The organism is Pseudomonas sp. Lb2C2 (genome assembly GCF_052112205.1).
GTDB lineage: Bacteria > Pseudomonadota > Gammaproteobacteria > Pseudomonadales > Pseudomonadaceae > Aquipseudomonas > Aquipseudomonas kilonensis.
On sequence record NZ_JAUTYW010000002.1, the window covers coordinates 115,344 to 346,029 of the forward strand.

General features: G+C 60.3%; 204 protein-coding genes, 4 tRNA genes, 1 other RNA gene, 3 pseudogenes and 1 riboswitch (2 of these 213 only partly in view). Of the genes and pseudogenes, 129 read left to right on the forward strand and 83 right to left on the reverse strand.

Going from position 1 to position 230,686, the window contains the following annotated elements; all coding sequences use genetic code 11:
* Positions 1-1,132, forward strand: partial view of a class I SAM-dependent DNA methyltransferase gene (locus Q7F16_RS04755; protein WP_409555989.1) — the 3' portion only. It extends 407 nt beyond the left edge of the window; the window shows 1,132 of its 1,539 coding nt (coding positions 408-1,539); its start codon lies beyond the left edge, outside the window; its stop codon occupies positions 1,130-1,132.
* Positions 1,129-2,610 (forward strand): restriction endonuclease subunit S, encoded by a 1,482-nt coding sequence (locus Q7F16_RS04760; RefSeq protein WP_409555988.1) that lies wholly within the window; start codon positions 1,129-1,131, stop codon positions 2,608-2,610. Before Q7F16_RS04755 ends, Q7F16_RS04760 begins: the two co-directional genes overlap by 4 nt.
* Before the next feature lie 62 nt (positions 2,611-2,672).
* On the opposite strand, the gene Q7F16_RS04765 is transcribed toward Q7F16_RS04760, so the two are convergent.
* The 12 genes and pseudogenes from Q7F16_RS04765 to Q7F16_RS04820 form a co-directional block, all read right to left on the reverse strand.
* The gene (locus Q7F16_RS04765) at positions 2,673-2,960 is read right to left on the reverse strand and encodes a hypothetical protein (protein ID WP_409555987.1); all 288 of its coding nucleotides are present in this window, start codon (positions 2,958-2,960) and stop codon (positions 2,673-2,675) included.
* Complete coding sequence (locus Q7F16_RS04770; RefSeq protein ID WP_409556038.1) at positions 2,957-3,937, reverse strand: integrase domain-containing protein; 981 nt, start codon at positions 3,935-3,937, stop codon at positions 2,957-2,959. Before Q7F16_RS04770 ends, Q7F16_RS04765 begins: the two co-directional genes overlap by 4 nt.
* On the reverse strand, positions 3,915-4,283 hold the full coding sequence (locus tag Q7F16_RS04775; RefSeq protein WP_409555986.1) for a hypothetical protein: 369 nt from the start codon (positions 4,281-4,283) through the stop codon (positions 3,915-3,917). The genes Q7F16_RS04770 and Q7F16_RS04775 overlap by 23 nt, the downstream gene beginning before the upstream one ends.
* Positions 4,267-5,668, reverse strand: a pseudogene (locus Q7F16_RS04780) (YfjI family protein). Before Q7F16_RS04780 ends, Q7F16_RS04775 begins: the two are co-directional and overlap by 17 nt.
* A 1,029-nt stretch (positions 5,669-6,697) precedes the next feature.
* Positions 6,698-7,954, reverse strand: a complete 1,257-nt coding sequence (locus Q7F16_RS04785) for an integrase domain-containing protein (protein WP_409555985.1) — start codon at positions 7,952-7,954, stop codon at positions 6,698-6,700.
* Between the two features lie 186 nt (positions 7,955-8,140).
* Positions 8,141-8,526, reverse strand: a transfer-messenger RNA (tmRNA) gene (ssrA, locus tag Q7F16_RS04790).
* Between the two features lie 94 nt (positions 8,527-8,620).
* Complete coding sequence (locus Q7F16_RS04795; RefSeq protein ID WP_409555984.1) at positions 8,621-8,899, reverse strand: hypothetical protein; 279 nt, start codon at positions 8,897-8,899, stop codon at positions 8,621-8,623.
* A 122-nt stretch (positions 8,900-9,021) separates the two neighbouring features.
* Positions 9,022-11,832, reverse strand: a complete 2,811-nt coding sequence (locus Q7F16_RS04800) for an FAD-binding and (Fe-S)-binding domain-containing protein (protein WP_409555983.1) — start codon at positions 11,830-11,832, stop codon at positions 9,022-9,024.
* A complete protein-coding gene (locus tag Q7F16_RS04805) occupies positions 11,829-12,500 on the reverse strand; it encodes a LutC/YkgG family protein (RefSeq protein WP_409555982.1) in 672 nt (223 codons plus the stop codon). The genes Q7F16_RS04800 and Q7F16_RS04805 overlap by 4 nt, the downstream gene beginning before the upstream one ends.
* Positions 12,497-13,954 (reverse strand): LutB/LldF family L-lactate oxidation iron-sulfur protein, encoded by a 1,458-nt coding sequence (locus Q7F16_RS04810; RefSeq protein WP_046063137.1) that lies wholly within the window; start codon positions 13,952-13,954, stop codon positions 12,497-12,499. Before Q7F16_RS04810 ends, Q7F16_RS04805 begins: the two co-directional genes overlap by 4 nt.
* Entirely contained in the window at positions 13,951-14,775 is an 825-nt protein-coding gene (locus tag Q7F16_RS04815) for a (Fe-S)-binding protein (protein WP_409555981.1), read from the reverse strand. Before Q7F16_RS04815 ends, Q7F16_RS04810 begins: the two co-directional genes overlap by 4 nt.
* Positions 14,776-14,925: 150 nt before the next feature.
* Positions 14,926-16,620 (reverse strand): lactate permease LctP family transporter, encoded by a 1,695-nt coding sequence (locus Q7F16_RS04820; RefSeq protein WP_046063139.1) that lies wholly within the window; start codon positions 16,618-16,620, stop codon positions 14,926-14,928.
* 262 nt (positions 16,621-16,882) lie between these two features.
* Between Q7F16_RS04820 and Q7F16_RS04825 the strand changes: the two genes are divergently transcribed.
* Positions 16,883-17,650, forward strand: a complete 768-nt coding sequence (locus tag Q7F16_RS04825; protein WP_046063140.1) for an FCD domain-containing protein — start codon at positions 16,883-16,885, stop codon at positions 17,648-17,650.
* A 119-nt stretch (positions 17,651-17,769) separates the two neighbouring features.
* Here the strand turns inward: Q7F16_RS04825 and smpB are convergent, their stop codons facing one another.
* The gene (gene smpB / locus Q7F16_RS04830) at positions 17,770-18,252 is read right to left on the reverse strand and encodes an SsrA-binding protein SmpB (protein ID WP_003197663.1); all 483 of its coding nucleotides are present in this window, start codon (positions 18,250-18,252) and stop codon (positions 17,770-17,772) included.
* Positions 18,253-18,370: 118 nt separating this feature from the next.
* Between smpB and Q7F16_RS04835 the strand changes: the two genes are divergently transcribed.
* Genes Q7F16_RS04835 through Q7F16_RS04845 form a run of 3 tightly spaced genes read left to right on the forward strand, consistent with a single transcriptional unit; the run spans position 18,371 to position 20,524 of the window.
* Entirely contained in the window at positions 18,371-19,774 is a 1,404-nt protein-coding gene (locus Q7F16_RS04835) for a sodium-dependent transporter (RefSeq protein ID WP_409555980.1), read from the forward strand.
* A 7-nt stretch (positions 19,775-19,781) separates the two neighbouring features.
* The gene (locus tag Q7F16_RS04840; RefSeq protein WP_014336563.1) at positions 19,782-20,225 is read left to right on the forward strand and encodes a type II toxin-antitoxin system RatA family toxin; all 444 of its coding nucleotides are present in this window, start codon (positions 19,782-19,784) and stop codon (positions 20,223-20,225) included.
* A complete protein-coding gene (locus Q7F16_RS04845) occupies positions 20,222-20,524 on the forward strand; it encodes an RnfH family protein (protein WP_046063141.1) in 303 nt (100 codons plus the stop codon). Before Q7F16_RS04840 ends, Q7F16_RS04845 begins: the two co-directional genes overlap by 4 nt.
* 59 nt (positions 20,525-20,583) lie before the next feature.
* Here Q7F16_RS04845 and Q7F16_RS04850 read toward each other — a convergent pair whose 3' ends face one another.
* Positions 20,584-21,111, reverse strand: coding sequence for an outer membrane protein assembly factor BamE (locus tag Q7F16_RS04850; RefSeq protein WP_046063142.1), 528 nt, complete (start codon positions 21,109-21,111; stop codon positions 20,584-20,586).
* A 97-nt stretch (positions 21,112-21,208) separates the two neighbouring features.
* On the opposite strand from Q7F16_RS04850, the gene fur reads away from it, so the two are divergent.
* Positions 21,209-21,613 (forward strand): ferric iron uptake transcriptional regulator, encoded by a 405-nt coding sequence (gene fur, locus Q7F16_RS04855; RefSeq protein ID WP_003197684.1) that lies wholly within the window; start codon positions 21,209-21,211, stop codon positions 21,611-21,613.
* A 75-nt stretch (positions 21,614-21,688) separates the two neighbouring features.
* Here fur and recN read toward each other — a convergent pair whose 3' ends face one another.
* Positions 21,689-23,362 carry a DNA repair protein RecN gene (gene recN / locus Q7F16_RS04860; protein WP_409555979.1) on the reverse strand — a complete coding sequence of 558 codons (1,674 nt, stop codon included), beginning with the start codon at positions 23,360-23,362 and terminating at the stop codon, positions 21,689-21,691.
* Positions 23,363-23,603: 241 nt separating this feature from the next.
* Here recN and grpE point away from each other — a divergent pair, with 241 nt between their 5' ends.
* From grpE to Q7F16_RS04900, 8 genes are all read left to right on the forward strand, one after another.
* Complete coding sequence (gene grpE / locus Q7F16_RS04865; protein WP_014336567.1) at positions 23,604-24,170, forward strand: nucleotide exchange factor GrpE; 567 nt, start codon at positions 23,604-23,606, stop codon at positions 24,168-24,170.
* Between the two features lie 101 nt (positions 24,171-24,271).
* Positions 24,272-26,188, forward strand: coding sequence for a molecular chaperone DnaK (dnaK, locus tag Q7F16_RS04870; protein ID WP_025211778.1), 1,917 nt, complete (start codon positions 24,272-24,274; stop codon positions 26,186-26,188).
* A gap of 321 nt (positions 26,189-26,509) precedes the next feature.
* The gene (gene dnaJ / locus Q7F16_RS04875) at positions 26,510-27,634 is read left to right on the forward strand and encodes a molecular chaperone DnaJ (protein ID WP_014336569.1); all 1,125 of its coding nucleotides are present in this window, start codon (positions 26,510-26,512) and stop codon (positions 27,632-27,634) included.
* Positions 27,635-27,643: 9 nt separating this feature from the next.
* Complete coding sequence (dapB, locus tag Q7F16_RS04880) at positions 27,644-28,450, forward strand: 4-hydroxy-tetrahydrodipicolinate reductase (protein WP_014336570.1); 807 nt, start codon at positions 27,644-27,646, stop codon at positions 28,448-28,450.
* Positions 28,451-28,705: 255 nt separating this feature from the next.
* Positions 28,706-29,842: a glutamine-hydrolyzing carbamoyl-phosphate synthase small subunit gene (gene carA, locus Q7F16_RS04885; protein WP_409555978.1), complete on the forward strand. Its 1,137-nt coding sequence runs from the start codon at positions 28,706-28,708 to the stop codon at positions 29,840-29,842.
* Positions 29,843-29,947: 105 nt separating this feature from the next.
* Entirely contained in the window at positions 29,948-33,169 is a 3,222-nt protein-coding gene (gene carB / locus Q7F16_RS04890) for a carbamoyl-phosphate synthase large subunit (RefSeq protein WP_003197699.1), read from the forward strand.
* 2 nt (positions 33,170-33,171) lie between these two features.
* Entirely contained in the window at positions 33,172-33,648 is a 477-nt protein-coding gene (gene greA / locus Q7F16_RS04895; protein WP_027911987.1) for a transcription elongation factor GreA, read from the forward strand.
* 28 nt (positions 33,649-33,676) lie between these two features.
* A complete protein-coding gene (locus Q7F16_RS04900; protein WP_079301758.1) occupies positions 33,677-34,081 on the forward strand; it encodes an MFS transporter in 405 nt (134 codons plus the stop codon).
* 10 nt (positions 34,082-34,091) lie between these two features.
* Here Q7F16_RS04900 and Q7F16_RS04905 read toward each other — a convergent pair whose 3' ends face one another.
* The gene (locus Q7F16_RS04905; protein WP_003177852.1) at positions 34,092-34,400 is read right to left on the reverse strand and encodes a YhbY family RNA-binding protein; all 309 of its coding nucleotides are present in this window, start codon (positions 34,398-34,400) and stop codon (positions 34,092-34,094) included.
* A 105-nt stretch (positions 34,401-34,505) separates the two neighbouring features.
* On the opposite strand from Q7F16_RS04905, the gene rlmE reads away from it, so the two are divergent.
* The 16 genes from rlmE to Q7F16_RS04985 all read left to right on the forward strand — a co-directional run bounded on the left by rlmE (position 34,506) and on the right by Q7F16_RS04985 (position 50,037).
* Positions 34,506-35,138 carry a 23S rRNA (uridine(2552)-2'-O)-methyltransferase RlmE gene (gene rlmE / locus Q7F16_RS04910; RefSeq protein ID WP_003177853.1) on the forward strand — a complete coding sequence of 211 codons (633 nt, stop codon included), beginning with the start codon at positions 34,506-34,508 and terminating at the stop codon, positions 35,136-35,138.
* Positions 35,139-35,338: 200 nt separating this feature from the next.
* Entirely contained in the window at positions 35,339-37,249 is a 1,911-nt protein-coding gene (gene ftsH / locus Q7F16_RS04915; RefSeq protein WP_013692252.1) for an ATP-dependent zinc metalloprotease FtsH, read from the forward strand.
* An 8-nt stretch (positions 37,250-37,257) separates the two neighbouring features.
* Positions 37,258-38,109 carry a dihydropteroate synthase gene (gene folP, locus Q7F16_RS04920; RefSeq protein ID WP_046063145.1) on the forward strand — a complete coding sequence of 284 codons (852 nt, stop codon included), beginning with the start codon at positions 37,258-37,260 and terminating at the stop codon, positions 38,107-38,109.
* A gap of 16 nt (positions 38,110-38,125) precedes the next feature.
* Entirely contained in the window at positions 38,126-39,463 is a 1,338-nt protein-coding gene (glmM, locus tag Q7F16_RS04925) for a phosphoglucosamine mutase (RefSeq protein WP_046063146.1), read from the forward strand.
* Between the two features lie 66 nt (positions 39,464-39,529).
* Positions 39,530-40,285, forward strand: a complete 756-nt coding sequence (gene tpiA / locus Q7F16_RS04930; RefSeq protein WP_018612860.1) for a triose-phosphate isomerase — start codon at positions 39,530-39,532, stop codon at positions 40,283-40,285.
* A gap of 4 nt (positions 40,286-40,289) precedes the next feature.
* Positions 40,290-40,673 (forward strand): preprotein translocase subunit SecG, encoded by a 384-nt coding sequence (secG, locus tag Q7F16_RS04935; protein WP_025211789.1) that lies wholly within the window; start codon positions 40,290-40,292, stop codon positions 40,671-40,673.
* 21 nt (positions 40,674-40,694) lie between these two features.
* Positions 40,695-40,780: transfer RNA gene (locus Q7F16_RS04940), tRNA-Leu, on the forward strand.
* 97 nt (positions 40,781-40,877) lie between these two features.
* A tRNA-Met gene (locus Q7F16_RS04945) sits at positions 40,878-40,954 on the forward strand.
* Between the two features lie 140 nt (positions 40,955-41,094).
* On the forward strand, positions 41,095-41,553 hold the full coding sequence (rimP, locus tag Q7F16_RS04950) for a ribosome maturation factor RimP (protein ID WP_013692254.1): 459 nt from the start codon (positions 41,095-41,097) through the stop codon (positions 41,551-41,553).
* Between the two features lie 59 nt (positions 41,554-41,612).
* Positions 41,613-43,094, forward strand: coding sequence for a transcription termination factor NusA (nusA, locus tag Q7F16_RS04955; protein ID WP_003177868.1), 1,482 nt, complete (start codon positions 41,613-41,615; stop codon positions 43,092-43,094).
* 27 nt (positions 43,095-43,121) lie between these two features.
* A complete protein-coding gene (gene infB / locus Q7F16_RS04960) occupies positions 43,122-45,641 on the forward strand; it encodes a translation initiation factor IF-2 (RefSeq protein WP_014336576.1) in 2,520 nt (839 codons plus the stop codon).
* A gap of 159 nt (positions 45,642-45,800) precedes the next feature.
* Positions 45,801-46,202, forward strand: a complete 402-nt coding sequence (gene rbfA, locus Q7F16_RS04965; protein WP_003177871.1) for a 30S ribosome-binding factor RbfA — start codon at positions 45,801-45,803, stop codon at positions 46,200-46,202.
* A gap of 3 nt (positions 46,203-46,205) precedes the next feature.
* Entirely contained in the window at positions 46,206-47,123 is a 918-nt protein-coding gene (gene truB / locus Q7F16_RS04970) for a tRNA pseudouridine(55) synthase TruB (RefSeq protein WP_409555977.1), read from the forward strand.
* A gap of 143 nt (positions 47,124-47,266) precedes the next feature.
* Positions 47,267-47,536, forward strand: a complete 270-nt coding sequence (gene rpsO / locus Q7F16_RS04975; RefSeq protein ID WP_003197723.1) for a 30S ribosomal protein S15 — start codon at positions 47,267-47,269, stop codon at positions 47,534-47,536.
* A 194-nt stretch (positions 47,537-47,730) separates the two neighbouring features.
* A complete protein-coding gene (pnp, locus tag Q7F16_RS04980; RefSeq protein WP_003197725.1) occupies positions 47,731-49,836 on the forward strand; it encodes a polyribonucleotide nucleotidyltransferase in 2,106 nt (701 codons plus the stop codon).
* A gap of 125 nt (positions 49,837-49,961) precedes the next feature.
* Positions 49,962-50,037, forward strand: a tRNA-Thr gene (locus Q7F16_RS04985).
* 9 nt (positions 50,038-50,046) lie between these two features.
* Here Q7F16_RS04985 and Q7F16_RS04990 read toward each other — a convergent pair.
* Positions 50,047-50,595 (reverse strand): hypothetical protein, encoded by a 549-nt coding sequence (locus tag Q7F16_RS04990; protein ID WP_409555976.1) that lies wholly within the window; start codon positions 50,593-50,595, stop codon positions 50,047-50,049.
* A 305-nt stretch (positions 50,596-50,900) separates the two neighbouring features.
* Here Q7F16_RS04990 and Q7F16_RS04995 point away from each other — a divergent pair, with 305 nt between their 5' ends.
* Positions 50,901-51,206: a DUF6388 family protein gene (locus Q7F16_RS04995; protein WP_003197729.1), complete on the forward strand. Its 306-nt coding sequence runs from the start codon at positions 50,901-50,903 to the stop codon at positions 51,204-51,206.
* Positions 51,207-51,244: 38 nt separating this feature from the next.
* Here Q7F16_RS04995 and nadC read toward each other — a convergent pair whose 3' ends face one another.
* Positions 51,245-52,093, reverse strand: a complete 849-nt coding sequence (gene nadC, locus Q7F16_RS05000) for a carboxylating nicotinate-nucleotide diphosphorylase (protein WP_046063151.1) — start codon at positions 52,091-52,093, stop codon at positions 51,245-51,247.
* Positions 52,094-52,319: 226 nt separating this feature from the next.
* Between nadC and Q7F16_RS05005 the strand changes: the two genes are divergently transcribed.
* From Q7F16_RS05005 to Q7F16_RS05020, 4 genes and pseudogenes are all read left to right on the forward strand, one after another.
* Positions 52,320-54,533 carry a DUF1631 domain-containing protein gene (locus Q7F16_RS05005; RefSeq protein WP_409555975.1) on the forward strand — a complete coding sequence of 738 codons (2,214 nt, stop codon included), beginning with the start codon at positions 52,320-52,322 and terminating at the stop codon, positions 54,531-54,533.
* A 64-nt stretch (positions 54,534-54,597) separates the two neighbouring features.
* Positions 54,598-55,158 carry a 1,6-anhydro-N-acetylmuramyl-L-alanine amidase AmpD gene (gene ampD / locus Q7F16_RS05010; RefSeq protein ID WP_409555974.1) on the forward strand — a complete coding sequence of 187 codons (561 nt, stop codon included), beginning with the start codon at positions 54,598-54,600 and terminating at the stop codon, positions 55,156-55,158.
* A complete protein-coding gene (ampE, locus tag Q7F16_RS05015) occupies positions 55,155-55,991 on the forward strand; it encodes a regulatory signaling modulator protein AmpE (protein ID WP_409555973.1) in 837 nt (278 codons plus the stop codon). Before ampD ends, ampE begins: the two co-directional genes overlap by 4 nt.
* Before the next feature lie 1,686 nt (positions 55,992-57,677).
* Positions 57,678-58,250 (forward strand): annotated as a pseudogene (locus Q7F16_RS05020) (methyl-accepting chemotaxis protein); the annotation flags it as partial.
* A gap of 150 nt (positions 58,251-58,400) precedes the next feature.
* Here Q7F16_RS05020 and Q7F16_RS05025 read toward each other — a convergent pair.
* Together Q7F16_RS05025 and cra are read right to left on the reverse strand one after the other, a co-directional pair.
* Entirely contained in the window at positions 58,401-59,177 is a 777-nt protein-coding gene (locus tag Q7F16_RS05025) for a TatD family hydrolase (protein WP_409555972.1), read from the reverse strand.
* A gap of 20 nt (positions 59,178-59,197) precedes the next feature.
* Positions 59,198-60,193: a catabolite repressor/activator gene (gene cra / locus Q7F16_RS05030; RefSeq protein ID WP_046063157.1), complete on the reverse strand. Its 996-nt coding sequence runs from the start codon at positions 60,191-60,193 to the stop codon at positions 59,198-59,200.
* A gap of 288 nt (positions 60,194-60,481) precedes the next feature.
* On the opposite strand from cra, the gene ptsP reads away from it, so the two are divergent.
* From ptsP to Q7F16_RS05050, 4 genes are all read left to right on the forward strand, one after another.
* The gene (gene ptsP / locus Q7F16_RS05035; protein WP_409555971.1) at positions 60,482-63,346 is read left to right on the forward strand and encodes a phosphoenolpyruvate--protein phosphotransferase; all 2,865 of its coding nucleotides are present in this window, start codon (positions 60,482-60,484) and stop codon (positions 63,344-63,346) included.
* On the forward strand, positions 63,346-64,287 hold the full coding sequence (gene pfkB / locus Q7F16_RS05040) for a 1-phosphofructokinase (protein ID WP_018612826.1): 942 nt from the start codon (positions 63,346-63,348) through the stop codon (positions 64,285-64,287). The genes ptsP and pfkB overlap by 1 nt, the downstream gene beginning before the upstream one ends.
* Before the next feature lie 14 nt (positions 64,288-64,301).
* Positions 64,302-66,047 carry a PTS fructose-like transporter subunit IIB gene (locus tag Q7F16_RS05045; RefSeq protein WP_409555970.1) on the forward strand — a complete coding sequence of 582 codons (1,746 nt, stop codon included), beginning with the start codon at positions 64,302-64,304 and terminating at the stop codon, positions 66,045-66,047.
* Between the two features lie 191 nt (positions 66,048-66,238).
* The gene (locus tag Q7F16_RS05050; protein WP_409555969.1) at positions 66,239-67,780 is read left to right on the forward strand and encodes an alkaline phosphatase D family protein; all 1,542 of its coding nucleotides are present in this window, start codon (positions 66,239-66,241) and stop codon (positions 67,778-67,780) included.
* A gap of 160 nt (positions 67,781-67,940) precedes the next feature.
* Here the strand turns inward: Q7F16_RS05050 and Q7F16_RS05055 are convergent, their stop codons facing one another.
* From Q7F16_RS05055 to Q7F16_RS05080, 6 genes are all read right to left on the reverse strand, one after another.
* Positions 67,941-70,466 carry a PepSY domain-containing protein gene (locus Q7F16_RS05055; RefSeq protein WP_409556037.1) on the reverse strand — a complete coding sequence of 842 codons (2,526 nt, stop codon included), beginning with the start codon at positions 70,464-70,466 and terminating at the stop codon, positions 67,941-67,943.
* A 518-nt stretch (positions 70,467-70,984) separates the two neighbouring features.
* Positions 70,985-72,148: a type III PLP-dependent enzyme gene (locus tag Q7F16_RS05060; protein ID WP_018611340.1), complete on the reverse strand. Its 1,164-nt coding sequence runs from the start codon at positions 72,146-72,148 to the stop codon at positions 70,985-70,987.
* A 485-nt stretch (positions 72,149-72,633) separates the two neighbouring features.
* Positions 72,634-73,791, reverse strand: a complete 1,158-nt coding sequence (locus Q7F16_RS05065; protein WP_409555968.1) for an osmoprotectant ABC transporter ATP-binding protein OsmV — start codon at positions 73,789-73,791, stop codon at positions 72,634-72,636.
* Positions 73,788-74,441 (reverse strand): ABC transporter permease, encoded by a 654-nt coding sequence (locus Q7F16_RS05070; protein ID WP_003197757.1) that lies wholly within the window; start codon positions 74,439-74,441, stop codon positions 73,788-73,790. Before Q7F16_RS05070 ends, Q7F16_RS05065 begins: the two co-directional genes overlap by 4 nt.
* A gap of 15 nt (positions 74,442-74,456) precedes the next feature.
* Positions 74,457-75,359 (reverse strand): glycine betaine ABC transporter substrate-binding protein, encoded by a 903-nt coding sequence (locus tag Q7F16_RS05075; protein WP_018611334.1) that lies wholly within the window; start codon positions 75,357-75,359, stop codon positions 74,457-74,459.
* A 26-nt stretch (positions 75,360-75,385) separates the two neighbouring features.
* Positions 75,386-76,102, reverse strand: a complete 717-nt coding sequence (locus Q7F16_RS05080) for an ABC transporter permease (RefSeq protein WP_014336595.1) — start codon at positions 76,100-76,102, stop codon at positions 75,386-75,388.
* A gap of 332 nt (positions 76,103-76,434) precedes the next feature.
* On the opposite strand from Q7F16_RS05080, the gene Q7F16_RS05085 reads away from it, so the two are divergent.
* Entirely contained in the window at positions 76,435-78,018 is a 1,584-nt protein-coding gene (locus Q7F16_RS05085) for a peptide chain release factor 3 (protein ID WP_014336596.1), read from the forward strand.
* Between the two features lie 1,018 nt (positions 78,019-79,036).
* Complete coding sequence (locus Q7F16_RS05090; RefSeq protein ID WP_409555967.1) at positions 79,037-79,291, forward strand: hypothetical protein; 255 nt, start codon at positions 79,037-79,039, stop codon at positions 79,289-79,291.
* A 121-nt stretch (positions 79,292-79,412) separates the two neighbouring features.
* On the opposite strand, the gene Q7F16_RS05095 is transcribed toward Q7F16_RS05090, so the two are convergent.
* From Q7F16_RS05095 to Q7F16_RS05130, 8 genes are all read right to left on the reverse strand, one after another.
* Positions 79,413-80,393 carry a peptide ABC transporter ATP-binding protein gene (locus Q7F16_RS05095; RefSeq protein WP_186650585.1) on the reverse strand — a complete coding sequence of 327 codons (981 nt, stop codon included), beginning with the start codon at positions 80,391-80,393 and terminating at the stop codon, positions 79,413-79,415.
* A complete protein-coding gene (locus tag Q7F16_RS05100) occupies positions 80,393-81,361 on the reverse strand; it encodes an ABC transporter ATP-binding protein (protein WP_046063165.1) in 969 nt (322 codons plus the stop codon). Before Q7F16_RS05100 ends, Q7F16_RS05095 begins: the two co-directional genes overlap by 1 nt.
* Before the next feature lie 10 nt (positions 81,362-81,371).
* Positions 81,372-82,283, reverse strand: a complete 912-nt coding sequence (locus Q7F16_RS05105) for an ABC transporter permease subunit (protein ID WP_014336600.1) — start codon at positions 82,281-82,283, stop codon at positions 81,372-81,374.
* A 10-nt stretch (positions 82,284-82,293) separates the two neighbouring features.
* Positions 82,294-83,304 (reverse strand): ABC transporter permease subunit, encoded by a 1,011-nt coding sequence (locus tag Q7F16_RS05110; protein WP_014336601.1) that lies wholly within the window; start codon positions 83,302-83,304, stop codon positions 82,294-82,296.
* Positions 83,305-83,380: 76 nt separating this feature from the next.
* Positions 83,381-84,976: an ABC transporter substrate-binding protein gene (locus tag Q7F16_RS05115; protein WP_046063166.1), complete on the reverse strand. Its 1,596-nt coding sequence runs from the start codon at positions 84,974-84,976 to the stop codon at positions 83,381-83,383.
* A 75-nt stretch (positions 84,977-85,051) separates the two neighbouring features.
* Positions 85,052-86,431: an OprD family porin gene (locus Q7F16_RS05120; RefSeq protein WP_046063167.1), complete on the reverse strand. Its 1,380-nt coding sequence runs from the start codon at positions 86,429-86,431 to the stop codon at positions 85,052-85,054.
* Positions 86,432-86,605: 174 nt separating this feature from the next.
* Positions 86,606-88,207, reverse strand: a complete 1,602-nt coding sequence (locus Q7F16_RS05125; RefSeq protein WP_204127215.1) for an ABC transporter substrate-binding protein — start codon at positions 88,205-88,207, stop codon at positions 86,606-86,608.
* Positions 88,208-88,604: 397 nt separating this feature from the next.
* Positions 88,605-90,230: an ABC transporter substrate-binding protein gene (locus Q7F16_RS05130; protein WP_095962049.1), complete on the reverse strand. Its 1,626-nt coding sequence runs from the start codon at positions 90,228-90,230 to the stop codon at positions 88,605-88,607.
* A gap of 1,855 nt (positions 90,231-92,085) precedes the next feature.
* On the opposite strand from Q7F16_RS05130, the gene Q7F16_RS05135 reads away from it, so the two are divergent.
* On the forward strand, positions 92,086-92,469 hold the full coding sequence (locus Q7F16_RS05135) for a DUF6124 family protein (protein WP_053179962.1): 384 nt from the start codon (positions 92,086-92,088) through the stop codon (positions 92,467-92,469).
* Positions 92,470-92,667: 198 nt separating this feature from the next.
* Here the strand turns inward: Q7F16_RS05135 and Q7F16_RS05140 are convergent, their stop codons facing one another.
* Positions 92,668-93,384 carry an SIMPL domain-containing protein gene (locus tag Q7F16_RS05140; RefSeq protein ID WP_046063170.1) on the reverse strand — a complete coding sequence of 239 codons (717 nt, stop codon included), beginning with the start codon at positions 93,382-93,384 and terminating at the stop codon, positions 92,668-92,670.
* 239 nt (positions 93,385-93,623) lie between these two features.
* Between Q7F16_RS05140 and Q7F16_RS05145 the strand changes: the two genes are divergently transcribed.
* From Q7F16_RS05145 to Q7F16_RS05160, 4 genes are all read left to right on the forward strand, one after another.
* Positions 93,624-94,883, forward strand: a complete 1,260-nt coding sequence (locus Q7F16_RS05145; protein WP_046063171.1) for an ATP-binding protein — start codon at positions 93,624-93,626, stop codon at positions 94,881-94,883.
* Complete coding sequence (locus Q7F16_RS05150; RefSeq protein WP_003177957.1) at positions 94,880-95,440, forward strand: response regulator transcription factor; 561 nt, start codon at positions 94,880-94,882, stop codon at positions 95,438-95,440. The genes Q7F16_RS05145 and Q7F16_RS05150 overlap by 4 nt, the downstream gene beginning before the upstream one ends.
* 92 nt (positions 95,441-95,532) lie before the next feature.
* A complete protein-coding gene (locus tag Q7F16_RS05155) occupies positions 95,533-97,260 on the forward strand; it encodes an ABC transporter ATP-binding protein/permease (protein WP_046063172.1) in 1,728 nt (575 codons plus the stop codon).
* Between the two features lie 277 nt (positions 97,261-97,537).
* Complete coding sequence (locus tag Q7F16_RS05160) at positions 97,538-98,284, forward strand: FadR/GntR family transcriptional regulator (protein ID WP_003197797.1); 747 nt, start codon at positions 97,538-97,540, stop codon at positions 98,282-98,284.
* An 83-nt stretch (positions 98,285-98,367) separates the two neighbouring features.
* Here Q7F16_RS05160 and Q7F16_RS05165 read toward each other — a convergent pair whose 3' ends face one another.
* Positions 98,368-98,724, reverse strand: a complete 357-nt coding sequence (locus Q7F16_RS05165; RefSeq protein ID WP_189664601.1) for a hypothetical protein — start codon at positions 98,722-98,724, stop codon at positions 98,368-98,370.
* Between the two features lie 372 nt (positions 98,725-99,096).
* Between Q7F16_RS05165 and kdgD the strand changes: the two genes are divergently transcribed.
* From kdgD to Q7F16_RS05195, 6 genes are all read left to right on the forward strand, one after another.
* Positions 99,097-100,008 (forward strand): 5-dehydro-4-deoxyglucarate dehydratase, encoded by a 912-nt coding sequence (kdgD, locus tag Q7F16_RS05170; protein WP_014336610.1) that lies wholly within the window; start codon positions 99,097-99,099, stop codon positions 100,006-100,008.
* Positions 100,009-100,137: 129 nt separating this feature from the next.
* On the forward strand, positions 100,138-101,583 hold the full coding sequence (locus tag Q7F16_RS05175) for an aldehyde dehydrogenase family protein (protein WP_014336611.1): 1,446 nt from the start codon (positions 100,138-100,140) through the stop codon (positions 101,581-101,583).
* Between the two features lie 85 nt (positions 101,584-101,668).
* A complete protein-coding gene (locus Q7F16_RS05180) occupies positions 101,669-103,033 on the forward strand; it encodes an MFS transporter (protein ID WP_014336612.1) in 1,365 nt (454 codons plus the stop codon).
* 13 nt (positions 103,034-103,046) lie between these two features.
* Positions 103,047-104,600, forward strand: a complete 1,554-nt coding sequence (garD, locus tag Q7F16_RS05185) for a galactarate dehydratase (protein WP_014336613.1) — start codon at positions 103,047-103,049, stop codon at positions 104,598-104,600.
* Positions 104,601-104,862: 262 nt separating this feature from the next.
* Positions 104,863-105,804 carry an AEC family transporter gene (locus Q7F16_RS05190; protein WP_046063174.1) on the forward strand — a complete coding sequence of 314 codons (942 nt, stop codon included), beginning with the start codon at positions 104,863-104,865 and terminating at the stop codon, positions 105,802-105,804.
* 98 nt (positions 105,805-105,902) lie between these two features.
* Positions 105,903-106,868 carry a DUF4917 family protein gene (locus Q7F16_RS05195; RefSeq protein WP_409555966.1) on the forward strand — a complete coding sequence of 322 codons (966 nt, stop codon included), beginning with the start codon at positions 105,903-105,905 and terminating at the stop codon, positions 106,866-106,868.
* 54 nt (positions 106,869-106,922) lie between these two features.
* On the opposite strand, the gene Q7F16_RS05200 is transcribed toward Q7F16_RS05195, so the two are convergent.
* From Q7F16_RS05200 to gatC, 6 genes are all read right to left on the reverse strand, one after another.
* Positions 106,923-107,303, reverse strand: a complete 381-nt coding sequence (locus Q7F16_RS05200) for a carboxymuconolactone decarboxylase family protein (RefSeq protein WP_409555965.1) — start codon at positions 107,301-107,303, stop codon at positions 106,923-106,925.
* On the reverse strand, positions 107,300-108,361 hold the full coding sequence (locus Q7F16_RS05205; RefSeq protein ID WP_053178204.1) for a calcium/sodium antiporter: 1,062 nt from the start codon (positions 108,359-108,361) through the stop codon (positions 107,300-107,302). Before Q7F16_RS05205 ends, Q7F16_RS05200 begins: the two co-directional genes overlap by 4 nt.
* Positions 108,362-108,410: 49 nt before the next feature.
* A complete protein-coding gene (locus tag Q7F16_RS05210; RefSeq protein ID WP_014336618.1) occupies positions 108,411-108,788 on the reverse strand; it encodes a septal ring lytic transglycosylase RlpA family protein in 378 nt (125 codons plus the stop codon).
* 223 nt (positions 108,789-109,011) lie between these two features.
* The gene (gatB, locus tag Q7F16_RS05215) at positions 109,012-110,457 is read right to left on the reverse strand and encodes an Asp-tRNA(Asn)/Glu-tRNA(Gln) amidotransferase subunit GatB (RefSeq protein ID WP_003197813.1); all 1,446 of its coding nucleotides are present in this window, start codon (positions 110,455-110,457) and stop codon (positions 109,012-109,014) included.
* A gap of 10 nt (positions 110,458-110,467) precedes the next feature.
* The gene (gatA, locus tag Q7F16_RS05220) at positions 110,468-111,919 is read right to left on the reverse strand and encodes an Asp-tRNA(Asn)/Glu-tRNA(Gln) amidotransferase subunit GatA (RefSeq protein WP_186650106.1); all 1,452 of its coding nucleotides are present in this window, start codon (positions 111,917-111,919) and stop codon (positions 110,468-110,470) included.
* Positions 111,920-111,935: 16 nt separating this feature from the next.
* Positions 111,936-112,223 (reverse strand): Asp-tRNA(Asn)/Glu-tRNA(Gln) amidotransferase subunit GatC, encoded by a 288-nt coding sequence (gatC, locus tag Q7F16_RS05225; protein ID WP_020297123.1) that lies wholly within the window; start codon positions 112,221-112,223, stop codon positions 111,936-111,938.
* Positions 112,224-112,437: 214 nt separating this feature from the next.
* Between gatC and mreB the strand changes: the two genes are divergently transcribed.
* The 8 genes from mreB to tldD all read left to right on the forward strand — a co-directional run bounded on the left by mreB (position 112,438) and on the right by tldD (position 123,841).
* Entirely contained in the window at positions 112,438-113,475 is a 1,038-nt protein-coding gene (mreB, locus tag Q7F16_RS05230; RefSeq protein ID WP_002555108.1) for a rod shape-determining protein MreB, read from the forward strand.
* A gap of 140 nt (positions 113,476-113,615) precedes the next feature.
* Positions 113,616-114,767, forward strand: coding sequence for a rod shape-determining protein MreC (mreC, locus tag Q7F16_RS05235; RefSeq protein ID WP_409556036.1), 1,152 nt, complete (start codon positions 113,616-113,618; stop codon positions 114,765-114,767).
* Positions 114,764-115,252 (forward strand): rod shape-determining protein MreD, encoded by a 489-nt coding sequence (gene mreD / locus Q7F16_RS05240; RefSeq protein WP_003197820.1) that lies wholly within the window; start codon positions 114,764-114,766, stop codon positions 115,250-115,252. Before mreC ends, mreD begins: the two co-directional genes overlap by 4 nt.
* Positions 115,253-115,415: 163 nt before the next feature.
* Entirely contained in the window at positions 115,416-116,012 is a 597-nt protein-coding gene (locus Q7F16_RS05245; RefSeq protein WP_046063846.1) for a Maf family protein, read from the forward strand.
* 56 nt (positions 116,013-116,068) lie between these two features.
* On the forward strand, positions 116,069-117,526 hold the full coding sequence (gene rng, locus Q7F16_RS05250) for a ribonuclease G (RefSeq protein ID WP_003177988.1): 1,458 nt from the start codon (positions 116,069-116,071) through the stop codon (positions 117,524-117,526).
* A 60-nt stretch (positions 117,527-117,586) separates the two neighbouring features.
* Positions 117,587-121,390, forward strand: a complete 3,804-nt coding sequence (locus tag Q7F16_RS05255; protein ID WP_409555964.1) for a YhdP family protein — start codon at positions 117,587-117,589, stop codon at positions 121,388-121,390.
* A 139-nt stretch (positions 121,391-121,529) separates the two neighbouring features.
* Complete coding sequence (locus tag Q7F16_RS05260) at positions 121,530-122,393, forward strand: carbon-nitrogen hydrolase family protein (protein ID WP_046063848.1); 864 nt, start codon at positions 121,530-121,532, stop codon at positions 122,391-122,393.
* Between the two features lie 5 nt (positions 122,394-122,398).
* Complete coding sequence (tldD, locus tag Q7F16_RS05265; protein WP_003197828.1) at positions 122,399-123,841, forward strand: metalloprotease TldD; 1,443 nt, start codon at positions 122,399-122,401, stop codon at positions 123,839-123,841.
* A 46-nt stretch (positions 123,842-123,887) separates the two neighbouring features.
* On the opposite strand, the gene yjgA is transcribed toward tldD, so the two are convergent.
* Positions 123,888-124,412, reverse strand: coding sequence for a ribosome biogenesis factor YjgA (yjgA, locus tag Q7F16_RS05270; RefSeq protein WP_014336624.1), 525 nt, complete (start codon positions 124,410-124,412; stop codon positions 123,888-123,890).
* Positions 124,413-124,664: 252 nt separating this feature from the next.
* Here yjgA and pmbA point away from each other — a divergent pair, with 252 nt between their 5' ends.
* The 6 genes from pmbA to Q7F16_RS05300 all read left to right on the forward strand — a co-directional run bounded on the left by pmbA (position 124,665) and on the right by Q7F16_RS05300 (position 130,037).
* Positions 124,665-126,011 (forward strand): metalloprotease PmbA, encoded by a 1,347-nt coding sequence (gene pmbA, locus Q7F16_RS05275; protein ID WP_046063849.1) that lies wholly within the window; start codon positions 124,665-124,667, stop codon positions 126,009-126,011.
* Positions 126,012-126,268: 257 nt separating this feature from the next.
* The gene (locus tag Q7F16_RS05280) at positions 126,269-126,664 is read left to right on the forward strand and encodes a hypothetical protein (protein WP_014336626.1); all 396 of its coding nucleotides are present in this window, start codon (positions 126,269-126,271) and stop codon (positions 126,662-126,664) included.
* Positions 126,657-128,033: a class II fumarate hydratase gene (locus Q7F16_RS05285; protein WP_046063850.1), complete on the forward strand. Its 1,377-nt coding sequence runs from the start codon at positions 126,657-126,659 to the stop codon at positions 128,031-128,033. Before Q7F16_RS05280 ends, Q7F16_RS05285 begins: the two co-directional genes overlap by 8 nt.
* Positions 128,034-128,060: 27 nt before the next feature.
* Positions 128,061-128,501: a hypothetical protein gene (locus Q7F16_RS05290; protein ID WP_014336628.1), complete on the forward strand. Its 441-nt coding sequence runs from the start codon at positions 128,061-128,063 to the stop codon at positions 128,499-128,501.
* A gap of 2 nt (positions 128,502-128,503) precedes the next feature.
* On the forward strand, positions 128,504-129,127 hold the full coding sequence (locus Q7F16_RS05295) for a superoxide dismutase (RefSeq protein ID WP_046063851.1): 624 nt from the start codon (positions 128,504-128,506) through the stop codon (positions 129,125-129,127).
* Positions 129,128-129,146: 19 nt separating this feature from the next.
* Complete coding sequence (locus Q7F16_RS05300; protein WP_409555963.1) at positions 129,147-130,037, forward strand: ZIP family metal transporter; 891 nt, start codon at positions 129,147-129,149, stop codon at positions 130,035-130,037.
* 113 nt (positions 130,038-130,150) lie between these two features.
* Here the strand turns inward: Q7F16_RS05300 and Q7F16_RS05305 are convergent, their stop codons facing one another.
* The 10 genes from Q7F16_RS05305 to Q7F16_RS05350 form a co-directional block, all read right to left on the reverse strand.
* On the reverse strand, positions 130,151-130,426 hold the full coding sequence (locus Q7F16_RS05305; RefSeq protein ID WP_014336631.1) for an HPr family phosphocarrier protein: 276 nt from the start codon (positions 130,424-130,426) through the stop codon (positions 130,151-130,153).
* A gap of 15 nt (positions 130,427-130,441) precedes the next feature.
* The gene (rapZ, locus tag Q7F16_RS05310) at positions 130,442-131,299 is read right to left on the reverse strand and encodes an RNase adapter RapZ (RefSeq protein WP_018613998.1); all 858 of its coding nucleotides are present in this window, start codon (positions 131,297-131,299) and stop codon (positions 130,442-130,444) included.
* A 2-nt stretch (positions 131,300-131,301) separates the two neighbouring features.
* Positions 131,302-131,766 carry a PTS IIA-like nitrogen regulatory protein PtsN gene (gene ptsN, locus Q7F16_RS05315; RefSeq protein WP_046063852.1) on the reverse strand — a complete coding sequence of 155 codons (465 nt, stop codon included), beginning with the start codon at positions 131,764-131,766 and terminating at the stop codon, positions 131,302-131,304.
* A 12-nt stretch (positions 131,767-131,778) separates the two neighbouring features.
* Positions 131,779-132,087, reverse strand: a complete 309-nt coding sequence (hpf, locus tag Q7F16_RS05320) for a ribosome hibernation-promoting factor, HPF/YfiA family (protein WP_003178005.1) — start codon at positions 132,085-132,087, stop codon at positions 131,779-131,781.
* 76 nt (positions 132,088-132,163) lie between these two features.
* Positions 132,164-133,657 carry an RNA polymerase factor sigma-54 gene (locus Q7F16_RS05325; RefSeq protein ID WP_046063853.1) on the reverse strand — a complete coding sequence of 498 codons (1,494 nt, stop codon included), beginning with the start codon at positions 133,655-133,657 and terminating at the stop codon, positions 132,164-132,166.
* 164 nt (positions 133,658-133,821) lie between these two features.
* The gene (lptB, locus tag Q7F16_RS05330; RefSeq protein WP_014336635.1) at positions 133,822-134,547 is read right to left on the reverse strand and encodes an LPS export ABC transporter ATP-binding protein; all 726 of its coding nucleotides are present in this window, start codon (positions 134,545-134,547) and stop codon (positions 133,822-133,824) included.
* Positions 134,547-135,095 carry a lipopolysaccharide transport periplasmic protein LptA gene (gene lptA / locus Q7F16_RS05335; protein ID WP_014336636.1) on the reverse strand — a complete coding sequence of 183 codons (549 nt, stop codon included), beginning with the start codon at positions 135,093-135,095 and terminating at the stop codon, positions 134,547-134,549. The genes lptB and lptA overlap by 1 nt, the downstream gene beginning before the upstream one ends.
* Positions 135,082-135,651: an LPS export ABC transporter periplasmic protein LptC gene (gene lptC, locus Q7F16_RS05340; RefSeq protein ID WP_046063854.1), complete on the reverse strand. Its 570-nt coding sequence runs from the start codon at positions 135,649-135,651 to the stop codon at positions 135,082-135,084. Before lptC ends, lptA begins: the two co-directional genes overlap by 14 nt.
* Positions 135,652-135,658: 7 nt before the next feature.
* A complete protein-coding gene (locus Q7F16_RS05345; protein ID WP_014336638.1) occupies positions 135,659-136,183 on the reverse strand; it encodes a KdsC family phosphatase in 525 nt (174 codons plus the stop codon).
* Positions 136,184-137,158, reverse strand: a complete 975-nt coding sequence (locus Q7F16_RS05350) for a KpsF/GutQ family sugar-phosphate isomerase (protein ID WP_014336639.1) — start codon at positions 137,156-137,158, stop codon at positions 136,184-136,186. It abuts the gene before it with no gap.
* A gap of 274 nt (positions 137,159-137,432) precedes the next feature.
* On the opposite strand from Q7F16_RS05350, the gene Q7F16_RS05355 reads away from it, so the two are divergent.
* The 10 genes from Q7F16_RS05355 (at position 137,433) to hisC (ending at position 145,408) form a co-directional block, all read left to right on the forward strand.
* Entirely contained in the window at positions 137,433-138,242 is an 810-nt protein-coding gene (locus Q7F16_RS05355; protein ID WP_046063855.1) for an ATP-binding cassette domain-containing protein, read from the forward strand.
* A complete protein-coding gene (gene mlaE / locus Q7F16_RS05360; RefSeq protein ID WP_046063856.1) occupies positions 138,242-139,039 on the forward strand; it encodes a lipid asymmetry maintenance ABC transporter permease subunit MlaE in 798 nt (265 codons plus the stop codon). The genes Q7F16_RS05355 and mlaE overlap by 1 nt, the downstream gene beginning before the upstream one ends.
* A complete protein-coding gene (gene mlaD / locus Q7F16_RS05365) occupies positions 139,039-139,506 on the forward strand; it encodes an outer membrane lipid asymmetry maintenance protein MlaD (protein WP_003178020.1) in 468 nt (155 codons plus the stop codon). The genes mlaE and mlaD overlap by 1 nt, the downstream gene beginning before the upstream one ends.
* Before the next feature lie 11 nt (positions 139,507-139,517).
* A complete protein-coding gene (locus Q7F16_RS05370; protein ID WP_018614019.1) occupies positions 139,518-140,171 on the forward strand; it encodes an MlaC/ttg2D family ABC transporter substrate-binding protein in 654 nt (217 codons plus the stop codon).
* An 8-nt stretch (positions 140,172-140,179) separates the two neighbouring features.
* A complete protein-coding gene (locus Q7F16_RS05375; protein ID WP_041476249.1) occupies positions 140,180-140,485 on the forward strand; it encodes an STAS domain-containing protein in 306 nt (101 codons plus the stop codon).
* A gap of 115 nt (positions 140,486-140,600) precedes the next feature.
* Positions 140,601-140,840: a BolA family protein gene (locus tag Q7F16_RS05380; RefSeq protein WP_007953556.1), complete on the forward strand. Its 240-nt coding sequence runs from the start codon at positions 140,601-140,603 to the stop codon at positions 140,838-140,840.
* A 22-nt stretch (positions 140,841-140,862) separates the two neighbouring features.
* Positions 140,863-142,128, forward strand: a complete 1,266-nt coding sequence (murA, locus tag Q7F16_RS05385; RefSeq protein ID WP_003197868.1) for a UDP-N-acetylglucosamine 1-carboxyvinyltransferase — start codon at positions 140,863-140,865, stop codon at positions 142,126-142,128.
* 129 nt (positions 142,129-142,257) lie between these two features.
* Positions 142,258-142,893, forward strand: a complete 636-nt coding sequence (gene hisG, locus Q7F16_RS05390; protein WP_003197870.1) for an ATP phosphoribosyltransferase — start codon at positions 142,258-142,260, stop codon at positions 142,891-142,893.
* 123 nt (positions 142,894-143,016) lie between these two features.
* The gene (hisD, locus tag Q7F16_RS05395; protein ID WP_409555962.1) at positions 143,017-144,354 is read left to right on the forward strand and encodes a histidinol dehydrogenase; all 1,338 of its coding nucleotides are present in this window, start codon (positions 143,017-143,019) and stop codon (positions 144,352-144,354) included.
* A gap of 1 nt (position 144,355) precedes the next feature.
* Positions 144,356-145,408 carry a histidinol-phosphate transaminase gene (gene hisC / locus Q7F16_RS05400; protein ID WP_046063857.1) on the forward strand — a complete coding sequence of 351 codons (1,053 nt, stop codon included), beginning with the start codon at positions 144,356-144,358 and terminating at the stop codon, positions 145,406-145,408.
* A 184-nt stretch (positions 145,409-145,592) separates the two neighbouring features.
* Here hisC and Q7F16_RS05405 read toward each other — a convergent pair whose 3' ends face one another.
* Both Q7F16_RS05405 and Q7F16_RS05410 read right to left on the reverse strand, forming a co-directional pair.
* Entirely contained in the window at positions 145,593-146,435 is an 843-nt protein-coding gene (locus Q7F16_RS05405; protein WP_373419641.1) for a methyl-accepting chemotaxis protein, read from the reverse strand.
* Between the two features lie 15 nt (positions 146,436-146,450).
* Positions 146,451-147,731: pseudogene (locus tag Q7F16_RS05410) on the reverse strand (HAMP domain-containing protein); the annotation flags it as partial.
* 218 nt (positions 147,732-147,949) lie between these two features.
* On the opposite strand from Q7F16_RS05410, the gene Q7F16_RS05415 reads away from it, so the two are divergent.
* Positions 147,950-148,765: a M48 family metallopeptidase gene (locus Q7F16_RS05415; protein WP_046063859.1), complete on the forward strand. Its 816-nt coding sequence runs from the start codon at positions 147,950-147,952 to the stop codon at positions 148,763-148,765.
* A gap of 126 nt (positions 148,766-148,891) precedes the next feature.
* On the opposite strand, the gene Q7F16_RS05420 is transcribed toward Q7F16_RS05415, so the two are convergent.
* The 3 genes from Q7F16_RS05420 to Q7F16_RS05430 all read right to left on the reverse strand — a co-directional run bounded on the left by Q7F16_RS05420 (position 148,892) and on the right by Q7F16_RS05430 (position 151,734).
* Positions 148,892-149,476 (reverse strand): TMEM165/GDT1 family protein, encoded by a 585-nt coding sequence (locus Q7F16_RS05420; protein ID WP_014336648.1) that lies wholly within the window; start codon positions 149,474-149,476, stop codon positions 148,892-148,894.
* A gap of 88 nt (positions 149,477-149,564) precedes the next feature.
* Positions 149,565-149,687, reverse strand: a riboswitch (yybP-ykoY riboswitch).
* Between the two features lie 49 nt (positions 149,688-149,736).
* Positions 149,737-150,735, reverse strand: coding sequence for a class I SAM-dependent methyltransferase (locus tag Q7F16_RS05425; protein WP_046063860.1), 999 nt, complete (start codon positions 150,733-150,735; stop codon positions 149,737-149,739).
* A gap of 33 nt (positions 150,736-150,768) precedes the next feature.
* Complete coding sequence (locus tag Q7F16_RS05430; protein WP_046063861.1) at positions 150,769-151,734, reverse strand: 2-hydroxyacid dehydrogenase; 966 nt, start codon at positions 151,732-151,734, stop codon at positions 150,769-150,771.
* A 207-nt stretch (positions 151,735-151,941) separates the two neighbouring features.
* Between Q7F16_RS05430 and Q7F16_RS05435 the strand changes: the two genes are divergently transcribed.
* From Q7F16_RS05435 to Q7F16_RS05460, 6 genes are all read left to right on the forward strand, one after another.
* A complete protein-coding gene (locus Q7F16_RS05435) occupies positions 151,942-152,571 on the forward strand; it encodes a LysE family translocator (protein ID WP_204127812.1) in 630 nt (209 codons plus the stop codon).
* A gap of 156 nt (positions 152,572-152,727) precedes the next feature.
* Positions 152,728-154,410: a fatty acid--CoA ligase gene (locus Q7F16_RS05440; protein WP_014336652.1), complete on the forward strand. Its 1,683-nt coding sequence runs from the start codon at positions 152,728-152,730 to the stop codon at positions 154,408-154,410.
* A 331-nt stretch (positions 154,411-154,741) separates the two neighbouring features.
* Positions 154,742-156,607: a DUF1302 domain-containing protein gene (locus tag Q7F16_RS05445; protein ID WP_046063864.1), complete on the forward strand. Its 1,866-nt coding sequence runs from the start codon at positions 154,742-154,744 to the stop codon at positions 156,605-156,607.
* Between the two features lie 25 nt (positions 156,608-156,632).
* On the forward strand, positions 156,633-157,997 hold the full coding sequence (locus tag Q7F16_RS05450) for a DUF1329 domain-containing protein (RefSeq protein WP_204127813.1): 1,365 nt from the start codon (positions 156,633-156,635) through the stop codon (positions 157,995-157,997).
* Positions 157,998-158,356: 359 nt separating this feature from the next.
* Entirely contained in the window at positions 158,357-161,092 is a 2,736-nt protein-coding gene (locus Q7F16_RS05455) for a LuxR C-terminal-related transcriptional regulator (RefSeq protein WP_409555961.1), read from the forward strand.
* A gap of 59 nt (positions 161,093-161,151) precedes the next feature.
* Complete coding sequence (locus Q7F16_RS05460) at positions 161,152-161,652, forward strand: methylated-DNA--[protein]-cysteine S-methyltransferase (protein ID WP_014336656.1); 501 nt, start codon at positions 161,152-161,154, stop codon at positions 161,650-161,652.
* 148 nt (positions 161,653-161,800) lie between these two features.
* Here Q7F16_RS05460 and Q7F16_RS05465 read toward each other — a convergent pair whose 3' ends face one another.
* From Q7F16_RS05465 to dctP, 5 genes are all read right to left on the reverse strand, one after another.
* Entirely contained in the window at positions 161,801-163,705 is a 1,905-nt protein-coding gene (locus tag Q7F16_RS05465) for an alkaline phosphatase D family protein (protein ID WP_409555960.1), read from the reverse strand.
* Positions 163,706-163,968: 263 nt separating this feature from the next.
* Positions 163,969-164,964 (reverse strand): TRAP transporter substrate-binding protein, encoded by a 996-nt coding sequence (locus Q7F16_RS05470; protein WP_079302644.1) that lies wholly within the window; start codon positions 164,962-164,964, stop codon positions 163,969-163,971.
* A gap of 108 nt (positions 164,965-165,072) precedes the next feature.
* Complete coding sequence (gene dctM / locus Q7F16_RS05475) at positions 165,073-166,356, reverse strand: C4-dicarboxylate TRAP transporter large permease protein DctM (RefSeq protein WP_014336659.1); 1,284 nt, start codon at positions 166,354-166,356, stop codon at positions 165,073-165,075.
* Positions 166,353-166,985, reverse strand: a complete 633-nt coding sequence (locus Q7F16_RS05480; protein ID WP_018614059.1) for a TRAP transporter small permease — start codon at positions 166,983-166,985, stop codon at positions 166,353-166,355. Before Q7F16_RS05480 ends, dctM begins: the two co-directional genes overlap by 4 nt.
* 65 nt (positions 166,986-167,050) lie before the next feature.
* Positions 167,051-168,046 carry a C4-dicarboxylate TRAP substrate-binding protein DctP gene (dctP, locus tag Q7F16_RS05485; protein WP_046063871.1) on the reverse strand — a complete coding sequence of 332 codons (996 nt, stop codon included), beginning with the start codon at positions 168,044-168,046 and terminating at the stop codon, positions 167,051-167,053.
* A gap of 221 nt (positions 168,047-168,267) precedes the next feature.
* On the opposite strand from dctP, the gene Q7F16_RS05490 reads away from it, so the two are divergent.
* From Q7F16_RS05490 to Q7F16_RS05530, 9 genes are all read left to right on the forward strand, one after another.
* On the forward strand, positions 168,268-168,780 hold the full coding sequence (locus tag Q7F16_RS05490) for a type VI secretion system amidase effector protein Tae4 (RefSeq protein WP_046063872.1): 513 nt from the start codon (positions 168,268-168,270) through the stop codon (positions 168,778-168,780).
* Positions 168,777-169,004 carry a hypothetical protein gene (locus Q7F16_RS05495; protein ID WP_046063873.1) on the forward strand — a complete coding sequence of 76 codons (228 nt, stop codon included), beginning with the start codon at positions 168,777-168,779 and terminating at the stop codon, positions 169,002-169,004. Before Q7F16_RS05490 ends, Q7F16_RS05495 begins: the two co-directional genes overlap by 4 nt.
* A gap of 599 nt (positions 169,005-169,603) precedes the next feature.
* Positions 169,604-170,758, forward strand: a complete 1,155-nt coding sequence (locus Q7F16_RS05500) for a mandelate racemase family protein (protein ID WP_409555959.1) — start codon at positions 169,604-169,606, stop codon at positions 170,756-170,758.
* A 71-nt stretch (positions 170,759-170,829) separates the two neighbouring features.
* The gene (locus Q7F16_RS05505) at positions 170,830-172,452 is read left to right on the forward strand and encodes an ABC transporter substrate-binding protein (RefSeq protein WP_046063875.1); all 1,623 of its coding nucleotides are present in this window, start codon (positions 170,830-170,832) and stop codon (positions 172,450-172,452) included.
* A 34-nt stretch (positions 172,453-172,486) separates the two neighbouring features.
* Positions 172,487-173,524, forward strand: a complete 1,038-nt coding sequence (locus tag Q7F16_RS05510; protein ID WP_024616252.1) for an ABC transporter permease — start codon at positions 172,487-172,489, stop codon at positions 173,522-173,524.
* On the forward strand, positions 173,524-174,432 hold the full coding sequence (locus tag Q7F16_RS05515; RefSeq protein WP_409555958.1) for an ABC transporter permease: 909 nt from the start codon (positions 173,524-173,526) through the stop codon (positions 174,430-174,432). The genes Q7F16_RS05510 and Q7F16_RS05515 overlap by 1 nt, the downstream gene beginning before the upstream one ends.
* Positions 174,433-174,442: 10 nt before the next feature.
* Positions 174,443-175,282 carry an ABC transporter ATP-binding protein gene (locus Q7F16_RS05520; RefSeq protein WP_046063877.1) on the forward strand — a complete coding sequence of 280 codons (840 nt, stop codon included), beginning with the start codon at positions 174,443-174,445 and terminating at the stop codon, positions 175,280-175,282.
* Between the two features lie 10 nt (positions 175,283-175,292).
* Positions 175,293-176,060 (forward strand): ABC transporter ATP-binding protein, encoded by a 768-nt coding sequence (locus tag Q7F16_RS05525; RefSeq protein ID WP_046063878.1) that lies wholly within the window; start codon positions 175,293-175,295, stop codon positions 176,058-176,060.
* Between the two features lie 137 nt (positions 176,061-176,197).
* Positions 176,198-176,920 (forward strand): oligogalacturonate-specific porin KdgM family protein, encoded by a 723-nt coding sequence (locus Q7F16_RS05530; RefSeq protein ID WP_046063879.1) that lies wholly within the window; start codon positions 176,198-176,200, stop codon positions 176,918-176,920.
* 129 nt (positions 176,921-177,049) lie between these two features.
* Here Q7F16_RS05530 and Q7F16_RS05535 read toward each other — a convergent pair whose 3' ends face one another.
* The gene (locus tag Q7F16_RS05535; protein ID WP_024616248.1) at positions 177,050-177,793 is read right to left on the reverse strand and encodes a FadR/GntR family transcriptional regulator; all 744 of its coding nucleotides are present in this window, start codon (positions 177,791-177,793) and stop codon (positions 177,050-177,052) included.
* Between the two features lie 97 nt (positions 177,794-177,890).
* Here Q7F16_RS05535 and Q7F16_RS05540 point away from each other — a divergent pair, with 97 nt between their 5' ends.
* Positions 177,891-178,604 (forward strand): FadR/GntR family transcriptional regulator, encoded by a 714-nt coding sequence (locus Q7F16_RS05540; RefSeq protein WP_409555957.1) that lies wholly within the window; start codon positions 177,891-177,893, stop codon positions 178,602-178,604.
* A gap of 198 nt (positions 178,605-178,802) precedes the next feature.
* Here Q7F16_RS05540 and Q7F16_RS05545 read toward each other — a convergent pair whose 3' ends face one another.
* On the reverse strand, positions 178,803-179,852 hold the full coding sequence (locus Q7F16_RS05545; protein ID WP_409555956.1) for a hypothetical protein: 1,050 nt from the start codon (positions 179,850-179,852) through the stop codon (positions 178,803-178,805).
* A 117-nt stretch (positions 179,853-179,969) separates the two neighbouring features.
* On the opposite strand from Q7F16_RS05545, the gene Q7F16_RS05550 reads away from it, so the two are divergent.
* A complete protein-coding gene (locus tag Q7F16_RS05550; RefSeq protein WP_013692294.1) occupies positions 179,970-180,341 on the forward strand; it encodes a PH domain-containing protein in 372 nt (123 codons plus the stop codon).
* Between the two features lie 194 nt (positions 180,342-180,535).
* Here the strand turns inward: Q7F16_RS05550 and Q7F16_RS05555 are convergent, their stop codons facing one another.
* Complete coding sequence (locus Q7F16_RS05555) at positions 180,536-180,946, reverse strand: VOC family protein (protein WP_409555955.1); 411 nt, start codon at positions 180,944-180,946, stop codon at positions 180,536-180,538.
* Between the two features lie 108 nt (positions 180,947-181,054).
* Here Q7F16_RS05555 and Q7F16_RS05560 point away from each other — a divergent pair, with 108 nt between their 5' ends.
* From Q7F16_RS05560 to Q7F16_RS05570, 3 genes are all read left to right on the forward strand, one after another.
* Complete coding sequence (locus Q7F16_RS05560) at positions 181,055-181,708, forward strand: arylsulfatase (protein WP_041475735.1); 654 nt, start codon at positions 181,055-181,057, stop codon at positions 181,706-181,708.
* A 41-nt stretch (positions 181,709-181,749) separates the two neighbouring features.
* Entirely contained in the window at positions 181,750-182,499 is a 750-nt protein-coding gene (locus Q7F16_RS05565) for a hydroxypyruvate isomerase family protein (RefSeq protein ID WP_095963622.1), read from the forward strand.
* 220 nt (positions 182,500-182,719) lie between these two features.
* Positions 182,720-183,265, forward strand: a complete 546-nt coding sequence (locus Q7F16_RS05570; protein WP_409555954.1) for a DUF4256 domain-containing protein — start codon at positions 182,720-182,722, stop codon at positions 183,263-183,265.
* Positions 183,266-183,448: 183 nt separating this feature from the next.
* Here Q7F16_RS05570 and Q7F16_RS05575 read toward each other — a convergent pair whose 3' ends face one another.
* Entirely contained in the window at positions 183,449-184,960 is a 1,512-nt protein-coding gene (locus tag Q7F16_RS05575) for a DUF6630 family protein (RefSeq protein WP_409555953.1), read from the reverse strand.
* A 274-nt stretch (positions 184,961-185,234) separates the two neighbouring features.
* Positions 185,235-185,639, reverse strand: a complete 405-nt coding sequence (locus Q7F16_RS05580; protein ID WP_409556034.1) for a DUF488 domain-containing protein — start codon at positions 185,637-185,639, stop codon at positions 185,235-185,237.
* 217 nt (positions 185,640-185,856) lie between these two features.
* On the opposite strand from Q7F16_RS05580, the gene Q7F16_RS05585 reads away from it, so the two are divergent.
* From Q7F16_RS05585 to Q7F16_RS05595, 3 genes are read left to right on the forward strand one after another with little or no spacing between them, the layout of a single operon-like run.
* Positions 185,857-186,660, forward strand: a complete 804-nt coding sequence (locus Q7F16_RS05585; RefSeq protein ID WP_409555952.1) for a response regulator transcription factor — start codon at positions 185,857-185,859, stop codon at positions 186,658-186,660.
* The gene (locus tag Q7F16_RS05590; RefSeq protein ID WP_409555951.1) at positions 186,660-189,047 is read left to right on the forward strand and encodes a hybrid sensor histidine kinase/response regulator; all 2,388 of its coding nucleotides are present in this window, start codon (positions 186,660-186,662) and stop codon (positions 189,045-189,047) included. Before Q7F16_RS05585 ends, Q7F16_RS05590 begins: the two co-directional genes overlap by 1 nt.
* A 1-nt stretch (position 189,048) precedes the next feature.
* Positions 189,049-191,397, forward strand: a complete 2,349-nt coding sequence (locus Q7F16_RS05595; protein WP_409555950.1) for a TonB-dependent receptor — start codon at positions 189,049-189,051, stop codon at positions 191,395-191,397.
* Here the strand turns inward: Q7F16_RS05595 and Q7F16_RS05600 are convergent.
* Both Q7F16_RS05600 and Q7F16_RS05605 read right to left on the reverse strand, forming a co-directional pair.
* Positions 191,381-192,466, reverse strand: a complete 1,086-nt coding sequence (locus tag Q7F16_RS05600) for a diguanylate cyclase domain-containing protein (protein WP_409555949.1) — start codon at positions 192,464-192,466, stop codon at positions 191,381-191,383. The two genes, Q7F16_RS05595 and Q7F16_RS05600, sit on opposite strands and share 17 nt — an antisense overlap.
* Positions 192,467-192,662: 196 nt before the next feature.
* Entirely contained in the window at positions 192,663-193,160 is a 498-nt protein-coding gene (locus Q7F16_RS05605; protein WP_041475737.1) for a hypothetical protein, read from the reverse strand.
* A gap of 152 nt (positions 193,161-193,312) precedes the next feature.
* On the opposite strand from Q7F16_RS05605, the gene Q7F16_RS05610 reads away from it, so the two are divergent.
* Entirely contained in the window at positions 193,313-194,026 is a 714-nt protein-coding gene (locus tag Q7F16_RS05610) for a hypothetical protein (RefSeq protein ID WP_409555948.1), read from the forward strand.
* Positions 194,027-194,260: 234 nt separating this feature from the next.
* Here Q7F16_RS05610 and Q7F16_RS05615 read toward each other — a convergent pair whose 3' ends face one another.
* From Q7F16_RS05615 to Q7F16_RS05625, 3 genes are all read right to left on the reverse strand, one after another.
* Positions 194,261-194,542 carry a Rho-binding antiterminator gene (locus Q7F16_RS05615; protein ID WP_014336675.1) on the reverse strand — a complete coding sequence of 94 codons (282 nt, stop codon included), beginning with the start codon at positions 194,540-194,542 and terminating at the stop codon, positions 194,261-194,263.
* A gap of 75 nt (positions 194,543-194,617) precedes the next feature.
* The gene (locus Q7F16_RS05620) at positions 194,618-194,848 is read right to left on the reverse strand and encodes a DUF7683 domain-containing protein (protein ID WP_041475739.1); all 231 of its coding nucleotides are present in this window, start codon (positions 194,846-194,848) and stop codon (positions 194,618-194,620) included.
* Positions 194,845-196,038, reverse strand: coding sequence for a colicin E3/pyocin S6 family cytotoxin (locus Q7F16_RS05625; protein WP_409555947.1), 1,194 nt, complete (start codon positions 196,036-196,038; stop codon positions 194,845-194,847). Before Q7F16_RS05625 ends, Q7F16_RS05620 begins: the two co-directional genes overlap by 4 nt.
* A 492-nt stretch (positions 196,039-196,530) precedes the next feature.
* Between Q7F16_RS05625 and Q7F16_RS05630 the strand changes: the two genes are divergently transcribed.
* On the forward strand, positions 196,531-196,890 hold the full coding sequence (locus tag Q7F16_RS05630; protein WP_046063896.1) for a DUF6124 family protein: 360 nt from the start codon (positions 196,531-196,533) through the stop codon (positions 196,888-196,890).
* 262 nt (positions 196,891-197,152) lie between these two features.
* A complete protein-coding gene (locus Q7F16_RS05635) occupies positions 197,153-198,835 on the forward strand; it encodes a hypothetical protein (protein WP_409555946.1) in 1,683 nt (560 codons plus the stop codon).
* Positions 198,836-198,950: 115 nt separating this feature from the next.
* Here Q7F16_RS05635 and Q7F16_RS05640 read toward each other — a convergent pair whose 3' ends face one another.
* From Q7F16_RS05640 to Q7F16_RS05680, 9 genes are all read right to left on the reverse strand, one after another.
* Positions 198,951-200,045: an N-6 DNA methylase gene (locus Q7F16_RS05640; protein ID WP_409555945.1), complete on the reverse strand. Its 1,095-nt coding sequence runs from the start codon at positions 200,043-200,045 to the stop codon at positions 198,951-198,953.
* Complete coding sequence (locus Q7F16_RS05645) at positions 200,042-201,037, reverse strand: hypothetical protein (RefSeq protein WP_409555944.1); 996 nt, start codon at positions 201,035-201,037, stop codon at positions 200,042-200,044. Before Q7F16_RS05645 ends, Q7F16_RS05640 begins: the two co-directional genes overlap by 4 nt.
* The gene (locus Q7F16_RS05650; RefSeq protein ID WP_409555943.1) at positions 201,024-202,910 is read right to left on the reverse strand and encodes an ORC-CDC6 family AAA ATPase; all 1,887 of its coding nucleotides are present in this window, start codon (positions 202,908-202,910) and stop codon (positions 201,024-201,026) included. Before Q7F16_RS05650 ends, Q7F16_RS05645 begins: the two co-directional genes overlap by 14 nt.
* Positions 202,910-203,821, reverse strand: coding sequence for a phosphoribosyltransferase-like protein (locus tag Q7F16_RS05655; protein ID WP_409555942.1), 912 nt, complete (start codon positions 203,819-203,821; stop codon positions 202,910-202,912). The genes Q7F16_RS05650 and Q7F16_RS05655 overlap by 1 nt, the downstream gene beginning before the upstream one ends.
* 13 nt (positions 203,822-203,834) lie before the next feature.
* Entirely contained in the window at positions 203,835-204,491 is a 657-nt protein-coding gene (locus Q7F16_RS05660) for a dUTP diphosphatase (RefSeq protein WP_409555941.1), read from the reverse strand.
* Positions 204,492-205,072: 581 nt separating this feature from the next.
* On the reverse strand, positions 205,073-205,270 hold the full coding sequence (locus Q7F16_RS05665) for a hypothetical protein (RefSeq protein ID WP_409555940.1): 198 nt from the start codon (positions 205,268-205,270) through the stop codon (positions 205,073-205,075).
* A 398-nt stretch (positions 205,271-205,668) separates the two neighbouring features.
* Positions 205,669-206,073, reverse strand: a complete 405-nt coding sequence (locus Q7F16_RS05670; RefSeq protein WP_409555939.1) for a hypothetical protein — start codon at positions 206,071-206,073, stop codon at positions 205,669-205,671.
* A 98-nt stretch (positions 206,074-206,171) separates the two neighbouring features.
* Positions 206,172-206,501: a hypothetical protein gene (locus tag Q7F16_RS05675; RefSeq protein WP_409555938.1), complete on the reverse strand. Its 330-nt coding sequence runs from the start codon at positions 206,499-206,501 to the stop codon at positions 206,172-206,174.
* A 476-nt stretch (positions 206,502-206,977) separates the two neighbouring features.
* A tRNA-Leu gene (locus Q7F16_RS05680) sits at positions 206,978-207,062 on the reverse strand.
* A 108-nt stretch (positions 207,063-207,170) separates the two neighbouring features.
* On the opposite strand from Q7F16_RS05680, the gene queA reads away from it, so the two are divergent.
* The 6 genes from queA to Q7F16_RS05710 all read left to right on the forward strand — a co-directional run bounded on the left by queA (position 207,171) and on the right by Q7F16_RS05710 (position 213,249).
* Positions 207,171-208,220: a tRNA preQ1(34) S-adenosylmethionine ribosyltransferase-isomerase QueA gene (gene queA, locus Q7F16_RS05685; RefSeq protein ID WP_409555937.1), complete on the forward strand. Its 1,050-nt coding sequence runs from the start codon at positions 207,171-207,173 to the stop codon at positions 208,218-208,220.
* A 14-nt stretch (positions 208,221-208,234) separates the two neighbouring features.
* A complete protein-coding gene (tgt, locus tag Q7F16_RS05690; protein ID WP_168188549.1) occupies positions 208,235-209,350 on the forward strand; it encodes a tRNA guanosine(34) transglycosylase Tgt in 1,116 nt (371 codons plus the stop codon).
* Positions 209,351-209,392: 42 nt separating this feature from the next.
* Positions 209,393-209,728 (forward strand): preprotein translocase subunit YajC, encoded by a 336-nt coding sequence (yajC, locus tag Q7F16_RS05695; RefSeq protein ID WP_007982729.1) that lies wholly within the window; start codon positions 209,393-209,395, stop codon positions 209,726-209,728.
* A 63-nt stretch (positions 209,729-209,791) separates the two neighbouring features.
* Positions 209,792-211,660, forward strand: coding sequence for a protein translocase subunit SecD (gene secD / locus Q7F16_RS05700; RefSeq protein WP_079302544.1), 1,869 nt, complete (start codon positions 209,792-209,794; stop codon positions 211,658-211,660).
* A 9-nt stretch (positions 211,661-211,669) separates the two neighbouring features.
* On the forward strand, positions 211,670-212,584 hold the full coding sequence (gene secF, locus Q7F16_RS05705) for a protein translocase subunit SecF (RefSeq protein ID WP_095974616.1): 915 nt from the start codon (positions 211,670-211,672) through the stop codon (positions 212,582-212,584).
* 116 nt (positions 212,585-212,700) lie between these two features.
* On the forward strand, positions 212,701-213,249 hold the full coding sequence (locus Q7F16_RS05710; protein WP_014336691.1) for a glycine zipper 2TM domain-containing protein: 549 nt from the start codon (positions 212,701-212,703) through the stop codon (positions 213,247-213,249).
* A gap of 273 nt (positions 213,250-213,522) precedes the next feature.
* Here the strand turns inward: Q7F16_RS05710 and suhB are convergent, their stop codons facing one another.
* The gene (suhB, locus tag Q7F16_RS05715) at positions 213,523-214,341 is read right to left on the reverse strand and encodes a type III secretion system regulator SuhB (RefSeq protein WP_003185165.1); all 819 of its coding nucleotides are present in this window, start codon (positions 214,339-214,341) and stop codon (positions 213,523-213,525) included.
* A gap of 144 nt (positions 214,342-214,485) precedes the next feature.
* On the opposite strand from suhB, the gene trmJ reads away from it, so the two are divergent.
* From trmJ to der, 19 genes are all read left to right on the forward strand, one after another.
* Positions 214,486-215,256: a tRNA (cytosine(32)/uridine(32)-2'-O)-methyltransferase TrmJ gene (trmJ, locus tag Q7F16_RS05720; RefSeq protein WP_003185164.1), complete on the forward strand. Its 771-nt coding sequence runs from the start codon at positions 214,486-214,488 to the stop codon at positions 215,254-215,256.
* Position 215,257: 1 nt separating this feature from the next.
* Positions 215,258-216,034 (forward strand): serine O-acetyltransferase, encoded by a 777-nt coding sequence (cysE, locus tag Q7F16_RS05725; protein ID WP_046063909.1) that lies wholly within the window; start codon positions 215,258-215,260, stop codon positions 216,032-216,034.
* A 270-nt stretch (positions 216,035-216,304) separates the two neighbouring features.
* Positions 216,305-216,796 (forward strand): Fe-S cluster assembly transcriptional regulator IscR, encoded by a 492-nt coding sequence (iscR, locus tag Q7F16_RS05730; protein ID WP_003185160.1) that lies wholly within the window; start codon positions 216,305-216,307, stop codon positions 216,794-216,796.
* A 50-nt stretch (positions 216,797-216,846) separates the two neighbouring features.
* Positions 216,847-218,061, forward strand: a complete 1,215-nt coding sequence (locus tag Q7F16_RS05735; protein ID WP_014336693.1) for an IscS subfamily cysteine desulfurase — start codon at positions 216,847-216,849, stop codon at positions 218,059-218,061.
* Positions 218,062-218,104: 43 nt separating this feature from the next.
* Complete coding sequence (gene iscU, locus Q7F16_RS05740) at positions 218,105-218,491, forward strand: Fe-S cluster assembly scaffold IscU (RefSeq protein ID WP_003185157.1); 387 nt, start codon at positions 218,105-218,107, stop codon at positions 218,489-218,491.
* Positions 218,492-218,515: 24 nt separating this feature from the next.
* Complete coding sequence (gene iscA, locus Q7F16_RS05745; protein WP_003185155.1) at positions 218,516-218,839, forward strand: iron-sulfur cluster assembly protein IscA; 324 nt, start codon at positions 218,516-218,518, stop codon at positions 218,837-218,839.
* Between the two features lie 8 nt (positions 218,840-218,847).
* Positions 218,848-219,369, forward strand: a complete 522-nt coding sequence (gene hscB / locus Q7F16_RS05750) for a co-chaperone HscB (RefSeq protein WP_409555936.1) — start codon at positions 218,848-218,850, stop codon at positions 219,367-219,369.
* Positions 219,370-219,419: 50 nt separating this feature from the next.
* On the forward strand, positions 219,420-221,282 hold the full coding sequence (hscA, locus tag Q7F16_RS05755) for a Fe-S protein assembly chaperone HscA (protein WP_046063911.1): 1,863 nt from the start codon (positions 219,420-219,422) through the stop codon (positions 221,280-221,282).
* 3 nt (positions 221,283-221,285) lie between these two features.
* The gene (gene fdx / locus Q7F16_RS05760; protein WP_046063912.1) at positions 221,286-221,627 is read left to right on the forward strand and encodes an ISC system 2Fe-2S type ferredoxin; all 342 of its coding nucleotides are present in this window, start codon (positions 221,286-221,288) and stop codon (positions 221,625-221,627) included.
* Positions 221,628-221,640: 13 nt separating this feature from the next.
* The gene (gene iscX / locus Q7F16_RS05765; RefSeq protein ID WP_003198004.1) at positions 221,641-221,841 is read left to right on the forward strand and encodes a Fe-S cluster assembly protein IscX; all 201 of its coding nucleotides are present in this window, start codon (positions 221,641-221,643) and stop codon (positions 221,839-221,841) included.
* Positions 221,842-221,929: 88 nt separating this feature from the next.
* Positions 221,930-222,355: a nucleoside-diphosphate kinase gene (gene ndk, locus Q7F16_RS05770; protein WP_003185145.1), complete on the forward strand. Its 426-nt coding sequence runs from the start codon at positions 221,930-221,932 to the stop codon at positions 222,353-222,355.
* Positions 222,356-222,383: 28 nt separating this feature from the next.
* Positions 222,384-223,532: a 23S rRNA (adenine(2503)-C(2))-methyltransferase RlmN gene (gene rlmN / locus Q7F16_RS05775; protein WP_003198007.1), complete on the forward strand. Its 1,149-nt coding sequence runs from the start codon at positions 222,384-222,386 to the stop codon at positions 223,530-223,532.
* Between the two features lie 12 nt (positions 223,533-223,544).
* Complete coding sequence (gene pilW / locus Q7F16_RS05780; RefSeq protein WP_046063913.1) at positions 223,545-224,303, forward strand: type IV pilus biogenesis/stability protein PilW; 759 nt, start codon at positions 223,545-223,547, stop codon at positions 224,301-224,303.
* Positions 224,303-225,334: a RodZ domain-containing protein gene (locus Q7F16_RS05785; protein WP_409555935.1), complete on the forward strand. Its 1,032-nt coding sequence runs from the start codon at positions 224,303-224,305 to the stop codon at positions 225,332-225,334. The genes pilW and Q7F16_RS05785 overlap by 1 nt, the downstream gene beginning before the upstream one ends.
* A 3-nt stretch (positions 225,335-225,337) precedes the next feature.
* A complete protein-coding gene (gene ispG / locus Q7F16_RS05790) occupies positions 225,338-226,447 on the forward strand; it encodes a flavodoxin-dependent (E)-4-hydroxy-3-methylbut-2-enyl-diphosphate synthase (protein WP_018607678.1) in 1,110 nt (369 codons plus the stop codon).
* 22 nt (positions 226,448-226,469) lie between these two features.
* Positions 226,470-227,759: a histidine--tRNA ligase gene (gene hisS / locus Q7F16_RS05795; protein WP_014336698.1), complete on the forward strand. Its 1,290-nt coding sequence runs from the start codon at positions 226,470-226,472 to the stop codon at positions 227,757-227,759.
* Positions 227,760-227,799: 40 nt separating this feature from the next.
* The gene (locus tag Q7F16_RS05800; protein WP_014336699.1) at positions 227,800-228,441 is read left to right on the forward strand and encodes a YfgM family protein; all 642 of its coding nucleotides are present in this window, start codon (positions 227,800-227,802) and stop codon (positions 228,439-228,441) included.
* Positions 228,434-229,585, forward strand: coding sequence for an outer membrane protein assembly factor BamB (gene bamB, locus Q7F16_RS05805; protein WP_079302542.1), 1,152 nt, complete (start codon positions 228,434-228,436; stop codon positions 229,583-229,585). The genes Q7F16_RS05800 and bamB overlap by 8 nt, the downstream gene beginning before the upstream one ends.
* A gap of 133 nt (positions 229,586-229,718) precedes the next feature.
* On the forward strand, positions 229,719-230,686 hold the 5' portion of the coding sequence (gene der / locus Q7F16_RS05810) for a ribosome biogenesis GTPase Der (protein WP_003185121.1). 505 nt of this gene lie beyond the right edge of the window; 968 of the gene's 1,473 nt are visible here — the first part of the coding sequence; its start codon is at positions 229,719-229,721; its stop codon lies off the right edge, out of view.

A 230,686-nucleotide genomic window follows, 5' to 3' on the forward strand; every position in this document is an offset into this window, starting at 1 on the left:
AAAGAACGCCAACGAGACAAAATCCGGAGCGGGCCAGTACTTTACCCCTCGCCCGCTAATCGACAGCATCGTTCGCTGCATCAAACCGCTGGCTGGCGAGACCATTCAAGACCCGGCAGCTGGCACCGCTGGCTTTCTGATCGCAGCAGACGCTTATGTCAAGAGCCAAACCGACGATTACTACTATCTGGACGATAAGGCGCGCACCTTCCAGCGCAGCAAGGCTTTCATAGGTGTGGAACTGGTCCCCGGCACCCGCCGCCTGGCGCTGATGAACACCTTGCTGCACGGTATGGAGGGCGACAACGAAGGAGTTGTCCACCAAGGCAACGCCCTTGGCCAGGTCGGTGCCAACTTGCCAAAGGTCGACGTAATCCTTTCCAACCCGCCCTTCGGCACGGCTAAAGGCGGTGGCGGCCCTACCCGTGATGACCTGACCTATAAGACCAGCAATAAGCAGTTGGCCTTTCTCCAGCACATCTACCGTGGTCTTAAGTCTGGTGGTCGCGCCGCCGTGGTGCTGCCGGACAACGTCTTGTTCGAAGTCGGTGTCGGCACCGACGTGCGCCGCGACTTGATGGATAAGTGCAACCTGCACACCATCCTGCGTCTGCCCACCGGCATCTTCTACGCCCAAGGCGTGAAGACTAACGTGCTGTTCTTCCAGAAGGGCACCACCGATAACCCGCGCCAGGAGCAAGGCTGTACCCAGCGCGTGTGGGTCTATGACCTGCGCAGCAATATGCCCAACTTCGGCAAGCGCACTCCATTCGGCAACAGCCACCTCAAACCCTTCGAAAAAGCCTATGGCGAGGATGCCAACGGTAATAGCCCACGCGCCGAAAATGTCGAAGGTATCGGAGAAACCAGCCGCTTCCGCGTGTTTACCCGCGAGCAAATCCGCGAGCGTGGCGACTCACTGGACATCAGCTGGCTCAAGGATGCGTCCAGCCTAGACGCCTCCGACCTCCCCGACCCGGAAACGCTGGCCGGCGAAGCCATGGCCGAACTGACCGAAGCTCTGCATGAGCTAGAAGAACTGATGAAGGCGCTAGGTGCCGGCGATGAAGTGGCGGTGCAGAAGCAACTAATGGCCGAGGTAATGGGGCTGGAAGTGGGAGCTGGAGAATGAGTGGCGGGTTGCCGACAGGCTGGACGAGCTTTACTTTGCTGGATATCGGCGGTGTTTCGGGGGGCAAGACCCCTTCAAAAGCCAACGCTGAATTCTGGTCTAGCCCCGATGTACCGTGGGTGTCGCCCAAGGACATGAAGAGAGATTTGCTGGTAGATGCCGAAGACCGGATTTCTCAAATGGCCGTCGGCGCGGCCGGAATGACACTTTATCCGGCCGGCGCAGTCTTGATGGTGACCCGCAGCGGTATTCTTCAGCACACCTTCCCAGTTGCCCTGGCTGGTGTCGAGTTGACCGTTAATCAGGACATCAAGGTTCTCCGCCCCATTGAGGGCATAAACCCTGAGTTCGCGTTTTACATGCTCAAGAGTTTTGGGGGGGAAATTCTTTCGGCATGTTCCAAAGATGGAACGACCGTTCAAAGCATCGACTCGGAAAAGCTCGGAGCTTTCCCGTTCCCCTTGGCGCCAGCAGACGAACAAATCCGCATCGCTCAAAAACTCGATGAACTGCTGGCTCAAGTTGACACCCTCAAAGCCCGAATCGACGCTATCCCCACCCTTTTCAAACGCTTCCGCCAATCCGTCCTTGCCGCAGCGGTTTCCGGGCGGTTAACGGAGGAGTGGCGAAAGCAAAATCAGTCAACAGGGACTGGTGAAGATGTAATTAAAAATGACAGGCTAGCAAAATTAGCGCTACTGAATGAGCAGCCTGAACTCAAAAAGAAAAAGTCCTCTGTACAGTCTGACATTGACGAGAGTTACCTCTTCGAAATACCTGAAAGCTGGTGTTTCACTACTTGGGGAAAAATTTCCGAGTGGATTACTTACGGGTTCACTCGGCCTATGCCTAAGTCCGAGTCGGGTAAAAAACTTCTGACGGCCAAAGACGTTCAACGTTTTGAACTTGAACTTATAGACTGCGGGTTGACAACGACAGAGGCCTTCGAGGCTCTCTCAGACAAAGACAAGCCCATCAAAGGCGACTTACTAATCACTAAGGATGGAAGCATTGGGCGCGCAGCTCTTGTAAAAACTGAGGAAGATTTCTGCATCAATCAGAGCGTTGCTGTCTGCTGGCTACGATCCACAACGATGAACAAGCGTTACCTTGAACTGTTATCGAACAGCGATTTCACACAACGCTTCGTGAGGGACAAAGCACAGGGAATGGCCATTCAGCATCTGTCGATTATCGATTTCGCCAAATGCCCTATACCAGTGCCATCAAACACGGAGCAAGATGAAATTGTCCGCCGCATTGAACAACTCTTCGCCTTCGCCGACCAACTGGAAACAACAGTCGCCTCGGCCAAAAGCCGTATAGGTCACCTGACCCAAAGCATTCTGGCGAAAGCCTTCCGTGGCGAACTGGTGCCGCAAGACCCCAACGACGAACCGGCCAGCGTGCTGCTGGAGCGCATCCAAACCCAACGCGCCGCCCTCAAGGCCAAGCGCGGACGCAAGGCTTCGGCCTGAGCCGAGTAAGTAAGCAATAATATGGCCACTCTCACTTTCCAAGCCGTTATGCGGCCCTACGTCTAGCTGAGCAACTGAATCAGCAATTTTCGGTGGTGGCCCAATCGCTTCCAAATGATTAGGACGGTGAGTTGATAGTAATACCGGGTGGCGTCGGAGTGGTCTTTCAGGTGCTGAGTGAAAAACCAGCGCATATGTTTTAGCTGCCAGGTCCAGGGATTATCTTGCTGCCATCGTTGCTGAATGACCGCTTGCATGATTCGGGCTTGGCGTAGGTGTCGTTGCTGCGTGACCTTTGAGCCATTCAGTACGCCGCACAGGAACAGCGCCATATCGAACTGTCTGCTCATGATCGGCCACCAATGTACGCCGACACCACATCGATCCGGTTATGCCCGAGTTCAAGGCTGATCTGTTGCCGCGCCTGTCGATCTAGTTCACTGTCAATGTGATGACAGTGACCACCGTTGAGTGGTGCGGCGTGGCCCGTGAGCTGTTCGTAACGCTCGCAGGCGTAGGCCGCTCGCAGTTCATGAAAGCCTTTCAGTCCGTGTTCATGCAACGTTTCGCGGGCGGGGAGTACGATCTGATGCAGGAACGCGGCGTAGCTTTCGTCGCGGGCCAGCAAGTTGCGGCTGCCGGACGGCGAGGCATTACGAGCCAACTGCAGGGCCGCCTTCACCTCTTCATTGGCCACAACCCAGCGCGGCGCTGATGCGCCTGAGCGGCCGCCCTTGGTGCCGTCCTGGATGTTGATGCGGCCCAAGTGTTCGGCTTCGCGGTGCAATCGCGGCAGATCAGCCAGTATCGCTTCGCGCAGGCGCATGCCGGTTGCTCGGGCCAGACGGACAATCGCGGCCACCCGCTCGTGGTGTTGTTCGCCCAGTACCTCAAGCACTCGCCGCACCTGTTGGCGGTCTTGGCCATCCGGTGCGCGGGTGCGTACGCTTGAGCGCTTCTGTCCCAACGCCTGACTCGGGCTGGCGATCCTCACGTCCTGATCACCGCGCAGCGCAGCGAGGGTGCGGTTGACGCTGCTCAGGCGGTTCTGCGCGGTGGCGATGCAGAGTTCACCTTGCTGGATCTGCTGGCGCAGGTAAGCGGCGTAGTCTTGCAGCGTCTGTCGATCAATCTGGCGCGCATCGTTGTAACCGGGGCCGTCCTCTGACCGACACCAACGCACGAACGCTTGCCAACGATCGCTATGCGCTTTAACCGTGGCGAAGTGGCCACCGGCAAACAGATCCTTGAGCGCTTGCGGGCCGGCGTAACTTAGCTGGCGGCCATAGCCAAAGTTGCGACCATCACGCCGACCGACCAAGGCCATCGTCATCACCGTTTTCGTTTGTTTGCAGAAAGAGCAGCAAGGCTTTCCAGTGAGGGCTGAGCCGGTCCACCTGCTGCCAGTGTGTCGGGCGGATCAGGAGGGCGTTCTCGTGGTGTTGCAGCAGTGCCCCTTCCTCGCGCAGTTGCTTGATCAGCCGGGCGAGGAGGGCAGGGTCCAAGGGTGGTGTGGCGACAGCGGCGACAGCGGCGACAGTCGCGACAACCCGCGTCGTTTCTGGCCTGGCGCGTGGCGACAGGGTGGCGACAGAGGCGGCGACACGCCGCGATTCTGGCTGCGCTTGATGTTGCGCCTGGTAGCGGCGCACCGCGTCATTGAGGCGAAACATGGCGGACCTCGAACGTTTTTCCGTCGCGGCTGCTCAGCCAGCGATGCGTGATCAGCACGACTAATAAAGAAGCGGTATGGTCAGCGCTCTTGCGGGCAAAACGAGGACCGTTGCGATTAACGTCGCGGACGGTGAAGTGGGTCCAGCCTTTCTGCACCAACCAGCGCAGCAGCCGATCCGCTTCTTCGCGTCGACTATTGACCGGCTCCTGTTCGGTCAGGCGCTGAATCTCGGCCAGGTAGTAATCCATCAACGTGGAGGCGCGCTGGATGTGTGCTTCATCCAACACACCGGCCTCTTCAACCATGGCCAGCACGCCCGCGATACGCAGTACATTCGCCGCCGCCTTGCCCGCGACAGGCTGGACGCCGGCCAGCTCGCCGAACTCGCCAGACTGACATTCGATGGTGTCGTGAATATCAATCCAGACCCGGCGGGCACGGGAAGTCAGCTCCAGTGTGGCGGGATTGAGTGACCCATCCCGGTGAAGCGACCAGGGCTGTTGCAGCAGGGCGGTGATCCGTTGTTGGTAGCGCTGGACTCTGACATCCCGGCTAAGGTCGATCGCCTTGTAGAGGCGCTGGCCGACCAGGCGCTCGGGCCAACTGATCAGGCAACGACCGAGGATGCCTTGGCCATTGATCACCGGATCTTTGAACAGCTGGTTGGCCAGGTAGGGCTGCAGCATCAGGTGCAGGCTGAGGCGGCGGTCATAGGCACGCAGGCTTTCTCCGGCCATGGAGCGCGCCCGGTCGATCGGGCTGCCATCCCACAGTGTCGACAAGGTGGTGATCGCTTTGAGCAGATTCTCTTTGCTCATGGTGCTGCTGCCCAAGAACTGGCCACCTTCATCATTGAACAAGCCCATGCTGGGCAAGCCATGGCACAGACTTTTGACCAGAGCCTCAATGGTGGGCTCGGCAATGATCAGTCTCGGCGGTACCGGCTCGGATAGCTCACCGCCTTCCACCCTCCGCGTGTTTCTTTGAGGTTTTGGGTTTGGCCATGATGCTGGTAGCGGCGCGATAGGCTTTGAGCTTTTCCGCATACAGGGTCCACTGCTGTCGTTCCCAGTCGCGTGCCGCCTTCAGTGCCAGATGGTCCACCGCGCTTTTGCGATCCCCCGAGGACGCCACCGTCAGTAGGTAGAGGGACAGCGGATAGGTTCGGCCGTCAAGTTGGGCATTGGCATGACCCTGGCTCACCAAGGCAGTGGTAGCCAGCACCGACTGTGCAGCCATGGCGCAGGGCACGCCGATCACCTCGGCCAGTCGTTCGACCGCAGGGCCTAACAAATCCCCGAGTGCTTCGACCGGGTAGGGCAGTGGCGCCTGCTGGTATTCCAGCAATGGTTGTGGTGGCTCGAACGCTTCGCACAGTTGCATCGCTATTCTCCTGAGATTATCGACTTCGTCCTCACTCATCCCGCCACGGTTGTTGAGTGATATCAGGGATCAAGGCCCCTGCGACCTGTGAGGTTTGTCCACCAACGCGGGACTGACGGCTCCTTACGGCCGGGAGCTTGGGCATCTCATGATCTGGCCTCCTGAACACCGATAGCGGTGGGCGGGTGGAGGCTGCACTGGCTGACGAGACCGGTGTCGCGAGATCCTGAGTCGGGTGAAGGCAGTGATGCGATGACTGGGGCATGCCTGACTGTCAGTCAGGTGCAGTCCATTTCATGGGCTGCGGCACCATCATCGGCATCGCTGTGGCGAGTGAGCATTCGGTGTTTGTCACGCCGATTGTCACGAGGGGGAAAGCCGCAAAGGCGCGTGCGAGCAGGGCTGCAGCAGTGTGAGATGCGCCCGTCTCTTTAGGGGGCAAAGAGACGGGCAAAAGGTTGGCGCAAGAAATAGCCAAGCGGATAAGTTGCTGCAGAGCAGCCAGGAGGGGGCATGAGTTGCCGCAGTGGGCATTCTGGAAGAAGTGGCATCCATCACATCGCTGTGACCGTGCGAGCCGCCGGACGCTAATCGCACTTGGGGAAAACCACCACGATGTGGCGTAGCCTCAAAGGTTCTGGCTACCTGGGTTGCTGTCGAGGGCAGCGCTTGTACGGTTCTGGTTTAGCGCTCGTTCCGCTCGCGGTCAACCGTATTTTGGGGGTGACTCTTGCGCCTATTGGTAGCGCTGGAAGACCTTGGAAGTCGGTGGCATTACATGGCTGGGTGGTCGTTCGTCGTTTTTTAATGTGAGCCCATGCGAGTGGGAATGCGGAGCCTTCCCGCTCGCGTGGGCTTGGCCGAGAAAGCCCAAAGAGCGAGGCTTGCAGCGGCGACAGTCGCCATATCTCTCGCCATGCTGCAGGCCAGGTATTACACGGGTTGTCGCCGGTGTCGCCGCTGTCGCCAAATCAACCATCACTCCATCTGGGGAGTCATTTTCGGTTACCGGCGGCGTCCGGTGAGCGCTCACCGTATCGGCACGACGTTGTGGTCTCTGGTTTGATTGATCGCAGATGCCGACAGGTTGCCAGTGGCCGCTTTTTTGATGTGCTCACTCCACCAAGCCATCATCGGACGCCGGCGCTCGATGTAGTCCGCTCGGTTGTAGGCACTTCGGACTTCGTCTTTGTCGACATGCGCCAGCGCGACTTCAATCAGCTCCGGATCCCAGCCATGCTCGTTCAGGATGGTGCTGGCCATGGAGCGCATGCCGTGGCTGACCAAGCGGTCCTGGAAGCCCATGCGTTTCAACGCCATGTTGGCGGTCTGGCTGTTGGCGTGGGTGCGCGGATTTCTATCTGCCGGGAACACGTATTCCCTGTGGCCGCTGTGGGGCTTGAGCGTCTCCAGTAACGCGAGTGCCTGTTCGGTCAGCGGGATGGTATGCGGGCGACGCTTTTTCATGCGCTCCGGTGGGATGGTCCAAATGCGTTTGTCGAAATCGATGTCTGCCCACCGAGTGGTGGCTGCCTCGACAGGGCGGGTCATCGTGTGCAACTGCCATTCGATCAGACAGCGCGTGACTCGCTTGATGCTGGCATTCGCGATTTCCATCATGAGCTCCGGAAGCTCGTCAGGTCGTAGCGCGGCCATGTTCTCTTTTCTGGGTTTCTTGAACACCGCCCGAATGCCACTGAGGGGGTTCGCAAAGATAAGTCCTGAATTGACCCCGTAGGTCATGATCTCGTTGAGTCGTTGGCTCAGCCGCTTCACTGTTTCGAGGCTGCCTTTGGCCTCAATCGGGCGAAGGAGCTTGATCACCATAGGAGCACTGACTTCAGAAAGCGGCGTCGATTTCATGCTCGGGAAAACATGCAGCGTGAGTGAACGCCAAATGTCCTCGGCATACGCTGGCGTCACTGAGTCTTTCTTCAGTTCGAACCAGGCGGTGGCTATCTTCTCGAAGGTGTGTTCGGTCTCAGCCAATCTGGCTTGCCTTTGCTCATCGCGCTGGGCTTTGGGATCAATGCCTTGAGCAAGTAGCTCTCGCGCCTCGACTGCTTTCTTCCGAGCATTCGCTAATGAGAGGTCGGGGTATGGACCGAGCGCCATATTAAGACGGCTTCTGGTCAACGGCTCGCGATAATTGAAATTCCACATCATCGAGCCGCTGGCGCGTACTCGAAGCTGCAGGCCGTCGCCGTCGCTGAGGACGAAGTCTTTACCAGTTGCCTTGACTGCCTTGAGCTGGCGATCGGAGAGGCGGGTTGCGTTAGTAGGCATGGGGGCTACCTCCAGCACCGTTTTGGTATCCTGAAAGTAGCACTTGGCAGCCCGGGATACCACCTGGGATACCAAAGCGCCTGGAACTCAGAAATTCTCAAAAGTCCCCAGAAGCCCTGGAAGCCGCGTATTTACCGGATTTCAGGCACAAAAAAAGACGTCCGTGGACGCCTTTAGATGATGAAGTGGTGGAGCCGGGGGGATTTGAACCCCCGTCCGCCAGTACTCCGCTGTCGGTACTACATGCGTAGCCGTGTCTATTAAGTTAACCCTCAGCGACCCGACGGGCAGGGTGCTTTGGGCGAGTTGTGTAAGTTTTAGCCGCTTCGTCCACAACGTACTGCACGGCGATTCTGTTCTATATGACAATCACTTTGGGTTTACAGACATCCCCTGATGATTGCTGGACCCGAAGGTACCAGAAGTGTTTTAGGCAGCCAGAGCTGCGTTTTCAACACCGTAGGTTTCGTCATTGGCAACTATAGAAGTTGCAACAGTGGATTTACGAGTTCTGTTACCAACTCGGCATGCACCTAAAGTTTCGCAACCGGCGTCGAATCCTAAACGGCCCCGAGCCTGACGCTTCGTGGATCTACTGAAGCGGCAAGCACCTGCAGTGTACGCCAATCCGCGTCTGAGGCCAACCCGAAGGTTGGCCCTCAGCGGTCAGGAGCTTTTACCGTCTTTGCTGACGTTCTGGATCTCCTGGATGGTCTGGGTGGTTTCGGAGATGCATTTCTCGGTGCCTTCCTTGGTGTTCATGGCTTGATGGGCCTTGGCCTGCTGGATGCTGGCCTCGACTTTAGCCTCGATATCCGAGCCCTGATACTGGGTCTTCGCGTTCTCGATGGTTTTCAGGTTGGTATCACAGAGATCGGCGGCAAACGAAGACGACGCCAGCATGGAGGCAGTGACGAACAGACCTAGCAGTACAGAGCGTTTCATGTGTCTCTCCTTGACCCAAGGGCAGCATTTGCTGGCCATCAGGACTACCAATTTGAGGAAGTCCTGCGTTTGCAGGACCTGCTTAGTGGACTGCCGTCGTTCGCCAGGGTTCTATTTTTTTCTCAGGTCACCCTTGCACGGGTCACTCGATCAACCAGGTAGACCAGCCCGTGGTAGTCAATTGCGCCGTGTTGGGTAAGACCGATCTCACAGGTGCGGCTGGTGGAGATCCCTTCGCTGCAATGCTGTACCGCGTCCTTCAGTGAGCGCAGCGAGTGGGCATTGAGTTCTGGCGTGGAGAAGCCTTTGTCGCCGGCGAAACCGCAACAATGGATGCCTTCCGGGATAACCACGTTTTTACTGCATTGGCGCGCCAGGTCGATCAGCGCCTGGCTTTCGCCGAGGTGCTGCGTGCTGCACGTGACGTGCACGGCGATGGGCGCCTCTTGGGGAATGAAATCGAGTCGATCCATCAAGTGGGTACGGATGAAGCGCACCGGGTCATACAGATCCAGGCGCACGTCGCCAAGGTCCTGGACCAGCCGCAATGTGCAGGGGCTGGTGTCACAGTAGATTGGGTCGAGCCCGCCGCGACTGGCGTGCAGCAAGGCGCCGATCAGTTCCTGGCGCTTGTGCTCGGCTTGTTCGGTGTAGCCTTTGGACGCAAAGGGCTGGCCGCAGCAGAGGCTATCCACGTTGTCTGGAAAGACCACCTGATAACCGGCCTTTTCCAGCAGGCCGAGGGTCTTGTCGTACAGCGACATCTGCTCCTTGTCCGCTGCCGCCGGGCCCATGACCCGCGACACGCACGCCGCCAGGTACACGACTCTAGGACGTTCGTCCGACACGGCGGGGCTGAAACGGATCGCCTTTTCCGGCTGGGGCATGGCGTTGGTCCACTGTGGCACCTGGCCCTTGGACAGGCGCGTCAATGAGGCCGACAGTCTCGCCAGGCGAGGCGCGCCCAGCAGCATGCGCGCACCGTTGGCCACGTGGAGGGCGAAGCGCGCGCCTTGCAGTGTGGTGGCGAAATTTCCTTCAATCCAGTTGGCGGTTTTCGTCTTCGTCGCGTCACGGCTGCGCAATTTTTTCACCAGTTCGCCGGTATTGATGCCTACCGGGCAACGTTGTGCACACAGGCCCGTGGCGGCGCAGGTATCGATGCCCTGGTATTGGTAGGCACGTTCCAGTTCGCTGGTGTCCGTGCCGGCGCGTTTCTTGGCTTGGATATCGCGCCAGATCACGATGCGCTGGCGCGGGCTCAAGGTCAGGTCCTTGGACGGGCACACCGGCTCGCAGAAACCGCACTCGATGCACTTATCCACAATCTCATCGGCGGCCGGCAGCGGTTTGAGGTGCTTGAGGTGGATCTGCGGGTCTTCGCTGAGCACCACGTCCGGGTTGAGGATGCCGCTGGGGTCGAGCAGGCGTTTGAGCTGCCACATCAACTGATAGGCGTCACTGCCCCATTCCAGCTCGACGAACGGCGCCATGTTGCGCCCGGTGCCGTGTTCGGCTTTCAGCGAGCCACCGAACTCCACCGCCACCAACTGCGCCACGTCATCCATGAACGCTTGGTAGCGTGCGACTTCTTCAGGGTTGTTGAAGCCTTGGGTGAAGACGAAGTGCAGATTGCCTTCCAGCGCGTGTCCGAAAAGGATCGCTTCGTCGTAGTGATGTTTGTCGAACAGCTCGATCAGGCGGTTTACGCCAATGGCCAGTTGTTCCACCGGAAAGGTCACGTCTTCGATGATCACCGTGGTTCCGGTTTTGCGTACTGCCCCGACGGCAGGAAAGGTGTCTTTGCGGATCGCCCAGAGCCGGGCGTTTTCCCGTGGGTCTTCGGTAAAGTCGACCTGTTTTTCCACCGGGAAACCGGCCAGGGAGGCCATGATCCGGGCCAGTTGTTCTTGCAGTAAAGACGAGGAAGCGGCGCGGGATTCGATCAGCAAGGCGCAGGCATCGGTCGACAGATGTTGTACGAAATCCGGCATGCCCGGTTTGTCCTGCACCGAGCGCAGGCTGCGACGGTCCAGTAGCTCCACGGCCGATACCGGCTGGCTTTTCAGCACGGTGACGGCATTGCAGCAGGTCTCCACATCGGGGAAGACGATCAGCGCCGAAGCCTTGTTCGGATGGTCGATAACGGTGTTGTAGGTCACCGCGCTGATGAAGCCGAGGGTGCCTTCGGAGCCGACCAGCAGGTGGCTCAAGATATCCACAGGCTCGTCGAAATCCACCAGGGCATTGAGTGACAGGCCGGTGGTATTTTTCAGACGGTATTTATGCCGGATTCGCGCAGCCAGTTCAGTGTTGGCGCGGGTCTCGCGGCCCAAAGTCGCCAGGCGTTCCAGCAGTTCGCCATGGCTCGTACGAAAAGCCGCCACGCTGCTGTCGTCTTCGGTGTCCAGGCGCGTGCCGTCGGCCAGCACCAGGCGGATGCCAGCCAGGGTGTGATAGGTGTTCTGCGCCGTGCCGCAGCACATGCCGCTGGCGTTGTTGGCGACGATGCCGCCGATTTTGCAGGCGTTGATCGACGCCGGATCTGGGCCGATCTTGCGCCCGAACGGGGCCAGCCAGGCGTTGGCCTGGGCGCCGATCACGCCGGGTTGCAAACGAATCTGCATGCCTTGCTCGCGAACCTCGCGCCCGTTCCAGTTGTCCCCGAGCACAATCAGCACCGAGTCGCTGATGGCTTGCCCGGACAGGCTGGTGCCGGCGGCGCGGAACGTGACTGGAACCTGGTCGCGCTGGGCCAGTTTCAGCAGGGCAATCACTTCATCTTCGGATTCGACACGCACCACCAGTTTCGGAATCAGCCGATAGAAACTGGCGTCGGTGCCGAAGGCCAAAGTCGACAGCGGATCGTCGAAACGGCGTTTCTGCGGGATCAGTTGTTGGACGTCGTGTAGGAAAGGGGCCGGAAGGGTCATTGGTCCTCCAGAATCAAAACCACCAGATCCTTCGGACCATGGGCGCCATAGGCCAGGATTTGCTCGATGTCGGCGGTTTTCGACGGGCCCGATACCAGCAGGGCGTTGGTGGGCATGCCTTGGGCCCACTCGAATTCCTGCTGCACTTCATAGAAGTTGTCACGGATTTCGCTGGCCTTGAGCAAGGCGAAATGCACCGGTGGCACCAGGCTCATCAGTCGCGGCTCTTCCCGGGTTGGCCAGAGAATCAGGCTGCCGGTGGCGGCGATGGCGCCAAGGGTGCCGGTCAGGCTGGCGGGGGTGTCGTTGAACAACTCGGCTTTCCACTCTTCTACCGGGCGGTCGTAGGCCTTGAGGGTTGGCAGGTCCGGATTGTTCGCCCAGAACTGTGTGATCTTTTCCCCGTGCGCGGTGGTCGGGGCGATGAGCAGGCTCGGCAATTGACGGTCGTGCAGCAATTGCGCGAGCAGCGCCGGCCAGTCGTCACCGGATGTCAGATGGATTTCGGTGTGCACCGCTTCCATCAATTTGCGCAGTTGTGGGATTCGTTCCTCGGGCGCATAGCGATAGGTTTGCGTCACCAGCTCGACGTCGAAGTTGTCGGCAACGGGCGTGGCGCCGGTCAGGCTTTTACGCAGCTTGGCGAGGATATTGTCCTTGGCGCTCATCGGCGGTCTCCCTGCTGGTTCAGGTGTTCGCGGGCCAGGTCATGCAATGAGCGGGCGGCGGGTTTGGGGGCGCTGTGGTTCTGGGTCCAGGGGCCGACGTTGTTGGGCGTCAGGGCGCGCAGGCGGGTGGCGAGGAACCCGAACAGCCGATACAACCGTGGCGAACTGTTGAGCCGAGCCCAGGCATTCCAGATGAAGCGTTCCTTGGGCGAGTATTTGCTGCCCTGGCCGCGCATCACCTGATGGGGGCTGTCCGGCGCCTTGACGTTTTCTTCCCGCAGCCGGCGCAGCAAAGCCGGGATCGGAATCTTCACCGGACACACTTCACCGCAGGCACCGCACAGCGAAGAGGCGCTCGGGTGGTCCGGCACCTTGGCCAGGCCGACCATGTGCGGCGTGATGATTTTTCCGATAGGTCCCGGGTACACCTCGCCGTAGGCATGGCCGCCGATTCGGGTATAGACCGGGCAATGATTCATACAGGCGCCGCAGCGAATGCAGTTCAGCGTCTGGCGCAATTCGCTATCGGCAAACGCCTGGCTGCGACCGTTGTCGAGCAGGACCAGGTGGACTTCCTGGGGGCCGTCCAGTTCGTCAGGCTTGCGCGGGCCGGAGATCATGTTGACGTAAGTGGTGATCGGCTGGCCGAGGGCCGAGCGGGTCAGCAGCGACAGCAGCGGCACGACGTCGCGCAGGTTCTCGACGACTTTTTCGATGCCGGTCACGGCAATGTGTACCGGCGGCACGGTGGTGGACATCCGCCCGTTGCCTTCGTTTTCCACCAGCAGCAGCGTGCCGGTTTCAGCGACGGCGAAGTTGACGCCGGAGACGCCGATGTCGGCCTCGAAGAATTTCTGCCGCAATACCTTGCGACCGATCTGAATGAGTTGGTCAACGTCCTTGGTGTACTCCACTCCGAGTTTGTCGTGGAACAAGGACGCGACCTGACCGGCATTCTTGTGGATCGCCGGCATAATGATATGTGAAGGCTTCTCGTGGTCGAGCTGGACGATGTATTCCCCCATGTCGGACTCAAGACATTCAATGTCCCGAGCCTCGAGGAAATGGTTCATCTCCATCTCTTCGCTGACCATCGATTTGCCCTTGATCACTTGCCGCGCCTCGTGAGCGCGGATGATCGAGAGGACGATGCCGTTGGCTTCGTCCACCGTTTCCGCCCAGTGCACGTTCACACCGTTGCGGGTCAGGTTGCTTTCAAGTTGCTCGAGCAGGTCGGGCAGCTTCGATAACGCACGGGCGCGGACGGCATTGCCCAGCACACGCAGGTGTTCTCTTTCGTGGGCATCGCTGAAGGACGTTGCCCGCTTGGTCATCAGTGAATCCATCGCGCTGCGAAAGTTGTTTCGCAGTTGCGTGTCGTCCAGGGCCTTGTGGGCTCGGGCGCGAAAATCTTCCTGCACCTCAACGGTCGGAATCAGCGTCGGCGTGCTCATGCGACACCTCCGCTACGCTGCCAGAGGAAGCTCGCCAGGTGCTGGCCGCGTAACGCCTCCTGCTGTTTTTCCAGTGCGCCGTTGATGTTCATCAGGCAGCCACAATCGGCACTGATGACCTTGTGCGCGCCGGATTCCTTCAGCGCTCGGGTCTTGTCGGCTACCATCGCGCCGGAAATATCCGGCATGCGAACGCTGAACGTCCCACCAAAACCACAGCATTCACTTTCGTGGCTGTGATCGACTCGCTCCACATTGCGTAGCTGCGCCAACAACGCGCGGCCGTGCAGGTGGGTGTTCATTTCACGCCGTGCCGAGCAGGACGTGTGCAGCGCAACCTTCACCGGCTCACCGCTGTCGTTCAACTGCACCTTGCAGACAAACAGCAGGAATTCAGCCAGTTCATAGGTCCGGGCCGCCAGGGCCTGGACCTGTTTGAGCGTGTCGGGCTCGTCCTTGAACAGGTCGGCGTAATGCTCGCGCAGCATGCCGGCGCAGGAGCCCGAGGGCACCACCACCGGATAGTCTTCGGCAAACAAGGCCAACTGCGCCCGTGCCACTGTCCGCGCCTGCTCGGTGTAGCCCGAGGTGTAGGCCGGTTGGCCGCAGCAACTTTGCCCTTGCGGGTAGTCCACCCGGATTCCTTCGCGCTCCAGCAGATGAATCGCATCCATCCCGGCTTCGGGATAGAACAGGTCCACCACGCAAGTACCGAACAGGTAGACCCGTCGCGGTTTTTCGCTGGGGTACTGCCGAGGCTCGGGCAATGGCGGGGCGACACGGGTCGCGTTCGGCACGGCGTTGTAAAAAAGCTCGCTCATCAGGCGTGTCTCCGGGTGGTCCCGGTTATCCGTCCGCTGAGGCTGCTGAATATAGACAGGAAATCTTTCAGCAGCCTTGCAGACCCGGTGGTGAATAGCAGACGCCGAATCACGGTTCGGCGTCGGTTTTTTCAGTGTTGCGTGTAGGACTTAATGAACCAGCATGCCGGTAAACCAGTAGGCCTGGGCCAACGTGATCAGGCCGACAATCGTTGCAAAGAATAGGCTGTGTTTGAGGGTGAAACGGAACAGATCCGATTCTTTGCCCACCAGCCCGGTCGCGGCGCAGGCCACCGCGATCGATTGTGGCGAAATCATCTTGCCGGTCACGCCGCCGCTGGTGTTGGCCGCGACGAGCAAGGTGTCGTTGACGCCGATCTGGTGCGCGGTGGTGGCTTGCAGCGAGCTGAACAGCGCGTTGGACGACGTATCGGAACCGGTCAGGAACACACCCAGCCAACCCAGGAACGGCGAGAAGAACGGGAACGCCGCGCCCGTGCCGGCCAGCACCAGGGCCATGGTCGACGACATGCCCGAGTAGTTGGTGACGAAGGCGAATGCCAGCACCATGCCGATGGACAGGATCGGCCAGCGCAGCTCGAAAAGTGTCTCTTTAAAAGTGGTAAGACCAGTTTTGATATTGATCTTCAGCACCAGCATCGAGATCAATGCGGAGAAGAAAATCGCCGTGCCGGTGGCGGAAATCGGATCAAGCTTGAACACGGCCGGAATGGCAGTGGGGTTGATCACGATGGGCGCGACCTTGATCACCATCTGGTCCAGGTGCGGGATGGCGAAGTTGAACACCCAGCCGTACATCGAACCGCCAGCGGCGAACATCGCCTTGAACGGCTTGAGGGTCCAGATCGTCACCAATACGGTCAGGATCAGGAACGGCGACCAGGCCTTGATGATTTCCCCCAGGCTGTAGGGCGAAGCCACGGTGCTGCGCGGTTGACCGAAACCGCCGACGCTGGCGGTGACCGTTGCGCTGGAGGTGGCGCCGGCAATCTGGGCGCCAGCGGTGCGCTTGGGCTGCCAGACTTTCAGGAACAGCGTCAGGGAAATCAGGCTGGCCAGGGCGGAGGTGATGTCCGGCAGTTCCGGGCCAATGAAGTTGGAGGTGAAGTACTGGGTGATGGCGAAGCTCAAGCCTGCCACCAATGCCGCTGGCCAGGTTTCCCGCACGCCGCGCAGGCCGTCCATCATGAACACCAGCCAGAACGGCACGAACAACGACAGCAAGGGCAATTGGCGACCGGTCATGGCGCCGATCTTGAAGGCGTCGATTCCGGTGACCTGGCCGGCCACGATAATCGGAATGCCCAGTGCGCCGAACGCCACTGGGGCGGTGTTGGCGATCAGGCACAGGCCGGCGGCGTACAGGGGGTTGAAGCCCAGGCCGACCAGCAGGGCGGCAGTGATCGCCACCGGTGCGCCGAAGCCGGCGGCACCTTCCAGAAATGCGCCGAAGCAAAAGCCGATCAGCAGAACTTGCAGACGCTGGTCATCGGTAATCGACAGCACCGAGCTGCGAATCACCTCGAACTGGCCGCTCTTGACCGTCAGTTTGTAGAGGAATACGGCGGCGACGATGATCCAGGCGATGGGCCACAGGCCATAGGCAAAGCCATAGCCGGCGGCGGCAAAGGCCATGTCTGCCGGCATCTGGAACGCGAAGATCGCCACGGCAATCGCCAGCGCCAGGGTGATGCTGCCGGCCACATGCCCCTTGAGGCGAAACACCGCCAAGGCCAGGAAGAAAAATACGATGGGGATAACGGCCGCGAGTGCGGACAAGCCGAGGCTGCCGAGCGGGCTGTAGAGCTGTTGCCAGGTTTGCATAATGGGTGGGCCCCTAATTGTTGTTGGTCAGGCACTGCCAGCGGGTTTGGTTAATTGGTAATACCAATTTACAATCGCTGTTGGCTAGGGTAAAAGCCTTGGTTGTCGTGTGTCAATTTGCCGCCCTGAAACTTTCGTCGAATAAGCGGTGCAGAGTGCATCTGATCCGGTGGTGCAAAACGGCTTTGATGGGTGTGGACAAGGCCCGGATGGGCCAGAATAGAGAGCCCGGCGAGCCGTCGGGATCGTGGAGAATTGAGTTATGGGGTTTGATCAGATTCGTCAGCGCCGTTTGTCTGACGATATTGTCGAGCGGCTTGAAGGCATGATCCTTGAGGGCACGCTCAAGTCCGGTGAGCGGCTGCCTGCCGAGCGGACCCTGGCTGAGCAGTTCGGCGTGTCACGCCCTTCGTTGCGCGAGGCGATCCAGAAACTGGCGGCCAAGGGCTTGTTGGTCAGTCGTCAGGGCGGCGGCAACTATGTGGTGGAGTCGTTAGGCTCGACGTTCAGTGATCCGCTGCTGCAACTGTTGGAAAGCAATCCCGAAGCGCAGCGTGACTTGTTGGAGTTCCGTCACACCCTGGAAGCGTCCTGCGCTTTTTACGCGGCGCAGCGGGCCACGGAGGTGGATCGCGAACGGCTGACGGCGGCCTTTGACGAGCTGCAGGATTGTTACTCACGCCACGACGAGGTGAGCCGGGCGGAGGAGGGCGCGGCGGATGCCCGGTTTCACCTGGCGATCGCCGAGGCCAGTCATAACGCGGTGTTGCTGCACACCATCCGCGGTTTGTTCGACCTGCTCAAGCGCAACGTCGTCACCAATATCGGCGGCATGTACAAGCAGCGCAGTGAAACTCGCGACATGCTGATCAGCCAGCACCGAGAGCTGTACCAGGCCATCATGGACGGGCATGCCGAACAGGCGCGGGAAGTGTCCAGCCGGCATATCTTGTATGTGCAGGAAGTCTTGGAAGAGGTGCGTCAGGAAGTGCAGCGCGTGGCGCGGGCAGAGCGGCGTAAAGGGATGTAATCGCGCCGGTGGACCCCTGTGGGAGCGAGCTTGCTCGCGAAAGCGGTCTGTCTGACCCATCACTACCGGATGTGTCGACGTCATCGCGAGCAAGCTCGGCTCCCACAGTTGATCCCGGGCTAGTCTTCCTTGCCCTTGTTGCGCACAGCGCGCTGCAGCTCACGGCCGGCATCGCGTTCGCGTTCGGTGTCGCGCTTGTCGTATTCCTTCTTGCCCTTGCCCAGGGCAATTTCACACTTGATCAAGTGCTTGCTCCAGTACAACGACGTGCAGACGCAGGTGTAGCCCTTCTGCTGCACGGAGGCGAAGAGCTTTTCCAGCTCGCGCTTGTTGAGCAGCAGCTTGCGCGAGCGCGTCGGGTCGGCGATCACGTGGGTGCTGGCGGTGGTCAGCGGCGTGAAATGACTGCCCAGCAGCCAGGCCTCGCCGTCCTTGAGCAGCACGTAGCTGTCGACCAGTTGCGCCTTGCCGGCACGCAGACTCTTTACTTCCCAGCCGGCCAGGACCATGCCAGCCTCGAAACGCTGTTCGATGAAGTAATCGTGTCGCGCCTTTTTATTTTGCGCGATGGTCCCTGTGGGGTGTTTCTTCTGTTTAGCCATAGGGGCGGCATTATAGGCAGTTGCGTGCGTGTCGGCTACGGTGAAGCTGCGTGCTTGAGCACGTTGAGTGAATCCCGGACAATGCGGCCTCTTTTTCGAACGCTTGGGCGTGATCACGATGTCGACAGACAAGGTTTCTGTCCACGGCAGTTGGGCTAGCCGCTGGGTCTTTATATTCGCTGCAACCGGTTCGGCGGTGGGGCTGGGCAGTATCTGGAAATTCCCCTACATGGTCGGCGTCTACGGTGGCGGTGCCTTCGTATTGATGTTCCTGGCGTGCATTGCGCTCATCGGCGCACCGGTGATGCTGGCCGAAACCCTGATCGGTCGTCGTGCCCGGCAAAGCCCGGCCAATGCCCTGAAGGTGCTGGCGGTGGAAGCAGGGCATTCGCCCAAGTGGTCGTGGGGCGCCTTCGCCGGAATGATCACGGCGCTGTTGATCCTGTCTTTCTATAGCGTGGTCGGTGGCTGGTCGCTGGACTACATCATCGACATGGGCCGCGGGGATTTCCAAGGGGCCACGCCGGATCAGGTGGGCGCCTACTTCGGCAATGTGATCGCCGATCCCTGGCGGCTGACCCTCTGGCACACGATCTTCATGGTGCTCTCGGCGGTGGTGATTGCCCGGGGCGTGGTGGCCGGGCTTGAGCGCAGCCTGCGGATCATGATGCCGTTGCTGTTCGTGATGATCCTGGTGTTGCTGGGCTACAGCATGACCACCGGGCACTTCATGGAAGGCGTGCATTTCATGTTCGACTTCAAGCCTGAGAAAGTCATGGATGGCCTGCTACCGGCCATGGGGCATGCGTTTTTCTCCCTCAGCGTCGGGGTTGGTTCGATCATGATCTACGGCGCCTACATGCCCAAGAATGCATCCCTGACCCGGACCGTTGTCGGCGTCGCGCTGTTGGATACCTTCGTGTCGCTGTTGGCGGGGGTGGCATTGTTTCCGATTGTGTTCGCCGCTGGCCTGAACCCCAGTGAGGGGCCCGGGTTGATGTTCGTCAGCCTGCCCTTTGCCTTCGGCAGCATGGCGTTCGGTCAGGTAATGGGCGTGGTGTTTTTCCTCCTGGTGGCCATCGCGGCCTGGAGTTCGGCCATCTCCCTGTTGGAACCCATGGTGGCTTACCTGGTTGAACGGACCCGGCTCAGTCGTGCCTGGGTAACCTTCTGGCTGGCTTTCACCTGTTGGTTTGTCGGCCTGGGCACGGTGTTCTCCTTCAATATATGGAAGCAAGCGAAGTTTTTCGTGAACGAAGGCGGGCTGTTCCATCTCTACCAGTGGGGCGCAACCGGAGGGCTGGATTTCTTCGGCGTGATTGATTTCTTCACCTCGCGGATCATGCTGCCATTGGGTGGTTTGTGTTTCGTAGTGTTTGCAGGATGGATCATGGGGCGTGAAGCAGTGCGTGATGAACTGTCGCTGCGCAGCCCGGTATTGTTTGGTTTGAGCCTGTTCTTGATGCGCTACGTGGCGCCCATCGGCATTCTTGTAGTGTTTGCCGCCCAGCTGTGGAAGTGACGCTTACATGACGACACATATTCAACGCTCGGCCTTGCTGCCCTATCCGGCGCAGGCGCTGTATGACCTGGTCAACGATGTGGCGAGCTACCCGGAGTTCTTGCCATGGTGCTCATCGGCGGAGGTGCTGGAGAGTTCCGAAACTCATATGCGCGCCAGCCTCAACATTGCCAAGAGTGGCTTGAGTCAGCGCTTCGTCACGCGCAATACGCTGGTGCCGGGGCATTCCATCGAGATGAACCTGGAAGAAGGGCCTTTCAATCAGCTCCACGGTGTCTGGGTGTTCAAGCCGCTGGGTGAGAAGGCCTGCAAGATCAGCCTGGACCTGTCGTTCGACTACGCCGGCCCACTGGTGCGGGCGACGCTGGGGCCGCTGTTCAATCAGGCTGCCAATACCCTGGTCGACGCGTTCTGCCAGCGGGCCAAGCAGAATGCAGAGCTCAAGCGTTGATTGAGATAGAAGTGGTGTATGCCGCGGTGGATCGCCAAGTCTTGCGCGCATGCGTGGTGCAGGAAGGCACCAGTGTTCGCGCAGCGCTGGTGGCCTCGGGGATTGCCGATGCATTCCCGGAACTGGATCTGGCGACTTGCCCGGTGGGGATTTTTGGCAAGCAGGTTGCCGATCCAGAGCGCCAGGTGGTGCAGGCGGCTGATCGACTGGAGATTTATCGCCCGTTGTTGGCCGATCCGAAGGAAATTCGGCGCCTGCGCGCGGCCAAGGCTGCCCAGGCGCGCCAATTGGAGCAATAACCTGGCCGGAATGGCAGGCGATAAAAAACCCGGCATGCCGGGTTTTTTATTGTCGCGATTTATTGCGGCGAGGTATCCAGAGGCTCTGGCGTCGGGACGGGTACAGTCTCGACCTGGTCCACGTCCTTTTGGATCTGGTCCAGCAGCGAACCTGGCTTGACCGGTTTTTCCGGTTTCGGCTGTTCGGCATTCTGGGCCGGGTCGGTAACGGTGGTGCCGCTGTCCTTGCCCATGATGGCCTCGTCACGGCTCACGCCAGGCATGAAGTCACCCGACAGGCTGACGAGTTGGTCGTCAGGGCTGAAGATAACGCTGATGCGTTCCTGCTGGCGCTCACCGCCGCCTGGCTGCAAGCTGTACAGGTAATCCCAGCGATCGGCATGGAACGTGTCGGTCAGCAGGGGGTTGCCCATGATAAACCGTACTTGCCGGCGGGTCATTCCCGGGCGTAACTGGTCTATCATGTCCTGCGTGACGACATTGCCCTGCTGGATGTCGATTTTGTAAACCCCGGGGAATGAACAACCGGCGAGTGCGAGCAGTCCCACAAAGGTGAAACTGGTTAGCAAGAGCTTGGTGTTTTGCATCGGTGGGCGACTTCCACTATCTTGGCTGGGACAACGTAAACGCCGATCATACCCGCATTAAGAGAAGCTGCGAAGCAGCATCGCGAGAAAGCTGACCATGGTTGAAAATAGCGAACTACGCAAAGCCGGCCTCAAAGTGACCCTGCCACGGGTCAAGATTCTACAAATGCTCGATTCCGCCGAGCAACGCCACATGAGTGCTGAAGATGTCTACAAGGCGCTTATGGAGGCTGGTGAGGACGTCGGTCTGGCCACGGTTTACCGTGTTCTGACCCAGTTCGAGGCAGCTGGCCTTGTGGTGCGACACAACTTCGACGGAGGCCATGCGGTCTTCGAGCTGGACGACGGCAAGCATCACGACCATATGGTCAACGTCGAGACCAGTGAAGTGATCGAATTCTTCGACGAAGAAATCGAGCGGCTGCAGAAAGCAATCGTCGACAAGTATGGCTTCGAGATGGTTGATCACAATCTTGTGCTGTACGTACGCAAGAAAAAGTAAGCATGTCGCGCGGACTTAAGGTTCGCGAAACGAACGAAGGCGACCCCAGGGTCGCCTTCGTGCTTTCTGCTGTTCTCAGATTTTCGCGGTAACGACCATTTTTTTCGCGTGGGCCAGGGATTCCTTGGTGAGGTCGATGCCCCCGAGCATTCGTGCCACTTCTTCCACGCGCTCGTTTTTGTTGAGCTTGGACACGGCGGTACGAGTCGCGTCCTCGCCGCGCACCTTGTGCACAAATAAATGCTGGTGTCCCTGGGCGGCGACCTGAGGCAGGTGAGTGACGGTCAGCACCTGGCCGCGTTCCCCCAGCCGGCGCAGCAACTGGCCGACAATTTCTGCAGTTGGGCCACCGATACCCACGTCCACTTCGTCGAATACCAGTGTCGGCACGCGAGAGGTTTGTGCGGTGATGACCTGGATGGCCAGGCTGATTCGCGACAACTCACCGCCGGAGGCGACTTTGGCCAAGCCTTTGAGCGGTTGTCCGGGGTTGGCGCTGACCAGCAATTCCACCTGTTCCAGCCCATTGGGTTGGAGCTCGTCGCCAGCGTTGGGGCGCAATTCGATGGTGAAGCGCCCGCCCGGCATGCCCAGGCGCTGGATCTCCTGCTCCACGGCGCTGGCCAGCCCTGTTGCGGCATGCTGCCGCAATTCACTGAGCTCCCTGGCCTTTTCCTGGTAATGACGGGCATAAGACGCCAGTTCGTCCCCCAGGCGCTCGATGGACTCATCGTTGGCGTTCAGGGTTTCCAGTTCTTCCAGCAGCCGCTGCTGGAGTTCGGCAACGTCGGTTGGCTGGATACGATGCTTGCGCGCCAGTGTATAGATGCTGTCCAGGCGCTCTTCCAGGTATTGCAGGCGGGCCGGGTCGGCATCGAAATGATCGAGGAACCGGTTTAGCTCCCCGACGGCCTCTTCGACCTGGATCTGCGCGCTGGTCAGCAGGTTGGTCGCTTCGTTCAAGGCGCCCACCGAATTGTTCACGCTGGAGAGTCGGTTCAGGCTCGCTGTCAGTGCATTGAGGACATTGCCCGAATCGCTCTCGCTGCATTGTTCGACCACCTGGCGGCAGATGCCCAGCAGGGTTTCGGCGTTGGTCAGGTTCTTGTGTTCCTGTTCCAGTTCTTCCAGTTCATTTTCACCCAGGGCCAGGTTCTCCAGCTCTTCGAGCTGGTAGCTCAACAACTGGTGGCGGGCGCGCTGTTCGTCGCCGGAATTGGAGAGTCGATCCAGTTCCTGCCGGGTCTGGCGCCAGCGTTGGGCAGCCAGGTGGACTTGCCGGGCCAGGTCCGTGGCGCCGGCGTATTCATCCAGCAGGCGGCGATGGGTGTCGGTCTTGAGCAGGGATTGGTGTTCATGCTGGCTGTGAATGTCGATCAGCAGCTCGCCGAGGGCCTTGAGATCGCCCAAGGGGCAGGGCGTGCCGTTGATGTAGCCTCGGGAGCGGCCTTCGGCGGTGATGACCCGGCGCAGGATGCACAGGCCGTCGGTGTCCAGGTCGCGTTCGGTCAGCCAGGCGCTGGCCTCGGGGATGTCGACCAGGTCGAACGTCGCCAGGATGTCGGCCTTGTCCGCTCCGGGGCGCACCACGCCACTGTCGGCGCGATCGCCCAGCGTCAGGCCCAGGGCATCGAGCATGATCGACTTGCCTGCGCCGGTTTCACCGGTGATCACACTCATGCCTCGATCGAGTTCGAGGTCGAGGTGTTCGACGATGGCGTAGTTGTGTACGGACAGGTGCACCAGCATAAGGCCGCTCCCAGGCTTTAGGTCTGGTTATTTATACAGTGTTTTGTTTCGGCCTGACAATGCCCTCGCTTAGCTCGATTTGCTTGGGCAGATGATTTTCTTAGCGCTGCGAGGAATGGTTATGCAGCTGTTTTTTGTAAGGTTAATTCGTCAGATAGCCCTTGAAGCTGCAAAACCCGACCCCATATACCGGGGCAGAAGCGCGAGTTGAGCTCGCGGACGAAGTTGAGAGGAGAAATCTATGGCTGACGAACAGACGCAGGACACGCAAAATCTAGACGCCAATCAGGCTTCCCAGGTTTCCGGTGAAGACCTGGCTGCACGTGTACAAGTGCTCGAGGAGCAACTGGCCGGTGCGCAGGATCAGGCGTTGCGTGTAGCAGCCGACCTGCAGAATGTCCGCCGTCGCGCCGAGCAAGATGTAGAGAAAGCTCATAAATTCGCCCTGGAGCGTTTCGCCGGCGACTTGCTGCCGATCATCGACAGCCTGGAGCGCGGCCTTGAGCTGTCCAACCCGGATGACGAAAACATTCGTCCGATGCGTGAAGGCATCGAGCTGACCCTGAAAATGTTCCAGGACACTCTCAAGCGTTATCAGCTCGAAACCCTTGATCCGCATGGCGAACCGTTCAACGCCGAGCATCACCAGGCCATGGCGATGCAGGAAAGTGCCGACGTCGAGCCAAACAGTGTGCTGAAGGTTTTCCAGAAGGGCTATCTGCTCAACGGTCGCCTGCTGCGCCCGGCCATGGTCGTGGTCAGCAAGGCGCCAGCGCCGGTTTCGCCTTCTATTGATGAGCAGGCTTGAAATCGGTCGTAGCGGCCCCATCTATATGTCAAGCGTTTAAGTGCTACCGCAGTTAGCCACCACTGCTGCGGCAACCAAATCCAAGTTCCGGGAGAGTTAACATGGGCAAGATTATCGGTATCGACCTGGGGACCACCAACTCGTGCGTCTCCGTGCTGGAAAACGGCAAGGCCAAAGTCATCGAAAACGCTGAAGGCGCGCGTACCACGCCGTCGATCATCGCTTACGCCAATGATGGCGAGATTCTGGTTGGCCAGTCGGCCAAGCGTCAGGCAGTGACCAATCCGCATAACACCCTGTACGCGGTGAAGCGTCTGATCGGTCGCAAGTTCGACGAAGAAGTCGTCCAGAAAGACATCAAGATGGTGCCTTACAAAATCGCCAAGGCTGACAACGGCGACGCCTGGGTTGAAGTGAACGGCCAGAAAATGGCACCGCCACAGATCTCGGCTGAAATCCTCAAGAAAATGAAGAAAACCGCCGAAGATTACCTCGGCGAAGCGGTGACTGAAGCGGTCATCACTGTTCCTGCCTATTTCAACGACAGCCAGCGCCAGGCGACCAAAGACGCCGGCCGCATCGCGGGCCTGGACGTAAAACGTATCATCAACGAACCAACCGCAGCCGCTCTGGCCTACGGTATGGACAAGGCCAAGGGCGATCACACCGTGATCGTTTACGACCTGGGTGGCGGTACCTTCGACGTCTCCGTGATCGAGATCGCTGAAGTCGATGGCGAGCATCAGTTCGAAGTGCTGGCAACCAACGGTGACACGTTCCTCGGTGGTGAAGACTTCGACATTCGCCTGATCGACTACCTCGTCGACGAGTTCAAGAAAGAAAGCGGCATGAACCTCAAGGGTGACCCGCTGGCCATGCAGCGCCTGAAAGAAGCCGCTGAAAAAGCCAAGATCGAACTGTCCTCGAGCCAGTCGACCGACGTGAACCTGCCGTACATCACTGCAGACGCCACCGGTCCTAAGCACCTGAACGTAAAAATCTCCCGCGCCAAGCTCGAAGCGCTGGTGGAAGACCTGGTTCAGCGCACCATCGAACCTTGCCGCATCGCCATGAAAGACGCCGGTATCGACGTTGGTGCGATCAACGACGTGATCCTGGTTGGCGGTCAGACCCGTATGCCACTGGTTCAGAAGCTGGTGACCGATTTCTTCGGTAAAGAAGCACGGAAAGACGTAAACCCTGACGAAGCTGTTGCCATGGGTGCTGCTATCCAGGGCGCGGTATTGGCTGGTGACGTGAAAGACGTTCTGCTGCTCGACGTCAGCCCGCTGACCCTGGGTATCGAAACCATGGGCGGCGTGATGACCGCGCTGATCGAGAAAAACACCACGATTCCTACCAAGAAATCCCAAGTGTTCTCGACGGCTGACGACAACCAGGGCGCAGTGACCATTCACGTACTGCAAGGTGAGCGTAAGCAAGCCGCACAGAACAAGTCCCTGGGCAAGTTCGACCTGGCCGAGATTCCACCAGCACCACGTGGCGTGCCACAAATCGAAGTGACCTTCGACATCGACGCCAACGGCATCCTGCACGTCGGCGCGAAAGACAAGGCTACCGGCAAGACTCAGTCGATCGTGATCAAGGCCAACTCCGGTCTGTCCGAGGAAGAAATTCAGCAGATGGTTCGCGATGCTGAAGTCAACGCCGAGGAAGACCGCAAGTTCGAAGAGCTGGCCAGCGCTCGCAACCAGGGCGATGCCTTGGTGCACTCGACCCGCAAGATGATCGCTGATGCTGGCGAAAAAGTGACTGCGGAAGAGAAAACCGCCATCGAAGCGGCCGTGGTTGCCCTGGAAGCTGCTGTAAAAGGCGACGACAAGGCGGCCATCGAGGCGAAGATCGAAGAGCTGTCCAAGGTCTCCGCGCCAGTGGCTCAGAAGATGTACGCCGAGCAGGCTCAGCCTGCCGAGGGCGCGGCTGCGCAGGGCGAATCGGCCGAGAAAGCCGACGACGTCGTTGACGCCGAGTTCGAAGAAGTGAAAGACCACAAGTAATCGCTTGTTGGTCGGCCGGTTGACTGCATTTGTGCGGTGGCTGGTAGGATGTCGCCGCGCGGGAGCTTGCTCCCGCGTTGGCGTGTCTGGAGCTAATGAATTTTTACAGCATGCGACAGTGTTCGGGTGCTGGCGGTGTGTTCGGGAATGCTCCTGCTTTCCGAGCGACATGCACCGCGTTTTGGCCGGGTCCCTGGCTGAAAGAAATATGACCAGGATCGTTGAATTGACGTGAGTTGGGTCCGGGCCTGTATTGGGGCTCAACGAGTTTGGCAAGGTTCAGGAGAGGTTTGCCGGACGTCCATGAGAGTGCAAAGACCAATGGCAAAGCGTGACTTTTACGAAGTATTGGGTGTCGAGCGGGGGGCCAGCGAGGCAGACCTGAAAAAGGCCTATCGTCGCCTGGCGATGAAGCACCACCCGGACCGTAATCCCGACGATAAAGCGTCGGAAGAGATGTTCAAGGAAGCCAACGAGGCTTACGAAGTACTGTCTGATTCGAGCAAGCGCGCGGCGTACGACCAGTACGGGCATGCCGGCGTCGACCCGAGCATGGGCGGCGGCGGTGCCGGTTTTGGCGGCCAGAACTTCTCCGATATTTTCGGTGATGTGTTCAGCGATTTCTTCGGTGGTGGTCGCGGCGGTGCCCGTGGTGGCGCCCAGCGTGGCAGTGACCTGCGCTACACGCTGGAGTTGAACCTGGAAGAAGCGGTGCGCGGTACCACCGTCAATATCCGTGTTCCGACACTGGTCAATTGCAAACCGTGCGATGGCTCGGGCGCCAAGAAGGGCTCCTCGCCCGTGACCTGCCCGACCTGCGGCGGTATTGGCCAGGTTCGCATGCAGCAGGGCTTCTTCTCGGTGCAGCAGACCTGCCCGCGTTGCCATGGCCAAGGCAAGATCATTTCCGACCCGTGCGACTCCTGCCACGGCGAGGGGCGTGTCGAAGAGTACAAGACGCTGTCGGTCAAAGTGCCGGCCGGTGTCGACACCGGTGACCGCATTCGCCTGTCCGGCGAAGGCGAGGCGGGTGCCCAGGGCGGCCCGACGGGCGACCTGTATGTGGTCATCAATGTGCGCGAGCATGCGATTTTCCAGCGCGACGGCAAGCACCTGTTCTGCGAAGTGCCGATCAGCTTCGTCGATGCGGCCTTGGGTGGCGAGCTTGAGATCCCGACCCTCGACGGTCGCGTCAAGCTGAAAATCCCCGAGGGCACGCAGACCGGCAAGCAGTTCCGGATCCGTGGCAAAGGCGTCGCGCCAGTGCGTGGCGGTGGTGCGGGCGACCTGATGTGCCGTGTGGCGGTAGAGACTCCGGTCAACCTGGGGCGGCGTCAGCGTGAGCTGTTGGAGGAGTTCCGCAACTCGCTGGCGGATGACAACAGCCACTCCCCGAAAACCACCGGTTGGTTCGAAGGCGTGAAACGCTTCTTCGGCGACCTGTAAGGAGTTCGCATGCGACGTATAGCTGTGATGGGCGCTGCGGGGCGCATGGGCAAGGCGCTGGTCGAGGCGGTGCAGCAGCGCTCGCCGCTCTCTGGCCTGACGGCGGCCATCGTGCGGCCCGACAGTACGCTGGTGGGCGCCGATGCTGGCGAGCTGGCCTCGCTGGGGCGTATCGGCGTGCCGATGTCCGGCGGCCTGGAGAAGGTGCTTGACGAGTTCGATGTGCTGATCGATTTCACCCTGCCGGACGTGATGCTGAAAAACCTCGCGATCTGCCGCAAGCACGGCAAGGCCATGGTGATCGGCACGACGGGGCTGGATGCTGCGCAGAAGCAATTGCTGGCCGATGCGGGCAAAGACATTCCGATCGTGTTCGCCGCGAACTTCAGCGTGGGCGTGAACCTGTCGCTGAAGCTGCTGGACATGGCGGCCCGGGTCTTGGGTGACGATGCGGATATCGAAATCATCGAGGCGCATCATCGGCACAAGATCGACGCGCCTTCGGGAACGGCCTTGCGCATGGGCGAAGTGATTGCCGATGCGCTGGGTCGCGATCTGCAGGAAGTGGCCGTGTATGGGCGCCAGGGGCACACCGGTGCGCGTGAGCGCAGCACCATCGGTTTCGCCACTGTGCGCGGCGGTGATGTGGTGGGTGACCACACCGTGCTGTTCGCCACTGAAGGCGAGCGCCTGGAGATCACCCACAAGGCATCGAGTCGGATGACTTTCGCCAAGGGTGCCGTACGTGCCGCGCTGTGGCTGGATGGCCGCGAGCCCGGTTTGTACGATATGCAGGACGTTCTCGACCTGCGTTGATGCCCTTAAGTGCGGGGTTCAGGTTATACTGGGCCCCGTTTTACACCGCTTCGCGACGTCCTGTCGCATTCCCCTGCCTTTAAGGCTCATTAGCGGTGGACCAAAAAAGCCTTTTTCTGTAAGCTACAGCTTTAGTGTGTCCACTAAAAGCGCGCAGAATAATTCAGTGAACAAGCGGGGTGACGTGTCCATACGTCACTCCGCTTTTTTACAACCTGCGATCGCCCTTTCAGGCTTTATTTACGGGAGGTCTTCTTGACTAAGCCAGCCATACTCGCCCTTGCTGATGGCAGCATTTTTCGCGGCGAAGCCATTGGAGCCGACGGTCAGACCGTTGGTGAGGTGGTGTTTAACACCGCAATGACCGGCTATCAGGAAATTCTTACCGATCCTTCCTACGCCCAACAAATCGTTACCCTGACTTACCCGCACATCGGCAACACCGGCACCACGCCGGAAGACGCCGAGTCTGATCGTGTCTGGTCCGCCGGCCTGGTCATCCGTGACTTGCCGCTGGTAGCGAGCAACTGGCGTAACACGATGCCCCTGTCCGACTACCTGAAAGCCAACAACGTCGTGGCGATCGCCGGTATCGACACCCGTCGCCTGACCCGCATCCTTCGGGAAAAAGGCGCGCAGAACGGCTGCATCATGGCCGGCGACAACATTTCCGAAGAGGCCGCCATCGCCGCTGCCCAGGGCTTCCCTGGCCTCAAGGGCATGGACCTGGCGAAAGTCGTCAGCACCAAGAAGCAGTACGAATGGCGCTCCACGGTCTGGGACCTGAAGACCGACAGTCACGCGACGATCGAGGCTTCCGAGCTGCCTTACCACGTCGTGGCCTACGACTACGGCGTCAAGCTGAACATCCTGCGCATGCTGGTCGAGCGTGGTTGCCGCGTCACGGTGGTGCCGGCCCAAACCCCGGCTGCCGACGTCCTGGCCCTCAAGCCCGACGGTGTGTTCCTGTCCAACGGCCCGGGTGACCCGGAGCCTTGCGACTACGCGATCCAGGCGATCAAGGACGTGCTGGAAACCGAGATCCCGGTATTCGGTATCTGCCTCGGTCACCAGTTGCTGGCTCTGGCTTCGGGCGCCAAGACCTTGAAGATGGGCCACGGCCACCACGGTGCCAACCACCCCGTGCAGGACCTGGACACCGGCGTGGTGATGATCACCAGCCAGAACCACGGTTTCGCGGTGGACGAAGCCACCCTGCCGGCCAACGTGCGCGCGATTCACAAGTCGCTGTTCGACGGCACGCTGCAAGGTATCGAGCGTACCGACAAGAGCGCGTTCAGCTTCCAGGGCCACCCTGAAGCCAGCCCGGGCCCGAACGATGTGGCTCCGCTGTTCGATCGCTTCATCAACGAGATGGCCAAGCGACGCTGACCGCGAGAAGCCCGAGGGCGGCCCCGAGCGCGGCGGCCCCTTCGGGCGCTTCAAAGATTGTTCGACGGCCTAGCCGACTGACCTGCGGATTTGAGTGACAAACCCATGCCAAAACGTACAGACATAAAAAGCATCCTGATTCTCGGCGCTGGCCCGATCGTGATCGGCCAGGCCTGCGAATTCGACTACTCCGGCGCCCAGGCCTGTAAAGCCCTGCGCGAAGAGGGCTACCGCGTCATCCTGGTGAACTCCAACCCGGCCACCATCATGACCGACCCGGCCATGGCCGACGCCACCTACATCGAGCCGATCAAGTGGCAGACCGTTGCCAAGATCATCGAGAAGGAGCGCCCGGACGCGCTGCTGCCGACCATGGGCGGCCAGACCGCGCTGAACTGCGCCCTGGACCTGGAACGCGAAGGCGTCCTCGAGAAGTTCGGTGTGGAAATGATCGGCGCCAACGCCGACACCATCGACAAGGCCGAAGACCGTTCGCGCTTCGACAAGGCGATGAAATCCATCGGCCTGGACTGCCCACGCTCGGGCATCGCCCACAGCATGGAAGAGGCCAACGCCGTCCTGGAGCGCCTCGGCTTCCCGTGCATCATCCGTCCTTCCTTCACCATGGGCGGCACCGGTGGCGGCATCGCCTACAACCGTGAAGAGTTCGAAGAAATCTGCGCCCGTGGTCTCGACTTGTCGCCGACCAAGGAACTGCTGATCGACGAATCCCTGATCGGCTGGAAAGAATATGAAATGGAAGTTGTCCGCGACAAAAAGGACAACTGCATCATCGTCTGCTCCATCGAGAACTTCGACCCGATGGGCGTGCACACCGGTGACTCGATCACCGTCGCACCAGCCCAGACCCTGACCGACAAGGAATACCAGATCCTGCGTAACGCCTCCCTGGCGGTGCTGCGCGAGATCGGCGTGGAAACCGGCGGCTCCAACGTCCAGTTCGGCATCTGCCCGAACACCGGTCGCATGGTGGTCATCGAGATGAACCCGCGGGTATCCCGTTCGTCGGCCCTGGCTTCCAAGGCCACCGGTTTCCCGATCGCCAAGGTCGCTGCCAAGCTGGCCGTAGGCTACACCCTGGACGAGCTGTCGAACGACATCACCGGCGGCAAGACCCCGGCGTCCTTCGAACCGTCCATCGACTACGTCGTCACCAAGCTGCCACGCTTTGCCTTCGAGAAGTTCGCCAAGGCTGACGCCCGCCTGACGACTCAAATGAAGTCGGTCGGTGAAGTCATGGCCATCGGCCGGACCTTCCAGGAATCCTTGCAGAAAGCCCTTCGCGGCCTGGAAGTGGGTGTCTGCGGTCTCGATCCGAAGCTGGACCTGGCCGACCCGGAAAGCATGAGCGTGCTCAAGCGCGAGCTGACCGTGCCGGGCGCCGAGCGTATCTGGTACGTGGCCGACGCCTTCCGTGCCGGCATGACCGTCGAGCAGATCTTCGGCATGAACATGATCGACCCTTGGTTCCTGGTGCAGATCGAAGATCTGATCAAGGAAGAAGAGAAGGTCAAGACCCTGGGCATGTCCAGCATCGACCGCGACATGATGTTCCGCCTCAAGCGCAAAGGCTTCTCCGATATGCGCCTGGCCAAGTTGCTGGGTGTGACCGAGAAGAGCCTGCGCGCGCATCGCCACAAGCTGGAAGTGTTCCCGGTCTACAAGCGCGTCGACACCTGCGCGGCCGAGTTCGCCACCGACACCGCCTACCTGTACTCCACGTACGAAGAAGAGTGCGAAGCCGCGCCATCGACCCGCGACAAGATCATGATCCTGGGTGGCGGCCCTAACCGGATCGGCCAAGGCATCGAGTTCGACTACTGCTGCGTACACGCGGCACTGGCCCTGCGCGACGACGGTTACGAGACCATCATGGTCAACTGCAACCCGGAAACCGTGTCCACCGACTACGACACCTCCGATCGCTTGTACTTCGAGCCAGTGACCCTGGAAGACGTGCTGGAAATCGTCCGCGTCGAGAAGCCGAAAGGCGTGATCGTCCAGTACGGCGGCCAGACTCCGCTGAAGCTGGCGCGCGCCCTTGAAGCCGCTGGCGTGCCGATCATCGGCACCAGCCCGGATGCGATCGACCGCGCCGAAGACCGTGAGCGCTTCCAGCAGATGGTCGAGCGCCTGAACCTGCGCCAGCCGCCAAACGCCACCGTGCGCAGCGAAGACGAAGCGATTCGTGCCGCCGCCAAGATCGGTTACCCGCTGGTGGTGCGTCCGTCCTATGTACTGGGCGGCCGTGCGATGGAAATCGTCTATCAAGAAGACGAGCTCAAGCGCTATCTGCGTGAAGCGGTCCAGGTCTCCAACGACAGCCCGGTGCTGCTGGACCACTTCCTCAACTGCGCCATCGAAATGGACGTGGACGCGGTCAGCGACGGCAAGGATGTGGTGATCGGCGCGATCATGCAGCACATCGAACAAGCGGGCGTTCACTCCGGTGACTCCGCTTGCTCGCTGCCGCCTTACTCGCTGCCGGCGCACATCCAGGACGAGATGCGCGAGCAGGTCAAGAAAATGGCCCTGGAGCTGGGCGTTATCGGCCTGATGAACGTGCAACTGGCCCTGCAGGGCGAAGACATCTACGTCATCGAAGTCAACCCGCGCGCTTCCCGGACCGTACCGTTCGTCTCCAAGTGCATCGGTGTTTCCCTGGCGATGATCGCTGCTCGGGTCATGGCTGGCAAAACCCTGAAGGAACTGAATTTCACCAAGGAAATCATTCCGAACTTCTACAGCGTGAAAGAGGCGGTGTTCCCGTTCGCCAAGTTCCCTGGCGTCGATCCGATCCTCGGCCCTGAGATGAAGTCCACCGGTGAAGTGATGGGTGTGGGCGATACCTTCGGTGAAGCCTTCGCCAAGGCCCAGATGGGCGCCAGCGAAGTCTTGCCGACTGGCGGCACGGCGTTCATCAGTGTGCGTGATGACGACAAGCCACTGGTTGCAGGCGTGGCCCGTGATCTGATCAACTTGGGCTTCGAAGTGGTCGCTACTGCCGGTACTGCCAGGCTGATCGAAGCGGCAGGCCTGAAAGTGCGCCGCGTGAACAAGGTGACCGAGGGGCGTCCGCACGTGGTCGACATGATCAAGAATGACGAAGTCACGCTGATCATCAACACCACCGAAGGTCGCCAGTCGATCGCCGACTCCTACTCCATTCGTCGCAATGCGCTGCAGCACAAGATCTACTGCACCACGACCATTGCTGCGGGCGAAGCGATCTGCGAAGCGCTCAAGTTCGGTCCCGAGAAGACCGTGCGTCGCTTGCAGGATCTACATGCAGGATTGAAGGCATGAGCATAACCAAGTACCCGATGACAGTTCAGGGCGCGAAGGCCCTGGAAGAAGAGCACGCTTTCCTGACCAAGGTCGAGCGCCCGCGCTTGAGCCAGGCTATCGGTGAAGCGCGTGAGCTGGGCGATCTCAAGGAGAACGCCGAATACCACGCTGCTCGAGAGGAGCAGGGGATGGTCGAGGCGCGTGTCCGTGATATCGAAGGTCGCATGCAGAATGCGGTGATCATCGATGTTACGACGATCCCGCACACCGGCAAGGTGATCTTTGGCACTACCGTGGAAATCGCCAACGTCGAGACCGATGAAAGCGTCACTTACCAGATCGTGGGTGAGGACGAGGCAGACATCAAGCTCGGCAAGATCTCCGTTGGTTCGCCCATCGCTCGCGCCTTGATTGCCAAGGAAGAGGGCGATGTGGTGGTGGTGAAGACGCCAGGTGGTGTCATCGAGTATGAGATTGTCGAAGTCCGTCACATCTGAACGAAGGCGCCCGCTGCGAGCGGGCGCCATGATCTGGCAGCTCACCCAGATGTTGTGGGTGGGCGGCGTCTGGTTGTTGCACGTCGGTTTGCTGCCGGTGCTGGGTCGAGTCGGCCTGGCACCGCTGCTCATCGATGAAATCGCAGGCATGCTGACGGCGCTGCTGGTGGGTTTTTCCGCGGCGTGCGTAATGTTTCAGGCTTTGGTGCTGGTTCAGGCCGAGGGCCTTGCCAGTCTATGGCGCGACATTCGTGGGCAATTGTTGCTCATGTCGTTGTACGCGTGCGGGATGTTCTTCGCGGTGCGTCTCGGCTGGCCGGATGCGAGCCAGTGGCAGGTATTCAGTTACCTGGTGCTGGGTTTTTCCGGATTGGTGCTGGTGTTACAGCCGGTTCCCGGCTGGAGCGGCAGGGTGTGCGAGGCACACCCTTGACCCTTTGGCATCACTTGAAGCGGTGCACGTTCGACAGTTGCTTGTTGACGCTGAAGTTCTTGCGATAAATCAGCGCCATCTTGCCGATGACCTGCACCAGGTCTGCCTTGCCGGTCTTGCACAGTTCGGCAACGGCAGCCAGGCGGGCTTCGCGATCGAGGATGTTGAGCTTGATCTTGATCAGCTCGTGATCGCCCAATGCGCGTTCCAGTTCGGCGAGTACACCTTCAGTCAAACCGTTGTCAGCCACAGTCAAAACCGGTTTCAGATGGTGGCCGATGGATTTGTATTGTTTCTTCTGCTCTTGAGTGAGCGGCATAATCTGACCCCTGCGTCTGATCTTGTAAAAAGCGGCGGCCAGTTTACCCGAGCAAGTCCGGGACCGCCCACTTAATCACGACCCGTTTTATTTTTGAGGTGGCCCGTGGCCCGTTCCAAGACAAGTCTTAAATGGCTGCAAGAGCATTTCAACGACCCATTCGTGAAAATGGCGCAAAAAGACGGGTATCGTTCCCGTGCCAGCTACAAGCTGCTGGAGATTCAGGAAAGAGACCGTTTGATCCGTCCAGGCATGAGCGTGATCGACTTGGGCGCCGCCCCGGGTGGCTGGTCCCAAGTGACCAGTCGTCTGATTGGTGGGCAAGGCACACTGATCGCTTCCGATATTCTGGAAATGGACAGCATCCCGGATGTGACCTTCATTCAGGGCGACTTTACCGAGGACGCCGTACTGGCGCAGATCCTTGAAGCGGTTGGAAAAAACGAGGTGGACCTTGTGATTTCCGATATGGCCCCCAATATGAGTGGATTGGCATCTGTTGATATGCCGCGATCGATGTTCCTGTGCGAGTTGGCACTGGATCTTGCGACTCGGGTGTTGAAGCCAGGTGGTGATTTTTTGATCAAGGTCTTCCAGGGTGAAGGCTTCGACGAATACCACAAGAGCGTGCGCAAGCAGTTCGAGAAGGTCACGACGCGCAAGCCGAAATCATCGCGTGATCGCTCCCGTGAGCAGTACCTGCTGGGCCGTGGTTTCCGTGGTCGCAGTGAGGAATAAGAGGTTTTTCGACCGGGGCGATAGGTTTTTCGCATTTCGTCCCGTGAGCATTAGCGAATATTGTGTAGAAAGTGTTTCACAAAGGGTTACAGACGGCGCCTGCCAGAGTCGTAGGTAATGTAGTAAGTTAGGCCGGTGAATATCATGCGAAGCACGCGCCAGTAGCGGAGCTTGCTTCAGAGGGTAGTTAATTGAACGATATGGCAAAGAATCTGATCCTGTGGTTGATCATCGCCGCTGTCCTGGTGACCGTGATGAACAACTTCTCCAGTCCTAACGAGCCGCAGACCCTCAACTATTCCGACTTCATCCAGCAGGTCAAGGATGGCAAGGTCGAGCGTGTAGCCGTTGATGGCTATGTGATTACCGGCAAGCGCACCGATGGCGACAGCTTCAAGACCATTCGTCCGGCTATCCAGGACAATGGTCTGATCGGCGACCTGGTGGACAACCATGTCGTGGTCGAAGGCAAGCAGCCTGAGCAGCAAAGCATCTGGACCCAGCTCCTGGTCGCCAGCTTCCCGATTCTGGTGATCATCGCCGTGTTCATGTTCTTCATGCGCCAGATGCAGGGTGGCGGCGGAGGCAAGGGCGGGCCGATGAGCTTTGGCAAGAGCAAGGCCCGTCTGCTTTCCGAAGACCAGGTGAAAACCACCCTGGCCGACGTCGCAGGTTGCGACGAAGCCAAGGAAGAAGTCGGCGAGCTGGTTGAGTTCCTGCGCGATCCGGGCAAGTTTCAGCGCCTGGGCGGTCGTATTCCACGCGGCGTGCTGATGGTGGGCCCGCCTGGTACCGGTAAAACCCTGTTGGCCAAGGCGATTGCCGGTGAAGCCAAGGTGCCGTTCTTCACGATTTCGGGGTCCGACTTCGTCGAAATGTTCGTCGGCGTGGGCGCCAGTCGTGTTCGCGACATGTTCGAGCAGGCCAAGAAACACGCGCCATGCATCATCTTCATCGACGAAATCGACGCCGTCGGTCGCCATCGTGGCGCCGGCATGGGTGGCGGTCACGACGAGCGTGAGCAGACCCTCAACCAGTTGCTGGTCGAGATGGACGGTTTCGAAATGAACGACGGCATCATCGTGATTGCCGCCACCAACCGCCCTGACGTACTTGACCCTGCGCTGCTGCGTCCAGGTCGTTTCGACCGTCAGGTCGTGGTGGGGCTGCCGGATATTCGCGGCCGCGAGCAGATCCTCAAGGTTCATATGCGCAAGGTGCCAATGGGTGACGACGTCGCCCCGGCAGTTATCGCGCGTGGTACGCCGGGCTTTTCCGGCGCCGACCTTGCGAACCTGGTCAACGAAGCGTCGCTGTTCGCCGCTCGTACCGGCAAGCGCGTCGTGGAAATGAAGGAGTTCGAGCTGGCCAAGGACAAGATCATGATGGGCGCGGAGCGCAAATCCATGGTCATGTCGGAGAAAGAAAAGCAGAACACTGCGTATCACGAGGCGGGTCACGCGATCGTCGGTCGTGTCGTGCCTGAGCATGATCCGGTCTACAAGGTCTCGATCATTCCGCGCGGTCGTGCCCTGGGCGTGACCATGTTCCTGCCGGAAGAGGATCGCTACAGCCTGTCCAAGCGTGCATTGATCAGCCAGATATGTTCGTTGTACGGCGGCCGTATCGCTGAAGAGATGACGCTGGGCTTCGACGGTGTGACCACCGGCGCGTCCAACGACATCATGCGTGCCAGTCAGATCGCCCGGAATATGGTCACCAAGTGGGGCCTGTCCGAGAAGTTGGGGCCGCTGATGTATGCCGAAGAAGAGGGTGAAGTATTCCTCGGTCGTGGTGGCGGTGGCCAGCATGCAAGCTTCTCTGGTGAAACGGCCAAGCTGATCGATTCCGAAGTGCGCAGCATCATCGACCAGTGCTACGGTACAGCCCGGCAGATTCTCACGGACAACCGTGACAAGCTCGATGCCATGGCCGATGCCCTGATGAAGTACGAAACCATCGATGCCGAGCAGATCGACGACATCATGGCGGGTCGCGTACCTCGCGAGCCTCGTGACTGGTCGGGTGGTACTGGCACCTCCGGTACACCTCCGGCTGTACAGGGTGAGCGTCCGGAAACACCGATTGGCGGTCCGGCCGCTGATGTCTAAGGCTTGAAATGACTTCTGTTCAGTCCTCGACCCGGTTGCCTTGCGGCAACCGGGTTCTTGATTTGGCCCATGCGCATGTCATGGGCATTCTCAATGTCACGCCTGATTCCTTTTCCGATGGTGGTCGATTCAGCCAGCTCGATGCTGCGCTGCGGCATGCCGAGGCCATGGTGGCCGCGGGCGCAACGCTGATCGATGTGGGTGGTGAATCGACCCGGCCGGGCGCACGTGCGGTCTCGCCTACCGAAGAGTTGGAGCGAGTGGCGCCGATTGTCGAGCGTATCCATCACGAACTTGATGTCATTATCTCGGTCGATACGTCCACGCCTGCGGTCATGCGTGAGACTGCGCGACTGGGGGCGGGCCTGATCAATGATGTTCGGTCCTTGCGGCGCGATGGTGCCCTGGATGCGGCGGCGGCCACCGGGTTGCCGGTGTGCCTGATGCATATGCTCGGTGAGCCGGGGACCATGCAGAATGATCCGCACTATGATGATGTAACCAGGGAAGTGAGTGAATTCCTGGCGGAGCGTCTGGACCAGTGTGCCGCCGCGGGCATTCCCGCCGAGCGGATCATTCTTGACCCCGGGTTCGGCTTTGCCAAGACTCTGGCTCACAACCTGAGCCTGTTCAAACATATGGAAGCCTTGCATGCCCTGGGGCGGCCCCTGTTGGTAGGGGTCTCGCGAAAGAGCATGATAGGCAATGCCTTGGGCCGCCCGGTGGGCGAGCGCCTGTATGGCGGTCTCGCCCTTGCGGCCTTGGCCCTTGCCAAAGGTGCACGCATATTGCGCGTGCACGATGTAGCCGAGACGATGGATGTCGTGCGGATGATCGCAGCTGTGGATTCAGCCGAATAAGAATGACGGAGCACTTATGAGCAAGAAATACTTTGGCACCGACGGTATTCGTGGTCGGGTCGGCGAATACCCTATTACCCCTGATTTCATGCTCAAGCTCGGCTGGGCGGCCGGCATGGCGTTCCGCAAAATGGGCGCGTGCAAGGTGCTGGTCGGCAAGGACACGCGAATTTCCGGCTACATGTTCGAATCGGCACTCGAAGCCGGCCTGACATCGGCGGGTGCCGATGTGATGCTGCTGGGCCCGATGCCGACGCCAGCCATTGCCTACCTGACGCGTACGTTCCAGGCCCAGGCAGGCATCGTGATCAGTGCCTCGCACAACCCGCATGATGACAACGGCATCAAGTTCTTCTCCGGCCAGGGTACCAAGCTGCCGGATGATATCGAGCTGATGATTGAAGAGCTGCTGGACACACCGATGACTGTGGTTGAGTCGAGCAAGATTGGCAAAGTGTCGCGGATCAACGATGCGTCGGGTCGCTACATCGAGTTCTGCAAAGGCAGTGTTCCGACCGGTACCAGTTTTTCCGGCCTGAAAATCGTCGTCGATTGCGCCCATGGGGCAACCTATAAGGTCGCGCCGAGCGTCTTTCGCGAGCTGGGCGCCGAGGTGGTGGTGCTTTCCGCCCAGCCTAATGGTCTGAACATCAACCACAACTGCGGCTCCACCCATACCGAGGCGTTGCAGGCTGCGGTGCTGGCCGAGCAGGCTGATCTGGGGATCGCTTTCGATGGCGACGGTGATCGGGTCCTGATGGTTGACCATACCGGTACGGTCGTCGATGGTGACGAGCTGCTGTTCATCATTGCTCGCGACCTGCATGGGCGTGGCAAGCTGCAGGGCGGCGTGGTCGGTACGTTGATGAGCAACCTCGGGCTTGAACTGGCCCTGGCGGATCTGGATATCCCGTTCGTGCGGGCTAACGTGGGTGACCGCTACGTGATCTCGGAGCTGCTGGAGCGCAACTGGGTGATCGGGGGCGAGAACTCCGGCCACATCGTGTGCTTCGACCATACCACCACGGGTGATGCGATCATTGCGGCCCTGCAAGTGCTGATGGCGCTCAAGGCGCGCAGCGAAGGGCTCGCACAATCGCGCCAGGCATTGCGCAAATGCCCGCAAGTGTTGATCAACGTGCGTTTCGGTGGTGGTGTAAATCCTCTCGAGCATGCGAAGGTCAAGCAGGCCAGTGAGCGTGTGACACAGGCGATGGCCGGGCGTGGGCGCGTGTTGTTGCGCAAGTCCGGCACAGAGCCTTTGGTGCGTGTCATGGTCGAAGGAGAGGATGAAGCGCAAGTTCGCGGTTATGCCGAAGAGCTGGCAAAACTGGTTACTGAAGTTTCTGCCTGAATTCGGCTTGCCAGTCATGAATCGGTTGGGTAACATCTGCGCCCACTTTGACCGACGAGGTACAGCATGCGTCGCCCTATGGTAGCTGGTAACTGGAAGATGCACGGTACCCGCGCCAGCGTCGCTGAGCTGATCAATGGCCTTCGTCATCTGGCCTTGCCTAGCGGTGTTGATGTCGCGGTATTCCCGCCTTGCCTGTATATCAACCAAGTGGTTGATGGCTTGAAAGGTAAATCGATTTCGGTCGGTGCGCAGAATTCTGCGGTGGAATCCATGCAAGGTGCGCTGACTGGCGAGATTGCGCCGAGTCAGTTGGTGGATGCAGGTTGTTCCCTGGTCCTGGTCGGGCACTCCGAGCGTCGCCAGATCATGGGTGAGCAGGACAAGACCTTGATCCGCAAGTTTGCTGCGGCCCAGGCCTGCGGTCTGATTCCGGTGTTGTGCGTAGGGGAAACCCTCGAGCAGCGTGAAGCCGGCAAGACCCTTGAAGTTGTCGGGCGTCAGCTGGGCAGCATCATCGAAGACCTGGGTGTCGGTGCTTTTGCAAAGGCAGTCATTGCTTACGAGCCGGTCTGGGCCATTGGCACCGGGCTGACTGCTTCGCCGCAACAGGCGCAGGATGTGCACGCAGCCATCCGCGCACAGTTGGCGGCAGAGAATTCTGAAGTGGCACGAGGTGTGCGGCTTCTATACGGCGGCAGCGTGAAGGCGGCCAATGCGGTCGAACTGTTCGGCATGCCGGATATCGATGGGGGGCTCATTGGTGGAGCGTCCCTGAATGCAGATGAGTTCGGTGCGATTTGTCGCGCCGCGGGAAACTGAAAAAATGCTGGAAACAGTCGTAGTCGTTTTTCATCTGCTGGGTGCACTGGGCGTAGTTGCTCTCGTATTGCTGCAGCAGGGTAAAGGTGCGGATGCTGGTGCGTCTTTCGGTGCAGGTGCTTCAAATACTGTGTTCGGAAGCCAAGGTTCCTCTACCTTTCTTAGTAAGTTTACTGCTATACTTGCCGCCGGTTTCTTCATAACCAGCTTAGGGTTAGGTTACTTTGCTAAAGAGAAAGCTCATGAGCTGACTCAAGTAGGTTTGCCAAACCCAGCGGTACTGGAAGCGCCAAAGCAACAACCGGCTTCTGATGATGTCCCGGTGCTTCAAGAGCAAAAGTCGGCCAACCCGGCGACTGACGTACCTCCAGCTCAAGAGCAGAAGTAAGAAGGTTTCAAACGCTGTATTGCCGAGGTGGTGGAATTGGTAGACACGCAACCTTGAGGTGGTTGTGCCCATAGGGTGTAGGGGTTCGAGTCCCCTTCTCGGTACCAATTATCAGGAGAGCCCGCGATTGCGGGCTTTCTTGTAGGTGGAAGGGTTACATTGACCCTGTAAGGGATCGGTCGTATACTTCCGCCCCAGCTTTGTCGCGGGATGGAGCAGTCTGGTAGCTCGTCGGGCTCATAACCCGAAGGTCGTCGGTTCAAATCCGGCTCCCGCAACCAGTTTCAGGGGCCCCTTCCAAGGGGCTTTTTGTTAGCTGGACACTTTATAACGCCGCTGTTCGACGGCGTTTCAGGGATGGGCGATTCGCCCATTTTTTTTTATTTGCACAGCATGCACAAACATGCACGAGGGGGTTCAGGTGTCGAGCAAGCTAGAACAGTTGCAGGCCTTGTTGGCCCCGGTGGTCGTGGCCCTTGGCTATGAATGCTGGGGTATTGAGTTTTCGGCTCAAGGTCGCCACTCACTGTTGCGCGTTTATATCGATAAGGAAGGCGGCGTGTTGGTGGATGATTGCGCCATCGTCAGCCGTCAGATCAGCGGTGTACTGGATGTTGAAGATCCAATCACCTCCGAATACACCCTTGAAGTTTCCTCGCCTGGCATGGAGCGCCCCCTGTTCACACTTGAACAGTTCGCTTCGTTTGCCGGTGAACAAGTGAAGATCAAGCTGCGCTCGCCTTTCGAAGGTCGACGCAACTTCCAAGGCCTTCTGCGCGGTGTAGAAGAGCAGGACGTCGTGGTGCAGGTAGATGACCATGAGTTCCTGTTGCCGATCGATATGATCGACAAGGCCAACATTATTCCCAGTTTTGACTGATACGTGCCAGATACTGCGGATCCCGCGGATCCAATGGCTTGCGAAAGGCGAGGCGTACGATGAGCAAAGAAGTACTGCTGGTTGTTGAGTCGGTATCCAATGAAAAGGGCGTACCGGCTAACGTTATTTTTGAAGCGCTGGAGCTGGCTCTGGCCACCGCTACCAAGAAGCGGTTTGAAGACGAAGTTGATTTGCGTGTGGAGATCAATCGCCACACCGGTGCCTACGAGACTTTCCGTCGCTGGACGGTGGTCGAGGAAGCCGACCTGGACGATCCGGCTATCGAAACCTGGCCGAGCAAGGTTGCAGAAACGCATCCGGGCGCCAAGGTCGGTGATGTAGTAGAAGAAAAAATCGAGTCCATTGAGTTCGGTCGCATCGCTGCACAGACTGCCAAGCAGGTTATTGTGCAGAAAGTTCGCGAAGCCGAGCGCGCGCAAGTCGTCGACGCTTATCGCGAGCGCCTGGGTGAAATCATCTCCGGTACCGTGAAAAAAGTGACCCGTGACAACGTGATCGTCGACCTGGGCAACAACGCCGAAGCGTTGCTGGCTCGCGAAGACATCATCTCTCGCGAAACTTTCCGGGTTGGCGTGCGCTTGCGTGCGCTGCTCAAGGAAATCCGCACCGAGAACCGCGGCCCGCAGCTGATCCTGTCGCGTACAGCGCCGGAAATGCTGATCGAGTTGTTCCGCATCGAAGTGCCGGAAATTGCTGAAGGCCTGATCGAAGTCATGGCCGCCTCCCGTGATCCGGGTTCGCGTGCCAAGATCGCGGTCCGCTCCAAGGACAAGCGCATCGACCCGCAAGGCGCCTGCATCGGCATGCGTGGTTCGCGTGTCCAGGCCGTATCCGGCGAGTTGGGCGGCGAGCGCGTGGACATCGTCCTGTGGGACGACAACCCGGCTCAGTTCGTGATCAATGCCATGTCGCCTGCTGAAGTGGCGGCAATTATCGTCGACGAAGATGCCCACGCCATGGACATCGCCGTTGGCGCAGACAATCTGGCTCAGGCCATCGGTCGCGGTGGTCAGAACGTGCGTCTGGCCAGCCAATTGACTGGCTGGACCCTGAACGTGATGACCGAATCGGACATCCAGGCTAAGCAGCAAGCTGAAACCGGCGACATCCTGCGCAACTTCATCGAAGAGCTTGAAGTCGATGAAGAGCTGGCGCAGGTGCTGGTGGATGAAGGCTTCACCAGCCTGGAAGAGATTGCCTACGTACCGGTGGAGGAAATGCTCAACATCGACGGCTTTGACGAGGAGATCGTCAACGAGCTTCGCGCTCGGGCCAAGGATCGTTTGTTGACCAAAGCCATCGCTACTGAGGAAAAGCTGGCAGACGCCCATCCGGCCGAAGACCTGCTCTCGCTTGAGGGCATGGACAAGGATTTGGCGATGGAACTGGCGGTGCGCGGCGTAATTACCCGCGAAGACCTGGCCGAGCAGTCTATTGACGATCTGCTCGACATCGACGGCATTGACGATGATCGTGCCGGCAAGTTGATCATGGCCGCCCGAGCCCACTGGTTCGAGTAATTAGGCGCGGCCTGAGGAGAGAAGTGCATGACGCAAGTCACGGTGAAACAACTGGCCGATGAGGTCAAAACACCGGTAGAGCGCCTGTTGCAGCAGATGCGTGAGGCAGGTCTGCCGCACACCGCCGCCGAGGAACATGTGACCGACAGTGAGAAGCAGTCCCTGCTGACTCACCTGAAGAGCAGTCACAAGGCGAAAGTGGAAGAACCGCGCAAGATCACTCTGCAGCGTAAAACCACCAGCACCCTGCGTGTTGCCGGTAGCAAAAGCATCAGCGTTGAAGTACGCAAGAAGAAAGTCTTCGTACAGCGCAGCCCGGAAGAAATCGAAGCCGAGCGCAAACGCGAACAGGAAGAACGTCGCGCAGTAGAAAATGCTGCTCGTCAGAAGGCTGAAGAAGAAGCCAAGCGTCGCGCCGAAGAAGAAGCGCGTCGCCAGCCTGCTGCTGCGCAAGCCGCTCCGGTAGAAGCCGTCGAGGCTGCTGCCCCGGTAGCCGAACCTGTGCGCGAAGCGGCTCCAGTCGTGGCTGCGGCTGCGGCGCCTGCCGATACTCGCAAGCGCGACGAACAGCGTCGTCCGGACAAACCACGTGCCGACGACAACCGTCGTGGCAGTGGCGATGGTGAGCGCAAGAACGCTCCTCATCGTGCTTCGGTCAAGGAAAAGGCGCCAGCACCCCGTGTTGCGCCACGTACCACCGACGAAGAAAGCGACGGCTTCCGTCGTGGCGGTCGCGGCAAGGCCAAGCTGAAGAAACGCAACGCCCACGGTTTCCAGAGCCCTACCGGCCCTGTCGTGCGTGAAGTGAAGATCGGCGAGACCATCACTGTGGGCGATCTGGCCCAGCAGATGTCGGTCAAGGCTGCTGAAATCATCAAGTTCATGTTCAAGCTGGGTACGCCAGCCACTATCAACCAGGTACTGGACCAGGAAACTGCCCAACTGGTTGCTGAAGAGCTGGGCCACAAAGTGACCCTGGTCAGCGACACCGCCCTGGAAGATTCCCTGGCCGAGTCCCTGAAGTTTGAAGGTGAGGCGGTTTCCCGTGCGCCGGTCGTGACCGTCATGGGCCACGTCGACCACGGTAAAACCTCCCTGCTCGACTATATTCGTCGTGCGAAGGTTGCGGCAGGTGAGGCTGGCGGTATTACCCAGCACATCGGCGCCTACCACGTTGAAACCGACCGCGGCATGGTGACGTTCCTTGACACCCCTGGTCACGCCGCGTTTACCGCGATGCGTGCCCGTGGTGCCAAGGCGACCGACATCGTGATCCTGGTGGTTGCAGCGGACGACGGCGTGATGCCGCAAACCATCGAAGCCGTTCAGCATGCCAAGGCAGCTGGTGTGCCGCTGGTGGTTGCGGTGAACAAGATCGACAAGCCGGGCGCCGATCTCGATCGCATCCGCAGTGAACTGTCGGTCCACGGCGTGACCTCCGAAGAGTGGGGTGGCGACACTCCATTCGTTCCGGTCTCGGCGAAGATGGGTACCGGCGTTGACGAACTGCTCGAAGCCGTTCTGTTGCAAGCCGAGGTTCTGGAATTGACCGCTACGCCTTCGGCTCCAGGCCGTGGTGTGGTTGTCGAGTCTCGCCTCGACAAGGGCCGTGGCCCGGTTGCGACCGTTCTGGTCCAGGACGGTACGCTGCGTCAAGGCGACATGGTGCTGGTCGGCTCGAACTATGGCCGCGTGCGCGCCATGCTCGACGAGAACGGCAAGCCAATCAAGGAAGCCGGTCCGGCTATCCCGGTCGAGATCCTCGGCCTGGACGGTACTCCGGATGCTGGCGACGAGATGAGCGTTGTGGCTGACGAGAAGAAAGCCCGTGAAGTGGCTCTGTTCCGTCAAGGCAAGTTCCGCGAAGTCAAACTGGCTCGTGCTCACGCCGGCAAGCTGGAAAACATCTTCGAGAACATGGGGCAGGAAGAGAAGAAGACGCTCAACATCGTCCTCAAATCCGACGTCCGTGGTTCGCTCGAAGCGTTGAACGGCGCCTTGAATGGCCTGGGTAACGACGAAGTGCAAGTGCGTGTGGTCGGTGGCGGTGTCGGTGGTATCACCGAATCCGACGCCAACCTGGCACTGGCTTCCAACGCTGTACTGTTCGGCTTCAACGTGCGTGCCGATGCCGGCGCTCGCAAGATCGTCGAGCAGGAAGGCCTGGATATGCGTTACTACAACGTGATCTACGACATCATCGAAGACGTCAAGAAAGCGTTGACCGGTATGCTGGGCAGCGACGTCCGGGAGAACATCCTGGGTGTGGCCGAAGTTCGCGACGTGTTCCGTTCGCCGAAGTTTGGTGCCATCGCCGGTTGCATGGTGATCGAGGGTGTTGTTCACCGTAACCGTCCGATCCGTGTACTGCGTGAAGACATCGTGATCTTCGAAGGCGAGCTGGAATCCCTGCGCCGCTTCAAGGATGACGCTTCCGAAGTGCGTGCCGGCATGGAATGCGGTATTGGCGTCAAGAGCTACAACGACGTCAAGGTCGGCGACAAGATCGAAGTCTTCGAGAAGGTCCAGGTTGCTCGCAGCCTCTGACTCGCGCACTTCAAGAGCCGCGCCGGGTAGCCGCATGAACATGCGCTGCCGGGCTGGCGGACTCTAAACGCAACGCCCGGTCTGGCTTTTGCCAGGCCGGGCGTTTGCCGCTTTCAGACCTCGCGGGTTTCACCGTGGGGCAGTAACAGGTAACAAGACATGGCAAAAGAATACAGCCGTACCCAACGAATCGGCGATCAGATGCAGCGTGAGCTGGCCCAACTGATCCGTCGCGAAGTCAAAGACCCGCGCGTCGGCCTGGTCACCATTACCGCAGTGGAAGTCAGCCGTGACGTTGGTCACGCCAAGATTTTCATCACTGTGATGGGCCAGGACAGCGCCGAAGAAATCGCCCAGAGCATCAAGGTGCTCAACTCGGCCGCCGGCTTCCTGCGTATGCAGCTGGCCCGGGAAATGAAGCTGCGCAGCGTTCCACAGCTGCACTTCCACTACGACGAAAGCGTCGTGCGTGGTGCGCATCTGTCGGCCCTGATCGAACGCGCCGTGGCTGAAGACAGTCAGCACCCGGTTGCGGCTGAACCCGAAGACACCAAGGAGTAATCGGTGGCTCAGGTCAAACGTATCCGTCGTAACGTCAGCGGTATCATCCTGCTCGACAAGCCGCTGGGGTTCACGTCCAACGCGGCGTTGCAGAAGGTTCGCTGGCTGCTCAATGCTGAAAAGGCCGGGCACACCGGTAGCCTCGATCCGCTGGCCACCGGCGTACTGCCGCTGTGCTTTGGCGAGGCGACCAAGTTTTCCCAGTACCTGCTCGATTCCGACAAGGGCTATGAGACCCTGGCGCAACTGGGCAAGACCACCACCACGGCGGATGCCGAAGGTGAGGTTTTGCTCGAGCGCCCGGTGACCGTTGGTCAGGCCGATATCGAAGCGGTTTTGCCGAAATTTCGCGGGAAAATCAGTCAGATACCGCCGATGTACTCGGCTCTGAAGCGTGATGGCCAGCCGCTGTATAAACTGGCTCGTGCAGGCGAAGTAGTGGAGCGTGAACCGCGTTCTGTTACTATTGCGCGCTTGGAATTGCTGGCCTTTGACGGTAATACTGCGCGGCTGGCCGTGGATTGCAGCAAGGGCACCTATATCCGCACCCTGGTGGAGGATATTGGTGAACAGCTCGGCTGTGGCGCGTACGTGGCAGAATTGCGACGGACCCAGGCCGGGCCTTTCACGTTGGCCCAGACGGTCACGTTGGAAGAGCTTGAAGCGGTACATGCCGAAGGCGGCAACGAAGCGGTCGACCGTTTCCTGATGCCATCGGACAGCGGCTTGCTGGATTGGCCGCTGTTGCAATTCTCGGAACACAGTGCGTTCTACTGGCTCAACGGCCAGCCGGTACGTGCCCCGGATGCGCCGAAGTTCGGCATGGTCCGGGTGCAGGATCATAACGGTCGCTTCATCGGTATCGGTGAAGTGAGCGAAGACGGGCGCATTGCGCCGCGTCGACTGATTCGGTCGGAATGACCGGAACCAGCCTGCGTAACAGCAGGTTGGCGAGTGTGGCTGTTAACAGGCACGGTCACTACTCATTTATAGATACAGGGATTTGTCCCTGGCCTGTTGAAGCTGTTTCCTTGAAACAGTTTCCTGACTAAAAGGATTGCCTCATGGCTCTCGACGTTCAAGAAAAAGCTCAAATCGTAGCTGACTACCAGCAAGCTGTTGGTGACACTGGTTCGCCAGAAGTGCAAGTTGCACTGCTGACCCACAACATCAACAAACTGCAAGGTCACTTCAAGGCCAACGGTAAAGATCACCACTCCCGTCGTGGTCTGATCCGCATGGTAAACCAGCGTCGTAAGCTGCTGGACTACCTGAAAGGCAAGGACGTGAGCCGTTACAGCGCTCTGATCGCTCGCCTGGGTCTGCGTCGCTAATCAGCGATTGCGCTAGAGGTTGGTGGTCTGTCGTACGTCAGTGGGTTTCCCGCTGGCGCATGGCAGGCTCCCAGCCTCAAGTTTTATCTGGATACACGTTTTACCCTGGACAGGCGTCGGGCCGATTCCCGCCATTGCCCAAGAATTTCGCAAGAAGACAAGTTCCCCAAGAGCCACAAAGAAGGTAGGACACCGTGAACCCGGTAATCAAAAAATTCCAGTTCGGTCAGTCGACCGTTACCCTCGAGACTGGCCGTATCGCCCGTCAGGCCTCCGGCGCAGTGCTGGTCACCGTTGACGACGACGTCAGCGTATTGGTGACCGTTGTCGGTGCCAAGCAAGCCGATCCAGGCAAGGGCTTCTTCCCTCTGTCTGTTCACTACCAGGAAAAGACTTACGCTGCCGGTAAGATCCCCGGCGGTTTCTTCAAGCGCGAAGGCCGTCCTTCCGAGAAAGAAACCCTGACTTCCCGACTGATCGACCGTCCGATCCGTCCGCTGTTCCCAGAAGGCTTCATGAACGAAGTGCAGGTTGTCTGCACCGTCGTGTCCACCAGCAAGAAAACCGATCCGGACATCGCTGCGATGATCGGTACCTCGGCTGCCCTGGCGATCTCCGGCATTCCTTTCGATGGCCCGATCGGCGCTGCCCGCGTTGCGTTCCACGAAAGCACCGGCTACCTGCTGAACCCGACTTACGAGCAACTGAAGGCCTCGAGCCTGGACATGGTCGTGGCCGGTACTTCCGAAGCCGTGCTGATGGTTGAATCCGAAGCCAAAGAGCTGACCGAAGACCAGATGCTGGGCGCCGTGCTGTTCGCCCACGACGAGTTCCAGGTGGTGATCAACGCCGTCAAGGAACTGGCCGCCGAAGCTGCCAAGCCAACCTGGACCTGGGCTCCGCAAGCCGAAGCCACCGAACTGCTGGGCGCGATCCGTGCCGAGTTCGGCGAAGCGATCTCCCAGGCCTACACCATCACCGTCAAGGCCGACCGTTATGCACGCCTGGGCGAGCTGAAAGACCAGGTCGTTGCCAAGCTGTCCGGCGAAGAAGGCCAGCCATCGGCCAGCGACGTCAAAGCCGCTTTCGGTGAAATCGAATACCGCACCGTTCGCGAAAACATCGTCAACGGCAAGCCACGTATCGACGGTCGCGACACCCGTACCGTACGTCCGCTGAACATCGAAGTCGGCGTTCTGCCAAAGACCCACGGTTCGGCACTGTTCACCCGTGGCGAAACCCAGGCGCTGGTCGTTGCAACACTGGGCACCGCCCGTGACGCGCAACTGCTGGACACCCTGGAAGGCGAAAAGAAAGACCCGTTCATGCTGCACTACAACTTCCCTCCGTTCTCGGTGGGCGAGTGTGGTCGCATGGGTGGCGCCGGTCGCCGCGAAATCGGTCACGGCCGTCTGGCCCGTCGTTCGGTCCAGGCCATGCTGCCTGCCGCTGACGTGTTCCCGTACACCATCCGCGTGGTATCGGAAATCACCGAGTCCAACGGTTCGAGCTCGATGGCTTCGGTCTGCGGCGCTTCCCTGGCCCTGATGGACGCCGGTGTGCCGATGAAGGCGCCGGTTGCCGGTATCGCCATGGGTCTGGTTAAAGAGGGCGAGAAATTCGCCGTCCTGACCGACATCCTGGGTGACGAAGATCACCTGGGCGACATGGACTTCAAAGTGGCCGGTACCGCCAAAGGCGTCACCGCACTGCAGATGGACATCAAGATCAAGGGCATCACCGAAGAGATCATGGAAATCGCCCTGGGCCAGGCCCTGGAAGCGCGCCTGAACATCCTCGGTCAGATGAACCAGATCATCGGTCAGTCCCGTACCGAACTGTCGGAAAACGCTCCGACCATGATCGCGATGAAAATCGACACCGACAAAATCCGTGATGTCATCGGTAAAGGCGGCGCGACCATCCGTGCGATCTGCGAAGAAACCAAGGCTTCGATCGACATCGAAGACGACGGTTCGATCAAGATCTTCGGCGAAACCAAGGAAGCGGCAGAAGCAGCACGCCAGCGCGTCCTGGGTATCACCGCAGAAGCCGAGATCGGCAAGATCTACGTCGGCAAGGTTGAGCGCATCGTCGACTTCGGCGCGTTCGTCAACATCCTGCCGGGCAAGGACGGTCTGGTTCACATCTCCATGCTGAGCGATGCTCGCGTCGAGAAAGTGACCGACATCCTCAAAGAAGGCCAGGAAGTGGAAGTGCTGGTACTGGACGTGGACAACCGCGGCCGTATCAAACTGTCCATCAAGGACGTCGCAGCAGCCAAGGCATCGGGCGTTTAATCACCCCGTAGCCTAACCGCTGAACAAGCAAACGCCCCGACTGGTTCGGGGCGTTTTGCTGTGCGGTGAAAATCCCTGTGTCGCGGGTTGCCTGGCCACAGGGGACGGTGCTAGGTTTAGCCACCGCCCGTGTAGCTCAGTCGGTAGAGCAGCGCACTCGTAACGCGAAGGTCGCAGGTTCGATTCCTGTCTCGGGCACCATCCCCCTCGTTATTTCACTTTCCTGCTCAGCTCCTCGACCGTGCGTTTGAGCTGATCCATCTCGCGATCCTGATCGCTGAGCTCCCGTTTCAGGGACGAGATCTCGCTGTTGCTCGAACTCGAACTGGAGCCGCTATTGCGCTTGAGTTCTTCCACTTGCTTGCCCAGATCGTTCAGGTCGCGTTCCTGTTCCTTGATGGTGCGTTTGAGCTCGTCAATTTCCTTGCTACTGGAGGTGGAACTGGAGCCACTGTTGCGCTTGAGCTCTTCGATCTGGCGGGCCTGCTCGCTGAGGGTGCGTTTCTGGCTTTCCAGTTCCTCGGCGTTGTTCTTCACGGTTTTTGGCAGGTTTTCCAAGGCGCTGACGCTGACGTTGGTCTTGACGAGTACGTACTTATCAAATCGATCATAACGAAGGGCAGGAATGGCGTCGTTGGAAGACGGCCCATCAGAGGAGACTTCAACAGCCGCTTGGGCAACGCAGGTCAAGGTCAGGCTGCCGAGCAGCAAGGTCGCGGTAGCAAGCCGGGTCAACGAACGTTTGGAAAAGCTGCGCATCACTGGGGTTCCTTGTGAAGTGCCGGCATGGCACATGGCTATGACTGGTTATTTTGACAGATGTTCCCAAGCTCCCCTGGTTTCTCAGGCGCATGTTTTTTTGTGGGATAGATGTAAAGAACCGTGTAAATCGTCGGCAAAACGTCCTATATTCAGTGCCTGCATGTGCATCGCCCAGCAGTTTTCAGATGATCCCCGAATGGTTCTGAAGGCCAGATAAACCGGGCTTCACACGGTTTTTTTGCGTCAGAGAGATCCTTGATGATCCAGATCCATCTTCCATTCCCCAGATCAACGAGAACGCCATGACTGTTAAAGAATTGACCCAGGAAGCCAGGCACGAAGAAGCGCTGAAGAAGTACGTGTTGGATGCGCCCCAGTTGCTGGAAGAGATCAAGGACTTGTCTGCCGACGATCAAAAAGACCAGATCCAATGGGCGTTCGAGGACGAGGCCGAAGCCCAGGGTCTGCAGCCTTGGGAGTTGACGCTCAAGTACACCAGCACACCTGAAGAATTCGAGACGCAGCGCCTTGCGTTGCACAAGGAAGCGGCCGAGGTGCTGGGTGTGGAATGGGATGAGTACTGCGAGATGAACAATCTGGTGGTCTGAAAAAAAACGCCAGCCTTGAAGGCTGGCGTTTTTTATTGTCAGAGGCTCAAGCGCATCGACAGATCCACTGCCTTCACATCCTTGGTCATCGCGCCGATCGAGATGTAGTCCACCCCAGTCTCGGCAATCGGGCGTAACGTGCTTTCGTTGATCCCGCCGCTGGCTTCCAGCTTCGCCTTGCCGCCATTGAGGCGTACGGCTTCACGCATGTCGTCCAGGCTCAGTTCGTCGAGCATGATGATGTCGGCGTTGGCCGCCAGCGCTTCTTTCAATTCCGCCAGGCTTTCCACTTCGACTTCCACCGGTTTGCCCGGGGCGATCTTGTGGGCGGCCGCGATGGCCTGGGCAATTCCGCCGCAGGCGGCGATGTGGTTTTCCTTGATCAGGAAGGCATCGTACAGGCCGATGCGGTGGTTGTGGCAGCCACCGCAGGTGACCGCGTACTTCTGGGCCAGGCGCAACCCGGGCAGGGTCTTGCGGGTGTCCAGCAGCTTGACCTGGGTACCGGCGACAAAGTCGGCCAGGTAACGGGCCCGCGTGGCAACGCCGGAAAGCATTTGCAGGAAGTTCAGCGCGCTGCGTTCGCCGGTCAGCAGCGAACGGGCCGGGCCTTCCAGGTGGAACAGCACTTGATCGGGGTTGACCCGGTCGCCGTCGCGCACTTGCCAATGCACCGCGACACGCGGGTCCAGTTGCCGGAACACGGCATCGACCCAGGCCGTTCCACTGATGATCGCCGCGTCGCGGGTAATGATGGTGGCCTTGGCCAGGCGTTCGGCGGGGATCAGTTGCGCGGTGATGTCGCCGCTGCCGATGTCTTCAAGCAACGCACGGCGCACGTTGGCTTCGATTTCGGCGGTCAGATCGGCGAGACGTAGATTCGGCATAACGGGCTCCACAAACAAAGTGGCCTGATTATAGGGTGTCGAAACCTGCATTTGGTCGCGTCCTCGCAACATTTCCTCATTTCCCGGGTCACTTATTGCGCCGTATTTCGAGATGGATCACAGAGTGTGCTGGTACGACAGGGTTGTTTTACCCGATAATCCGCCTTTGGATTGACGTCATAGCTTTGACGTTGCGAGCCGAAGAAAGCCGTTTCAGGAGGCCAGGATGCACAACGACGGGAATGTAGTGCCTTTGCACAAGGCGTCTACCGATCAGGCGAATCATTCGTCGCTCGCCCGCCTGCCTGTGATTCTGCTTCAGGTTCGCGACAAGGCCGCCCAGCAGTTGCGCCTGGGCCTGCAAGGGCTGTTCGATAACGCCGACGACACCTTGTTTGAAATGGCCGATCGGGCGCGCGACGACGTCGAGCAGAACCTGTACTTCGAGGCCATGCGTGACCTGCGCCTGAAGCGCAAAAGCATTGAACGTGAATTCATCGAGCAGTTTTTCGAGACCTTCGTCAGCCTTGCCCAGTACGACCTGACCCACACCACCTTGGCGCCCACCCTGGCGCCGGACAACCAAGCCCAGCGCTCCCAGGACGAGCTGGAGCGCCATTTGGCTGTCGAGGCGATGGTCACTCGGGTGCTCAGGCGCGATGGCGTGGCGCTGGAGCAACTGACGGCCCGGCTCGGTGCGCTGCTGGGCCGACCGCTGGCCAATCAGCACAATCCCCTGAGCCCGGCACTGCTGTGCGAGAAGTTCCTGCAGGCCGGGCGCAACCTGGGCGTGGGCATCAAGGTCAAGCTGATCCTGCTCAAGCTGTTCGAGCGCTATGTGCTTAGCGATTGCGATCAACTCTATACCGAGGCCAACCAGTTGCTGGCCGCCACAGGCGTGCTGCCGGAGCTCAAGGTTACGCCGGCGCGCCGGGCATCGGATCGCCCCGAGGAAACTCCCAGGCCCAACGCCGAGATCGCTGACAAGCCCGGCGATGCCGAGGTCGATCACAGCGTGCAGGAAGTGTTCGCCGCCTTGCAGAAACTGTTGATGCAGGTGCGTGGCAGCGTGGCGCCAACCCTGGAACCCAGCGTACCGCCCCAGCCGATTTCTACCCGTGACCTGCTACGGTTGCTCTCTCATTTGCAGCAATACGTACCGGCACCTACCGTTCACGACGAGTTCGATTTGCGTAGCCAGCTCGAACAACTCCTGACTCGGGTCAGCGTGCGCAGTGGCAAGTCCCGGGTGGTCGAAGGCGCCGATGAAGACGTGATCAACCTGATCTCGATGATGTTCGAATTCATCCTCGACGATCACAACCTGCCAGACTCGTTCAAGGCCCTGATCGGCCGCCTGCAAATCCCGATGCTCAAGGTCGCGGTGCAGGACAAGAGTTTCTTCAGCCGCGGCAACCATCCGGCCCGGCGGCTGCTTAACGAAATCGCGGCCGCGGCCATGGGCTGGGGCGATTGCGACGACCATCAGCGCGACAGCCTGTACCTGCGCATCGAGCAGGTGGTGCAGCGCCTGCTGAACGACTTCGTCGATGACCCGGCGATTTTCTCCGAGCTGTTGGCCGATTTCCTGGCCTTCACCAGTGACGAGCGCCGCCGCAGCGAATTGCTTGAACAGCGTATTCGCGACGCCGAAGAGGGCCGGGCCAAGGCCGAACTGGCGCGCCATCGCGTTGAAGGGGCGCTGAACCAGGTGATGTTGGGCAAAGTCTTGCCGCAAGCCGTGGTGGAGTTCGTGCAACACGCCTGGAGCCAAGTGTTGCTGCTGACGTGCTTCAAGCATGGCAAGTATTCCGCCGAATGGCAGGCCGACGTCTTGACCCTGGAACAATTGATCTGGAGCGTCCAGCCTCACGACGAGCCCGACGCCGGTCTGCGTTTGCTGGCGATGGTGCCCGAATTGCTCAAGGCCCTGCGTGAAGGCCTGAGCCGCTCGGCGTTCGACCCGTTCGCCACCGGCGAGTTTTTCAGTGAGCTGGAAGTCCTGCATGTCCAGGCGCTCGAGCGCATGGGCCAGGCAACGGAGCAGGCCCAGTCGTTCGATTCACCGGTCATGGTCGAGGTGCTGGAAAAGATCGTCCTGCGTGCCCCGCAAAAATCGGCGGGGGAGAGCGTGGCGGTGCATTTGCCGGCAGATGATGTGGGCCTGCTGCAGGTCGACCAGTTGCACCTGGGGAGCTGGGTCGAGTTCCAGGAGGACGATGACAACACCCTGCGTTGCAAGCTGGCGGCGATCATCGAGGCCACCGGCAAGTATGTCTTCGTCAATCGCACCGGCCTCAAGGTGCTGGAGCATAGTCGCACCAGCCTGGCCCTGGAGTTTCGCCGGGGAGCGGCGCGGCTGTTGGACGACACCCTGTTGTTCGACCGCGCGCTGGAGTCGGTGCTGGGCAATCTGCGCCAGCTCAATCGCGGCAAGTGATCGCGCAGCCCGGTCCGATCACGGCATACTGGCGGCATTGAGCGTCGTCATCGAAGGAACCTGTATGCAGTTGGACTCCGCGAGCGGTTGGTGCGAGGGGGTGCGTCATTGCCCATCGCCCAACTTCAATGCGCGCCCGGAAGGCGAAATCTCCCTGCTGGTGATCCACAACATCAGCCTGCCACCGGCACAGTTCGCCACGGGCAAGGTGCAGGAATTCTTCCAGAATCGTCTGGATGTCACGGAACATCCCTACTTTATCGGTATCGCCGACCTGCGCGTTTCTGCGCATTTTCTGATCGAGCGTGACGGCGCCGTGACCCAGTTTGTCTCTTGTCTGGATCGCGCGTGGCATGCGGGTGTCTCGTGCTTCGAGGGGCGTGAGACCTGTAACGATTTTTCCCTGGGCATCGAGCTTGAGGGCACGGATGATCTGCCGTTCAGCGACGCGCAATATGTCGCACTGGTGGACCTGACCCGGCAGTTGCAAGCGGCGTTCAAGGCGATCACTGTGCAGCGTATCTGCGGGCACAGCGACATCGCACCGGGGCGCAAGACCGATCCGGGACCGGCATTTGACTGGGCGCGCTATCGTGCGGCCCTGACCGAAGGGGAAGGACAATGAGTTTTCTGGTGTTGCTGCTGGCCGTCTGGATCGAGAAGTTCTCGGCCTTGCGCCAGCGGGTCCAGCGTGACGGCGGTTGGCTGCACGAGCTGAACAAGCTCGAGGCGAGCCCGCGTTGGGTCAGCCGACCCTGGCTGGTGCTGACGCTGATGGTGGTGCTGCCCGTGGCGCTGCTAGCGTTGCTTTTGTGGGTGCTGGAGCCGGTGGCCTATGGTCTGCTGGCCCTGCCGGTGCATTTGCTGGTGGTGATCTACAGCCTGGGGCGTGGTGATCTGCTGGCCGGCCTCGGGCCGTTTCGCGACGCGTGGCGTCGGGAAGACCTGCAAGCGGCGGCCCATGTGGCCAAGCGCGACCTGGACATTGAAGCCGATGACGGTGAGCAGTTGCTGGAGCGGGTCCAGGGACATTTGTTGTGGCAGGCCTACCAGAGCTTTTTCGCGGTAATTTTCTGGTACTTCGTGTTGGGCCCGGTCGCCGCCCTGAGTTATCGACTGCTGGCGCTGGCCGCTGAGCACAGCCAGAACCCCGGCGTAGCCGAGCGGGCCGCACAAATGCGCCATGCCTTCGATTGGTTGCCGGTGCGGTTGCTGGCGGCGAGCTTCGCCCTGGTGGGCAATTTCGTCGCGGTCAGCCGGGTCATGCTGCATGAGCTGCTGAACTGGAACATCAGCGCCGCCGCCCTCATCGACAAAGTCGGCCTGGTGGCGGGCGAGATCCCCCGGCCCGTCGCCGGGCCGGACGGCATCAACAGCCTGGACCGTCTCTGGGAATTGTTGCTGCGTGCGGCGGTGCTCTGGTATGCCGGGTTTGCGTTGTGGACGGTGTTGGCCTGAGAACAACCAACACATTTCCTTGTGGCGAGGGATTCTGTGGGAGCAAGGCCTTGCTCCCACAGATAAATCCCCTCGCCACAGCTGAACCGTGTCAGTCCTTCTCGTTAACCTTAAGTTACAAATCTCCCCGCCGATTTAGGCTATACAGGGACAGCGCCCGAATAGTGGCTTTCTGCTGTCTCCGTGCGCGAGCTCATAACAATAAGAACACTACCGGGAGACTTCCTTGTGAAGAGTTTGCTCTGGCCCGCCGTCGCGCTGATGAACCGCCTGAGCTTCGGCATGAAGTTCAGCCTGATCAGCGTGCTGTTCCTGCTGCCCATGCTGGTGACCAACTTCTTTCTGGTGCGCGAGTCCTATCGGGAATTCCAGGGCACCCAAGTGGAGCTGCAAAGCCTCGACCTGCTGGGCAGCAGCCTGACCCTGCGCCGGGACCTGGAAACCCTCAATAACCTGGTGCAGATCAACGCCAGCCTGGGCCAATCCGGCAAGGCCGGTGATGTCGAAGCGAAGATCGGCAGCCTGGAACAACAGGTCCTCGCACGGCTGCAAGGCATGACGGCCATGGCCATCGAGCCTGAGCAGGTCAGTGCCTTCGAGGCCAAGCGCGACGAGATGATCGGTGCTTTCAAGGCCCAGCAGGCCGAAAGCTCCCTGCAGAGCAAAAGTGCGCTGATCGGCAAGTTGCTCAACAGCGCCCAGATGTTCGGCCAGATCATCGCCAGCCAGGCGGGGCTGAGCCGCGACAACCAGAGCGACATCCGCCAGCTCAGTGAGCTGATCATCGGCACGACCCCCAAGGTCACCCAGATTCTCGGCGAAGGCCGGGCTCTGGGCGCGTCCTCATTGGGGCTGGGGTTTCTCAACTCGGCGTCGAGCACCCGCTTCGACGAGTTGCTGGCGCAGATCGAAAAGCTCCAGGGCGAGTACGACTTGAAACTGCAGGACGCCCTCGGCTCCAGCCAGGCGGCTGGACAGACACTGGCCGCCCAGGCCAACGGGAGCAAGAGTGCCCTCAAGAAGGCCTCGGAACTGATCGAGGAGCAGGTGGTGATGGCCGACACCCTCGATGCGCCCTGGCCGGCATTCTATGAGCAGGTCAGCGGCCTGATGGAGCAGACCTATCGGCTGAACGAGGCGACCCAGGGCTTTCTTGGTGTGCAGTTGCAGCAGCGTTTGGAGCAGAACCGCAGCCACATGGTGCTGCAAGCCGTGGCGCTGGTGCTGGTGTTCCTGTTGATTTTTTACCTGTACGCCGGTTTCTACGCCTCGACCCGCACTACGCTCCAGCATTTGGGCCAGATGATGGACAAGGTGGCGGCGGGGGACATGACGGTCAATTTTGTTGCCCGCAGCAAAGACGAACTGGGTGAGCTGGGTGAAGTGTTCAACGGTACGGTGGCGAAGATCCATGACCTGATCGAACAGGTCGGCCGCACCGTCGCCGAAGTCGAACGCCAGGCCGGGCAGGTGGAAACGGTATCGGCTCAGAGCAACCAGGCCGTCGCCGGCCAGCGCAGCCAGATCGAACTGGTGGCCACGGCGATGAACCAGATGTCGGCCACGGCCCAGGAAGTGGCCCGCAGCGCCGCTGCCGCCGTGAGCAGCGCCCACAGCGTGAACGACGAAACCCTTAGTGGGCGCGGGTTGGTGGAGTCCCAGCAGGGCAGCATCGCCCGCTTGGCCAGCGAGATCGATCAGTCGGTGCAGGTGATCAATCAACTGGCGACCGACAGCCAGGCCATCAGTCGCGTGCTGGATGTGATCAAGAGCATCGCCGAGCAGACCAATCTGCTGGCCCTCAACGCCGCCATCGAAGCGGCCCGGGCCGGTGAACAGGGGCGCGGCTTTGCGGTGGTGGCCGATGAGGTGCGGACCCTGGCCAAGCGAACCCAGCAATCGACCGAAGAAATCGAAGCGATGATCACCCGCCTGCACGGTGGTGTCGGCGCCGCGGTCAAGGCGATGGGCACTAGCCATGAGATGGCCAGCGGCACGGTCAGCCAATCGGAAAAGGTCCAGCAGGCCCTGGAAAATATCCTTGGCGCCGTCGGCATGATCGTCGACCAGAACCAGCAGATCGCCGCCGCTGTGGAGCAGCAGACGGCCGTGGCCCATGACATCGACCAGAACATCGTCGAAATCAACCGCGCCGGCGAACGCACCGCCGAAGGTGCCCATCAGACCGAAGACGCCAGCCGTGCACTGTCCGCCCAGGTGGTGCAGCTCAAGCAGTTGATCAATGCGTTTCGGGTGTGATTGCCGCTGATTCACCGCAGGTTCAGTGTGGGAGCGAGCTTGGTGGGAGCAAGGCTTGCCCGCGATGAAAACACCGCGGTCTCTTGAGTGCTGCGGTGCCTGGATCGCGAGCAAGCTTTGCTCCCACCAAGCTCGCTCCCACAGGTTTTTTTACCAGTTGAACAGTTGGCGGGCATTGGTGGTACTGGTCTCGGCCAAGCGTTCAGGGCTGATACCCATGATCCCGGCCAACGCCTCACAAATCGCCGGCAAATGCGCCGGGCTGTTACGTTGGCCGGGGAACATCGCCGGGGCCATGTCCGGGGAATCGGTTTCCAGCACCACCGAGTCCAGCGGCAATTTCGCCAGCACCCGGTGCATGCGCAAGGCCTGGGGCCAAGTCGCGGCACCGCCCAGACCGAGTTTGAAGCCGAGCTTGATGTATTCGCGGGCCTCTTCGAAACTGCCGGCGAAGGCGTGGATGATCCCGGCGCGTTTGAGCTCCATGCGCTTGAGGGTCGCGATCACGTCGGCATGGCTGCGGCGCACGTGGATCAGCGCCGGCAGCTCGAACTCCACTGCCAGTTGCAGTTGTGCTTCAAACAGCGCCTGCTGGCGTTCGCGGTCCAGGGTGGGGATGTAGTAATCCAGGCCGATTTCCCCCACTGCACACAATTGCCGATGCCCGGCCAGGCGGCTCAACCACTCGCGTAGCTGCGCCACGTCGTCGGGCCGATGCTGATCGAGATACACCGGGTGCAGGCCCAGTGCGGCATGCAGGTCCGGGTCGCTTTGCACCAGGTCCCAGACCCGCTGCCAGTTGTCCCGGTACACGCCCAGTATCACCATTTGCCGCACGCCCAAGGCGCGGCTTTCCGCCAGCAGCGCCGGGCGGTCCGCGTCAAAATCTGGAAAATCCAGGTGGGTGTGGGTGTCGATCAACTCCATGGATCAATCCTGAAGAAGCGTCAGCCTTGGTGAATACGCTGCTTGAACGTCCGCGCGATGGCCTGCACGCCTGGCTGGTAGTCATCGTTTTCGATGGCCGCCAGGGCCAGTTCCAGGGCTTTGTCGGCGATCAGTTGGTGCTGCTGGGACATGGCATTGACCGGCAGGGGCAGGAAATCCAGCAACTGCGTGTCACCAAACGTACCCAGGCGCAACGGCCGCGATTTGAGCGGGAAATCGTGCAGGGCGTCGAACACCCCTTGCAGCAGCACGTAGGACGTGGTGATCAGCGCGTCGGGCAGATGCCCCAGGCGCGCGAGCATTTCCTCCATCAACTGGCGGCCGCATTCACGGCTGAACGACTCGCCATGCTCGATCAGCACCTGGCCCTCGAACCCGGCCAAGGCCTCGCGAAAGCCTGCGGCCCGTTCCTGGCTGATGCTCAGCTCGGGACGGGCGCTGATCAGCGCGATTTGTCGAGGGTGGGTCTCCAACAGGCTGCGGGTCAATTGCAGGCTGGCCTGGCGGTCGTCGCTGATCACCGAGCAGAAATGCGCCGGCTCCATCACCCGGTCGATGGCGATGATTGGAATGCCCTTGGCCTGCAATTGCTGGTAACTGTCGTCGCCGGCCGGCAGGCAACTGGCGACGATCAGCGCATCGCAGCGGCGGGCGCGGAACAACTGCAACAGTTGCCGTTCGCTGTCGGGGGCGTCGTCGGAACTGGCGATCAGCAACTGGTAGCCCCGCGCCCGTGCCCCTTGCTCCAGCAACTTGGCGATGCGTGCGTAACTGGGGTTTTCCAAGTCTGGCAGGATGAAGCCCAGGGTGCGGGTGTGGCGACTGCGCAGCCCGGCGGCCTGGGGATTGGGCGTGAAGCCGTGTTCCAGGACCACCGCCCGCACCCGTTCGACGGTAGCGCTGCTGATGCGTTGCTGTTCGGCCTTGCCGTTGATGACGTAACTGGCGGTGGTCACGGACACACCGGCCAGTTGGGCAATATCACTGAGTTTCAACCCGGTTTTCCTTGTTTTTTCGAGTTAGCCCCGACGATAAGGGCCATCCTACCCGATTCAAGCCGACGGTCACCGTCCAAGCGCTTACGACAAGTTGCACTTCAAGGATGAGAGATTATCGAGTAACGTGCCAATCTTTCTAGATTAAACGTTTCAGCAAGCGTATTTTCAAGGCTAGCAGGATTTTTGGCCCTTCTGCCGTGATCACGCCAAAAATCATCCTGCAACGCTAAGCTGATTCATTCAAAACAATACCTGGCGCCAACCGGACGCCAAAAAGGAGAAAGCATGCTCGAGCTCACTCTAGAGCAGATATCCATGGCGCAGACCGCTGTGGATAAAGACGCTGCACTGCAACTGCTCGCCGACAAACTGGTGGCCGATGGCTTGGTGGCCGAGGGTTACCTCGCCGGCTTGCAGGCTCGCGAAGCCCAGGGCTCGACCTTTCTTGGCCAAGGTATTGCCATCCCCCACGGCACCCCGCAGACCCGCGACCTGGTTCATTCGACCGGTGTGCGCCTGCTGCAATTCCCCGAGGGCGTGGACTGGGGCGATGGTCAGATCGTCTACCTGGCGATTGGCATCGCGGCCAAGTCCGACGAACACCTGCGCCTGCTGCAACTGCTGACCCGCGCCCTCGGCGAGACGGACCTGGGCCAGGCCCTGCGCCGTGCCAGTTCCGCCGAAGCCTTGCTGAAGCTGCTGCAAGGCGCGCCGCAGGAACTGGCCCTGGATGCCCAGATGATCGGCCTCGGTGTGTCGGCTGACGATTTTGAAGAATTGGTATGGCGCGGCGCTCGCCTGCTGCGCCAGGCCGATTGCGTGAGCAACGGCTTTGCCGGGGTGTTGCAACAAGTCGATGCGCTGCCCCTGGGCGATGGCTTGTGGTGGCTGCACAGTGAACAGACCGTCAAGCGTCCGGGCCTGGCGTTCGTCACGCCGGACAAGCCCATCCGTTACCTGGGCCAACCGTTGAGCGGGCTGTTCTGCCTCGCCAGCCTCGGCGAAGCTCACCAGGCGTTGCTGGAAAGGCTTTGCGCCTTGCTGATCGAAGGCCGCGGCCACGAACTGGGTCGCGCCACCAGCAGCCGCAAAGTGCTGGAGGTGCTCGGCGGCGAATTGCCCGCCGACTGGCCCAGCGCGCGCATCGGCCTGGCCAATGCCCATGGTCTGCATGCCCGTCCGGCGAAGATCCTTGCCCAGTTGGCGAAAAGCTTCGAAGGCGAGATCCGCGTGCGCATCGTCGATGGCCAGGACAGCGCCGTGTCGGCCAAGAGCCTGAGCAAGCTGTTGAGCCTGGGCGCCCGTCGCGGCCAGGTCCTGGAATTCATCGCTGAGCGGAGCATTGCCGCCGATGCGTTGCCGGCGCTGCTGGCGGCCATCGAAGAAGGCCTTGGCGAAGAAGTCGAACCGCTGCCGCCGCCGAGTGCGCCGCGGGAAACCGTGATAGCCGAAGTGGCGACTGTCGTGTTGGCGCCCGAATCTGGCAGCCTGATCCAGGCCGTCGCCGCCGCACCGGGCATCGCCATCGGCCCGGCCCACATTCAGGTGCTGCAGGCCATCGACTACCCGTTGCGCGGTGAATCGGCGGCCATCGAGCGCGAGCGCCTGCAAAACGCCTTGAACCAGGTGCGCCGCGATATCCAAGGCCTGATTGAACGCGCCAAGGCCAAGGCCATCCGCGAGATATTCATCACCCACCAGGAAATGCTCGACGACCCGGAGCTGAGCGACGAAGTCGACACCCGCTTGAAGCTGGGCGAGAGTGCGCAAGCGGCGTGGATGGGGGTGGTTGAAGCCGCCGCGAAAGAACAGGAAGCCTTGCAGGACGCCTTGCTGGCCGAACGGGCCGCCGATCTGCGAGACGTCGGCCGTCGGGTGCTGGCGCAACTGTGCGGCGTCGAAACCCCGAACGAACCCGATCAACCCTACATCCTGGTGATGGACGAAGTCGGCCCGTCCGACGTGGCCCGCCTGGACCCGGCGCGGGTGGCGGGGATTCTCACCGCCCGTGGCGGCGCCACCGCCCACAGCGCCATTGTCGCCCGGGCCCTGGGCATTCCGGCGCTGGTGGGCGCCGGTGCGGCGGTATTGTTGCTGGCGCCGGGCACGTCCTTGCTGCTGGATGGCCAGCGCGGTCGCCTGCACGTGGACCCTGACGTTGCCACCTTGCAACGGGCTGCTGAAGAGCGCGACACCCGCGAGCAGCGCCTCAAGGTGGCCGCCGAGCAGCGTCACGAACCGGCGGTGACCCGTGACGGTCATGCCGTGGAAGTGTTCGCCAACATTGGCGAAAGCGCCGGCGTCGCCAGCGCGGTGGAGCAGGGCGCCGAAGGCATTGGCCTGTTGCGCACCGAACTGATTTTCATGGCCCACACCCAGGCGCCGGATGAAGCGACTCAGGAAGCCGAATACCGCAAGGTGCTCGACGGCCTGGCCGGTCGACCGCTGGTGGTGCGTACGCTGGATGTTGGCGGTGACAAGCCGCTGCCATACTGGCCGATCGCGAAAGAAGAAAACCCGTTCCTCGGCGTGCGTGGCATCCGCCTGACCTTGCAGCGTCCGCAGGTCATGGAAGCGCAACTGCGGGCCTTGTTGCGTTCGGCCGACAGCCGTCCGCTGCGGATCATGTTCCCGATGGTGGGCAGCGTCGATGAGTGGCGCCAGGCCCGGGACATGACCGAGCGCCTGCGCCGGGAAATTCCCGTGGCAGACCTGCAACTGGGGATCATGATCGAAGTGCCGTCCGCCGCGTTGCTGGCGCCGGTGCTCGCCAAGGAAGTCGATTTCTTCAGCGTCGGCACCAACGACCTGACGCAATACACCCTGGCGATCGACCGTGGTCACCCGACCCTTTCGGCCCAGGCCGATGGCTTGCACCCGGCCGTGCTGCAACTGATCGACATCACCGTGCGCGCCGCCCATGCCCATGGCAAATGGGTCGGTGTGTGTGGCGAACTGGCGGCCGACCCATTGGCGGTACCGGTGCTGGTGGGCCTGGGCGTGGACGAACTGAGTGTCTCGGCCCGCAGCATTGCCGAGGTCAAGGCGCGGGTCCGCGAGTTGAGCCTGGCGCAAGTACAAACCCTGGCCCAAGAGGCCTTGGCCGTGGGCAGCGCCGATGACGTGCGCGCATTAGTGGAGGCGCTGTAATGGCGAAGATTCTTACCCTGACCCTCAACCCGGCGCTCGACCTCACGGTGGAGTTGGCGCGCCTGGAGCCGGGCCAGGTCAACCGCAGCGACGGCATGCACGCCCACGCCGCCGGCAAGGGCGTGAACGTGGCCCAGGTGTTGGCCGATCTCGGCCATACGCTGACGGTCAGTGGTTTTCTGGGCGAAGACAATGCCCAGGTGTTCGAGACGCTGTTTGCCCAGCGTGGTTTTGTCGATGCTTTTATCCGTGTTCCCGGCGAAACCCGTAGCAATATCAAACTGGCTGAACAGGACGGACGCATCACTGACCTCAACGGCCCGGGCCCGGTGGTTGATGAAGCCGCACAGCACGCCTTGCTGGCGCGCCTTGAGCAAATCGCCCCCGGCCACGACGTGGTTGTGGTGGCGGGCAGCTTGCCCCGGGGTGTCAGCCCGCAGTGGTTGCAGGCCTTGATCACGCGCTTGAAAACACTCGGCCTGAACGTGGCCCTCGACACCAGTGGCGAAGCCTTGCGTGTCGCCCTGGCGGCGGGGCCGTGGCTGATCAAGCCGAACACCGAAGAACTGGCCGATGCGCTGGGTTGCGAGGTGGTGAGCGAATTGGCCCAGGCGCAAGCGGCGCAGCGCCTGCATGCCCAGGGCGTCGAGCATGTGGTGATTTCCCACGGTGCCGATGGCGTGAATTGGTTCAGTGTCGGTACGGCGCTGCATGCCTCGCCACCCAAGGTCAGCGTCGCCAGCACCGTGGGCGCCGGGGATTCGCTGCTGGCGGGCATGCTGCACGGCCTGCTCAGCGCCGACACCCCGGAACAGACGTTGCGCACCGCCACGGCCATCGCTGCCATGGCGGTCACGCAGATCGGTTTTGGCATCCACGACACCGCGTTGCTGGCGTCGCTTGAACAGGGCGTGCGCGTGCGCCCCCTGACAGAACAATAAGAGGGTTAGCAAGAATGAAACTAGCCATTGTGACGGCCTGCCCGAACGGCATGGTCACCAGTGTGTTGTGCGCCCGCCTGCTGGACGCTGCGGCGCAGCGCCAGGGTTGGAGCACCAGTGTCGAAGTCCATGACGCGGCCCATCCGGAGCGCCAGTTGTCGGCCGCGACCCTCGAAGCGGCCGAGTGGGTGTTGCTGGTCGCCAGCGGCCCGGTGGACCTGTCGCGGTTTGTTGGCAAGCGGGTGTTCCGCAGCACACCGGCCCTGGCTCTCCAGGACGTTGATGCGGTGCTGCGTCGTGGTGCCGAAGAAGCTGAGGTTCTGGGCGAGGCCGACGTGTTCGCGCAAGAGCCGGCGACGTCGACCGAGCGCGCTCCACGCCTGGTTGCGATCACGGCTTGCCCGACCGGCGTTGCACACACCTTCATGGCTGCCGAAGCCTTGCAGCAGGCGGCGGCGCGCTTGGGTTACGACCTGAAGATCGAAACCCAAGGCTCGGTGGGCGCGCGTAATCCGTTGAGCCCCGAGGCAATCGCCGAGGCCGATGTGGTACTGCTGGCGACTGATATCGAAGTTGCCACCGAACGTTTTGCCGGCAAGAAAATTTATCGTTGTGGCACCGGCATTGCCTTGAAACAGGCCGAAGCTACGCTGAAAAAAGCCTTGGCCGAAGGGCGGCAGGAAAGCGCCGCGAGTGGCGCCGCCTCGGGGCCGGCGAAAACGGAAAAAAGCGGTGCCTATAAGCACCTGCTGACGGGCGTATCGTTCATGTTGCCGATGGTGGTGGCCGGTGGTTTGATGATCGCTTTGTCGTTCGTGTTCGGTATCGAGGCCTTCAAGGAACCTGGAACCCTGGCAGCCGCGCTGATGCAGATCGGCGGCGAAACCGCGTTCAAATTGATGGTGCCGCTGCTGGCCGGCTACATCGCCTATTCCATCGCCGACCGGCCAGGCCTGGCGCCAGGCATGATCGGCGGGTTGCTGGCGAGCACCCTCGGCGCCGGCTTCATTGGCGGGATCATCGCCGGTTTCCTGGCCGGTTACACGGCCAAGGCGATCAACCGCTATGCGCGTCTGCCCCAGAGCCTGGAAGCGCTCAAGCCGATCCTGATCATTCCGCTGCTGGCGAGCCTGTTCACCGGCCTGGTGATGATCTACATCGTCGGTAAACCGGTGGCGGGGATGCTCGACGCCCTGACCCACTTCCTCGACAGCATGGGCACCACCAATGCGATTCTGCTGGGCGTGTTGCTGGGGGCGATGATGTGCGTCGACCTCGGTGGGCCGATCAACAAGGCTGCCTACGCGTTTTCGGTGGGGCTGCTGGCTTCCCAGAGTTATGCACCGATGGCCGCGGCCATGGCCGCCGGCATGGTGCCGCCGATTGGCCTGGGCATCGCCACCTTCATCGCCCGGCGCAAATTCGCCCAGACCGAGCGCGAGGCCGGTAAAGCCGCGCTGGTGCTGGGGCTGTGCTTCATCTCTGAAGGCGCGATCCCGTTCGCGGCCAAGGATCCGCTGCGGGTGATCCCGGCCAGCATTGCCGGCGGCGCGCTGACCGGTGCGCTGTCGATGTACTTCGGCTGCAAGCTCATGGCCCCCCACGGCGGCCTGTTCGTGATGCTGATCCCCAACGCCATCAACCATGCGCTGTTGTACCTGCTGGCGATCGTGGCGGGGAGCCTGCTAACTGGGGTGGCGTATGCGCTGCTCAAGCGGCCTGAGGTGGTAGAGATGGCGTTGGAGCCGGCAAAAGCCTGACCAACCCTGTTCTCCCCTGTGGGAGCGAGCTTGCTCGCGATAGCGGTGTATCAGTCGACAAATAGGTTGCCTGACACCCTGCCATCGCGAGCAAGCTCGCTCCCACAGTGGTTTTGGGGTGGTCATAAAATTCCTGTCACACCCACTTCACAGAGCCATGCTTAAGTTTTCCCATTTCAAGGGAGAACACCATGAGCGAATTCGACCTGGGCCGTCGTCGTGTGATGCAAGCCGTGGGGGCGGGGTTGTTGTTGCCGGGGCTGGCGCCGGCGGTGATGGCTTCGGTCAAGGATCGGCCGGTGCTCACCGACGGTGTGCAGTCGGGCGACTTGCAGGGCGACCGGGCGATGATCTGGAGCCGCAGCGACCGTCCGGCGCGGATGGTGGTGGAGTGGGACACCCGCAGCACGTTCAGCAATCCGCGCCGCTTCGTCTCGCCCATGGCCGACGCCCGCAGTGATTTCACCGCCCGGGTCGAACTCACCGGGCTGCCCCGCGACCAGGCAATTTTCTACCGAGTGCATTTCGAAGACGCCCAGAGCGGTGTCGCCAGCGAACCCTGGCTCGGCCACCTGCGCAGCGTGCCGCAGTTCAAGCGCAACATCCGGTTTGTCTGGAGCGGCGACACCGTCGGCCAGGGCTTCGGCATCAACCCGGACATCGGCGGCATGCGCATCTACGAAGCCATGCGCCTGCGCCTGCCGGATTTTTTTATCCACAGCGGCGACACCATCTACGCCGACGGCCCGGTGCCGGCGCAAATCACCGCCGAGGGTGGACGCGTCTGGCGCAACCTCACCACCGAAGCCAAGAGCAAGGTTGCCGAGACCCTGGATGAGTATCGCGGCAACTATCGCTACAACCTGATGGACGAAAACGTCCGTCGCTTCAACGCCGAAGTGCCGCAGATCTGGCAGTGGGACGACCATGAGGTGGTCAACAACTGGTCGCCGGGCAAGCAACTGGACGAGCGCTACCAGACCAAGGATATCCACAGCCTGGTGGGGCGCGCGCGACAGGCCTGGCTGGAATACGCGCCGATGCGCCTGCAGAAGGCCGACGGCGGTGGACGGATCTACCGCAAGCTCGGTTACGGGCCGCTGCTGGATGTGTTCGTGCTGGACATGCGCAGCTACCGCGAAGCCAACGACGCCAACCTCGGCGCGGCCAAACCGTTCCTGGGGCGTGAGCAGTTGAATTGGCTCAAGCGCGAATTGAAGCAATCCCGTGCCCAGTGGAAAGTCATCGCCGCCGACATGCCCATTGGCCTGGGTGTGCCGGATGGCGAAGTCAGCCCCGGCGTGCCGCGCTGGGAAGCGGTCGCCAACGGTGACCCGGGCGCGGCCCAGGGGCGTGAACTGGAGGTCGCCGAACTGCTCGGCTACCTGCGCAAGCATCAGGTGCGCAACTACGTCTGGCTCACCGCCGACGTCCACTATTGCGCCGCCCATCACTACCACCCCGAACACGCCGCGTTCCAGGATTTCGAACCATTCTGGGAGTTCGTCGCCGGGCCATTGAATGCCGGCAGCTTCGGGCCCAATGTCCTGGACAAGACCTTCGGCCCGGAAGTGGTGTTCCAGAAAGCCCCGCCGGCCCAGAACACCTCGCCGTTCGCCGGGTATCAGTTCTTTGGCGAGGTGAACATCGACGGGCAGAGCGGGGAGATGAGCGTGGTGTTGCGGGATCTGGAAGGCGTGGCGGTGTTCGAGAAGAAGTTGCAGCCGGTTTGACTGTCAGTCGCGCCAGGAACCTCTGTGGGAAAAGCCACTGTGGGAGCAAAGCTTGCTCGCGATAACGGTATATCTGTCTAGAAGTGGCTGACTGACAGTTCGCCATCGCGAGCAAGCTTTGCTCCCACAAGGGGGCGGTGGGTACTTAAGATGGGTTCTGTCAGTAGACATCCCGCCGATACCGCCCCTGCTCGATCAGCCGCTCCACTTCCTCGCGCCCCAGCACGTTGTTGAGCACGTGATCCACCCCGGATGCCATGCCCTGCAAGCTGCCGCAGACATAGATCACCGCGCCGTCGGCCAGCCATTGCTTGAGCAGCGCGGCCGATTCCAGCAGGCGGTCCTGGACGTAGACTTTCTGCTTCTGATCCCGGGAGAAGGCCAGGTCCAGGCGTTCCAGGTCGCCCGAGGTCACCCATTCCTGCAACTCATCGCGGCAGTGGAAATCGTGTTCGCGGTTGCGCTCGCCAAACAGCAGCCAGTTGCGCTGCATGCCCTCGGTGACACGTGCCTTGAGCAGGCTGCGCAGGCCGGCCAGGCCGGTGCCGTTGCCCAGCAGGATCATCGGCACACCCAGGGCCGGCAGGTGGAAGCTGCTGTTGCGGCGCAGCCGCAGGCTGACGGCGCTCCCCAGCGGTGCGTGTTCGGTCAGCCAGCCGGAACCGACGCCCAGGCTGCCATCGGCGTGACGTTCCTGGCGCACAATCAACTCCAGCACACCGTCGGCCGGGATCGAGGCGATGGAGTACTCGCGTATCGCCAGCGGTGCCAGGGCATCCACCAGTGCCTGGGCATGCAGGCCGACCAGGTGGGCGCGGTTTTCCGGCAGTTGACGGGTCGCCAGGGCCTGGTCGAGGCTCTGGGACAGGCCATCGATTTGCACGCGCGCGTGGCCGGAGAGGCCGAGTCCGTCGAGGAAATGTTCGATGGCCCACAGGTCATTGCGCGGCAGGATTTCCACCAGGTCACCGGCCAGCCAACTGCTCGGGCCGGGGGCGGTGAGGCCCAGCAGGTACACGCCCGAGCCGCTGCTGTCGGGGTTGAGCAGGGTGCGCTGGCTGAGGGTCCAGTTTTCGAAGCTTGGCGCCTGCCAAGTGTCCAGCGGGGCTTGGCCGGTCAGCTCCGCCAATTGTTGTTGCCAGTGGCGCAGGGCGTAAGGGTCGCCGCTGTCCACTTCCACCGGCGCGAACAAGGTCTTGCCGCCGTGTTCCGCCAGCCAGGCGTGCAGGCGCCGGGCGAAGCCGCAGAAGTGTTCATATTGCCGGTCGCCCAGGCCCAGCACCGAATACTGCAGGCGCTCCAGGCTCAAGGCCTGGCCCAGCACCTTGCGTTCGAAACCGCGGGCACTGTCCGGTCCTTCGCCGTCGCCAAAGGTGCTGACGACAAACAGCGCATGGGTGGCGTCGTTCAAGTCCTGCTCACGCACACCGGCCAGTGGCTGGACCTTCACGGGCAAGCCGGCGGCCTGGAGTTGGCCGGCGGTCTGCCAGGCCAGTCGCTCGGCGAAACCGCTTTGGCTGGCGAAGCCGATCAGCCAGGCCGGCGCATTGCCCGGGTTGGCGATGAGGGCCTGGCGGGCGTTTCTGACGTGGCGCTTCTTGCGGCGGCGGTCCAGGTACAGCAACCAGCCGGTGATGAAGAACAGCGGCATGGTCAGCGCGGCGACGGTCACCAGGATCCGTCCGACCAGGCCGAAGTAACTGCCGACATGCAGGGCATAGACACTGGTCAGCAACTGCGCCTTGAAACTCTTGTCGCTGTAGCGGCTATGCCGGCTGATGACGCCGGTGGCCGGGTCGAGGATGAGCTGGTTCAGCGCCCGGTCGTGCGGCGAGTTTTTCAGCAGGTAGAACACGGTCGCCGGTTGCCCGGCCACGGGCGGCATGCGCACGTTATAGGCCGACAGCCCCGGGCCGGCGGCGCTGTAGATGCTGCTCCACATGGCCCGGTAATCGGCCACGGGAAGTGGACCGCTCGGCGCCGGGCCACGATTGCGCACCCGTTCCTCTTTCGGTGAATCGGAGAGCAGGCGGGTCACGCCTTTGTTGTACCACTCGTAGGACCAGGTCAGCCCGGTCAGGGCCGCCAGCAGATAAAACACCAGGCACCAGGTGCCCGCCACGGAGTGCAGGTCCCAATTGAAGCTCCGACCTTTTTTCCCCCAGTCGAGGGCCAGCCAGGCGCGCCAGCTTTTCCATTGACGCGGCCAGCGCAGGTACAGCCCGGACAGGCAGAAAAACACCAGGATCAGCGTGCAGGCACCGGTGATTTGCCGACCGACATCATCCAGGGTCAGGACGCGGTGCAACCTGAGCATCAGGCCGAAGAAGTCCTGGCCTGTCACATCGCCCATGAACTGCGCGTTGTAAGGGTTGAAATAGCGCATGGCGCCACGTTTTTCCCCAGCAGGTGCCGCAAAGATCACCCGCGCGGCGTTGCCGCTGTCAGTCTCGACCCAGAGCATGGCGACGGTCTTGCCGGAGGCAGCCTCGATCTGTTCCACCAGTTCGGCAGGCGGCAGGACGCCGGCCGGCTGCTTCTCGACCATCAGCACCTGTGGATTCAAGGCCCGCAGGATTTCATCCTGGAACGACACCACCGCCCCGGTAACGCCCATCAACGCCAGGACCAGCCCGGCACTGATGCCGAAAAACCAGTGCAACTGGAACAGGGTTTTCTTCAACACGTCGCTCGCCTTGTTCATTTACTGTTCATCACGGCGTGCATTATGCCGTGTGTTATCGAGAAGCATTCATAAACACACCCAAAAGACTCGATCTTTTGCATGAGCGGGGCAGTGATGGCGTGAGCGACGAAAATCCTGTGGGAGCGAGCCTGCTCGCGAAGAGGCCGGCACATCCAACATCTTCATTGACTGGAACACCGCATTCGCGAGCAAGCTTTGCTCCCACAGGTCCTGCTCAAACAGATCTGATGGGTGTACGACCGGGAGAGCCAGGCATGCCGAGCCTAGGCGAGGCACCGAGTGGTGGGGCACAAGCGCTTTGGTTACTTTCGACTGGGCCGGCTTCCGGGCTTTTCGAAAGTGACCCGCCGTCAGGGCGGAACCATAAGCAGCCGTTACCTAAATAACGGATCTGCACACCAACCCATCAAAAAAAACGGCGCTTTCCATTTCTGGAAAAGGCGCCGTTTTTTATTACGCAACAGGGCAAGAACTACGAGCTCAAGCGCCCAAACACATCACACGTAAAACGATTTCAGTGGCGGAAAGCCATTGAATTCCACCGCGCTATAGCTAGTGGTATAGGCCCCGGTCGACAGCCAATACAGGCGATCACCAATAGCCAGGTTCAACGGCAACCCGTACTTGTAGTTCTCATACATGATGTCGGCGCTGTCACAGGTAGGCCCGGCAATGACCACTTCTTCCATCTCGCCTTTCTTCTCGGTCCATATCGGGAACTTGATGGCTTCGTCCATGGTTTCGATCAGGCCGGAGAACTTGCCCACATCCGTGTACACCCAACGCTCGACGGCGGTACGGGACTTGCGCGCCACCAGCACCACTTCGCTGACCAGGATACCGGCGTTGGCGATCAACGAACGGCCCGGCTCCAGGATGATTTCCGGCAGGTCGTCGCCGAAGTCTTCCTTGAGGAAACGGATGATTTCCTCGGCGTAGGTTTCCAGGCTGTTGGTACGGGTGATGTAGTTGGCCGGGAAGCCGCCACCCATGTTGATCAGCTTAAGGACAATGCCGTCTTCTTCCTTCAGACGCTCGAAGATCACCTTGACCTTGGCAATGGCCGCGTCCCAGACGCTGATGTCGCGTTGTTGCGAGCCGACGTGGAACGAAATGCCGTACGGCACCAGGCCCAGGTCGCGGGCCAGGATCAGCAGGTCCATGGCCATGTCGGTCTGGCAGCCGAACTTGCGCGACAACGGCCAGTCAGCGGTGGTCGAGCCTTCGGTGAGGATCCGTACATAGACTTTCGAGCCCGGCGCGGCCTTGGCGATGTTGCGCAGGTCGGCTTCGGAGTCGGTGGCATACAGGCGCACGCCCTTCTCGTAGAAGTAGCGAATGTCGCGGGATTTCTTGATGGTGTTGCCGTAGCTGATCTGATCCGGGCCGACGCCACGGCTCATGACCTTATCCAGCTCATAGATCGAGGCGATGTCGAAGTTCGAGCCTTTATCCTTGAGCAGGTCGATGATTTCCACCGCCGGGTTGGCCTTGACGGCGTAGTAGACCTTGGCGAATTCGAAACCGGCGCGCAGGTCGTCATAGGCCTTGGAGATCATCGCGGTGTCGATCACCACGAAGGGGGTTTCCTGCTTGTCGGCGAACGCTTTCATTTTCTGGAAGGTTTCGCGCGCGAAATAATCTTCGACCTGGATCGACATACTTGGGACTCCTACTGGCAAACATCAGGATCAATGGGTGTGAGGGCAAGCAGCCCTCGTGAACGTCCTCCGTATCCCCACTTTGGTTCGCCTACTTCCCAAGGCATGTCGCCGAAAGCAAAAAGGCCACGGGATGCGTGATTCCCTTGGCCTTGCTGTCTCGTCGTCAGTACTTGAGCCGGATGGATCGTTTCCAGCATGGACGTTCGGCGCGAACTTTAGGGCGTGAGGGGCCTGAGATCAACTAAAAATGTCGCGTTTTTGCACACATCCGTCGTTCGGCCCGCGACAGCTCATGATGTAACCGACCAGCGTGACAGATTGATGTTCCCCTGGATTGGTATTCGACCTTGCTCAATATGGCTTTTGCCTTTGTGGCGAGGGAGCTTGCTCCCGCTTGAGTGCGAAGCGCTCATCGCTTTTTTGGGGCCGCTGCGCGACCCAGCGGGAGCAAGCTCCCTCGCCACAAAAGCAGTCGTGCTTGGTCAGACTGAGGCAATCTCGGCCGGCGAGACAATGCTGGTCTTGCCCCCGCGCGAACGTCCGGAGCTCAGGTATTCGGCAATCGATTCCTGGGTCACTTCGCCGAGGAATACCCGCTCGGCATCCAACACCGGCAGCCACGAGCGGTTGAACTCGTACATGCGCGACAGCAGGATCCGCAGGTGTTCGTCATAGGCTGCGGTGGCGTTGAACTCGCGCAGGTATTGTCCGCAGGTGCCGGTCTGGCGGTGCAGGTCGCGACGGCGCACATACCCCAGGGCCTTGTTCTCGGCACAGGTGACCACCAGGTAGCGACGGTCATGTTCGTCCATCAACTCCAGTGCCTCACCCACTGGCGTCTCGGGGCTGACCGACGGAGCGTTGTCCGCCGCGTCTTCGGCCTTGACCAGCAGCAGGCGCTTGAGCGTGCTGTCCTGGCCGACGAAGCTGCTGACGAACTCGTCGGCCGGATGCGCCAGCAGCGTGTCCGGGTGATCGAACTGGACCAGCTTGCCGCCGCGGAAGATCGCGATCTTGTCTCCCAGCTTGATCGCTTCGTCGATGTCATGGCTGACCATGATCACGGTCTTGTTCAGTGCCCGTTGCATCTCGAAGAACTCGTTCTGGATCATCTCGCGGTTGATCGGGTCCACCGCGCCGAAGGGCTCGTCCATCAGCAGCAGCGGCGCATCGGCCGCCAGGGCCCGGATCACGCCGATCCGCTGCTGCTGACCACCGGACAGTTCACGGGGGTAGCGATGCAGGTACTGCTTGGGTTCGAGCTTGATCATGCTCATGAGCTCGCGGGCGCGGTCGTGGCATTTCTGCTTGTCCCAGCCGAGCAGGCGCGGGACCACGGTGATGTTTTCCTCGATGGTCATGTTCGGGAACAGGCCGATCTGCTGGATCACATAACCGATGTTGCGGCGCAGGGTCACTTCGTCCAGGCCGGTGGTGTCTTCACCGTTGATCAACACCTTGCCCGAAGTGGGCGGGATCAGGCGATTGATCATCTTCAGCGTGGTGCTTTTGCCGCAGCCCGACGGCCCGAGGAACACGCAGATCTCGCCTTCGTTGACGGTCAGGTTCACCGAGTCCACGGCCTTGACGTCCTTGCCGTTGCTCTTGAAGGTTTTGCTGAGGTTTTGAAGTTCGATCATTTCAGTAGTCCTTTTGGGGTCAGCGAGCGTTGCAGCCATTGCAGAAGCAGGTCGGCGAAGATGGCCAGGAGACTGACCAGCACGGCGCCGACGATCAGCATCGACATGTCGCTGCGGCTGATGGAAGCGAGGATGAGCACGCCCAGGCCACCGGCGCCGATGGTGGCGGCGATGGTCATGACGCCGATGTTCATGACCACGGCGGTGCGTACGCCGGCCAGGATCACCGGCACGGCGATGGGCAGTTCGACCATGCGCAGGCGCTGGCCGAAGGTCATGCCGATGCCGCGGGCGGCTTCACGGATGCCCGGTTCGACGCCGGTCAGGGCCAGGTAGGTGTTGCGCATGATCGGCAACAGCGAATAGAGAAACACCGCGGTGATCGCCGGCATCGGGCCCAGGCCTTGGCCGAACTTGGAATAGAACGGCAACAGCAGGCCGAACAGCGCAATCGACGGAATCGTCAGCAGCACCGTGGCGCTGGCCTGCAATGGGCCGGCGAGCGCCGGGAAGCGGGTCATGAAGATGCCCAGCGGCACACCGACAACAATTGCCAGGGTCACGGCGATGCCCACCAGGGTGATGTGCTGCCAGGTCAGGTGCAGTACCAGCGGCCAGTCCAGATGGGAAAAGGCGTCAAGAAAATCCATGGCTTTTCCTCCAGGTCATTGGGTTGAGAGCAGCGAATGCTGGCGCAGGAAATCGGCGGCAACGGTGGAAGGGCTTTCGTGGTTGACGTCCACGCGGGCGTTGAGCTGGCGCATGGTTGCGTCGTCGAACAGCTCGGCCAGGGGCTTGAGCTGTGCGGCCAGTTGCGGGTGCGCGTCGAGGTACGCCTGGCGCACCACCGGCGCGGCGGTGTAGTCGGGGAAGTAATGCTTGTCGTCTTCCAGCAACTTCAGCTTGAACGCGTTCAACCGGCCGTCGGTGGTGTACACCAGGCCGGCGAATACCTGGCCGTTGCGCAGGGCGGTGTAGACCAGGCCTGCGTCCATCTGCCGGATGTTCTTGCGGGTCAGGTTCATGCCGTACTGTTCGACCATGCCCGCCAGGCCGTCGGAGCGGTTGGCGAACTCGGTGTCCAGGGCCACCAGATGATTGTCATCGGCTTCGGCCTGCAGCACCGTGTTCAACTGGCTGATGCTGTTGATCTGCGGGTATTGGCGGGCGATTTTTTCCGGCAGTGCCAGGGCGTAGGTGTTGCTGAATTTCGACGGTGTCAGCCAGACCAGGCCTTTTTTCGCGTCGAGTTCTTTCACACGGGCGTAGGACTGGGCGCTGTCGAGTTTCTCCGTGACATGGTTGTAGGCCACCAGTGACACACCGGTGTATTCCCAGAGCATGTCCAGTTGCCCGGTTTCATGGGCGCTGCGGGCCAGGTTGCTGCCCAGGCCGCCGGTAATCTGCGCGTCGTAGCCCTTGCTGCGCAGGTATTGCGCGGTGATTTCCGCCAGCAGCGTCTGTTCGGTGAACACTCGGGCGCCAAGGCGGATCAGCGGTTTTTCAGCAGCTTGGGCGAATCCTGCGAACAGCAGAACGCAGCCCAGTATCAAGCTCAACTTCTTCATAAACGATTTCCTTTATCCAGCCGGGCTTATGACGGTCGCAGACCGCGTTCCAGCCAGAGGCGGCTGGCCAGTGTCACCAGGCCGTCGAGCAGCAACGCCAGCAGGGCGGTGCAGGCCGCGCCGAGCAACAGCTGCGGCTGGTTGTTCAAGGCGATGCCGGGGAAGATCAGGCTGCCGAGGCTGTTGGCGCCGATCAGGAACGCCAGCGGCGCGGTGCCGACGTTGATCGCCAGGGCCACGCGCACGCCACCGACGATGATCGGCACGGCGTTGGGCAACTCGACTTTCCACAGCACCTGGCGCGGGGTCATGCCGATGCCGACGGCGGCTTCCTTGAGGGAGCCCTGGACGTTTTTCAGGCCTTCATAAGTGTTGCGCACGATGGGCAACAGCGAGGCGAGGAACAGGGCGAAGATGGCAGGACCGCTGCCGATGCCCAGGATGCCCAGGGCGATGGCCAGCACGGCCAAGGGCGGCACAGTGTTACCGATGTTGAACACTTGCATGAAGCGTTCGGCGCGCCCGACCATGCCGGGGCGACTGAGGGCGATGCCGGCGGGAATGCCCACGAGCAGGGCCGCCAGCATGGAAGCCAGTACCAGCAGCAGGTGCGCTTGCAGGTAGAACAGCAGATCGTCGTGGTAGCGTTGGATCGTATCGATGCCGATCCAGTGGACCAACAGGGCCAGGAGAGCGACGACGACCGCACCCCCGATAAGCCCTTTGCCATAGCGGATAGCCACAGGCGGACTCCTTTGTCTTTCAGTCGGCGCACGCTTTCCCGGGCGGCAAACCATCACTGGTTGCCGGGAGAACGTTCGCGAGAAGCAGCTCTTTTTCATGCCGGTAAAACGGCAGGTAAATCGAGCCATGAGCGCAGCCTCGTCAGGCTAACTTGCTGATTTTTCAGTCCCTGACGGTTGCTCGTATCAGGGGGGTGGACGCCTCCACGCAGCAAAAGGTTCCCATGCCAGGGAAGATCTGGCCACCCTGGATGTGCTCAACGGTTCGGTTCCTGGCACAAGTTGAGCTATAATCGCCGCCCTTTTTTGAATCACCTGCCAGGCGATTTCCCATGACCAAACAGGCCGCCGAAGTCGCGAAACGCCGCACTTTCGCCATTATTTCCCACCCCGATGCCGGTAAGACCACCATCACCGAGAAGCTCTTGCTGATGGGCAAGGCGATTGCGGTCGCCGGCACGGTGAAATCTCGCAAATCCGACCGCCATGCCACCTCCGACTGGATGGAAATGGAAAAACAACGGGGTATTTCCATTACCACGTCGGTCATGCAGTTCCCGTACCGCGATCACATGATCAACCTGCTCGACACCCCGGGCCACGAAGACTTCTCCGAAGACACCTACCGCACCCTGACGGCAGTGGACTCGGCACTGATGGTCCTCGACGGCGGTAAAGGCGTCGAGCCACGGACCATCGCGCTGATGGACGTCTGCCGCTTGCGGGACACGCCGATTGTCAGCTTCATCAACAAACTCGACCGTGACATCCGCGACCCGATCGAACTGCTCGACGAAATCGAAGCGGTCCTGAAGATCAAGGCGGCGCCGATCACCTGGCCGATCGGTTGCTACCGCGATTTCAAGGGCGTGTACCACCTGGCCGACGACTACATCATCGTCTACACCGCCGGTCACGGGCATGAGCGCACCGACGTCAAGATCATCGAGAAGCTCGACTCCGACGAGGCCCGCGCACACCTGGGCGACGAGTACGATCGTTTTGTCGAGCAACTGGAACTGGTGCAGGGCGCTTGCCATGAGTTCAACCAGCAGGAGTTCCTCGACGGACAACTGACCCCGGTGTTCTTCGGTACCGCCCTGGGCAACTTCGGCGTGGACCATGTGCTCGACGCCGTGGTCGATTGGGCCCCGCGCCCGCTGGCCCGTGTCGCCAACGAGCGCACCGTGGAGCCGGTGGAAGAGAAGTTCTCGGGCTTCGTGTTCAAGATCCAGGCGAACATGGACCCCAAGCACCGCGACCGCATCGCGTTCATGCGTATCTGTTCCGGCAAATACGAAAAGGGCATGAAGATGCGCCACGTGCGCACCGGCAAGGACGTGCGCATCGGCGACGCCTTGACGTTCTTCTCCTCGGAACGCGAGCAACTGGAAGAGGCCTTCGCCGGTGACATCATCGGCCTGCACAACCACGGCACCATCCAGATCGGCGACACCTTCACCGAAGGCGAAACCCTGGGCTTCACCGGCATCCCGCACTTCGCGCCGGAACTGTTCCGACGCGTACGCCTGAAGGACCCGCTCAAGTCCAAGCAACTGCGCCAGGGCCTCCAGCAACTGGCCGAAGAAGGCGCCACCCAGGTGTTCTTCCCGACCCGCAGCAACGACATCATCCTCGGTGCCGTCGGTGTGCTGCAGTTCGACGTCGTCGCCAGCCGCTTGAAAGAGGAATACAAGGTCGAGTGCTCCTACGAGCCGATCACCGTGTATTCCGCTCGTTGGATCGAATGCGACGACAAGAAGAAACTCGAGGAATTCTCCAACAAGGCCGTGGAAAACCTCGCGCTGGACGGCGGCGGTCACCTGACCTACCTGGCCCCGACCCGAGTCAACCTGGCGCTGATGGAAGAGCGCTGGCCGGACGTGAAATTCCGCGCGACGCGTGAGCATCACTAAGCGCTGAGCGTTGAAACCGAAACCCCGTTGCGAAAGCTGCGGGGTTTTTTTATGGCTTGTCCCGTGTCCTGAACATAAATAATTCACTGTGGGAGCGAGCTTGCTCGCGATAGCGGTGGGTCAGCTGGCCTGGATGTTGGGTATGCCGGCCTCTTCGCGGGCAAGCCTTGCTCCCACACTGGATCTTCAGTGGACAAGAAACTTGTGTTCTGCACAGATCCCTCTGTGGGAGCGAGCCTGCTCGCGATAGCGGTGGGTCAGCTGGCCTGGATGTTGGGTATGCCGGCCTCTTCGCGGGCAAGCCTTGCTCCCACACTGGATCTTCAGTGGACAAGAAACTTGTGTTCTGCACAGATCCCCTGTGGGAGCGAGCTTGCTCGCGATAGCGGTGGGTCAGCTGGCCTGGATGTTGGGTATGCCGGCCTCTTCGCGGGCAAGCCTTGCTCCCACACTGGATCTTCAGTGGACAAGAAATTTATGTTCGGCACAGATCCCTCTGTGGGAGCGAGCTTGCTCGCGATAGCGGTGGGTCAGCTGGCCTGGATGTTGGCTGTGCCGGCCTCTTCGCGGGCAAGCCCGCTCCCACACTGGATCTTCAGTGGGCAAGAAATTTGTGTTCGGCACAGATCCCTCTGTGGGAGCGAGCCTGCTCGCGATAGCGGTGGGTCAGCTGGCCTGGATGTTGGCTGTGCCGACCTCTTCGCGGGCAAGCCTTGCTCCCACACTGGATCTTCAGTGGACAAGAAATTTATGTTCGGCACAGATCCCTCTGTGGGAGCAAAGCTTGCTCGCGATGGTGGGGTGTTGAATGTACCGGCGCCATCGCGGGCAAGCCTGGCTCCACACGAGTTCCTGGCGTTAGTAGGTTTGGAGATAACGCTTATTCGAAACCAATCTGTCGGGTTGTGGCATTTCTGTCTGTTCTGGAGCGTCCTATCTGGTGAACCGGCCTGTTCAGAACTAGATTTTCTTGAGCGCCGTCAGGCCCCGGCTTTATCCGGAAAAGAAGGAAGTGGCTATGAACAAGCTTCTACGCATGATGTTTTTGCTGAAGGTGTTGGTGATGCTGTCCCTGGGCTCCACGGCTGCGTGGGCCGAATGCGATGAGCATGAGAAGCACGCGTCGAGTGGCTCGGTGGTTCAAGGTGAGTTGATGCTGGCCGCGACCGATGCGGATGCAGGTGATCCGGACGATGGCGAGGATGATGATGGTTCGCCGATTGATACGCCGGATGATGAGGATGCGGAGGGTGAAGGCGATACCCAGACGTAGATTTCTGACCTGAAGAAAACCCCTCCAGCCCCGACTGAACATCAGTTGGGGCTGGAGGGGTTTTTCATGCCTGATGCATTACCCAGGGCAAGGGCTGAACCTACGGGTGATCAGCCCACGATCATGCCGCGCCTTCGAGGAACTGCTCGGCGTAATGACACGCCACCTGCCGGTTATCCAGCAAACGCAAGGCCGGCTCTTCAGTCTTGCAGCGCTCGGTGGCGTACGGGCAGCGCTTGTGGAAGGCGCAGCCGGACGGTGGGTTGAGCGGGTTGGGCAGTTCGCCGACGATCTTGATCTTCGGCTTGTTCGGGTCCGGGTGAATGGTCGGGGTGGCCGACAGCAGCGCCTGGGTGTAGGGGTGCAACGGGCGGCTGTAGATGGACTCGTTGGGGCCCATTTCCACCGGGCGGCCGAGGTACATCACCATCACGTCATCGGCCACATGCTGCACCACCGCCAGGTTGTGAGAGATGAACACGTAGGCGGTGTTGAATTCCTGCTGCAGGTCCATGAACAGGTTCAGCACCTGGGCCTGGATCGACACGTCCAGCGCCGACGTCGGTTCGTCCGCCACCAGCACCTTGGGTTGCAGCATCATGGCGCGGGCCAGGGCGATGCGTTGGCGCTGGCCGCCGGAGAACATGTGCGGGTAGCGCTGGTAATGCTCGGGGCGCAAGCCCACCTGCTTCATCATCGCCTGGACTTTTTCCCGCCGCTCGGTGGCCGACAGGTTGGTGTTGATCAGCAATGGCTCGGCCAGTTGATCACCGATTTTCTGCCGCGGGTTGAGGGACGCATAGGGGCTCTGGAAGACCATCTGCACGTCTTTGCGCAATTGCTTGCGTTCGGCCTTGTTGGCGCCGGTCACTTCCTGGCCGGCGATTTTCAAGGAGCCGGAGGACGGCTCTTCAATCAGCGTCAGGGCCCGGGCGAGGGTGGATTTGCCGCAACCGGATTCGCCGACCACAGCCAGGGTCTTGCCGGCTTCCAGTTCGAACGACACACCATTGAGGGCGCGCACGGTCGCATGGCCCTTGAACATGCCGCGGGACACTTCGTAATGACGGGTCAGGTCACGGGCGGTAAGTACGACGGCCATCACGCCACCTCCTGGTTCAACGGGTAGAAGCAGCGGGCGAGGCTGTTGGATTTCGGATCGAGGGCCGGGCGTTGTTGACGGCAGTTGTCCTGCACGTACGGGCAGCGCGGCGACAGCAGGCAACCTTGTGGACGGTCGTAGCGACCGGGCACGATGCCGGGCAAGGTCGCCAGGCGCTCGGCGCCCATGCTGTGCTCCGGAATCGCCGCCAGCAGCGCTTCGCTGTAGGGGTGGGCCGGAATGTCGAACAACTGCGGCACCTGGCCCACTTCCACGGCCTGGCCGGCGTACATCACGCACACGCGCTGGGCGGTTTCAGCCACCACGGCGAGGTCGTGGGTGATCAGCACCAGGCCCATGTTCTGCTCTTTTTGCAGGGCCAGCAGCAGGTCCATGATCTGCGCCTGGATGGTCACGTCCAGAGCGGTGGTCGGTTCGTCGGCGATCAGTAGTTTCGGCTCGCCGGCAATCGCCATGGCAATCGCCACACGCTGGCTCATGCCGCCGGACAGTTGATGCGGGTAGGCGTCCATGCGGCTGGAAGCGCCGGGGATCTCGACTTTTTCCAGCAGTTCGATGGCGCGTTTGCGCGCGGCCTTGCCGGACATCTTCAGGTGCAGGCGCAGCACTTCTTCGATCTGGAAACCCACGGTGTAGCTGGGGTTGAGCGCGGTCATCGGGTCCTGGAAGACCATCGCCAGGTCCTTGCCGACGATCTGCCGGCGCTGGCGGTTGCTCAGCTTGAGCATGTTCTTGCCGTCGAAGTTCAGCGCGTCGGCGGTGACGATGCCGGGGTGCTCGATCAGCCCCATCAGCGCCATCATGGTCACGGATTTACCCGAGCCCGATTCGCCGACGATGGCCAGGACTTCGCCTTTGTCCACGCTCAGGTCGAGGCCGTCGACCACCGGCACAGCGGTGGCGTCGCCGAAGCGGACGTTGAGATTCTTGATTTCTAGCAGTGACATGGGAATCTCCTCAGGCGGCATTCTTGAGTTTCGGGTCCAGCGCATCGCGCAGCCCGTCGCCCATCAGGTTGATTGCCAGCACGCTGAGCAAAATGGTCAAGCCAGGCAGACTCACGACCCACCAGGCGCGTTCGATGTAGTCGCGGGCCGAGGCCAGCATGGTGCCCCACTCCGGGGTGGGCGGCTGCACGCCGAGGCCAAGGAAGCCCAGGGCGGCGGCGTCGAGGATGGCCGAGGAAAAGCTCAGCGTCGCTTGGACGATCAGCGGTGCCATGCAGTTGGGCAGCACGGTGATGAACATCAGGCGCGGCAGGCCGGCACCGGCGAGGCGGGCGGCGGTCACGTAATCGCGGTTCAGTTCGCCCATCACGGCGGCACGGGTCAGGCGCACGTAGGACGGCAGCGAGACGATGGCAATGGCGATCACGGTGTTGATCAGGCCTGGGCCGAGGATGGCGACGATCGCCACGGCCAGCAGCAGCGAAGGCAGGGCGAGCATGATGTCCATCAGGCGCATGATGGTCGGGCCGAGCAGGCGCGGGAAGAACCCGGCGAACAGTCCCAGCAGGATGCCCGGGATCAACGACATCACCACCGACGACAAGCCGATCAGCAGCGACAGGCGCGAACCCTGGATCAGGCGCGACAGCAAGTCACGGCCCAGTTCGTCGGTGCCCAGCAGGAACTGGATCTGCCCACCTTCAAGCCACGCCGGCGGCGTCAGCAGGAATTCGCGGTACTGCTCGCTCGGGTCGTGAGGCGCGACCCAGGGCGCGAAGATCGCGCAGAACACGATCAGGGTCATGAACAGCAGCCCGGCCACGGCGCCCTTGTTGCGGGAAAACGCTTGCCAGAATTCTTTGTACGGGGATGGGTACAGCAGGCTTTGATCGACTGCTACCGCGGTAGTTGGAGTACTCATGGTTTTGATCTCAGCGCTGGTGACGGATGCGTGGGTTGGCAAAGCCGTAGAGGATGTCCACGACGAAGTTGACCAGAATCACCAGGCAGGCGATTAACAGGATGCCGTTCTGCACCACGGGATAGTCCCGGGCGCCGATGGCTTCGATCAGCCACTTGCCGATGCCCGGCCAGGAGAAGATCGTTTCGGTCAGGACCGCACCGGCCAGCAGTGTGCCGACTTGCAGGCCGACCACGGTCAGCACCGGGATCAGCGCGTTGCGCAGGCCGTGCACGAACACCACGCGCGACGGCGACAGGCCTTTGGCGCGGGCGGTGCGGATGTAGTCTTCGCGCAGCACTTCGAGCATCGAGGAACGGGTCATGCGGGCGATCACCGCCAGCGGAATGGTGCCCAGCACGATGGCCGGCAGGATCAGGTGATGCAGCGCATCGAGGAACGCGCCCGGCTCGTCGGCCAGCAGCGTGTCGATCAGCATGAAGCCGGTTTTCGGCTCGATGTCGTAGAGCAGGTCGATCCGTCCCGACACCGGCGTCCAGCCCAGGGACACCGAGAAGAACATGATCAGGATCAGGCCCCACCAGAAGATCGGCATCGAATACCCCGCCAGGGAGATGCCCATCACCCCATGGTCGAACAGGGATCCTCGCTTGAGTGCCGCGATCACCCCGGCCAGCAGGCCCAGGATACCGGCGAACAACAGGGCGGCCATGGACAGTTCCAGGGTCGCGGGAAACAGGGAGCTGAACTCGGTCCATACGCTTTCACGGGTACGCAGCGATTCGCCGAGGTCGCCGTGGGCCAGTTTGCCGATGTAGTCCAGGTACTGGGCGTACAGCGGTTTATTGAGGCCAAGGCGTTCCATTGCCTGTGCATGCATTTCGGGATCGACCCGACGTTCGCCCATCATCACTTCCACGGGGTCGCCGGGGATCATGCGAATCAACGCGAAGGTCAGCAAGGTGATGCCGAAGAACGTGGGGATCAGTAATCCCAGTCGGCGGGCAATAAAACTAAACATCTTCAGGTGTACCTCATCAGCCGGTTAGGCGTGCCCGGCAGCCCTTGGGGTCAAGGGTTGCCAGGCGTTTTCTTATCTACTTCACCTGGGTGGTGGCGAAGTTGTTGGTGGTGAGCGGGCTAATCACGTAGCCCTCTACGTTGTTGCGCATTGCGGTGAACATGCGGGTGTGGGCCATGCTGATCCAGGGTTGATCCTGGTTGAAAATCACCTGGGCCTGTTCATAGAGCTTGATGCGCTCCTCGGGGTTCACTGTGGCGCGAGCCTGGTCGATCAGCGCCTGGAATTTCTCGTTGCACCAGCGCGCGTAGTTTTCGCCGTTCTTGGCGGCCTCGCAACTGAGCATAGGCGTCAGGAAGTTGTCCGGGTCGCCGTTGTCGCCCGCCCATCCGGCAGACACCATGTCGTGCTCGCCGTTTTTCGCGCGCTTGAGCATTTCGCCCCATTCCATCACGCGGATGTCGACCTTGATCCCGACCTTGGCCAGGTCCGCCTGCATCATCTGCGCGCCGAGCATCGGGTTGGGGTTGGTCGGGCCGCCGCCGTTGCGGGTGAACAGGGTGAACACGGTGCCTTCCGGCACGCCGGCTTCCTTGAGCAACTGGCGAGCCTTGTCCAGGTCGCGGGTAGGGTTCTTCAGGTCGTGGTTGAAACCCAGCAGTGTCGGCGGGTACGGGTTGACCGCCGCGGTGGCGTTGCCCTTGCCGAACAACGCGTTGACGTAGGCCTCCTTGTCGAAAGCCAGGTCGATGGCTTTGCGCACCCGCACGTCGCTCATGTACTTGTGGCTGGTGTTCAGGGCGGTGTAGGAGACGGTCATCGCGTCCAGCTCGGCGACCTTCAGGTTCGGGTCTTTCTTGATGCTGGGGATGTCATCGGGTTTGGGGTACAGCGCGATCTGGCACTCGTTGGTCTTGAGTTTCTGCATGCGCACGTTGTTGTCGGTGGCGATGGCCAGTACCAGAGCATCGGCCGGCGGCTTGCCCCGGAAGTAGTCCGGGTTGGCCTTGAAGCGCACCTGGGCGTCCTTGTTGTAGCGCTGGAAGACGAACGGGCCGGTGCCGACTGGCTTGCTGTTGAGGTCGCCGGCCTTGCCTGCCTTGAGCAACTGGTCGGCGTATTCGGCCGGGTAGATCGAGGAGAAGGCCATGGCGATGTCGGCCAGGAACGGCGCCTCGCGGCGGGTCAGGCTGAACTTGACCGTGTGTTCGTCGACTTTCTCGACGCTCTTGAGCAGTTCCTTGAAGCCCATGCTTTCAAAGTACGGGAAGCCCACGCTCGACAGTTTGTGCCACGGGTGATTCGGGTCCAGTTGGCGCTGGAAGCTCCAGACCACGTCGTCGGCGTTCATGTCGCGGGTCGGCTTGAAGTATTCGGTGGTGTGGAACTTGACGCCCTTGCGCAGGTGGAAGGTGTACGTCAGGCCATCGTCACTGATGTCCCAGGATTCGGCCAGGGCCGGGATCACTTCGGTGGTGCCGGGCTTGAAATCGGCCAGGCGATTGAAAATGGTTTCTGCCACGGCGTCGGCAGTGACTGCAGTCGTGTACTGGACCATGTCGAAGCCTTCCGGGCTGGCTTCTGTGCAAACCACCAGGGGCTTGGCGGTGGCGCCGACGGCGACACTCAGCAACGCAGCGGCGATGGCGGCGCGTAGGGGAATCATGTTCATCGTCAATCCTCTGCAATCGGGTAAATGGCAAAAGACCGGGCGGCCAACCTTGTGAGTCGACCGCCCGGTGGCAGTTTAGAGAATGTTGAACGGGATGGTGGTGACCAGGCGGAACTCGTTGAGGTTGCCATCCGCCTGGTTTTCGCTGGCGCGGTGCGTGGTGTAGGTTGCGCGTACTGCGGTGGCTTTCAGCGGGCCGCTTTGTACGGCGTAAGACGCACCGATGCCGTATTCGTAGTGATGTTCACCGTCCATGGCTCTCACATCGGAATAGCCGGTGCTGTTGTAATGCGTACCATCGATGCCCCAGCCGCGAGCCTGGTAGATGTTGAACTTCAGGCCAGGCACGCCGTATTCGGCCATGTTCAGGCCGTAGGCGATCTGGAAGGATTTCTCGTTCGGGCCGTTGAAGTCCGACAGCAGGGAGTTGGCCAGGTAGATGCCGTTGGTTTCGTGCAGGTAATCGAAGTACTCGTTACCGTCCACTTCCTGGTACGAGAACGTCAGGCTGTGGGCCTGGTGAGTCAGGCCGAACGACAGGGAGTAGGTATTGTTGTCGATGTCACCCAGCTTGCTTTTACCCGAATCCACAGTCCTGTAGTAGTTCAGGCCGGTGGTCAGGCTCAGCACCGAGCTGTCGCCCAATACGTGACTGGCGCCGAAGTAGTATTGGTTCCACAGGTCTTCGGCCTGGGTGCCCCACAGGCTGGTGGTGAGGCTGGCGAACGGCTGGTAAGTGATACCGGCGGTGTTCACATGATCAGCTTCGGCCGAGGAACTGCCGTATTCGGAGCGGAACTTGGCAAGGCTTTGCTCGGTACGGGGAGAGTTGCGGTCGAAGGTCGCGACGTCGAATGCCAGGTTTTCGAGTTCTTCGCTGTGCAGGCTCACGCCCTGGAAGCTCGAAGGCAGGGCGCGGTTACCGATGACGTCGACCATCGGGCTGCTGAAGTTTTGACGACCGGCGGTCAGCGTGGTGTTGGAAACCCGCGCCTTGACGTTCGCCAGGCCCAGTTTGCTCCATTGGTCGACGGCGTCGCCGTCGGAGTGCGCCAGGGTACGGTTGGAACCACCCATGATGTCATCGTGGTCGCCGAGCAACGCGATCGCGTTATAGGCCGCGACTTCGGTACTGAAACCAACGGTGCCTTGGGTGAAGCCGGAGGTGTAGTTCAGGATGGTGCCCTGGACCCAGTTGGTACGGCGCGAATCGCGGTGTTCAACACCGTCGCGCGTGTAGCTGAAGGCGCTGCCGCGGCGTCGCAATTCGTTGGAATACCAGTTGCGAGTGGTGCCACTGACCGACTGGCCTTCTACGAAACCGGTGGCTTCGGATTGAGCGCTGGTGGTCTTGACGGTCACCGGATTGAACGCCTGGCTCTGCGATTCTGCGTATGCCGTGGCGGTGACGCTGCTGATGGCCAAGGCCAGTAACGCGGTGCTGCTCAGTTTCATGGGTAAAGCTCCTTTTCTTTCTTTTTTAATGCCGGTCTTTTTAGGTGATACGGCTATTGGTTTTTGCAACTCATTCACAGCTAGCAAACGTTTGCATGGCGCCTGATCGGCGAATTCAGGCAAGACGTCTGCGTGAGGGCTTCCAAAGGAAACCCTCGCTGTGTGGCTATACGGTTATGGGTTCAGGCTGACGCCCGAGAACACGTTGCGACCGAAGGGGCTGACTTTGAACCCTTCGACTTTGGCACTCAGCGGCTGGTTGACCGTCGAGTGGGCAACAGGGGTTATCGGCACTTGCTGCTTGAGCAACTGCTGGGCCTGTTTGTAGAGCACGGTGCGCTGGTCGCGGTCGGTGACGACCTTGGCCTGCTTGATCAGCTTGTCGTAGTCCTGGTCACACCACATGGAGTAGTTGTTGCCACCAATGGCATCGCAGCTGTACAGCGTGCCCAACCAGTTGTCCGGGTCCCCGTTGTCGCCGGTCCAGCCGATCAGGCTGATGTCGTGCTCGCCGTTCTTGGTGCGCTTGATGTACTCGCCCCATTCATAGCTGACGATCTTCACCTTCAGACCGATCTTCGCCCAGTCGGCCTGGAGCATTTCGGCCATCAGCTTGGCGTTGGGGTTGTACGGGCGCTGCACGGGCATGGCCCAGAGGGTGATTTCGGTGCCTTCCTTGACCCCGGCGGCCTTGAGCAATTCCTTGGCTTTTTCCGGGTTGTAGGGCACGTCCTTGATGGTGTCGTCGTAGGACCATTGGGTCGGCGGCATGGCGTTCTGCGCCAGTTGCCCCGCGCCCTGGTACACGGCATTGAGGATGCCTTGCTTGTTCACCGCCATGTCCAGCGCCCGGCGCACGTCGACCTGGTCGAACGGCTTGTGGCGGGTGTTATAGGCGATGTAGCCCAGGTTGAAACCGGGCTTCTCGATCAGTTGCAGCTTGGGGTCGTTCTTCAAGGCCGGCACGTCCGCCGGACGCGGATGCAGGGTGACCTGGCATTCGTTGGCTTTGAGCTTCTGCACCCGCACCGAGGCGTCGGTGTTGATGGAGAAGATCAGGTTCTTCAGTTTCACTCGTTCCGGCGCCCAGTACTTATCGTTGGCGACGTAGCGGATGTTCGAGTCTTTCTGGTAGCTCTTGAACTCGAACGGCCCGGTGCCGATCGGCTTCTGGTTGATGTCGCTCGGCTTGCCGTTCTTGAGCAACTGGTCGGCGTACTCGGCCGACAGGATCGCGGCAAAACTCATGGCGATGTTCTGGATGAACGCGGCGTCGACGCTGTTGAGGGTCATGACCACGGTCAGTGGCCCGGTCGCCTCCACCTTGGCGATGTTCTTGTTCAGGCTCATGCCGTTGAAGTACGGGAACTCGGTGGGGTAGGCCTTGCGGAACGGATGCTGCGGATCCAGCATGCGGTTGAAGGTGAACAGCACGTCGTCGGCGTTGAAATCCCGGGTCGGCGTGAAGTAGTCGGTGGTATGGAACTTCACCCCTTCACGCAGGTGGAAGGTGTACTTCAAGCCGTCTTCGGAAATGTCCCAACGGGTCGCCAGGCCCGGCACGACGTTGGTCGCGCCTTTTTCAAACTCGGCCAGGCGGTTGTACAGCGGCTCGGCGGCATCGTTGTCGGTGGCCGTGGTGTATTGCGCGGTGTCGAACCCAGCGGGGCTGCCTTCGGAACAAAACACCAGGCTGCCGCCAGCAGCCTGGGCTGCGGATGTCGCGGCCAACAGGCCGGTGCCCAGCAATGCGGATAAAACCAAGGTATGGCGCATGACGCTCCCTCTTTCGTTCGGGGTGTTTTAACAGTGAGCCGGTGTCTGTCCGAGGGCAGGTCCGGAGCACTGAGCTCATTCCATTGCGTAGCGATGCCGCAGGATCAGCAAGCCGTCCAGGCCCCGACGGTATGAGTCGTGGGCCTGGCGGTAAATGCGTAATGCCTGAAAGACTTGTGGGAAAAGGCGATACGTCCTAAACCAACTGCTGTGGTACGCAGTGCTTTTGGATGTAGGCGATTTCCTGAGTCTTGGCTTAAAGCAACGGCATGCCGTGGGAGCGAGCCCTGCTCGCGATGGTGTTGTTGGTACACCGCCATCGCGCTTAAAAAGGAGCCGCTACGCCCGAAGCGTCGGACCGGCCCAGCGGGAGCAAGCTCCCTCGCCACAGGTCACCTTATTTGCTGACGCTGACGCCGTAGAAGGAGTTCAAGCCAAAGGGGCTGATCTTGAAATCCTGCACGTTGGCGCGCATGGGTTGATACACCGTCGAGTGAGCGATAGGTGTCATTGGCACGGCATCCTTGAGGACGTGTTGTGCCTGTTTGTACAGTTCGGTGCGCTTGGCCTGGTCGGTGGTGCGCTTGGCTTCCTTGACCAGTCCATCGAATTTCTTGTCGCACCATTTGGAGAAGTTGTTGCCGGCCAGCGAGTCGCAGCCGAACAGCACGTTGAGCCAGTTGTCCGGGTCACCGTTGTCACCGCTCCAGCCGATGATCATCGCCTGGTTCTCGCCGCCTTTGGAGCGCTTGATGTACTCGCCCCATTCGTAGCTGACGATGTTGACGTTCAGGCCGATTTTCTTCCAGTCGGACTGCAGCATCTCGGCCATCAGTTTCGCGTTCGGGTTGTACGGACGCTGGACCGGCATCGCCCACAGGGTAATGTTGGTGCCTTCCTTGACGCCGGCTTCCTTGAGCAGCGCCTTGGCTTTCTCAGGGTCGTACTTGGCGTCCTTGATGGTGGTGTCGTAGGACCATTGGGTCGGCGGCATGGCGTTGACAGCCAGCTGGCCGGCGCCCTGGTACACCGAGTCGATGATCTGCGGCTTGTTGACCGCCATGTCCAGCGCCTGGCGGACTTTCAGGTCAGCCAGCACGTTCGGCTCGTTGCTGCCCTTGATCTTGTCCATCACGTTATAGGCGATGTAGCCCAGGTTGAAACCCGCCTGGTCAGGCATCTTCAGTGCCTTGTCTTCCTTCAGGGCCTTGAGGTCGGCCGGGCGTGGGAAGAGGGTGATCTGGCATTCGTTTTTCTTGAGCTTCTGCATGCGCACCGACGGGTCGGTGGTGATGGCGAAGATCAGGTTGTCGATCTTCACGTCGTCAGGCTTCCAGTAGTCCTTGTTCCCGGTGTAGCGGATGTTGGAGTCTTTCTGGTAGCTCTTGAACACGAACGGGCCGGTGCCGACCGGCTTCTGGTTGATGTCCGCGGCCTTGCCTTCCTTGAGCAACTGGGCGGCGTATTCGGCGGACTGGATCGAGGCGAAGCTCATGGCCATGTTCTGGATGAACGCGGCGTCGACATCCTTGAGGGTGAACTTGACGGTGTGATCGTCGACTTTATCGATCTTGGTGATGTTGGTGTCCATCCCCATGTCGGTGAAGTACGGGAATTCGGTAGGGTAGGCCTTACGGAACGGGTCATCCTTGCTGATCATGCGATTGAAAGTGAACAGCACGTCGTCGGCGTTGAATTCGCGGGTCGGCTTGAAGTACGGGGTGGTATGGAACTTGACGCCTTCACGCAGGTGGAAGGTGTAGGTCAGGCCGTCTTCGGAAATATCCCACTTGGTCGCCAGGCCAGGAATCACGGCGGTGCCGCCACGTTCGAACTGGGTCAGGCGGTTGAACATGGTCTCTGCAGAGGCGTCGAAGTCGGTTCCGGTGGTGTACTGACCAGGGTCAAAACCGGCCGGGCTCCCTTCGGAGCAGAACACCAGGTTAGTCGCGGCTTGGGCGAAAGGTGCGCTGGCTAATAAGCTTGCGCCGACTAAAAACGGAATGACCGCTTGTTTAAGCATGTTGGCCTCATGATTTGTTGTCATTTTTGGATTTGAGGGCGACCTCGTGAGTCGTCCTGCGGATACTTATGCAGGCCCCATACCCAATGCAAGATCCAGAGCGGTCACAAGCCCGAAACAGTGGCACGAACGTACCTTAATGTCGCATCTGTGTAACTTTCGACGCATTTGATCGTTTGCGCGTGTTTTTTCGGGGTAAATAGCGCTCTTTTCGGGGGCGTTTTTCGGCCGCGGTGCACCGGGAAAGGGCGGGTGTTACCTCTTCAAACCCGCGCCGTAGAAGGGTGTGAGGACTGATGGGCTGAGTTTGAAATCCCTGTTTATCGCTCCAGTCAGTTGTCGGTTATCGGGGGGGGCAGGTGTAAATCATTGCAGCATGTTCGCCATTTTTTGCGCGCTTGATGTGCTTGCTTCATTCATGCTGACGATGGTCTTGATCCAATTTTGCTGGAGCATTTGTGCTGGTATTCGTGCGTTCGGGGGGATGCGCGTTGCACCGTCATTGCCCATGAGTTGAGGGTGGTACTCGGCGCAACCTGCGGCTTCCCTGGGTGGCGCCTTGTTGTTTCGGGGGCGAGGCTGTCCGGTCATACACCCGTCAGGCCTGTGGGAGCAAAGCTTGCTCGCGAGGCGGCCTAATAGCCGACCTGGCTTTCCCGGTCATACTCCGATCCAACTGTGGGAGCGAGCCTGCTCGCGAAGGCGGTCTGACAGCCGGCCAGGGTTTTGTTGGTGGGGTACATATCCATTGCTGCGGTAACGGCTGCTTAGGGTTCCGCCCTGACGGCGGCTCACTTTTGAGAAGCGCAAAAGTAAGCAAAACGCTCATGCCCCACCACTTGGCACCTCGCCTAGGCTCGGTGTGCCCTCACTCCGGCATTGCTCCGTGGGCCGCCGCGAAGGGCCATCCATGGCCCAGCGCGGCTATCCCGGCATCCATGCCGGGATGCCCACTCCACAATGCCTGCGTTCGGCCATCGTGGTTAACGGGGCGCCCGAGATCAACGTCCGCCCCGAGGCGGCCTGGTAGCCGACCTGGTTCTCCTGGTCGTACACCCATCAGATCTGTTTGAGCAGGACCTGTGGGAGCAAAGCTTGCTCGCGAGGCGGACTTACAGCCGGTCTGTTTCTTCGGCTGTCCCCAACCCAAATTGTGGGAGCGAGCTTGCTCGCGATGAGGCCAGCAAGCTCAACATGCATGTGACTGAACCACCGCCATCGCGAGCAAGCTTTGCTCCCACAGGAGAAACGCGGTCTCACCAAGAGCCAGGTCGGCTATAAGGCCGCCTCGCGGTGGACGTTGATCTCGGCGCCCCGTTAACCACGATGGCCGAACGCAGGCATTGATCCGTGGGCACCTCGGCATGGATGCCGAGGTAGCCGCGCTGGGCCATGGATGGCCCTTCGCGGCGGCCCACGGAGCAATGCCGGAGTGAGGGCACACCGAGCCTAAGCGAGGTGCCGAGTGGTGGGGCAGAAGCGCTTTGGTTACTTTCGCGCTTTTCGAAAGTGACCCGCCGTCAGGGCGGAACCATTAGTCGCCGTCACAAAAAAAACGGATATACACACATCTCTGAAAAGGGGCCGCTGCGCAGCCCAGCGGGAGCAAGCTCCCTCGCCACGGGGGTTGCAGCGCCAGGAGGTGTGATGAGTCATTCATTTTTGTCGGAAGGATCACTGGCCCCGAAAGGAAACATCCCACAGCTTTTTAGGGTTGCCGCTCGGAAGTGGGCTCTCTAACCTTTTTCCTGTCGCTGCAAAACAGCGGCCGGGAGTGGGAACCCGAAATTAATAGGTCGTAAGCCTCACGACCATAACGGCAAGTGATGGCTCCAATTTCATCAGGAGCATGCACATGAACGAAGGAAAGACTGAACCGAACTTCAACAGAACAAATCCATTGGCGGATTTCGACTCCATCGAAGACCTACTCAAAGACCGCGCCGCCGCCGAGCGGGCACTTAACCATTACCTCAACCCAAAAAAACCAGAGCCAAGCACCGACCCGCGCATCGACAGCCTGTTTTCCGTCACCGCCAAAGCCGATGCCGACACACTACTGACCAGCACCTCCGAAACCCTGGCCTCGATAAAAGCCATGGCCGAGGACCTGGCCTTTGAAGTGGAGGGCACGCGCCGCAGCGTGGCGCTGGGGATTCATCAATTGGTGGAGTTGTGCCAGTTGCTGGTGGACAAGGCGTTGGATCAGCTTGAGGCACCGGCCAGCCCTGCACCGTAATCCCCTGTGGCGAGGGAGCTTGCTCCCGCTGGGGCGCGAAGCGGCCCCAACAGCAGCGACTGAATCCATCTGATACACCGAGGTGTCAGGTTTGGGGCTGCTGCGCAGCCCAGCGGGAGCAAGCTCCCTCGCCACGGGAGTTTTGTCGCTCGGCTTCGGTGGTTCAGTCAGGGAGACTGGCTGAACCACCGCCGATCATCACTGCATCGACACCTCAACCACCCCATCCGCCGTCATCGTCACCTTGCTGGTGCCCGCTTCAACTTCTGGCGTCACCGACTCAGCATCCATCGACGCCGCTTTCATCATCATCTGCGGGCGCATGTACGGTTGTGGATAACCGTTGGTATTGAAGTTCAGGTTGACGATTTTGTAACCCTTGCCGCCCAGGGCGTCGGTGGCCAGTTGGGCGCGGGCCTTGAAGGCGTTGACGGCGTCCTTGAGCAGGGCGTCTTCGCTGGTTTTACGGGTGGCGGTGGCGATGGCGAAGTCCATGCCGCCCATCTTCAGGTCGCCCAGCAGTTCGCCGGTGAGTTTGGACAGGGCGGCGAAGTCGGCGCTTTCCAGGCGCAGTTCGGCGCGCTCACGCCAGCCGGTGATTTTCTGGCCTTTGTTGTCGTAGATCGGGTAGCTGTTGCGGCTGCCTTGGCGCAGGTTGATGTCCTTGACCTCTTTGGCCTGGCCGATGGCTTTGTTCAGCGTGGTGCTGACGGCGGCGGCGAGTTTGGCCGGGTCGGTGTTCTGTTCCTCGGTGTAGAGGGTGACGATCATCAGGTCGCGGGCTACTTCCTGGCTGACTTCGGCGCGCAGGGAAATCTGGTTGTAGTGCAGCTCATCGGCGGCCAGGGCCGGCAGGCTGGCGACGGTGCCGAGGCTGAGGGCGAGCAGGGCGGCGGGGCGACTGAACGTGTGCATGAAAGCTCCTTGGGATGATGTGCAGGGGTGGGGTCCGGGCCTGCGTGAACGTTAAGACTCTAGCTTTTATGGGTGGGTTCGCACAGTTACAACTTCTATACAGATCATGCCCGGTGAAAGGCTTTCTGTGGCACGCCGCAAGGCCGGAGGCTGTGGCGCTTTGCCGCATATCTGCCGCTGCAAGCCGCGCCTTGGTTATACTCCGTGCGATTCGCCTGGAGCGCTCATCAGGAGAGCTCATGCTCGCCCCTTTGCAAATGACTTCCGCCTCTCGCCAGAACCTCTGGCGCCTGACATTCATCCGCATTCTGGTCCTGGCGGCCCAGGCCGGCTCGGTGGGGCTCGCCTATTGGTTCGACCTGCTGCCGCTGCCCTGGCTGCAATTGGCGATCACCCTGGTCTGCTCCAGCGTGCTCTGTGCGCTGACGGCGATTCGCCTGCGCACCTCGTGGCCGGTGACCGAGCTGGAATACGCCGTACAACTGGCCGGAGACCTGTTTATTCACAGTGCTCTGCTGTATTTCTCTGGCGGTTCCACCAATCCCTTCGTCTCTTACTACCTGGTGCCGCTGACCATCGCCGCGGTGACGTTGCCGTGGCGCTATTCGCTGATTCTTTCCGGTATCGCCCTGGCGCTGTACACCTTGTTGCTGGCGCGCTTCTATCCGCTGGAAACCTTCCCCATCGCCCGGGAAAACCTGCAGATCTACGGCATGTGGCTGAGTTTCGCCCTGGCCGCGGGGGTCATCACGTTTTTTGCCGCGCGCATGGCCGAGGAGCTGCGCCGCCAGGAAGAACTGCGGGCCATCCGTCGTGAAGAGGGCTTGCGGGACGAGCAATTGCTGGCCGTGGCGACCCAGGCCGCCGGCGCTGCTCATGAATTGGGCACGCCGCTGGCGACCATGAGTGTGCTGCTCAAGGAAATGCGCCAGGATCACCACGACCCGGCGCTGCAGGATGATCTCAGCGTGCTGCAGGATCAGGTCAAGCTGTGCAAGGAAACCCTGCAATACCTGGTGCGTGCCGCCGAGGCCAACCGCCGGCTGGCCATCGACATGCAAGACGTCACCGATTGGCTCGACGAAGCGCTGAACCGCTGGCACCTGATGCGCCCGGAAGCCAGTTATCGCTTCCAGCGCCTGGGCCAGGGCCCGGTGCCGCGCATGGCGCCGCCGCCGGACCTGACCCAGGCGTTGCTGAACCTGCTGAACAACGCCGCCGACGCTTGCCCCGAAGGGCTGGAAGTGGCGTTGGACTGGAACGTCTATGAGCTGACCATCAGTATTCGCGACCATGGCGCCGGTGTGCCGCTGGCGATTGCCGAGCAGATCGGCAAACCGTTCTATACCACCAAGGGCAAAGGTTTCGGCCTGGGCCTGTTTTTGAGCAAAGCCAGCGTGACACGCGCCGGCGGCTCGGTGAAACTCTACCCCCATGAGGAAGGCGGCACGCTCACCGAGCTGCGCCTGCCCCATGCCGACCGAGGAGACGAAACATGAGTGACGAGATCCAAGTCGACGGCGAAGAACTGCCGCACCTGTTGCTGGTAGATGACGACGCCACGTTTACCCGCGTCATGGCCCGCGCCATGTCCCGTCGCGGTTTTCGCGTCAGCACCGCAGGTTCTGCCGAAGAAGGCCTGACCATCGCCCAGGCCGACCTGCCGGACTACGCCGCCCTGGACCTGAAAATGGACGGCGATTCGGGCCTGGTGCTGCTGCCCAAGCTGCTGGAGCTGGACCCGGAGATGCGCGTGGTGATCCTCACCGGTTATTCGAGCATCGCCACCGCGGTCGAGGCCATCAAGCGCGGTGCCTGCAATTACCTGTGCAAGCCGGCGGATGCCGATGACGTACTGGCGGCGTTGTTGTCCGAGCACGCCGACCTCGACACCCTGGTACCGGAAAACCCCATGTCGGTGGATCGCCTGCAATGGGAGCACATCCAGCGGGTGTTGACCGAGCACGAAGGCAACATCTCCGCCACGGCCCGCGCCCTGGGCATGCACCGGCGGACCTTGCAGCGCAAATTGCAAAAGCGTCCCGTGCGTCGCTGAACCTGCGCTGAACAGGTGTTGTCCACCCTCGCGACACATCGGGCCGTTGCTTTATGATCGGCCCGAGTTCTTTTCCCTATTGAGCCTTAACCATGAATCAGAACGCTGAATATTCCGCGGTCAATGACGCGGTGCGCGGGCAGTTTTTCCGCCGTGTCTGGCAAATGACCACGCCGTACTGGCGCAGTGAGGAGAAGGGCAAGGCCTGGACGCTGTTGATCGCCGTGATCGCGCTGTCGCTGTTCAGCGTGGCGATCTCGGTGTGGATCAACAGTTGGTACAAGGATTTCTACAACGCCCTGCAAGAGAAGGACAGCGCGGCGTTCTGGCAGTTGATCCTGTATTTCTGCGGCATCGCGGCGGTGGCGATCCTCGGCGCGGTCTATCGCTTGTACCTCACGCAGATGCTCACCATTCGCTGGCGGGCCTGGCTGACGGAGCAGCATTTTGCCCGTTGGCTCAATGACAAGAACTATTACCGACTGGAGCAGGGCGGTTATACCGATAACCCGGACCAGCGGATTTCCGAAGACCTCAACAGCTTTACCAGCAATACCCTGAGCCTGGGCCTGGGGTTGCTGCGTACCGTGGTCAGCCTGGTGTCGTTCTCGATCATTTTGTGGGGCGTGTCAGGCAGCATCGAGGTGTTCGGCTACACCATCCCCGGCTACATGTTCTGGTGTGCGCTGGTGTATGCGGCGGTGGGCAGTTGGCTGACGCACCTGATCGGCCGTCGCCTGATCGGTCTGAACAACAACCAGCAACGCTTCGAAGCGGACCTGCGTTTCTCCATGGTCCGGGTGCGCGAAAACGCCGAGAGCATTGCCCTGTACAACGGCGAACCGAACGAAAACCGTCGCTTGAGCGGGCGTTTTGGCCTGGTCTGGCATAACTTCTGGGACATCATGCGGGTGTCCAAGCGCCTGACGTTCTTCACCTCCGGCTATGGCCAGATCGCGATCATCTTCCCGTTCATCGTCGCCGCACCGCGCTACTTCGCCGGCAAGATCCAGCTGGGCGAGCTCATGCAGATCAACTCGGCCTTCGGCAATGTGCAGGAGAACTTCAGCTGGTTCATCAGCGCCTACGCCGACCTCGCCGCGTGGCGCGCCACCTGCGATCGTCTGCTGAGTTTCCGCCAGGCCATGAGCGACAACGAAGACCGTGTGCCGGCCATCGATGTGCAAAACCAGGGCGATGGGTTGAAGGTTCATCACCTGGGGCTGGACCTGGCCGACGGTCGCCATCTGCTCGAGAACGCCGACATGACCGTGGAGCCGGGCGAGCGGGTGATGCTCAGTGGTCGTTCAGGCAGCGGCAAATCGACCCTGCTGCGCGCGATGGGGCACTTGTGGCCGGCGGGGCACGGGACGATCCGGCTTCCGGCTGCGCGTTACCTGTTCCTGCCGCAGAAGCCTTATCTGCCGATTGGCAGCCTGCGTGAGGTAATGAGTTATCCACAGGCCGGCGATATCTACCCCAACGAACGTTATGCACAGGTGCTGGAAACCTGCCGCCTGCCGCACCTGATCTCGCGGCTGGATGAGAGCAACCACTGGCAACGCATGCTCTCGCCTGGCGAGCAACAACGCCTGGCCTTTGCCCGGGCATTGCTTTATGCGCCGCAATGGTTGTACATGGACGAAGCCACGTCGGCGATGGATGAAGAAGACGAGGCGACGCTGTACCAGGCGTTGATCGACCAGTTGCCGGGCCTGAGCATCGTCAGCGTTGGCCACCGAAGCAGCTTGAAACGTTTCCATCCGCGACATGTGCGTATCGAAAATGGCCAACTGGTGGAGCGCACCGTGACAGCATAAACACCCAAAACCTGTGGGAGCGAGCTTGCTCGCGATAGCGGTGTATCAGTTGATATTGATGTGGCTGACCCACCGCCATCGCGAGCAAGCTCGCTCCCACAGGGGGTTTGTGGTGAGCCGGATGCTAATGCACACAACTGATCCAGTGTGGGAGCGAGCCTGCTCGCGATGAAGGCCATCCGATTTCTGCCCAAGACTCATCAATGCACCCACGGTGATCGTACAACCACGTTGCGCTATGATGATGCCATTCAGCCGTTTACCGAGACACAGCCCCATGGAAAACCCGATCGAAGTACCACGCTTTCCCCGCAAGCGCCGCAGCCTGGCGCAGGAGCTGGTGACGGTGTTGACCGAGCAGATTCGCGACGGCCTGCTCAAGCGTGGCGATAAATTGCCCACCGAGTCGGCGATCATGGAAGCCCATGGCGTCAGCCGTACCGTGGTGCGAGAGGCTATTTCCCGCTTGCAGGCGGCCGGCCAGGTGGAAACCCGCCATGGCATCGGCACCTTCGTGCTGGACACGCCGAGCCCCAGCGGTTTTCGCATCGACCCGGCCACCGTGGTCACCTTGCGTGACGTGCTGGCGATCCTGGAGTTGCGCATCAGCCTGGAAGTGGAATCCGCCGGGCTGGCGGCGCAGCGCCGCAGCGACGAGCAACTGGCCGCGATGCGCGCCGCCCTGGACGCCTTGAACGAAAGCGCCGCCCACGCCAGCGATGCGGTGGCCTCGGACTTCGCCTTCCACCTGGAAATCGCCCTGTCCACCGGCAACCGCTACTTCACCGACATCATGACCCACCTGGGCACCAGCATCATTCCGCGTACCCGGGTGAACTCGGCGCGCCTGGCCCACGATGACCAGCAGCGCTACATGAACCGCCTGAGCCGCGAGCACGAGGAGATCTACGACGCCATCGCCCGCCAGGACTCCGAGGCAGCCCGTGCGGCCATGCGGTTGCACCTGACCAACAGCCGCGAGCGGCTGCGCCAGGCCCATGAAGAGGCGCAGGCGCAGGGCTAGCTGCTGTCAGTTGAGATGAGGTGAGTCACACAGATACTGCGTTGCTGCTCGCTTACCAGCCGACAAACGCACGGAGATGGCTACTACGCCTTGACCCGCAACATTTGCGGCTCGGATGTATCGGGATCCCAGCTCTCGTAGCTAACCTCATAACGAAGCTCAACCAATTTGCCGATGTAAGCTGTCAAGTCGGCATTGGTTAGCGTCATTGTCACATCCTTGCAGGGCGTACCTTCCTCGCCCTCGGTCAGCGGTGTAAACGCGCCTACCGGAGTTGGAGACGTCGAGCCGACGCCCAGAGTCAGTCGGGCGTTTGAGTAGGGGTCGAAATCTGCATCCGGAATCTTCACGGTCAACGTCTCTACCTGTGACAAGTTGATCGTGACTTCCCCTGTGGTTGGAAAACCCTTGAGCGTCGGTTTTGCATAGCTCTTCGCCATGATGTCACTCCCTGTGAGGCAGCCCTGATCGTCGCGTACGGGCGACTCACTTAAAAGATTGTGAAAGGGACTACGGCCGTGCACAGCACAGCCATGCCTGGGTTATGCCCCCTTGCCATAACGGCGCCTACTGACAGAGTTGACAGTGGCGATGAGCGGTCCTGGTGCTCGGTCGGCAAGTTTCATCAGTCTTTTCCATCCTGCTCAAAGGCCCGATCTACAAGGTTTTGCGACAAGCGCCTCAACCCCGACACCCGACAAAAGACGAAATGCAGTTGACGTTCATATTTTAAGTTGTACGATGACCTACAACTTCACATGAAGCTGAACCGTTTCCTACAACACATCATTTGCGTCCAGGGTGTTCGAATAATGAATCCACAAGAACTGAAGTCCATCCTCTCGTCTGGCCTGCTGTCGTTCCCGGTCACCGATTTCACTGCCCAAGGCGATTTCAATCGCGACAGCTACATCAAGCGCCTCGAGTGGCTGGCCCCGTATGGCGCCTCTGCCTTGTTCGCGGCGGGCGGCACTGGTGAATTCTTCTCCCTGGCCGCCAGCGAGTATTCGCAGGTCATCAAGACCGCCGTCGATACCTGCGCCACCAGCGTGCCAATCCTTGCCGGTGTTGGCGGTGCCACTCGCCAGGCCATCGAATACGCTCAAGAAGCCGAGCGCCTGGGCGCCAAGGGCCTGTTGCTGCTGCCGCATTACCTGACCGAAGCCAGCCAGGACGGCGTTGCCGCCCACGTTGAAGCCGTGTGCAAATCGGTGAAGATCGGCGTGGTGGTGTACAACCGCAACGTCTGCCGCCTGAACGCCACTCAGTTGGAACAACTGGCCGAGCGCTGCCCGAACCTGATCGGCTACAAGGATGGCCTGGGTGATATCGAACTGATGGTGTCGATCCGTCGCCGCCTCGGCGATCGCTTCAGCTACCTGGGCGGCTTGCCGACCGCAGAAGTCTATGCCGCGGCCTACAAGGCCCTGGGCGTGCCGGTCTACTCCTCGGCGGTGTTCAACTTCATCCCGAAAACCGCGATGGACTTCTACCACGCCATTGCCCGCGACGATCACGAGACCGTCGGCAAGATCATCGACGATTTCTTCCTGCCTTACCTGGACATCCGCAACCGCAAGGCCGGTTATGCAGTGAGCATCGTCAAGGCCGGCGCGAAGATCGTTGGTTATGACGCCGGCCCTGTGCGCACCCCGCTGACCGACCTGCTGCCAGAAGAATACGAAGCCCTGGCCGCGCTGATCGACAAGCAAGGCAAGCAGTAACAGACACGATAAGGCCGCTGAGCAATCAGCGGCTTTTTGCGTAAGGCTCGATCGCTCCCACGCATCGCGTGGGAATGCAGCCAGGAACGCTCTGCGTTCCTCGACCGCTTTAGTAGAAGGAGTAGCTCCGTGGCAGATTCAAAGCGTTTCGATAACTACATCAACGGCCAATGGGTAGCCGGTGCTGACTATTGCACCAACGTCAACCCGTCTGACTTGTCCGATGTCATCGGTGAATACGCCAAGGCTGACGCAGCGCAAGTCAATGCCGCCATCGAAGCCGCCCGCGCCGCCTTCCCGGCCTGGTCGACCTCGGGCATCCAGGCCCGTCACGATGCGCTGGACAAAGTCGGCAGCGAGATCCTCGCCCGCCGTGAAGAACTCGGCCAACTGCTGGCCCGGGAAGAGGGCAAGACCCTGCCCGAAGCCATCGGCGAAGTGACCCGCGCCGGTAACATTTTCAAGTTCTTCGCCGGTGAATGCCTGCGCCTGTCGGGCGATTACGTGCCGTCGGTGCGCCCGGGCGTCAACGTCGAAGTGACCCGCGAAGCCCTCGGTGTGGTTGGCCTGATCACGCCGTGGAACTTCCCGATTGCCATTCCCGCGTGGAAAATCGCCCCGGCCCTGGCCTACGGCAACTGCGTGGTGATCAAGCCTGCCGAACTGGTGCCGGGCTGCGCCTGGGCCCTGGCCGAGATCATTTCCCGCGCCGGGTTCCCGGCCGGTGCGTTCAACCTGGTGATGGGCAGCGGCCGCGTGGTTGGCGAAGTGCTGGTCAACAGCCCGAAAGTCGACGGCATCAGCTTTACCGGCTCCGTGGGCGTAGGGCGGCAGATCGCGGTCAACTGCGTGTCGCGCCAGGCCAAGGTGCAGTTGGAAATGGGCGGCAAGAACCCGCAGATCATCCTCGACGACGCCGACCTCAAGCAGGCCGTCGAACTGGCGGTACAGAGCGCGTTCTACTCCACGGGCCAGCGTTGCACTGCCTCCAGTCGCCTGATCGTCACCGCCGGCATCCATGACAAGTTCGTCGAGGCCATGGCCGAGCGCATGCAGTCGATCAAGGTTGGCCATGCATTGAAGGCCGGCACCGATATCGGCCCGGTGGTTTCCGAAGCCCAGCTCAGCCAGGACTTGAAGTACATCGACATCGGCCAGAGCGAAGGTGCGCGGTTGGTCAGCGGTGGCGGCCTGGTAACGTGCGACACTGAAGGTTACTTCCTGGCACCGACCCTGTTCGCCGACAGCGAAGCCTCGATGCGCATCAGCCGCGAAGAGATCTTTGGCCCGGTGGCTAACGTCGTGCGCGTGGCTGACTACGAGGCGGCTCTGGCGATGGCCAACGACACCGAGTTCGGTCTGTCCGCCGGTATCGCCACCACCTCGTTGAAGTATGCCAACCACTTCAAGCGCCATTCCCAGGCGGGCATGGTGATGGTCAACCTGCCGACCGCCGGCGTGGATTACCACGTGCCGTTCGGCGGGCGCAAAGGTTCGTCCTATGGGTCGCGTGAGCAAGGTCGCTACGCGCAAGAGTTCTACACCGTGGTGAAGACCTCTTACATCGGATCGTAAAACGCAACACCGGTCGGCACCGGGCACCGGTGCCGACCGCACACATTGATTTCCCGTATAAAAATAAATAGTGGAAGTAGATTACATGCAAGAGACCAAGCCGACGCACGTCCGCTATTTGATCCTGCTCATGCTGTTTTTGGTGACGACGATCAACTATGCCGACCGTGCCACCATCGCCATCGCAGGCTCCAGCCTGCAAAAAGACCTCGGCATCGATGCCGTCACCCTCGGTTATATCTTCTCCGCTTTCGGCTGGGCCTACGTGGCCGGGCAGATTCCCGGCGGCTGGCTGCTCGACCGTTTCGGTTCGAAAAAAATCTATGCCTTGAGCATTTTCACCTGGTCGCTGTTCACCGTGCTGCAAGGCTATGTCGGTGAATTCGGCATGTCCACGGCCGTGGTTGCGCTGTTCATGCTGCGCTTCCTGGTTGGGCTGGCCGAAGCGCCGTCCTTCCCGGGCAACGCACGGATCGTCGCCGCCTGGTTCCCCACCGCAGAACGCGGTACCGCCTCGGCGATCTTCAACTCGGCGCAATATTTTGCCACCGTGTTGTTCGCACCGCTGATGGGCTGGATCGTCTACCGTTTCGGCTGGCAGCACGTGTTCATCGTGATGGGCGTAATCGGCATCGTGTTCTCGCTGGTCTGGCTGAAGGTGATCTACAGCCCGCGCCAGCACCCGATGATCAACGAAGCCGAGTTCAATCACATCGCTGCCAACGGCGCGATGGTCGATATGGACCAGGACAAGGGCAAGGAGAAGAAAGCCGACGGTCCGAAGTGGGATTACATCCGTCAACTGCTGACCAACCGCATGATGCTCGGCGTGTACCTGGGCCAGTACTGCATCAATGGCATCACCTACTTCTTCCTGACCTGGTTCCCGGTGTACCTGGTGCAGGAACGCGGCATGACCATCCTCAAGGCCGGTTTCATCGCGTCCTTGCCGGCGATCTGCGGTTTTATCGGCGGCGTCCTTGGCGGGGTGATTTCCGATTACCTGCTGCGCAAGGGCCATTCGCTGACCTTCGCCCGCAAGGCGCCGATCATCGCCGGCCTGCTGGTGTCCAGCAGCATCGTGGCGTGCAACTACGTCGACATCGAATGGATGGTGGTGGGCTTCATGGCCCTGGCCTTCTTCGGTAAAGGCGTCGGCGCACTGGGCTGGGCCGTGGTTTCCGACACGTCGCCAAAACAGATCGCTGGCCTGAGCGGTGGCCTGTTCAACACCTTCGGTAACCTGGCATCGATCACCACGCCAATCGTCATTGGCTACATCATCAGCGCCACTGGCTCGTTCAAATGGGCACTGGTGTTCGTCGGTTGCAACGCGCTGGTGGCGGTGTTCAGCTACCTGGTCATCGTCGGGCCGATCAAGCGTGTGGTGCTCAAGGAACCAACGGCCAAGGATGCCGAACTTTCCAGCCTGTCTGAAGCTAAATCCTGAAGGAGCGGCGTCCATGCAACTGATTGAACATGCCGATTCGCCGCGTTACATCCGCCTGCACGAGCGGGACAACGTGGTGATCGTCGTCAATGACCAGGGCGTACCGGCCGGGACCGAGTTCCCGGACGGCCTGGTCACCGTGGACTTTGTGCCGCAGAGCCACAAGGTCACGCTGCAGGATATTCCCGAGGGCGGCGAGGTGATTCGCTACGGCCAGGTCATTGGCTACGCGCTGCAACCGATCCCTCGCGGCAGTTGGGTCAAGGAAGACCAGTTGCGCATGCCCACCGCGCCGCCACTGGACAGCCTGCCGCTGTCCACTGATGTGCCGGTGGCCGATGCGCCGCTGGAGGGCTACACCTTCGAGGGTTACCGCAACGCCGACGGTACCGTCGGCACGCGCAACATCCTGGGCATCACCACCACGGTGCAGTGCGTGACCGGGGTGCTGGACCATGCGGTCAAGCGCATCAAGGATGAGCTGCTGCCCAAGTACCCGAACGTCGATGACGTGGTGGCGCTGACCCACAGCTATGGCTGTGGCGTGGCGATCACTGCCACCGATGCCTACATCCCGATCCGCACCGTGCGCAACCTGGCGCGCAACCCGAACCTGGGGGGCGAGGCACTGGTGATCAGCCTGGGCTGCGAGAAATTGCAGGCCGGGCAGGTCATGCATGAAGGCGACAGTTCGGTGGACCTCAGCGAGCCATGGTTGTATCGCTTGCAGGATTCCAGCCACGGTTTCACCGAAATGATCGAGCAGATCATGGAACTGGCCGAGACCCGCCTGAAGAAACTCGACCAGCGCCGTCGCGAAACCGTACCGGCTTCGGAGTTGATCCTGGGCATGCAGTGCGGCGGCAGCGATGCGTTCTCCGGCATCACCGCCAACCCGGCGCTGGGCTACGCCTCGGACCTGTTGCTGCGTGCCGGGGCGACGGTGATGTTCTCCGAAGTCACCGAAGTGCGCGATGCGATCTACCTGCTGACTTCCCGGGCGCAAACCCAGGAAGTGGCCCAGGAACTGGTGCGTGAAATGGACTGGTACGACCGTTACCTGGCCAAGGGCGAGGCTGATCGCAGTGCCAACACCACGCCAGGCAACAAGAAAGGCGGGCTGTCGAACATCGTTGAAAAGTCCCTGGGCTCGATCGTCAAGTCCGGCAGCAGCGCGATCAACGGCGTGCTCGGCCCGGGCGAGCGCTTCAAGCAAAAGGGCCTGATCTTCTGCGCCACGCCGGCCAGTGACTTTGTCTGCGGCACGCTGCAACTGGCGGCGGGGATGAACCTGCACGTGTTCACCACCGGCCGCGGCACGCCGTACGGCTTGGCCATGGCCCCGGTGGTGAAGGTCTCGACCCGCACCGAACTGGCCCAGCGCTGGCCGGACCTGATCGACATCGACGCCGGCCGGATCGCCACTGGACGGGCGACCATCGAGGAACTGGGCTGGGAGCTGTTCCACTACTACCTGGACGTGGCCAGCGGCAAGAAACAGACCTGGGCCGAGCGGCACAAGCTGTACAACGACATCACCTTGTTCAACCCGGCACCGATTACCTGAGCCTGATTGCAGGGGTAGAGCTTGCTGGCGATGGTGTTGCTGACATGGCCATCGCGAGCAAGCTCGCTCCCACAAAGGATGTGGGGATGATTGCGGATTCTGTGACCGCCGCCGATCCAGTGTGGGAGCGAGCTTGCTCGCGATGGCGGCGGCACATTCAGCATTGATGCAAGCTGATCCGACGATAGCGCTCTAACAGACGCCAATGCCGTGAGTGGCTTATCATTAGCCACCTAACGACGCCTCTCTCAAGGTCCCCGGCATGCTGGCAATTTTCCTCGAAACCCTGAACATCACCGCGCCGGTGTTTGCCATGCTGTTTCTGGGGGCGTTGCTCAAGCGCATCAACTGGATCAACGACAACTTCATCCACATCGCCTCGTCCCTGGTGTTCAACGTCACCATGCCGGCGCTGTTGTTCCTCGGCATCCTGCATGCCGACCTGCATGCGGCGTTGCAGCCCGACCTGCTGATCTACTTTTCCATCGCTACCCTGGTGAGCTTCGCGATGGCCTGGGGCTGGGCGATCTGGCGTTGCCCGCGCGAAGATCGCGGCATCTATACCCAAGGTGCGTTTCGCGGCAACAACGGGGTCATCGGCCTGGCACTGGCCGCGAGCATGTATGGCGACTACGGGATTTCCCTGGGGGCGATTCTCGCGGCGCTGGTGATCCTGTTCTACAACACCTTGTCGACCATCGTGCTGGCGGTCTACAGCCCGGTGATCAAGTCTGACCCGTGGAGCATCTGCAAGAGTGTGATCAGCAACCCACTGATCATCAGCGTGATCATCGCCGCGCCGTTCGCCTATTGGCAGATCGGCCTGCCGAACTGGTTCGAGACCTCGGCCAAGTACCTGTCGCAAATGACCTTGCCCCTGGCGTTGATCTGCATCGGCGGCACGCTGTCGCTGGCGGCCCTGCGCAAGAGCGGCAAGATGGCCCTGAGCTCAAGTCTGGTGAAGATGGTCGGCCTGCCACTGGTGGCCACCCTCGGTGCCTGGCTCTGGGGCTTTCGCGGGGCGGAGTTGGGGATCCTGTTCCTGTACTTCGGCAGCCCCACCGCCGCCGCCAGTTACGTCATGGCCCGCGCGGCCGACGGCAACCATGAACTGGCGGCGGCGATCATCGTCATCACCACGCTGATGGCGGCGATTACCACCAACCTGGGGATCTTTGTGTTGCAGTGGGGTGGGTGGATTTAATTCTGCGGCTTGTTAGTGTTTAAAGCAGAATGGCTTGACTGGTGGCGCATTGGTATCATTGCTGCAGGACTTAACCACACTGCCACAAGGAAGACGCTGTGATCTCTTTTAAAGAGGCTTTTTCATCCATCGGGTACGACCCCCGGTCCATTCTCCTGGCCAATGGATTCTCCCAGGCCTGGAACAGCAATATCTTCAGTTATAAAAGCCTCTTTTCCAGCGCTGAGTTCGGTGTAAGAGAACGGATCGTCAGGCGTATTTTTGACACGTTCAAGACATATGACTTTGAGAAAATCATGAAGAAGCTGATTGCGACTGAAGAGATTCTCAAGGTTTACAACGCCGATCCTGCCCTGATAAGCGAAGTCCAAATGGATCAGGAGGTCATCAAGAACGCCCTGATAGAAGTGATCTCCAAGACCCATCCTGAGCTACCCCACGACGTCACCGATGCGCAGTATGTGGCGGTCAGAAAGTTTCTCCAGCCATTCGATGAAGTATTTACCCTTAACTACGACCTGCTGTTTTATTGGGCTAGGAACAAGGCTAGGCTCGAGCCGGAAGACTACGAGACAGACGACGGTTTTCGCAGGGGCCAGGTATGGGAAGGGCCTACTACGCAGAATGTGCATTTTCTTCACGGAGGGCTGCATATCTACGATACGCAAGCTGGCGTGAAGAAACATGCTTTTACCGAGCAGGGCGAGTCGATTATCGAACAAGTGAAATGGAACATGGGAAACAAGCGCTTTCCTACCTTCGTTTCAGAGCCCACCCATGAACGAAAGCGCGTCAGGATTCAGCACAACCCCTACCTCAGCTACTGTTTTGATCGGTTGGGCGAATTGGAAGGTGCATTGTTCATCTATGGGCATTCCTTCGATGAAAATGACCGGCATATCTTTGATCAGATAAGAAATAGCCGGGTGTATAAAGTTTTTGTGAGTGTCTATGGTGACGAGCACAGCGAAGAAAATACCTTGATGAAGGGACAGGCCCAGGCTTATCTGGGCGCTCACAAGGTCGAGTTTTTCAAAGCTGAAAGTGCTCGAATCTGGCGTTGAGCCGGATAGGTCCGGACAGGCGTGACACGTTCACGCCTGTGGTCGATTTCCCATCTATGCCGAAGGCTCGTACGCCTCGATCACTTCCTGCGCCGCCCGAAACGCATCGATCGCCGCCGGCACGCCCGCGTACACCGCGCAATGCAGCAATGCCTCGCGAATCTCTTCCACCGTACAGCCGTTGTTCAGCGCGCCACGCACGTGGCCTTTGAGTTCCTGCGGGCACTTGAGGGCAGTCAGGGCGGCCAGGGTGATCAGGCTACGGGTCTTCAGCGGCAAGCCGTCGCGGCTCCAGACGCTGCCCCAGGCATGTTCGTTGACGAAGTCCTGCAAGGGTTGGGTGAATTCGGTGGCGTTGCCCAACGCGCGGTCGACGAACGCGTCGCCCATGACCTGGCGACGCATGTCCAGGCCGGTCTTTGGAGTGTCGGTCATGGCAAATCCCTCTTGTGGTGTTGGCGGCGCCAGGCGCGCAGGGAGGTGAACAGCAAGAATGCGAGCAGGGCCGGCAACACATAGAACAGCATCAGCCGTTCCAGTTGGCCGGCCAGGGGCATGCCGGTGGTGAACGACACCACGTGCAGCCCGTAGGCCAGGTACAAGCCCAGCAACAGCAGGCCTTCGGCGCGGGTGACACGATAACCGGAATAGAATACTGGCAGGCACAGCACCGCCACGCCGAGCATCACCGGCAGGTCGAAATCCAGGGCGTTCGGCGAGACCGACAGCGGCGTGGGCGCGGCGAGGGCGGTTACTCCCAGCACGCCCAGCAGGTTGAACAGGTTGCTGCCGATCACGTTGCCTACCGCAATGTCCCGTTGGCCGCGCAGGGCGGCGATCAGCGAGGTGGCGAGTTCCGGCAGCGAGGTGCTGACGGCGACGATGGTCAGGCCGATGATGCGTTCCGAAAGCCCCAGGTCCGTCGCCACTTCCACCGCGGCGCCCAGCAGCAGGTGGCCGGCGAAAACCAGCATGGCCAGGCCTAGCACGATCATCGACAGGCTCTTGGGCCAGGACCCCTGGGCCACGGTGATACCCACGGCGTGCGGTCGCCCCGAGTGTCGCGATTGGCGCAGCAACAGGCCCAGGTACACCGCCAGGGCCACCAGCAGCCATACGCCGTCCAACCGGGTCAGTTCTTCATTCCAGGCCAGCACGAACACCAGCAGGCTGGCACCGATCATCAACGGGATGTCCAGGCGCACCAGTTGGCGCGAGACGCGCAGCGGAATGATCAGCGCCGAGAGCCCGAGGGTGACGAGGATGTTGAAAATGCTGCTGCCGATCACGCTGCCCACGGCGATGTCGGCGTTTTGCGCCAGGGTTGCCTGCAGGCTGACGGCCATTTGTGGGGCGCTGCTGCCGAACGCGACGACGCTCAGGCCGATGATCAGTGGCCGTACTTGCAAGCGTGCCGCCAGGCCCACGGCGGCTCGTACCAGCAGTTCGGCACCGCCGATGAGCAACAGCAGGGCGCCGAACAATTCGATCAGGCTGAGCAGCGGTAGGGCGGTGAGTAGGGAAATGGCCGGGCTCCATCTATCAGTCGTCGAGGGCTTGCACGCGCACCCGTGCGGTGCCGCTGCGCAACATGCCCAGTTGTTCGGCGGCTGCGCGGGATACGTCGATCAAACGACCACGAGTATACGGGCCGCGGTCGTTGATGCGGACCACGACGCTGTCGTTGTTTTTCAGGTTGGTGACTTTCACCCGAGTGCCGAACGGCAACTGGCGATGGGCGGCGGTCAGGCCATTCTGGTTGAAACGCTCGCCGCTGGCGGTGCGTTTGCCATGGTGCCGGGCACCGTAATAAGAGGCGACGCCGGTCTGGTCGTAGCCGTGTGGATCGACCGTCCCACTCTGGCTGGCGCAACCGGCCAGCAGGGACAGCAGGGCGCAGGCGCCGAGGAGACGCTTCATGTAGGGTTTCCAACTACAGATATGGGAGCTGACCAGTGGGAGTAAAGCCTGTGGAAGCTAAGCCAATGAGAGCAAAGCCTGTGGGAGCAAAGCTTGCTCGCGATGAACGATAACGCGGTCCACTGATGGATCGAGGTGTCTTCATCGCGAGCAAGCTTTGCTCCCACAGGCTCGCTCCCACAAGGACGAAGGGAGCCAGGCTTGAAATCTGGCCCCATGGTCATCAGCCCTCGAGCTTGCTTTTGAGCAGTTCGTTGACCTGTTGCGGGTTGGCCTTGCCCTTGGAGGCTTTCATGGCCTGGCCGACGAAGAAGCCGAACATCTTGCCGCGCTTGGCTTCGTCTGCCGCACGGTACTGTTCGACCTGCTCGGCGTTGGCCGCGAGCATTTCATCGAGCACGGCGGAAATGGCGCCGGTATCGGTGACCTGTTTCAAGCCGCGCTTCTCGATGATCTCGTCGGCGCTGCCTTCACCATTGGCCATGGCTTCGAACACCATCTTGGCGATCTTGCCGGAAATGGTGTTGTCCTTGATCCGCACCAGCATGCCGCCCAGTTGCTCGGCCGAGACCGGCGACTGGTCGATTTCCAGGCCCTGCTTGTTCAACAGGCTGCCCAGCTCGACCATCACCCAGTTGGCCGCCAGCTTGGCGTCGCCGCCGATGCTCACGACTTTCTCGAAGTAATCGGCCTGTTCGCGGCTGGTGGCCAGGACGTTGGCGTCATAGCTCGACAGCCCGAATTGCGCCTGGAAGCGCTCGCGTTTCTGTGGTGGCAGTTCCGGCAGGGTGGCGCGCACCTCGTCGAGGAACGAATTCTCGATGACCACCGGCAGCAGGTCCGGGTCGGGGAAGTAACGGTAGTCGTTGGCTTCCTCTTTGCTGCGCATCGGACGGGTCTCGTCCTTGTTCGGGTCGTACAGGCGCGTCTGCTGGATGACCTTGCCGCCGTCCTCGATCAGTTCGATCTGGCGCTGGATCTCGCTGTTGATCGCCTTCTCGATGAAGCGGAACGAGTTGACGTTCTTGATCTCGCAGCGGGTGCCGAACTCGACCTGGCCCTTGGGCCGGATCGACACGTTGCAGTCGCAGCGCAGCGAGCCTTCGGCCATGTTGCCGTCGCAGATGCCCAGGTAGCGCACCAGCGCGTGGATCGCCTTGACGTAGGCCACGGCTTCCTTGGCGCTGCGCATGTCCGGCTCGGAGACGATTTCCAGTAGCGGCGTGCCGGCACGGTTCAGGTCGATGCCGGTGGCGCCATTGAATTCTTCGTGCAGGCTCTTGCCGGCGTCTTCTTCCAGGTGCGCACGGGTGATGCCGACGCGCTTGACCGTGCCGTCTTCCAGGGCGATGTCCAGGTGGCCCTTGCCAACGATCGGCAATTCCATCTGGCTGATCTGGTAGCCCTTGGGCAGGTCCGGGTAGAAGTAGTTCTTGCGGGCGAACACGTTGTGCTGACCGATCTCGGCGTCAATCGCCAGGCCGAACATCACCGCCATGCGCACCGCTTCGGCGTTGAGCACCGGCAGTACACCGGGCATGCCCAGGTCGACCAGGCTGGCCTGGGTGTTGGGCTCGGAGCCGAATGTGGTGGAGCTACCGGAAAAGATTTTCGACCGGGTGGTGAGCTGGGTATGAATCTCCAGCCCGATCACGACTTCCCATTGCATGTGTTTCTCCTCAGAAGCCGGTTGGGGTGCGGGTGTGCCAGTCAGTGTTCAACTGATACTGGTGAGCCACGTTGAGCAGGCGGCCTTCCTGGAAATACGGCGCGAGCAACTGCACGCCCACTGGCAGGCCATCGACGAAACCGGCCGGCATGGACAGGCCCGGCAAGCCGGCGAGGTTGGCGGTGATGGTGTAGACGTCTTCCAGATACTCGGCGACCGGGTCGCTGTTCTTGGCGCCGAGTTTCCAGGCCGGGTTTGGCGTGGTTGGGCCGAGGATGATGTCGACCTCGTTGAAGGCGGCCATGAAGTCGTTCTTCACCAGGCGACGGATTTTCTGCGCCTTGAGGTAGTAGGCGTCGTAGTAGCCGGCGGACAACGCGTAGGCGCCGACCATGATCCGGCGCTGCACTTCGGCACCGAAGCCTTCGCCACGGGAGCGCTTGTACAGGTCGATCAGGTTTTCCGGGTTCTCGCAGCGATAGCCGAAGCGCACGCCGTCGAAACGCGACAGGTTCGAGGACGCTTCCGCCGGGGCGATCACGTAGTACGCGGGAATCGCGTGCTGCATGTTCGGCAGGCTGATTTCCTTGATGATCGCGCCGAGCTTCTCCAGCTCCTTGACGCTGTTATGGACCAGCTCGGCGATGCGTGGATCGAGGCCGGCGCTGAAGTATTCCTTCGGCACGCCGATGCGCAGGCCCTGCAGCGAGCCGTTGAGGCTGGCGCTGTAGTCCGGCACTGGTTCGTCGATGCTGGTGGAGTCGTTCGGGTCGAAGCCGGCCATGCCTTGCAGCAGGATCGCGCAGTCTTCGGCGGTGCGCGCCAGCGGGCCACCCTGGTCGAGGCTGGAGGCGTAGGCGATCATGCCCCAGCGCGAGACGCGGCCGTAGGTGGGCTTGAGGCCGGTGAGGTTGGTGAACGCTGCCGGCTGGCGAATCGAGCCGCCGGTATCGGTGGCGGTGGCGGCCGGCAACAGGCGTGCGGCCACGGCGGCGGCGGAACCGCCGGACGAGCCGCCCGGTACGTGTTCCAGGTTCCACGGGTTCTTCACCGCGCCGTAGTAGCTCGACTCGTTGGCCGAGCCCATGGCGAATTCGTCCATGTTGGTCTTGCCCAGAGTCACGGTGCCGGCGGCGGCCAGCTTGGCGACCACGGTGGCATCGTACGGGGCCTTGAAGTTGTCGAGCATCTTCGAACCGCAGCTGGTGCGGATGCCCTGGGTGCAGAACAAGTCCTTGTGGGCAATCGGCGCACCGAGCAGGGCGCCGGTTTCACCGTTGGCGCGCCGGGCGTCGGCGGCCTTGGCCTGGCTCAGGGCCAGCTCCTGGGTGAGGCTGATGAAGCTGTTGAGCTGCGGGTCGAGCTGGGCGATGCGCGCCAGCAGGACCTGGGTCAGCTCTTCGGAAGAAAACTTTTTATCGGCGAGTCCGCGGGCGATCTCGGCCAGGGTCATGTGATGCATGAGAGGCTCTTTCCCTTTAGTCGATGACTTTCGGAACCAGGTACAGGCCGTTTTCGACCGCTGGTGCGATGGACTGGTAGGCCTCGCGGTGATTGGACTCGGTCACGACGTCGGCGCGCAGGCGCTGGCTGGCTTCCAGTGGGTGAGCCAGTGGTTCGATGCCGTCGGTATCGACCGCCTGCATCTCGTCGACCAGCCCCAGAATGCTGTTCAGGGCAGAAGTGATGTGTGGAAGATCGGCTTCATTGAGGCCCAGGCAGGCCAGATGAGCGATTTTTTCCACGTCGGAGCGTTCAAGCGCCATGGGATTCTCCAGTGGAAAACAAAACGGACGTAATCTGTCCGTGTGTTAGATTGTCGGAACACTACCGCATTTCTACGGGTCTATACCCGCGATTGTGGGGTTTGGTGCACAGAAAAGCGGCCAATTTAACATATTGGCGCCTTGCCCAAAATCCCTGTCGTTGTTAGAGTTTGCCGCACTTTTTTACCCACGCGTTGCCTAGGGTCCCTTTCCCATGTTCAAGAAACTGCGTGGCATGTTTTCCAGCGATCTCTCCATTGACCTGGGCACTGCCAACACCCTTATTTACGTGCGCGAGCGCGGTATCGTCCTGAATGAACCCTCGGTCGTGGCCATCCGCACCCACGGTAACCAGAAAAGTGTCGTGGCTGTCGGTACGGAAGCCAAGCGCATGCTGGGCCGTACACCGGGCAACATCGCGGCCATTCGCCCGATGAAAGACGGCGTGATCGCCGACTTTAGCGTCTGCGAGAAGATGCTGCAGTACTTCATCAACAAGGTTCACGAAAACAGCTTCCTGCAGCCCAGCCCTCGTGTGCTGATCTGCGTTCCATGCAAGTCCACCCAGGTAGAGCGACGCGCTATCCGTGAATCGGCCCTCGGTGCCGGTGCCCGTGAAGTGTTCCTGATCGAAGAGCCAATGGCCGCTGCCATCGGTGCCGGCCTGCCGGTGGAAGAAGCCCGCGGCTCGATGGTCGTCGACATCGGTGGCGGTACCACTGAAATCGCGCTGATCTCCCTCAACGGTGTGGTCTACGCCGAATCCGTACGTGTGGGCGGCGACCGTTTCGACGAAGCGATCATCACTTATGTGCGTCGCAACTACGGCAGCCTGATCGGCGAATCCACCGCCGAGCGCATCAAGCAGGAAATCGGCACGGCCTATCCGGGCGGTGAAGTGCGCGAAGTCGACGTACGCGGTCGCAACCTGGCCGAAGGCGTTCCACGGGCCTTTACCCTCAATTCCAACGAAGTGCTCGAAGCGCTGCAAGAGTCGCTGGCGACCATCGTCCAGGCCGTCAAGAGCGCCCTGGAGCAGTCGCCGCCGGAACTGGCGTCGGACATCGCCGAGCGCGGCCTGGTGCTGACCGGTGGTGGCGCGCTGTTGCGTGACCTCGACAAGCTGCTGGCCCAGGAAACCGGCCTGCCGGTGATCGTTGCCGAAGACCCGTTGACCTGTGTTGCCCGCGGCGGTGGCCGTGCATTGGAAATGATGGACAAGCACACCATGGACCTGCTCTCCAGCGAATAAGTTGGCTGGATCGTCTATGTTGTTCGCTCCCGGGCAGCACTTTGCAGTGCTGCCCGTTGGCGTTTATCTTCTGTCATTCGTATCCAGGCCGGTTTGATGCCGTATGAATAAAGAAAACATTTGCCTGGGAGGAGCGGCCTATTAAACCGCTTTTCGCCAAAGGCCCCTCATTGGGTGTGCGCCTGCTGGTGCTGACCGTGCTCTCGGTCGCGCTGATGGTGGTCGATGCCCGCTTCACGCTGCTCAAGCCTGTACGCAGCCAGATGTCGCTGGTGTTGATGGAATCCTACTGGATCACCGACCTGCCGCAGCGCTTGTGGCAAGGTGTGGCCAGCCAGTTTGGCAGCCGGACCGAACTGGTCGCCGAAAACGAAAAACTCAAGACCGAAAACCTGCTGTTGCAGGGGCGCATGCAGAAGCTGGCGGCCCTCACCGAGCAGAACGTGCGGCTGCGCGAGTTGCTCAACTCTTCGGCGCTGGTCAACGAGAAGGTCGAAGTGGCCGAGTTGATCGGCATGGACCCCAACCCCTTCACCCACCGCATCATCATCAACAAGGGCGAGCGCGACGGCGTCGTCCTCGGCCAGCCGGTGCTCGACGCCCGGGGCCTGATGGGCCAGGTGGTGGAGTTGATGCCCTACACCTCCCGGGTGCTGCTGCTGACCGATACCACCCACAGCATTCCCGTGCAGGTCAACCGCAATGGCCTGCGGGCGATTGCCAGCGGCACCGGCAACCCGGAACGCCTGGAACTGCGGCACGTGGCCGATACCGCCGACATCAAGGAAGGCGACCTGCTGGTCAGCTCCGGCCTCGGCCAGCGCTTCCCGGCCGGGTACCCGGTGGCGACGGTCAAGGAAGTCATCCATGACTCCGGCCAACCGTTCGCCATCGTCCGCGCGGTGCCGACGGCTGCATTGAATCGCAGCCGCTACCTGCTGCTGGTCTTCAGCGACAACCGTACGCCCGAAGAGCGTGCCAACGACGCCGCCGTGGCCCAGGAAGCCCAGGACCGCCAGGGCGGTGAGTCGGCTGCCCCGGCGACAGCAATGCCGGCGCCTGTCCCGGCCACTGTGCCAAAACCACAAGTGCCTGCACCGGCGACGGCGGCTCCGGCCACCACACCGGCAACAACCCCGGCCACCGCACCCGCCGCGCCCGCTGTGAAACCGACCCGCTCGGCTACTCACGCGCCCGCCGCGCAGCCTGCTCAACCAGTCCGGCCCGCCGCCAAACCGCCAGCCTCCACGCCGGCCACTGCGCCAGCCACCAGGGGAGCACGAGAAGAATGAGCAGTACCCAATCCGGTAACGGCTGGATGGTCTGGCTGACCTTCGCCATCGGCCTGTTGCTCAGCGTTTCGCCGCTGCCGCAATTCATGGAAATCCTGCGTCCACTGTGGCTGGCCCTGTTGCTGGCCTTCTGGGCGCTGGCCTTGCCGCACAAGGTCGGCATGGTCACCGCCTGGTGCCTGGGCCTGGCCGAGGACGTACTTTATGGCACGTTGCTGGGGCAGAACGCGCTGATCCTGACGCTGATCACCTTCCTGGTGCTGTCGCTGCAACAACGCCTGCGGATGTTCCCCATGTGGCAACAATGCCTGGTGATCCTGGTGATCTTCGGCCTGGCGCAACTGGTGCAATTGTGGCTCAGCGCGCTGACCGGCAATCGCCAGCCGACCCTGGCGCTGGTCTTGCCAGCCCTGGTCAGCGCCTTGCTCTGGCCCTGGGTCAGCTTCGGTTTGCGTGGCCTGCGCCTGCGTTTCAAAATCAACTGATTCGCTCAGGATATCTACACTTTTTTTGGTGACTCATATCCCTGTGGCGAGGGAGCTTGCTCCCGCTCGGTTGCGTAGCGACCGTAAGATTGGGGCCGCTACGCGGCCCAGCGGGAGCAAGCTCCCTCGCCACAAAAGCCGGCCGCGTTAGGGAGATGTCTTGATGAAACCGCTTTACCTCGCCTCAGGCTCGCCGCGTCGGCGTGAACTGCTCACGCAGATCGGCGTGCCCTTTACCGCCATCGGCGCGGACATCGACGAAACTCCCCTGGACCACGAAACCCCTTCGGCCTATGTCGAGCGCCTGGCGCGCGGCAAGGCCGAGGCGGGGCGGCGAGCCCTGGACGCCGGCATGGATGGCTGCGTGTTGGGCGCCGATACGGCTGTGGTACTGGACGGGCGAATTCTCGGTAAGCCCGTGGACCAGGCCGATTCCATGACGATGCTCTTGAGCCTGTCCGGTCGCGAACATGAAGTGTTGACCGCCATTGCCCTACTGGATGGGCAGCGTTGTGAAACCCGCGTTGTGCGCAGCCGGGTGCGCTTTCGGTCGATAACGGAACAGGAAGCGGCGGCGTACTGGGCCAGTGGTGAACCCCGGGACAAGGCCGGCGGCTATGGTGTTCAAGGGCTGGGTGCGGTGTTCGTCGCCGGGCTTGAAGGCAGTTATTCAGCCGTGGTCGGCCTGCCGCTGTGCGAAACCGCAGAACTACTGGGCCATTTCGGCATACCCTGTTGGCAAACCTTGAGCGCGCGCTGAGCGCCGTCTGACTTGATGCGGCCATAATCGTGAATATGCCTGAACGAGACCCTGCCATGAGTGAAGAGATCCTGATCAACATCACGCCGATGGAATCGCGCGTGGCGGTGGTTGAAAACGGTGTGCTGCAAGAGGTCCACGTCGAGCGCACGCAAAAGCGCGGCATCGTCGGCAATATCTATAAAGGCAAGGTGGTGCGGGTGCTGCCGGGCATGCAGGCGGCCTTCGTCGACATCGGCCTGGACCGCGCGGCATTCATCCATGCGTCGGAAATTTCCATGCGCGAAGGGCCTGCCGTGGAGAGCATCAGCGCGCTGGTGCATGAAGGCCAGAGCCTGGTGGTGCAGGTCACCAAGGACCCCATTGGCTCCAAGGGCGCGCGCCTGACCACGCAACTGTCGATTCCGTCGCGCTACCTGGTGTACATGCCGCGTACCGCTCACGTTGGCATTTCCCTGAAGATCGAAGACGAAGGCGAGCGCGAACGCCTCAAGCAGGTGGTCAGCGACTGCGTGGAAAAAGAAGGCATCAAGGAAGCCGGTGGCTTCATCCTGCGCACCGCTGCCGAAGGGGCCGGGGCCGATGAGATCCTCATGGACATCCGCTACCTGCGCAGGCTCTGGGACCAGATCGCCGCGCAGATCAAGACCATCGCCACCCCCAGCGTGATCTACGAAGACTTGGGCCTGGCGCTGCGGACCCTGCGTGATCTGGTCAGCCCCAAGATCGAGAAAATCCGCATCGACTCCCGGGAAACCTTCCAGAAGACCACCCAGTTCGTCGCCGAACTGATGCCGGAAATCGCCGACCGCCTCGAGCATTACCCTGGCGAGCGGCCGATTTTCGACCTGTATGGCGTCGAGGATGAAATCCAGAAAGCCCTGGAGCGCAAGGTACCGCTCAAGTCCGGCGGCTACCTGGTGGTCGATCCGGCCGAGGCCATGAGCACCATCGACGTCAACACCGGGGCGTTCGTCGGCCATCGCAACCTGGAAGAGACCATCTTCAAGACCAACCTGGAAGCCGCCACGGCCATCGCCCGGCAACTGCGGCTGCGCAACCTGGGTGGGATCATCATCATCGACTTCATCGACATGGAAGATGAAGAGCACCAGCGCCAAGTGCTGCGAACCCTGGAAAAACAACTCGAACGCGATCACGCCAAGACCAACATCATCGGTATCACCGAGCTGGGCCTGGTGCAGATGACCCGCAAGCGTACCCGCGAAAGCCTTGAGCAGGTGCTGTGCGAGCCATGCAGCAGTTGCCAGGGCCGCGGCAAGCTCAAGACCCCGGAAACCGTGTGTTACGAAATCTTCCGGGAAATCCTCCGGGAGGCACGCGCCTACCAGGCGACTGGCTATAGAGTGTTGGCGAACCAGAAAGTGGTGGATCGCCTGCTCGACGAGGAGTCAGGCAATGTCGCGGAGCTGGAAGCGTTTATCGGACGCACGATTCGCTTCCAGGTGGAAACCATGTATTCCCAGGAACAATACGACGTGGTGTTGCTCTGAAGAGCTTGGGAAGCGGCGGGCCCGCGGATTTGATTGTCTTTGCCAGGGGAGCCCACTGACATGGAGCGTCTGACACGCATTTTGGCGGCGCTGACTCGCTGGGGGCTGGGGCTGTGCGCGCTGTTGCTGGTGCTGCTGGCGTTGTACGTCAGCCTCGGTCGCGAGCTGGTCCCGCTGGTGGCCGAATACCGCGCCGAGGTCGAGACCCGCGCTGGCGCAGCCCTGGGTATTCCTGTGCACATTGGTAGCCTCGACGGTAGTTGGAGCGCCCTGGCGCCGATCCTGGCAGCGCGCGACGTGGTGGTCGGCGAGGGCCCCAACGCCTTGCACCTGGACCAGGTGCGAGCCGTGCCTGCCCTGTGGGACAGCCTGTTGGCACGTCAGGTGCGCATCGCCCACCTGGAAGTCAGCGGCCTGAAAATCAGCCTCAAGGAGGGCGCCGACGGCAAGTGGGTCCTGGAAGGCCTGCCGGTGCAGGACGACCAGCCCCTCGATCCGCAGCAATTGCTCGAACGCATGCAAGTGGTTGCCAAGCTCTCGGTGCTCGATAGCCAGGTGACCTTGCAACCCGTCGATCAACCACCGCTGACCCTGACCTACGTCGGCTTGAGCCTGCGCACCGGCGCCACCCGCCAGCGCCTGGACGCACGCCTGACCCTGCCGGACGGCCAGCCGGTGGCGATCAACCTGCGTACCCGCCTGCGCGCCAGCGACTGGAAGAATGGCCAGGCCGATGCCTACGTGAGCCTGCCGCAAAGCGACTGGTCCAAATGGTTGCCGAAACGCCTGACCCAGCAATGGAATTTCTCCCGGATCAAGGCCGGTGGCGAGTTCTGGCTCAGTTGGGGCGAGGGCACGGTGCAAAGCGCGGTCATGCGCTTGAACGCTCCTGACATCCAGGGTGCCTACGCCGAGCGCAAGCCGGTGCAAATCCATAACCTGGCGCTCAATGGATATTTCCAGCGTGGCGACCAGGGATTTACTGCGACCTTCGATTCCCTGGCGATGAACCTGGGCGAAACCCACTGGGAATCGCGCCTGCAACTGCAACAGAGTGCCGCCACCGAAAAGGCCGAGGAGCGCTGGCACCTGCAGGCCGACCGCCTCGACCTGACTCCGCTCACGCCGTTGCTCAATGCCCTGGCGCCGTTGCCCGAAGGCCTGGCGACGACCATCGACCGTCTCAAGGTGACCGGTGCCCTGCGCAACGTGCTGTTGGACTATCGGCCGCAAAATACCGGTGACCAGAAAGTCAGCTTCGCCACCAACCTGGACACCGTCGGCTTTGATGCCTATCGTGGCGCCCCGGCTGCGCGCAACGTCTCCGGCAGCCTGAGCGGCGACCTCGGTGGCGGCGAGCTGCGCATGGACAGCAAGGACTTTTCCCTGCACCTGGACCCGATTTTCGCCAAGCCCTGGCAGTACTTGCAGGCCAACGCCCGACTGACCTGGAAGCTCGACAAGCAAGGCTTCACCCTGATCGCGCCGTATCTGAAGGTGCTGGGCGAGGAGGGCCGGATTGCCGGCGACTTCCTGATCCGCCTGCATTTCGACCACAGCCAGGAAGACTACATGGACCTGCGGGTCGGCCTGGTGGACGGTGACGGGCGCTACACCGCCAAGTACCTGCCGGCGGTCCTCAGCCCGGCGCTGGATGAGTGGCTGCGCACGGCCATCGTCAAGGGCGCGGTGGATGAGGGCTTTTTCCAGTACCAAGGCTCGCTGAATAAAGGTGCCGGGGACGCGGACCGCAGCATCAGTCTGTTTTTCAAGGTGCATGACGCCGAGCTGGCGTTCCAGCCGGGCTGGCCTTCGGTCAGCAAGGTCAGCGGCGATGTCTTCGTCGAAGACAGCGGCGTGCGCATCTACGCCAGCCAGGGGCAATTGCTCGAGACCCAGGTCAAGGATGTTTCGGTGAACATTCCCCACGTACCCAGCGGGCAGAGTTCTCATCTGCTGCTGGACGGCGGGTTCGCCGGAGGCCTGGGAGACGGTTTGAAGATCCTCCAGACCGCGCCGATCGGGACCGCAGAGACATTCGCCGGCTGGGAAGGCGAGGGCGACCTGCAAGGCAGCGTCAAGCTCGATATCCCGCTGGTCAAAGGCGAGCAACCGAAGATCCTCGTGGACTTCGCCACCGACAAGGCTCGTCTCAAGCTTAGCGAGCCGGTGCTGGAGCTGACCCAGCTCAAGGGCGATTTCCGCTTCGACAGCAATAAGGGCCTGAGCGGCAAGGGCATCAGTGCCCGGGCATTCGACCGGCCCGTGACCGCACAGATTTTTGCCGAGGGCCGCGCCGGAGCGCTCAACACACGGGTCGCTGCGTCCGGACAGGTGGAGATCAAGAAACTCACCAGTTGGCTGAACGTCACCCAGCCGTTGCCGGTGTCCGGTGTCGTGCCCTACCAGTTGCAAGTGATCCTTGATGGCGCCGATAGCCAGTTGTCGGTCAGTTCCAACCTCAAGGGCGTGGCCGTCGACCTGCCGGCACCCTTTGGGTTGGCTGCCGATGTCGGGCGCGACACGGTGTTTCGCATGACCCTGCAAGGGCCGGAGCGGCGTTATTGGGTTGATTATGGCGACCTGGCCAGTTTCACTTACGCCGCTCCGAGCGGCAAAGTCGCCGACGGTCGCGGCGAACTGCTGCTGGGTGCCGGCGATGCGGTGCTGCCCGGGGCCAAGGGGCTGCGGCTGCGCGGCACACTGTCGCAATTGGACGTGAGTCCCTGGCAGGATCTGGTGAACAAGTATGCCGGCCAGGATCCGGGCGGCAGCGCCAAGCAACTGCTCAGCAGCGTCGATCTGACCGTTGGCAAGCTCACAGCCATGGGTACCACCCTGGACCAGGCATCGGTGCAACTGGACCGCAAGCCGGATGCCTGGGCCATGCGGCTCGACAGCCAGCAGGCCAAGGGCAATGTCAGCCTGCCAGATGCAAAGGCCGCCCCGATTGGTATCAGGCTTGATTATGTTCGCCTGCCGGCCACAGACCCGACGGTCCAGGCGGATGAGAATGCACCGGACCCGTTGGCCTCGGTCGATCCCGGCAAAATCCCAGCCATGGATATTGCCATCGACCAATTGTTCCAGGGCCCCGATCTTATCGGTGCGTGGTCGTTGAAAGTGCGCCCGACCGCCAAGGGCATCGCGCTGAACAATCTGGACATGGGCCTCAAGGGCATGGTGTTGAACGGCAGTGGCGGCTGGGAAGGCGCGCCCGGTTCCACCAGCAGTTGGTACAAGGGCCGTATCAGCGGCAAGAACCTGGGCGACGTACTCAAGAACTGGGGTTATGCCCCGAGTGTGACCAGCCAGACCTTCCGCCTGGATGTCGATGGCCGCTGGCCCGGCTCGCCGGCGTGGGTTGCCACCAAGCGTTTTTCCGGCAGCCTCGACGCTTCGCTGAACAAAGGCCAATTTGTTGAAATTGAAGGCAGTGCCCAGGCGTTGCGGGTATTTGGCCTGCTGAACTTCAACTCCATCGGCCGACGCTTGCGCCTGGACTTCTCCGACCTGTTCGGCAAGGGCTTGAGCTACGACCGGGTCAAAGGGCTGCTGGTGGCGAGCGACGGTGTGTACGTGACCCGCGACCCCATCACCCTGACCGGGCCGTCGAGCAACCTGGAGCTCAACGGCACACTGGACATGGTGGCCGACCGGGTCGACGCCAAGCTGCTGGTGACGCTGCCGGTGACCAACAACCTGCCGATCGCCGCGCTGATCGTTGGCGCACCGGCGGTGGGTGGCGCGCTGTTTCTGATCGACAAACTGATCGGTGACCGTGTGGCACGCTTTGCCAGCGTAAGATACGACGTCAAGGGACCGTGGAAAGAACCGAAGATCACCTTCGACAAGCCGTTCTGACAGGTGATGCGATAACCCCTGTGGGAGCGAGCTTGCTCGCGATGAGGCCGGTACATCTAACATGTGTGTTGACTGACACACCGCCATCGCGAGCAAGCTCGCTCCCACAAAGGGCACTGCCAAACAACGGGGAACTGTCATGCCAGTCGCAGTGATTCAAATGGTCAGCCAAAGCGATGTGCTCGCCAACCTGGCCCGTGCCCGTGTGCTGCTGGAGCAGGCTGCCGCAGGCGGTGCAAGGCTGGCGGTGCTGCCGGAGAATTTCGCGGCGATGGGCCGGCGGGACATTGCCGATATCGGTCGTGCCGAAGCCTTTGGTCAGGGACCGATCCTGCCCTGGTTGAAACAGGCCGCCCGAGACCTCAAGTTATGGATTGTGGCCGGCACGTTGCCGTTGCCGCCAGTGGACCAGCCCGAGGCCAGGTCCCATGCCTGTTCGTTGCTGGTCGACGATCAGGGCCAGATCGTCGCGCGCTACGACAAGCTGCACTTGTTCGATGTGGATGTGGCGGACAATCGCGGGCGCTATCGCGAGTCGGATGACTATGCTTATGGCGCTAACGTGGTGGTTGCCGATACCCCCGTGGGCCGGGTGGGCCTGACGGTCTGTTATGACTTGCGGTTCCCGGAGCTCTTCAGCGAGCTGCGGGCTGCCGGCGCCGAACTGATCACGGCGCCGTCGGCGTTTACCGCGGTGACCGGCGCGGCCCATTGGGACGTGCTGATCCGCGCCCGGGCCATCGAGACCCAGTGCTATGTGCTGGCGGCCGCCCAGGGCGGCGTGCATCCGGGGCCGCGGGAAACCTTTGGCCATGCCGCGATTGTCGACCCCTGGGGCCGTGTGCTGGCACAACAGGATCAAGGCGAGGCCGTGCTGCTGGCCGAGCGCGACAGCAGTGAACAGGCGTCCATCCGGGCGCGTATGCCGGTGGCCAGCCATCGGCGCTTTTTCTCGCAGGGCGCTCGACAGCGGCCTGTCCAAGACGACGAATTCAAGGCGTAAATCATATGAGCGGGTTGTTGTCCTCAGTCAGTGAACACCTTCTAGCCCCCGGCGGCGTGACCCTGGAAAGCCTGCAAGGCGTGCTGGGCGACCTGGCCGGCCCGGGCATCGATGCGGCCGACCTGTATTTCCAGGGGCAGATCTCCGAGTCCTGGTCGCTGGAAGACGGCATCGTCAAGGAAGGCAGTTTCAACCTTGACCAGGGCGTGGGCGTGCGCGCCCAGTCCGGGGAAAAGACCGGTTTTGCCTACAGTAACGCCATCACCCTCGAAGCCCTTGGCGCTGCTGCCCGTGCGGCCCGCTCGATCTCCCGCGCCGGGCAGAACGGCACGGTCCAGGCGTTCAGCAGCCAGGACGTGGCGCAGTTGTATGCGCCGGATAACCCCCTTGAAGTCATGAGCCGCGCCGAAAAAGTCGAGCTGCTCAAGCGCATCGACGTCGCCACCCGTGCCCTCGACCCGCGCATCCAGCAAGTGTCGGTCAGCATGGCCGGGGTCTGGGAACGGATCCTGGTGGCTTCCACCGACGGCGGCCTGGCGGCGGACGTGCGGCCGCTGGTGCGCTTCAACGTCAGTGTGATCGTCGAGCAGAACGGTCGCCGCGAGCGCGGCGGCCATGGCGGCGGCGGGCGCACCGACTACCGTTATTTCCTCAGCGAAGATCGCGCCATGGGCTACGCCCGCGAAGCGCTGCGCCAGGCGCTGGTCAACCTGGAGGCCATTCCGGCCCCGGCAGGTACATTGCCGGTGGTGCTGGGGTCCGGTTGGTCCGGCGTGCTGTTGCACGAAGCGGTGGGCCACGGCCTGGAAGGCGATTTCAACCGCAAGGGCAGTTCGGCCTACAGCGGGCGCATGGGGGAAATGGTCGCCTCGAAACTCTGCACCATTGTCGATGACGGCACCCTGGCCGGGCGTCGTGGTTCCCTGAGCGTCGATGATGAAGGCACCCCGACCGAATGCACCACGCTGATCGAGAACGGCGTGCTCAAGGGCTACATGCAGGACAAGCTCAACGCCCGGTTGATGGGCGTGGCCCGCACAGGCAACGGTCGCCGTGAATCCTACGCGCACCTGCCGATGCCGCGCATGACCAACACCTACATGCTCGGTGGTCAAAGCGATCCGGCGGAAATCATCGCCTCGGTGAAAAAAGGCATCTATTGCGCCAACCTCGGCGGTGGCCAGGTGGACATCACCAGCGGCAAGTTCGTGTTCTCCACCAGCGAGGCCTACCTGATCGAAGACGGCAAGATCACCGCACCGGTCAAGGGTGCGACCCTGATCGGCAACGGGCCGGAGGCGATGAGCAAAGTGTCGATGGTCGGTAACGACCTGGCGCTGGACAGCGGTGTAGGCACGTGCGGCAAGGACGGGCAATCGGTGCCGGTGGGCGTCGGCCAGCCGACCCTGAAGATCGATGCGATTACCGTGGGTGGCACGGGCGCATGACCGGAGCGTCGGGTGGAGTGCAAGGGCCTCCACCCGTGGGCGTTACTCAGCGCAGGCCGCGTTGGGTTTCGTCCAGCTCACGGATGTACTTGAAGATTTTACGGCTCGAGGCCGGTGGCTTGTTCTGCGCCAGTTCGTGCTGGGCCTGACGAATCAGGGAGCGCAATTGCTGACGATCAGCCTCCGGGTAGTCGATGACGAATTTTTCCAGGGTGCCGTCGTCGCCTGCGATCAAGCGATCGCGCCAGCGCTCCAGGTTGTGGAAACGTTCGTTGTACTGCCGGGTGGAGGCATCGAGTTGATCGAGCAGGACCAGGATGGCGTCAGTGTCCTGATCGCGCATCAGTTTGCCGATGAATTGCAGGTGCCGTTTACGCGCGATATTCGCGGTGTGCTTGGGCGCATCGGCCAGGGCCCGGCGCAAGGCGTCGGTCAAAGGCAGTTTGGCCAGCAAGTCAGGCTTGAGTGTTGTCAGGCGCTCGCCGAGGTCAACCAGAGCATGCAGCTCGCGTTTGACCTGGGATTTGCTTTTTTCACCCTCGTAGAGGGAGTCGTCGTAAGAATCAACCATGGTGGCAGTCCGCAAAGAAACGCCGCCATGATAACCAGTCGGGGGCCGCTTGTCCGGCCCGGTCGCTCGAAGGCCAAGGGTTTGTACGAAAAGTCGCCGAGCGGCGATCAGGCAAGGCGAAAACAGGCGAGGAAGCGGAGTTTACTGGTTGTAAATGAGCATTCCGAGCCTGTTTTCAACGCAGCATGATCGTCGCGCAGGCACTTTACGTACAAAGCCTTAACCGAAAGAAGAATTTGAGTGGAGAACACCATGAGTGCAGTTCAAAGCGTCGGCCCGCAAGCATTGCCGGCACTGCAGGAACAAGTCGAGCAGATCCTCGCCGAAGCCAAGCGCCAGGGCGCCACTGCTTGTGAAGTGGCGGTATCGCTGGAGCAGGGTCTGTCGACGTCGGTGCGCCAGCGCGAGGTGGAAACCGTCGAATTCAATCGCGACCAGGGCTTTGGCATCACCTTGTACGTGGGCCAGCGCAAGGGCTCGGCCAGCACTTCGGCCAGCGGCCCGGAGGCCATTCGCGAAACCGTCGCCGCGGCACTGGCGATTGCCAAGCACACCTCCGAAGACGAAGCCTCGGGTCTGGCCGATGCTGCGCTGATGTGCAAGGAACTGCGCGACTTCGACCTGTTCCACGCCTGGGACATCACCCCCGAGCAGGCCATCGAACAGGCACTGCGTTGCGAAGCGGCGGCATTCGAGGCCGACAGCCGGATCAAGAACGCCGACGGCACGACGCTCAATACCCACCAGGGCTGCCGGGTCTACGGCAACAGCCACGGTTTCATCGGTGGTTATGCATCGACCCGCCACAGCCTCAGTTGCGTGATGATCGCCGAGGCCAACGGCCAGATGCAGCGTGATTACTGGTACGACGTGAGCCGCCAGGGCACCTTGCTGGCAGACCCGGTGAGCATCGGCCAGAAAGCCGCGCAACGGGCGGCCAGCCGCCTGGGCGCGCGACCGGTGCCGACCTGCGAAGTGCCGGTGCTGTTTTCGGCCGAGCTGGCCGGCGGCCTGTTCGGCAGTTTCCTGTCGGCGGTGTCCGGCGGCAACCTGTACCGCAAGTCGTCGTTCCTCGAGGGCGCGCTGGGCCAGAAACTGTTCCCGCAATGGATGACCATCGACGAGCGTCCGCACCTGATGCAGGCCATGGGCAGCTCGGCGTTCGACGGCGATGGCCTGGCCACCTACGCCAAGCCGTTCGTGGAAAATGGCGAGTTGGTGTCCTACATCCTCGGCACCTATTCGGGCCGCAAGCTCGGCATGCCGAGCACCGCCAATGCCGGTGGCGTGCATAACCTGTTCGTGACCCATGGCGAAGAAGACCAGGCCGCCTTGCTGCGGCGCATGGGCCGAGGCCTGCTGGTGACCGAACTGATGGGCCATGGCCTGAACATGGTCACCGGGGACTATTCCCGTGGCGCGGCGGGTTTCTGGGTCGAGAACGGCGAGATCCAGTTCCCGGTCCAGGAAGTGACCATCGCCGGGAACATGCGCGACATGTTCAAGCAGATCGTGGCCGTGGGCAACGACCTGGAACTGCGCAGCAACATCCGCACCGGCTCGGTGTTGATCGAGCGTATGACGGTGGCAGGTAGCTAACGCTCACCGCTTAAAAAAGGCGCGTCATCCACGAGGTGACGCGCCTTTTTTGTACCCGCAAATCCTGTGGCGAGGGCGCTTTTGTGGCGAGGGAGCTTGCTCCCGCTGGGCCGCGAAGCGACCCCAAGATCTTGCGGTCGCTGCGCAACCGAGCGGGAGCAAGCTCCCTCGCCACAATGAATTTGTGCGGTCTAACAGTTGTGTTGCTTCTTATTATCATCTAATAATGAATATCATTAGCCGAGTGAGCCCCGGTCATGAGTTCTGCCCTGCACGAACAACCCTACCTTGAAAGCTGGCGCTGGATGAGCCGCCAGATCCGTTGCGCGATGAACCCGGACGAGCCGCGGCTGATCGAGCACTACCTGGCCGAGGGCCGCTATCTGGCCGGCTGCACTGCCACTTCGCCATGGATGATCTCCGAGACCGCGTTCCGGCTGCTGCTCGACACCGCCTCGGATGTCGCGCTGCCCTGGCATTGGCGCAATCTCTGCCTTGACCAGGCCTGGCGCCCACTGCGCGACCTCGAACAACAGTCACTGTGCCGCTGCCGCCTCAAGCGCTGGCAGAGCCATGCCTGGGCGCTGGCGACCTGCGCCCTGGAGCCGTCGATTCCTCTTATTGAACTGGTGCAAGGATCTCCCGATGAGTAATACCCGTATCGAACGCGACAGCATGGGCGAGCTGCAAGTCCCGGCGGATGCCCTCTATGGCGCCCAGACCCAGCGTGCCGTGGATAACTTTCCGGTCAGCGGCCAGCGTATGCCGGCGCAATTCATTCGCGCCCTGATCCTGGCCAAGGCCGCCGCCGCCCGGGCCAACGTAGAGCTGGAACAAATCAGCGCGGCCCAGGGCAAGGCCATCGTCGATGCGTCACTGGGGCTGCTCGAAGGCCGTTTCATGGATCATTTCCCGGTGGATATCTTCCAGACCGGCTCCGGCACCAGCTCCAACATGAACGCCAACGAAGTGATCGCCACCCTCGCCAGCCGCCTGCTGGGAGAGACGGTCAACCCGAACGACCACGTCAATTGCGGCCAGAGCAGCAACGACATCATCCCCACCAGCATTCATGTCAGCGCTGCCCTGGCCTTGCATGAGCAACTGCTGCCGGCGCTGTTGCACCTGGTGCAGGTGATCGAGCGCAAGGCCGAAGAGGTCCACCCATTCATCAAAACGGGTCGCACCCATCTGATGGATGCCATGCCGGTACGCCTGAGCCAGGTGCTCGACGGTTGGGCGCAGCAGCTCAAGGCCAATATCGGCCATTTGCAGGATGTGCTGCCGAGCCTGCAATCCCTGGCCCAGGGTGGTACGGCGGTCGGCACCGGCGTCAATGCCCATCCACGTTTCGCCGAGCTGTTCAGCCAGCAACTGACGCAATTGACCCAGGTGCAGTTCACCCCGGGCAAGAACCTGTTCGCGCTGATCGGCTCCCAGGACACCGCCGTAGCGGTTTCCGGGCAGCTCAAGACCACTGCCGTGTCGCTGATGAAAATCGCCAACGACCTGCGCTGGATGAACTCCGGCCCGCTGGCGGGCCTGGGCGAGATCGAGCTCGAGGGCTTGCAGCCGGGCTCCTCGATCATGCCCGGCAAGGTCAACCCGGTCATACCTGAAGCCACCGCCATGGTGGCGGCCCAGGTGATCGGCAACGACACGGTGATCACGCTCGCCGGTCAATCGGGCAACTTCGAGTTGAACGTGATGCTGCCGATCATCGCCCAGAACCTGCTGAGCAGCATCACCCTGATGTCCACCGCCAGCCGTTTGCTGGCGGACAAGGCCATTGCCACGTTCAAGGTCAACGAAGCCCGGCTCAAGGAAGCGTTGTCGCGCAACCCGATCCTGGTGACCGCGCTCAATCCGATCATCGGTTACCAGAAGGCCGCTGAAATCGCCAAGAAGGCTTACCAGCAAGGTCGGCCGGTCATCGATGTCGCCCTGGAGCACACCGACCTGACACGCAGCGAACTCGAAGTCCTGCTGGACCCGGAGAAGCTCACCGCCGGCGGCGTGTAACCCCGACACCTGTGTGGAGGACTCATCATGGAACACTGGAAACGTACGATCGAACGGGCCAATCGCTGTTTCATGCTGGGCGAGCTGGTGGACGCCCGCGAAGCCTATCTGCAAGCCCTGGCGCTGGCCCAGGTGTTGTTCGAGCGCTGGGCGGATGCCGACGAAGCCGTGGCCGCGTGCGTCGTCTCCCATCACAACCTGGCGGACCTGCACTTGCGCCTGAACCAGCCGGAGGAGAGCGCCGAATACCTGTGCGCGATCCACCAACGGTTGTTGCAGACGATCCAGGACGAGCGGCTGGCGCCGGCCCTGCGCACCGCCGCGCTGCGCCAGAGCCACAAGACCTATGTCGAACTGCTGAATTTCATCAGTGAGCACGGTGAATACCCACGCACCCAGCGCTTGCTGCACTGCAACGCTGCTGCGCCCCGGCAGCGCAATGCCCCCCTTCATCATGGAGTCCATTGAACATGGCTTTTACCTTGCCTGCATTGCCCTACGCCTACGACGCCCTGGAGCCGCACATCGATGCGCAAACCATGGAGATCCACTACACCAAGCATCACCAGACTTACATCAATAACCTCAACGCGGCGGTGGACGGCACCGAATATGCCGGTTGGCCCATCGAAAAACTGGTGTCCAGCGTGGAGCAGTTGCCGCCAAGCCTGCAGGCCGCAGTGATCAACCAGGGCGGTGGCCATGCCAACCATTCGTTGTTCTGGGAAGTGATGACGCCCCGGGGCGGCGGCCAGCCCGAGGGTGATCTGGCGGCTGCTATCGAAGCACAACTGGGCGGTATCGAGCGTTTCAAGGAAGCCTTCACCAAAGCGGCGCTGACCCGTTTCGGCAGCGGCTGGGCCTGGTTGAGCGTGACCCCGCAAAAGACCCTGGTGGTGGAAAGCAGCGGCAACCAGGACAGCCCGCTGATGAACGGCAATACGCCGATTCTTGGCCTGGACGTCTGGGAGCACGCCTATTACCTGCGCTACCAGAACCGTCGTCCGGAATACATCAGCGCCTTCTACAACGTGATCAACTGGCCTGAGGTCGCCCGACGCTACCAGGCTGCGCTGGCTTCGAGTCCTTCATGAAAACAACCCAAGGCTGACTATGGATACTCAAACACTGGCGATTGGAAGCGGACGGATGTTCCGCTACGCCTTGGGATCGTTGTTGCTGTTGGCCGGGATGACGTTGTTGGCGGCCCAGGGCCTGGCATGGCTGGACCTGGAGCCCAGGCTGCTGCGTGCGCTTGAGGGCGGCGGGCTCTGCGCCTTGGGCACCGCGCTGGGGGCCGTGCCGGTGTTGGTCATTCGGCGCATGCCCCAGGCCGTCAGCGATTCGCTGCTGGGTTTTGGTGCCGGGGTGATGCTCGCGGCCACGGCGTTCTCGCTGATCGTGCCGGGCATCGTCGCGGCCGAGCAGTTGGGGTTAACGCCTTGGGCGGCCAGTGGCCTCATCTGTTTTGGCATTATGTCAGGGGCGTTCGGGCTGTACCTGGTGGACCGCAAGGTCTCGGCCAGCCCCGAAAGGCTGGTCGCGGCGCCAGAACGTCCGATCATTGCGCCGCGGATCTGGCTGTTCGTGTTTGCCATCATCGCCCACAACATTCCCGAAGGCATGGCGGTGGGCGTGTCGGCGGGTGGTGGCATGCCGGATGCCGACAGCCTGGCGATGGGCATTGCCTTGCAGGACGTGCCCGAAGGGCTGGTGATCGCGCTGGTGCTGGCCGCAGCGGGAATGTCTCGGGTCAAGGCGTTCCTGATTGGCGCGGCATCAGGATTGGTCGAGCCGGTGTTCGCGCTGCTGTGCGCCTGGCTGGTGAGCCTGGCCGAGATGCTATTACCTTTGGGTCTGGCGTTGGCGGCCGGGGCGATGCTGCTGGTGGTGACTCACGAGGTCATTCCCGAATCCCGTCGCAATGGTCACGAGAAACTGGCGAGCCTGGGGCTGTTGCTGGGGTTTTGTCTGATGATGGTGCTGGATACGGCGTTGGCGTGACAGTGAAGGGGCGCGACGCCCCACACCTGTGGTGAGATTTATCTGTGGGAGCAAAGCTTGCTCCCACAAATGAATTCCCTTGCCACAAAAAATCCGCCTTGGGATTTGGTCAGTTACTCGCCTTCGTCGAAGTATCTGTTGATCAGGTCAACCAAGGCATCCATCGCTTCCTGCGCCTGATCACCTTCGGTGTGCAGGTGGATCCTGGTGCCCTTGCCGGCGGCGAGCATCATCATCGCCATGATGCTTTTACCGTCGACCGTAGACTCTGGCGTGCGACCGACCCTGATGGTGGTGTCCTTGAACTGGCCCGCGACGCCGACGAACTTGGCCGACGCTCGGGCATGCAAGCCCAGCTTGTTGATGATTTCAATTTCCTGAGCAGGCATCGCGATGTGAATCCTTTAGCTGAGGTCGCGGTGGCGAACCTGGACGTTCTTCAGGGACTGTTGCAGGAGCTGACCCAGGCGTTCGGTCAGGTAGACGGAGCGGTGATGGCCACCAGTACAACCAATGGCGATCGTGACATAGGCGCGGTTGCTCGCGGCAAAGCGGGGTAGCCATTTGAGCAGGTAGCTGGAGATGTCCTGATACATTTCCTCGACATCCGGCTGTGCGGCCAGGTAGTCGATCACCGGTTGGTCGAGCCCGGACTGCTCGCGCAATTCCGGTTTCCAATAAGGATTGGGCAGGCAGCGCACATCGAACACCAGGTCGGCGTCTACTGGCATGCCGCGTTTGAAACCGAACGACTCCACCAGGAACGCCGTGCCCGGCTCGGGTTGGTTGAGCAGGCGCAGCTTGATCGTGTCGCGCAACTGATACAGGTTCAGGTGCGTGGTGTTGACCTTCAGGTCCGCCAGGTCGGCGATCGGCCCCAGTAGCTGGCTTTCGTCCTCGATGGCTTCGGCCAGGGAGCGGTTGGCATTGCTCAGTGGGTGGCGCCGGCGGGTTTCGGAAAAACGCTTGAGCAGTGTTTCTTCATCGGCATCCAGGTACAGCACATCGCACTGGATATGCCGGCTGCGCACTTCCTCGAGCAGTTCAGGAAAACGCGACAGGTGGCTTGGCAGGTTACGTGCGTCGATGGACACCGCCACCAGTGGCTGCGCCAGCTCAGTGTGGATCAGGGCGCGCTCGGCCAGTTCCGGCAGCAGGCCGGCGGGCAGGTTGTCGATGCAATAGTAGCCGCTGTCCTCAAGCACGTTGAGGGCTGTGCTTTTACCGGAGCCGGAGCGGCCACTGACAATGATCATGCGCATTTTTAATGACCGTTCTGCTCGTCCAGGACAACCTGGTACAACGCTTCGTTGCTCGGTGCGCTGCGCAGTTTTTCGCGCACTTCCTTGCGGTCCAGCATGCTGGCAATCTGGCGCAGCAGCTCGAGGTGCGCATCGGTCGCCGCTTCCGGAACCAGCAATACAAACAGCAGGTCGACCGGGGCGCCGTCGATGGCGTCGAAATCTATGGCGGTTTCAAGGTGCAACAGCGCGCTGATCGGCGCGGTACAACCCTTGAGACGGCAGTGAGGAATGGCGATGCCGTTGCCAAAACCGGTGGAACCGAGTTTTTCACGGGCAACCAGGGCCTCGAAGACGTCCTGCATTTCCAGATCCGGCACTTCGCGGTGGATCAGGTTGGCAATTTGTTCGAGGGCTTTCTTTTTACTGCCGCCCGGCGCGTTCACTTGGGAACGGCCGGGGGTCAGGATGGTTTCTAGTCGGATCATGGATTAGGGGGGTTAACGACCGGTCGCGCCCTGGAGGAGGCTCTGGGTCTTTTCCTTATGCTTTTTGAGTTGGCGATCCAGCTTGTCGGTCAGCAGGTCAATCGCGGCATACATGTCTGTGTGCTCTGCGTTGGCAACCACTTCTCCGCCGGGGATATGCAGCGTGGCTTCGATTTTCTGCAGCAGCTTCTCGACGTTCATCGTGACTTGCACGTTGGTGATCTTGTCGAAATGCCTCTCCAATCGGTCGAGTTTTTCGCCGATGTAGGTGCGCAGGGGTTCGGTCACTTCCAGTTGGTGTCCACTGATGTTGACTTGCATACAGCTTCTCCTTCGTTGCCAGTGCATAAAGCGGCAGGCAGAAATGCCTGCCACTGGAACGCTGTGGCGTGGCCTGTTACATCAACCGCTTGCGTTCGCTCGAAGGCGCGATCCCGAGGGATTCGCGGTATTTGGCGACGGTACGGCGGGCCACCTGAATGCCTTGTGCCTCCAGTAAACCAGCGATCTTGCTGTCACTCAACGGCTTTTTCTGATTTTCCGCGGCCACCAGTTTTTTGATGATCGCGCGGATGGCCGTGGACGAGCATTCACCGCCTTCGGAGGTGCTGACGTGGCTGGAGAAAAAGTATTTCAATTCATAGATGCCCCGGGGGGTATGCATGAATTTCTGGGTGGTTACCCGGGAAATCGTCGACTCGTGCATGCCCACTGCCTCGGCAATGTCATGCAGGACCAACGGTTTCATCGCCTCATCGCCGTACTCCAGGAAGCCGCGCTGATGCTCGACGATCTGGGTGGCCACTTTCATCAGGGTTTCGTTGCGGCTTTGCAGGCTCTTGATGAACCAGCGCGCTTCCTGCAACTGGTTGCGCATGAAGGTGTTGTCGGCGCTGGTGTCGGCGCGCTTGACGAAGCCGGCGTACTGGGCGTTGACCCGCAGCTTGGGCACCGACTCCTGGTTGAGCTCCACCAGCCAGCGATCATTGTGCTTGCGCACGATCACGTCGGGGACCACGTATTCAGGTTCAGTGGATTCGATCTGCGAGCCAGGGCGCGGGTTGAGGCTCTGCACCAGCTCGATGACCTGGCGCAGTTCATCTTCCTTGAGCTTCATGCGACGCATCAGTTGGCTGTAGTCGCGGCCGCCCAACAGGTCGATGTAGTCGGTGACCAGCCGCTTGGCTTCGGTCAGCCACGGTGTCTTGGCGGACAACTGGCGCAGTTGCAGCAACAGGCACTCACCCAGGTTGCGGGCGCCGATGCCAGCCGGCTCGAACTGCTGGATGCGATGGAGGACGGCTTCGATCTCGTCCAGCTCGATGTCGAGCTCGGGGTCGAAGGCTTCGAGGATTTCGTCGAGGGTCTCGTCCAGGTAACCCTGGTTGTTGATGCAGTCGATCAGGGTCACGGCGATCAGGCGATCGGTGTCGGACATCGGCGCCAGGTTCAGCTGCCACAGCAGGTGGCTTTGCAGGCTTTCGCCGGCAGAGGTGCGGGTGGTGAAGTCCCACTCGTCGTCATCGCTGCTCGGCAGGTTGCTGGCGCTGGTCTGGTAGACGTCTTCCCAGGCCGTGTCCACAGGCAACTCGTTGGGGATGCGTTCGTTCCATTCGCCATCCTCGAGGTTATCCACCGTCGGGGCGGCTTCCTGGTAGGACGGTTCCGGGATTTCGGTGTTGGTCTTCTGCTCGACGTTGTCGGCCAGCGGATCGGCGTTATCGAAGTCGTCGCCTTCTTCCTGGCGTTCGAGCATCGGATTGGACTCCAGGGCCTCCTGGATTTCCTGTTGCAGGTCCAGGGTCGACAATTGGAGCAGGCGGATGGCCTGTTGCAGCTGCGGTGTCATCGTCAGCTGCTGGCCCATTCTCAAGACTAGCGATGGTTTCATGGCAGGGGCTTAACACCTTATTCGCCGGCGCACATGCGCCATCCACTACAGGGCGCCGAAGCGCCAAACTTAAGCAAATTATATGCCTGAAACTGAAGTGTTTGCCTAGAGCGTCGCCATAATAAAATTAAACGACGCCCTGACAATTCGCCAGACACGTGTGCTTACAGGCGGAACTCATGGCCCAGATACACTTCCTTGACCAGGTCATTGGCCAGGATAGCTGCGGAGTCACCTTCGGCGATCAGCTGGCCGTCATTGACAATGTAGGCGGTTTCGCAGATGTCCAGCGTCTCGCGCACGTTGTGGTCGGTGATCAGCACGCCGATCCCCTTGGCCTTGAGGTGATGGATGATCTGCTTGATGTCGCCCACCGAGATGGGGTCCACGCCGGCGAACGGTTCGTCGAGCAGGATGAACTTCGGTGCGGTGGCCAGGGCGCGGGCGATTTCCACGCGGCGCCGCTCGCCACCGGACAGGCTCATGCCCAGGTTGTCGCGAATGTGGCTGATGTGGAATTCCTGCAGCAGGCTTTCCAGCTCCTGGCGACGACCGGCCTTGTCGAGTTCCTTGCGGGTCTCGAGGATGGCCATGATGTTGTCGGCAACCGACAGTTTGCGGAAGATCGACGCTTCTTGCGGCAAATAGCCGATACCTGCCTTCGCCCGGCCGTGCATCGGCTGGTGGCTGACATCCTGGTCGTCGATCAGCACGCGACCCTGGTCGGCCTGGACCAGGCCGACGATCATGTAGAAGCAGGTGGTCTTGCCTGCGCCGTTGGGGCCGAGCAGGCCGACGATCTGGCCGCTGTCGATGGACAGGCTGACATCACGCACGACTTGACGGCTCTTGTAGCTCTTGGCCAGGTGCTGAGCTTTCAGAGTTGCCATTACTGGGCCTTCTGCTCGTCGGTTTTCTTTTTCGGTTGGATCACCATGTCGATCCGCGGACGCGACTCGGTCACCTTGCTACCGGTGGCGCGACCGGCGCTGGCGAGTTTCTTGTTGGTGTCGTAGACGATTTTCTCGCCTTGGGTCACGTTGTTGTCCTTGTCGACGACCTTGGCGCGGTCGATCAGGACCACGCGATCCTTGGAGGCGTGGTACTGGATGGTGACCCCGTAGCCCTGCACAGGCTTGGTATCGCCCGCGGTTTGCATTTGCTCGAAATAGGCCAGGTTGCCCACGGAGGTCACTACGTCGATGTCGCCGGCCGGGGTGCGGGTGATGGTCACGGTATTGCCGGTGACCTTCATCGAGCCCTGGGTGATGATCACGTCACCTTTATAGGTGGCAACGCCATTCTTGTCGTCGAGCTGGGCATCGTCGGCCTGGATGCGGATAGGCTGGTTGCGGTCGTCGGGAAGAGCCCAGGCGCTCGCGCTTCCCAGTGCTGCGCCCAGACTGAGCAAAATAGGGAGGGTTTTAGCGAGCTTCATACTGTCCTCTTACGTTCGATAGCAGGTGTATCCTGCTTTCCTTCAAATACGCTTTCATTCCCGTGCCGGTCGATACACCCCCGGCGCCGTCGATTCTAACGGGTTGCTCGGTCTGCGCATATTCTTGCTGTGGGAACACGGTCATGCGCGTGCTGGTGATGATGGTCGTGCGGTTTTTCTCGTCGGTTCGGGCGATGCGTACCGAGTCGATCAGTTCCACTTCGGTGCCGCCGGAATTGACTTCGGCGTGTTCGCTCTGCACGTGCCACGGAAACTCGGTGCCGCGGAACATGTTCAGGTCGGGCTTGGTGACCAGCGTAATGTCAGTGGCCTTTACGTGGTCGACCTTGTCGGACGTCATCTCGTATTGCACTTTGCCGTCGGGCAGGTACTGCAGGGTATGCGTGTTGGTCGCGTACCAGTCGATCTTTTCCTCGACCTGGGTCGCAGGCCGGTCGAGAAACCGTTCGGGGCTGATGTTCCAATAGCCCACCGCAGCAAAAATCGCCGCGATACAGCCGAACACCACAATGGTGCGAATCTTCTTGCTCAGCATAAATGGCTCACAGGTACGCGGCGTTGGCCGCTTCGAGGCGGCCCTGGGCGCGCAGGATCAGTTCACAGAATTCGCGGGCCGCACCTTCGCCGCCTCGCGCGGTGGTGACGCCGTGGGCGTGCTCGCGCACGAAGCTGGCCGCGTTGGCGACTGCCATGCCCAGGCCGACCCGGCGAATCACCGGCAAGTCTGGCAGGTCGTCACCGAGGTAGGCCACCTGTTCATAGCTTAGGTTGAGTTGACCCAGAAGCTCGTCCAGCACCACCAGTTTGTCTTCGCGTCCCTGGTAAAGGTGCGGGATGCCGAGGTTCTTCGCGCGCCGCTCGACCACCGGGGTCTTGCGGCCGCTGATGATCGCGGTCTGCACGCCGGCGGCCATCAACATCTTGATGCCTTGCCCGTCGAGGGTGTTGAACGTCTTGAACTCGCTGCCGTCTTCAAGGAAGTACAGGCGACCGTCGGTCAGCACGCCGTCCACATCGAAAACAGCCAGCTTGATGGCTTGGCCGCGTTGCAACAGGTCTGTGTTCATTTACATGACTCCCGCACGCAGCAAATCGTGCATGTTCAGGGCGCCCACCGGACGGTCTTCGTCGTCGACGACCACCAGGGCGCTGATCTTGTGGTCTTCCATGATTTTCAGTGCCTCGGCGGCGAGCATCTCGGCGCGGGCGGTCTTGCCGTGGGGCGTCATGACTTGCTCGATGGTCGCACTGTGGATGTCGATGGTGCGGTCCAGGGTGCGGCGCAGGTCGCCGTCGGTGAAGATCCCGGCGAGCTTGCCGTCGGCCTCCAGGACTACCGTCATGCCCAGCCCCTTGCGGGTCATCTCCATGAGCGCGTCCTTGAGCAGCGTGCCGCGCAGCACTTGCGGCAACTCCTGGCCAGCGTGCATCACATTTTCGACTTTCAGCAGCAGGCGACGGCCGAGGGCACCACCGGGGTGGGAAAAGGCGAAATCCTCCGCAGTGAAGCCCCGGGCTTCCAGCAGCGCCACGGCCAGGGCGTCGCCCATGACCAGGGCGGCGGTGGTGGAAGAAGTCGGTGCCAGGTTCAGCGGGCAGGCTTCGTGTTCGACATGAACATTGAGGTTTACTTCGGCGGCCTTGGCCAGCGGCGAGTCCGGATTGCCGGTCATGCTGATCAACTGGATGCCCAGGCGCTTGATCAGCGGCAGCAGCGTGATGATCTCATTGGTGGAGCCGGAGTTGGATAGGGCCAGGATGACGTCGTCCCGGGTAATCATGCCCATGTCGCCGTGGCTGGCTTCGGCCGGATGGACGAAAAAGGCCGTGGTGCCGGTGCTGGCGAGGGTGGCGGCGATCTTGTTGCCGATGTGCCCGGACTTGCCCATGCCGACCACGACCACGCGGCCTTTGCTGGCCAGAATCATCTCGCAGGCGCGTACGAAATCAGCGTCGATATGGGGCAGCAAGCCTTGCACGGCTTGCTGCTCGAGGCGGATGGTACGTTGTGCCGATTGAATCAGGTCGCTGGATTGGCTCATGTCAGAAATCGTATAGCCCGATGAAAAGGCGGCGATTATAGCGGCAATGAACAATTCCCTCACGTAAGTTCGTCATGCTTTGTTCGAAGGGGCGCAAGGTTCGACATAAAATGTGGCTTTTTACCTTAAGTCAGGCTTAACGGGCGGGGCGTTGGCCTTGGGCGCTTGGCTGTTGCAGTGATATAGTTCGCCGCCGGTTCGCGTGCCCGGCGGTACCGGCGCTTGTCGGCTGCCCAGGGCATTCGAATGTGAGGCTGCATCGCAAGGAGTTTAGATGAGTGCCGACAACGCCTACGCGGTCGAGCTGAAGGGACTGTCCTTCAAGCGAGGGACGCGCAGCATTTTCAATGACATCGATATTCGCATCCCACGCGGCAAGGTCACCGGCATCATGGGGCCTTCCGGGTGCGGCAAGACCACGCTGCTGCGGCTGATGGGGGCACAACTGCGCCCTAGCGCCGGCGAAGTCTGGGTCAATGGTCAGAATCTCCCCGAGTTGTCCCGCAGCGACCTGTTCGATGCGCGCAAGCACATGGGCGTGCTGTTCCAGAGTGGCGCGCTGTTTACCGATCTCGATGTGTTCGAGAACGTGGCGTTCCCGCTGCGGGTCCATACCGACCTGCCGGAAGAGATGATCCGCGACATCGTCCTGCTCAAATTGCAGGCAGTCGGGCTGCGCGGCGCTCTCGACCTGATGCCCGACGAGCTGTCCGGCGGCATGAAGCGTCGGGTCGCGTTGGCGCGGGCGATTGCCCTCGATCCGAAGATCCTCATGTACGACGAGCCCTTCGTTGGGCAGGACCCGATCGCCATGGGTGTGCTCGTGCGTCTGATCCGCCTGCTCAACGATGCGCTGGGCATCACCAGCATCGTGGTCTCCCACGACCTGGCAGAAACCGCCAGCATTGCCGACTACATCTATGTGGTTGGCGATAGCCAGGTACTGGGGCAGGGCACGCCCCAGGAACTGAAGGATTCGGACAACCCGCGCATTCGCCAATTCATGAAGGGTGATCCGGACGGGCCGGTGGCGTTCCATTTCCCGGCCACGGATTACCGTACCGATCTGCTGGGGAAGCGCTGATGCGCAAGAAATCACTGTTGGAAAGAATTCGCCTGTTCGGCCGCTCCGGCATCGATGTCGTGGCGGTACTGGGCCGTTCCTCGCTGTTCCTGATGCACGCCTTGCTCGGTCGCAACTCGACAGGCGGCGGTTTCGGCCTGCTGGTCAAGCAGTTGCACTCGGTGGGCGTGATGTCCCTGGTGATCATCGTGGTCTCCGGGATCTTCATCGGCATGGTGCTGGCGCTGCAAGGCTTCAGCATTTTGTCCAGCTACGGTTCGGAGCAGGCGGTCGGGCAGATGGTTGCGTTGACGCTGCTGCGTGAGCTCGGCCCCGTGGTAACGGCGCTGCTGTTCGCCGGGCGGGCCGGTTCGGCGCTGACGGCTGAAATCGGTAACATGAAGTCCACCGAGCAGCTGTCCAGCCTGGAAATGATTGGCGTCGACCCGCTCAAGTACATTATCGCCCCGCGTCTGTGGGCCGGTTTCATTTCCCTGCCGGTGCTGGCGATGATTTTCAGCGTCGTGGGGATCTGGGGCGGCTCGTGGGTGGCCGTTGACTGGCTGGGGGTCTATGAAGGCTCCTACTGGTCGAACATGCAAAACAGCGTCGACTTCCTCGACGATGTCCTCAATGGCGTGATCAAAAGTGCCGTATTCGCTTTCGTCGTGACCTGGATCGCCGTGTTTCAAGGCTATGACTGTGAGCCCACGTCAGAGGGGATCAGCCGTGCCACAACCAAGACCGTGGTGTACGCCTCGCTGGCGGTCCTGGGCCTCGACTTTATTCTGACCGCCTTGATGTTTGGAGATTTCTGATGCAAAACCGCACCCTGGAAATCGGTGTCGGCCTTTTCTTGCTGGCTGGCATCCTGGCTTTGCTGCTGCTGGCCCTGCGGGTCAGTGGACTGGCGCCGACGGCAAGCACCGATACTTATAAACTTTATGCCAACTTTGACAATATCGCCGGTTTGACGGTCAGAGCAAAGGTGACCATGGCCGGTGTCACTATCGGCAAGGTCACGGCAATCGATCTGAATCGCGAGGATTTCACCGGTCGGGTGACGCTGCAGTTGGAAAAACGCGTGGATAACCTGCCGACTGATTCCACTGCATCTATCCTCACTGCTGGGCTGCTGGGTGAGAAATACATTGGCATCAGCGTGGGTGGCGAAGACACCGTGCTCAAGGACGGTGGCGTCATCCACGACACGCAGTCGTCCCTGGTGCTCGAGGACCTGATCGGTAAATTCCTGCTCAATACCGTTAGCAAAGACGCCAAATGAGGAGCTTTTGAATGATCTCTATCTTGCGACGTGGCCTGTTGGTGTTGCTCGCGGCGCTGCCGTTGATGGCTAACGCCGTGGCTGCGCCTTCGGCCCATGACATCATCCAGGACACGACGACCCGGCTGTTGGCGGACCTTGCCGCCAACAAAGAGCAATACAAGCAGGACCCCAGCGCGTTCTATGACGCACTGAACGGCATCGTCGGCCCCGTGGTCGACGCCGACGGCATCTCCAAGAGCATCATGACCGTCAAGTACTCGCGCAAGGCAACCCCGGCGCAGATGACCCGCTTCCAGGAGAACTTCAAGCGCAGCCTGATGCAGTTCTATGGCAACGCCTTGCTTGAATACAACAACCAGGGCATCACCGTTTCGCCGGCCAAGGACGAAAGCGGCACCCGCACCAGCGTCGACATGCAGGTCAAGGGCAACAACGGCGCGATCTATCCTGTGTCCTACACGCTCGAAAAAATCAACGACGAGTGGAAGGTTCGCAACGTGATCATCAATGGCATCAACATCGGCAAGTTGTTCCGCGATCAGTTCGCCGATGCGATGCAGCGCAATGGCAACGACCTGGACAAGACCATCAACGGTTGGGCCGGTGAAGTCGCCAAGGCCAAGGAAGTGACCGAAGAAGCCAAAGAGAAGCAGGCACAATGATTGAGTCGGTGAGTGAGTCGGCCGTTCGTCTGGGTGAGGCTGGCGTGCTGATGCTCAGTGGCGTGCTGGACTACCGCACCGGCCCGGCCCTGCGCAAGCAGGGTCAGGCGCTGATCAAGTCCGTCAGTGCCGCCGAGGTGGTCATTGATTGCTCGGCGGTGCAGAAGTCCAGCAGCGTCGGCCTGTCGCTGCTGCTGTGCTTCATGCGGGACGCCAAGGCGGCCGGCAAAACGTGGAGCATCCGTGGGATGCCCGAAGACATGCGCGAAATAGCCCAGGTCAGCGAGCTGACCGAGTTGTTGGCGCACCCCTGACCCACATTGTTGGAAAAGTCCCCCCGTCAGAGTCCTGCTTCGCGGGGTTCGCAGGCGCGGGGCTTTTTTGTATGATGTGCGACCCGCGCGCACAGGGCGCCGATTGAGGTTGAGCATGCAGGCTGTAGAAGTGAAGAGCTTCCTTGAAGGAAAGCTGCCTGGTACGCAGGTGGAAGTTGAAGGCGAAGGCTGCAACTTCCAGTTGAACGTGATCAGCGACGAACTGGCGGCGTTGAGCCCCGTGAAGCGTCAGCAGAGCATCTATGCCCATTTGAACCCATGGATCGCCGATGGCAGCATCCACGCGGTCACGATGAAATTTTTCAGCAGCGCGGCCTGGGCCGAGCGCACCTGAGCCCAAGGGCCTCGAGATTCTTATGGATAAACTGATTATTACCGGCGGCGTTCGTCTTGATGGCGAAATCCGTATTTCCGGGGCAAAGAACTCCGCCCTGCCGATCCTGGCCGCGACCCTGCTGTGCGATGGTCCTGTGACCGTGGCCAACCTGCCGCACCTGCACGACATCACCACGATGATCGAGCTGTTCGGCCGCATGGGCATTGAGCCGGTGATCGACGAGAAGCTCAGCGTCGAGATCGACCCGCGCACCATCAAGACCCTGGTCGCCCCGTACGAGTTGGTGAAAACCATGCGTGCGTCGATCCTGGTATTGGGCCCGATGGTCGCCCGTTTCGGTGAGGCCGAAGTCGCCTTGCCTGGCGGTTGCGCCATTGGCTCGCGTCCGGTGGACCTGCACATTCGCGGCCTGGAAGCCATGGGTGCGGTGATCGACGTCGAAGGTGGCTACATCAAGGCCAAGGCGCCGGAAGGCGGCTTGCGCGGCGCGCACTTCTTCTTCGATACAGTCAGCGTGACCGGCACCGAGAACATCATGATGGCCGCCGCACTGGCCAAGGGCCGCAGCGTGTTGCAAAACGCCGCGCGCGAGCCTGAAGTGGTCGACCTGGCGAACTTCCTGATCGCCATGGGCGCCAAGATCAGCGGCGCTGGCACCGACACCATCACCATCGATGGCGTCGAGCGCCTGCATTCGGCCACCTACAAAGTGATGCCGGACCGGATCGAAACCGGCACCTATCTGGTGGCCGCTGCCGTCACCGGAGGCCGCGTCAAGGTCAAGGACACCGATCCGACCATCCTTGAAGCCGTCCTGGAGAAACTCAAGGAAGCCGGTGCCGAAGTCACCTGCGGCGAAGACTGGATCGAAGTGAACATGCACGGCAAGCGACCAAAAGCCGTCAACGTGCGGACCGCTCCGTACCCGGCGTTCCCGACCGACATGCAGGCGCAGTTCATCTCCCTCAACGCCATTGCCGAAGGCACCGGTGCTGTGATCGAGACGATCTTCGAAAACCGCTTCATGCACGTCTACGAACTGCACCGCATGGGCGCCAAGATCCAGGTCGAAGGCAACACGGCCATCGTTACTGGCACCGAGAAGCTCAAGGGCGCGCCAGTGATGGCCACCGACCTGCGGGCCTCGGCCAGCCTGGTCATCTCGGCCCTGGTTGCCGAAGGCGATACCCTGATCGACCGCATCTACCACATCGACCGTGGCTACGAGTGCATCGAAGAAAAGCTGCAGATGCTCGGCGCCAAGATCCGCCGCGTACCGGGCTAGTTCCGGCTGCATGGGCGCAGGGACGTGCCCGTTGATTTCGTTTCAGGTCGAGGGTGTTTGCACCCTCGATGTGTGTCCGGCGCCGCTTGCGACCGGGCATGAGTACCTTGATAAGGACTGACGTTTCCCATGTTGACCATCGCACTGTCCAAGGGCCGCATCCTTGACGACACCCTGCCGCTTCTGGCTGAAGCGGGCATCGTGCCGACCGAGAATCCGGACAAGAGCCGCAAGCTGATCATTCCCACGACCCAGGCCGACGTGCGCTTGCTGATCGTGCGTGCCACCGATGTGCCGACCTACGTGGAACATGGCGCCGCCGACCTGGGCGTTGCCGGCAAGGACGTGCTGATGGAATACGGCGGCCAGGGCCTGTACGAGCCCCTGGACCTGCAGATCGCCCGCTGCAAGCTGATGACCGCCGGTAAAGTCGGCGCGCCGGAGCCCAAGGGGCGTTTGCGCGTGGCGACCAAGTTCGTCAACATTGCCAAGCGTTACTACGCCGAGCAGGGCCGTCAGGTCGATATCATCAAGTTGTACGGTTCGATGGAGCTGGCGCCGCTGATCGGCCTGGCGGACAAGATCATCGACGTGGTCGACACCGGCAATACCCTGCGGGCCAACGGTCTGGAACCCCAGGACTTCATCGCTGACATCACCTCCCGGCTGATCGTCAACAAGGCTTCGATGAAAATGCAGCACGCCCGTATCCAGGCTCTGATCGATACCCTGCGCAAGGCAGTGGAATCGCGACACCGCGGCTGATTCACCTGCGCGACCTTGAGTCGCGCCCGTCTATCCGTGTCATAGCCAATTTTCTCAGGTGCCCACGCGAATGGACTGGTAGCTTAGGGCGCCTGAGCATTTGCCATTAATGAGGCCCTCGCTATGACCGCTCCCACTTCGATTCGCCGACTCAATGCTGCCGACCCGGATTTCGCACATCATCTGGATCATCTGCTGAGCTGGGAAAGTGTGTCTGACGACTCGGTCAATCAGCGGGTGCTGGACATCATCAAGGCCGTGCGCGAGCGTGGCGATGCCGCCCTGGTGGAATTCACCCAGAAGTTCGACGGCCTGCAAGTGGCGTCCATGGCCGACCTGATCCTGCCGCGCGAGCGCCTGGAACTGGCCCTGACCCGGATCACCGTGCCCCAGCGCGAAGCCCTGGAAAAGGCCGCGTCCCGGGTGCGCGACTATCACGAAAGGCAGAAGCAGGACTCCTGGAGCTACACCGAAGCCGACGGCACCGTGCTGGGCCAGAAGGTCACGCCGCTGGACCGCGCCGGCCTGTACGTGCCGGGTGGCAAGGCCTCCTATCCGTCCTCGGTGCTGATGAACGCCATCCCGGCCAAGGTCGCCGGCGTGACCGAAGTGGTCATGGTCGTCCCGACCCCACGCGGTGAAATCAACGAGCTGGTGCTGGCCGCCGCCTGCATCGCTGGCGTGGACCGGGTGTTCACCATCGGCGGTGCCCAGGCCGTGGCTGCGCTGGCCTATGGCACCGAAAGCGTGCCGCGGGTCGACAAGGTGGTCGGGCCGGGCAATATCTATGTCGCCACCGCCAAACGCCACGTGTTTGGTCAGGTCGGCATCGACATGATCGCCGGCCCTTCGGAAATCCTCGTGGTGTGCGACGGCCAGACCGATCCGGACTGGATCGCCATGGACCTGTTTTCCCAGGCCGAGCACGACGAAGACGCCCAGGCGATCCTGGTCAGCCCGGACGCCGAGTTCCTCGACAAGGTCGCCGCCAGCATCGACAAGCTGCTGCCGACCATGGACCGCGCCGAGATCATCAACACCTCGATCAACGGTCGTGGTGCGCTGATCAAGGTCGAGGACATGGCCCAGGCCATCGAAGTCGCCAACCGTATCGCGCCGGAACACCTGGAGCTGTCGGTCGCCGATCCGCAGGCCTGGTTGCCGCAGATCCGTCACGCCGGTGCGATCTTCATGGGGCGCCACACCAGTGAGGCCCTGGGTGACTATTGCGCAGGCCCCAACCACGTGCTGCCGACTTCCGGCACCGCGCGTTTCTCGTCGCCGCTGGGGGTGTATGACTTCCAGAAACGTTCGTCGATCATCTTCTGCTCCGAGCAGGGCGCATCCGAACTGGGCAAGACCGCTTCGGTGCTGGCCCGTGGCGAATCGCTGAGCGCCCACGCGCGCAGTGCCGAGTACCGCATTCTTGATGAGCCATCCATCGAAGGGCAGGGGAACTGAAATGAGTAAATTCTGGAGCCCGTTCGTCAAGAACCTGGTGCCCTACGTGCCGGGTGAACAGCCGAAGCTGACCCGGCTGGTCAAGCTCAACACCAACGAGAACCCCTACGGCCCATCGCCCAAGGCCTTGGCGGCGATGCAGACCGAGCTGAACGACAACCTGCGCCTGTATCCGGATCCCAACAGCGACTTGCTGAAAAGCGCCGTGGCCCGTTATTACGGCGTGCAGAGCAACCAGGTGTTCCTGGGCAACGGCTCGGATGAAGTGCTGGCACATATTTTTCACGGCCTGTTGCAGCACGACCAGCCGCTGTTGTTCCCGGACATCAGCTACAGCTTCTATCCGGTGTATTGCGGGCTGTACGGCATCCAGTTCGATGCGGTGCCGCTGGATGCACAATTCCGGATCGACCCGGCGGACTACGCCAAACCCAATGGCGGGATCATTTTCCCCAACCCTAACGCGCCGACCGGCTGCCTGCTGGCGCTGGAAGCGGTCGAGCAGATCCTCAAGGCCAGCCCGGATTCGGTGGTGGTGGTCGATGAGGCCTACATCGACTTCGGTGGCGAAACGGCGATAAGCCTGGTGGATCGCTATCCGAACCTGCTGGTGACCCAGACCCTGTCCAAGTCCCGCTCCCTGGCGGGACTGCGCGTGGGCCTGGCGGTGGGCCATCCAGACCTGATCGAGGCGCTGGAGCGGATCAAGAACAGCTTCAACTCCTATCCGCTGGATCGCCTGGCGAATGTCGGCGGCGCGGCGGCGTTCGATGATCGCGAGCATTTCGACCGGACCTGCCAGTTGGTCATCGAGCACCGTGAGTGGGTCGTGGCCCAACTGCAAGCCAAGGGCTTTGAAGTGCTGCCCTCGGCGGCCAACTTCATCTTCGCCCGCCACCCCCGGCACGATGCGGCAGGCTTGGCGGCGAAACTGCGGGAGCAGGGTGTGATCGTGCGGCACTTCAAGCAGGAGCGGATTGCCCAATTCCTGCGGATCAGCATCGGTACACCGGAGCAGAACCAAGCGCTGGTAGAAGCCCTCGGCGAACTCTAAAGCCTTGCATTGAACCTGTGAGAGTCTGTGGGAGCAAAGCTTGCTCGCGATAGCGGTTTCGTTGTCCGTGACGACGCCATCGCGAGCAAGCTTTGCTCCCACAGTTGTTCTGCTGCGTTCACAAATCGGCATGCCACCGCCAATCCCCTGTGGGAGCGAGCTTGCTCGCGATGGGGCCTTTGGATCAGACCCTGAACTGATTGATCAACCGCCGCTGCTGCTCCGCCAGTTTGGTCAACCCGGCGCTGGCCGCGCTGGACTCGTCGGCGCCGCTGGCGACTTCATTCGCCACTTGCCCGATGTTGATCACATTACGGTTGATGTCATCGGCCACGGCGCTTTGTTCCTCGGCGGCGCTGGCGATTTGGGTGTTCATGTCGTTGATCACCGACACCGCCTGGGTGATCGTCTCCAGGGCCTGGGCCGCTTTCGCCGCATGCTGCACGCTTTCGTCGGTGCGGTTCTGGCTGTCTTCCATCACCCGCACCACGTCCCGGGTGCCTTGTTGCAACTGTTGGATCATCGTCTGGATTTCTTCGGTGGCCTGTTGCGTCTTCTGCGCCAGGTTGCGTACTTCATCAGCGACTACCGCGAAACCACGGCCCTGTTCACCGGCCCGGGCGGCTTCGATGGCTGCGTTGAGGGCCAGCAGGTTGGTCTGCTCGGCGATCCCGCGGATGGCGGTGAGGATCGCGTTGATGTTCTCGCTGTCCTTGGCCAGGGTCTGCACCACTCCCACCGCCTTGCCGATTTCCACGGCCAGGGCACCGATGGAGATGGAGGTGTCCCGCACGATCTGCATGCCCTGGCTGGCAGCCTGGTCTGCATGGCTGGCGGCCTGGGCGGCTTGGGTCGCGTTACGGGCCACGTCCTGGGCGGTGGCGGTCATTTCGTGCACGGCAGTGGCGACCTGATCGATCTCCGACATCTGCTTGTGCACGCCCTGGTTGGTGCGGATCGCGATATCGGCGGTATGCTCCGACGAATCGCTGACGCTCTGCACCGAGGTCACCACCTGGGTGATCATGCCCTGCAACTTGCTCAGGAAGGTATTGAAGCCCCTGGCGATCGCCCCCAGTTCATCGGCGCGGTCGCTGACCAGGCGACGGGTCAGGTCGCCTTCGCCCTGGGCGATGTCATCGAGCATCGCCACCATTTGCTTGAGTGGCCGGGCAATGCCGTGGCCCACCAGCCAGATCACCAGCAGGCCGATGCCGGCAATCACCAGACCCACTATCGCCATGCCGAAGATGTCGGCCTGGCGCTGATGGTCGAGGTCTTGCTGCAACGCTTGCAGGTTGGCCATGACCGCATTCAGGGGCAGTTGCAGCATCAGCGTCCAGCGGGCGTTGGTCTCGCCGATGCCGAACGGCATGTACACCTCGATATGCCCATGTGCTTCGTCGATGTCGTAGCGCACTTCGCCGACGCCCAGCTTGGCGAGGTTATCCAGTGCACTGGCGTCCAGCAGGTCGCTGGCCTTTTCCCCGAGTTTGCTCGGGTCCTTGGTGAAGGCCACCAGTCGGTTGTTGCTGGAGAGCAAGGCCATTTCCCCGGCACCGTCGTACAACTTGCCATCGGCGGCCACGAGCATGTCCTGGATGAAGTTCACCGACAGGTCAGCGCCAACGATGCCCTGGAACTTGCCATCGATCATGATCGGTTCGATGAACGAGGCGAGCATGGTCATCGTGCTGCCAACGCGATAGGGCGCCGGGTCGATCACGCAGGCTTTCCTGCTGTCCTGGGAACACAGGTAGTACTCACTGGCGCGGATGCCGGTGGAAAGCAGTTTCTGGTCGGTCACGTCGGCGAGTTTTTCCAGGCCCAGGGAGCCGTCCTGGTTACGGAACCACCACGGCAGGAAACGCCCGTTGGTTTCCATGCCCACCACCTGGCTGTTCACATAGTTGGCGTCGTCATGGTCGATGGCGTTCGGTTCCCAGGCGATGTAGGCGCCGAGGATCTTCGGGTTGCGCACCACGGTTTCGCGCAACAGGCTGATCATTTGCTCGCGGGGCACCTTCAATTGCGGGTTGCCGTCCGTGCCGTTCATGCCCATCAAGGCGTTGCTGGTGGCCAGGCCACGGGCGAGCAGCAGCGGGGCTTCCAGTTCCCGCTGGATCAGGCTCGCCTGTGTGCGAGCCAGGGCAGTGAGACGTTGTTCAATGAGTTGTTCGAACTGCGCCTTGGTCCGCTGTTGCACCATGTCCTGGGTGCGCGCGCCGGCAAACAGCGCGTACAGCACGAGGGCGCCCACCACGCTGAGCACGATGGCACCGGCCAGGGCGGCCACGGAAAACTGGATCGATCTGAATTTCATAAAGGCTCCGGACGCGGAAATGACGTCTGGAGCCGTTATCGGCGTTTCTGTGGCGCGGCATGAGGCGCTGTTCGTCGGCTGACTGTTTTAGCTGCGTGAGTGTCGCAAATGGACTGTGTGGGGTCTGTCCGAAAAACCTGTAATCCTTCGTTATGTATCTGGCGCCGATACAAATCAAAGCCTAGGATACGCCCACGTTTCCAGGGAGCTTCTTTTACATGAACAAGACATTGATGGTGAGTGCTCTGAGCGCGGCTCTGCTGCTCACCGGTTGCCAGTCGGTCAATACCACCAGCGGCGGAGCCGTGGGCGTGGAACGCAAGCAGTACATGTTCAGCATGCTGTCGACCGATCAGGTCAACCAGATGTACGCCCAGTCCTATCAAAAAACGATGGGTGAGGCGAGCGCCCAGGGCGCGCTGGACAAGACCAGCAACGATGCCAAGCGCATCCAGGTCATTGCCGACCGCTTGATCGCCCAGGCGCCTGTGTTCCGCCCGGATTCGGCGCAGTGGAACTGGGAAGTGAACCTGATCAAGAGCGATGAGCTCAATGCCAATTGCGGTCCTGGCGGCAAGATCATGTTCTACACCGGCCTGATCGACCAGTTGAAGCTGACCGACGCTGAAATTGCCGCGATCATGGGCCACGAAATCGCCCACGCCCTGCGCGAGCACGGGCGCGAAGCGATGTCCAAGGCCTATGGCATCGAGATGGCCAAGCAGGGCGCCGGCGCCTTGTTCGGCCTCGGCCAGGACAGCCTGGCATTGGCCGACACCGTCGCCAACTACGGCATGACCTTGCCCAACAGCCGCGGCAACGAGAACGAAGCTGACCTGATCGGCCTCGAACTGGCGGCCCGCGCCGGCTACGACCCGAACGCGGCGATCACCTTGTGGAACAAGATGGCCAAGGCCTCGGAAGGCGCGCCACCGGAGTTCATGAGCACCCACCCGTCGTCGGGCAGCCGTATCGCTTCGTTGCAGGCGGCGATTCCGAAGGTGATGCCGCTTTATCAGCAGGCCAAGAAGTAAGCTTCACTGTGGGAGCAAAGCTTGCTCGCGATAGGGGCGACGCAGACGTCAATCAGACCGCGTCATCGTTTATCGCGAGCAAGCTATGCTCCCACAGCTATCCTCTGCCCAAGGTGTGACACAGGGTCAAACCCACCCACTGCTCTGCATCGCCTTGTACACCGCCACGATCGCCAGGACGAAGAATGCCGAGGCGGCCAGGCGGCGGATCAGGGTCAGGGGCAGCTTCTCGGCGGCGAAATTGCCCGCCAGGACCACCGGCACGTTGGCAATCAGCATGCCCACGGTGGTGCCGATGATCACCAGCCACAACTCCGGGTATTGCGCGGCGAGCATCACCGTGGCGATCTGCGTCTTGTCGCCGATTTCCGCCAGGAAGAACGCAATCAGCGTGGTCAGGAACGGTCCGAACTTGCGGGCCGTGTTCGCTTCCTCATCGTCCAGTTTGTCCGGGACCAGGGTCCACAGCGCCGTGGCCGTGAAGCTTGCCGCCAGTATCCAGTGCAACACCGCATTGGAGAAAAATCCGCTGACCCAGGCCCCCACCGCCCCGGCGGCTGCGTGGTTGGCGAGTGTTGCGGCAACGATGCCGGCGATGATCGGCCAGGGTTTGCGAAAGCGAGCGGCCAGGATGAGCGCGAGCAATTGCGTCTTGTCGCCGATTTCGGCCAGCGCAACGATAGCGGTAGGTACCAGGAGTGAGTCCAGCATCAGGGATTCCTAAAGGGGCGGGTCGACACGGCTATGACACGTACAGCCTTCCCGCCCCGGGTAAGGTGTGCGTGTCATAGGTCTTGTCAAACCCAGCGACCATCTGCGTGGACGCTTGGGCCGCATACGCCATGGTCTGCTGACCAAGTATGTTGACGTATGCCGGGCGAGCATAGCGCTCGCGGGAGACTACTCCCCTAGGACGGAGCGGATTCTGCCTAGGCAAATCCGATTGAGCAAGTGCTGTTTCCTAAAACATCTCAACCGCGCTTGGCTCGGTAGATGCGAAAGCCCTGGCCTTCGGCCTTGATGGCGCAGACGCCCAAATGCTCCTCGATCAGTGGCTGGTACTTGAGGAAGCTATTGGCAACCAGCCGCAGTTCGCCGCCGTTTTTCAGATGTTTGGCTGCCTTTCGCAACAGGTTTTCCGTGGCGTGGTAATCGGTGTGCACGCCGACATGGAACGGAGGGTTGCTCAGGATCGCGCTCAAGCCCATTGGTGCAGCGTCGATGCCATCACCGGTCAGCACCTCTCCCTCCAGGCCGTTGGCGGCCAGGGTCAGGCGACTGCTGGCGGCGGCGAATGCGTCCACGTCCAACAGGGTGACGGTGTTGTGCGGATAGCGCCGCTTGACCGCCGCCCCCAGCACCCCGGCACCGCAGCCGAAGTCCAGCAAATGCCCGCTGGGCAGTTTATCCAGGTGTTCCAGCAGCAGTGCGCTGCCGCGATCCAGGCGACCGTGGCTGAACACCCCCGGCAGGCTGATAACCGTCAGCGGGCCTTCGGCCAGGGGCAGTTCGTAGGTCTGGGCCAGGCTTTCCAGGGGCTTGGCCTCGGGCGCGTTGGCGACGGTGACCTGCCACAGTTGGCAATGCCGCGCACTGTCGAGCTTGCGTGGCTTGCCGAACGGGTTGAGCTGTTTGGACGCCCCTTCGATGCCGCTGCGTTTTTCCCCCACCAGGTACACCTCGCGCCCGGCCAGGCGCGCCGCCACGGCATTGAGGATGTAGTCGGTCAGGTCCTTGGCCTTGGGCAGGAACACCACGGCCGTGTCGAACCCACGCTCGGGTATGTTCACGCCAAAGTGGCTGCGCTCAGGGAAGCGCGCGTCCAGCGCGGCCTGATCCCCAGCGTGCCAGCACCAGCCATGGGCCTCTGGCAAACGGCCGAGCAGGTCATCGGCGGGCAGGCCGGCCAGCAAGACCGAACCCTGGAATAACTCGGTCTGACGAAGCAGTACTTCACTGCGCGGATCCATGGTCTGCTCCTTGAAAAAAAGTGCGGCAGTTTATCAACTGACGACACGCCGCGCTGTACCGCTGAAAAAGCCCTGGGCGTTTTCGCTCATTTGCCCGACGATTCGTTGCCGCGCCTCGCGGCTGCCCCAGGCGTTGTGCGGCGTGACGATCAGTCGTGGAATATCGCCGGCCAGCAGCGGGTTGCCTTGGGCCGGCGGCTCCACGCTGAGCACGTCAGTGGCGGCGCCTCCCAAATGACCGCTGCGCAGGGCTTCGGCCAAGGCCTGTTCGTCGATCAGGCCGCCACGGGCGGTATTGACCACGAACGCACCGGGCTTGAGCAGTGCCAGTTCGCGGGCGCCGATGAAGTGTCGGGTGTGCTCGTTGAGCGGGCAGTGCAGAGTCAGGGCATCGACTTGCGGCAACAATTGTTCCAGCGGCAAGCGGTCGGGGCGGGCTGGGCGCCCGGGGATCTGACCCAGCAGTACGCGCATGCCAAAGGCTTCGGCCAGCCGCCCGACGGCACTGCCCAGTTCGCCATGGCCGAGCAAGCCCAGGGTCTTGCCTTCCAGTTCGACAATCGGATAGTCCAGCAGGCAGAACTGCGAAGCCTGCTGCCAGCGACCTTCACCCACCGCTTTTTGGTAATCGGCCAGGCGCGTTGCCAGGTTCAGCAACAGCATGATCGTGTGCTGGGCCACCGACGGTGTGCCGTATCCCTGGCAATTGCACACCGTGATGCCGTGGCTGCGGGCGGCGGCCAGGTCGACATTGTTGGTGCCGGTGGCGCTGATCAGGATCAGCTTCAGTTCGGGGCTGGCCGCCATGGCCTGCGCATCGATCACGATCTTGTTGGTGATCGCCACAGTGGCGCCTTTGAGCCGCTCGATGACCTGCTCCGGCGTGGTCCGGGCGAAAAGTTGCAGGTCGCTGAAGCAGCTGCGCAGCGGGTCCAGGTCCAGGTCGCCGAGGTCCAGGGAAGGGTGGTCGAGGAAAACTGCACGAGCGGTGTTCGTCATCAGCTGTACCTTTTATGTCAAGAACCGAAGGCGTAATGTGGCGAGCCTATCAGATGTCTGTGGGAGCGAAGCTTGCTCGCGACATCGACGATGCGGTCTCCCAGGAATCGAGTCGCCCGTTTCGCGAGCAAGCTTTGCTCCCACACAGCCCCCTCACTACACAGTTGATGTTTGTTTTGAGATTTGAGTTAGCCAAGGAGCTCCACCATGTACCTCACCGAATTCCTCACCGTCGCCCTGATCCACCTGCTGGCCGTTGCCAGCCCCGGGCCGGATTTTGCCGTGGTGGTGCGTGAAAGCGTGACCCATGGCCGGCGTGCCGGGACCTGGACGGCGCTGGGCGTCGGCACGGCGATTTTCCTGCACGTGGGGTATTCGCTGTTGGGCATCGGCCTGATCGTGTCGCAATCGATCGTGCTGTTCAACGCACTGAAATGGGCTGCCGCCGCCTACCTGCTGTACATCGGCTTCAAGGCACTGCGGGCACAGCCGGCCAAGCCCAGCGAGGACAACCTGCACAAGGAGGCCGGTGAGCGTACCGCCCGCGGCGCGTTCACTTCGGGCTTTGTCACCAACGGCCTGAACCCCAAGGCGACGCTGTTTTTCCTGTCGTTGTTCACCGTGGTGATCAACCCGCACACACCGTTGGCCGTCCAGGCCGGTTACGGCGTGTACCTGGCGGTCGCGACGGCTGCCTGGTTCTGCCTGGTGGCGCTGCTGTTCAGCCAGCAGCGGGTGCGCGCCGGTTTTGCGCGCATGGGCCATTGGTTCGACCGGACCATGGGCGCGGTGCTCGTCGCCATTGGAGTGAAGCTGGCGTTTACCGAGTCGCACTGATCCCGCTCCGTGTGGGAGCTCCTGCAGGCCTGGATATGGCTCAAGGCTAGTATTGGTGCACCGATCAAATCATTCCTTTGGCTGATTTGATCGGTGTATAAGCGCTCTAGAGTGCTTACTTCCAGCCAAGACCGTGCAGTCAGAAAAGGGACTCTTATGTTGCAGACTCGCGTTATTCCTCCAGCCGAAGGCGCTTATCAATACCCGCTGCTGATCAAGCGGCTGCTGATGTCCGGCACGCGTTACGAGAAAACCCGCGAGATCATCTACCGTGACCAGTTGCGCTACAGCTATCCGACGCTGATAGAGCGGGTCGCGCGGCTGGCCAATGTGTTGACCGAGGCCGGGGTCAAGGCCGGTGATACCGTGGCGGTGATGGACTGGGACAGCCATCGCTACCTGGAATGCATGTTCGCGATCCCGATGATCGGCGCGGTGATCCACACCATCAACGTGCGCCTGTCACCGGAGCAGATCCTCTACACCATGAACCACGCCGAGGACCGCTTCGTGCTGGTCAACAGCGAGTTCGTCGGCTTGTACCAGGCGATTGCCGGGCACCTGACCACGGTGGACAAGACCCTGCTGCTGACCGACCTGCCGGAAAAAACCGCCGACCTGCCGAACCTGGTGGGTGAATACGAGCAACTGCTGGCCGCCGCCGCGCCCACCTACGATTTCCAGGACTTCGACGAAAACTCCGTCGCCACCACGTTCTATACCACTGGCACCACGGGCAACCCCAAGGGCGTGTACTTCACCCATCGGCAATTGGTGCTGCACACCATGGGCGTGGCGACCATCATGGGCTCCATCGACAGTGTGCGGCTGCTGGGCACCAACGACGTGTACATGCCCATCACGCCGATGTTCCATGTCCACGCCTGGGGCCTGCCCTATGTCGCGACCATGCTCGGGCTCAAGCAGGTCTACCCGGGCCGCTACGATCCGGAGTTCCTGGTCCAACTGTGGCGCAAGGAAAAGGTCACCTTTTCCCATTGCGTGCCAACCATCCTGCAAATGGTCCTCAACGCCAAGGGCGCCCAGGACACCGATTTCGGTGGCTGGAAAATCGTCATCGGCGGCAGCGCCCTGAACCGCAGCCTGTACGAAGCGGCCAAGGCCCGGGGCATCCAGCTCACTGCCGCCTATGGCATGTCGGAAACCGGCCCGCTGGTGTCCTGCGCCCACCTCAACGATGAGCTGATGGCCGGTAGCGAAGACGAACGCACCACTTACCGGATCAAGGCCGGCGTGCCGGGCCCACTGGTGGAGGCGGCAATCGTTGACACCGAGGGACGTTTCCTGCCGGCCGACGGCGAGACCCAGGGCGAACTGGTGCTGCGCGCGCCGTGGCTCACCGAGGGCTATTTCAACGAGCCGCAGAAGGGCGCCGAGCTTTGGGCTGGCGGCTGGCTACACACCGGTGACGTCGCCACGCTCGATAACATGGGCTTCATCGACATCCGTGACCGCATCAAGGATGTGATCAAGACCGGTGGCGAATGGATCTCCTCCCTGGACCTGGAAGACCTCATCAGCCGTCACGTGGCGGTACGCGAAGTAGCAGTGGTCGGCATTCCCGATCCGCAGTGGGGCGAACGGCCATTTGCCTTGCTGGTGATTCGCGAAGGGCATCAGCTCGGGGCTCGCGAACTCAAGGAACACCTCAAGCCGTTCGTCGAGCTGGGGCACTTGAGCAAGTGGGCGATCCCGAGCCAGATCGCCCTTGTTACTGAAATTCCCAAGACCAGCGTCGGCAAGCTCGACAAGAAGCGCATCCGCGTCGACATCACCGAATGGCAGAGCAACAACAGCACCTTCCTGTCCACGCTTTAGGCCTTTTTGCCGTGCCCGAAAGGGCACGGCAGCCCCACCAAGCAAGCGCTTGCCTTGTCAAACCGAAAATTTCAGCCATCCTTGCCGTGCCGGCATCTGTCGGACTGGCGAAAGGACTGTTCCAGAGTGGTCGAGGGCTGCAAATCACACTTTAGAGGGATCAAGCCGTACTACCTGCTGGCTATAGTCCGCTCACGGATTCTCAAGAACGGGGCGCACGCACGAAAGGGCGATGCGACCTTGATGGATGCAGGGACGCTGCCGCTCCCAGCCATCAAGGTGTTCTTGAAATGTCCACTGCCATAACAATAATGCACATGGAGTAGCGTCGATGACCTCAGCAACCACGTTCTGGCGCCGGGCAAAACTGCCTCTGGCGGTCAGTCTCGCCTCTTCGCTCGCCGGGCCAGCATTCGGCGTCAGTTTCAATATCGGTGAAATCGAGGGCCAGTTCGACTCGTCCTTGTCGGTCGGCGCGAGCTGGTCCACGGCCAACGCCAACAAGGACCTGATCGGTGTCAACAATGGCGGCAAGGGCTTGTCGCAGACTTCCGATGACGGTCACTTGAACTTCAAGCGAGGGGAAACCTTCTCGAAGATCTTCAAGGGCATCCACGACCTGGAACTGAAGTACGGCGATACCGGCGTGTTTGTGCGCGGCAAGTACTGGTACGACTTCGAACTCAAGGACGAAAGCCGCCTGTACAAGGACATCAGCGACAGCAACCGCAAGGAAGGCGCCCAGTCCTCCGGCGGGCAGATCCTCGATGCGTTCATCTACCACAACTACGCCATTGCCGATCAGCCGGGCTCGGTCCGCCTGGGCAAGCAGGTGGTCAGTTGGGGTGAAAGTACCTTCATCCAGGGCGGCATCAACTCCATCAACCCGGTCGACGTGTCCGCGTTCCGTCGTCCTGGTGCCGAGGTCAAGGAAGGCCTGATCCCGGTCAACATGTTCTACGTCTCCCAGAGCCTGACCGACAACCTGTCGGCCGAGGCGTTCTACCAGTTGGAGTGGGACCAGACCGTGGTGGACAACTGCGGTACGTTCTTCTCCCAGCCGGATGTGATTGCTGATGGGTGTACCGACAATCTGCGGGTGCTGAACAAGCGTTCAAGCATCCCGTTCCCGGGCATCGTTCTCCCGATATTGGAAGGTCAGGGCGTCGACATCAACGAAGAAGGTGTACTGGTACGGCGTGGCCCGGACCGTGATGCTCGCGACAGCGGCCAGTGGGGCGCGTCGTTGAAGTACATGTTCGAGCCGCTGGACACCGAGTTCGGTGCGTACTTCATGAACTACCACAGCCGTGCGCCGATTTTCAGTGCTACCGGTGCTCCTCAGTCGGTTTACAACAGCGCGCCTCTGTTTGGTCAATTGGCACCGCTGATCGTGGCAGGCAACTCCAACTATTTTGTTGAATACCCGGAAGACATTCGACTCTACGGCCTGAGCTTCTCCACCACGCTGCCTACCGGTACGGCGTGGAGCGGTGAGTTGAGCTATCGCCCGAATGCACCGGTGCAATTGAGCACCACTGATATCCTGTTCGCTGGCGTTCGCCCGCTCGGTGGTCCTGTGTTGGGCAATGCTTCGCTGCTCACGGGTGTGCCAGGCCAGGATCTGCATGGTTATCGTCGCAAGGAAATCACTCAGTTCCAGACCACTTTCACCCACTTCTTGGATCAGGTCATGGGCGCCAGTCGCCTCACACTGGTAGGTGAAGTCGGCGTGACTCATGTTGGAGGCTTGGAAAGCAAGTCGGACCTTCGCTACGGTCGTGACCCTGTCTTTGGTCCGGGTCAGCTGCCCGGCGGAGCCTGTAACCTGCTCAACGGCTCTACTGCCGCAGGCGGTGGCCAGACCATCAACGACGTGAACAGCAACTGCAACAACGACGGCTTCACCACGTCCACTTCCTGGGGCTACCGTGCGCGCGCCATCTGGGAATACCCGGACGTCTTCGCCGGTGTGAACCTCAAGCCCAACGTGGCCTGGTCCCATGACGTCAAAGGCTACTCGCCAGGCCCTGGCGGAAACTTCGAAGAAGGCCGCAAAGCCGTCAGCCTCGGGCTGGATGCCGAGTACCAGAACACCTACAACGCCAGCCTGGCCTACACCAACTTCTTTGGTGGCGACTTCAGCACCGTGGACGATCGCGACTTCCTGGCGCTCAGCGTCGGCGTGACCTTCTAAGCACCGTATTTCAGGACGACACACTATGAAAATAACAAAGAATCTGATGCAGGCCGGTGTTCTGGGATTGTCCCTGCTGGCCGCCAGCGTCATGGCGGCAGTGCCCGCGGCCGAGGCCGACAAACTCGGCAAGAGCCTGACGCCGATGGGCGCGGAGATGGCCGGCAATGCCGACGGCTCGATCTCGGCCTGGAAACCCATGGCCAAGAACGCCGGTGCCGTGGACAGCAAGGGTTTCCTTGCCGACCCATTCCCGACTGAAAAACCGCTGTTCACCATCACCGCGCAGAACGTCGAGCAGTACAAGGCTAAACTCGCCCCGGGCCAATACGCGATGTTCAAGCGCTACCCGGAAACCTTCAAGATGCCGGTCTACCCGACCCATCGCGGCGCCACCGTGCCGGACGAAGTGTTCGCCTCCATCAAGAAAAACGCGGTCAACACCAAGCTGGTCTCCGGCGGCAACGGCCTGGAGAACTTCGAGACGGCCGTGCCGTTCCCGATTCCCCAGAGCGGCGTGGAAGTCATCTGGAACCACATCACCCGCTATCGCGGCGGCAGCGTGACGCGCCTGGTCACCCAGGCCACCCCGCAGCCAAACGGTTCGTACAGCCTGGTGTATTTCCGCGACCAGTTCGTGTTCCGCGACAAGATGAAGGATTTCGATCCGGCCAACCCTGGCAACATCCTGTTCTACTTCAAGCAGCAAGTGACCGCTCCAGCGCGACTGGCCGGTGGCGTGCTGCTGGTGCACGAAACCCTCGACCAGGTGAAGGAGCCGCGTTCGGCGTGGGTCTACAACGCCGGTCAGCGCCGTGTGCGCCGTGCCCCGCAAGTGTCCTATGACGGCCCGGGTACCGCTGCCGATGGTCTGCGTACTTCCGACAACCTGGACATGTACAACGGTGCGCCGGACCGCTACGACTGGAAGCTGGAAGGCAAGAAAGAGCTGTACATCGCCGCCAACAGCTACAAGATCGATTCGCCACAACTCAAGTACGCCGACATCATCAAGGCCGGCCACATCAACCAGGACCTGGCCCGCTACGAGCTGCGTCGTGTCTGGCATGTGACCGCGACCCTGAAGGAAGGCCAACGCCATATCTACGCCAAGCGTGACTTCTACATCGACGAAGACACCTGGCAAGCCGCAGTGATCGACCACTACGATGGTCGTGGCCAACTGTGGCGCGTGGCCGAGGCCCATGCCGAGAACTACTACGACAAGCAAGTGCCGTGGTATGCCCTGGAAACTCTCTACGACCTGCAGTCCGGCCGCTACCTGGCACTGGGCATGAAGAACGAAGAGAAATCGGCCTACGACTTCGGCTTCACCGCCACCACCGCCGATTTCACCCCGAACGCATTGCGCCAGGACGGCATCCGCTAAATCGCTTTGCCCGAGGCCGCATCCTCGAAGAAACGCCCCGACTGGTTCGGGGCGTTTTTTTTGAGCAACACAAACCCCCTGTGGCGAGGGAGCTTGCTCCCGCTGGGCTGCGCAGCAGCCCCAAACCAGCCTTCTCATTGTGTCAGGTACAACGCAGTCGCTGCCTTTGGGGGTTGCTTCGCAACCCAGCGGGAGCAAGCTCCCTCGCCACAAGAGCGGTGGCTGCCTAAGTTTTTTCAAGTCGGTCGGCGTGTAGTCTTTTTGTAGCCATTTGTAGCACTCCCTTCAATACCTCCTCGTTTACCGCTAGTCTGCGGACATCTGCAACGCCGACACCCGCATTCCAACAAGAGCCGGCCATGACTGATTTGTCTTCACTTCCGGATTCTGCCCGCGCTGCCATTGCGGTACAGGACGGGCGTTTCTACCGCCCGCCCTTGCCCGACGGCCATGTTGTGCGGCCGCGGTTGTGCGAGCGTTTGAGCGCCGGGCTTGGGGGCAGGTTGCTGTTGGTCAGTGCTCCAGCGGGGTTCGGTAAAAGCTCCCTGGCGGTGGAGTTCTGCCAGAGCCTGCCGGCCCATTGGCAAAGCCTGTGGCTGGGGCTCAGCGCCCGGGACAACGATCCGGGGCGCTTCCTGGAACGGCTGCTCGAAGGGCTCCAGGCGTTTTTCCCGCAATTGGGCGGCAGGGCACTGGGGCTGCTGAAAATGCGCCAGCGCCATCAACCCTTTGCCTTCGAAGAATGGCTCGACGGCCTGCTGGACGAACTGTCCACGCACTTATCGCCTCGCGCACCCTTGCTGCTGGTCCTTGACGATTACCACCTGGCCCAAAGCCCGGTGCTGGATCGCTGCCTGCAGTTTTTCCTCAATCACCTGCCCGACGGGTTGCTGGTACTCGTCACCAGCCGCCAGCGCCCGGACTGGCATCTGGCGCGCTTGCGCCTGTCCCGGCAATTGCTCGAACTCAATGAGCAGGACTTGCGCCTGACCCATGACGAAGCCTTGACCCTGCTCCAGCATCACAGCAGTTCGTTGCGCGGTGAGGCGCTGGAAAACCTCATCCTGCGCAGCGAAGGTTGGGTAGCCGGGCTGCGTTTCTGGTTGCTCGCCGCTTCCGAAGCCGGCACCGAAGGCCTGCTGCCCCAGGCCTTGCACGGCGGTGAAGGGCTGATTCGCGATTATCTGCTCGAAGAAGTCATCGACTGCCTGCCCGCCGAGGTGCAGGCGTTCCTCTACGACACGGCCCCCCAGGAACGCTTTTGCAGCGAACTGTGCGACGCCGTGCGCGAAGCCCATGACAGCGCCGAGATCCTGCGTTACCTGGCGGCCCACCAAGTGTTCCTGGTGCCGCTGGACGAGCACGGCCATTGGTACCGCTACCACCACCTGTTTTCCGACCTGTTGCGCAGTCGCCCCAGCGCACCGGCCATGGTCCCGGCCGCGACCCTGCACCTGCGGGCCTGTCGCTGGTTCAACGCTCAGGGCCTGATCGACGAAGCCGTGGAACAGGCCCTGCGGGCGGGGCACCTGGACGTGGCGGCGAATCTGGTGCAGAACCTCTCGGAGGAGCAACTGCTGGCCGAGCAGAACGTGGGCATGTTGCTGCGCTGGAAAATGGACTTGCCCGACAGTCTGCTCATCAGTACCCCGCGGCTGATCGTGCTCTACAGCTGGGCGTTGGGGCTGGCCTGCCAGCTGGACGCTGCCGAAGAGCTGGCGGCGCACTTGAGTCGTTTCCTGCCGGCCCCGTCGGCCACCGCGCAAAAATCCATGCTCGCCCAATGGCTGGCGCTGAGTGGGATCGTCGCCCGTGGCCGCGGGGATCGCGAGGCCACCGTGCGGTATTGCAGCGAAGCCTTGGAGAGCTTGCCGCAAAAGCGCTACGGCCAGCGCCTGATGTGCCTGTCCACGTTGTCCAACCTGGCGATTGCCGACGGCGACCTGTGGCGCGCCCGGAACCTGAACCGTGACTCCCTGGAGCTGGCGCAGCGGGTCGGCAATCCACTGTTCGAGGCCCTGGCCCATTACGATCGTGCCCGGGTCCTGCAGGCGCGGGGAGAGATCCTGCGGGCGCTGGATGAAGTGCGCCAGGGCCTGCAACGGTTGCACACGCTGTCGCCCCAGCGGCTTTATGCGGTGCGGGCGCGGTTGATCATGTACGAAGGTTTCCTGCTGACCTTGCGCATGCAGCCCCAGGCCGGCGTCGCGCGGTTGCAGGCGGGCCTCACCGAGGCCCGCGCCTGCCGCGACATCAGCGTGCTGATTGGCCATTGCGTGATCGCGCGTATCGAAGGCTATCGCGGCGAATTCGCCCGGGCGTTCGCCGAACTGGCGGAAGCCGAACGCCTGATGCACATCTGGGACGTACCGCCGATCTACTACCTGGCGATGATCACCCTGGTCAAATGCGAACTCTGGCTGGCCCAGGGCCGCACCGACCTGGCCGAAGCCTGGCTGGCCCGATTGGGCCAGACCTACACCGGCGAACGGGCCGCCGCGCCGCCCGAGTTCCATCCGCAACTGCCACTGCATGTCGAACTGCAACAGGCGGTGCTGGAATCCATCCGGGGTCAACCGATGCTCGCCGAAGGCCGGCTCAATGCCTTGCTGGAACACGGTCAGCAAAGCGGCCGGCAGATGCTCAGCGTGATGGCGCTCAACCAGAAAGTCGCCTTGCTGCTGAGTGTCGGGCGCGAGCCCGAAGCCCGTCGCACCCTGGCCCAGGCTTTCGAAGCCGCCAGCGGCGGGGTTTTGCAGCCTTTCGAATGGTTGTTTGGTGAGCACCGTGAATGGTTGCGCGAACAACTGCTGCACGCACCACCCAGCACCTTGCGTGAACATCTGCTCGAACGCCTGCCCTCGACGGTAGCCCTGCCTGCCGACCCAGCGGCGCCCGTCGAAACCCTCAGCAGTCGCGAACGGGCGGTGTTGCAGTTGATTGCCCAAGGCTGCTCGAACCAGGAGATCAGCGAGCAATTGTTTATCTCGCTGCACACCGTCAAGACCCACGCCAGCCATATCAACAGCAAACTCGGCGTCGAGCGCCGCACCCAAGCGGTGGCGCGGGCGAAGGCGCTGGGGTTGTTGGGCTGAGCAAGATATTGCGGCCGGTGAGATCCCTCGCCACAAAGGCTTTGACAAGGAATCCCTCGATGTTGCCTCTGTACAAAACCATCCAATCCCCCGTCGGCCAACTGATCCTCGTCGCCCGGGAGACGCGACTGGCGGCGATACTGTGGGAAAACGAGCGGCTCAATCGGGTGCGCCTGGGGCCTTTGGAGGAGGACACTGAGCATCCGCTCCTCAAGGAAACCGAACGTCAGTTGCTGGAATACTTCGCCGGCCAGCGCCGTCGTTTCGAGCTGGAGCTGGATTTCGCGGGCACTGATTTCCAGATCCGGGTCTGGCACGCCCTGTTGACCATCCCCTTCGGAGAAACCCGCAGCTACCGCGACATCGCCGTCCAGATCGGCCAACCGACAGCGGTCCGGGCGGTCGGCGCCGCCAATGGCCGCAACCCCATCTCGATCATCGCCCCGTGCCATCGAGTTATTGGCAGCTCCGGCAGCCTCACCGGCTTCGCTGGCGGCCTGGCGGCGAAACAGTTGCTGCTCAGCCTTGAAGGCCAGCAGAGCCTGCAATTGGCGTTCTGACCTGCCGACGTCCCTGTGGGAGCGAGCTTGCTCGCGATGACGGCGGCACAGACAGCATCATCGGCAATTGACCCACCGCTATCGCGAGCAAGCTCGCTCCCACAGGTGTTTGGGTGTGAGTGCAATTTTGCATCCGCTCCCACAGGTTTCAGGCTGATGGGGATTTGGGCGGCAGCATCCGCGTCGGCGGTTGGCCGTTGGCGTTGTGCTGGAATATCTGCGCGGGTTGGCCCTGTTCATTGAAGAACACCTGGCCAATGCCCGCGCTGTTCCACAGCCGCTCACCGGCCTCGGCGTGTTCCGGGGTGTGGGGGACGATGCGCATGCTGCGGCGCTTGGTGAACCAGTTCAGGGGCGAGCGCGGCGAGTAGAGCCAGCGGTTCAGGCGATCGAACCATTCCAGCAGCGCAGGGGGAAACTCATTCTTGATGCCGCTGCTGGTGATCTGCCAGATGCGCGGGCCGCCCTTGCGGTGTGGGATCAGTACTTCGTAAACGAAGGAATAATGCACGTCCCCGGACAGCACCACGTAATTACCTGGCGTACGCGAGTGGCGGAAAATGTTCAGGATCACCTGGGCAGCGCCGCGATGGGCCATCCAGTTTTCCGCATCCACCAGCAGCGGATAACCGCACCAACTGAACACTCGCTGCACAGTCTCGATCAGCTTCACACCGAAGATCGGGGCCGGTGAGACGATGATCGCCGACGGGTGATCCAGCAACTCTTGCTGCAATTCGCTCAGGGCCTCCCAATCCAGCAGGCCGGAAGGCTGCTTGAGGGTCGTCTCGCTGCGCCAGCGGCGGGTGCGGGTGTCGAGTACCACCAGGGCCGGGGTGCTCGGCAGCACATAGTGCCAGCGCTGGAAAGCCAGCAGGGTGTCGATCAGTTTGTCCTGTGGCTCACTGTCGAGGTAGCGGTCTCGTGCGGTGTCGCTCAGGGCCAAGGTTTGCGGGAGTACGTCAGCAAAGGCATCCGGGTTGTTGCCCCAGCCCTGGCAGAGCATGTAGGCGATCAACGCGTTGCCGATGATGCGCTTGGAAAACGGATGACCGTAGGCCGTTTCCTCCCACTGCGCGGACAAATTCCAGTCATCGGTAATGTCGTGGTCATCGAAAATCATCAGGCACGACAAATGCGCAAACACCCGCGCCACGCCGCCCAGCCCGGTCTTGAACGCATCGATGCGCTGCTGTTCCAGGTCGTAGCGCTGGCGCCGTTCGACGGTCAGTTCGGGCGGCTGCACCGCGATCAGCGTCCAGGGCACCGGTGACCACACCAGCAGGTACATCGCCATGACCTCGGCGAAGGTCACCAAGTGATTGTCGGCGCTGCTGCTGGTGAAAATCGGTTTGCGGGCCCCGCCGAAAAAACGCTCGCGCAGGGTTTCGTTGCTCTCAAGTGCCGGTAACAAATCGGCACGATGGTAATAACTGGCCGGGTGTTGATAGAGCTTGGCGCTGTCTGCCACCACGGCACCGTCCAGGCATTCCTCGAACAGCCCCAAGCGCTCGATCAGCGCATGAATCGCCCGCAACATGGGGCCGGCGACGTCATCGGCATAGACCTGATCGCCGCTCATCATCAGCAATGCCGGGCGTTGCGCCGGGTTTTGCGCCAGCAGCCGGTCGACACAAAGCAGGCCGTCGTTGGCCGGGTAATGAGGTTTGCGGCAGGAGCCGTGGACCAGTTGCTCGATGCGCGAGTGCAACATGAAATTCGGGCACGGTGCGCCGTCATACAACAGGTGCGGCGCCCACTCGGCAATGGGGGCGCCGTCCACCAGCAGGTCGTAGTCGATCGCCACGTCCTGGGGCAAGGGGCTGTCGAGCCGCACATCGATCAGATGCACAAACGCCCGCTGCCCCACCGGCACCACGGTGCAGTGCGACGTATCCAGCGCCAGATCGCCCACGCCATCCACGCGCAGCGTCAACGCCAATGCTCGCGTACCCACCAGCCACATCACCAGTCGCGTGGGCTCCAGGCGCCGCAACAGCGGGCCGACCAGGACGGGGGGCAGGGTGGTGATATCAGAAGTGGATGGCAGCATTCGCGGGTAAAAGCTCTGTTCAGGGAGAGGCGGGGGATCATAACGCAATGTGCCGGGTTGCTGGGGACAGGGAGGCGTTGTGGTAACCCTGCTTTTGTGGGGAGGGAGCTTGCTCCCGCTGGGGCGCGAAGCACCCCCAAAACCTGACACCGCGGTGTGTCAGGCAAACATTTGGGGGCTGCTGCGCAGCCCAGCGGGAGCAAGCTCCCTCGCCACAGATAGTGTTCAGCCAGGGGCCTCAAGTTATCTCCCGCCTTGTTACGTCACTGGGCCTTGTTGGACGCCTGCGCCGCCTTGATCAGATCCGGCCCGATCTCCTGTTCGAACTTGGCCCATACCGGCTTCATTTTTTCGCGCCAGGCATTCCGTTCCTCCGGTGTGAGGGTAACGATCTCGGTGGTCTTGGCGTCCAGCACAAGCTGTTTGTCCTGCTGGTTGAATCGCTCCGCTTCCTGGTTGGCATGGGCGGTGGATTCGACCACGATCTTGTCCAGTTCGCTGCGGATATCCGGCGGCAGGCCGTTCCAGAAGTCCGAGGTGGTGATCAGCATGTAGTCGAGTATGCCGTGGTTGGACTCGGTGACGTATTTCTGCACTTCATTGAGCTTCTGGTTATAGAAGTTCGAGTAGGTGTTTTCCGTGCCGTTGACCAAGCCGGTGCGCAGCCCCTGGTACACCACCGAGAAAATCATCGGTTTGGCTTTGGCATCCACCGCCTTGAACTGCTCCTCCAGCACCGCAGAGGTTTGTATCCGGAACGTCAGGCCCCGGGCATCTTCAGGCAGGCGCAGGGGCTTGTTGGCCGACAGATGCTTCATGCCGTTGTGCCAATAGGCCAGGCCGGTGATGTTCTTGCTTTCCATGGACTTGAGCAGCTTCTGGCCCTCGGGGCTCTGCTGGAAACGGTCTACTGCGGCGATGTCGTCGAATAGAAAGGGTAAGTCGAACAGCTGCACGGTCTTGGTGTACTGATCGAATTTGGCCAGTGACCGCGCAATGATCTGCACCTCCCCCAGGAGCAGGGCTTCCATCTCCTTGTCATCGCCGTACAGCGTGGAGTTGGGGTACACCTCGACCTTCACCTTGCCCGGCAGCCGTTCCTCCGCCAGCTTCTTGAACATCAGCGCGCCCTGGCCCTTGGGCGTTTGTTCGCCTACGACGTGGGAGAACTTGATGACGATCGGCTCAGCCGCCATGACCATGCCCCACGCCCCGAAAGCCAGGGTGCAGGCGAGCGCTTTCCATACAGTTTTTAGCATTGCAAGGCGTCCTTTTTAGTGTCCGAAGGCACAGGGCCGACAGGTCGGCCCCCTACCTCTGTGGCGGGCAAGTTCTCCTGCGCCCGCCGCGGTGTATGTTTGCCGGGTTTAACTCATCCCCAACCAGTTAGGCAGCACCAGCGAAATCCATGGCACGTAGGTAATCAGCACCAGGAACGCCAACAGGATCATCAGCCACGGCATGGCTGCACGAATCGTGGCGGGCAGGGACATGCCGGTCACCGCCGAGGTGACAAACAGGTTCAGGCCCACCGGTGGCGTGATCAGGCCAATCTCCAGGTTGACCACCATGATGATGCCCAGGTGGATCGGGTCGATGCCCAGCTTCATGGCAATGGGGAACAGGATCGGCGCCAGGATCAGGATGATCGCCGAAGGCTCCATGAACGCGCCGGCAATCAGCAGCACGATGTTCACCACCAGCAGGAACGTCACCGGCGTCAACCCTGCATCGATCACCCATGCGGTGATTTGCTGCGGCAGTTGCTCGGTGGTCAGCACGTGGGCGAAGAGCATGGCGTTGGCGATGATGAACATCAGCATGATGCTCAGCTTGGCCGACTCCAGCAGCACCTTGGGCGTCTCACGGAACGTGAGGTCCTTGTAGACGAACAACGCGATGAACGCCGAATACACCGCTGCCACCGCCGCCGCTTCGGTGGGGGTGAACATCCCGGAATAGATCCCGCCGAGGATGATGACCATCAGCAACAGGCCCCAGATGGCCTTGCGCGCGGTGGTCAACCATTCACGGAACGTTGCGCGGGGCAGGGCTGGCAGGTTTTTCTTCACTGCGACGATGTAGATCGCCACCATCAGGAAAATACCCAACAGCAAGCCGGGAATCACCCCGGCCATGAACAACTTGCCCACTGACGTTTCGGTCGCTGCGGCGTACACCACCATCACGATCGAGGGCGGAATCAGGATACCCAGGGTGCCGGCATTACACACGATGCCTGCGCCAAACGCCTGTGGATAACCCGAGCGCACCATCCCGGCGATGGCAATGGATCCGACCGCCGCCACCGTCGCGGGACTTGAGCCCGACAACGCCGCAAACAACATGCAGGCCAGCACCGCCGCAATCGCCAGGCCGCCACGGATATGCCCGACGCAGGCGTTGGCAAAATCGATCAACCGTCGCGCCACGCCGCCGGTGGTCATGAACGCACCGGCCAGCAGGAAGAACGGAATCGCCAGCAACGTGTAGTGCTCGGAGGTTTCGAACAGCTTGATCGCCAGGGAACGCACCGAGTCGGGGCTGAAGAAAATGATGGTCAGCGAGCCGGCCAATCCCAGCGAAATGGCAATGGGCACGCCGATGAACATCAGCACGAACAGTGCAATGAACAGGAAGGCAATGGTCATGGCTTGTCTTCCTCGTGTTCGGTCAATTTGATGGCTTCGGCCGCTTCATCGGCCAGGCCAAGGCCGGTCTGGCGATTCATCAGGATGCGCACGAGAATTTCAGCGAAACGAATGAATACCAGCGCGAACCCCACCGGCACGATCAACCCGATATGCCACTGCATGATGCCGAAATGGCCGAGGTCCTCGGCACCGATCTGGGCAATCATCAAGGTGTTGATCCATTCGAAACTCGCCACCGCCAGCAGCCCGGCGTAGGCGAGGCAGCACAGGCAGGCGATGACACCGATCAAGCGCTGCACCGGTTTGCTCGCCAGCTTCACCAGCGCATCGACGCCGATGTGCCCGGCCGTGCGCACGCCGTACGACAGCCCGAAAAAGATCAGCCAGCCAAACAGGGCCTTGGTCAGTGACGTGCTCCAGGTCATGGCCTGGGCCATGCCCATGACGGTGTCGCCAATGGCGAACATCGACTCGCTTGCAGCTGACCATTGGTCGCCGAGGCTATAGAAAACGGTATAGAGATTGTTGAGCACCACGTAGACGAACGTTACAAGCGTCATGGCGGCCAGAAGGAAGGCAATGAAAGCTTCCTCGAAGTGTTCCCAGATGCGCCGAAGGGCGTTCATGGCGTGACCTCTCCTGTGGGGGACGACAGGCCGGCGCTACCAGGGCGGCAGCACCGGCCAACCAATCACTGGGCCTTGTTGGAGGCTTCTGCGGCTTTGATCAGGTCAGCGCCGATATCGCCTTCGAACTTCTTCCATACCGGTTTCATCTTGTCGCGCCATTCGCCACGTTCTTCTGGCGTCAGGGTGATGATCTCGGTGGTCTTGGCGTCGAGGATGCGCTGCTTGTCGTGCTCGTTCAGCTGTGCCGCCTCTTTGTTTACGTGGGCCGTGACTTCTACCAGGATCTTGTCCAGTTCAGTACGGATGTCCGGTGGCAGACCGTTCCAGAACTTGGTGTTGGTGATCAGCATGTAGTCGAGCAAACCGTGGTTGGACTCGGTGATGTACTTTTGCACTTCATGCATTTTCTGGCTGTAGATGTTCGAGTACGGGTTTTCCGCACCGTTGACCACGCCGGTCTGCAAACCTTGGTAAACCTCGGCGAAGCTCATCTTGCGCGGGTTGGCGTTCACTGCCTTGAATTGTTCTTCCAGTACCGCCGATGCCTGTACGCGGAACTTCAGGCCACGAGCATCCTTGGGTTCACGCAGCGGTTTGTTCGCCGACAGCTGCTTCATGCCGTTGTGCCAATAAGCCAGGCCGGTGATGTTCTTGCTTTCCATGGACTTGAGCAGTTTCTGGCCTTCAGGGCTCAACTGGAAACGGTCCACGGCAGAGATGTCATCAAACAGGAACGGCAAGTCAAACAATTGCACCGTTTTGGTGTATTGCTCGAACTTGGCCAGCGACGGCGCGATCATCTGCACGTCGCCCAACAGCAAGGCTTCCATTTCCTTGCCATCGCCGAACAGCGAAGAGTTGGGGTAGACCTCGACCCTCACTTTGCCTGGCAACCGTTCTTCCACCAGTTTCTTGAACAGCAGCGCGCCTTGGCCTTTTGGTGTTTGTTCGGCGACCACATGGGAGAACTTGATCACCACCGGATCTGCCGCCATGGCCGTGCTCATCGCACTCAGGGCCAATGTGCAAGCGAGCGCTTTCCAGATAGGTTTGAACATTACGGGTTTTCCTCTTGTTTTTAGTATTTTCGTGCGGGCTCATTCAAAACACAGCACGGCGGAACAATGATGAGTCTAGGCAGAAAACCAATTTATTGGGGGGCGGTTAATGGGAAAAACCGTCTTTTGGCTATACGTCTTGCCAGCGCTTATTGAATCCACGGGCGAGTGGGTCTGCTAGGCTATTCGTCCAGGATAAAAAAACTCATGGAGAGGACAGAGTGTTTACATTCGACACGTTGTGGAAAAGCCATCCGCAGATATTTGGTGATGCCGCGCCTTGCAGAACCAATGGCGCCAAGAACTTCAGTGACCAATGCGCGATCAACCTCGGCGTGGCCCTGCGTCGCGCCGGTGCAGACATGAGCCAGCTCAAAAGCGTGCGACATTGCTGGCAACACCCCAAGAGCGACGGGCATATATTGGCCGCCGAAGAACTTGCCAAGGCCTTGAGCCGCGCCAAGATCCCTGGCTTGCAGGCCATGAAGACCATTAAAAGCGAAGAATTCGAAGAGACCCTGGGCGGGCAGCAGGGCGTTATTTTCTTCAAGGACTTCTGGCGTCGGGCAAACGAAACCACGACCAACCGCAGCGGCGATCACATCGATCTGTGGAATGGCCGTCGCCTGACGGATTGGCTGAGCTACCCACGTATACAAATGGGTTTTTCGATTGAAGGCACGTTCTCGGACTTTCACGATTCCAAGGACATCTGGTTCTGGAAAGTCATATGAACGTCATCAAGGGAACCTTGTTCGTCCTCATGATCATCGTGTTGGCGGTCGGCACATTTAATTTGGTGTTCATGGCCGTTGGTAGTTATTTCGGGCCGTTCTACGAGAGCGAAGCCGACCAGAGCCGCAACTTTGCGATCTGGTTGTTTGGCAATGTCGGGGTGGTGGTCGTGGCTGCGGCGGTGGGCATTGTCTGGAGTCGACGGCGCAAACCTCGAGTCTAGCCAGGCAGCCAAAGTCTACACAAACTCTGTGACAGAGAGTTCACCCTCCGCAGCCACCGCCTCCCACAGTTTTTGATTGCGGCTGTTCACAAATTCGGCGTCCGCCAGAGGTCCCTCTGGGAGCGAGCCTGCTCGCGATGACAGCGGCCCAGCCAGCATCACCGCCTCTGAGACACCGCTATCGCGAGCAAGCTCGCTCCCACAGTTTTGATCCCGGGTGCCCACGGATTCTGCGTCCGCCAGAGATCCCCTGTGGGAGCGAGCTTGCTCGCGATGACGGCGGCACATCCAACATCACCGCCTCAGACAGACCGCTTTCGCGAGCAAGCCCGCTCCCACAATTGCCCATCTCCTGGCCCACGTCTTCAGCCTTCAAGGCACTACCTCGTTTGCGGCAAGTGGTATCACCTCATGTCTCGTGGTATGACGACTTTTCAAGATTTCGTCCGTGGAAATGATCACGTCTCCGCAAGAACTCTCGTGATTACGCAAGTTTTATTGCGTTACAGGGGTTGACAGCCCGCCAGCAACGTCAGAATAATCCGTCACGTTGTATGACGACATACAAATAAACAATAACAACATTGGTGCTCCTCCCCATGAGAATCACAGGCGTTCACGTCGAAGTTTTTTCCACCCCTTCGCGCCGTGCCCAGGACAGCGCCGGCCATGCCCATCCAGGCGATGAGGTCATGATCAAGATGGCTTTGCTGCGAATCGGTTGCGACGATGGCTCCGAGGGCTATGCCTTCGGCTCGCCTGAGTTGATTCGTCCGCACATCATCGAATCCTTCGTGCGCAAAGTGCTGATCGGTCGCGACCCAATGGATCGCGAGAGCATCTGGCAGGACCTGGCGCACTGGCAACGCGGCAGTGCCGGGCAGTTCACTGATCGGGCACTGGCGCTGGTGGAACAAGCCTTGTGGGACTTGGCCGGGCGTGCGCTCAAGTTGCCGGTGCACAAGTTGATTGGCGGTTATCGCGACAAGGTCCCGGCGTACGGCTCGACGATGTGCGGCGATGACCTGCCAGGTGGCCTGTCGACGCCTGACGAGTACGGTCAGTTCGCCGAAAAGCTGGTCCAGCGCGGCTACAAGGCCATCAAGCTGCACACCTGGATGCCGCCGATTTCCTTCGCCCCGAACCCACAAATGGATATCCAGGCCTGCGCCGCCGTGCGTGAGGCGGTCGGTCCCAACATCGCGTTGATGCTCGACGGCTACCACTGGTACAGCCGCATGGACGCGCTGACCATCGGCAAGGCACTGCAGGAACTGAATTTCGTCTGGTTCGAAGAGCCGATGATGGAAGACTCGGCAGAGTCCTATGCCTGGCTGGCGGCCAACCTGGACATTCCGGTACTGGGCCCGGAAAGCATCGCCGGCAAGTTCCATAGCCGCGCCAGTTGGGTCACCCAGAAATCCTGTGACATCCTGCGTGCCGGCGTGGCCGGGGTCGGGGGTATCGGGCCATGCCTGAAGGTGGCGCACTTGGCCGAATCGTTCGGCATGGACTGTGAAGTCCACGGCAATGGCGCGGCGAACCTGGCGGTGGTCGGTGCTATCAGCAATTGCCGTTGGTATGAGCGCGGGCTGCTGCACCCGTTCCTCGACTACGAAGAAGTCCCGGCGCACCTCAACAGCATCGTCGACCCGATGGATGCCGACGGTTTTGTGCATCTGTCCGACCGGCCGGGGTTGGGCGAGGACATCAACTTCGCGTATATCGAGGCCAACACCTTGTCTCGACATTGATCCTGTTCCACGCCTGAGGCCGATGGCTGCCCGGGCGACAAGTCTTTATAAATATAAGAAAGGACTGAACCATGAATCTCTGGCCCAAGCGCCTGACCAGGCTGCTGTGTGTCGCCGTGGCCCTGTGCGCAGTGCAGGTGCCCGTCAGCCTGGCCCAAGGCGAAACGCCCCCCGACCAATTGGTGGTGGGCATGAGCATGATCAACCTGCTGTCCCTGGACCCTGCGGCGGCCACCGGCCTGGAGGTCGCCGAAGTCAACGCCAACGTCTATGACATGCTCCTGGAACAGGATGCGGCGCAACCGGACACGCTGATTCCGGCCCTGGCGAAAACCTGGGACGTCAGCCCCGACCGCATGCGCCTGACCTTCCAGTTGCGCGACGACGTACGCTTTCACTCCGGTGCGCCACTGACCGCGCAAGACGTCGCCTGGTCATTGCAACGGGTGGTCACCCTCAACCGCGCCCTGGCTTCGACCTGGAAAGCCTACGGTTTCACCGCCGACAACGTCGTCAAGCTGATGCGCGCCGAAGGGCCGCACACCTTTGTCATGGAGTTGCCGCGCGTCACCGACCCGATGCTGGTGCTCAACACCCTGGCGACTTCACCCAGCGCCTTCATCATCGATCGCAGTGTCGCCTTGCAACATCAGGTCGGCGACGATCAGGGGGCGGCGTGGCTGGCGACGCACACGGCCGGGTCTGGCGCGTTCAAGCTCGACATCTGGCGTGCCAACGATGTGATCCTGATGAGTCGTCATGACGACTATTGGCGCGGCCCTGCGAAGTTGCGCCGGGTGATCATGCGCAACATGACCGAGTCCCAGGCCCTGCGCCTGATGGTCGAGCGCGGTGACCTGGACGTCGCCCGCGGTATGGCGGCCACGGACATCAAGGCGCTGGGCAAGGTCGATGAAGTGCGCATCCAGAGCATCGCCCGCGGCACGCTGTACTACGTGGCGATGAGCATGCAGCAACCGTTGTTCCAGGACATCCGCGTGCGCCAGGCCATCCGCCTGCTGATCGACTACCAGGGCATCAATGACGTGGTCATGCCGCACTACGGTGTGATCAATCAGCGGCCCTTGCAACTGGGGCTGCCGGCACGCCTGGACGATCCGGGTTATCGCCTGGACGTGGCCGAGGCCAAGCGTCTGTTGGCGGCGGCCGGACATGCCGAAGGCTTCAAGGTGACCATCCGTTCGCTGACCGATCCGCCGTTCATCAACATCGCCACCAGCCTGCAAGCGACACTGGCCCAGGCGGGAATCCAGGCGACGATCATCACCGGCACCGGCAACCAGATCTATGGGGCGATGCGCGACCGCCAGTTCGATATCCTCGTCGGTCGTGGCGGTGGTGGGGCGGAGCGTCATCCGCATTCGAGCCTGCGGGCCCTGGTGTACAACCCGGACAACCGCACCGAAGCCAAGCTGAGCAACTTCCAGGGCTGGCGTACCTCGTTCTTCAACCCGCAGCTCAATCAACTGATCGAGCAAGCCGAGCGCGAGCGTGACCCCGAGCGCCAGCGCGAAATCTACGCGCAGATCCAGACCCTCTACGACCAACAGGCCGGGGCGATCATGCCGGTCTCACAGATGGTGGACGAAGTGGTGATCCATGCGGATGTGCGCAACTACATCGGCCACACCGCCGCCACCACACGTCTTCGGGACGTCTACAAGCAGCGCTGAAATCGACGGCCACAGGGCCAAGGCAGGAATGAACATGTCGACTGCATCCTTTTCAATCTGGACCACCCGGGCCGCTTCGGCGACCCGGCGCAGTGGCTCGGTGGCGGTGACGCTGCTGGGGTTGCTGCTGCTGACCTTTTTCATCGGGCGAGTGATGCCCCTGGACCCGGTGCTGGCCATCGTTGGCCCGGACGCCGACGCCTCGGCCTACGCCCAGGTGTACAAAGAGCTGGGCCTGGACAAGCCGTTGTGGACCCAATTCGCGATCTACCTGGGCGATCTGCTGCACGGTGACTTCGGCATGGCCTTGCTGACCGGCAACCCGGTCATCACCGACATCGCCCGGGTCTTCCCGGCCACGCTGGAACTGGCGACCCTGGCCATTCTGTTCGGTGTGTTGGCGGGCTTGCCGCTGGGTGTCTACGCGGCGACGCATCAGGGACGCGCCGGTGACCATGTCGCACGGTTGATCACGTTGTTCGGTTACTCCACGCCGATTTTCTGGATTGGCATGATGGCTTTCCTGGTGTTCTACGCCTGGCTGGGTTGGGCCGGCGGCGTCGGGCGTATCGGCCTGGCCTATGACGGGCTGATCCCGAAACACACCGGGCTGCTGTTGATCGACACTGCCTGGTCGGGCGAGTGGGAGGCCTTTCGCAGTGCGCTGCGCCACATCCTGCTGCCGGCGGTGATCCTCAGCTTCAACTCGGTCGCCTACATCAGCCGCATGACCCGCAGTTTCATGCTCGAGCAACTGTCCCAGGAGTACATCATCACCGCCCGGGTCAAGGGCTTGTCCCAGCGCCGCATCGTCTGGGGCCATGCCTTCGGCAACATCCGCGTGCAACTGTTGACCATCGTCGCGCTGGCCTACGGCGGCCTGCTGGAGGGCGCGGTGCTGATCGAAACCGTGTTCGCCTGGCCGGGCTTCGGCCAGTACCTGACCAGCAGTTTGCTGCTCGGTGACATGAACGCGGTGATGGCTTGCGTGCTGTTGATCGGCCTCATCTTCGTGACGCTGAACCTGATCAGCGACGCGCTGTACAAGATCTTCGACCCGAGGACTCGCTAATGAACCTGCCCCTGGTTTCCAGCGCACCCGGCGCCGCCGCGCTGCCCGCTTCCAGTACCGCAGCGATGGCCGCCAGCACCTTGCGCCTGCTGCGTTTCCTGCTGCGCAACCCGATGACCTTCGCCGGCCTGGTCGTCGTCGCTACCCTGATGCTGGTCGCGGCTTTCGCACCCTGGATCGCCGGTCATGATCCGCTGCTGCAGAACCTCGCCGGCGCGTTGCAGTCACCCAGCAGCGCGCACTGGTTCGGCACTGACGAATACGGTCGCGATGTGTTCGCCCGGCTGGTGTATGGCTCGCGCATCACCCTGTACATCGTCTTGCTGGTGACGGTGATTGTCGGCCCCATCGGTCTGCTGGTCGGGACGGTGTCCGGTTACTTCGGTGGTTGGGTCGACAGCCTGTTCATGCGCATCACCGACATCTTCATCTCGTTCCCCAGCCTGGTCCTGGCGCTGGCCTTCATCGCCGCCCTCGGCCCGGGCCTGGAGCACGCGGTGATCGCCATCGCGCTGACGGCCTGGCCGCCGATTGCCCGGCTCGCCCGCGCCGAAACCCTGCCGCTGCGCAACGCCGACTTCGTCGTTGCGGTGCAACTTCAGGGCGCGTCCAGTACCCGGGTCATCCTGCGCCACATCATCCCGATGTGCCTGTCGTCGGTGATCATCCGCCTGACCATGAACATGGCGAGCATCATCCTCACCGCCGCCGCCCTGGGCTTTCTTGGCCTCGGCGCCCAGGCACCGCTGCCGGAGTGGGGCGCGATGATCTCTACCGGGCGGCGCTACATGCTCGAAAGCTGGTGGCTGGTGGCGACGCCCGGTGCGGCGATCATGCTGGTCAGCCTGGCCTTCAACCTGTTGGGCGACGGCTTGCGCGACGTCCTCGACCCACGCAGCCAATCCTGAGGAACAGGCCATGACTGAGATAAAACTTGCGGTACAGGACTTGTGCGTGGAGTTTCGCAACGCCGGCAAAACCTCGTTGGCGGTGCGTGACGTGTCGTTCACCCTGGGCCGGGAAAAACTCGCCATCGTCGGTGAATCCGGCTCGGGCAAATCCACCGTCGGCCGCAGCCTTTTGCGTCTGCATCCGCCGACCGCGCGGGTCACCGCCAAGACGTTGCGCTTCGCCGACATCGACCTGTTGGCCGCCAGCGAAAAGCAGATCCAGGCGATTCGCGGCGCGCGCATGTCGATGATCATGCAGGACCCCAAGTACTCGTTGAACCCGGTGGTGCGGGTCGGTGAACAAATCGCCGAGGCCTACCTGGCCCATCACAAGGTGCCCCATCGCGAAGCCCGCGAACGCGCCTTGGATATGCTCGCCAAGGTGCACATTCGCGACCCTCGGCGGGTCTACGACCTGTACCCCCACGAGGTCTCGGGCGGCATGGGCCAGCGGATCATGATCGCCATGATGGTAATCACCGATCCCCAGGTGATCATCGCCGACGAACCGACTTCGGCGCTGGACGTGTCGGTGCGCCGACAGGTGCTCAACGTGCTGGAAGAGTTGGTCAGCGAGCGGGACCTGGGGCTGATTTTCATCAGTCACGACCTGAACCTGGTGCGGCATTTCTGTGACCGCGTGCTGGTGATGTACGCCGGTCGCGTGGTCGAGTCGATCGCCGCCGCCGACCTGGATAACGCCACCCATCCCTACACCCAGGGCCTGTTGGCCGCATTGCCGAGCCTGGACCATCCACGCGCCACGCTGCCGGTGCTGCAGCGCGACCCCCACTGGTTGAATGCTTGAGGAGCCTGTCATGAGCATGATTGAAATCGCCGGCCTGAATCTCAGTTTTGGCACAGGCGCGACACTGAACGCGGTACTGCACGACGTCGATTTGAGTGTCGCCGAAGGCGAGGCATTCGGCCTGGTGGGGGAGTCCGGTTCGGGCAAGACCACCGTGCTGCGCTGCCTGGCCGGGCAGTACCAACATTGGAGCGGACAGCTGCGGGTCGCAGGGCAAGCCGTCACGCGCAACCTGCCGCTGAACCACTATCGCACGGTGCAGATGGTGTTCCAGGACCCGTATGCCTCGTTGCACCCGCGCTATACCGTCGATGCCGCGCTGCAAGAACCGTTGCGTATCCATGGCATCGACGGGCGTGCGCAGAAGGTCAGCGAGATCCTGCGCAAGGTCGGCTTGAACGACAGCTTCCGCTTCCGTTATCCGCACCAGTTGTCCGGTGGTCAGCGCCAACGGGTGGCGATTGCCCGAGCGCTGATCCTGCGTCCCCGGGTGCTGTTGCTGGACGAGCCGACCTCGGCGCTGGATGTTTCGGTGCAGGCGGAGATCCTCAACCTGCTGGCCGACTTGCGTCGCCAGGAAGGGCTGACCTACCTGATGGTCACCCATGATCTGGCGGTGGTTGCGCACCTGTGTGATCGGTTGGCGGTGATGCAGCAGGGCAGGGTGGTGGAGACGCTCGACAGTCATCTGCTGGCGAGCGATGGCGCCACCCATGCGTACACCCGTTTGCTGGTGCAGGCCAGTCGGGACATACAGCGAGTACCTATCGCTGTCTGAGTTTTGTTTTAACTAAGCAGTTGTACTTGTTTTAACCCGTAAAAGACGTTGAGCCCCAGGTATCAATGCCGCGCACGCGCTCGCCTGTGATTTGGCGTTTACCCCAACTTACTATTCAACCAACAAGAATAAAAACCATGAAAAAGACACTCGTAGTACTTTCTGTCGCTTCGTTGTTCACATCGGTTGTTGCCCAGGCCGATACCGGTTATATCAATGTGCGCCATCAATATGCGGAAAAAACCCGCATGCACGCCGACCGTGCCAAGTTTGGTATTCGGCTGGACAACGGTGTGGGGCTGGAAGGGGAACTCAAATACAAGACCGCCGGTGACCGGCAAGACGTCGCCTTCGACAATACCGTTGGCAGCGGCCATGAATTTACCGTCAACTACCAACACAAGATCAATGACCGCTGGACGCTGACGCCTTCGCTGGCCCTGGACAGCGATGAGGAGTCCACCACCTACAAAATGGGCCTGCGCCTGGGTTACAAGATCACCAAGGAACTGAGCATCGCCGGTCGCTACCGTTTTGACTCAGCCAAGCTTGACCGCGACCAGATCGACCGTGACGTACCGGATAATGGGCAGGACGATCAGAAGGTCAACCGTTACGATGTTTATATCAACTATGGTCCTCAAGGACCGTGGGCCTATGAATATCAATTGACTTACTTCGATGCCGACTACATTCGCTATAACGGCGGCACCGACGACTATGAACAAAATGCCGTGGTCAAATACCAGTGGGATAAACGCTGGGCGCCGTTCTTTGAGGTCGGTGATATTAAAGTCAACTCGGTCGACAGTGATCGCCAATTGCGGCTGCGGGTCGGTGTTAAATACAGCTTCTTCTAAGTTATGTGAACACTGGGATCAAAAACTGTGGGAGCGAGCTTGCTCGCGATAGCGGTCTGCCTGTGCCGATGATGTTGGATGTATCGCCGTCATCGCGAGCAAGCTCGGCTCCCACAGAAGCAGTGTGGGTTATTCGTTGTAGAACGCCTGGCGTTGTTGGGTTTCACACAGGCGCATGCGGCTGTTGCTCAAATGCAGGTACATGGCCGCTCGCGCTGCATCGACATGACCGCTGGCGATGGCGTCGAAAATCTGCTGGTGTTCGGCGTTGATCCCCTGCAGGTACGCACTGCGATCACTTTGCCCGGAGTAGGCAGAGTTCATGCGCGTACGCGGGATCAGCTTCGTGCCCAGGTGCTTCATGATGTCGATCAGGTAGTAATTGCCGGCCGCCTTGGCGATTTTCAGATGGAACTGGAAATCGGCATTGATGGTGGTGCCGGACTTTTCCGGGCCTTGCAGCAACGCCTCCAGCGCCTGGGCCAATTCGGCCAGCGCTTCAGGCGTTGCGCGCTCGGCGGCCATGCCGGCGGCCTGGACTTCCAGGCTCAGGCGAAACTCCAGCAGGTTGAGCACATCCGACAACGTGGCAATCGTCGCTGGCCCCAAGGTGAAGCCCTCCGGCGCCGGCATGTCCAGGACAAAGGTGCCGACGCCATGCCGCGTCTCCACCAGCCCCGCCGCCTGCAAGCGCGACAGCGCCTCGCGCACCACCGAACGACTGACGCCTTCGGCCTCCATGATGTGCACTTCGGTGGGGAGCTTTTCGCCACACTTGAGAATGCCGTCACGCATGCGCTGGGCAAAGCGGTCGACCAGGGTTTCGGCGAGGCGGCGCGGCTTGTTCAGTGGAGATAACGCTTGATCCGTCATCGGCTTGCTCTTGGGTGATCAGCGGGCATTATAGTGAGTTTTGGCGCAAGGTCGCGGCTATAATGCCGCGATCGTCTGGCTTTAATGGATAGGTGCAATGGACCGTGTCACACCCGATCGACGCCTGAGCATGACCCAGCAACTGGTGGTCGACCTGACGCAGCAGATACTGGCCGGCGAACTGCCTGCGGGCAGCAAGCTGCCGACCGAACAGGTCATCATCAAGGAACGCGGCGTCAGCCGGACAGTGGTTCGCGAAGCCATGTCGCGGCTCCAGGCCGAAGGTTTGGTGGAAACCCGTCACGGCATTGGCACCTTCGTGGTGGACACCGCCCGCCCGGGGGATTTCCAAGGCAGCAAACACGTCAAGGGCGGCGCCTACGATGCATTGGCCGTCATCGAACTGCGCCTGAGCCTGGAAGTGGAAGCGGCCGGCATTGCCGCGCAACGGGCCACGCCCGAGCAATTGCTGGCGATGCGTGAAGCGCTCGACATGGCGAATGCTTTTGACGCAACGGATGACGAAAGCGCCCGGGTCGATTTCGAGTTTCATCTACAGATCGCCCAGTGCACGGGCAACAGTTTTTTCATCGACGCCATGGCCCATGTGGGCAATGCGTTGATCGCCGTCGTGCAACAGGCCGGGCCGACTGTGACGAGTGAAAATCGGGCGTTGGTGGTGCGCGAGCGCGAGCAGATCTACGCGGCGTTGGCGCGGCATGATGCGCAAGCGGCGCGGGCGTCGATGCGCTTGCATCTGATCAATATGCTGCAGCGGGTTCGGGGCGTGGTTGAGTTGACGGCGCAATAATCTCCACCGCAGAACCCTGTGGGAGCGAGCTTGCTCGCGATAGCGGCGGATCAGTCAACATTAGTGTGGCTGACACACCGCCATCGCGAGCAAGCTCGCTCCCACAGTTTTTGATCTCGGGGGTTTGCAAATGCTGTGTCCAGCACCGACCCCCTGTGGGAGCGAGCTTGCTCGCGATGACGGTGGCCCATCCTCTTGCTAGTTGCGCTTCCAGCACTCCGCAAACCGAGCACACACACCGTAACGCTCGTCCATCTGCGCCATCCTCTCCAGGTGATGACCTACCGCTTCGACCGTCACTCCATTCCCGATCCGGAAGTACTCCACCATCATCGCGACGTCCAGGTCGATCTCGGCTTTTTCCGGCTTGGCATTGGCGGTTTTGGGCAACGCCCACTGTTCCAACTGCTCGTCCTTCAACTGCCGCAGGCGCGTCTGGTATTCGTCCCTGAAGCGTTCCATCGAGTGCGCCTTGTTCTGCGCCATGTCATCGCCAAACGTCTTCAGGTTTTCCCGGTACAGCGTCCAGTAGTCAGCCGGCAACTCGAAACCGAGCTTGGCCTTGCGTTCGCTGATCAGGGTGTCCAGCTTCTCTGGCGAATAAGGCTCGACTTTTTCCTTGGCCGGATCGGTCTTCACGGTGACGACCAGGCTTTTATCGATGACTCGATTCATCAGCTCCAAGCGATGGGGCGTGTCCGGGTAGGTCTTGGGGAACAGCGGATTACGACCGGCGCAGGCGGGAAAGTCTTTTTTCAGGATCGGGATCGGTGTGCGTACGTCCTTGCCGTCGACCCGTTGCAAGCGTTGCAGCTGAGTCAGGCAGAAGTTCTTCTCGGACTTGAACGTCACCTCGTATTCGGCATTGGCCTCGGGCGTAAAGTTGAAGCCCTTGCCGCACACGGCATAACCGCTGTTCATGTTGGTGCGCAGGTGAATCTGCTCACCGGGCTTGAGCTTGACCTCCAAATAACCCCTGGCATCCTTGGGCGCCGGAACGCTCATCCCCACCCGCCGCGCGGTATCGCTCAGCAGCATATTGTTGAGAATGCCCGTGGTTTGCCCGTCGCAATGGGCCGCGTCGAAATAATCCAGCGTGGCGTTGCTGGTATTGGCGACGAACCGCAACTTGGCGGCGTCCGGTTCGATGGCATCGGGATAACTGCCATTGACGCTGCAGCCGCCGAGCAATACAAACAACGCGGACAATGCTAACAACGGGGCAGGGCAGCGAGGCAGGGCGAGCATAGGTCATCCTTGAAGGATCGATAAAGTTGGCGAATGCTACTGAAGTGCCACTATTGCGTCCATCACCTGCCGCTGGGCTGTAGGCAATACCCTCATCTTCTCGACAAGGACTTATCGATGATCGACTTCAACAACAAAGGCTTCTTCAAGCTCAAGCAAAACGACGAATACGCCGAACGTGTCACGGCCCTGCTGCTGGACGGTGAACAGGTCATCGACGCTTATAAATCCATGCGCGATGGGGTGGTCTTCACCAACAAACGCATCATCGCGGTGAACGTGCAAGGCATCACCGGCAGCAAAAAAGACTTCACTTCCTTGCCCTACAAAAACATCGTCGCCTACTCGGTCGAAACCTCCGGCACCTTCGACCTGGATTCTGAACTGGAGATCTATTTTTCATCCCTAGGCAAAGTGAAATTCGAATTCACCGGCAAGACCGGCATTGTGGAAATCTCCAAGGTGATCTCCAAACACCTGCTGACCTGATCGGCAAACTCAGTGTCCACCGCCAACCCCCGTGGGAGCGGGTGTTTGCAAATGCAGCGTTCACCGCTGCCCCCCTGTGGGAGCGAGCTTGCTCGCGAAGACGGAGGTACAGCCAACATCACCGGCCCAGACAGACCGCCATCGCGAGCAAGCCCGCTCCCACAGGGGCAGCATCCGCCCGTTGAAGCTCAGGGCTACAGCGCCGGCCCCTTCAACTCGATCTGGTTGCCATCCGGATCGAAGCAGTAGATCGACCAACCCTTGCCCTCCGCGCCATAGCGCATCTGCGCTTTCTCAACGGTCAGGCCGGCCGAGGCCAAATGCGCGAGGAGGGCTTGCTCATCAAACGGCTCGATACGCAGGCACAGGTGATCGACATTGTGCCCCTGCTTGCCGGGCGCCGGCCCACCCTGGCGACCGAGAGGCCCGTCGACGGCCACCAGGTCAATCATCGAAACACCGGTGCCCAGATGAAGCATGCCTAGATCGTCCCGGCGCTTCTTGAGCTCGCAACCGAGCACCGACGTGTAGAAAGCGAGGCTGCGCTCGATGTCTTTTACGCGCAGGACGATGTGGTCGATACGTTGAATCGTGAAGTTCTTCATACAGGCCTCATGTGCTCAGTGCCGCATGTTTATTGCCACAGCAATTCCACACGCTATCGGGGCTTCTGATACCGTGCAAAAAAACATGATCTGGAGAATGGCATAAGCATGAAGGCTCCACGAATTTTTATGATCCACGCAACCCCTTTGGCAATCGAGCCCATCACGGCGGCCTTTGCCCGGCATTGGCCGCAGGCACGGATCATCAATCTGCTCGAGGACTCGCTGCCCCAGGACCGGGTGGAAGAGGGCGAGTTGACCACGAGCATGAAGGCGCGCTTCCTGACGCTGTCCCACTACGCCGTACAAAGCGCGGCGGATGCCATTCTGTTTACCTGCTCGGCGTTTGGCGATGCCATCGACCTGGTTAAACCCGAGGTGGCCATTCCCGTGCTCAAGCCGAACGAAGCCATGATCGACCAGGCGCTGAGCCAGGCATCGCGCATTGCTGTGCTGGCAACGTTCGAGCCCACCATTACCTCGATGATGCCCGAGTTCAAGCAAGCGGCAGAGCGCAGTGGTCGCGCGGTGGAAGTGGTGCCCTATTTCGTTCCGGGTGCATTGCAGGCGTTGAAAGACGGCAACCCACAAGCCCACGATGCTGCCATTGTGGAAATGGCCGCTCAGGTTAAGGATTGCGACTTGATCTGCTTCGCCCAGTTCTCGATGACCAGTGCCGCCGAACAGGCCCAGGCTCGCTCCGGACTACCGGTATTGACCACGCCCGACAGTGCCGTGCTGGCGCTGCGCAAGTTGCTCTAAACGGATGATTTCGTTTCTTTCCAGGATGGATGATTTACCCCATGCCCAAGTTCAACGCTCACCTCGGTTTTCAGTTCAATGAAGTGCCTTTTCTACAACGCATCGAAGCCGCCGCCGCTGCGGGCTTTCGCGCGGTGGAATTCCCGTCGCCCTATGAGTTCGACGCCAGTCTTCTGGCCGATCACCTGACTCAACACAACCTGCCGTTGATCCAGTTCGCCGCACCGGCTGGCGTGACCAAAGGCATCGCCGCCTTGCACGGCCAGGAAGAGGCGTTTCGCAGTGGCTTGCTCCAGGCTGCTCGCTATGCGAAGGCGCTGGCGTGTTCGGATGTCCACATCATGTCGGGCGTTACGACTCAGGAAGACGCCGCGCTTATCTATGGGCGCAATCTGGAGTACGCCGTCAAATTTCTCGAAGACCAGGGTTTGCGGCCGTTGATCGAAGTCATCTGTGTGCAGGAAATGCCGGACTACTACATGTCCGACTTCAGCAAGGCGCAACAGGTGCTGGAGACGTTCCCGAGTGTCGGGCTGATCCTCGATCTTTACCACGCCCAACGGCTGACCGGGGACGCTGCGGATGTCCTGGCTCGCTTCTATGACCGAACCGTCCATGTGCAAATTGCCGACTGCCCGGGGCGTCATGAACCAGGGACGGGGAGCATGGATTTTGCGGCTTTGTTCGCAGACCTGGAGCGGCGTGGCTACCAAGGGTGGATCGGCTGTGAATACCGTCCCACCGGCTCTACCGTGGCAGGCCTTGATTGGATCAAACAGTTCAGCGCCTGACAAACAGCTAGCCTGCCTCCACCCCCCCTGTGGGAGCGAGCTTGCTCGCGATAGCGGATTCATAGTCAACCAATCTGCTGGCTGATACACCGCCATCGCGAGCAAGCTCGCTCCCACAAAAAAAGCGGCCCGGTCTGTGGGAAATCTGCTGCCCGTCTATCCTAGGTAGTCTTGAACCAGGCGCGGAATCGGCAACCGATCACCCAGGGACTCCCACACCATGAAAAAACAAGAACAAGACGACCTCATCCAAACCCTGAAAACCCGCTTCGAAAAAAACCTGAACCGCCACCCAGACATTCTCTGGGCCGACGTCCAGGCCAAGCTCGAAAACAACCCCAATGCCCTGAAGTCCCTCCAGGCCATGGAAGCCACCGGAGGCGAGCCAGACGTTATCGGCCTCGATCCGAAAACCGGCGCTGTCACCTTCTGTGATTGCGCCAAAGAAAGCCCAACCGGTCGCCGAAGCCTCTGCTACGACCGTGCCGCCTTGGACGCACGCAAGGAGAACAAGCCCAAAGGCAGTGCCGTCGAAATGGCCGAAGAAATGGGCATCGTCCTGCTGACGGAAGAGCAGTACCGAGCCCTGCAAACGCTCGGCGAGTTTGATGCAAAAACATCCAGTTGGCTGGCAACCCCTCCAGCGCTTCGCGCCCTCGATGGGGCGATTTTTGGCGACTACCGATATGGTCGGGTGTTCATCTACCACAATGGCGTGCAGTCGTATTACGCGGCGCGTGGGTTTCGTGGCGTGCTAAGCATCTAAGCAAACCCGTGGCGAGGGAGCTTGCTCCCGCTGGGTTGCGAAGCGGCCCCAAACCCATTCACCGCGGTGCACCAGGAGAAACGGTGTCGGCAGGTTTTGCGGCTGCTGCGCAGCCGAGCGGGAGCAAGCTCCCTCGCCACAAGAGCTGATGCGTTCGAAGGATCGCGGTGAGGCAAAACCGCCTCACTCAAACACCAGAATCTCACACCCCTTGGCTTCAACCATCTGCGCAAACCCAGGCAACCGCGCCACAAACTCCGTCTCAAACGCCAGGTACCGATCCTGCCCCGGCACATAACGAACATCCGGTTTAATACGCGGGATGTCCTTGCTCGACAGCTTCACCACCTCATCACTGCCCTGATTCCAAAACCACGCCAGCGTGTGTGTGCCAAAGGTGTTGGCGCGATAACTCCACACCCACCAATCCCCATGCCCCCGGGCCACATGAAGCTGCCCATGAAACGTGCGCAACGTAATGACCTGCTTGGGCTGCGTGACAAGCAGGCGCGTGTCCTGGCGCAGCTCACTGCCGAAGCCGTCCAATGTCGCCTTCGTCGCAGTGCCAGTCATGAAGTTGAAGCGCCACGCCAACAACACCGTTTCCTGATAACCCGAGTGCTCAACGTTCTGCCGCGCGCCTTCGCTGAACAGCAGAACCTCGTCACCCCCCAGGTACGCGGTTGAGGCCCGCAGCTTATAGGCCTCAGCGGGCATCGGTTTGGCGACGAAGGCCTGGTGCGGCGATTCTTGATTCCAAGTCCAGCAGCGCGGGCCGTTGTGCTGCATGAACAGCAAGCGACCAGGACCGACGGGCAGGATCGTCAGTTCATCCGCGTACTCGAAAATCACCTCGCTGCTGTCCGCCGTGATTCGCCAGATCCGCGTCACATGCTCGGGGTCGTAAATATGCTGGCGTTCGAATATCTCCGAGCCCACCACCACGCAAGGCTGTTCAAATTCCGGCCATTGCACCCCGGCAGGCCCGAACGCCGCGATCTCATCGCCTTGCCGAATTTCGTATTGATAACGGTCATCCGCGCTGTAATCGCCGCGTATGACCCGACGTTTCCACAGGTTGCGCTGGGCATCGGCATCGATGAGCTGCAAGTCCGCGGCGTCCACGCCATCGGTCCTGTGTTCGAGCATGTCCTGCTCGGTGGGCGGCCACTGGTTGTAATCGATCAGGAAGCACAACCACTGGTCTTCGTCCTGCTCGGTAATGGCGGCCCAACCGTTGCGGTAGTTGTACTCATGCACATAGGTGGCGCCGGGATAGTCATGGACTTCCTGCAGCCAATTCAACTTGCTGCGTTTGGCCTTGGGTTTTTTGCGCTCGACTGCGACAGGTTTCGGCGGCTCGATCAACGTCGGCGTGTAGCCTGGCTCTGCGTTTTGTTCCCGCCAGTGTTGCGCAAACGCCTCGCGCTGATCGGCCGGGAAAACCACCGGTCGGTAATCATCGCCACCAGCGTCCAGATTCCACAGGTCGAAGCCGTGACGCGCCAACACAGTCGCCAACGCCTCGAAACAGACCTCGGGCATCTCGTTGGACAACTCATCCAACAACGCCTCGAACCCCGGGCCGGCAAACACATCGATGTCGGGGTAGTAATGCTGCAGCAGCCCGAGCAAGTCGCTGCCCGGTGTTTTCCAATCGATATGAACCAATGGATCAAATGGCGATGGCGTCACGACTGTCTTCCTTGTGGATTCTCTGCGCATCTTAGCTGCACACCGCCGAACTCAAGCAAACCAATAAGCCGATTTTGATTGACTGGCCGTGCACAGCCCCCTGTGGGAGCGAGCTTGCTCGCGATAGGGCCCGGTCAGGCAACATGGATATCGGCTGGTCCACCGCTATCGCGAGCAAGCTCGCTCCCACAGGTCGATCAAAAGGACAACCACCCACCCCGTGGCGAGGGAGCTTGCTCCCGCTGGACTGCGTAGCAGCCCCAACCCATCCCAATCAAAACTCCGGAAAATCACCCAAATAACAAACCGACGAACTCCCCTCCGCCCGTTTCTCCACCTCATCTTCCAACCACTGCGCCAACACCACCGCATTGTTCTCAACAGTCGACTTGGCCGCATACACCAACGTCAGCGTCCCATCCCGCGCAATATCCACCAGCTTCCACCAATGCTCTGGCCGCGCCGCCAGCTCACGCCGATACGCCACGCTGAACTCGGCAAACGAAACCGCCCCCGCCTTGAACGCCTTGCGCAACTCATGGGAAGGCCCGACCTCCGGTAGCCACTGCGCAATCGCCAACGCATCCTTGCGACAATTGCGCGGCCACAAGCGGTCCACCAGAACCCGTACGCCATCCGCGGCGCTGGCTGTTTCATAGGCGCGTTTGCACTGGATCATCAAAGCCTGCCTGTCGAAGTAGGATCGCCTCAGCATAGCGGCCATGGACAAATCGGCGCCTTCAAGTCTTCGCCGCACCTGCCGCTATTGGTGTAACGATTTTTACCGATCCATCGATTTTGCGTTGCGATACCGTTGCTTTCCGGCAATTAATTGGCAAACGCACGATAAGAGAACGTAGCGAATGGACGACGGACGATACGAAAGGCGGGCGGCGATGGAGGCAAGCGCGGCGGTGTCGTCCGAGCCGCCGCATATTCTGCTGATCGACGACGTCCCGGAGGATATCCGTGCGACGCTCATCCTGCTCAAGGCCCAACCCTGGCGAGTTTCCCTGGCCAGCGATGCCCACCAGGGTTATCAGCGGGCACTGGCCTTGCGTCCGGATTTGATCGTGCTGGACGTGCACATGCCGCACATGAACGGTTTCAGCCTGTGCCGGCTGTTGCGCGAGGCGCCATCGACTCGGCACACGCCCATCCTGTTCCTGTCTTCAGCCAACAGCTCCATCGAACGCCTGGAAGGGCTCACCGTGGGCGGGGTGGATTACATCCCCAAGTCCTGCGCGCCCGAGGAAGTGCTGGCGCGTATCAAGATCCACCTGCAATTGACCTGGCGCGCGCCGCCCACCCATCAACACAACCCGGCGGATCCGGAGCCGGAAGGCGACGAGATCGTCCTGCGCGCCGCGATGCGGTTGATCGAAGACCACCTCGATGACATGCCGTCCCTGGTCCAACTGGCGCAAAAAGTCGGCACTCACGAGAAACGTCTCTCGCGGATTTTTCGCGAGCACCTGGGGCTGACCGTGTTCGCCTATATTCGCGACGCACGATTGCGGCGCGGCCAGGATCTGCTTTCCGAAAGCGCCATGAGCGTGCAGGACGTTGCCGAACTGGTGGGCTTTCGCAACGCCTGCAACTTCACCACGGCCTTCCGCCAGCGAATCGGCATGACGCCCAGTCAGTTTCGCCAGCAAGCCCTGGGCATCACCGAAACCGAGTTGGCCGGGCGCGCCTGATGCGGCTTCTACAGGTTTTATTGCTGACGATAGCGTTGTTATCCACAGGCTTGCTGCGCGCCGCGCCTGTGGATATCTGCCGGGCTGACCACCTGGACCTGATGCCCGCGATGCAAATTTTCGAGGACACCCAGGCCAGCCTGAGCCTGGAAGAAGTCACTCAACTACCCAACACGTATTTCAACCACGCGACCCCTGGCTGGCCGACCCAAGGCTACAGCCGCTCCGCCTTCTGGTTGAAAGTGCAGCTCAGCAACACAAGCACTGCGGCGTGTTCGCGTCTGCTGGTGGTCGGCGCGCCGCGCCTGGAAGATATCCGCGTCTATCAACCGGGTCAGGATGCCCATGCCGGTGGCGCCTATCCCTTGACCGAATGGCCGCAGCCGGCGACACGTCAACCGGCGTTCCCGGTCTCGCTGGCGGCAGGGGAGAGCGCCACGCTGCTCATCCGCGTGGCGAGCAATTTCCAGATGTTGCTGGAGCCGGAACTGTGGTCGGAACCGGCGCTGCTGCGCAGTCAGCAACAGACCTACCTGAGCGACGGACTCACCCTCGGTATTGTCCTGCTGGTGGTCCCGTTCGGTTTCATCGTCGGCTGGATCCTGCGCTCCCAACTGCTGACCGTGAACGCGGGCGCGGTATTGAGCTACATCCTGCTGACCTGCATCCTCAACGGCTACCTGATCTATTGGCCCACCGCACTTGGCTGGGCACGCGAGTTGCTGACCTGCGCCAGCGCGTTCTCGTTTGTACTCTTCCTGGCCTACATACGCGTCCTGTTGCAGGTTGCCCGTCTGCCCAGAATCATCGGCTGGAGCTATTGGGGGCCGCTGCTGGGCTGCATCCTCGGCCGACTCTGGTGGCTGAAGATCGATCCAGTCCAAGGCGCGCAGATCGTCCAGATATCCTTGATGAGTTTCTATGGCGTACTGCTCGCCACGCTGTTCATGGCTTGGCGCGCACGACTGAACTACAACTGGATGGCCTGGCTGGTGCCAGCGCTGTTGCTTGGGCAATTGCTGATGCGGCTGTTCTTCCCCCAGGAGCAATTGCCCTGGCAGTCGCCGCAAAGCAAATACAGCTTATCGTCCACCCTGGCGGGCGTGGCGTTGCTGGTGTGCACGTTGATCATGGAAGTCGCCCGCAGCCGCAACCGCGAAAAAAACGCCCTGTCCACCCTCGACCAACAACGCCAAGCCGAACAAGAACGCCTGGAAAGCACCGTGGCCCTGCGCACGTCGCAGCTGCGCGAATCCCTCGCGGCGCGCAGTGCGTTGATGGCGCGGATCAGCCACGACCTGCGCTCGCCGCTGGTGCGCATCATCGACTACGCGCGCCTGCTGCACGCCGGACCGAATCGCGACTATCAAGCGACGATCGAGCGCAACGCCCGCCAGCAACTGGAGCTGATCGACGAGATGCTCGAGTTCTCCCATGGCGAGCTGGAGCAGATGCAACTGACCCTCGCGCCGGGTTATCTGTACGGCTTCCTCAACGAGATCGCAGACGAAGCGGGCTTTCTCGCCGCACGCCAGGGCAACACCTTTGAGGCGGCGCTGGCGGAGGACCTGCCGCCACTGGTAGAGGCCGATTTCAAACGCCTCCGGCAGATCCTCATGAACCTCCTGGCGAACGCGGCGAAATTCACTCGCAACGGCCAGATCCGTTTCGAAGTGAGCGCTTCTTCAGGTGCGAGCACCGACACCGTGGAACTGCGCTTCAGCGTGATCGACACCGGCATTGGCATCGATCCGCAGGAATTCGAACACTTGCTGCAACCGTTCCGCCGCGGCCGCAATGCCCAGCGCTTCGAAGGCAGCGGATTGGGCCTGTCCATCGTCACGCAACTGCTGGAGCGCATGGACAGCCGCCTCGAACCCCAAACCACGGGGCAGGGCAGCCACTTCAGTTTTCGCCTGCAACTGAACTGCGCCCAAGAACACGACTTGGAAAACGGTATCGTCGACAACAACGCCACGCCCCTCGACGGCCAGGGCAAACACGTCCTGCTGGTGGACGACATCGAACAGAACAGCGAATGGCTCTACGACCTGCTGGCCGGTTACGGTTTCGACGTGAGCATGGCGGCGACCGGCGAAGACGCCTTGGCCTGCCTGGCTGAACAATCGATTGACCTGCTGATCAGCGACCAGATGATGCCCGGCATGGACGGGTGGGAACTGCTGCGCCAGGTGCGCGACGGTGCGCGCGATCTACCCGTGATGCTTTATTCCGCAGTGCCGCCACGCAGGCCGGAGAACTATCCACAGGACCTGGCCTTCGACGCAGTACTGCTCAAGCCCGCCGACAGCCGCGAACTGCTGGCGTGCGTCAAGGCTCTGGCCTGCGCGGACACGGCGGGTCCGGCGATGGCTCGGGAGCAATAGCGTGCAGGGTTGGGGTTACCGACTGCTTTTGCTCGGCAGCCTTTCGATGGTGCCCTGGGCGAAGGTCCAGGCCGAACAAACGGTGCCCAGCGTCCTCACGCTCGACGAAACCACCGTCACCGCTCGCCGCCGCGAGGAAGACCCGCAAAACGTGCCGATCCCGATCAACGTCCTCTACGGCGAGCAACTGGACGAAGCCGGTCTGCATCGACTGCAAGACATCCAACAACGCGTGCCGGGCTTGATAGTGTCCGGCCACGACGCCCGTTACGCCGGCTTCGGCCTGCGTGGCTTCGGCGCGACCGCCTACAACGATGGCCTGGAAGGCAGCGTCGGCACCTACGTCGATGGCGTTTACCAGGCGCGCCAGGGCATGGCCTTCACCGAGTTGATGGACATCGAACGCATCGAAGTTTTGCGCGGGCCCCAAGGCACCTTGTTCGGCAAAAACACCACCGCCGGCGCGCTGAACATCATCACCAAACAACCGACGTTCCAGCCCGAAGCCAACCTTGAAGCCAGCTATGGCGAGCGCGGTTTGCGGGAATATCGCGGGACGATTTCCGGGCCACTGCAAGACGACGTGCTGGCCGGGCGACTCAACGTTTTCGACAGCGCCTCCGATGGCGCCGTGGAGAACCTGCAAGACGGCAGCCGCCTCGGCGACGCCGACAGCCAAGGCCTGCGCGGACAACTACTGTGGACGCCGAACACCGACTTCAGCGCCCGCCTGATCGCCGACTATGCCGAGCAAAACGAAGCCGGCAACGTCCTGCTGGTCAATCATTACGGCGAGCAAACCCGCAAACGCGCCAAATTCCTCGGCTATCCACTGACCGAGCCCGACCCCTACAAACGCGAGTCCCGCATCGACGCGCCGGGCCATCCGCAAACCCTGCAGAACGGCGTCTCACTGGAGTTGAACTGGGACCTCGACGAGGCGATGCGCTTCACCAGCATCACCGCCTACCGCGACTGGAACTACCGCGCCACCCGCGACAGCGACAGCACCGCGCTGTCGGTAGTCCAATCCGAAAGCGAACTGGGCCACCGGCAGTTCAGCCAGGAATGGCGCCTGTCCGGCACGGCCGGCTCGTCCGTCGACTATGTCGCCGGCCTCTACTACCTGCGCCAGCAGCTCGACCGGCAGATCGACGCCGAATTCGGCAAGGACGCCGCGCCCTGGTTCGTCGGCGATCAACTGGAGCAACTGAAAAAACTGGGCATCAACATCACCGATCCGAGCCAGGTACCGGCCATGCTGCTGGACGGTGCCCGGCAACGTTACGACGGCGAACAGAAGGGCGACAGCCGCGCCATTTTCGGCCAGCTTTCCTGGCGCCCGATTGACCCGCTGGAACTCACCGGCGGCCTGCGCTACAGCCAGGAGCGCAAGGACGGCTGGATCTCCCGCGACGTCAGCAACCTCGCCCCGCTGACCGGCTTGCCACCAGTGTTCCAGGCCGGTGGGCAATTGCTGCGCGACATCGCCCTCGGCGGTGATTACTACCGCGAGGACTCGATAAAAGAACACAACGTCTCCAGCCTCCTCAGCGCCAGCTACCGCTTCAGCGAGGCGGTGATGGGCTACGTCAGCTGGTCGCGGGGCTACAAGGCCGGCGGCATCAACTTCGACGTGGTCGGCCCGTTCACCGCACCGACCTTCGAGCCCGAGCGGGCCACGTCCCTGGAACTGGGCATGAAAACGCGCTTCTGGGATGAGCGCGCGCTGCTCGACCTCGCCGTCTACCAGACCGACGTCGACAACTACCAAGCGCTCACCTACAGCCCGCCCACCTCGCTGTTCGCGCCCCCGCTGCGGGACAATCTGATCAACGTCGGCAAAGTCCGCCTGCGCGGCATCGAACTCGATTCCGCCTGGCAACTCACCCCCAAACTCACCGGGCGCCTGGGCCTGGCCTGGAGCGATGCGCGCTACCGCAGCTTCCCCAACGCCCCGTGCCCACCGGCCTCGGGCCAATGGACCTGCGACCTCAGCGGCGAGCGCCTCTACAACGCGCCGGAATGGAACCTCAGCAGCGGCCTCGACCACACCCATCCGCTGCCCTACGGATTGGAAGCCTTCAGCGGCATCGACTACAGCTTTCGCACCGGCTACTCCGGCACCCTCGAAGGCGGCGAAGGCAGCTATCAACCCAGCTACGGCCTCACCAATTTGCGCCTGGGCCTGCGCAGCCAGGACCGTGCCTGGGAAGTCGAAGGTTGGGTGCGCAACCTCTTCGACCGCAACTACATCACCGCCGTCTATTCACTGCTCGGCACCGGCGACTACGGCGTCATAACCGGCAGCGAACGCACCCTCGGCACCACCGTCAGACTTCGCTATTGACCGAAATAAACCGCGTCGGACAAAACGCCAAACGATTACCGCCAGCCTTCTTCGACAGATACATCGCCTGATCCGCCTTACTGATCAGCCCATCGATCTCATGCCCATGCTCAGGGTAAAACGCCACCCCGATACTCGCCGCGATCTCCACCGTCTGCGCACCAATCAAAATCGGCGCATTGGCCGCCGCCAGCATCCGCTTGAGCAACGGCTCGCTGTCCTCCACGGCCTGCAACCCCACCAGCCCCGCGACAAACTCATCACCCCCCAACCGCGCCAAGGTATCGCCTTCACGCAACGTCGCATTGATCCGCGCCGCGACAATCTGCAACACCCGGTCCCCCCAGTCATGGCCATAACTGTCGTTAAGCGCCTTGAACCCATCCAGATCAATAAACGCAATCGCCACCTTCTGCTGATAAATACGCGCCTTGCCCAGCGCCTGACGCATCCGCTCGGCCAACAACAACCGGTTGGGCAACTGCGTGAGCGCGTCATACCGCGCATCCCGCTCCAGCAACTGCAGACGCTGCTTCATCTGCGTCATGTCGCTGAACAGCGCCACATAGTGCTGAACATTGCCGTGCCGATCATGCACGGCACTGATGCTGATCCGCGACGTCATCTCCCTTCCGTCCTTGTGGTTGCTTTGGATTTCGCCGGACCAATGGCCGTGGAAATCCAGCGCGTTTTTCATGGGGGCGTAAAAAGCGGTGAGGCGGCGGACCATGCGGTGGGAATTCAGCTCGCGGCCCTTGATTTCTTCTTGCCCGTAGCCGGTGAGGCGGGTGAAGGCCTCGTTCACGGCGATGACCCGGCCGAAGGGGTCGACAAGGATGATGCCTTCGCGGGCGTGGCTGAACACAGTGGCGGCCAGTTCTGGGCAGACGGTGTTGAGGCGACGGTCTAGAGTGGCTTCGTCACGGGTGGCTGGCCAGGTTTCGGAGTCGAAGCCTTGCTGCGCCAGGTAGCCGGCCAGGGATGACAGCGCTCGGTGCAGCCGGGTCAGGGCATTTGTGGCGAGCCTGGAGTTGAGGCAATAGCTCCGGATGAAGGTGCGTAGGTTCATGGGGGGTACACGGTGCTCGGTTGTAGCGCTTGGGGTGTGTGAAGCGGGCATTATCGAGGCGGGGAATGGGAGGGGCGTTTGCTGGAGCGGATGGGGGCTTTGCGGGAAGGGATTGAATCGAAAGATTTCTGTGAGGGTTTTGTTCCAGGGCGCGCGCAGCGATCAAGATTAGGGGTTCGCTGCGCGGGACGTTTCGTTAGTCCAATTCAACAATGCCATTTTTGGGAACGTTCACGAACGGCAACGCACTGCATCGTTGATGATGGGCTTCAAGGGCCAGTGCCTCGTACCAATGTAGATAGCCATTCAGCATGTGTTTGGGGATGTTTGAATTGCGCAGCGCAAAGAATGCGACAGACATCTGTTCTTCCTTTTGTTCATGCCAGCGCCAGCCAGCCGAATGACCACGAGCCCGGGCACCCCAAAGACCTGCGGACCAGGCAAATTGCCCCATACGAAACTTGAAGCAGCTCGTTTGCCCGATGTACTGGACGGTTGGATTGTCAGGGGATGCCGCTCCGGTCGCTCTCCAGGCAATACAGTAGACGCCCTTCGCAGCAGCCATCTGTGCGAGAACGGGGTCCACATTGGCGGATTTTTTGCCGGCCCCGGGCCAGAAGCAATTGCTGATTTCTGCCCAGGGGTACCAGCCTGCGCCATGCGCCTCAAGATCAAACAGCTCGGGAACTTTCATTGTGGTTCGTCCTTGATCGATCAGATTGAAGTGAAGGCAGGATACCGAGGTCGATAGCTTAGTGCCGTTATCAGGAAAAGGTATTGGTTTGGCTTCGGTTGCGAATCAGGCCGGCATCGGCGAGTTCGCTGCACGAAACGGAGTCAATTAATATGGCGGCCTCACTCAATACGTGGTCTCCGCTCATGCAGTCTCTCGAAAAAACGCTGCTTTCTTACGCCACACAGCACCTGCCATCACTTCCCCAAATCTACACCTGGAAGTTTGATACCGCGCTCGTCCGCCACTCGTTTGAATGGGAGATTGGTGGCTCGAACTGGTATGAAAAGACACACGCACTGAAGCGTCATGCCTCCCGAAAGTGGGGTTCGTCGCCCGAACAACGGATGGCAATTGCGGACTACGCGGTGCGAGTCTGGGGAGGTGTCAAAAGAAATGCGCCTGCAACGATGCAAGGCTACGTTCAGACCGTGTCACAGGGGCAAGTGCCGTCAAATCACAAAGGAATCGCCTCATGGTCGAAAGTGGCGGCATTTTCGAATCCAAACGAGCATGCCATCTTCGATGCGCGGGTTTCATTTTCCCTGAACGTTCTACAGATGCTTCACGGTGATGAGCAACGTTGGTGGTTTCCGCACTTGGCGGGTCAAAACCCCCAGCTCAAGGCCTGTTGGCCGCGCTTGAAGACCCTGGCGCGGCAACAGCGCTGGCTTCGAATTGCAACGACCGATGTCTACTCGACCTACATCGGGTTGTTGGTGAATGTCTCCCGAAAACTCGATGTTGAGATAGGTGACGTGGAGATGCTGCTCTTTTCAAAAGCGGAAGACTTTGCATCGGCGTTTAACGAGGCCTATCCAACCTAGTTACCGACGAAAGGGGGATTTATTTCACCGGTTGAAAATAATCCGTCTCCTTTGCTGCGGCCCAGCGGGAGCAAGCACCCTCGCCATGAGGGTAGCTGGATGTCCATTGAGTTCCAGGCGCAACATTCCCTTGTGGGAGCGAGCTTGCTCGCGATAGCGGTGCGTCAGTCAGCGAGCGTGAAAACGGCGCCGGCTTCTTAGGACAAAACCCGCCCCGCGCAACTTAGATCCATTTCAATGGCCAATCGGGTCACCCACCGTCAACACAACCCGGCCAAACCTGGCGTTGTTATCCAGCGGCGTAATTGCCAATAATTGATCGAGGCGAATCTCCAAGCGGCCGTCCGTGGTTTCGACTTCGAGAAATTCTTCCCGCGTGGAAGCGGTTCGCGTGGTGATCGCACGGGCTGTCAGGCGTTGGCCGTTAGTTAGCTCGATGTCCAGCGTGTAGCCGCACAGGCAGGCAATCTCCAGGTAGTCGTGCAGGTCGCAGTGCAACGGTTTATAGGTGCTCATCTCATGCCTCGTCTATTTCATGGATAAATCTCGAACTGCAGTGGATTGTCATAGTCGCCAAAAATGTCCCCCAGTTTATTCAAGACAGACGATTTGAATGATGCGGTTATCTCCATGAATTGTTGTGTGAGTCCACTCTTCTATCGCCTTTATCTGCTGTGGTAACAGATCATAGACAAAACAAAAATCTTCAGGTTTTGTCCACCCCATGAGCGCCGTCAACTGGTCCATATAGATGTTTGGGACCTCTACGGTCTCTATTAGCTCTTCGGTAGTCATGTCAAAAATTTCAACGGTGGGCTTCATTTTTCTACTTTCCTTGTCGGGTCGGCGGGTTTAGTTTGTTCGCCAGTTATCGGATCGAATTCGCCAAGGTGTTGACCTTGTTTTGTGTACAGCTCTACAGCGCCGTGCTGTGAGTCCCATTCATAAATTTTGCCTTTACGATCCTTCCATCTTCGACGTTTAACCCCGCCACCACGCACAAACGTTTTGGATGGAGCAATCTTAGCCTCTGGAAACGCAGGGAGCAGCGACGGGGGCTTGTAGTACTTGTGATCCCCCGGAACACTCAGAACCACATAAACCGGCCGAACCCCCGAATCCGCCGGGAACACCAGAATGAAATCCTTGTACTCCGGCGGATAGATCGGGTCGACGATAATGCTGTCGGCCATCGGCGTCGGCGGATAGATCCAAATAGGCGGTGCCTGGGGCGCGGCTTCCAGAGCGGGAATGCCGAGGGTGTCAGCCGGATTGATAGCCGGCGTCCAGATCAGCTCGATCCCATCACCCAGGTCGGCGATGAACTGATCGGCTCGCGACGTGAACTGAACAACATCAACCATTTCCCAATCGGGATGCTGGCCGGTATAGAAGCCATACCCCTTGAGACTGCCGTCGGCCTGCTGCTCGACGCTCAGGCGCATGCGGCTGCGAGCCTGCTTGAGGTCGCGTAGCTGGTCTTCGCTATAGAGCGCGCTGTCGCCCAGGTTGGAAGGCCAGAGCAGGGCAACGATGCCTGTCAGCAGGGCAGCGCCGACGGTGCCGCCAGCAACTGCAGCCGAGGAAGTCGCCGAACCACCCAGCGCGAGCCTGCCCAAGGTAACGGGAACCGTACCCGAGCCGATCCGCTTGAGGGGGATCGTGCCGGATGGATCGGCGCTGCGACCGCCGAGCCACATGAGTTCGCCGTACTGCTTGACCAGATCTGCCGGGACGTAGCCGTTGGGGTTGCTGTAATCGATGATGCCGTTGGGGAGCTTGCAGCTCTTGGCAAACACGCTTCCGGTCACGCTGAATACGGGCTTTTTATCCACCGTGGCCCAGCGCTCTCGTTCATAGGCTGCCTGCCGGGCAAGCATGGCCTCGTGAGCCAGCTGCCGGGCTGCGCGCTCGGCCAGTTCGCTGGCGGTCATGTCCCGATAGGTGACGTGATGCCCGTCGCCGCCGGGCGGGTTTCGGACCTGGGGGATGTCTTTTTTGCGTGTCGCCACGTAGTGAATCTCGTCCGCTAAATGCAGCGCAGACGCTAACGCGGGAAGAGAGGGGCGCGATGTAGGAGGATTCTTGAAGTGGTTGTTCCGGTTTCCTCAAAACAGGTAGGGCTGGCTATGAGGGGGCGGAACAATGTGAGGTGTCAGATGGGGCTGTCAGTCAGTGGGCAACCGCAACTCGCGAGCCGACGTCGCCTTGCGCCTTTGCCTACAACTACGCCAGAATCCGCCGGCTTGTGTGCCTTGGGTTGCGTCGGTAGTTTGGGACCTGTCACTGCTCATCAGTGATCGGGTTTAGTCGCCCGTCGTTGCTAAGTCGCTCAAGCGTCCATCAGTCAGGTATCCCCATCCCTGCACTCGATGGTGGCTGTGCGCAGGGCGCCTCCGGGCGCGCCGATATCTTAGCTCGTCGGTCGACTAACCTGCGTACAGCTGCCTCCCAATCGTTTAGTCGCGAGCGGGGAGTAGCCTCAACCAAAGAGAGCTAAGGCTATGGTCAAAATTACACCGAATCCTCCAGTAACAGACGAACCCACATCTCGTGCCCAGTCTGCCCGTAACAAAAAGCTCGACGACGCGGCCACCCGCGCGTTGGATTACTACCTGAAACCCAAGCCTAAGGGCGAGACGTCTGACAAGTCCGACTCCATTTTGCGGATTGATCCGAGTGTGGACTCTGAGTGTTTGCTTGCGAACCTCAGTGAGAACCTGGCTTCGGCGAATGCCATGATCAGTGATTTGGCGTTTGATCTGGATGGGTCGCGGCGGCGTGTTGCGATGGGGATTTTGCAGGTGATTGAGGTGAGTGAGTTGTTGGCTAATCGGGCTTTGGATATTGTTGAGGTGAGGTAAGTTGGACGTTTGAGCCGTTTCATCCGTGCCGTGCATAAAAAAGGTCTTGATACACAAGACCTTTTTTATTTCCGAGGGAGACTCGCTTAACCCATATTTTACATGGCTTTCGAGCAAATCTCGTGTCTAGGGATACAAGTAGGGATACAAAAATGACGGCATTGTGAGGCCTGCAGATAATGATCAAAATTTTTCTCAGGTTGCCCTTTCGCCAATTGTGCCTCAATCTCTTTGAGATGTTACGGAAAGGGAGTTGTAAGTCGTGGTCGAGCCTTGTCTTGGGTCTTTGTGTTTCACTTCGGTATTGTCCAGTGATCCCAAATTTTTTGGATTCTCTGAGTTTCTAGCCGGTTTGGCATTGATGGTTCTGGCTTGGACAATAGCGGATGTTTCGTACAAGTTTCGAGTCGCAACAGCTCCCATACCTCTTAGACGTTTCACATTTTATATGGTAGCTATTGTTGGGCTGCTAACGTTATTGACCGATTTATGGCGTGCGGAGCAGTGGCTCGTACCGAAAGGAAATGTATTTACTCCGTCGACATGGCAAGCTTTTTTGGGGTTTCTTTTTTTAGTGACGTTTCTATCCTGGGCTTGGTACGCATTTATCCGTCCTCCCGTTTTTGGACGAGGCAGCGCAAAGCATTTCGCTCACGCAGTTTATCACTTTGTATTAAAGGGGACTCCGGCTGAGCTGGCAGTAGTAGCGGAGGAGTTACGAAGGTCTGCTGAAAACATCGTTAAATATGCGATCGATTACGGAGGTGGTAAGGCACGTAATAAAGCGGGCAATGAAACGAGATTAAGTAAGTCTTCGGTTTCGTCGTATGCAGAAGATGTTCTGATGCTTATATCTGAGAAGAAGTTCTGTAGAGCCATAGTCGATGCGTCGCCTGGAACTGCGTTAGAGCTATTTCATGCGATTAAAGAGTCGCAGAAATACTCAATACGAATAAATGTGTTCTCCAAGAATATAATTAATTATGCGTTGGTAAATAAGGAATCATTTCTATATCAAGAGGCTGGCGATTATGATTCCGGATTGATAGGTCATTACAAGCCTTTGAGCCAAGCTATGTTCTCAGATCACACGATGGTAGAAGAAATAGGTTCAATGTTTGAGCTTGACCTGTGGGGGGATTTTACCTTCGGAGCTGCACAGTGGGAGGCATATTGTCGTGTGGTACTAATGACATACTCGGATAAGGTTAATGGTGACTTCTGGGGAGGATCAAGATCCCTGTGGCATGCTTTCGAAAATATAAAAAATTCTGTCAGTGATTTGTATAAGCTTAATGGGCTTGATGATTATTCGTTAAAGGATGACTCTGTAAAAAAATTACGTGTGATAGTTGAGTTTATAAAGAGTGCGATTTCTATTCTTGAGGAGCGGGGGGTGCCTGAATACTTGCCGCTACGGAAGAATAATCTGTCTGGAACTCATTATGATCAACTCGCCAATCTGATATTTGAGGTCGTTCATAGCGCGGGTGCTATACAGTCACCTTGGGGGTTGTCATGGTGGATGCACCATAACTCTTTGTGGGGTGAACTGTTTGGTGGCTTTTCCTCTAACGGGCCTGCAAGCAAGGTAATTCAGTATAAGTTAAGGCGGCTGATATATGACGAAATTCAGCGGATGAAAGAATATCCGAATTTTAAAGGGGCTAAGTACGTCAGTTTTTTTCTCAATGTACTTGGTATTTTGCCTTATAAGCTCAAGAATAAACATGAAAAAATTATTCGAAATATTATAGTGGGTTGGGTGAAAGAGTTTTATGTTGGCTTACACCAGCAGAACCCTCAGGTAGCAACGCAATGCCTCGTAGACGGAATAGTTTATGATGAGCAAAGATTGCGATTGGTTAAAACGTATTCATCTAATGCCCTGCGTCCTAAACCCAAGAAGGTGTATTTGCAATTGTTGGAAAAGGCGGTGTTGTGAGGAGTTGGTTGCCGAGTTTTAATCCAGGAATTTAAGGCGGTTTCGGAGCTGATCAAATGTGCGGACAAAGGTTGTTGATTACTATTTAAAGTGGGCTTCAAATTTTAAAAGGGTGTCAGCCAGTGGCAAGTCTTTTGGTTTCTTCTTTTCGGTTGTCTCTTGCGGTAATAAAATTTAAGTTGGAGAAAAAAATTCTGGCACGTTTAACCGTAATGTATTTTGCGCCAGTACCGCTATAAAGCTCGTAAAAGCGGTCCCAGTTTTTTATGAGTTCTTCACGTATATTTCTTGCTGTTGATTTGTCAGAGGTCTCTATCGCTAGAACACAATCGGAAAGAGCAATTATTTTATCATTTTCTAGTATGCAGATTTTTTCTTGAGTAACCATGCCAACTCTAGGGAACAGGATCGCAGGGCCTTTTATCGTTATTTTTGATGAGACGTTTCCATGAATGGATGTGAAGCATATTTTTCCATTTTTTAGCTCCGTAGTATGTACGAGCGGGAAACCATCAGCGCATGGGTTGATAGAGTGCATCTGAATACGTCCCCGTTTGATATCAACGTACCCAGTTTCTTTGTCTGATTCGGTTATCAGCCGGAGTGTGTTTCTCGCAACTTTGCGACGGCTAATTTTTACAATTGAAGTTCTGGCCACTGCGCTTTTGAAGGCTCTCATGTGGTTGTCAGTTATTATTTCTACATCATAGTGTTCGCTTATTACCGACCAGCCCTGTGAGTCTCGTTCACTTGTCAGTGATCCATTCGGTAGTATTGCAAGCATGTATCCATGGTCGGAAAGATACTTTAAGCTCAAGCTTATAAACGCAGCTGCCAGTCCAGATTTTACTCCTTCATAATCAAGCCACTCAGTAGGCTTACGTCCTCTTTCGCTAAAGGGAGGGTTCAGCAGTATTAAATCCATTGAAAGCTTTTTTAGCGAAAATTTAGTGTGAGTATGCGCTGAGGGCTTGAGGAAATCTGAGCAAGAGACATGCCATGATGTATTTTGTGATGCAATTAATCGAGCGCTTTTGGGACTTAGATCGTTAGCAAAAATTGAAGCTTTCGGCCACGTTTCAGCAGCTTCATTTAGCAAGCTCCCTTCACCTGCTGAAAAGTCCGCAATCGTGCGAGGAGAAAAGTTTTCCGGCACACATGCAATCATTGCTTGTGCTAGTTCTCTTGGAGTGTAATGAATGTCAATCATAGATTGATAGATCTACGCGGTCGATTTGTGGGACGTTTGGAGTGCAGGGCTGACGCTTCATCAAAAAGCGCTGAGACATGATACACAAGTAGACGCGCAGTGCCTCCTGTACGGCCTGCTTTTCTTATCGGGTGGTCATGCACCAGCTCTACCGGAGTGTTGTTGGCCAATGTGAATAAAACCGCCCCGAGTGCGTGTGGTTTTGTACCTATAAGTGCAATTTTTAGTGATTGTCCAGCGGAATCTTTCGCGATTTCCTCTAATAGGTAAAAGCAGCTGAATGGGCAATTTGCAGGAGCATATCTTATTGCCTGCCATGCTTCGGTTTCCGTCAAAGCGCCTTTGTTGCCTACGTAAGTCTCAAATACATACCAAGGTTTGAATCCGGGTGAACCCACTATAGGCGTTATATACTCATATCCTGGTTGGATTTGTTCTACTATGTAACGAAGGCGTGGGCCTTCGAAACCTAAAAGAGGAATAAAAGTAAATTTTTCGCTGTTTCTTGATGATAAAGTCGCAAATCCCGGTAGCGGGGATATGCCTTGAATACTAGTGCTAAGGTCATAGATCTGACCTTCGACTGGCGCAGCGCTTCTAGAATACATGTCAGGCTCAACATAGACGGCCAGAACTTCTAGTTTGGCTGATAGGGCGGCTTTTAAAATTCCTGCCCAGACAGAATGTGTTAATCCTGTAATATCGATGTAAACCTTCACGCCGGGGGCGGCATCTTTCCAGAGTGTTTGTATTTCTAATTCAGATCGAAGTGAAATAAACGATGAGTCTCCTTTCAGCTGAAAAGAGCTTTGGGTTTCATAGCATATTTCACAGATTTCTACGCCTTGAATAGTCGAACGCCATGATTCAATGTGTGATGCACGAAGCTCCCCGGTTGATGCGAAGATATAAATACTATTCTCGACAGGATTAAATTCCCTCGCATGCTCGAAAGTATCCGTTAGAATCGGCAGATCCTTAGTTTCCCGCATAGTAAGATCCAAATAGGTTTAGTTGGTCGGGCAGCTTCAAGTCGTCGCTTCGGTTGCTTTGGGATAGAACTTCTCTTATGGTCTCTCGCGGGTATGAAATTAAACCAAGTAGCTGTTGATCTGCGAGAAGGAACTTCCTTTTTTTTCTGTGGCTAAATACAAAAAGAGCTGAAAATATTGGGTGCAGTCGATAGTCATAGTCTGCAGTATCACTCTCTGACATCAGTTTGTTGCCTGGAGAGCGAACGAGAGCTAGGTGCATGACTGCTTGATCTAGTATTTTTTTAACTTGTTCAGAAGCGTCTGATCGGGCGGAATCTTGCTTTATGTGAAATTGATTTACCTCAGGTGCATGACCGTTTGCGTCAGAAGCCATTACTTGAAGAATTCGACCTATGCTAAGGACAACCTTCGTAAGCTTTCCTCCCTCAACGCTAAGCCCTTCCAACTCGGATAAATTTTTCCTGCCAATATCTTCCGCTGCTTCTGTTTGGGATTTGGGAGAGATAGGCTCCTGAGGCGTCCCGTCATTTTCTACATGGCGTGTAAATGCTGCATGTACTAATTCAAGTAGATAACGAATATTTCCATTTGCTAGAGAGACATACACGTCCCAGCCAGCGTAATACTTGCTTAAGCCGCGCTTTCCTTTTCTGATCGTATAAAGTGAAGCATAAAAATGGTTGTCCAATCTATGTTTCCAATCACTTCTGTCTTTCAGCCATGATTGAACATTTGAAGCAAAGCTTTCGTCGCTTCCTCCGCCCCAGTAGCTAAGAAAAAACAAGTATCCCGCTTCGATTTTTAGCGCGTCTTCATGTAGGTGTTGTGGGAGAACGAGCTTTAGACGTTCTTTGAGCTTCGTTTTTCCTTCTTGCCCTAACAGTAACTCAGCCTCTTCCAGTTCTGAAATCGAAGGAAGCAGTTGTTGGGGGGTCGTTATGACTGCTCCTTCCTCGGGAAAGGCACTCGATATTCTTTGCCTAATAACAGACTCTGCAAATGCAGGGAAACGTGATTCGTTTAGTTTGTCGGCAATGTTTATGCGCGCATAATCTGCAGGTGAAGTTAATTGCTCATTTGGATTTAAGGTTGCGCGTTGTCGCCAGCCGAGTTCGCGAACACCAATTTTAAATGTATAGTTGGTGTTTGCGTGTTTTATTATCGTGTTCAAAACTTTTTGCTGATAGTCTTCAAAGTTTTCGAACTCGTCAATAAGAAAGAAGAACTGTTTTCCTTGTAGTGCAGTTGATTTTAGAAGGGCGCTGGCGAGTTCGTCTAGTGGCGCGCCTAGTGTAGATATTCTGTCTGGAGGGTTGTCTACAATCGTATTTATTAGAGATTCGAAGTCTAGTATGAGATATTCAATTTCTTCAGCAAGGATATCAATGGACTCAATATCTTTAAGTCCAAGTGTGATGGCGACTTTTTTGAGTTCTTTTGTTGGGATGTCAATTGTGGTTTCTGTGTTCTCTTGGAACCATTTCACAAAATCGAGCAGCAATTGGCAAAAAGTTAAATTGATATAGTGGCCGAAATAAGCGCTCCATTTTTCTTCTGTTAGTTCCGCGCCTCTAAAGGCGGTAACCCTATTGGTGTTTACTCTGTAATATACTCCATAAAATGGCCATTCTTTTATGGGGTTGGGGTTGGTCGATAGTGCCTGCTGTCCTTCATAGGATAAGCCACGAAGAACTGTTGTTTTGCCTGTTCCTCGGCCACCAATTAACACGCATGGGCGGTGGGTGCGCAACTCTTCAAAATACGACGGTTCATTGAACAGTGAAAATATAGCTTCATTTAGCCATTCTGCTTTATAGAGGCCAAGGGTTTTGCTGAGTCGTCGGGCGGTATCTTCTTGGATTAAGGTCATTACAGTGCACCCTTCTTAACAAGCGGCTTCCAGTTGTTTTGCTGTGTATAAAAAATCGGAAGTGTTGCATCTGGACAGCCATGGCCGAATGCGAGAGCCAGTCCCAGCTTATGAAATCCCCGCCAGCAGTCTTCACCACCATCAGTATCGGGAATTCCAATTCGAGCACTTACAGATGCTACGAACTCCGGGCCTTCTGTTTTCATGTCCTCTCGCCATATTGCTGAATCATTACTCAAGGCGCTTTGGCGCGAAGTATAAAAGTGAGCAGGAACAATCTTAACTCCGGCACACCTAATCGCGATATTTGAGCGCCCTAGCTCAGTGCATATGACTGGGCAGTAGAAGTATTTAATCTTATCGCCTAAGTACGCATGGACATCTTTGAAGGAGATTTTATGCTGGCCGATAGTGTATTTGCGCTCCCATGTATCTCCGAATTGGTTTCCTGATCCTACAAAATCATCAACAAATAAGATGTTTGCGGTATTGCCACTCGCAAAATAAGCCAGGGCGATTTCTGGGGAGACTATTCTTTCCTCGTCTAACATCAAGACATCACGGGCGAGTCGCGCAAAAGCAAAGCCGCTGTCCGCGTCTCGAGGTACTTCTCCTGTCACTCTTACAACTACTAAAGAGCTTACAAAATTTGACCATTCCGCTCTGGAATTTTGAAGAGAATTTTTATCTGAGATCACATGTTGCGAGATATTAAGAAAGGCGCTTCTGAACATCTGTTTGACTAGCTCGTCGGTGAAGAAGGTGAAACCATCGAGAAGTCTTAATGCTAAAGGTAGTTCGTCGGGTAGGAAGTTAGATATCCAGGCGTGAGGATCAAAGTTCCCCCTTTTTGGCCATAACCCTGTGGTAACCATGTAGCGCCATTTATCAGTAGGTAGCACGACTTCCATGTGTTACTCCTGGTTAGGTTCTGGCTTTATAAGCGGTTTCAAGGCGTGCGTATAAATCTTCAGCAAAGGTCACAGAGTCGATTGACAACTCATCAATTATTTCGCTTAGCCAAACGTTATCTTCTCTGTTTTTCCATATTTTTATGTAATTACCGGTTTTATATCCGTTGTCCTGACGAAAAGCGTTTAGTACATTTTTTCCGACGTAGGATTTAAATAGCTCTTCTGCAGTCAGACTACTTAATCTTGCTAGAATGATAAATGAGTCTATGTCGAAGCTTTTTGATTGGAGTGTTGCTGCAGCAAAGCTCTCTATTGCACTTAAAATTTTTGTAGGGGATGGCTGCTCATTTAAAGGTCTATCAATTTCATATAAGGCAGTGGACAACACCTTTGCGGCATCTGGGCTAAATCGATTAGATGTTAAAGCTTCGCTCAAGCCGAAATGCCAGATGTCGACTAGTTCAAGCTTCATTTGAGGGAAGTCAATATCTTGAGCCTTCCACCATTTCCAACCCACGTGGTCCATTAACTCGGCACATTCAGTCCAAATGGCGCGATACCACGGGTTTTTTGCAGAGCGCCAGTCGTCATTAATTTTGGTGTTTATAGAGTCTTGTAATTGAAGCATCAGCTGAGCTTGGTTTTGCAGCAGTGCTAACCTTTCCATGTGTTACCTCAGAGGATTACCAGTACGTTGTGCCGAAGAACTCTTAGAAATGATGTTATCACCCCTATACATCCGCGTCTTTCAATGCTTGTGCACCTTGCTGGTGACACATTTCACCCGTTTTTCGAAACCATCATGCTCGCTTGAAACTAGGAATGAAAAGACGGACATATCCGCATAAATCTCAGCTAGAGGGAATCCGCGAGTCTGATAACCCGTGTAGGGGGCGGCCCCCTAGGGAGGGCCCATGATTCCAGGTTTCGCCAGCTGGCTTGAAGTCGCTTACTAGGTCATAGCGGATGATCTGGATCACGAGCGAGAAAAAAAAAGATGCGCTACGCCGTGGTGGTGGCGCGTACTCCTCCGCTGAAGGCCATCGCTCGGCATGGGGCACGGGGGCTTTCAGATAGCTCCGCGTGTTCCATGTGTTCCACCTACGCTGGAAGCACCGGTTTACAAGGGTTTCGCTGGTGGAACACCGAAAACGAAAAACCGGAACACAAGCTAAGTGGTACACGTTTGGTGTTCCGCCTAGGGGCTCAGGTTTGGAATATCACCGCTTCAGCGGTGATATGTTCGGGTCACACTACTAGCAACTCCTCGATAGAAATTGCCTGTGCCATTTCAAGAATTTTGCGATGGGTAATGTGTTTGGGACCCATTGGGGCCTGCAAAGGGACGTTGAGATCCTCCAAGTTGCTATAGCGGCGTTCGAGCGCTTTTTCTGTCGCGGTGAACTGCGCGGCGACTTTGGCAAAGTCTTGCGCCGCCTTGTCCAAGCGTTCTGCCCAGAGTAGGCGTGCAGCGTTCAGATGATCTTGGCGATAATTCGCTAGCCGCTGCTTCGCGTCTGAGATCGCAACATCCTATTTCTCGATCTCGGTCGTTAACGTAGCCAGAAGCGTATTGAGTCCACGTTTACCTTGAGCGGCTTGTGTCATTGCTTCCGATGCTTGCTTGAGAGCCTTTTCGGCACGCTGTTCGGCTGCGTCGTCAGCGTCGGCCAACGCTGCTGCGTATGCGCCGGCAGCACGTTGTTCAGCGGTTTGAGCTTTTTCGATTTCGCCGCGTTGCTCCCGTTGTGCTTTATCAAGCTTGGAGGAGATTTTGATGCGTTTCTCTCCTGGTTTCCTGAACTCGCCCTTTTCTCGTCATGACGGAGGTTGGCGACCTCACTTCAGCCTCTGAAATCCGACAAAACAAACGACGTACAGCTCGTAAGATAAGCTGCAACCCCCTCCAACGACGGCATCACCTCGCTACACGACTCGGTGCGCTCCCCGTCAGCCTCCTGAATCACGCTAACGGTATACCCGCCCTCAACCCGCCGCAGGGTGCCCACATATTTAACCGCACGATCCTCTTCGTCACTAAATGACGTAGCGACGAGATCCTTCTCTGGCAAGGCTTGCTCCGTTCGCGTCATCAGTGCCTTACGCTTCGCAGCGTAATCCTTCGCGGCGATCGCGCCGACAATCGCGACGGCGATCCAGAAGAGCATTTCCAGATTGCTCATCATTCGTCGTTTCGCTTCATGGGTTTCGGTTAGCCAACTGCCTATCGCTGCGATGATGTCGTCCATGGATTGCCTGCGTAGGCGTGTGTTTTGCCTGTTAAGTCTGCAACGCGGAGCGTCGCGGGATGCGTTACCACGCGGAGCGTGGGAACGAGCGCTGGGGGTTATAGAATATCTTTCACATAACCGTTAAGCGCGATGAGCGGAGCGTGAAGGTCGTCCATCTTCTGCACAGCGCTGAAATCCGAAGCCAAACGATGCAGCTCTCGGCCCAGCACTGTATCCACCCCACCAATCGCCCCCAACGCTAAATCCAGGCATCGACTTATTTCGCCCTGAATCCCAGCCACATCGCCCCGCCGTATCAACAACTCAAAAACCTCGCGGTCGCAACTGCCCATCAATGGATCATCCCGCAGAATCGGGCTGTGACCCTCTGTCTCATAAGCCAGCTTGAGGGAGTAAAGAGCGACCGTTTCCAGCAGCAATTCCATGGGGTGAAATCCTTAGTGACTGGGTGGGGAGGGTGGGTTGATGGTTTATGTCTTGGATTTGGCTGCTTGGGGTATTGGTGAGGGTGGTGACCGCATTGTGAGCGCTTCGCGCTCAAGCGGGAGCAAGCTCCCTCGCCACAGGTTCTTCTCCTGCCACAGGTTTTTCCCCTACCACAGGTTTTTCCCTGCTACAGGTTCTTCTCTACCACCGGGGGTCTTCCTTGTTCCCAGGTTCTTCCTTACCACAGGTTCTTCCTCTCCATGGGGTTGGCTATGGGGACCGCTTCGCGGCCCAGCGGGGATAAATCCCCTCGCCACAAAGGGGGAGTAAATCCCATCACCACACAGGGGAGCGGGGATAAATCCTCTCACCACAACCGCGGGTGGGGAATTGGCTGAGCTCTGCGTTAGCCGCGAAAAACCACTTTCCTGCAGACGAAAAAAAAGACCTTGAATTTCAAGGTCTTTCTTTAAGATGGTGCCCCGAGGGAGACTCGAACTCCCACTCCTTTCGAAAACGGATTTTGAATCCGCCGCGTCTACCAATTCCGCCATCAGGGCTCAATGGCGGCGAAGTATAGAGAGGTGCCTACCGTTGGTCAATCACGTTTCATGGTGAATTTTTGATATTTCCGCTAGACTTTCCGGCCCTGCTAGACGAACCCCATCATGCGTGTTGCTGACTTTACCTTCGAACTCCCGGATTCGCTGATCGCTCGCCACCCTCTGGCCGAGCGTCGCGCCAGTCGACTGTTGACCCTGGACGGGGTCAGCGGTGCCATGGCTCACCGTCAATTCACTGATTTGCTTGAGCATTTGCGCCCGGGCGATTTGATGGTGTTCAACAATACCCGGGTGATTCCGGCGCGGTTGTTTGGCCAGAAGGCCTCTGGCGGCAAGCTGGAGATTCTGGTGGAGCGGGTGCTGGACAGCCATCGCGTGCTGGCCCATGTGCGGTCGAGCAAGTCGCCCAAGCCCGGTTCGTCGATCTTGATCGACGGCGGCGGTGAGGCGCGGATGGTGGCGCGGCATGATGCGTTGTTCGAGCTGGCGTTTGCCGAAGAGGTGTTGCCGCTGCTCGAGCGTGTCGGGCACATGCCGTTGCCTCCTTATATAGACCGCCCGGACGAAGGTTCGGACCGCGAGCGGTATCAGACCGTGTACGCCGAGCGCCTGGGGGCGGTGGCGGCGCCGACGGCGGGGCTGCATTTTGATCAGCCGTTGCTGGAGGCCATTGCCGCCAAGGGCGTGGAGACGGCGTTCGTGACGCTGCACGTCGGTGCCGGGACGTTCCAGCCGGTGCGCGTCGAGCGTATCGAGGATCACCACATGCACAACGAATGGCTGGAAGTCAGCCAGGACGTGGTCGATGCCGTGGCGGCCTGTCGCGCCCGCGGCGGTCGGGTGGTGGCGGTGGGCACCACCAGCGTGCGCTCCCTGGAAAGCGCCGCGCGCGATGGCGTGCTCAAGCCGTTCAGTGGCGACACCGATATCTTTATCTACCCGGGCCGGCCGTTTCATGTGATCGATGCCCTGGTCACCAACTTTCATTTGCCTGAATCCACGCTGTTGATGCTGGTTTCGGCGTTCGCCGGTTATCCCGAAGCCATGGCCGCCTACAAGGCCGCCGTCGAGCATGGATACCGCTTTTTCAGCTACGGTGATGCGATGTTCATCACCCGTAACCCCGCGCCACGCGGACCCGAGGAAACAGTATGAGTCGCACCTGTCGCATGTCCTTCGAGTTGCTCGCCACCGATGGCAAGGCTCGTCGCGGTCGTCTGACCTTCCCCCGCGGTACCGTGGAAACCCCCGCGTTCATGCCGGTGGGCACCTACGGCACGGTCAAGGGCATGCTGCCGCGTGACATCGAGGCGATTGGCGCGGAAATCATCCTCGGTAATACCTTCCACCTGTGGCTGCGCCCGGGCATGGAAGTGATCAAGGCCCACGGCGACCTGCACGATTTCATGCAGTGGAAAGGCCCGATCCTGACCGACTCCGGCGGCTTCCAGGTGTTCAGCCTGGGCGCGATGCGCAAGATCAAGGAGGAGGGCGTGACCTTCGCCTCGCCGGTCGATGGTTCCAAGGTGTTCATGGGGCCGGAAGAGTCGATGCAGGTGCAACGCGACCTGGGCTCGGACATCGTGATGATTTTCGACGAATGCACGCCGTACCCGGCCGATGAAGATGTGGCGCGGGTGTCCATGGAGCTGTCGTTGCGCTGGGCCCAGCGTTCGAAGAACGCCCATGGCGAGAACACCGCGGCGCTGTTCGGCATTGTGCAGGGCGGCATGCACCGCGACCTGCGCATGCGCTCGCTCGAAGGCCTGGACAAGATCGGCTTCGACGGCCTGGCGATTGGCGGCCTGTCGGTGGGCGAGCCCAAGCACGAGATGATCAAGGTGCTCGATTACCTGCCGGGCGAGATGCCGGCTGACAAACCTCGTTACCTTATGGGCGTTGGCAAACCGGAAGATCTGGTTGAGGGTGTGCGCCGCGGTGTGGACATGTTCGATTGCGTGATGCCAACCCGTAATGCCCGCAATGGGCATCTGTTTATCGACACCGGTGTGCTGAAGATCCGTAACGCGTTTCATCGCCATGATAATTCGCCGCTGGATCCGACTTGCGATTGCTACACCTGCCAGAACTTCTCCCGCGCTTATCTGCATCATTTGGACAAGTGCGGCGAAATGCTCGGCAGTATGCTCAATACCATCCACAATTTGCGCCATTATCAGGTGCTTATGGCTGGTTTGCGCGAGGCTATCCAACAAGGTACATTGGCCGCCTTTGTCGAGGCCTTCTATGCCAAGCGCGGGTTGCCTGTTCCGCCTTTGGACTGAGTTTTCCGATCCTAGATTCAATACTTGCAACTGGAGTGCTAAATGAGCTTTTTTATCTCTAATGCCATGGCTGACGCGGCTGCACCGGCTGCTGGCCCTATGGGCGGTGGTTTCGAGTGGATTTTCCTGGTCGGCTTCCTGGTCATTTTCTACCTGATGATCTGGCGTCCACAGGCCAAGCGCGCCAAAGAGCAGAAGAACCTGCTCAGCAGCCTGCAAAAGGGCGATGAAGTGGTCACCACCGGCGGCATCGCTGGCAAGATCACCAAAGTGGCCGATGACTTCGTGGTACTGGAAGTGTCCGACACTGTTGAAATGAAGTTCCAGAAGGGCGCCATCGCGGCCACGCTGCCAAAAGGCACGCTGAAAGCGATCTAAGTAACAACTTCTTTTCAATCGACGGGGCGCGCAAGGCGCCCCGCGTCATAAGCGGGCGGCGTGATGCTGAACAAATACCCTCTGTGGAAATATGTACTGATCCTGGCGGTGCTGGCGGTCGGTCTGATTTATTCCGCTCCCAATCTATACCCGGATGACCCGGCCATTCAGGTCAGTGGCGCAAGCACTGCGCTGCAGGTCACCCAGGCCGATCTGGACCGTGCGAGCGCTGCGCTCAAGGCGTCCAATATCGAGGTCAAGGCTGCGTCCATCGCCGAAAACGGCAAGGGCGGCCTGTTGCGCCTGGTCAAGTCTGAAGACCAACTGCCAGCCAAGGACGTGGTCCGCAAGGCGTTGGGCGACGATTACGTTGTGGCCCTGAACCTGGCCCAGACCACTCCGCAATGGCTGCGCAACCTCGGCGCGCATCCGATGAAGCTGGGCCTGGACTTGTCCGGTGGTGTGCACTTCCTGCTGGAAGTGGACATGGACAAAGCCCTCGACGCGCGGATGAAGGTCTACGAAGGCGACGTCAAGAGCCTGTTGCGCAAGGACCGCGTGCGTTATCGCAGCCTGCCGCCACTCGACGGTGCCATTCAGCTGGGCTTCAGCGATGAAGATACCCGCGAGCAGGCCCGTGCGCTGATCCGCAAGAATTTCAACGATTTCGACATTGTACCGGCCGACCTCAATGGTCAGGCGGTGCTGCGTCTGGCGATGACCCCGGCCAAGCTGGCGGAAATCCGCGAATACTCCATCAAGCAGAACTTGACCACGGTGCGTAACCGCGTCAACGAGCTGGGTGTGGCCGAGCCGATCGTGCAGCGCCAGGGCGCCAACCGCATCGTGGTTGAGCTGCCAGGCGTGCAGGACACCGCCGAAGCCAAGCGTATCCTCGGCAAGACCGCCAACCTGGAGTTCCGCCTGGCCGCTGAGCCGGGTGCTTCCAAGGCCACTTCCGAGAGTTTCGAGTTCCGTGAGGGCGGTCGTCCGGCGGCGCAGATCGAGCGTGGCCTGATCATCACCGGTGACCAGGTGACCGACGCCCAGGCGGGCTTCGACGAGCAGGGTCGTCCACAGGTGAACATTCGCCTGGACGGCCACGGCGGCGAACTGATGAGCCGCGCCACGCGCAGCAACGTCGGTCGCAGCATGGCGGTGATCTTCATCGAGCAGAAACCGACCACCACCTACACCAAGCAAGTGGTCAACGGCGTCGAGAAAGACGTGCCGGTGCAGACCTTCAAGGAAGAGAAGAAGATCATCAGCCTGGCGACCATCCAGTCGCCACTGGGCAGCCAGTTCCGCATCACCGGCCTGAATGGCCAGGGTGAATCCTCGGAACTGGCCCTGCTGCTGCGTGCCGGTGGCCTGGCCGCGCCGATGTACTTCGCGGAAGAGCGCACCATTGGCCCGAGCCTGGGTGCCGACAACATCACCAAGGGTGTCGATGCATCCCTGTGGGGCATGCTGTTCGTGTCGTTGTTCATCATCGCCATCTACCGCTTCTTCGGCCTCATCGCCACCGTTGCGCTGGCGGTGAACATGGTGCTGCTGCTGGCACTGATGTCGCTGCTGGGCGCGACGCTGACCCTGCCGGGTATCGCCGGTATCGTCCTGACCATGGGCATGGCGGTGGACGCCAACGTGCTGATCTTCTCGCGGATACGTGAAGAGATCGCCGCGGGCATGTCGATCCAGCGGGCAATCAACGAAGGCTTCGGCCGGGCATTCACTGCGATTGTCGACTCCAACCTGACCACGTTGCTGGTCGGCGGGATTCTCTTTGCCATGGGCACCGGCCCGGTCAAGGGCTTCGCAGTGACCATGTCCCTCGGGATCTTTACCTCGATGTTCACAGCCATTCTGGTGACCCGTGCAATGGTCAACCTGATTTATGGTGGCCGTGACTTCAAGAAGTTGTGGATTTAAGGGGCTGCCATGTTACGTACAATCAACTTCATGGGCGTTCGCAACATTGCGTTCGGCGTCACATTGTTTCTCACGGTCCTGGCGTTGTTCAGCTGGGCCACCAAGGGTCTGAACTACGGCCTGGACTTCACCGGCGGTACGCTCATCGAGCTGACCTACGAGCGTCCGGCCGACGTCACCAAGGTGCGTGAGCAACTGGCGACCTCGGGCTACAGCGATGCCATCGTGCAGAGCTTTGGCGCAACGACTGACCTGTTGGTGCGTATGCCCGGTGAAGACCCGCAATTGGGTCACCAGGTAGCCGAAGCCTTGCAGAAGGCCGGCGGCGACAACCCGGCCCAGGTCAAGCGCGTCGAGTTCGTCGGCCCGCAAGTGGGTGAAGAGCTGCGCGACCAGGGCGGCCTCGGCATGCTGTTGGCGCTGGGTGGCGTGATGCTCTACCTGGCCTTCCGCTTCCAGTGGAAGTTCGCGGTGGGCGCCATTGTCTCGCTGATCCACGACGTGATCGTGACCGTGGGCATCCTGTCGTTCTTCCAGATCACCTTCGACTTGACGGTGCTGGCGGCGGTGCTGGCGATCATCGGTTACTCGCTCAACGACACCATCGTGGTGTTCGACCGGGTGCGTGAAAACTTCCGAGTGCTGCGCAAGGCGTCCTTGATCGAGAACATCAACATCTCGACCACCCAGACCCTGTTGCGGACCATGGCGACGTCGATCTCCACCTTGCTGGCGATTGCCGCGCTGCTGTTCTTCGGCGGCGACAACCTGTTCGGTTTCTCCATTGCGCTGTTCATTGGTGTGATGGCGGGTACTTACTCGTCGATCTACATCGCCAACGTGGTGTTGATCTGGCTGAACCTGAGCACCGAGGACCTGATTCCTCCTGCGACCACTGACACGGAAGTGGACGACCGCCCGTAAGGCTTCGGTTCCACCCGTCACAGCTGAAAAGGCGCGAGTTGAACTCGCGCCTTTTTTTGTGCTCCAAGGCTGGGAGAAGCGCGGATTAATCCGCTTGTGATGGTCAGGAGGTTCAAGTGAACAAATCGATGCTGGTTGGTGCGGTATTGGGTGCTGTCGGTGTAACAGCCGGTGGTGCGGTCGCCACCTACAGCTTGGTAAAAAGTGGCCCTGAGTATGCGCAAGTATTGGCCGTGGAGCCGGTCAAGACCCAAATCAAGACCCCGCGTGAAGTGTGCAAGGACGTCACCGTGACTCGGCAGAAGCCAGTCCAGGACCAGCACCAGATCGCCGGTACCGTGCTGGGTGCCGTAGCTGGTGGCCTGCTGGGTAACCAGATCGGCGGCGGCACCGGCAAGAAAATCGCCACCGTGGCGGGTGCGGCCGGTGGTGGTTATGCCGGTAACAAGATTCAGGAAGGCATGCAGGAACGCGACACCTACACCACCACCCAAACTCGCTGCAACACGGTCAATGACATCAGCGACAAGGTTGTAGGCTACGACGTTCGCTACATGCTCGACGGCAAAGAAGGCAAAGTCCGCATGGACCGCGACCCGGGCAACCAGATCCCGGTGAGCAAGGAAGGCCAACTGATCCTGGGCCAGAACGAACCGGCCCAGTAATCCAACCGCTATGAAAGAAGCACCCTTCGGGGTGCTTTTTCATTCCCGCATTTCATGCCCCATCCCGGCCACCCAAACCTCCTGTGTGGGAGCAAAGCTTGCTCGCGATGACAGCGGCACATCCAACATTGATGCAAGCTGACCCACTGCTATCGCGAGCAAGCTTTGCTCCCACAGGCTTTGCTCTTGAAAACTTGCAGATAATTGGAGGTATGTCGAAATCCGGGCATAAAAAAAGCACCCCGAAGGGTGCTTTTTCTGTAGCCGAGCTGCTTAGCGCTTCAGCGAAGCCGGCAGGTGCGGCTGGATGGCGGTGAGCACAGCCTTGAAGCATTTGGTGTTGCCGGCAACGATGTGGCCTTTTTCAAGGAAGTCGTGGCCACCGGTGAAGTCGCTCACCAAACCACCGGCTTCCTGGATCAGCAGGGCGCCTGCAGCCATGTCCCATTCGGACAGGCCCGATTCCCAGAACGCATCGAAACGGCCAGCGGCCACATAAGCCAGGTCCAGGCTCGCAGCACCGGCGCGGCGGATGCCGGCGGTCTGGCCGACCAGGGCGCGGAACATGCCCAGGTAATTGTCCAGGTTGTCCATCTGGTCGTCACGGAACGGGAAGCCGGTGCCCAGCAGGGCGCCGTCCAGGCTGGTGCGGCCGCTGACGCGCAGGCGACGACCGTTCAGTTGGGCGCCACGGCCACGGCTGGCGGTGAATTCTTCCTGGCGAACCGGGTCCAGCACGACGGCGTGTTCCAGGCGACCACGGTATTTGCAGGCGATGCTGACAGCGAAGTGAGGAATGCCGCGCAGGAAGTTGGTAGTGCCGTCCAGCGGATCGATGATCCACAGGTACTCTTCACCTTCGATGCCAGTACCGGCGTGCATGCCAGTCTCTTCACCGAGGATCGAGTGGTTGGGGTAAGCCTTGCGCAGGGCGTCGACGATTTTTTGCTCGGCGGCGCGATCAACCTCGGACACGTAGTCCTTGGCGTCTTTTTCATCGACCTTGATGGTATCCAGGCGCTCGATGGAGCGGAAGATCAGTTCACTGGCGCTGCGGGCGGCGCGCAGCGCGATATTCAGCATGGGCTGCATGGATGTGTCACCTAAGGTTGTTAAAGAAAGCCGCGCATTCTATCAGAAAGTTTTCTCAGGAGAAGGTTGGTGTTCGCTTTCATAGCTTAACGGTAGGTGCTTATGTAAGATTTGCTCCCTTTATCGTGTTCGAGAGCGCCTCCCTTGTTGCAGAACATTCGTGTCGTCCTGGTCAATACCAGCCATCCGGGTAACATCGGCGGAGCTGCGCGGGCCATGAAGAACATGGGCCTGTCGCGCCTGGTGCTGGTCGAGCCGCGCTTGTTTCCCCATCACGAAGCCGACGCCCGGGCCTCCGGCGCCGGTGACATCCTGGCCAATGCCCAGGTCGTCGCCACCCTGGAAGACGCCCTGGTGGGGTGCAACCTGGTGCTCGGCACCAGCGCCCGCGACCGCCGTATCCCCTGGCCGCTGCTCGACCCCCGCGAATGCGGGACCAAAGTGGTCGAGGAAGCCGCGCAAGGCTTCGAGATCGCCCTGGTGTTTGGCCGTGAAGACTCCGGCCTGACCAACGACGAGCTGCAGCGATGTCACTTTCACGTGCATATCCCTTCCGACCCCGAGTTCAGTTCCTTGAACCTGGGGGCGGCGGTGCAGGTGTTGAGCTATGAAGTGCGTATGGCTTGGCTGGCAGCCGAAGGCAAGCCCAGCAAAGTCGAAAAAACCGAGGTCACGTCGCCGCGCAGTGAGACACTGGCGACCATGGACGAGTTGGAACGATTCTTTGAACACCTGGAACAGACCCTGGTGGACATCGAGTTCCTCGACCCGGAAAAGCCGCGACACTTGATGGCGCGCCTGCGTCGGTTGTACGGACGAAGCTCGGTCAGCCGGGCGGAGATGAATATATTGCGCGGCATCCTCACGGAAACCCAGAAGGCGGCCCGTGGCGAGCTGATTAAGCGGAAGAAATAAAATGTTCGAACGTTTGCGTGAAGATATCCAAAGTGTTTTCCATCGTGACCCGGCGGCGCGCAATGCCTTTGAAGTGCTGACCTGCTACCCGGGGATGCACGCCATCTGGATCCATCGCCTGTCCGGCGCCTTGTGGAACATGGGCTGGAAGTGGCTGGCGCGGGTTGTCTCGAACTTCGGGCGCTGGTTGACCGGGATCGAGATCCACCCGGGCGCCAAGGTCGGTCGCCGCTTCTTCATCGACCACGGCATGGGCATCGTCATCGGCGAAACCGCCGAGATCGGCGATGACGTGACCCTGTACCAGGGCGTGACCCTCGGCGGCACCAGCTGGAACAAAGGCAAGCGCCACCCCACCCTGGAAGACGGCGTGGTGGTGGGTGCCGGCGCCAAGGTGCTCGGGCCGTTCACGGTAGGGGCGGGGGCGAAAGTCGGCTCCAACGCGGTCGTAACCAAGGCCGTGCCGCCTGGCGCGACCGTGGTGGGCATCCCTGGGCGGATCATCGTCAAGTCCGATGACGAGCAGGACGCCCGTCGCAAGGCCATGGCCGAGAAGATCGGCTTCGATGCCTACGGTGTCGGCGAAGACATGCCCGACCCGGTCGCCCGCGCCATCAACCAGTTGCTCGATCACCTGCAGGCCGTCGATGGGCGCCTGGAGGGGATGTGCGGCGCCCTGAAGGACCTGGGCAGTAATTACTGTGCCAAGGACCTGCCTGAGCTGCGCGAGGAAGATTTTGCGTGTGTGAAGGACAAGGATGAGACCCAGGCCAGTTAAACCGAGGTGCCTGCATCGCGGGCAAGCCTTGCTCCCACAGGAGTCCTGATTTTTACAGGGCCCCTCCGTTGGGGCGGAGGGATCCTGTGGGAGCAAAGCTTGCTCGCGATAAACGATCACGCGGTATAGCTGGTCGCCGCCAACCAGCCTTTGCTATCATGCGCGCGCTCTTTCGCGGGTAAACCTGAGTAAAGCACTAGGTCTTATACTTGACTTAAATACTCGGGAATTGCATACTCGCCCCCATTCCGAACTCCGTGGTAATTGTCCATGCGACTGACTACAAAAGGCCGATACGCCGTGACCGCAATGCTGGATCTGGCATTGCATGCGCAGCACGGGCCGGTGTCCCTGGCCGATATCTCCGAGCGCCAGGGCATTTCCCTGTCTTATCTTGAGCAGCTGTTCGCCAAGCTGCGCCGTAGCAACCTGGTATCCAGCGTTCGCGGCCCCGGCGGCGGCTACCAGCTGTCGCGCGACATGCAGGGCATCCAGGTTGCCCAGGTGATCGATGCGGTGAATGAATCGGTCGATGCGACCAAATGCCAGGGCCTTGGCGACTGCCATGGCGGCGATACTTGCCTGACCCACCACTTGTGGTGCGACCTCAGCCTGCAGATCCACGAATTTCTAAGCGGTATCAGCTTGGCTGACCTTGTAACTCGTCGTGAGGTGCAAGAAGTAGCCCAGCGTCAGGACCAGCGCCGTTGCAATAGCAAGGCGCCGCACCTGGACAAGATTGAAGCGTCCGCCGTCGAATGACTGCCGCAGAGCACGCGGAACGCCAGCCAGCCTGATTTAGGAGAAAGTCCATGAAATTGCCGATTTACCTTGATTACTCTGCGACCACCCCGGTTGATCCGCGTGTTGCGCAAAAAATGAGTGAATGCCTGCTGGTCGACGGAAACTTCGGTAACCCGGCGTCCCGTTCCCACGTGTTCGGCTGGAAGGCCGAAGAGTCGGTGGAAAACGCCCGCCGCCAGGTCGCCGACCTGGTCAACGCCGACCCGCGTGAAATCGTCTGGACCTCCGGTGCCACCGAGTCCGACAACCTGGCAATCAAGGGTGTCGCGCACTTCTATCACACCAAGGGCAAGCACCTGATCACCTCCAAGATCGAGCACAAGGCTGTCCTGGACACCATGCGCCAACTGGAGCGTGAAGGCTTCGAAGTCACCTACATCGAGCCCGGTGAAGACGGCATCATCACCCCGGCCATGGTCGAAGCCGCCCTGCGCGACGACACCATCCTGGTTTCGATCATGCACGTGAACAACGAAATCGGCACCGTCAACGACATCGCGGCCATCGGCGAGCTGACCCGCTCCAAGGGCGTCCTGTTCCACGTCGACGGCGCCCAGTCCACCGGCAAGGTCGACATCGACCTGTCCAAGCTGAAAGTCGACCTGATGTCGTTCTCGGCCCACAAGACCTACGGTCCTAAAGGCATCGGCGCCCTGTACGTCAGCCGCAAGCCGCGTGTTCGCCTCGAAGCGACCATGCACGGCGGCGGTCACGAGCGTGGCATGCGTTCCGGCACCCTGGCGACCCACCAGATCGTCGGCATGGGTGAAGCCTTCCGTGTAGCCAAGGAAGACATGGCTGCCGAGAACGTGCGCATCAAGGCCCTGAGCGACCGTTTCTTCAAGCAGGTCGAGCACCTGGAAGAACTCTACGTCAACGGCAGCATGATCGCCCGCGTACCGCACAACCTGAACCTGAGCTTCAACTATGTTGAAGGCGAGTCGCTGATTATGGCGCTCAAGGATCTGGCCGTGTCGTCCGGTTCGGCCTGCACCTCGGCATCGCTTGAGCCTTCGTACGTACTGCGCGCCCTGGGCCGCAACGACGAACTGGCCCACAGTTCGATCCGCTTCACCTTCGGCCGTTTCACCACCGAAGAAGAAATCGATTACGCCGCGCAGAAAGTCTGCGAGGCCGTTACCAAGCTGCGCGCTCTGTCGCCGCTGTGGGACATGTACAAAGACGGCGTCGACATTTCGAAAATCGAGTGGGCGGCGCACTGAAGAAGTCGCCACCAGAGCGACTCACTGATGAGGATTGAAGCAAATGGCATATAGCGAAAAGGTCATCGACCACTACGAGAACCCGCGCAACGTCGGCAAGATGGACGCGCAGGATCCTGATGTCGGCACCGGCATGGTCGGCGCCCCGGCGTGCGGCGACGTCATGCGCCTGCAGATCAAGGTCAACGAGCAAGGCATCATCGAAGATGCCAAGTTCAAGACCTATGGCTGCGGTTCCGCCATCGCGTCCAGCTCCCTGGCCACCGAGTGGATGAAGGGCAAGACCCTTGATGAAGCCGAAACCATCAAGAACACCCAGCTGGCCGAAGAACTGGCCCTGCCGCCAGTGAAGATCCACTGCTCGGTACTCGCCGAAGACGCCATCAAGGCCGCCGTTCGCGATTACAAGCAGAAGAAAGGCTTGATCTGATCCGCGCATTGGTAAGGAGTTTTCATGGCTATCCAGATGACAGAAGCGGCAGCTAACCATATCCAGCGCTCCCTTGCGGGGCGCGGCAAGGGCGAGGGTATCCGCCTGGGTGTTCGCACCACGGGCTGTTCCGGCCTCGCCTATGTACTGGAATTCGTCGACGAAGTGGGCGAAGACGATCAGGTGTTCGAGAGTCATGGTCAGAAAGTGATCATCGACCCGAAAAGCCTGACGTACCTGGACGGCACCGAACTGGATTTCGTCAAGGAAGGGTTGAACGAAGGCTTCAAGTTCAACAACCCCAACGTGCGCGGTGAATGTGGCTGCGGCGAAAGCTTCAACATCTGAGGCAGCTTGTGGGTACTCCTTGTCATTTTGCGTTGTTCCAGATGCAGCCTGCGTTCCAGCTGGATCTCGATCAGTTGTCCGCGCGTTACCTTGAATTGGCCCGTGGCGTCCATCCCGACCGCTTTGCCGATGCTTCCGAGGCGGAGCAGCGGCGGGCGCTCGAGCAGTCGGCGAACCTCAACGAGGCCTACCAGACGCTCAAGCACCCGGCCAAGCGCGCGCGTTACCTGCTCGCCATCAGCGGCCATGAGTTGCCGCTGGAGGTCACGGTCCACGATCCCGAGTTTCTTTTGCAGCAGATGCAATGGCGCGAAGAGCTCGAGGACCTGCAGGACAGCGCCGACCTGGCCGGTGTCGCGGTATTCAAGCGTCGCTTGAAAGACGCCCAGCAAGCACTGAACGAAAGCTTCGCAGCCTGCTGGAACGATGCCGCGCAACGCGAACAGGCCGAACGCCTGATGCGGCGCATGCAGTTCCTCGACAAGCTCACCTACGAAGTGCGCCAGCTCGAAGAGCGCCTCGACGATTAACCCAGTGCCGCTCCGGTCGCACGCCTGATTACAGATAAGTCCTGATTACGATGGCCCTACTGCAGATCGCCGAACCCGGCCAAAGTCCACAACCGCACCAGCGTCGCCTGGCTGTCGGGATCGACTTGGGTACCACCAATTCCCTGGTCGCTGCCTTGCGCAGCGGTCTTTCCGAACCGCTGGCCGACGAGCAGGGGCGGGTGATCCTGCCGTCCGCCGTGCGCTATCACGCCGACCGCGTTGAAGTGGGTGAGTCGGCCAAGCTGGCCGCCGCCACCGATCCGTTGAACACCATCGTCTCGGTCAAGCGCTTGATGGGTCGTGGTCTGTCCGACGTCAAGCAACTGGGCGACCAACTGCCGTACCGCTTCGTCGGTGGCGAATCCCACATGCCGTTCATCGAAACCGTACAGGGCCCGAAAAGCCCGGTAGAGGTTTCCGCCGACATCCTCAAGGTCCTGCGCCAGCGCGCCGAAGCGGCATTGGGCGGTGAATTGGTGGGTGCGGTCATCACCGTGCCGGCCTATTTCGACGACGCCCAGCGCCAAGCCACCAAGGACGCGGCCAAGCTCGCCGGTCTGAACGTGTTGCGCCTGCTCAACGAGCCGACGGCCGCTGCGGTGGCGTATGGCCTCGACCAGCATGCCGAAGGCCTGGTCGCGATCTACGACCTGGGCGGCGGTACTTTCGATATTTCGATCCTGCGCCTGACCGGCGGTGTCTTCGAGGTCCTGGCCACCGGCGGCGACAGCGCCCTGGGCGGCGATGACTTCGATCACGCCATCGCTGGCTGGATCATCGAGCAGGCGGGTTTGTCCGCCGACCTCGACCCCGGTGCGCAACGCCATTTGCTGCAAGCCGCCTGCGCCGCCAAGGAAGCCTTGACCGACGCTGCCACGGTTGAAGTCGCTTATGGCGACTGGAAAGCCGCGCTGACCCGCGAAGCCTTCGATGCCCTGATCGAGCCCATGGTCGCTCGCAGCCTCAAGGCCTGCCGCCGTGCCGTGCGCGATTCCGGCGTAGAGCTGGAAGACGTCAAGGCCGTGGTCATGGTCGGTGGTTCGACCCGCGTGCCTCGGGTTCGCGAAGCTGTTGCCGAGGCCTTTGGCCGCCAGCCGCTGACTGAAATCGACCCGGACCAGGTGGTTGCCATCGGTGCCGCGATCCAGGCTGATACCCTGGCCGGCAACAAGCGCGATGGTGGCGAACTGCTGCTGCTCGACGTGATTCCGTTGTCCCTGGGGCTGGAAACCATGGGCGGCCTGATGGAGAAGGTGATTCCGCGCAACACCACCATCCCGGTTGCTCGCGCCCAGGACTTCACCACCTATAAAGACGGCCAGTCGGCCATGATGGTCCACGTGCTGCAAGGCGAGCGTGAGCTGATCAGCGACTGCCGCTCCCTGGCCCGCTTCGAATTGCGCGGCATCCCGGCCATGGTTGCCGGTGCGGCGAAGATCCGCGTGACCTTCCAGGTCGATGCCGACGGCTTGCTCAACGTCTCTGCCCGTGAACTGGGTTCGGGCGTTGAGGCGAGCATCCAGGTCAAGCCGTCCTATGGCCTGACCGACGGCGAAATCGCCAAGATGCTCAAGGATTCCTTCCAGCATGCCAGCGACGACAAGGTGGCGCGTGTGCTGCGCGAGCAACAGGTCGACGCCCAGCGCCTGATCGAAGCCGTGCAAGGTGCCCTTGAGGCTGACGGCGAGCGCTTGCTGGATGCCGAAGAGCGCATGGTCATCGAGCTGCAGATGCAGGAATTGTCCGAATTGATCAAAGGCACCGATGGTTATGCCATCGAGCAGCAGACCAAGCGTCTGTCGCACGTCACCGACGCCTTTGCTGCCCGCCGCCTGGACTCGACGGTGAAAGCCGCCCTGGCGGGGCGCAACCTGAATGAAATCGAGGAATAACTGATGCCGCAGGTGATTTTTCTGCCCCACGAGAAGTTCTGTCCCGAAGGTATGGTCGTGGAGTGTGAGCCCGGAATTTCCATTCTCGAGCTGGCCCATGAGCACCATATCGAGATGGAAAGTGCCTGTGGTGGCGTCTGTGCGTGCACTACGTGCCATTGCATTATTCGCGAGGGCTTCGATTCGCTGGAAGAAGCGGATGAGTTGGAGGAAGATTTCCTCGATAAGGCCTGGGGCCTTGAAGCTCAATCGCGTCTGGGCTGCCAAGCCATTGTCGGCACCGAAGACCTGACCGTCGAAATCCCGAAATATTCGCTTAACCATGCGGCCGAAGCGCCGCACTGATGGTGACACTGTCATGAGCTATGGTTGGAATGATGTACAACGCATCGCAGAAGAACTGGCCGAAGCCAAGCCGGACGTGGATCCGCTGAAGGTCAATTTCGTCGATCTGCAGCACTGGATCATGGAGCTTCCCGGTTTCGACAGCACCTCTGGCCGTTGTGGCGAGAAGGTCTTGGAAGCGGTCCAGGCGCTCTGGATCGAAGAAATCGACTGATCGACCTGGCAGGTTAGGCAATACCCCTGAACCCGCGTATAATTCGCGGGTTTAATTTTTCGCAAATTACCGTTTCTGGAGTTACACCATGGCTGTTCAACGTACTTTCTCCATCATCAAGCCTGACGCCGTTGCTAAAAACGTGATCGGCAAGATCGTTACCCGCTTCGAAGACGCTGGCCTGCGCGTTGTAGCTTCGAAAATGAAGCAACTGTCCAAAGCCGAAGCCGAAGGCTTCTACGCTGAGCACAGCGAGCGCGGTTTCTTCGGTGAGCTGGTTGCTTTCATGACTTCCGGTCCGGTTGTCGTTCAGGTGCTGGAAGGCGAAAACGCTATCGCTCGCAACCGTGAGCTGATGGGCGCTACCAACCCTAAAGAAGCCGCTGCCGGCACCATCCGTGCTGACTTCGCCGAGTCCATCGACGCCAACGCCGTTCACGGTTCGGACTCCGAAGCCGCTGCTGCTCGCGAAATCGCTTACTTTTTCGCTGCTACTGAAGTAACCGCTCGCTAAGCATTGGCTTAAGAGTGAAGGTGAATCCATGACTACATCGACTGTTAAAACCAATCTGCTGGGGCTGACCCAGCCGGAAATGGAGAAATTCTTCGACTCGATCGGGGAGAAGCGTTTCCGTGCCGGTCAGGTGATGAAATGGATTCACCACTTTGGCGTCGACGACTTCGACGCCATGACGAATGTCGGCAAGGCCCTGCGCGAAAAGCTCAAGGCTGTTGCCGAGATTCGCGGCCCCGAAGTGGTCAGCCAGGACATTTCCAGCGACGGCACCCGTAAGTGGGTGGTGCGCGTGGCGTCCGGCAGCTGCGTCGAGACCGTCTACATTCCCCAGGGCAAACGCGGCACCTTGTGCGTTTCGTCCCAGGCAGGCTGTGCCCTGGATTGCAGTTTCTGCTCCACCGGCAAGCAAGGCTTCAATAGCAACCTCACCGCCGCCGAAGTGATCGGCCAGGTGTGGATTGCCAACAAATCCTTTGGCAGCGTCCCGGCGACCGTCGACCGTGCCATCACCAACGTGGTGATGATGGGCATGGGTGAGCCGCTGCTGAACTTCGACAACGTCGTTTCCGCCATGCACCTGATGATGGACGACCTGGGCTACGGCATCTCCAAGCGCCGTGTGACCCTGTCCACCTCCGGCGTGGTGCCGATGATCGATGAGCTGGCCAAGCACATCGACGTCTCCCTGGCGCTGTCGCTGCACGCACCTAATGACGCATTGCGTAACCAATTGGTGCCGATCAACAAGAAGTATCCGCTTAAGATGCTGCTCGAGTCGTGCCAGCGCTACATGTCGTCCCTGGGCGAAAAGCGCGTGCTGACCATCGAGTACACGCTGCTCAAGGATGTGAACGACAAGGTCGAACACGCGGTCGAGATGATCGAGCTGCTCAAGAACATCCCGTGCAAGATCAACCTGATCCCGTTCAACCCGTTCCCGCATTCCGGTTACGAGCGTCCGAGCAACAACGCGATTCGTCGCTTCCAGGATCAGCTTCACCACGCTGGCTTCAACGTCACCGTGCGCACCACCCGCGGCGAAGACATCGACGCCGCCTGTGGCCAATTGGTAGGACAGGTGCTGGATCGCACCCGTCGCAGCGAACGCTACATTGCCGTGCGTGAGTTGAACGCCGCGGACGATGCGGTGCAAAACGCTGCGAACAGTCACTAAGAGAGGAACTCTATGTCCCTGCGCTTCGCGCTCGTTTTGCTGTTGGCCGGCCTTTGTTCCGGTTGTGTCCTGTCGGGTGACTACAACCCGATGAGGACCAGCAAAGGGCGCGACGAGGCACGTGTGGCCTACGTGCAACTGGGCATTGGCTACCTGCAGCAGGGCATGACCGAACGGGCCAAGGTGCCGCTCAAGAAAGCCCTGGAGCTGGACGATTCCGACCCGGATGCCAACGCGGCCCTGGCCCTGGTGTTCCAGGCCGAGATGGAGCCGGAGCTGGCCGACCAGCATTTTCGCAAGGCGCTGTCTGCCCGTCCGCAAGACGCACGGATCCTGAACAACTACGGCAGCTTTCTTTTCGAGCAGAAGCGCTACAACGAAGCCTACGAGCGCTTCGAGCAGGCTGCCGCCGACACCCTTTACCCTGAGCGTTCGCGGGTTTTCGAAAACCTCGGCATGACGGCCGCGCAGCTGGGCCAGCGTGACCTGGCCCGCCAGCAGTTGGAAAAGGCGCTGCGGCTCAACCGCCAGCAACCGCGGGCGCTGCTGGAAATGGCTGAGTTGTCTTACGAAGACAGGCATTATGTGCCCGCGCGTGACTATTACGAGCGTTTTAGCCTGCTGAGTGAGCAAAATGCACGTAGTCTATTGCTCGGCGTTCGGCTGGCACATGTGTTTGAAGATCGCGACAAGGCTGCAAGTTACGGCCTGCAACTCAAAAGACTCTATCCCGGTACGCCGGAATATCAGCAATACCTGTCGGAGCAATGATGAAAGCGGCGCATCCCGAAGTTGTAGCAGCGACTCGCGTAAATCCTGGTGAGACCCTGCGTCAAGCCCGCGAAAGCAATGGTTGGTCGCTGGCCGAAGTAGCCCTCAAGCTCAATCTCACCGTGGCTTCCCTGGGCAATCTGGAAGCGGGCGCGTTCGACAAGCTGCCTGGGCACACCTTCGCCCGGGGCTACATCCGCGCCTATGCCAAGTTGCTCGGCAAGGACCAGACCGTACTGGTCCAGCAATTCGATCAATACACCGGTTCCGATGCCCAGGGCAGCAGCGTGCACAGCCTGGGTCGCATCGAGGAGCCGGTTCGCGTTTCCCACACCATTTTGCGAATCGTCAGCCTGTTGCTGCTGATCGCGGTGATTGGTGGCGGTTTTGTCTGGTGGCAGGACCAGGCGTCCTTGCGCAGCAAGGAGCCGGTCGCCATGAACACTGAGCACGTTGAGGTCGAGGGCGCCGACGGCACCACCCAGATCCATCCGCTGGACGAGCCGGAAGACCAGGCTGTCGTCGAAGGCCAGGCCGAAGGCGAAACCGCCCTCGCGTTGCCACAAAGCCCGGACGCTGCCGATGCCCAGGCGGGTACCGAGCCGGCTGTTCCAGCCCCGGCACCCGCTGCACCGACAGCGCCGGCTGCACCGATCACCGGCAGCGCACCGATTGCCACGGTACCTGCCGCGCCGAGCACACCAGCGCCGACCGTGGCTGCGCCTGCGACCCACGCCGTTCCAGCCGCTCCGACAGCTCCAGCGGCTCCGACCCCGGCTCCGGTCGCGGGTGAAGGCCAGGTACAGATTCAGTTTGTCGCCGACTGCTGGACGCAGATCACCGACGGCAACGGCAAGGTGCTGTTCAGTGGCCTCAAGCGCAAGGGCGACAGCACCTCCATCAACGGCAAGCCACCCTTTGCCGTACGCCTGGGCTATGCCCGCGGCGCGCAGGTCAGCTACAACGGCCAGCCGGTCGACATCGCTCCGTTCACCAGTGGCGAGACTGCTCGCCTGAAGTTGGGTCAATAAGTCATGCACGGCGAATCTCCAATCAAGCGTCGCGAATCCCGAAAGATCTGGGTCGGCAACGTGCCCGTGGGCGGCGATGCGCCTATCGCTGTGCAGAGCATGACCAACAGCGACACCAATGACGTGGCCGCCACGGTCGCGCAGATCAACCGCCTGGAAGCCGCCGGTGTCGACATCGTGCGCGTATCGGTGCCGGACATGGACGCCGCCGAGGCGTTCGGCAAGATCAAGCAACTGGTCAAGGTCCCCTTGGTGGCCGACATCCACTTCGACTACCGCATCGCCCTGCGCGTGGCCGAGTTGGGCGTCGATTGCCTGCGCATCAACCCGGGCAACATCGGTCGCGAAGACCGTGTCCGCGCGGTGGTGGATGCCGCTCGCGACCGGGGCATCCCGATCCGCATCGGCGTGAACGCCGGTTCCCTGGAAAAAGACCTGCAAAAGAAATACGGCGAGCCGACCCCGGCGGCGCTGGTGGAGTCGGCCCTGCGCCACGTCGAGCACCTCGAACGCCTGAATTTCCAGGACTTCAAGGTCAGCGTGAAAGCCTCCGACGTGTTCATGGCCGTCGCAGCCTACCGCTTGCTGGCCAAGGAAATCGTCCAGCCGCTGCACCTGGGCATCACCGAAGCCGGTGGGTTGCGTTCGGGCACGGTGAAATCCGCCGTCGGCCTCGGTATGCTGCTCGCCGAAGGGATTGGCGATACCATCCGCATCTCGTTGGCGGCTGACCCGGTCGAGGAAGTGAAAGTCGGCTACGACATTCTCAAGTCCCTGCACCTGCGTTCCCGTGGCATCAACTTCATCGCCTGCCCGAGCTGCTCGCGGCAGAACTTCGATGTGGTCAAGACCATGAACGAGCTGGAAGGGCGCCTCGAGGACCTGCTGGTGCCGCTGGATGTCGCGGTGATTGGTTGCGTGGTCAACGGGCCGGGCGAAGCCAAAGAGGCCCACATCGGCCTGACTGGCGGTACACCGAACCTGATTTACATCGACGGCAAGCCGTCGCAGAAACTGACGAATGACAATCTGGTGGATGAGCTGGAACGGCTGATTCGCCAGAAAGCGGCCGAAAAGGTCGAAGCCGACGCAGCGGTCATCGCGCGCGGTTAAGTCGAAAGATTAAGGAATACACGTGAGCAAGTCCCTGCAAGCCATTCGTGGCATGAACGACATCCTGCCCGAGCAGACGCCCCTGTGGCGTTATTTCGAGGGCACTGTGGCGCGTCTGCTGGATAACTACGGCTATCGGCAGATCCGCATGCCGATCGTCGAGTTCACCGAGCTGTTCAAGCGCTCCATCGGTGAAGTGACCGACATCGTCGAAAAAGAGATGTACACCTTCGACGACCGCAACGGCGACTCCCTGACCCTGCGCCCCGAAGGCACGGCGGCCTGCGTGCGTGCGGTGCTCGAGCACGGCATCACCGGCGGCGGCCAGGTGCAGAAACTCTGGTACGTCGGCCCGATGTTCCGTCACGAGCGTCCGCAGAAAGGCCGTTATCGCCAGTTCCACCAGATTGGCCTGGAGGTATTCAACCTCGAGGGACCGGACATCGACGCCGAGCTGATCGTCATGACCTGGCGCCTGTGGGGCGAGCTGGGGCTGCGTGACGCGGTCAAGCTTGAGCTCAACAGCCTGGGCACCAGCGAGTCCCGTGGCCGCTACCGTGAAGCGTTGGTGGAGTTTCTTTCCGCCCACCTGGACAAGCTCGACGAAGACAGCCAGCGCCGTCTGAAGACCAATCCACTGCGCGTGCTCGACACCAAGAATGCCGAGACCCAAGCGGTCCTGGTCGACGCGCCGAAAATGGCCGACTACCTCGACGACGAATCCCGTGCACACTTCGAAGGGCTGAAAGCGCGCCTCGACGCCGTGGGCATCCCCTACGTGATCAACCCCAAGTTGGTCCGTGGCCTGGACTACTACAGCAAGACCGTCTTCGAATGGGTCACCGACAAACTCGGCGCCCAGGGCACTGTCTGTGCCGGCGGCCGCTACGACGGGCTGGTGGAGCAGATGGGCGGCAAGCCGACTCCAGGCGTGGGCTTTGCCATGGGCATCGAGCGCCTGGTGCTGATGCTTGAAGCCTTGGACAAGGTGCCCGAAGAACTGTCCCGTCAGGTCGACGTCTACCTGTGCGCCTTTGGCGAGGCCGCCGAGCTGGCAGCCCTGTCGTTGAGCGAGCGGATCCGCGACCAGTTGCCCAACCTGCGCCTGCAGATCAACGCCGGCGCCGGCAGCTTCAAGAGCCAATTCAAGAAGGCCGACAAGAGCGGTGCGCTGTACGCACTGATCCTCGGTGACGACGAACTGGCCCAACAAGTGGTAGGTTTCAAACCCCTGCGTGGCCAGGGCGAACAACAAAGCATTGCCTGGGATGCGCTTGCTGCACACCTGGCCACCTGCGTCGTGCAGGGTTGAAGCTGTCAAACAGCCGATTTAGCGATTAAGGAGTATTGGGGTGTCGAGTACCGAAGATGAACAGCTGGCGGATTTGAAGGACTGGTGGACGCGCAACGGCAAGCCGCTGGTCACTGGCGGCCTGTTGGCGCTGGTCATCGTGTTCGGCTGGCAGGCCTACCAGAAATACCAGAGCAACCAGTCGCAAGGCGCCTCGGTGCTCTACCAGCAATTGCTGGAAACCACCCTGACCCCGGACGGCAAGCCTGACGCTGCCCGCGTGGCGGACCTGGCCGGCAAGCTGGACAAGGAATTCGGCGGCACTGCCTACGCCCAATACGGTCGCCTGTTCGTGGCCAAGGTGGCGGTGGACAGTGGCAAGCTGGACGACGCGGCCACCGAGCTCAAAGGTATCGTCGACAAACCGGCCAACCCGACCCTGGGCGAAGTGGCGCGTCAGCGCCTGGCGCAGGTGCTGGCGGCACAGAACAAGGCCGAAGACGCCTTGAAGCTGCTCGACGGTGATGCCGACAAGGCATTCCTGGCGACCCGCGAAGAACTCAAGGGCGACCTGCTGGTACAGCTGGGCCGTGCCGATGAGGCCTATGCGGCCTACCAAAAAGCCAAGGCTGCGCTGTCGGATGAAGCCGCAGTCGGTGGCCTGCAAATCAAGCTGGACGACCTGGCCAAAGGGGATGCGTGACGTGATCCGTTGGAAACATGCAGCATTGCTGGCTCTGGCCATTCTGGCCGCGGGTTGCAGCAGCAACAGCAAGAAAGAACTGCCGCCGGCCGAACTGACCGACTTCAAAGAAGAAGTCGTGCTGCAGAAGCAGTGGAGCCGCTCCATCGGCGATGGCCAGGGTGAAACCTACAACATGCTGGTGCCGGCCATCGATGGCGACACCATCTATGCGGGTGACGTCACGGGCGTGGTGATGGCGATGGACCGCACCAACGGCGACGTCAAATGGGAAGCGGATCTTGAACTGCCTGTTTCCGGCGCCGTTGGCGTGGGTTACGGCCTGGTCATGATCGGCACGCTCAAGGGCGAGATCGTCGCCCTGGACGCGAGCAGCGGTGAAGAGAAATGGCGCGCCCGCGTGACCAGTGAAGTGCTCGCACCGCCGGCCACCAACGGTGATGTGGTGGTAGTCCAGACCCAGGACGACCGTCTGATCGGCCTGGATGCCGCTACCGGCAACCAGCGCTGGTTGTACGACAGCACTCCGGCGGTACTGACCCTGCGCGGCACCAGTGCGCCGATCGTCACCAACCGCCTGGCGGTGGCTGGTTTGTCGACCGGTAAAGTGGTGGCCCTGGATGTTTCCAACGGCGTGCCGGTGTGGGAACAGCGCGTAGCGATCCCGCAAGGTCGTTCGGAGCTGGAGCGTGTGGTCGACATCGACGGCGGCTTGCTGCTGTCCGGCGGTACCCTGTACGTCGCCAGCTACCAGGGCCGCGTTGCAGCACTGGACCTGGAAAGCGGTCGTCCGCTGTGGCAGCGCGATGCGTCCAGCTACGCCGGTGTCGCCCAAGGCTTTGGCAGCGTCTACGTGAGCCTGTCCTCGGGCACCGTCGAAGGCGTTGACGAGCGTTCCACCACCGCCTTGTGGAGCAACGACTCCCTGGCCCGTCGTCAACTGTCGGCCCCGGAAGTGTTCTCCAGTTACGTTGCAGTGGGTGACCTGGAAGGTTACCTGCACCTGCTCAGCCAGGTGGACGGTCGTTTCGTCGGCCGTGAGCGCATCGACAGCGACGGCCTGCGTGCCCGTCCGCTGGTGGTGGGCGACATGATCTATGTGTATGGCAACAGCGGCAAACTGGAAGCCCTGACCATCAAGTAAGACTATGCTTGGGGCTAATCCCCCAAGCGGCCTTGTTCACAAGGTTTGCAGGGCTTGCACAGACTGCCCCGAGCACCAGCCGCTGCCTCGCAGCGGCTTTTGTATTTTCTGAAATAACGAAGTGGAGAGCCGCATGGTTCCCGTAATCGCCCTGGTGGGCCGACCGAACGTCGGCAAGTCCACCTTGTTCAACCGCCTGACCAGGACTCGCGACGCCATTGTCGGCGACTTGTCCGGTCTGACCCGTGATCGCCAATACGGTGAGGCCAAGTGGCAAGGGCGTACCTATATTCTGGTCGACACCGGCGGCATCTCCGGTGATGAACACGGCATGGACGAAAAAATGGCCGAGCAGTCGCTGCTCGCCATCGAAGAAGCCGATGTGGTGCTGTTCCTGGTAGACGCCAAGGCCGGTTTTACCGCCGCCGACCAGATGATCGCCGAGCATTTGCGCAAGCGTAACAAGCGTTCCTACGTGGTCGCCAACAAGGTCGACAACATCGACCCGGACATGGCCCGCGCCGAGTTCGCCCCGTTGGGCATGGGCCAGGCGATTCCGATCGCCGGCGCCCACGGTCGTGGCATCACCCAGATGCTGGAAATCGCCCTGGAGAGTTTCCCCAAGGACGACGCAGAAGAACCGGAAGACGGCGAGGAAGAGATCGTTGCCGAAGGCGAGGAAGCCAAGCGCATTCCGGGCCCGAGCGAAAAAGACGGGATCAAGATCGCCATCATCGGCCGCCCGAACGTGGGCAAGTCGACGTTGGTCAACCGCATGCTCGGTGAAGACCGGGTCATCGTCTATGACCAGCCCGGTACCACCCGCGACAGTATCTACATTCCCTTCGAGCGTAACGAAGAGAAGTACACGCTGATCGACACCGCCGGTGTGCGCAAGCGCGGCAAGATCCACGAAGAAGTTGAAAAGTTCTCCGTGGTCAAGACCCTGCAGGCGATCAAAGACGCCAACGTGGTGATCTTCGTGATGGACGCCCGCGAAGGCGTGGTCGATCACGACCTCAACCTGCTGGGCTTCGCCCTGGAAGCCGGTCGTGCGCTGGTCATCGCGATCAACAAGTGGGACGGCATGACGCCGAGCGA

Coding starts and splice junctions, on each gene's coding strand:
- Q7F16_RS04760 (WP_409555988.1), top strand. CDS start 1,129: ATGAGTGGCGGGTTGCCGACAGGCTGGACGAGCTTTACTTTGCTGGAT.
- Q7F16_RS04765 (WP_409555987.1), bottom strand. CDS start 2,960: ATGAGCAGACAGTTCGATATGGCGCTGTTCCTGTGCGGCGTACTGAAT.
- Q7F16_RS04770 (WP_409556038.1), bottom strand. CDS start 3,937: ATGGCCTTGGTCGGTCGGCGTGATGGTCGCAACTTTGGCTATGGCCGC.
- Q7F16_RS04775 (WP_409555986.1), bottom strand. CDS start 4,283: ATGTTTCGCCTCAATGACGCGGTGCGCCGCTACCAGGCGCAACATCAA.
- Q7F16_RS04785 (WP_409555985.1), bottom strand. CDS start 7,954: ATGCCTACTAACGCAACCCGCCTCTCCGATCGCCAGCTCAAGGCAGTC.
- Q7F16_RS04795 (WP_409555984.1), bottom strand. CDS start 8,899: ATGAAACGCTCTGTACTGCTAGGTCTGTTCGTCACTGCCTCCATGCTG.
- Q7F16_RS04800 (WP_409555983.1), bottom strand. CDS start 11,832: ATGACCCTTCCGGCCCCTTTCCTACACGACGTCCAACAACTGATCCCG.
- Q7F16_RS04805 (WP_409555982.1), bottom strand. CDS start 12,500: ATGAGCGCCAAGGACAATATCCTCGCCAAGCTGCGTAAAAGCCTGACC.
- Q7F16_RS04810 (WP_046063137.1), bottom strand. CDS start 13,954: ATGAGCACGCCGACGCTGATTCCGACCGTTGAGGTGCAGGAAGATTTT.
- Q7F16_RS04815 (WP_409555981.1), bottom strand. CDS start 14,775: ATGAGCGAGCTTTTTTACAACGCCGTGCCGAACGCGACCCGTGTCGCC.
- Q7F16_RS04820 (WP_046063139.1), bottom strand. CDS start 16,620: ATGCAAACCTGGCAACAGCTCTACAGCCCGCTCGGCAGCCTCGGCTTG.
- Q7F16_RS04825 (WP_046063140.1), top strand. CDS start 16,883: ATGGGGTTTGATCAGATTCGTCAGCGCCGTTTGTCTGACGATATTGTC.
- smpB (WP_003197663.1), bottom strand. CDS start 18,252: ATGGCTAAACAGAAGAAACACCCCACAGGGACCATCGCGCAAAATAAA.
- Q7F16_RS04835 (WP_409555980.1), top strand. CDS start 18,371: ATGTCGACAGACAAGGTTTCTGTCCACGGCAGTTGGGCTAGCCGCTGG.
- Q7F16_RS04840 (WP_014336563.1), top strand. CDS start 19,782: ATGACGACACATATTCAACGCTCGGCCTTGCTGCCCTATCCGGCGCAG.
- Q7F16_RS04850 (WP_046063142.1), bottom strand. CDS start 21,111: ATGCAAAACACCAAGCTCTTGCTAACCAGTTTCACCTTTGTGGGACTG.
- fur (WP_003197684.1), top strand. CDS start 21,209: ATGGTTGAAAATAGCGAACTACGCAAAGCCGGCCTCAAAGTGACCCTG.
- recN (WP_409555979.1), bottom strand. CDS start 23,362: ATGCTGGTGCACCTGTCCGTACACAACTACGCCATCGTCGAACACCTC.
- grpE (WP_014336567.1), top strand. CDS start 23,604: ATGGCTGACGAACAGACGCAGGACACGCAAAATCTAGACGCCAATCAG.
- dnaK (WP_025211778.1), top strand. CDS start 24,272: ATGGGCAAGATTATCGGTATCGACCTGGGGACCACCAACTCGTGCGTC.
- dnaJ (WP_014336569.1), top strand. CDS start 26,510: ATGGCAAAGCGTGACTTTTACGAAGTATTGGGTGTCGAGCGGGGGGCC.
- dapB (WP_014336570.1), top strand. CDS start 27,644: ATGCGACGTATAGCTGTGATGGGCGCTGCGGGGCGCATGGGCAAGGCG.
- carB (WP_003197699.1), top strand. CDS start 29,948: ATGCCAAAACGTACAGACATAAAAAGCATCCTGATTCTCGGCGCTGGC.
- Q7F16_RS04900 (WP_079301758.1), top strand. CDS start 33,677: ATGATCTGGCAGCTCACCCAGATGTTGTGGGTGGGCGGCGTCTGGTTG.
- Q7F16_RS04905 (WP_003177852.1), bottom strand. CDS start 34,400: ATGCCGCTCACTCAAGAGCAGAAGAAACAATACAAATCCATCGGCCAC.
- ftsH (WP_013692252.1), top strand. CDS start 35,339: ATGGCAAAGAATCTGATCCTGTGGTTGATCATCGCCGCTGTCCTGGTG.
- folP (WP_046063145.1), top strand. CDS start 37,258: ATGACTTCTGTTCAGTCCTCGACCCGGTTGCCTTGCGGCAACCGGGTT.
- glmM (WP_046063146.1), top strand. CDS start 38,126: ATGAGCAAGAAATACTTTGGCACCGACGGTATTCGTGGTCGGGTCGGC.
- tpiA (WP_018612860.1), top strand. CDS start 39,530: ATGCGTCGCCCTATGGTAGCTGGTAACTGGAAGATGCACGGTACCCGC.
- secG (WP_025211789.1), top strand. CDS start 40,290: ATGCTGGAAACAGTCGTAGTCGTTTTTCATCTGCTGGGTGCACTGGGC.
- nusA (WP_003177868.1), top strand. CDS start 41,613: ATGAGCAAAGAAGTACTGCTGGTTGTTGAGTCGGTATCCAATGAAAAG.
- infB (WP_014336576.1), top strand. CDS start 43,122: ATGACGCAAGTCACGGTGAAACAACTGGCCGATGAGGTCAAAACACCG.
- rbfA (WP_003177871.1), top strand. CDS start 45,801: ATGGCAAAAGAATACAGCCGTACCCAACGAATCGGCGATCAGATGCAG.
- rpsO (WP_003197723.1), top strand. CDS start 47,267: ATGGCTCTCGACGTTCAAGAAAAAGCTCAAATCGTAGCTGACTACCAG.
- Q7F16_RS04990 (WP_409555976.1), bottom strand. CDS start 50,595: ATGCGCAGCTTTTCCAAACGTTCGTTGACCCGGCTTGCTACCGCGACC.
- Q7F16_RS04995 (WP_003197729.1), top strand. CDS start 50,901: ATGACTGTTAAAGAATTGACCCAGGAAGCCAGGCACGAAGAAGCGCTG.
- nadC (WP_046063151.1), bottom strand. CDS start 52,093: ATGCCGAATCTACGTCTCGCCGATCTGACCGCCGAAATCGAAGCCAAC.
- Q7F16_RS05005 (WP_409555975.1), top strand. CDS start 52,320: ATGCACAACGACGGGAATGTAGTGCCTTTGCACAAGGCGTCTACCGAT.
- ampD (WP_409555974.1), top strand. CDS start 54,598: ATGCAGTTGGACTCCGCGAGCGGTTGGTGCGAGGGGGTGCGTCATTGC.
- ampE (WP_409555973.1), top strand. CDS start 55,155: ATGAGTTTTCTGGTGTTGCTGCTGGCCGTCTGGATCGAGAAGTTCTCG.
- Q7F16_RS05025 (WP_409555972.1), bottom strand. CDS start 59,177: ATGGAGTTGATCGACACCCACACCCACCTGGATTTTCCAGATTTTGAC.
- ptsP (WP_409555971.1), top strand. CDS start 60,482: ATGCTCGAGCTCACTCTAGAGCAGATATCCATGGCGCAGACCGCTGTG.
- pfkB (WP_018612826.1), top strand. CDS start 63,346: ATGGCGAAGATTCTTACCCTGACCCTCAACCCGGCGCTCGACCTCACG.
- Q7F16_RS05045 (WP_409555970.1), top strand. CDS start 64,302: ATGAAACTAGCCATTGTGACGGCCTGCCCGAACGGCATGGTCACCAGT.
- Q7F16_RS05050 (WP_409555969.1), top strand. CDS start 66,239: ATGAGCGAATTCGACCTGGGCCGTCGTCGTGTGATGCAAGCCGTGGGG.
- Q7F16_RS05060 (WP_018611340.1), bottom strand. CDS start 72,148: ATGTCGATCCAGGTCGAAGATTATTTCGCGCGCGAAACCTTCCAGAAA.
- Q7F16_RS05065 (WP_409555968.1), bottom strand. CDS start 73,791: ATGATCGAACTTCAAAACCTCAGCAAAACCTTCAAGAGCAACGGCAAG.
- Q7F16_RS05070 (WP_003197757.1), bottom strand. CDS start 74,441: ATGGATTTTCTTGACGCCTTTTCCCATCTGGACTGGCCGCTGGTACTG.
- Q7F16_RS05075 (WP_018611334.1), bottom strand. CDS start 75,359: ATGAAGAAGTTGAGCTTGATACTGGGCTGCGTTCTGCTGTTCGCAGGA.
- Q7F16_RS05085 (WP_014336596.1), top strand. CDS start 76,435: ATGACCAAACAGGCCGCCGAAGTCGCGAAACGCCGCACTTTCGCCATT.
- Q7F16_RS05090 (WP_409555967.1), top strand. CDS start 79,037: ATGAACAAGCTTCTACGCATGATGTTTTTGCTGAAGGTGTTGGTGATG.
- Q7F16_RS05095 (WP_186650585.1), bottom strand. CDS start 80,393: ATGGCCGTCGTACTTACCGCCCGTGACCTGACCCGTCATTACGAAGTG.
- Q7F16_RS05100 (WP_046063165.1), bottom strand. CDS start 81,361: ATGTCACTGCTAGAAATCAAGAATCTCAACGTCCGCTTCGGCGACGCC.
- Q7F16_RS05105 (WP_014336600.1), bottom strand. CDS start 82,283: ATGAGTACTCCAACTACCGCGGTAGCAGTCGATCAAAGCCTGCTGTAC.
- Q7F16_RS05110 (WP_014336601.1), bottom strand. CDS start 83,304: ATGTTTAGTTTTATTGCCCGCCGACTGGGATTACTGATCCCCACGTTC.
- Q7F16_RS05115 (WP_046063166.1), bottom strand. CDS start 84,976: ATGAACATGATTCCCCTACGCGCCGCCATCGCCGCTGCGTTGCTGAGT.
- Q7F16_RS05120 (WP_046063167.1), bottom strand. CDS start 86,431: ATGAAACTGAGCAGCACCGCGTTACTGGCCTTGGCCATCAGCAGCGTC.
- Q7F16_RS05125 (WP_204127215.1), bottom strand. CDS start 88,207: ATGCGCCATACCTTGGTTTTATCCGCATTGCTGGGCACCGGCCTGTTG.
- Q7F16_RS05130 (WP_095962049.1), bottom strand. CDS start 90,230: ATGCTTAAACAAGCGGTCATTCCGTTTTTAGTCGGCGCAAGCTTATTA.
- Q7F16_RS05135 (WP_053179962.1), top strand. CDS start 92,086: ATGAACGAAGGAAAGACTGAACCGAACTTCAACAGAACAAATCCATTG.
- Q7F16_RS05140 (WP_046063170.1), bottom strand. CDS start 93,384: ATGCACACGTTCAGTCGCCCCGCCGCCCTGCTCGCCCTCAGCCTCGGC.
- Q7F16_RS05145 (WP_046063171.1), top strand. CDS start 93,624: ATGCTCGCCCCTTTGCAAATGACTTCCGCCTCTCGCCAGAACCTCTGG.
- Q7F16_RS05150 (WP_003177957.1), top strand. CDS start 94,880: ATGAGTGACGAGATCCAAGTCGACGGCGAAGAACTGCCGCACCTGTTG.
- Q7F16_RS05155 (WP_046063172.1), top strand. CDS start 95,533: ATGAATCAGAACGCTGAATATTCCGCGGTCAATGACGCGGTGCGCGGG.
- Q7F16_RS05160 (WP_003197797.1), top strand. CDS start 97,538: ATGGAAAACCCGATCGAAGTACCACGCTTTCCCCGCAAGCGCCGCAGC.
- Q7F16_RS05165 (WP_189664601.1), bottom strand. CDS start 98,724: ATGGCGAAGAGCTATGCAAAACCGACGCTCAAGGGTTTTCCAACCACA.
- kdgD (WP_014336610.1), top strand. CDS start 99,097: ATGAATCCACAAGAACTGAAGTCCATCCTCTCGTCTGGCCTGCTGTCG.
- Q7F16_RS05180 (WP_014336612.1), top strand. CDS start 101,669: ATGCAAGAGACCAAGCCGACGCACGTCCGCTATTTGATCCTGCTCATG.
- garD (WP_014336613.1), top strand. CDS start 103,047: ATGCAACTGATTGAACATGCCGATTCGCCGCGTTACATCCGCCTGCAC.
- Q7F16_RS05190 (WP_046063174.1), top strand. CDS start 104,863: ATGCTGGCAATTTTCCTCGAAACCCTGAACATCACCGCGCCGGTGTTT.
- Q7F16_RS05200 (WP_409555965.1), bottom strand. CDS start 107,303: ATGACCGACACTCCAAAGACCGGCCTGGACATGCGTCGCCAGGTCATG.
- Q7F16_RS05210 (WP_014336618.1), bottom strand. CDS start 108,788: ATGAAGCGTCTCCTCGGCGCCTGCGCCCTGCTGTCCCTGCTGGCCGGT.
- gatB (WP_003197813.1), bottom strand. CDS start 110,457: ATGCAATGGGAAGTCGTGATCGGGCTGGAGATTCATACCCAGCTCACC.
- gatA (WP_186650106.1), bottom strand. CDS start 111,919: ATGCATCACATGACCCTGGCCGAGATCGCCCGCGGACTCGCCGATAAA.
- gatC (WP_020297123.1), bottom strand. CDS start 112,223: ATGGCGCTTGAACGCTCCGACGTGGAAAAAATCGCTCATCTGGCCTGC.
- mreB (WP_002555108.1), top strand. CDS start 112,438: ATGTTCAAGAAACTGCGTGGCATGTTTTCCAGCGATCTCTCCATTGAC.
- mreD (WP_003197820.1), top strand. CDS start 114,764: ATGAGCAGTACCCAATCCGGTAACGGCTGGATGGTCTGGCTGACCTTC.
- Q7F16_RS05245 (WP_046063846.1), top strand. CDS start 115,416: ATGAAACCGCTTTACCTCGCCTCAGGCTCGCCGCGTCGGCGTGAACTG.
- rng (WP_003177988.1), top strand. CDS start 116,069: ATGAGTGAAGAGATCCTGATCAACATCACGCCGATGGAATCGCGCGTG.
- Q7F16_RS05255 (WP_409555964.1), top strand. CDS start 117,587: ATGGAGCGTCTGACACGCATTTTGGCGGCGCTGACTCGCTGGGGGCTG.
- Q7F16_RS05260 (WP_046063848.1), top strand. CDS start 121,530: ATGCCAGTCGCAGTGATTCAAATGGTCAGCCAAAGCGATGTGCTCGCC.
- tldD (WP_003197828.1), top strand. CDS start 122,399: ATGAGCGGGTTGTTGTCCTCAGTCAGTGAACACCTTCTAGCCCCCGGC.
- yjgA (WP_014336624.1), bottom strand. CDS start 124,412: ATGGTTGATTCTTACGACGACTCCCTCTACGAGGGTGAAAAAAGCAAA.
- pmbA (WP_046063849.1), top strand. CDS start 124,665: ATGAGTGCAGTTCAAAGCGTCGGCCCGCAAGCATTGCCGGCACTGCAG.
- Q7F16_RS05280 (WP_014336626.1), top strand. CDS start 126,269: ATGAGTTCTGCCCTGCACGAACAACCCTACCTTGAAAGCTGGCGCTGG.
- Q7F16_RS05285 (WP_046063850.1), top strand. CDS start 126,657: ATGAGTAATACCCGTATCGAACGCGACAGCATGGGCGAGCTGCAAGTC.
- Q7F16_RS05290 (WP_014336628.1), top strand. CDS start 128,061: ATGGAACACTGGAAACGTACGATCGAACGGGCCAATCGCTGTTTCATG.
- Q7F16_RS05295 (WP_046063851.1), top strand. CDS start 128,504: ATGGCTTTTACCTTGCCTGCATTGCCCTACGCCTACGACGCCCTGGAG.
- Q7F16_RS05300 (WP_409555963.1), top strand. CDS start 129,147: ATGGATACTCAAACACTGGCGATTGGAAGCGGACGGATGTTCCGCTAC.
- Q7F16_RS05305 (WP_014336631.1), bottom strand. CDS start 130,426: ATGCCTGCTCAGGAAATTGAAATCATCAACAAGCTGGGCTTGCATGCC.
- rapZ (WP_018613998.1), bottom strand. CDS start 131,299: ATGCGCATGATCATTGTCAGTGGCCGCTCCGGCTCCGGTAAAAGCACA.
- ptsN (WP_046063852.1), bottom strand. CDS start 131,766: ATGATCCGACTAGAAACCATCCTGACCCCCGGCCGTTCCCAAGTGAAC.
- hpf (WP_003178005.1), bottom strand. CDS start 132,087: ATGCAAGTCAACATCAGTGGACACCAACTGGAAGTGACCGAACCCCTG.
- Q7F16_RS05325 (WP_046063853.1), bottom strand. CDS start 133,657: ATGAAACCATCGCTAGTCTTGAGAATGGGCCAGCAGCTGACGATGACA.
- lptB (WP_014336635.1), bottom strand. CDS start 134,547: ATGGCAACTCTGAAAGCTCAGCACCTGGCCAAGAGCTACAAGAGCCGT.
- lptA (WP_014336636.1), bottom strand. CDS start 135,095: ATGAAGCTCGCTAAAACCCTCCCTATTTTGCTCAGTCTGGGCGCAGCA.
- lptC (WP_046063854.1), bottom strand. CDS start 135,651: ATGCTGAGCAAGAAGATTCGCACCATTGTGGTGTTCGGCTGTATCGCG.
- Q7F16_RS05345 (WP_014336638.1), bottom strand. CDS start 136,183: ATGAACACAGACCTGTTGCAACGCGGCCAAGCCATCAAGCTGGCTGTT.
- Q7F16_RS05350 (WP_014336639.1), bottom strand. CDS start 137,158: ATGAGCCAATCCAGCGACCTGATTCAATCGGCACAACGTACCATCCGC.
- Q7F16_RS05355 (WP_046063855.1), top strand. CDS start 137,433: ATGAGTGCCGACAACGCCTACGCGGTCGAGCTGAAGGGACTGTCCTTC.
- mlaE (WP_046063856.1), top strand. CDS start 138,242: ATGCGCAAGAAATCACTGTTGGAAAGAATTCGCCTGTTCGGCCGCTCC.
- mlaD (WP_003178020.1), top strand. CDS start 139,039: ATGCAAAACCGCACCCTGGAAATCGGTGTCGGCCTTTTCTTGCTGGCT.
- Q7F16_RS05370 (WP_018614019.1), top strand. CDS start 139,518: ATGATCTCTATCTTGCGACGTGGCCTGTTGGTGTTGCTCGCGGCGCTG.
- Q7F16_RS05380 (WP_007953556.1), top strand. CDS start 140,601: ATGCAGGCTGTAGAAGTGAAGAGCTTCCTTGAAGGAAAGCTGCCTGGT.
- murA (WP_003197868.1), top strand. CDS start 140,863: ATGGATAAACTGATTATTACCGGCGGCGTTCGTCTTGATGGCGAAATC.
- hisG (WP_003197870.1), top strand. CDS start 142,258: ATGTTGACCATCGCACTGTCCAAGGGCCGCATCCTTGACGACACCCTG.
- hisD (WP_409555962.1), top strand. CDS start 143,017: ATGACCGCTCCCACTTCGATTCGCCGACTCAATGCTGCCGACCCGGAT.
- hisC (WP_046063857.1), top strand. CDS start 144,356: ATGAGTAAATTCTGGAGCCCGTTCGTCAAGAACCTGGTGCCCTACGTG.
- Q7F16_RS05405 (WP_373419641.1), bottom strand. CDS start 146,435: ATGATCACCCAGGTGGTGACCTCGGTGCAGAGCGTCAGCGATTCGTCG.
- Q7F16_RS05415 (WP_046063859.1), top strand. CDS start 147,950: ATGAACAAGACATTGATGGTGAGTGCTCTGAGCGCGGCTCTGCTGCTC.
- Q7F16_RS05420 (WP_014336648.1), bottom strand. CDS start 149,476: ATGCTGGACTCACTCCTGGTACCTACCGCTATCGTTGCGCTGGCCGAA.
- Q7F16_RS05425 (WP_046063860.1), bottom strand. CDS start 150,735: ATGGATCCGCGCAGTGAAGTACTGCTTCGTCAGACCGAGTTATTCCAG.
- Q7F16_RS05430 (WP_046063861.1), bottom strand. CDS start 151,734: ATGACGAACACCGCTCGTGCAGTTTTCCTCGACCACCCTTCCCTGGAC.
- Q7F16_RS05435 (WP_204127812.1), top strand. CDS start 151,942: ATGTACCTCACCGAATTCCTCACCGTCGCCCTGATCCACCTGCTGGCC.
- Q7F16_RS05440 (WP_014336652.1), top strand. CDS start 152,728: ATGTTGCAGACTCGCGTTATTCCTCCAGCCGAAGGCGCTTATCAATAC.
- Q7F16_RS05445 (WP_046063864.1), top strand. CDS start 154,742: ATGACCTCAGCAACCACGTTCTGGCGCCGGGCAAAACTGCCTCTGGCG.
- Q7F16_RS05450 (WP_204127813.1), top strand. CDS start 156,633: ATGAAAATAACAAAGAATCTGATGCAGGCCGGTGTTCTGGGATTGTCC.
- Q7F16_RS05455 (WP_409555961.1), top strand. CDS start 158,357: ATGACTGATTTGTCTTCACTTCCGGATTCTGCCCGCGCTGCCATTGCG.
- Q7F16_RS05460 (WP_014336656.1), top strand. CDS start 161,152: ATGTTGCCTCTGTACAAAACCATCCAATCCCCCGTCGGCCAACTGATC.
- Q7F16_RS05465 (WP_409555960.1), bottom strand. CDS start 163,705: ATGCTGCCATCCACTTCTGATATCACCACCCTGCCCCCCGTCCTGGTC.
- Q7F16_RS05470 (WP_079302644.1), bottom strand. CDS start 164,964: ATGCTAAAAACTGTATGGAAAGCGCTCGCCTGCACCCTGGCTTTCGGG.
- dctM (WP_014336659.1), bottom strand. CDS start 166,356: ATGACCATTGCCTTCCTGTTCATTGCACTGTTCGTGCTGATGTTCATC.
- Q7F16_RS05480 (WP_018614059.1), bottom strand. CDS start 166,985: ATGAACGCCCTTCGGCGCATCTGGGAACACTTCGAGGAAGCTTTCATT.
- dctP (WP_046063871.1), bottom strand. CDS start 168,046: ATGTTCAAACCTATCTGGAAAGCGCTCGCTTGCACATTGGCCCTGAGT.
- Q7F16_RS05495 (WP_046063873.1), top strand. CDS start 168,777: ATGAACGTCATCAAGGGAACCTTGTTCGTCCTCATGATCATCGTGTTG.
- Q7F16_RS05500 (WP_409555959.1), top strand. CDS start 169,604: ATGAGAATCACAGGCGTTCACGTCGAAGTTTTTTCCACCCCTTCGCGC.
- Q7F16_RS05505 (WP_046063875.1), top strand. CDS start 170,830: ATGAATCTCTGGCCCAAGCGCCTGACCAGGCTGCTGTGTGTCGCCGTG.
- Q7F16_RS05510 (WP_024616252.1), top strand. CDS start 172,487: ATGTCGACTGCATCCTTTTCAATCTGGACCACCCGGGCCGCTTCGGCG.
- Q7F16_RS05515 (WP_409555958.1), top strand. CDS start 173,524: ATGAACCTGCCCCTGGTTTCCAGCGCACCCGGCGCCGCCGCGCTGCCC.
- Q7F16_RS05520 (WP_046063877.1), top strand. CDS start 174,443: ATGACTGAGATAAAACTTGCGGTACAGGACTTGTGCGTGGAGTTTCGC.
- Q7F16_RS05525 (WP_046063878.1), top strand. CDS start 175,293: ATGAGCATGATTGAAATCGCCGGCCTGAATCTCAGTTTTGGCACAGGC.
- Q7F16_RS05530 (WP_046063879.1), top strand. CDS start 176,198: ATGAAAAAGACACTCGTAGTACTTTCTGTCGCTTCGTTGTTCACATCG.
- Q7F16_RS05535 (WP_024616248.1), bottom strand. CDS start 177,793: ATGACGGATCAAGCGTTATCTCCACTGAACAAGCCGCGCCGCCTCGCC.
- Q7F16_RS05540 (WP_409555957.1), top strand. CDS start 177,891: ATGGACCGTGTCACACCCGATCGACGCCTGAGCATGACCCAGCAACTG.
- Q7F16_RS05545 (WP_409555956.1), bottom strand. CDS start 179,852: ATGCTCGCCCTGCCTCGCTGCCCTGCCCCGTTGTTAGCATTGTCCGCG.
- Q7F16_RS05550 (WP_013692294.1), top strand. CDS start 179,970: ATGATCGACTTCAACAACAAAGGCTTCTTCAAGCTCAAGCAAAACGAC.
- Q7F16_RS05555 (WP_409555955.1), bottom strand. CDS start 180,946: ATGAAGAACTTCACGATTCAACGTATCGACCACATCGTCCTGCGCGTA.
- Q7F16_RS05560 (WP_041475735.1), top strand. CDS start 181,055: ATGAAGGCTCCACGAATTTTTATGATCCACGCAACCCCTTTGGCAATC.
- Q7F16_RS05565 (WP_095963622.1), top strand. CDS start 181,750: ATGCCCAAGTTCAACGCTCACCTCGGTTTTCAGTTCAATGAAGTGCCT.
- Q7F16_RS05570 (WP_409555954.1), top strand. CDS start 182,720: ATGAAAAAACAAGAACAAGACGACCTCATCCAAACCCTGAAAACCCGC.
- Q7F16_RS05580 (WP_409556034.1), bottom strand. CDS start 185,639: ATGATCCAGTGCAAACGCGCCTATGAAACAGCCAGCGCCGCGGATGGC.
- Q7F16_RS05585 (WP_409555952.1), top strand. CDS start 185,857: ATGGAGGCAAGCGCGGCGGTGTCGTCCGAGCCGCCGCATATTCTGCTG.
- Q7F16_RS05590 (WP_409555951.1), top strand. CDS start 186,660: ATGCGGCTTCTACAGGTTTTATTGCTGACGATAGCGTTGTTATCCACA.
- Q7F16_RS05600 (WP_409555949.1), bottom strand. CDS start 192,466: ATGAACCTACGCACCTTCATCCGGAGCTATTGCCTCAACTCCAGGCTC.
- Q7F16_RS05605 (WP_041475737.1), bottom strand. CDS start 193,160: ATGAAAGTTCCCGAGCTGTTTGATCTTGAGGCGCATGGCGCAGGCTGG.
- Q7F16_RS05610 (WP_409555948.1), top strand. CDS start 193,313: ATGGCGGCCTCACTCAATACGTGGTCTCCGCTCATGCAGTCTCTCGAA.
- Q7F16_RS05615 (WP_014336675.1), bottom strand. CDS start 194,542: ATGAGCACCTATAAACCGTTGCACTGCGACCTGCACGACTACCTGGAG.
- Q7F16_RS05620 (WP_041475739.1), bottom strand. CDS start 194,848: ATGAAGCCCACCGTTGAAATTTTTGACATGACTACCGAAGAGCTAATA.
- Q7F16_RS05630 (WP_046063896.1), top strand. CDS start 196,531: ATGGTCAAAATTACACCGAATCCTCCAGTAACAGACGAACCCACATCT.
- Q7F16_RS05640 (WP_409555945.1), bottom strand. CDS start 200,045: ATGATTGACATTCATTACACTCCAAGAGAACTAGCACAAGCAATGATT.
- Q7F16_RS05645 (WP_409555944.1), bottom strand. CDS start 201,037: ATGCGGGAAACTAAGGATCTGCCGATTCTAACGGATACTTTCGAGCAT.
- Q7F16_RS05650 (WP_409555943.1), bottom strand. CDS start 202,910: ATGACCTTAATCCAAGAAGATACCGCCCGACGACTCAGCAAAACCCTT.
- Q7F16_RS05655 (WP_409555942.1), bottom strand. CDS start 203,821: ATGGAAGTCGTGCTACCTACTGATAAATGGCGCTACATGGTTACCACA.
- Q7F16_RS05660 (WP_409555941.1), bottom strand. CDS start 204,491: ATGGAAAGGTTAGCACTGCTGCAAAACCAAGCTCAGCTGATGCTTCAA.
- Q7F16_RS05670 (WP_409555939.1), bottom strand. CDS start 206,073: ATGGACGACATCATCGCAGCGATAGGCAGTTGGCTAACCGAAACCCAT.
- Q7F16_RS05675 (WP_409555938.1), bottom strand. CDS start 206,501: ATGGAATTGCTGCTGGAAACGGTCGCTCTTTACTCCCTCAAGCTGGCT.
- queA (WP_409555937.1), top strand. CDS start 207,171: ATGCGTGTTGCTGACTTTACCTTCGAACTCCCGGATTCGCTGATCGCT.
- tgt (WP_168188549.1), top strand. CDS start 208,235: ATGTCCTTCGAGTTGCTCGCCACCGATGGCAAGGCTCGTCGCGGTCGT.
- yajC (WP_007982729.1), top strand. CDS start 209,393: ATGAGCTTTTTTATCTCTAATGCCATGGCTGACGCGGCTGCACCGGCT.
- secD (WP_079302544.1), top strand. CDS start 209,792: ATGCTGAACAAATACCCTCTGTGGAAATATGTACTGATCCTGGCGGTG.
- secF (WP_095974616.1), top strand. CDS start 211,670: ATGTTACGTACAATCAACTTCATGGGCGTTCGCAACATTGCGTTCGGC.
- suhB (WP_003185165.1), bottom strand. CDS start 214,341: ATGCAGCCCATGCTGAATATCGCGCTGCGCGCCGCCCGCAGCGCCAGT.
- cysE (WP_046063909.1), top strand. CDS start 215,258: ATGTTCGAACGTTTGCGTGAAGATATCCAAAGTGTTTTCCATCGTGAC.
- iscR (WP_003185160.1), top strand. CDS start 216,305: ATGCGACTGACTACAAAAGGCCGATACGCCGTGACCGCAATGCTGGAT.
- Q7F16_RS05735 (WP_014336693.1), top strand. CDS start 216,847: ATGAAATTGCCGATTTACCTTGATTACTCTGCGACCACCCCGGTTGAT.
- iscU (WP_003185157.1), top strand. CDS start 218,105: ATGGCATATAGCGAAAAGGTCATCGACCACTACGAGAACCCGCGCAAC.
- iscA (WP_003185155.1), top strand. CDS start 218,516: ATGGCTATCCAGATGACAGAAGCGGCAGCTAACCATATCCAGCGCTCC.
- hscA (WP_046063911.1), top strand. CDS start 219,420: ATGGCCCTACTGCAGATCGCCGAACCCGGCCAAAGTCCACAACCGCAC.
- fdx (WP_046063912.1), top strand. CDS start 221,286: ATGCCGCAGGTGATTTTTCTGCCCCACGAGAAGTTCTGTCCCGAAGGT.
- iscX (WP_003198004.1), top strand. CDS start 221,641: ATGAGCTATGGTTGGAATGATGTACAACGCATCGCAGAAGAACTGGCC.
- ndk (WP_003185145.1), top strand. CDS start 221,930: ATGGCTGTTCAACGTACTTTCTCCATCATCAAGCCTGACGCCGTTGCT.
- rlmN (WP_003198007.1), top strand. CDS start 222,384: ATGACTACATCGACTGTTAAAACCAATCTGCTGGGGCTGACCCAGCCG.
- pilW (WP_046063913.1), top strand. CDS start 223,545: ATGTCCCTGCGCTTCGCGCTCGTTTTGCTGTTGGCCGGCCTTTGTTCC.
- Q7F16_RS05785 (WP_409555935.1), top strand. CDS start 224,303: ATGAAAGCGGCGCATCCCGAAGTTGTAGCAGCGACTCGCGTAAATCCT.
- ispG (WP_018607678.1), top strand. CDS start 225,338: ATGCACGGCGAATCTCCAATCAAGCGTCGCGAATCCCGAAAGATCTGG.
- bamB (WP_079302542.1), top strand. CDS start 228,434: ATGCGTGACGTGATCCGTTGGAAACATGCAGCATTGCTGGCTCTGGCC.